The sequence below is a fragment of the Paraburkholderia tropica genome, from assembly GCF_900109265.1.
In the GTDB taxonomy this organism is placed as follows: domain Bacteria; phylum Pseudomonadota; class Gammaproteobacteria; order Burkholderiales; family Burkholderiaceae; genus Paraburkholderia; species Paraburkholderia tropica.
Genome location: NZ_FNZM01000014.1, coordinates 1 through 230,686 on the forward strand (window position 1 = coordinate 1; position 230,686 = coordinate 230,686).

Here is a 230,686-nt window from a genome sequence, read left to right on the forward strand (position 1 = left end):
CGCGTTGAAGTACCGCTCACCACGAGCGTTTCGGCGCACGACGGAATCAGCAACCTTAGTGTGAAGCTGTGTCCGGGATTACAGGGGCAACTCCACTGACCGATGAGGTTCCGGCGGATGACGGAGTGATTTAAACTTTCGAAGACGAAAGAGCAATCATATGGACCATGGCATCGGAAAGTCCATAGTTCAAAAAAAGCGTCGCCGAGCTCGAGGCCATGTTTGCTTCGGGCAAAGACGATGAGAGGCTCAAAGAACTGCTTCGAGACGAGTTTGCGTGCTGGCAATTCGGCGTCAGGTGGGGCTTCTCAGCTAGACCGGCTTACTTTGGTTGTTCACGTCAAACCATCATCATGTAAGTCGATACGGCTCGAGATGAGCCGTATCGCTCTCTAACCTAACCGCTCACTGGTAGATGCGAAGCGGGCAAAGCGACTGGCAATTCAATTAGTCCCGCCTCGCGTCATCAATCAATAGCTTTGAGAACAAATTAAGAATGAGAGATGCATTAGCTAACTTGCAGGACTTTCCGGCGTTACAGCAACTCGGACGTGCGTTGTGGCGCGACGGCTCGACGCGAGGCGCCGCTCTGATGGTAGGGGCTGGATTCAGTCGAAATGCAATTCTTCCCGGACTCGACACAAAAGCACCGCCTCTCTGGCAGAGTCTTGTCGACGAGATGCTTGACCGACTATATGGCAAATCCACAGACAGGCCCACGAATGCACTGCGTATTGCTGAGGAATATAGGATTTACTTCGGTCAAGCGGCATTGGACGAATTCATCCGTACCAAATGCCCGGACAAGGCGTGGCAACCGGGACAGTTGCACGTCGACTTTTTGAAATTGCCATGGGCCGACGTGCTGACCACCAACTGGGACACTCTGCTCGAGAGGGCCGCCGAGCTTGTCGAACAGACTTACGATGTTGTGGCGCTGGAGGCGGACCTCCCACACGCCCGCGCCCCGCGCATTGTGAAGCTACATGGTTCGCTCGGCGACGCAGGACCGTTGATTTTCGCAGAGGAAGACTACCGTACATATCCAGAGAAACATGCGGCTTTTTTGAACCTCGCACGACAAGTTTTCGTCGAGAACGAACTATGTCTTGTGGGCTTCTCTGGCGACGACCCGAATTTCCTCCAGTGGGCAGGCTGGGTACGAGACCATCTAGGCGGCAAAGCGCGACGTATATATCTTGTAGGCTGTCTTAAGCTCTCTGCATCTAAGCGCAAGTATCTTGAAGCGCATAATGTCTCGCCAATCGACCTGTCACCGCTGGTTGATGAGGATGCATTGGACAAGCATGAGCGTGTTACTAAGATATTCCTGGAGGCCCTTGTTGCGGCTCGTCCCAATGCTGCTCATGAGTGGAAACTTCATCGTTCGGAAGACTACCCCCTGAGTAAAGGTGGCCATGACGCATACTCCCGGACAGCTAAAGACAGCGACTTCTGTGCCGACGCTCTAAAAGAGACCACTGAACTTTGGCGGCAAGACCGGTCCCGATACCCAGGCTGGCTTGTCTGCCCGCGAGAGCTGAGAGAGCGTCTGCAGACGGATATGGACGAAGCATGGATATTTCGGCCAGAGGCGTTGCTAAAGCTCACACATCAGGAGCGCACTGACGCGTTGTACGAATTAGCTTGGAGGCGAACCACATCGGGGAAGCCGATGACGCAAAAAGCGATTTCCGCTCTAACGGAGCTGTTGCAGGCGCACTGGAGTGACGTCGCACCAGACACTCGTGGCTTTCTGACGATTGTCTTGTTACGTGATGCTCGCATCTCATTCGACGAGGCCTGCTTCGAGGATTGGGCGAAAAGATTTGACAACGCGACGGAGCTTCAGGAGAGATGGTGGCTCGATTGCTTGTATCAGAAGGCGCTCTTTGCGCGAGATAGAGGTCGACTGAGCGAGATGCTCGAACTCGCGGACCAGATAAAGACGGATGACGCTGTATGGAAACTTCGTCGAGCATCCCTCTACGCAGAAGCGGGGCGCTACATGCAGGCTACTCGACACATTAAGGAGGCCGCTGACGAACTCGAGAAAGCGTATCGACTTGACCGTTCATCTGTATGGGTCCGGGCGAGACTCGGCTGGGCAGAGCTGATTAGCCGAGGCACAGTCGCCGCGAACTGGGCGCTGCGGAAAGACCTGCCGCCGGCGCGTGACTTTACGAAGGCTCAAGTGGACCCTTACGAGGAGCTTGAGGGAATATCTACGTCTGCGCAGCGCATCCAGAATGAGCAGCGAGAAAAGGCAGTGAAGATGGTTCCGTTGTTCGACGCGGGAAGGTATCGACCTGTGTCACGGGCTAAGTCGCGTGTAATCGAAGCAGCGTGGCTTATGCCGTGGCTCGAACTTGATTACATGATGGAAAGCACGGGGCTTCCGTTAAGAATCAACAGCGCTAGCTATTGCTCGCAGACCCTACTTCAGGCACTTGACATATGCTACCAGCCGACGGTCCAGTGGTACGTAACTGCCCTGAGAGCGATTCACAGCCAATATGACAAAGAATTTGAACGCTGGTTTAGCCGTCTATTGATTGCACAACTGAAGGATGATGTAGTCAGAGAGCTGATTGCCGTAGTTCGTACCATGGTCGACTACTGGCATGACAGGCTTGCTGACACGAGAGCAGCTGATTTTCGGGAGGAGCGAGGCATTGCCATTGATGAGCTCCGGTTATACCTCATGGCACTTGCGCGCCTCAGCGTGAGGATGACAGAGGTCGAGGCTTCAGATTTGTTTAAACAAGCTATCGCATGGGCAACGAACTCTGACTTGCAACACCACTGGATTCTTGATGCGCTCAAGGAAGTGGGTAAGTATTCGGCTCAATCCATTTCAAGAGCAGGTCAAGAATCGGTCGCGTGGTCCGCAGTATCCTTTCCGCTATCTTCCGAATCGAAGCAAGAAAGCCGCTTTTGGCCAGCGTTTGTGGAGATGGTTTGGCAAGCCACTCCGAATATGAGTGCCCGCAACGCTGCATGGGCGTTGCGCGTCCAAGAACTTACGGCCGCGGCAGGAAAGGGGCGCCCCGAACGCTCCGAAGCAATCATGCGGTTAACATTTTTGGTGCTCCGTGGCGCGTTAGATGATGGCGAACGGGCGCGGTTCGGAAGCGCTTTGTGGTCAGACGTCGATACACAAAAAGACGGACTGCCTTCTGGTACCAACCTTCTGAGTAGTACGATTGCATTGCTTCCTGCTCCCGAAACTATTGATGCACGTGCGTTAGTTCGCAGGGTGCTGTTTGAAGCGCCGATTGCGAACATTTTGCACATCCCAGATTCGCTTGGGTCGAAGGAAGTGGAGGAGCGCCAATCGTTCATTATGGCGCTGCTGCATGCAGCACAGATAGACTTAAAGCCAACCTCGGATGAAGCTGCGCGAATGTTTGATGCGTTTATGGCATGGGGCACCGAAACAGCAAGAACGTCGAGCCGTACCAATTTCTTTGGCTCAGACCTTGGCCCGTGGATTTGGGAGCGTAGTGGGTCCATCATTTCCGAACTTCTGTTGCCGGCCATGTCAGAAAAAGAAAGAACGAGCGAACGCGGCGCCGTTTTACTGGAGGCGGTTGAGAAAAATAATGGTTGGAGTGGTATTGCTGGCCTTTCTTTCTTCTTAAAAGCGATTCCAAGTCTTGATGAAACCCTCGCGCGGCTTATTATGAAGGGATTTATTGCGCCGAATCATAAGGGCGTGAATAGCGCAACTTCCGCCGTGCAAGTCTGGGCGAAGCACGAGGAGCGCATCGGTGTCGCGATTCCAAACAGCGTGTACAACAGGCTGGTGTCAGCAATCGAAGTGGCGCCAGAGCATGGACTCAATGCGCTTTTGGCTTGCGCGCGAGTACTTTTACAGACTTGCAGGCTGAATCTCTCCTACGCGGAAAGGCTTAAACATTCGCTCTCAGACCTTCTTACTCAGACTGACTATCAGGAGGTAGACCCACTGAGCGTACGGGCTATTTCTGTCTCGTTAGTGCGAGTCGAATGTGTGAGGCTGGCGAAGGCTTTGCTGACAGAGGGCGATGATGACAACACGCTCTCCGCTTGGTTGAGCCAGACCAGGTTGGACCCGTTACCGGAGGTTCGCTTTGCTTTGTCGGACCTTGAAGATTGATTCGATGGAACCTGACAATCTCCTTAATTCAGGAGGTTCTTAAGTTAAGCGCGCATTGAGTGTTGTAGATGTGCGCGCAAACTACGGAGAGAGTGCAGGGGCAATGGAGCCGGAATACACTGTAGAACTTGGGTGAGCACTTGGATGGGACTTTGGGTGTCACGGGTGGAGCCCGCGCGAGGACGCACTTACCGATGTCATGGAGTTACACGCGCGACTTCGAGCTAAACGAGGTTCAGCTTCGACGTGCACAGGACTGACCGAGCGCAGGGCAACGAAAAGACAAAAGGCTGACTCAAGTCCATAATTCAGACTCCGTTGGCCAAGCCACATCGATATGCATATCTCAAAATTAAGCCTCGTAAATTACCGGAATTTCGCAAACGCGCGGTTTCTGTTTCGTGAAGGCACGAATACTATAATCGGAGAAAACGGCTCAGGAAAGAGCAACCTTTTTCGTGCTATCCGTCTGTTGCTCGACGATAATATGCTCCGCTCGGCATATCGCATTGACGCGGGCGACTTTCATCGGGGATTAGCAGACTGGCGAGGCCACTGGATAATCCTCAGCTTGGAGTTCGAGAAGATTGTTGCGGATGAAGCAATCCAGGCGCTGTTCCAACATGGGACAGCAATAGTCGGTGAACAGTACACTCAAAAAGCCGCGTATAACCTGATATTTCGCCCGAAGCTAAGTGTTCGTCAACAACTGTCCGAGCTTGTGGAAGGCGACCGCCAAGGCTTAGACAAGATTCTCGACGGCATCACCATTGACAACTACGAAGTTGTATTTACGGGTAAGAGCACGGCTGATTTCAACGATGCACCGACGTACAAAAGAATTGTCGGAGATTTCGCCGCAGTAAAATTCAACAAAGAGACGGAATTCCCAGAGATTGGCATCCGCGTCCCGGCCGTGCTATCTGTCGCGAGAGAGGTATCGTTCACCTTTGTCCAAGCGCTCCGAGACGTAGTCGCAGAATTTCACAACAATCGAACAAACCCGCTGCTGACATTGTTGAAGGCAAAAAGTGGAAATATTGAAGCCGAGGCGTTTTCCCCGATAACGAAGCAGGTGAAGGCGCTGAATGACTCGATTGGTGGTCTCAACGATGTCCTCGCAGTTCGCGGGGACATCACGCAAACCATCAAGGCGGCCGCGGGAGAAGCCTACTCACCTTCATCGCTTTCTATCCGGTCGGACCTGCCCGAAGATGCCGACAAGCTATTTCAGTCGCTGAAGCTGTTCGTAGGGGAATCAGGTGAAGCGTATGAAGGGAGTATCAATGAGCTGAGCTTGGGGGGCGCGAACCTAATCTATCTCACGCTCAAGCTTCTCGAGTTCAAATATCAGCGAGAGAAGATGCCTGTCGCCAACTTTCTGCTTATTGAAGAACCTGAAGCGCATATCCACACGCATATTCAGAAGACGCTATTCGACCGTCTGAACTATGCCGATACTCAAATCATCTACTCGACGCATTCGGTTCACATTTCTGAGGTCAGCAAGATTCAGAACATGAACATACTAGGACGGGATGGCCTCGCATGTGAGGCATATCAACCGGCCACCGGGCTGGAGCCTCAAGAGATAAAGAGTGTGCAGCGGTACCTCGACGCGGTTCGCAGCAACCTGCTTTTTGCAAAAAGTATCATCTTGGTTGAGGGGGATGCAGAAGAAATCGTCATTCCGTCGCTCATCAAGGCAGTCATGGGCGTAAGCTTGGACGAGTTGGGAATCAGTCTTATCAACATACGTAGCACTGGGTTTCAGAACGTGGGACGCTTGTTCCATGACGACCGTGTCCGAAAGCGGTGCGCAATTATCACTGACCTCGATACGGCGATAATGGATACGAAGTTGAACGATGACGATAGCAAGGCGTTAAAGAAGTTCAAGCTTCACATCGAAGGCGCACAGGCGAAGGGTATCGAGCGGCAGCTGGACTTGAATGAGTTTTGCGATGAGAACCAATGGCTGAGCGTGTTTTACGCAAAATACACCTTTGAGGTTGAGTTTGTGCGGGCCGGTAACGCGGACGTCGTTGTTGGGCTGCTGAGTGACGTATATGTAGATGCTGGCACTATCGAGGGGGCACGCGCGGAGCTGCAATCGACCGATGTGTCTTTGTACGGCAGACGAGTTTTGACGATGGCAGCAAATGAGGGGAAAGGCTGGTTTGCGTTGCTTCTCGCAGAGGCTGCAGGGCCCACCACTGTGATTCCCCGCTACATCCTCGATGCCTTGGTATTTGCCAATCCAGCATTGTCGCTCGAAGTCTGGTATCACATCTTTGACTATCGACTGCGGGTGAACCAAGAGGCAGGTGTGGATGTTGCAATCATCGACGAGTCGCGTGTACATCTCGACCGTTTCCGTTGCGGTGAAGTCACGCTTGGGCAGTTGAAAGGCGAATTCTTTAAAACCTTGCCGACGGACCGTATTCACGATGTTGTTGCGGCGTTCGTGAGCTAACTATGGACATCTGGCGCGCTGGCGACCTGAATGCAGAGCAGGAAGCTGCGATTCGAGAGCCCGGAAGCATTCTATTGACGGCATGTCCGGGGAGCGGGAAGACCCGCACCCTGACTTACAAGGCAGCATACGAGCTCAGTCAGCTGAAGTCGTCGCGCCAGTTCGTCTGTGCAATTACCTATACCCACCGTGCCGCTGATGAAATTCATGACCGAATCGAACGGTTGGGGGTCAACACGTCTCAGCTCTGGATTGGAACGATTCACTCATTCTGTTTGGAGTGGATTCTCAAACCATACGGCATATACCATAGCTCGCTAAGTCGTGGATTCCGCGTTATAGATACGCACGAAAGAGAAGCCCTGCTTACTGAATTGTGCGGTCAGTATGCTGGAATGAAGGTGACGTTCTGGGACTGTGAGTTCTTTTTTACATCGGAGCGTTGCGTCATACCAACGGAGAACGCAGGGCTGCGCGAGGCGATTCGTGAAATTTTGAGACAGTACTTTCGACGGCTCGCGCAGCTTAGAGCAATCGATTTCGAACTAATCCTGTTTCGGGCATATCAGATTATTAAAACTCGACCCGGTATTGCAAAGATTCTATCGAATATTTTTCCTCGTGTGCTTGTAGACGAGTACCAGGATACCAAAGAGATTCAATATTCTATTGTTGCCTCGATATTGAAGGCAGGTGCTGGTTCAACTTCCGCGTTCGTTGTTGGCGACCCAAATCAGGCGATATACACGTCACTGGGTGGCTACGCAATAGCACACGCCGATTTTGAGGCAATTGCCAACGTCAAGTTTAAGCCTCTTGCGTTATCGAAAAACTATCGCTCATCAAGACGAGTTGTAGACTATTTTTCGAACTACAACGTTCACAAGACGGCAATAGTAGCGGAAGGAGAAGATAAGGACTACATAGGTGTTATTTCATATAATGATACGGTGAAGATGGATGACCTAGAGGACGAACTCGTACGTCTCATCAGACACAGCATTGAGGACTGTGGTTTCGCGCCGGGCGAAATATGTATTGTCGCGCCTTGGTGGACTCATCTCGCCAGCATGACACGTAAACTTGTGACCCGCCTTCCAGAGTATCCGTTTGATGGACCGGGGATGGTTCCTTTCGGACGGGACTATGACAATTTCTGGTTCAAGGTATCAAGACTGGCGCTAACGGTCGCAGCTCCTGACCTCTACGTGCGCCGATTGCGTTGGGCAAACGAAGTCTTGCGTGATATGACAGCAGCGGGTGTTACGACCGCTGGCATCGACGCAAAGGTTCTCCTCCGTGCATGCAACCGCATAATGCTGGATGACGCAGATGGTCTAGTTTATTTGCGAAAATTCTTTGCTGAGCTATTCGTGTCGTTGGGCATCAATTTCACGCAGTTTGAGGCCTTGCAGAAGCACTATGTAGCGTTCTTTGAGAGCTCCCAGGCGCGCGTCGATAAATTGAAGAAAGACGGACTGGAGTGCATCAGCGATACGGAGGTCTTCCGTCGAGTGTTCAGGACTAGAACCGGTATCACGGTCTCTAGCATTCATGGCGTAAAAGGTGCGGAATTTGACGCTGTTATTGCCTACGGGCTACTCGAGGGTATGGTGCCTCACTTTAGTGATGCCGAGGGCGAAGAAAGCGCGAAGAAGCTGATGTACGTGGTGGCATCACGCGCTAAGAAGAACCTGCATCTCATTTCGGAACGCAAGCGCATGTCAAGGAAGATAGAGTACACACCGACAGTTGTATTGGCTGACTATGCCTACAATTACGATGTGGCGCCGTAGTTAAAGGTCGGCTGCGGCCAGCTCAGATGCGGGTACAACGGCCTCGCCGGCCTTCACCGCTGCACAGCCGTCTGGTATTGCTTGCGCCAGTCGAACCCCTGATTGGCATTCGCGCCGTGCCAGCGCGCCACCGCTGACACGGATGCTCCCGGCTCCAGCGTTTCCTGCACAGTAGCGACTTTTTCCTGCGCGGTACGCCGACGACGACGCTCCGGCTCGGTCAGAATTTCGATGGATTCCACGTAATGTCTAGGCTGCCTGTTGGGTACAGGGCTATCTACATTTTAAGAGAGTCCTCGTTTCCTCAGATACCGGGGCGCTCTACTGAGACCTGCGGTGTCTCGTTTGGAGTCGTCGGAGGCGCTTAACTTTACAGAACTTCATCAGATAGCAAGAGTGAATTCGCTATCCATTTGCAGCTTGCGAATCTATTTGAGCGCATCGGCCTTTGCCGATGTCACGACAGGCAATTTCTGATTCTGACGGTGCCACCATCGATTTGGGACTTATCATACGGCAAAGTATAAGAGGCAATGCGGAGGATGACTAACACGAGCGTCGTTAGTTTGGGAGGTAAGGAAATACGTCGAGCTTGGACTTGACTCTTCGACTTGAAGTGATTTTAGAGCCATGTGCCCTCTCAAAAAATAAAACCATTCGCCTATATGCCCGGTCACGGCACGTGACGGCACAAAGCGACCGGTAGTGTCCGCTTGTGTCCCGAAAATCCACCGGGTACACCTAGAATGCGACTTCTTGAATTAGAAGACCTTGCTGCGTTATTGGGGCGCAGCACCGAAACCATACGCAAAGACATGCGGCGAAATCCTATGGCCGTTCCCCCGCGGTTGCACATTCCGGGCACGCGTTTGCTGCGCTGGAGGGAGTGCGACGTAGAGGCGTGGCTTGCTGAACACGTGGTCGGAGGGCAGGGGAATTGAGCCTCGCGAACTACCGTCTCGATGTACGGGCCGCGTTGACGGCGCCGCCACCGAACCTTGATTACGTTTTACCTGGACTACTCGCTGCGACAGTCGGAGCGCTGGTAGGCCCTGGGGCCTCCGGCAAAACGATGCTTCTAATGCAGACCGCGTGCGATATTGCCGCGGGCGCGCCGATTGGTGGGGGCATCCTAACGACGGGCTTCTTGAACGGTGAGGGGGCGCCGGTTGTTCTTGTCTTTGCCGAGGAATCCCATGCGGTAATTCACCATCGGCTGCAGGCGGCTATCCAAGGCATGCAGAGCATGCGGGAGTTCAAAAGTGCTAGTGCGTGCAGCGCGCTCGCGGAGCGGCTGAGCAAAAACCTTCACATTTACCCGATGGGAGGCGCAGCTCGGGATGCTCGCTGGAGCGTAGGGCGGTCGCAGGGTGATGCGAAGGTGATGGTCGAAGCCTGTCAAGGAGCGAGGCTTGTAGTCGTTGACCCCCTGCGCCGATTTCACGCCGGCGAAGAAAATGACGCCGCTCACATGTCCGCCGTCGTCGAGGCGTTCGAGGGAATTGCAACCGAGACCGGGGCAGCGGTCATCCTTTCGCACCACACAAACCGCAATTCCGCGTTAGCGGGCGCCGGTGAGCTGGCATCTGCTGCGCGAGGTTCCTCTGCTTTGACCGATGGCGTTCGCTGGCAAGCCAACTTGTCCGCTATTAGCGACCAAATGGCTTCGCGGCTGGGCATTTTGGAGAGCGAACGAGCGTCCTTCATGCGTCTCGACATTGCGAAGGCGAACTACATGAGCATGCCGCCGCCTACTGTCTTGCGCAGGGATTCCACCGCCGGGACGCTTTCCATTCGGCAAAGCGCTCCTACGCAAGCCCGAAAGCGGATTCCGCGCAGAACAGGCGCGACGTATGACTCAGAGTCGGTGAGAGGTCGCGATGCAGGGTGAGCGGATTGTGCGCTACGACCCGGCGCTAGCCGGTGCGCCTCTGTTCCAGCCAGTGTGGAGAGGTGAACGTCCGAAGCTGGACCATACATTCTCGTTCGGCGGACTTGAGTGGAGGTGGAGAGGGCCTGAGCAATTGGGGATTGCCGAGCAATCGCTCTTGCTGGTGCTCATGGAACTTGCGACGGAACAGGCTTCTTTTGCTCAGCCGCAGGACGAAGAGACACGTCAAATTGTGTCGGAGCTGTACGACCTTGGTGAGCACCGCCGACCAAGAACTGCCGAGCTGACTGTCAGCTTCTATGAGCTTTGCCGACGACTAGGTGTTCACGATGGAGGAAGCGCGGGCGCGCAGCGTCGAAGCGAACTCAAACGGTTGTGCGAGGTGACGGTCTGGTCTCGGCGTGAAGACGGCACGGAGTTTCAGAGTCGGCTTCTCACGTGGCAGGTCGGCAATAAGAAGGGCGTGAGGGTGCTATTGAATTGGAGGCTGACCGAGGTGTTGTTCGGCGGTCAATTCTCGGCCGTTTCCCTGAACGAACGCCTCAGCTTGCACCTCGAATGCGCGCGAGCTCTGCATTGTGCGTTGTCGCTTCGAATACGTGCGGGTAGCACGATGAGTTTTCACATTGATAAGCTTGCGTATTACGTCTGGGGCAGCGTTGAAATACGTTCTACTGGCAAGCGACAGCAAGACCGGGCTTACTCGAACACGCCCGCTGGTATCGCACAACGGAGACGTCGTCGAGAGCTCACAGCCGCTCTCGACGAGATTTCGCAGTTGGACTCTTGGTCTGTCAAAACCACGGTGAGCGGCGCGCTACGGATTAGCCGCCGAGCTATGACCCAAAAGGCTGGTATTCCCGCAGTTCAGGCCAAACTGGCTTCCACGGCGAGCGAGAGAGAGCCAAACAGACGTTCCGTGCTACCCGAGCCGACTGCCGAGCAGGCGAGTGTCTGGCAGATTTTTGCTCACGCAACCGCTTCGACTGAGAGGTCCTGACGTTCGCAATATGACGTGTATTTTTTCACAGGTACACGTCATATTGCGAACGGATTCACGTCATAATGTGTCGGAGAGAAATTTCTAGTTGTATGATTTTAATGGTTTTTTTGGCATTTTCTTTGCGTGCTCTATTCTACTCTATACGTTTCTAAGGAAGCTTCTCCAGATTCAACGAGAGCTTCTCCGTTAAACGTGTATGCTGGCACCTCTCTACAACTCGGAGGCATCGTTCGCATGCCTCAGTCACACGCCTGCGCTGCCGAACGCGAAGTCCGCGCTTGATACCTATCCAAACCTGCCCCAGTGCCCGTCGTCTATGTCTTTGAAGTGGCCTTTGTAGTCTTGCGGGTTGTACTCGCACGTGAGGCAGAAAGAAGCCATCTCGATGAGTGAGGCATCTACCTCTCGCACATGAATTCTTGCTGGCTCTAATAATAGCTATTGGCTATTTATTTGTAAAAATAATAGCCTTTATGGATATTGACATGGTCAGGAAGGAACTATTGTTTTTCTTGACATTGTCATTGTTCAGTCTAGTATGGAAGCGTGCTTACTCCTTGGAGGAGTGAATGCGTGACGACTTGCATACGACTGTGGCGTTGAAGTCGCATTGGCGTAAAGCCGTGCGGGCGGTGGGGCGTTTTGAAGCGGCCGGCGAAAGCGAAGCCGCACAGGCCATTCACCATGCGACTTGTAATGAATGGGAATCTGGTGTTCGTGGGCCATGGTTCGCCGAACTGACGGAGCAGTTCGAGCGGGCAGGCAAAGACCTCTTTCGCGTCGATAGCCTCCTTGCAGTAGTAGACGACTTTGAGCGTCGTGCAAAGACCACCCTTGAGCAGAGCGCATGTGAGGCTGCGCGCCTACTTATCTACGGCGGTCCCATAGATAGGCTTCACGAAGCTGTTCGTGCAACTGTACTTTCTGACTGTGCTGTGCAAGGGATTGAGCATTGTGCGCTTTCAGTTGCAGGGCAGTTCGGCGAGTTGCAGAGCACTATGCTTCGCAAGGCGATGACGAGACTCGTCGACGACATTGACTTCTCCAGAGACCCCGCACCCAAAGTTAAGCGCAAGCTGGACAAGGATGCGATGCTGGGGTTTGATTTGAGTCTCAACGCATGAGCCTAGTCGACTCTTTGTGTGGAGTGCCATCGGCAACGTTTCGTGTCACCGAGAAGCGCACGCGCAAGTCCTCCAAGGTGCAGGTAATTCGCCTGGGCGAAGACATTTCTGTCAATGCTACGACGCTCTCCGAGTACTGTTTCCGTGAGGCAGACGGTATTGCGCATGACGTTATGACGCTACTCGGCGCGGTCAAATTCGCGGACCGTATGCTTCGTCGGCACCATTCGAAGAATTGGGCGAGACGCATACATATCGAAATCCCCGTTTTCAAGCCGAACGCCTGGCTGTTGCCGAAGGTGCACGAAACGCTGACGCAGTGTCTCAACTATCTAACCGGCGATGACTGGACCTTCGCGTTCGTCGAGCGAAGTGGCTCCGCACCTGCACAGCAACAGTCGCCATTGAGCGACATTTCGTTGGGTAATCGTGACATCGTTTTCGTACCTTTTTCTCATGGACTCGACTCGTACGGCCAGGTGAGGCTATTGCAACTGGCCGAGCCAGAAACCGAGGTCGTCTGCGTCTATGCTGATGCTCGAGCAGGCGGAGGACATCATGGTGCTCTGAAGCGGAAGAGGCTGACGGGTGTCCAGTATGTCGGAGTGCCTGTAAAGGTAAGGCCGTTTCGCCATCCGGAAGGCAGTTTTAGGTCACGGCCATTTATGTTCTATCTGTTGGCCAGCCTTGGAGCAATCGCGTCGGGCGGCAACAGGGTGATGATTCCCGAAAACGGCCAAGGGAGTATGGGCGGCTCCCTGGTGACTACTGGGCACGAGCCAAAGCATCGTAGTTGCTATCCCGGCTTCACGGTCAGGCTGTCGAAGTTTCTCGAAGCGTTGACGGGTAAGCGCGTCACGTTTTACCATCCCGCGCTCTTTGACACGAAGGGTGCTGTGCTGCGCTCTCTTGCCAAGCGCGGAGAAGACGTACGCGCGATTTTGCATGGACATCCCTCGTGCTCTTGTGATGCGAGACTAGCTTCGCGCGACGGGAAGATGTACCACTGCGGAATTTGTGGGAACTGCTTGCTTCGGCGCGCCGCTGAACACAATGCTCAGTTTGACGGTGCGACTGAGTATCTATTTTCTGATTTGACGGCGCCCACGCTCGAGAACGCGCTTCGGCCGGGAAAGAGCAACGTAAAGCTCACTTTTTTTGCTGACCTCGCACGCAATGGTGCCCGGGATATGCAGCGTTTGGCAGACATCGGTGCAACTCCGCAGCATCGCATTACCCAAACTGCCGCAGTTGACCTCGCGAGGACTACGGGTGATGACATCGCAGTAACGACAATCAAACTCATGGGCTTGCTCGAGCAGCATGCCTTGGAGTGGAGCGAATTCCTGGCGAAGTGTGGCCAGGACTCATGGATTTCAAGAATTGCGAGGGGATAGCATGGCTATCGAAATTAAGGTCCGCCCGGAGGTACTCGGGCCGCGACTTAAAGGCGCCCGCTCGCTAGCAAAGCTGACGCAGGAAGCAGCAGCGCAGAAGTTGGGTTTTGCACGGACCACCATCGTTGCTATCGAGAGTGGCAAGCGTCCAGTTTCGTCAGACGAGCTGAGAGCGTTTGCCGAGTTATACGCCGTGCCGGAAAGTGAACTGCTGGCGGACGGCACGCCAAGTCTGGACATGGAGCTGAAGTTTCGTACCCATACGAATAGTGATGATGTGGATGGCGCCGTTGCACATGTACTTCTGAACAAACTCGCGGCCGCATCGGTCGAGCTCGAACAGATGCTCAACAGGCCGATGCTGCAGCCTGACTTGCCGATTGTGACCATCTCGCGTTCGAGTTCGATTGACCAGCAAGCCGAAGACGCCGCGCTCGCTGTTCGGCAGCGGTTGGGAATCGGTTTCGGTCCGATTCCAGACCTTATTGCATTGGTCGAACTTGACATGGGATTGCGAGTATTCGAACGTGGGCTGCCGTCGAAGGTGAGCGGCGCATTCGCTTATGACGACGAGATTGGCGGTTTCATCGTCGTGAATGCGCTTCATCCTGCTTCGCGCAGACGTTTGACTATCGCACACGAACTTTGTCACGCATTGCTAAGACGCGCAGGCGTATTTGTGCACATGCTTGACGACGATTTTTCAGACCGCGAAGAGAAGTTTTGTGACGCATTTGCTCGTGCGTTTCTGATGCCAGCGCTGACTGTTCGCAAGAAAGCGACTGAGCTTAGGGATGCCGCGGGGCAATTTTCGGTGCGACAACTGCTCGCAATGGCAGTTTATTTTCACACCTCAATTGAAGCGACGACCCGTCGTCTTGAAGGGCTCAGCCTGCTGCCGAAAGGCACGTACGAATCCTTAAAGGCGAAGGGACTCGGGACGCAGCATCTAGAAGAGGTTCGGCGCGAACTTGACGAGCCAGAAGTTGCCGGTCGATTCACCCCTCGCACCTTGCTGCTTGCGGCAGAAGCCTTTGAGAAGGGGCTGCTCTCAGAGCAGCAAATTGCGCGCAAGTTACAGCTGGATTTGGGAACGGTTCGCGAGGTGTTGGAGCACGTGTCGCCGGACGGCGAAGGGGAAGAGCTTGAGCTTGCCATCTAGCGAATTTCCGGCCGGACCGTTGGTCTTGGACGCAAGCGTCCTCTTCAATATCTTAGGTACCGGAAAGCCCAAAGAAATCCTGCAAGCCGTCGGAGTTGCATGCTGGGTTGAGCAACGCACAGCGTCCGAGGTTCGCAGGATGCCCGGGCAGAGAACAGAGGGCGCACCGCTCCAGCCGTTGTTCGAGGACGGATGCCTCCAGCTTTGCCGAATGTCGGACGCGGCCTACGAAACATACATTTCGCTCGTCAGCGGGCCGCCGACGGAAACGCTGGACGATGGCGAAAGCGCTGCGATTGCGGTCGCGATTGATGGGCTGGGGAGCGTCGTGCTTGACGACAAGAAAGCGCGGCGGATTCTCTCGAGCCGCTTTAAGTTGGTCAATCCCGGTAGCTCGCTCACTTTGCTGCTGACAGCAGCGACGCGAGCGAACTGGACTCTGCAGGAACTCCGCGCAGCCATTACGGCTGCGCGAACTGTTTCGAGAATGGCAGTCGTTCCAGATGAACGGACGCTTTTCTCGGACCTGTTCGCAGAGGCGGCCTCCGGCTAAGTCCGCCGCAGAGTCAGTGATGAGCGATGTGATGGCGCGTGTAGTTGTTAGGGGGGAATATCAGCTTTGGATTCGAGCAATGAATTTTCCTACTTCGCTTACGGCTCCAACATGTCCACAAAACGCCTCGTCGCGCGTTTGCCGTCAGCGAGGTCTTTCGCCGTTGGATTCTTGGCTGGCTACAAGCTTACATTCGACAAGGCCAGTAAAGACGGCTCGGGAAAATGCGACTGTGAATACACGGGAAATGATGGCGACAGAGTCTACGGCGTCATCTTCAAGGTGACGCACAAAGAGCGAGCTGCCCTCGATAGATTTGAAGGGGCAGGCAAGGGCTACGAGCCTTTGAGCGTACGGGTCGAGACTGCAACGGGCGCAGTCTATGCATTGACCTACGTTGCAACCAAGAAGCAACGCGGGCTTCAGCCATACCATTGGTACAAGCAGCACGTATTGGTGGGCGCAAGAGAGGCGAATTTGCCTGAAGACTACGTGCGAGCCATCGAAGCAGTTGCCTCTATTGACGACCCTGATTCCACACGAACTGAGCACGAGCTTCGGCCTTACTCAGCAGCCTGAATATTCGGTTGCCGTCTTGGCGGACTGTTTGTGGAATCAGTTCGCCGCAACACTTCTGCGAGCAAAGAGATGGAGCTGAATCGCGTCCTTTCTACGGTCGGTATTCACCTTCCTCGCCTCGCACAGAAAATCCTTTTGAATCAATCTATTGCGCTCATCCTGTTGGGCCAGTTTTCGTTTGCTAGCAGAGGTTTCTGGGCCACATTTGTTTGCAAGGTTTTCGGCTAAGTGATTGATTTGTAGGGGGTGGTGTTTCAGCGTGGTGTGCTGAGTCTATCTAGACGGACAGTTGTAGTTTTTTCAACGGCTCGATTTGAGCGTACGGCGAACGAAAAAATTGGTGGCAAAGCCTTATGGCGTAAGGGCTCGTGCAAAATGCGTGATTTGTCAGGACAGCTTTGTTTGCAAAGAACGAGGCAGGCCAACATTGTTTGCAACAGGACAGGAATCATTTGCCAATCACCATCTGTCCGCTCCGTTCACAACATTGCGCAACACCAGTGGTAACATTTGTTGTCGCCCACTGCCCGGCTTACGCCGCCATTCGCATGCCAGACAGCTTCGACCAGCTTGCCGCGCTGATTCGCGCGCGCTTTTCCGACCTGAGCCCGCAGTTCCAGACGGGCGCGGCATTTCTGCTCGATCATCCCGATGAAGTCGCCGTCTCGTCGATGCGCAAGGTCGCCGAGCGCGCCAGCGTGCAGCCCGCATCGCTCGTGCGGCTTTCGCAGCAACTGGGCTTTCCGGGCTGGAACGAGCTGCGCGATCTGTTCGTGGCGCGCGTGCGCACGCGTCCCGAGCCGCTGTCGAGCCGCGCGCGTTCGCTCGTCGCCGGCAGCGCAAAAGACGCGCTCGCCCGCGATCTGCTCGCCGCGCAACAGCACAACCTTGACGCCAGCGCCGTCCACAACACGCGCACGCTCGTCGAGGCCGCGCGCGTGCTCAAGAAGGCGAAGCACGTGCACGTCGCGGGTTTTCGCTCGTGCTACGCGGTCGCGTTCGGGCTCGTCTATGGCTACCGCTTGTTCCGGCCGTCCGTCTCGTTGCTGGGCGGCGAAGCCGGGACGCTCGAAATGCAGTTGCTCGGCATCGAGCACGACAGCGCAACGATCGTTGTCAGCTTTGCGCCGTATTCGGTCGAAGCGGTGCGCGTGGCCGAAGCCGCGCTCGAAAAGGGCAGCAAGCTGATCGCCATTACCGACAGCGCCGTGTCGCCCATCGCGCTCAACGCCGAAAAGGTGCTGATCTTCACGCACGAGAGCCCGTCGTTTTTTCCGTCCCTCGTGGCGGCGACGGCGCTGGCCGAATCGCTGGTTGCGCATCTGCTCTCGCTGGAAGGGGCGGGCGCGGTGGCGCAGCTGGAGGAAGCCGAGCGTTCGCTCAACGCGCGCGGCGCTTATGTCCCGTGAAGCGTACTGATCAGTACTGTATTGAAGTGTCCTGAAGTGTCCTGAAGTGTCTGGTCAGTACACCGGTTCCGCCATGCCGCCTTCCAGGGCGGCTTTTTTACGCGCCGTGTAAACCCATTTGTTGCAAATTGCTTTTTATTTGACAACATATGTTGTGTGGCGTATAAATCCGACATCGGCCGTTTCAGGCGCGGCCCAGACTGACAGGCGGAACAATCGATGCAGGAACTGAAGTCTTTCCGGATGGGCGGCACGCCCGAGGCGATCGGGCGGCAGCTCGGCGAACTCGCGAAGCCCGTCTTCGACACCTATATGGCGCAAAGCGCCGCGTGGCGGGCCGTGAGCCGCTGGCGCGGTCACGCGTTCGTGCAGGCACTGCGCGCGGCGGCGGAGCATCATTTCCCGGCGCAGCTGGCCGAACTGGACGCGATGGCGGCGGCGCTCGGCTGGCCGGCGCACGATCTGTTCCTCTGGAATTGCCGCGGCGAGCTGATCCATAACGCGCCGGACGGCTGCACGACGCTGGCGACGGCCACGCCCGAGGCCGGGCTGATCGCGCACAACGAAGACGGCGATCCATTTCTGCGCGGTCGCTGCCACATGGTCGAGGTGGAGCCGGCGGGCCGGCCCGGCTTCGTCAGCTTCTATTACCCGGGTTCGCTGCCGGGCCACACGTTCGCGGCGTCGCGCGCCGGGGTGGCGCAGGCGATCAACAACGTGCGCATCCGCGAGCCGCGCGCGGGCGTGCCGCGCATGATCCTCGCGCGCGCCGTGCTCGACGCCGCCTCGCTCGACGACGCGCTCGCGCTGCTGCGCGACACGCCGCGCGCGAGCGGCTTTCACCACACGCTGGGCGGCCTCGACGCAACGGGTGCGGTGCGCGTCGTCAGCGTCGAGGCCACGGCGCGGCGCGCCTCGGTCGTCGAGGTCGGCGCGCCGTCGGGCCACGCCAATCACCTGATTCACGCGGATCACCCGGACGGTGAGCGCGAGCCGCAGATCGTCACCGACTCGTCGCGCGATCGTCAGGCGCGGCTCGCGGACCTGCTGCCGCCGCTCGGCGCACATCCCGACCGCGAGGCTTTCGTGCAGACGCTGCACGACCGAGGCGGCGCGGGCCTGCCGATTTTCCGCGACGACCCGCACGATCCCGACGACGAAAACACGCTCGCTACGGCCTGCATGCGCATCGAGCCGCCCGGCGTCGCACTCGACGTCTGGCAAGGCGGCGAGCGCGTCATGCGCCAGCAGATCGCGCGCATCTGACACGCGCGTCCGAACATTCCCCGATTTCATCGCCTCACTTCGCAGCATTCAGCGAGACCGCACATGAGCAAAGTCTTTCATCGCATGCCCAAACAGACCCTGCCGGTGGCAGTGGCGGGCGAGGGTATCGAGATCATCGATTCGACCGGCAAGCGCTATATCGACGCGAGCGGCGGCGCGGCCGTGTCGTGCCTCGGTCACAGCAACCAGCGCGTGATCGACGCGATCAAGCGCCAGGCGCAGCAACTGCCGTACGCGCACACTTCGTTCTTCACGACCGACGCCTCCGAGCAACTCGCCGATCATCTGATCGCGAACGCGCCCGAAGGGCTCGATCACGTCTATTTCGTCTCGGGCGGTTCCGAGGCGATCGAGGCCGCGCTCAAGCTCGCGCGCCAGTTCTTCGTGGAGAAGGGCGAGCTGACGCGCCGTCATTTCATCGCGCGTCGCCAGAGCTATCACGGCAATACGCTCGGCGCGCTGGCGATCGGCGGCAACGCATGGCGACGCGAGCCGTTCCTGCCGATCCTGATCGAATCGCATCACGTGAGCCCGTGCTACGCGTATCGCGAGCGTCACGAAGGCGAAACCGACGAAGCCTACGCGCAACGTCTCGCCGATGAACTCGAACAGAAGATCCTCGAACTCGGTGCGGAAAACGTCGCGGCTTTCGTGGCGGAGACGGTGGTCGGCGCGACGGCCGGCGCGGTGCCACCGGTGCGCGACTACTTCAGCAAGATTCGCGCCGTGTGCGATCGCTACGGCGTGCTGCTGATCCTCGACGAGATCATGTCGGGCATGGGCCGCACGGGCTGGCTGTACGCCTGCGCGGAGGACGGCGTCGCGCCCGATCTGCTGACCATCGCGAAGGGTCTGGGCGCCGGCTATCAGCCGATCGGCGCGACGCTCGTGAGCGCGCGCATCTATGAAACCATCGTGGGCGGCAGCGGTTACTTCCAGCACGGCCACACCTATATCGGCCATGCCACGGCCTGCGCGGCGGCGCTTGAAGTGCAGCGCGTGATCGCCGAGGACAAGCTGCTCGACAACGTGCTCGCGCGCGGCGAGCAACTGCGCGCGCGTCTGCGCGAGCGTTACGCCGAGCATCCGTATATCGGCGACGTGCGCGGCCGCGGGCTGTTCGTCGGCGTGGAGCTGGTGAAGGACCGTGAAACGAAGGCGAGCTTCGATCCGGCGCTCAAGCTGCATGCGGCGATCAAGCGCGAGGCGTTCGCGCGCGGGCTGATGGTGTATCCGATGGGCGGGACCGTCGATGGCAGGAACGGCGACCACGTGCTGCTCGCGCCGCCGTTCATCTGCACGGCGCAGGAGATCGATACGATCGAGGACCGGCTTGCGGCGGCGATCGGGGCGGCGCTGGCGTCGACGGGCGTGAACGTGGCTGCGTCGGCGACGGCCTGACTGTCCGCGCGCCGTTGCGCCCGAATGGCGTAATCCGGAGTGGCGCAATCGGCATACTTTTTCGACCTCAACCGGGAAGCCCGGAGTCAATCGCAGTTAATCGAAGTCAATCGGAGTCAAGCGATGACGCAATCCCAGAACCCGCGGCTGCCGGCCTTCGACGCCGCGACCGCGACGCCCGAGCAGAAAGCCGTGCTCGAAGAAATCCTTTCCGGCCCGCGCGGCAATCTGAACGGGCCGTTTCTCGGCTGGATTCACAGCCCGGAACTGGCGCAGCATGCGCAGCGTCTGGGCGCGTTCTGCCGGTACAGCACGGGCCTGTCGCTGCGTCTGTCCGAACTCGCGATTCTTGTGACGGCGCAGCGCTGGCAGGCGCAGGCGGAGTGGTTCATCCACTATCCGATCGCGCTGAAGGCGGGCGTGCCCGAAGCGCTGGCGGAGCAGATCCGCACCGGCGCACAGCCGGTTTTCGACGAAGCCGATGACGCGCTGATCTACGCATTCACGACCGAGCTTTACGACACGAATCGCGTTTCCGACGCCACGTATGCCCGCGCGGTCGAGCGCTTCGGCCACGAGACGACGATCAACCTGGTCGGCCTGCTGGGCTATTACGCGCTGGTGGCGATGACGCTCAACGTGTTCGGCATGCGCGCCGAAGGGCAGACCACGCTGCCGTTCGCGGAGTAAGCGGCGGTTCGTCGGGCAGTGACCGGCTGTTAAGCGACGCCCCGTCCGGGTTGACCGGACGGGGCGTTTTACCTTGTGCGGCCGGCCCTTGCCATCCCCTGCGCGTGACAGCCATATTTCACGCGTGATTTTGAAGCCGTATGTTTATTTGAAAACAACGGTGAGCGATAAATAATTGCCCGCATCCTAAACAAAAAATAAAACGAACGGACGGTTTTGACGGCGCGCTTTTTTAGATGGCTTTTTTTAGTGTGGTTTTACCTTGCAGTTACGAATGCCGTGGTTTTGAACTGAATGGTTAATGCAGGGATTCTGGTCGAATTGTCGCAGCACCCAACTCGTCAAAAAAGCGTAGCGGCGCGGAAATAATAATACTGTTTGCGCAGTCGCGGCCCGGGACGGTACGAATTGCCTGCTCCAGTCGCCCAGTGGCGGGGGCTGACGGTAGTTTCTGCGTGCTTCAATGCCCACGCCGATGCGTATTGCAATTACGCAAATTGATGACCGTTCTGACAGGTGAGCAATGCTAATACGGGTTTTCCGTAGTCTGGCTAAAATTGCTTGCGCGGATTAAATCGGGTTGATAGTCTTGCGAAACTCATTAATAGCCGCGCAAAAGCCATTATTGTGAAAAATGGCGTCGAAGCGGCATCAAGGCGGGACACGAGGCCCGCTCCGGGGATTTCAATGGGCCGATCTTTTTCCGGGGTACATCATGCTTGATACGACCGTAGAGCTAGCGCTTGCAGAAAGCCAGCCCATCGTCCTGGCCGGTATTGGCGATGTCGTCACCCTTATGTCGGGTGGGCCGCGCATGACGGTGATGTATGCGGGGCCGGTGGGCTTCGCCAGTGGTCACTGGCTGATCTGCCAATGGTTCGACGAACAGGGCGAACTGCGTCAGGACATGTTCGCGCAGGACATGGTCCGCATCGAGCCGCGCTCGATTCCCGCGGGTTCCGTGAAGCTGCGCATGCCGCCGGCCGCACGCGCGGCCTGAGCGCCAGGTCGCGCGTGCGCGTACAGGTTGAACGCAGGTTCGGCGCCTTGCACGTGCCGTGCCCGCAGCGGTGCCGCAGGCACATACTGGTTCGCGCTACGTCTTAACGTTGCCCTTCGGCGGCAATCCGCACGGCCAGACCGGCCAATACCGTCCCCATCAGATAACGCTGGATCACGAGCCATGTCGGGCGACGCGCCAGGAACGACGCGATCGAGCCGGCCGTGATCGCGGCGGCGGCGTTCACCGTCACCGAAAGCGCGATCTGCACGGTGCCGAGTTCGATCGACTGCGTGAGCACGCTGCCGCGCGACGGGTCGATGAACTGCGGCAGCAGCGAGAGATACAGGATCGCCACCTTCGGATTCAGCAGATTCGTGACGAAGCCCATCAGGAACAGCTTGCTGGGACGGTCCGGCGTGAGTTCGCGCACCTGGAAGGGCGAGCGGCCACCCGGCTTGAGCGTTTGCCACGCGAGCCAGGCCAGATAGAGCGCGCCGCCGAGACGCAGCGCGTCGTAGGCGAACGGCACGGCCATGAGCAGTGCGGTAATGCCGAAAGCGGCGCACAACATATAGAAGATGAAGCCCAGCGCAACGCCGCCGAGCGAAATGAGCCCGGCCTTGCGACCCTGGCAGATCGAGCGCGAGATCAGATAGATCATGTTGGGACCGGGCGTGAGCGCCATGCCGAGAGCGACGGCGGCAAAGGCTAACAGCGGGGCGACGTGGGGCATGGCGGGCTCCGTGGGCATGCGGGTGGCGTGGCGGGAGGGACGCGTGCGAGCCGTATCAGGGCAACGGCTCGAACGCGCTTGAACGTCCTTGAAGCTGCTCGAACGTTAATGGACCGATTATTTCATGCGCCGCGTCCGTGTGCGCGGCCTTCCTTCGACGTTAGCCATCTGGCCAGGGCGTGACCCCGTGATCACGCGATGGCGCGATGGCGCGATTCAATGCGACGAGCGTTCGCGGTCGGCGTTCCTGGGCTCGCCGGCGGGAGCGCTGGTGGGCGCGGTGTCGGTGTCGCGACGTGCGCCGCGTGCCTGAACGCGGTCGTCGAGACGGCGCGAAAACAGCTGCATGCCGACGCGCCGGCTGCGCACCTTGACGTTGCCGCCGAGGTCCTTGGGGGGATTCGGCTGCAGCGCCCAGTAGAGCGCGAGCAGCCAGCCCAGCACGGTCCAGCCGATCACCGCATTGAATAGCGCGATGGTCAGCAGGTCGTGGCGCGCGCGCCGGTCCGCGATCATCGCGGGCAGGAAGTAGATCACGACCGCCGCGAGCAGCACGACGATCTCGAAGAGGGAATGGCTCGCCATGCTCGATCCTCCGTGGAAAGGGCGCCGCCGGTGGCCCATTGTCGCGCGGATCGGGGTTGCGCGGTTATCGGTCCTGGCCGGATGGCCAACGTTTTTGGCGAACCCTCCGCCCGATGCCTGTTCGGGTCTATCATCGGGTTTTTCTTCGCAGGAATGCCCGCCATGAGCTCAGACACGACAGAGGACACCCGTCAACTCGATCACGACGCCTTGCGCGCCTTCGTCGAGCGTAAGTGGAACGACGAAATCGTGCCCGCGCTCACGGACTACATCGCCGTGCCGGCGAAGAGTCCGGCGTTCGATCCCGACTGGGCGAAGCACGGTTATCTGGAGCGCGTCGTGCAGGAAGCGGCGCAATGGGCCGAGCAGCAGCCGGTGCGCGGCCTCAAGCTCGAAGTCGTCAGGCTGGCGGGCCGCACGCCGGTAATCTTCTTCGAGGCGCCCGCCACGCGTTCGGGCAGCACTGAAACTGTCGTGCTCTACGGCCACCTCGACAAGCAGCCCGAGTTCGCGGGCTGGCGCAACGACCTCGGCCCGTGGACGCCGAAGCTCGAAGACGGCCGCCTCTACGGTCGCGGCGGCGCGGACGACGGCTACGCCATCTATGCGAGCATCACCGCGCTGGCGGCGCTCGACGCGCAGGGTATCGAGCGTCCGCGTTGCGTGGGCCTCATCGAAACCTGCGAGGAATCGGGCAGCTACGACCTGTTGCCGTATGTCGACGCGCTGCGCGATCGTCTGGGCGATGTCGGTCTCGTGGTGTGTCTCGACTCCGGCGCGGGCAATTACGATCAGCTCTGGCTCACGACTTCGTTGCGCGGACTCGTCTCGGGCGATCTGGAAGTCGACGTGCTGGAAGAGGGCATTCACTCGGGCTCGTATGGCGGCATCGCGCCGTCGAGCTTCCGCATCATGCGTCAGTTGTTCGAGCGGCTCGAAGACGCCGCGAGCGGCACGCTGCTGCCCAAGGGCTTCCATTGCGCGATTCCGTCCACGCGGCTTGCGGAGGCGCAGGCCACGGCGCAAATCCTTGGCGAAAACGTCTGGAAGAGCATGCCGTGGGCGTGCGGTCAGGATGGCCGCCGCGTGCTGCCTACCACGAGCGATCCGCAACAGGCGCTGCTCGATTCCACGTGGCGGCCTTCGCTGTCCGTGACGGGCGCGGCGGGCCTGCCCGCGCTGGCCGATGCGGGCAACGTGTTGCGTCCGCGCACGGCGTTCAAGCTCTCGCTGCGCTTGCCGCCGCTCGTGGAGGCGTCGAAGGCCGTGGCGGAACTCAAGGCCCTGCTGGAACTCGACCCGCCGTATAACGCAAAGGTCACCTTCAAGCCCGACGCCGGCGCGGCCAACGGCTGGAGCGCGCCCGATCTCGCGCCGTGGCTGGCGGGCGCGCTCGACGACGCCTCGCGCACGCACTTCGGCGCCGACTGCGCATACCTGGGTCAGGGCGGCACGATCCCGCTGATGAACGTGCTGCAGGCCGGTTTCCCGAAGTCGCAGTTCATGGTGTGCGGCGTGCTCGGGCCGAAGTCGAATGCGCACGGGCCGAACGAATTCCTGCACGTGCCCTACGCGAAGAAGCTCACGGCGACGGTCGCCGAAGTGATCGCCAAGGCGCCGTGATGCGCTGAAACGGCCATCTTGCCGTCATGCGCCGCCCGGAACGTTGCCGGGCCGTGCATATGAGGATGTCGCGCGGGCTTGCCGGCTTCCAGCGCGGCGTGAATCCGTGCTGCGGTTCAGTGATGCGACTGATTCGCGCGCTGGGAGTGAGGCGCCTGGGCGTCGAGCGGCGCGTCCGCGTGGCACGAGCAGTTTTCATCGTCGATCGGCTGCTCGAGATTTTTCATGATCCCGCACTCGGCGCTGCTGCTGTGGTGCGCGTGGCAACTGTCGCGCAGCGTGCGCAGTTGCTGTTCGAGCGTGCGCATCGATTCGATCTGCTGATGAATACGCGCGATCTGGCTGTCGATCAGCTCGTTTACTTCGTCGCACGGCTGGCTCGGGTCCGCCTGAAAGCGTCGCAGCGTGCGGATGTCCGCGAGACCGATGCCCAGCGAACGGCAATGGCGGATGAAGTTCAGCTGTGCTGCGTGCGCGGCCGTATAGCTGCGGTAGCCGTTGGTTTCGCGCGCGGGTTCGTCGAGCAAACCCTCGCGCTCGTAGAAGCGCACGGTTTCCACGTCGCAGTGGGCGTGGCGCGCCAATTCACCGATTCTCATCGTCACAGTTCCCAAAAATGGCTTGACCCTGTAGCGACTACAGGCTGTCCAATGATTCTGTCATCTTTGGGAGAACTCGGCCATGGGTCAGGCATTCTTGTCGCGGTTGGTGCTCGCTCGGCGCTATCGGGCGCGCGCCGGTGCGTCCGGCGCGGACGGCGCGGACGGCGCAGCCGCGGCATCGGGCGTGGCATCGAAGCAATCGGGGCACGATCATAAACCTGCCTGCGGCTGTCATGCCGATCATGGCTGTCACACCGAAGTCGCGGACGCGGCGGCAACGGCCGATTCGGCCGCGCCGGCTGGCGGACATGAACACGATCACGACCATTCGCACGGCCACGATCACGACCATGCGGATCACGCGCACGACCACACCCACGACCACGCCGCGTCGTCCTGCTGCCAAGGCGCCGCACCGCAACCCGCCGCACGTCTTCGCGCGCTGGCGCCCGCGCCGGAAGGCACGCAACGCGCGCGCTACCGCATCGACAACATGGACTGTCCGACCGAGGAGCGGCTGATCCGCAACCGGCTCGAACCGATGCCGGGCGTCGCGCGCCTCGACTTCGACCTGATCGCGCGCGAGTTGACCGTCTATCACCGTCTGCCCGATGCGCAGCCGCTCGAATCCGCGTTGCGCGCGCTCGACATGGCGCCGCGTCCGCTCGCCGACGATGACGCCGGGAATCGCGCCGATGCCGGCTTGTCGCCGGGCGTCGGCCTCGCGCTGCGCCAGAAGCTGCTGCTTGCCGCAAGCGGCGTCGCGGCGGCGGGCGCGGAAGTGCTCGCGTGGACCACCGGCCACGAAACCGGCGTGCCCGTGCTGATCTGCGCCGTCGTTTCGCTGCTCTGCGCCGGTCTGCCGACGCTGCGCAAAGGCTGGATCGCGCTCAAGAACTTCACGATCAACATTTACTTTCTGATGTCGCTGGCGGTGGCCGGCGCGATCGTCATCGGCAAGTGGCCGGAAGCGGCCATGGTCGTGTTCCTGTTCGCGCTCGCCGAGCAAATCGAGGCCCTCTCGCTCGAACGCGCGCGCAATGCGATCCGCTCGCTGACCGCGCTCGCGCCCGAAACGGCCGACGTCTGGAGCGCAGGCGAGTGGCGCACGCTGGCGGTGGCCGACGTCGCCGTCGATAGCCGCATCCGTGTGCGCACCGGCGAGCGCGTGCCGCTCGACGCCCGCGTCGAATCGGGCCGCGCCGCGCTCGACCAGGCGCCCATCACCGGCGAGAGCCTGCCCGTCGACAAGGCGCAAGGCGATGCGCTTTACGCTGGCAGCATCGTCGTCGACGGCGTCGTGGAGGCGCGCGTCACGGCGGTCGCGCGCGACAGCACGCTCGCGCGCATCGCGGCGGCGGTTCAGGAGGCGCAGGCGCAGCGCGCGCCCACGCAGCGTTTCGTCGATCAGTTCGCGCGCTATTACACGCCGGCGGTCGTCGCGCTCGCGGTGCTGATCGCCGTGGCCGGGCCGCTCGCGTTCGGCGGCGCGTGGAGCGCGTGGCTCTACAAGGCGCTCGTGCTGCTGGTGATCGCGTGTCCGTGCGCGCTGGTCGTGTCGACGCCCGTGACGGTGGTGAGCGGCCTCGCCGCCGCGGCCCGCGCGGGCATCCTCGTGAAGGGCGGCGTGTGGCTCGAACGCGGGCGTCTGCTCAAGGCCGTCGCGCTCGACAAGACCGGCACGCTCACGCGCGGCCAGCCCGCGCTGACCGATGCGTTTGCGCTCGGCGCGCTGTCCGTCGATGACGCGTTACACCTCGCCGCGAGCCTCGACGATGCGAGCACGCATCCGGTCGCGCGCGCCGTCGTCGCGGGCTGGCGGACGCGTGCGGAGCAAGGTGCGCAGGCCGCGCTGGTCGCCGTCGACGATTTCGCGGTGCTCAGCGGGCTCGGCGTGAAAGGGCGCATCGCGGGCGAAGTCTGGCATCTCGGCAATCACCGGCTGGTGGAGTCGCTGGGCGTGTGCTCGCCCGACCTCGAAGCGCGTCTTGCGACGCTCGAAACCCAGGGCAAGACGGCGATCGTGCTGTGCTCGCCGCGCGAGGCCGTCGCGCTGTTCGCGGTCGCCGACGCCGTGCGGCCCGAAAGCGCGGACGCGGTGCGCGCGCTCAAGCAGCTCGGCGTGACGCCCGTCATGCTGACCGGCGACAACCCGGCGACGGCGCGCGCGATCGCCGCGCAGCTCGGCATCGACGACGCGCGCGGCAATCTGCTGCCGCAGGACAAACAGGACGCGGTCGCGGATCTGTCGGCGCGCCACGGCATGACCGCGATGGTGGGCGACGGCGTGAACGACGCGCCGGCGCTGGCGCGCGCCGACATCGGCTTCGCGATGGGCGCGGCGGGCACGGCGACGGCGCTCGAAACCGCCGACGTCGCGATCATGGACGACGATCCGCGCAAGATCGCGGCGTTCGTGGGACTGAGCCGCAAGGTGTCGGCGGTGCTGATGCAGAACATCGCGCTGGCGCTCGGCATCAAGGCCGTGTTTCTGGTGCTCGCGCTGGCGGGCGAGGCGACGCTCTGGATGGCCGTGTTCGCCGATGTCGGCGCCAGTTTGCTGGTGGTCGCGAATGGTCTGCGTGTGCGTCGGCATTTTGGCGGCGTGCCGGTGAGCGTTCGCAAGTAACTGCCCGCCTATTTGCCGCGCAGTGAATTGCAACTAACTGCCATTCCTGCGCGAGACGGCTGAACAGAAAGGTCCATCGTAAAAGCGCCCGCATTCATCGCGAAGCTATGGCTTGCAACGCGTGGATGCGGAGCGGGCCGTTTCTAGCGCGGATATCGAGGCAAGTCAGAGTCCACGATAAAGGCACACACGCGCAGCCCGAGCGCCCCGCGCCTAAGCCCCTCGCGCCAACGCGGCGCGCAATTCCGCGCGCGTCGCCTCATCGAACTCGCCGCGAAATTCAAACCGTCCCGCGACCAGCGCGGCAACCGGCACGCCATCACGAAAAGCCAGGCGATTACCCGCGACCGCCGGCACCTTCTCGCCAGGCAGCACCGATCCCACGAGATTCAGCGGATCGACGGCGGCGATGCACACCGTTTCGCCCTCCGAACGATCCGAACGAACGGACCGCTCCCCGCGCCGCCGCACCTCGCGCAACAACGCCACCGCTTCGGGCAGCGCGAACTGTTCGCCCGATAGCCCCGCGACGAAGCGTCCGCCGCGCACGTTTCCGCGCGCTTCCATCCGATGCAGCACGCGCAGCAGATCGCGCCACGGCGGCAGCCACGCGGCCTCGCGCGCGAGCACTTGCCAGCACACCACGCCGTAGCGGCGCAGCAGCACGTCCGCGACGTGCTCGAGCAAGGCCGGATCGGCGGGCGGACGTCGCGCAGGATTCGCCGTCACCGCACGCGGCGTTCGCGCGCTGCCATCGTCCGTCGCGCTTTCCTGCTCATCGGCCGGCTCCACGCGCCGCAACACCGCCCAGCGGCCCGCGTCCGCCATGCCGCCGGCGAGCGGCCCGAAACCGCGCGGCTTGCGGCGTCCGTGATGCGCATTGCGCTTCGCGGCGGGCTTCACCAGCGCGCGCAAGCCGGCGAAACTGTCGGCGTTCACGAGTCCGGCGGCGACGAGTTCGCCCAGCGCGTTCTCCAGTTCGACGCCGAGCAGATGCGCATCGGCGGCCAGTTCGTCGAAGAACATCGCGCCGTGCCGCAGCAGCGCGCCATACACGCGCTGCGCGCGCACCGAGAGTCCAGCGGTGTCGGTCGCATCGACGAGCGCAGTCCAGCGCGCCATTTCGCGGCGCGGCAACAGCACGACCGGCGTGCTGCGCACGGTCGTCGTCGCCGCACCCGCGCGCGCGGGCAGCCGCGCCCACGTGAGGCGTCCGGAGCGGCACAACTCGTCGAGCAGCATCGGCGTGTAATCGTCGATGCGCGCGGGCAGGATCTCGTCCTCCCACGCGAGCGCCGACGCTTCCCAGCCTTCCAGTTGTTCGAGCATCGCGGCGAGCGCGTCGCGCCCCGAGCCGCGTGCGTCGCGCGCGACGTGCTGCCATTCGAACAGGAAGCGCATGAAATCGTGGCGCTCGACCGGCTCGATTTCGCGGCGCAGCTTGCGCACGGTATAGCGATGGATGCGCGCGAGCAGGTGACGCTCGCACCATTCCTCGTCGCGCGCGCCCGGCGTGAAGCGACCGCGCATCACGCTGCCTTCGGCTTCGAGCCGCGTCAGCGCGAGCGCGACCACGCTCGCTTCCAGCGCGAGCGGCCGCGCGATCTGCGCGACCGTCAGCGGCCCGAAACCCGAGAGCCGCGCGCGGATCAATTCGACGAGCGCGGCGTCCTCGGTCCACGGCTCGTCATAGTCGGGCGGCGGCGTGAGCGGCGGCTCGCAACGCGCTTGCGGATAGACGGCGCGCACGCACGCGAGCCGCTCGATGCTCACCCACAAGGCTTCGTCGCGGCTGTCGTTGTGGACGATCGGCACGCGCGTCGCGCGCCCGGCAGAGGCGAGTCCGGCGAGCCACGTCTGCCAGTCGCGCGCGTTCGGCTCGCTGTCGATTTCGCTTTGCGCGAGCGCGCCGAGCGTGGTGAGCGCGTCGTGCATTTCGTCGGCGCTGCGCACTTGCGGCCACGCTTCTCCGCGCACGTTCGCGATGGCGTCGGCGTCGAGCGCGCCCAGATCGTCAGCGGATTCGGGATCGCTCCAGCGCCGCGACAGCACGGCCTGCGTGCGGCGCTCCTCGATCGGCGCGTCGTCGAGAAAAGCGTAGGGACGCGCGGTCAGGATTTCGGCCGCGAGCGGCGAGGGCGCGGAGAGCTCGCGCGTCACGAGCGCCACGTCGCGCGACTCGATGCGGCGCAGCAGCGCGAGCCACGCGTGCGTATCCATCGCGTCGTGCAGGCAATCGTCGAGCGTCTGGGCGACGAGCGGATGCGCGGGAATCTCGCGCTCGCCCGCGAGATTTTCGACGCACGCAACCTGATCGGGAAAGACGGCGGCGAGCAGATCCTCGCTGCGCATGCGCTGGATTTGCGGCGGCGTCTTGTGTCCGCCGGTCTGGCGCGGCAGCGCGAGCGCGGTGGTCGCGTTCCAGCGCCAGCGCACGCCGAACAGCGGCGCGTCGAGCAGCGCCTGCACCAGCAGATGCTCGGCGGAATTCGAATGCAGATAGCGCCAGACCTCGTCGAGCGCGAAGCTGTGCGCGCCCGTCAGCGACAGAATGATGGCGTCCTCGGTCGCGGCGGCCTGCAGTTCGAAATTGAACTGGCGACAGAAACGCTTGCGCAGCGCGAGTCCCCACGCGCGATTCACGCGGCTGCCGAACGGCGCGTGGATCACGAGTTGCGTGCCGCCCGCTTCGTCGAAAAAGCGCTCCATCACGAGCGTGTCCTGCGTGGGCAAGACGGTCAGCGCCTGGCGGGCGCGCGCGAGATAGTCGACGATTTGCCGCGCGCTGGCGTCGTCGATACCGGCCGTGTCGATGAGCCAGGCAATCGCGCGCTCGATGTTCGCCGCGCTGCTTGCTTTCGCTTTCGACGATGATTCGGCATCCGAATGATTTGAATCTTCATCGTCGTCGCTCAAGAGCGCCTCGATCTGCGTGCGCAAACGCGAAATCGCGAACGACAGCTCGTCGCTGCGTCCGGGCGCTTCGCCGAGCCAGAACGGGATGTTGGGCGGCTGACCCTGCGCGTCCTCCACGCGCACGCGGCCCGCTTCGATGCGCAGAATCCGGTACGACGCATTGCCGAGCTGAAACACATCGCCCGCGAGACTTTCGACCGCGAAATCCTCGTTGACGGTGCCGATCCGCACGCTTTGCGGTTCGAGCAGCACGGCGTAATCGGCGTTGTCGGGGATCGTGCCGCCCGAAGTCAGCGCGGCGAGTCGCGCGCCACGCCGCGCGCGCAGCGTCTGGCTCACCACGTCGCGATGCAGATACGCGGCGCGCGGCCCGTGACGGCTCGTGTAGCCTTCGGCGAGCATGCGCAGCACGGCGTCGAATTTCGCGCGTTCGAGCGTCGCGAACGGCGCGGCGCGGCGCGCGAGCGCATAGAGCGCGTCCTCGTTCCATTCCTCGCAGGCCACTTCGGCCACGATCTGCTGCGAGAGCACATCGAGCGGCGTGTGCGGCAGCGCGAGCCGGTCGAGTTCGCCGCGCCGCACGCAATCGAGCAGCGCCGCGCATTCGATCAGATCGTCGCGCGAAGTCGGAAAGAGCCGGCCCTTCGGCGTGCCGCCGACCTGGTGGCCCGAGCGCCCGACGCGTTGCAGGAAGGCGGCAATCGAGCGCGGCGAGCCGACCTGCACGACGAGATCGACATCGCCGATATCGATGCCCAGTTCAAGCGACGCCGTCGCGACCAGCACGCGCAATTCGCCGCGTTTGAGGCGCTGTTCGGCGTCGAAGCGCTGCTCGCGCGCGAGGCTGCCGTGATGCGCGGCCACCACGTCGTTGCCGAGCCGCTCGGTCAGATGGCGCGCCACGCGCTCGGCCATGCGCCGCGTGTTCACGAACACGAGCGTGGTGCGATGCAGCGCGACCAGCTCGGCCATGCGGTCGTAGACGCGCTCCCAGACGTCGTTGGCCATCACGGCTTCGAGCGGCACGGGCGGCACTTCGAGCGCGAGATCGCGCTCGCGCGCGTGTCCCACGTCGACGATTTCGCAGGCGGGCGCGGTGCGTTCGTCGCCATTTTCATCGCCATCGCTATCGCCGAAGCCGACCAGAAAGCGCGCCACGGTCTCGATCGGCTTTTGCGTCGCCGACAAGCCAATGCGCAGCAGCTTGCGCCCGCACAGCGCGTCGAGCCGTTCGAGGCTCAGCGCGAGATGCGCGCCGCGCTTGTTGCCCGCGAGCGCGTGAATTTCGTCGACGATCACGCTGCGCACGCTCGCCAGCATGCGTCGGCCGGATTCGGAACCGAGCAGCACGTAGAGCGATTCGGGCGTCGTCACGAGGATGTGTGGCGGGCGTTTGCGCAGCGCGGCGCGTTCGTGCTGCGGTGTGTCGCCGGTGCGCACGGCGGTGCGGATCTCGACGGGCGGCAAATGCAGGCGCGCGAGTTCCTCGCCGATGCCCGCGAGCGGCTGCTCCAGATTCAGGCGGATGTCGTTCGAGAGCGCCTTGAGCGGCGAGACGTAGAGGACGAGCGTCGCGTCGGGCAGCGCGCCGCCGTTCGCGAGACCTTCGCGCACGAGTTCGTCGAGCGCGGCGAGAAAGGCCGTCAGCGTCTTGCCCGAACCCGTTGGCGCGGCGACCAGCGTGGCGCGATGGGCGGCGATCAGCGGCCAGGCGGCGCGCTGCGCGGGCGTGGGCGCGTCGAAGCTGCGCCGGAACCAGCCGGCCACGGCCGGATGGAACTGCGCGAGCGCGTTGTCGCCGGCCGCGGCGCGGCGGCGGCGCGGCTTCACCGGCGGGTCGGACGGCGGGTCGGCGCGGCTTGAGGCGGTCGAGGGCGGGTTCATGCGCACGAAGATGAGGGCGCGTTACGCGAATTTCCAGGCGTGCGAATTTCCAGGCGTCGCGCCGGATGTCGCGGGCGGGCGCGGCGTGTCGAAAGGCGTCCGGTAACGTCGTTCGCGGACAGGATTCGATGAAGTCGTCCGCTCACGGTGTCCAGAGCGTCACGCCAGTCTGGCAGGTTTCGGTCGCGCGTGCCGGCGTCGCGCCCGCTTCCGGCACGCGGCGCGCGAACGCAGTATCCTCGCCCCGTTGGACGTTTCCTCGACCCCGCAAGTGTCATCAGGAGTTCCACCATGCGATTGAATCCTCTGGGCCGCACCGGCCTGTTCGTGTCCGAACTATGTCTTGGCACCATGACGTTCGGAGGCGGCGCCGGCATCTGGAACCAGATCGGCGACCTGCAACAGGCCGACGCCGAACGCCTCGTCGGCCGCGATAAATCACTCAAACTTTTTTGGCACGATTCAAAGAGTAACTTCACTCGCGATGGAAGACGGACTATCGAAAGAGCAGTTGCACGAATGCCTGGCCGCGCTTGAGGGCGTAGCGTCGGAAGGCAGCCAGTCGTCAGAAATGGACATCCGATGTCCCGTGCATGCCTACAGAATCGGACCTGACGAAACCGAGAAGTTTAACGAAGTGATCGGTGCCCTCAAAGTGCCGGCGACACAGCACTAGTCAGAACTGAGCAGTAATCTGGAAGCCGACCGTCCATCGCGCGGTCGGGAAGTTTTTGGGCTTGTAGATCGGCGTCCCTGCAAACAGGTCGTACGAGACGCCAACATATTTCGTCGGCACGCCGCCGCGAATGCCGATCACCGCGCCCGCCAGTTGTGTTCCAGCCAGTGCTGCCGTGTTCGGCCCGAACACGCGCCCGTAGTCGATCCCCGCGTACAACGTCTGTCCCGTCTGGAACACCGGCCATTGCAGCTCGTTGCGCCAGTAGAAGCCGCGTTCGGCCGCGAGCATCGTTTCGCCGTCGAAGCCGCGCACGGTGTAACGGCTGCCGATGGTCAGGTCGTCGATGTAGAAAAGCGTGTCGTTGGTGAACTGGCCGTGGAATGTCGTGACGTACCGGAATGGCTGGTTTGCAATCGCGAATGGCACCGACAGGTTCGCATCGAGCACGGCCATATGGAAGCGGTACGTCGGGCCATCGATATACGGGTCCGGCGTTGCGCCCAAGCCGCCAATGCCCTGACGGTAGGCGAGCGTGCCGTCGAACTGCGCCGCGCCGAAGTAATGCCGGTCGGTCGCGCCGAGTTCGAGGAACGTGTTGTTGCGCGCCTGTGTCGGTATCGTCGTGTCGTCGATGAAGCTGTCGCCGAAACGCTTCGATAGCTGCACGTAGCCGCCGAGCACGTCGTTCTGGCTGCGCGAGAGCACGCGCGCAATGCGCAGCGCGGCCGTCTGTGAGTTGCCGCTCGATACGAATGTCTCGTTCACGCCCGCAATGTTCTGGTAGTAGGTGCTCGTGTTGCCCGACAGGGTCGCCGTCCAGTAGCCAAACGGAACGGAGTACGAACCATTGAACCCGTGCGAACCGAGCGCCTTGTTGCCGAACGATAAGTCCTGATTCGCGCCGACTGTGAATACGTCGTTCAGACCAAGCGGATTATCAATGCCGAGGCTGACGTTGCCTTGCCACTTGCCAGTCGATTCAGTTCCTGAGTTGTCGATCGATGCGACGAACGTCCAGGGCTTCGCGCGCTTGCCGTTGGCGTCCTTGCCGCCCGCGAGTATCACCTTGCCGAGACCGTAAATCGCCGTCGTTGCCTGCGTGTCGGTGGCCGTCGCGTCGTCGCGGTTTTCGATGTCGTTCGACAGCAGTTCGAGCGTGCCGTCGCTGTCGGTTGCGCCAATCAGCGCAGTCGGCCCCGTGTTCGACAAGCGCTGACTCGCGTTGAGCGAGACGCTGCCACCGACCATCGTGCCCGTGTTTTCCAGCGTGTTCGAGTGCGTCGTGAGCGTGCCGCCCGCCATCATGACGCCGCTGTTCTGCACGTCGGCCGCGTTGACGTTCAGGTTGTTCGCCGCTTCGACGAGCGCGTTGTTGCTGAATGTGCCCGGCAGGGTATCCCCGAAGGATTCGCCAGAATGACGTTCGCGCGCTGGCCCGCGACTTCAAGCGCGCCATTGAACTGCGACGCGCTCGCGCTGTTGACCTGATTGACGATGACCTTCGCGGCCTGTCCCGGCGCGAAGTTCGGGTTGCCGTTAATCATGCCGCCGAGTTGCGACTGCACCATCGTCGGCGAGTTGTTCAGGATCGCGCCGCGCTGCTGCACGTCGAACCGGTTATACGTGTTGACCGAGACGCCAGCGCCGGACGGACGGTTGATGTTGACCTGTTCAATACCGTTCGGCGTCTGGATGACATTCGGCGCGTGCGCGCCGCCCGCAACGATCTGCGCAAACGACAGCATGGGCGCGAGCGCCAGCAGCGCAGCAGGGAGCAGGCGCCGCAGCGAGTGGCAGACGCTGGACAGCCTTGTTGCGCGGGTCTCTCCCGATTTTCCTGCTGCCGTCGCGGTTTCCTCCACGGCGACGAGCATCTTGCGCGAACGACTATAGACCAGCCTGTAACAGCGATTCATCGAAACGACCCCGTAAGAATTCAGCTTTCGATTCTTGGGGGCGGCCCGGAAAATATGTGTCAAGGATCGTGAACGCGCGCCGTTTTTCAGAAATGTCCGAACGTAGTCATGCGCGATAGATCAGATGCGTGGCGTATCGCCCACAGGGGAAAAAGCATCGCCCACACAGGCGAAAAAGAGCCTGCATTGCGCGGGCGCAAAAAGACCAGCAAGCTGCTCCGTGGGGGCGTTACGGCTTCTGTGTATCGTCGATGCCAGGCGACGACACGGAAACACTGTAAGCAAAGTCGTCATCCTGACGCCATGCGAAAAGTCCCAAAATGCAGGGGCTAACGTCGTCGCGAATGAACGCGCACGCCGTCGAGATAGGCGTCAAGGATGACCGACAATTTCGGCACCAGTTGCGGGTGATCGCGATCTACCGCGATCACCTTCTCAACGATGGCGCGCGCCTCTCCAGTCGCCAGGGCGAACCGGCCAGCAATCGCAATCAGGTCGCCAGGCACGGGCGAATTTGGATCATCACGAAGGAGTTTGACCTCTGGCAGAGTGAGACTCGTCAGGTCTCGGTTGAGCAGGACCGAAGGGGCAATGCCGAACAGTTCCGAAATTGGCAATAGCAACTCCGAGCGACGCGACGAACGACGCTCAAGCTGATAGACCTGTTGGCTGACACGCGCGCGCTCTTTGCCGTTTGCATTGGGGCACAATCGCTTGAGCATTTCGCTACGCGTCCAACCAAGCAGATGCCGGATGTGTTTCACGTTCTCGCCGAAACTCATGACACAGCCCTCAAATAAGCGACGCCCGCGGATGCGGGCGTGCAGGGTTAAGTCGGTTACGTCCACGGCGAATGCGTGATGCTTGTTGCGCAAACTTCCGCTCTACAGACTCTCTTGTTTTTGCATCGCCGCATTAGTTCTCCGCCGCTGCGGTACGCACATAGTTCTGGTTAGCGAGAAGCAAAAACGCCGCCCTGAAATGCCCTTTACTCAGACATTTCAGGGCGGCGTTTCCCCGATAGCGGGCCACTGGTGAGCTACATGGCGGCTGCAATTTGCACCCCGTCATTTGCAGGACCGCGTAGTGCGGGCCGCTTGACCTTGTGCGGCTCGACAACCAGACCGTCCGGCCGTCTAAGCTGGTCTTCGGTGCAATGGAAGATACGGCCAAACTTCCGTAATGTTTTGTCGCTCAGGTGTTCCGCTTTTATCATTTTCTGTAATAGCGTCTCACTTGTGCCGAACTGTTCGGCAAGCTGCTTATCGGTCATACGCCTGTATATCCGCCACGCCGTGACGGGCGATTTTCCGGTTCGGATATGGTCAATAACCGAATCTGGATAATCGGTGTCAATCGGCGCACTTTTTATGGGCATGATTTGGGTTGCCCTGACTGTCCTATTAACAGCGCGCGAGTCCGGTTTCGCTGTCAATTGCTCAAGCGTGCAATCGTAAATATCAGCAAAGCGCTTCAGTGTTTCGCTTGTCGGCGTGTTATAGCCCTGTTCGTGACAAGTGATCGTGACGACCTTGAGGCCCATCAGTTCGGCCGCGTCACGGGGTTTGTACTGCCGGTACTCGCGCCACGCGCGCAGGAAGTACGTGCCGCGCGAGATGGCGTCGGCGACTTCGTCGGGGATAGGCGCAAGGAATTCGCGCGGAAAGAATGTGTGCCGGTCTTGACCAGTGGGGCGGCCCCGTCGGGAGGCTGGCCCGGTGGCGGGAAGATCGCCTGGTGGCTCGTCGGGTGTCTGCTTCGCGAGCGGCGCGTTGTCGAACAGTGCTTCCAGTCGCTGCCGGCTCTCCGACTGACGGCCTGCACGTCCATGCTGCGGAATTGCGGGTACTGCCGTGGGTGGCGGGCTTTCCGTTGCAGCCTCGCTGACGTTGATGAGCGAGCCCTTGTATATGCCGGGCCGGGTTGAGTTTTCAGTGTGCTGCGTTTGCGCGCGAGGCGCGGCCTGGCGAAACTCGATCAACATAGAAAACAGGTTGTATGGATTATCGGCACGCAGCCGGTTCCCTTTACAGTCCGTTACTTGATCGCGACCAAGGTGCCCGGCGAAATGGGCCCGTCGCCGAACCAGCGCGGCGCAACGCGCTATCACATCATGGAAGGCGTGAAGGCGAGCCTCAAGCGCCTGCAACTCGACCACATCGACCTCTATCAGATTCACGGTTTCGACCCGGCCACGCCGATCGAGGAAACCGTGCGCGCGCTCGACACGCTCGTGCAGCACGGCCACGTGCGTTACGTGGGCGTCTCGAACTGGGCGGCGTGGCAGATCGTGAAGGCGCTCGGCATCGCGCAGCATCGCGGGCTTGCGCAGTTCCAGTCCTTGCAGGCGTATTACACGATCGCGGGCCGCGATCTCGAACGCGAAATCGTGCCGATGCTCGCGAGCGAAGGACTCGGGCTGATGGTGTGGAGCCCGCTTGCGGGCGGCCTGCTGAGCGGCAAATACGGGCGCGACAAGCAGGGCGAAGCGGGCAGCCGTCGCACGACCTTCGACTTTCCGCCCGTGGAGCGCGAGCGCGCGTGGGATTGCATCGATGCGATGCGGCCGATCGCGGAGCAAAAGGGCGTGTCGGTGGCGCAGATCGCGCTGGCGTGGCTGCTGCATCAGCGCGCGGTGACGACGGTGATCATCGGCGCGAAACGCACGGATCAGCTCGACGACAACGTGGCGGCCACGAAGGTCAAGCTCAGCGTGGAAGAACTGGCGATGCTCGACGATGTCAGCGGTTTGCCCGCCGAGTATCCGGGCTGGATGCTCGCGCGTCAGGGCGATGCGCGCCGCGAGCAACTGAAGCAGGCCGGGCGCGGTTAAAGCCGCAGCGTGGAAAGAGAAAGGCCACCCGCGCATGCGTTCGTGAGAACGCGGCGCGGGTGGCCCGGCAGCGGCAGTTACGCCGCGAGCTGCACTGACTTCAGCGCGATTACTGCGCCGCCACGATCTTCAGATGGTTCTTCACCGAGCTCACGCCCGATACGCCTTCCACAACTTGCTTGGCGTTGTCGCGGTCTTCGGCGGTCGGCACCGTGCCGGTCAGCGAGACGATGCCCTTGCGCGTCTTCACGTGAATGTGCTCCGACTTCACGTTCTTCGCGCCGAGCAGTTCGGCCTTCACCTTGGTCGTGATGGTGGCGTCGTCGACGTGCTGGCCCACGCTTTCCGAGCTGGCCGGCGCGGTGGACGCGCTGTTCGTCTGGGCGCCCGCCACGAGCGCGAAGGTCATGCAGGCCACGCCTGCGGCGGTCTTGAGCAGAGGAATGCGGTTCATGGTTTCTCCTTTTCTGGTTGTATCCGACAGGGGCTACCGCAAGGTCCGTGCCGCGCCGCGTAAAAAGCCCGAAAAAGGGGCCGGCGCGAAATGTGCGGAACGCACACTATCTGGGACCTGCGTGGGAATCGAGCCGAGTTGGGCGATGGCCGAAGAATCTCGCGACGGCTTCCTGTCGCGAAAATGGCAGGAAGATGGCGCGTCCATCCGGCGCTAATCGGGCACGCAATTTTTCCGGGTCGTTGTAAAAACGTCGGTGGCGCACTCGAATTTGTCCGTTGATTTGCGCTGTCGCAAGACGTGATCCCGTTTGAAAACAAGCTCTTGTAATAACTGGCATGGGTGTTGCATCAGGAAGGCCAACGCTCAACTCATTTCAAGAACGGGACCGCCATGCCTTCCATCGCGTTACAAACGCGCCAGCATCTGGCGCTGACGCCGCGCCTCCAGCAGGCTGTGCGTCTGCTGCAGCTCTCGTCGCTCGAATTCCAGCAGGAACTGCGTGAAGCGCTCGACACCAATCCGTTCCTCGAATACGTTCCGCCCGCGACGGAAACCGGCGAAGCCGCCGAGGCCGCCGACGGCGCGGCGGGCATCGGCGCCGCTGCCGATGCGCCCACGGCCGTGGCCGAGATGCCCGAGGGCGGCATGGACGGCGGCATGGAAGCCGCGATGCCGCAAGACGCATCGAGCTATAACGACGAACCCGCCAGCTATGGCGACGACAACTCCGGCTATCCGGACGACGGCGGCGCGTATTCCGCCGACATGCCGTCGACGGGCGCCATGCGCACCTCGTCGAATTACCGCGGCTCGGAAGATGGCGACTCCGACGCCTCCGACTGGGTGCGCGTGCCGCTCTCGCTGCGCGAGCAACTGCATGACTCGCTGCGTCTGTCGCCGCTCGACGACCTCGACCGCGCCGCGGCGCAGATTGTCATCGAAGCGCTCGACGACGACGGCTATCTGCGTCAGGAGCTGTCCGAACTGACCGATTTCGAAGATATCGGCGAAGCGCTCGACGAAGACCGCCTGCGCGTGGCGCTGCGCGTCGTGCAGACGCTCGACCGGCCCGGCATCGGCGCGCGTTCGTTGTCCGAATGTCTGTCGCTGCAACTCGAGGCAATGCCCGAGGACACGCCGCATCGCGATCTCGCGCTCCAGATCGTCACGCAGCATCTCGAACGCCTCGCGCGCCGCGAAAACGGCGAGCTGCAACGTCAGCTCGGCTGCGATGCGCAGGCACTCCAGGCCGCGACCGCGCTGGTGCGCCGCCTCGATCCGAAGCCGGGCAACCACTACGGACGCGCCGACGGCGGCTACGTGGTGCCGGACGTGATCGTGCGTCAGGTGCGCGGCAAGTGGGTCGTGAGCGTGAATCCGGCAATCGAACCGCGCGCGCGCATCCACAAGCTCTATGCCGAAATGTTCGCGCGTTCCGATCAGACGAGCCGTTCGCCGCTCGCCCAGCAATTGCAGGAAGCGCGCTGGCTGATCCGCAATGCGCACAAGCGCTGCGAGACGATTCTGCGCGTGGGCGAATGTATCGTCGCGCGTCAGAAGGCGTTCTTCCAGTACGGTGAAATCGCGCTGCGTCCGATGCTGCTGCGCGATGTCGCCGACGAACTCGGCCTGCACGAATCCACGGTTTCGCGCGCCACGGGCAACAAGTACATGGCCACGCCGCGCGGCATTTTCGAATTCAAGCGTTTCTTCCCGCGCGAGCTGGAAACGCGCACGGGCGGCACGTGCTCGGCGGCGGCGGTGCGCGCGCTGATCAAGGAAATGATCGATGCGGAAAATCCGAAGGATCCGCTGTCGGACGTCGTGCTGACGCAGGAACTCGAAAAGCAGGGCGTGCAGGTGGCGCGCCGCACCGTGACCAAGTATCGGCAGATGATGAAGCTGCCTGCGGCGGAAATGCGTCGGCAGATTTAAGCGGCATTCGGATCGAACGATCTCGATACAGCGGCGGCGGAGCGATCCGCCGCCGCTTTTTTTTGCGTGCAGGGTGGGGCGGCAAGACATCGACGCGCCTGGTTAGAATGCGAGCGAATGCTCAGTTTTCAACGCTCGCGCTGATTTGCCGACCACCATGACCACCACGCCACGCGGCGGCGCACGTCGTCGCCCCACGCCGCTCGACGCGCGCAAGCTGCCGCGGCAGCGCCGCTCGGCCGCAACCGTCGACGCGATTCTCGAAGGCGCCGCACGCCTGCTCGAAACGCGCGGACCCGGCGGCTACACGACCAACGCCATCGCCGAGCGTGCGGGCGTGAGCGTCGGCTCGCTCTATCAATACTTTCCGAACCGCGACGCACTCACGGCCGCGTTGATCGACCGCGAGAGCGTCCCGTTGCTCGCGGCGCTGGAACGCGCGGGCGAGTCGTCGAGTTGCGAGACGGCCATGCGCGAACTGATTCGCGCATCGGTCGCGCATCAGATGCGGCGGCCCGTGCTCGCACGCGTGCTCGATTTCGAGGAAGAGCGCCTGCCGCTCGGCGAGCGCGATGCGCGCGTGCGCGAGCGCCTGCACGCCACGCTGATGTACGCGTTCGCGCTGCCCGACGCGCCGCGTTTGCCGGATCCTCGCACGGCCGCGCACGACGTCTATGCGATCGTGCGCGGCATGGTCGATGCCGCAGGCGCGCGCGGCGAAACCGACGCCGCCGCGCTCGAAGCACGCGCGACGCATGCGGTGGTGGGCTATCTGTCGTGCTTGGAGCGCGCGGGTGAGACCTTGTGACGCCGGACGTTGAGCGACGCGGTCTCAGGCGTTCGCGCCGCGTTCGCGCAGCCGCTCGATGAGCGCAATCGCGGCGGCCGGGTTGTGCGCCTTGTGGCCGCTGATCACGTAGAGAAACACGTCGCGGCCTGTTTTCGCCTTGAGCGGTTTCGCGTAGGTGTCGAGATCGTCGGGCGTCTCGCCTTGTGCCCACGCGATCGCGCGATCGGCCCAGCGGTCGAGGTCGGCGTTCGCGTAGCCGTGCCGATGTTTCGCCTGCGTGCCCATGATGCGCGCGTAGACGAAGGGCGCGCTTGCATCGGCGATCTGCGGATAGTCGGAATCGCCCGACATCACGATCGCCGCGTTGCGGCTGCGTGCGAGCGCGACGAACTCCGGCGTGCAGAAACTCTCGTGCCGCACTTCGAGCGCGTTCCGCAGCGGACGGCCTTCGACCTGCGCGGGCAGCAGTTCGAGAAAGCGCGCGTAGTCGTCCGGCTCGAAGCGTTTGGTCGGCATCAACTGCCAGTTGATCGGGCCGAGTTTGTCGCCGAGTTCGAGCAGGCCGCCCGTCAGAAAGCGCTCGATCGACGCGCCGGCTTCCGCAAGCACGCGCCGGTTCATGGCGAAGCGCGGGCCTTTGAGTGCGAATACGAAGTCGTCGGGCGTTTCGTCGCGCCAGCGCGCGAAGCTCGTGGGACGCTGCGCGCCGTAGTACGTCGAATTGATTTCCAGCGAGGTCAGGTGGCGGCTCGCGTAGTCGAGTTCGAGGCGTTGCGCGAGTCCGTCCGGATAGAACGTGCCGCGCCACGGCGCGAAGATCCATCCGCCGATACCGACGCGGATGCGTCCCGTTTTCTTGCGCGCGGTCGCGCGGGCTGTCGCAGGGGAACGTGTCATGAATTCGTCCGTTTTCGATTGCCGGCAGCGGCGATTTGGCGCGCCCGCCGCAGGGCCGATTGACTGGCAGATTTTCGGAGCGTTTTAGGCATAGTCCGATATTTTCTGGGATGGAGTGAGGCTAATTTAGTCGGTGTGTGTCAGACAAACCTCACTTGGAATATCAGATGCAGTCTCGTCCTACTTCAGAGCTGACCGACGCGCAATGGCGCAGCGTCGAGCCGCTCTTTCATGAAATCCGCTCCAGCGGTCCGCGTCGCGGCCGTCCCGCGCATAGCTCGCGCGCCGTGTTCGAAGGCATCGTCTGGGTGCTCACCACCGGTTCCGTCTGGGCGAAGATGCCCGAGTGCTACCCCGACTTCCGCACCTGCCATCGCCGCTTCAAGCTCTGGTTCGACGCGGGCCTCGTGCAACAGGCCATGTCGCATCTTTACGGCGAAGAAGGCCTCGCGATGTGTGCGGCCATGAGCGCGCGCATGCAACCATGGCGCGCGCCGGCCGGGCGCAAGGCGCCGCGGTTTCCGCTAGCCTTTTCGCTGCGTTGGCCGGTCGCGCGCACGTGATGCGACGGGGCGGCCGTCGTCCACTGGCCGTCGCCTGTCTCAGGCGGACGATGAGTCCGCTGCCGCGTTCACGCGCGCCCACAGCGGCGCCCACCACGCCGTGTCGCTGAACGCTTCGATCGGCACGTCCGTATCGAGTTGCACCGTCATGCGCCGTTCCTCTGCGTCGAGCGCTTCGGCACTGGCCATCTGCGCGGTGAGCACCGCTTCACCCGCATCGGACGGATCGCGCGGCCCGGCGGCGCGCGCTTTCACGCGTTCCTTCAGCCGCGCCGCGTCGGCGTGAAAATCGAGAATCAGCATCGGCACGTTCATGCGCCGCGCCAGCTCCGCGAAGCGCTTGCGATTGGCCGACTGCAGGAAGGTCGCGTCGATCAACACCGTATAGCCTGCGTCGAGCACCTCCGCGGCCAGCGCGATCAGCCGCGCGTAGTGCGCATCGATGGCTTCACGCGTATAGGCTTGCGGCGGCAGCGCGCCCAGCGTGGGGGCGTCCAGCACATGGGCGCGTTTGCGCTCAATATCGCTTGAAATGCGGATCGCGCCGCTCAGCGCCGCGAACTCGCGGCTCGCGACCGATTTTCCCGACCCCGACAACCCGTGGCAAAGCAGCAGCCAGGGCGGGCGTCGATCGCTCGCTTCGCGCGCCGCGAGCTGGAGATAGCGCTGCCCGGGTTGGGCTGATGGGGCAGACGTGGCGTGTGCCGCATCGTCGGCGGGCGGCGTCTTCAGATGCGCCACGAGCGCCCGCACCAGCGCGCGATAGACGACGTAGAGCCGCAGCGCGGCAAGGCCGCCGAAGTCGCCGGTCGCATCGAGATAGCGCGTGAGCAGGCGATTCGCGAGATCGTCGCGGCCATGCGCGCGCAGGTCCATGACGAGAAAAGCCAGGTCGCTGGCGATGTCGATCCAGCGCAGCGCCTCGCTGAACTCGATGCAATCGAACAGCAGCGCGCGACGCCCTTGCCGCACGATATTGTCGAGATGCAGGTCGCCGTGGCAGGCGCGCACGAATCCGCCGGCGCGGCGCGCGTCGAGCCGCGGGGCGACGCGGGCGAGGCTGGCTTCGCACCACGTGCGCAACCCGGCGTCGCGCACGAAAGCCGCGCTGCGCACGTCGCGTTCGAGCGGCGCGAGCGCGTCGAACACCTGCTGGCCGAGCAGCGCCGCCGATCCATAAGGCGTGCCGCGTCCACCGCGAACCGGAGCCGCACGCCGCGCCGCGCGATGACAGACGGCAAGCGCGTGCGCGGCGGCATCGATATCGGCCGACCCGAGCACGCCGGCCGCGAGCCGCTGCGAAAACAGCGCGTGCTGGTCGAAGCGCCGCATGCGCACGGCGTAATCGATCACGCCGTCGCGCGTCCCTCGACGCGCCGCGCGCTTCAGTGCGACACCGCGCGCCAGCGGCACGACTGCCTGAACGTCGCGATAAATCGGTCCCGCGAAGGGCCGGTTGAGGCGGATTTCGGCCTCGCAGCAGCGCCGCCGCGCGTCGAGCGTCGTGAAATCGACGAAACCGAAGTTCACCGGCTTCATGAGCTTGTACGCGTAGCGCCCCGCCAGATAGACCACGGAAATATGCGTTTCGATGCGCACGATGCTGCCCGCCGGATGCGCATAGGTGTGCGCGCGTCGCAGCGCTTTGTCGAGCGCGTGGCCGTGGCGGCGCGCGGCGCGCAGGCGGTTCTGGACGTGGAGCGGGGCGCGAGGGCTGGGGCGGCGGGCTTCGGGCATCGATGGCGGGTGGATCCGGTCGGTGGCAGGGAAGGGTTGCGTAGCGCGTGGTCGAGCGCTATCCGGCATTCGGGCATTCGAGCATACCCCGCGACGGGTGCCGCCCGTACGCCGGCCGCGCGGCGCCGCCTCGCGTGCGCGCCTGTGTCGCGTTCCGATGACCGCACCGGATCGGCATCCGCGCGACTGAGCGAATCAGCCCGCGCGGGCGTCAGGCTTGGGCGACCTTTGCGGGATTGGCCGCCAGTGCGCGATACTGTGGGGCTCAACGCAACGGATTATTCGGCACATGGCGCATTTCGATGTATTCAACGGCGACGCGGACGGCATTTGCGCGCTGCATCAGCTTCGACTCGCCCGGCCGCGCGAGGCCACGCTGGTCACCGGGGTGAAGCGCGACATCGCACTCGTCAAGCGAGTGGAAGCGCACGAGGGCGACTCGCTCACGGTGCTCGACATCTCGTTCGACACCAACCGCGAAGCGGTCAACGCCTTGCTGCACAAGGGCGTGCACGTCGAGTACTTCGACCACCATCACGCCGGCGACCTGCCGGCCAACGTGAATCTGATCGCCCATATCGACACCACCGCGCAGGTCTGCACGAGCGTGCTGGTCGACCGTCATCTGGGCGGCCGCTATCGTCCGTGGGCGATCGCGGCGGCGTTCGGCGACAATCTGCCCGCCACGGCGCAGGCGCTCGCGCGCGAGTCCGGCCTCACGGAGGCGCAGACGGAGCAGCTCCGCGAACTCGGCGAATCGCTCAATTACAACGCTTATGGCGACAGCGTCGACGATCTCTTCATCGCGCCCGCCGCGCTTTACGAGGCGATCAAGCCTTACGCCGATCCGTTCGAGTTCATCGCCTCGGCGCCGCTGATGCAGCGTCTGTCGGCCTGCCGTCGCGACGACCTCGAACTGGCCCAGGAGATCACGCCGCTGGTCGCGTTCCAGTACGGCAGCGTCTGCGTGCTGCCCGACGAACCGTGGGCGCGGCGCGTGCGCGGCGTGTTCGCAAACGTGCTCGCGCTCGAGGAGCCGTCGTGCGCGCACGCGGTGCTCAGCGTGAACGCCGACGGCAACTATGCCGCGAGCGTGCGCGCGCCGATCGAGCGTCCGCGTGGCGCCGACGAACTGTGCCGCGCGTTCCCCGGCGGCAACGGCCGGGTCGGCGCGGCGGGCATCGACTGCCTCGCCTCGGACAAGCTCGACCAGTTCTGCACCGCGTTTGCGCGCGTGTTCGGCGGCGTCAAAACCCGCTGAATCGCGCGCGTTTGAGCCTCAGGTCGGGTTTCAGGTCGCGCCGCCCGGCTGCGGCGTGCGCGAGCGCGACCAGCGCCAGTTCTTGATCTCGGGCATGTCGTCGCCGTATTCGTCCACGTAGCGGCGGTGCTCCGCAAGCTTGTCGTGCAGCGTCTGCCGCAGGTGCGCTGCGCGCTGCGCGAGGCCTTCCACGCGGTCGATCACTGCTTCGCAAAGGTGGAAACGGTCGAGCCGGTTCACCACCGTCATGTCGAACGGCGTGGTCGTCGTGCCTTCCTCGATAAAGCCGTGCACGTGAATATTCGCGTGATTCACGCGCCGGTAGGTGAGGCGGTGAATCAGCGACGGATAGCTGTGATGCGCGAAGATCACGGGCCGGCTCACGGTGAACAGCGCGTTGAAATCGGCGTCCGACAGACCGTGCGGATGGCGGTCGGCCGGTTCGAGCGTCATCAGATCCACCACGTTCACGACGCGTATTTTCAGATCGGGCAGCCAGCCGCGCAGCAGATCGACGGCCGCGAGCGTCTCCAGCGTCGGCACGTCGCCCGCGCAGGCCATCACCACGTCGGGCTCGCCGCCTTCGTCGTTGCTCGCCCATTGCCAGATGCCGATGCCGTCCGCGCAATGGCGGATCGCCGCATCCATATCGAGCCACTGCGCCTGCGGCTGCTTGCCCGCCACGATAATGTTGATGCGGTTCCAGGTGCGCAGCACGTGATCGGTCACGGCGAGCAGCGTGTTGGCGTCGGGCGGCAAATAGACGCGCACCGTGTCCGCCTTCTTGTTCACCGCGTAGTCGATGAAACCCGGGTCCTGATGGCTGAAGCCGTTATGGTCCTGACGCCACACATGCGACGTGAGCAGGTAATTGAGCGAGGGCAGCGGCCGCCGCCACGGAATCTCGCGGATGACCTTCAGCCACTTCGCGTGCTGGTTGAACATCGAATCGATGATGTGAATAAACGCCTCGTAGCACGACATGAAGCCGTGCCGGCCCGTCAGCAGATAGCCTTCGAGCCAGCCCTGGCAGGTGTGCTCGGAGAGGATTTCCATCACGCGTCCGTCCTGCGCGAGCTGCACGTCGTCGGGCGTGGTGTCGGCGAGCCATGTGCGCGACGTCACGTCGAAGACGTCGGACCAGCGGTTCGAAGCGGTTTCGTCGGGGCCGAAGATGCGGAAGTTGCGCGTCGGCAAATTCACGCGCATCACTTCGCGCAGGAACGCGCCCATCACGCGCGTGGCTTCGGCGTCGACCTGGCCCGGCGAGGGCACCTCCACGGCGTGGCGCTCGAACGCGGGCACGCGCAGTTCGCGCACGCGTCCGCCGCCGTTCGAACGCGGATTCGCGCTCATGCGCCGTTCGCCGCGCGGCGAGAGCGCGGCAATCTCGGGCGCGAGGTGGCCGTGCTCGTCGAACAGTTCCTCGGGCCGATAGCTGCGCATCCAGCTTTCGAGCAGCGCCAGATGACCTGGCTTGGCGATGTTCGCGAGCGGCACCTGATGCGCGCGCCACGAACCTTCGGTCTTGAGTCCGTCGACAGTCTTCGGGCCGGTCCAGCCCTTGGGGGTCCGTAGCACGATCATCGGCCAGCGCGGCCGTTCGATCGCCGCCTGGGGATCGGTTTCGGCCTGCGCCCGCGCGGCTTGCTGAATGCGCGCGATCTCGTCGAACACGGTGTCGAACGCAGCAGCCATCAAGCGATGTCCCTCGACCGGATCCTCGGTTTCGACGAACACGGGCTCGTAGCCGTAGCCGCGCATCAGCGAAGCGAGTTCTTCGTCGCCGATGCGCGCGAGCACGGTCGGCCCCGCGATCTTGAAGCCGTTCAGATGCAGGATGGGCAGCACCGCGCCGTCCGTCACCGGATTGAGGAACTTGTTCGAGTGCCAGGCGGTGGCGAGCGGACCGGTCTCGGCCTCGCCGTCGCCGATCACGCAGGCGACGATCAGGTCGGGATTGTCGAACACCGCGCCGTACGCATGCGACAGCGCGTAACCGAGTTCGCCGCCTTCGTGGATCGAGCCGGGCGTCTGCGGCGCAACGTGACTCGGAATGCCGCCCGGAAAGCTGAACTGCTTGAACAGCACGCCCATGCCTTCTTCGTCCTGCGGCACGTTCGGCCAGGTCTCGCTATAAGTGCCTTCGAGCCAGGTGTTGGCGACCACGGCCGGGCCGCCGTGTCCCGGCCCCGCGAGAAAGAGCAGATCGAGATCGCGCTCGTTGATGACGCGGTTCAGATGCGTGTAGAGAAAATTCAGGCCGGGCGTGGTGCCCCAGTGGCCGAGCAGGCGCGGCTTCACGTGCGTGAGTTGCAGCGGTTCGCGCAGCAGCGGATTGGCGAGCAGATAAATCTGGCCGACCGAGAGATAGTTCGCCGCGCGCCACCAGGCGTCCATAAGCTGCAACTGATCGTCGGAAAGCGTCGGGCGGGAAGACGGCGTGATGGGCGTGATGGGGCTCATGCGTGCTCCTGTGGCGCGCGGTGGCGCGGCATGGGACGGATCGGCGCGCGAGGGTGCTCGCGCGCGAGAAGACTGGTTTGCGGATGCCGCGACACAGGCACAGCGCCGCGCGGGCGGTCGGCCGGCGGTCGAGTGCCAGGCTTGGGCGTGGCGTCGCGGCTCGCGCTATGGTGCCACGTTCGATGGAAGCGCTTTCGCTGAGTGTGCGTTCGGAGTGCATTGACTGTGCGTGCGGCGTGCATCCGGCGTGCATCCGGAGCGCACTGCGGCGGACGCGCTCATCGCGGCGCGCGTGCCGAGCGCGTAACATGATCGATGCGTCCCCGTTCGCGAAGTGCGGCGCACGGCTCTCCCGACGCGATCCCGCCACACACGGCACCCTGCAAGGCGCAAGGCCAGGAGGACGACGATGCGAGCGATGTTGTTCGACGGCACGAGTCCGCGATTGCGCGAAGTGGATCTGCCCGATCCGACACCGCGCGCGGGAGAATTGCTGATCGACGTGGAAGCCTGCGGCGTGTGCCGCACCGATCTCCATGTGGTCGACGGCGACCTGACGCACCCGAAGCGGCCCGTGGTTCCGGGCCATGAAATCGTCGGCACGGTGGCGGCGCTCGGCGAGGGCGTGACGGGCTTCGCGCCCGGCGACCGCGTGGGCGTGCCGTGGCTCGGCCACACCTGCGGCCACTGCCGTTTCTGTCTGCGCGGCCGCGAAAATCTCTGCGACGCGCCCGGTTTCACCGGCTACACGATCGACGGCGGCTACGCCGAACGCACGGTCGCCGACGCGCACTACTGCTTCCATTTGCCGCGCCAGTACAGCAGCGTCGCGGCGGCGCCGCTGCTTTGCGCGGGGCTCATCGGCTATCGCACGCTCGTGCTGGCCGGCGATGCCGACTGCATCGGCATCTACGGATTCGGCGCGGCGGCGCATATCGTCGCCCAGCTTGCGCGTTATCAGGGCCGCACGGTCTACGCGTTCACGCGCCCCGGCGACACGGCCGCGCAGGACTTCGCGCGGCGGCTCGGCGCGGCGTGGGCCGGCGGCAGCGACGAAACGCCGCCCGCGCCGCTCGACGCCGCCTTGCTGTTCGCGCCGGTCGGCGCGCTCGTGCCCGCCGCACTGCGCGCGGTGACGAAGGGCGGCACGGTCGTCTGCGGCGGCATTCACATGAGCGACATTCCGTCGTTTCCGTACGCATGGCTCTGGGAGGAACGGCGCATCGTTTCGGTCGCGAACCTCACGCGCGACGACGGCACGGCCTTCATCGCGATCGCCGCGCGTCACACGCTCGACATCGAGACCACGACGTACCCGCTCGCGCGCGCGAACGAGGCGCTCGCCGATCTGCGCGAGGGGCGGCTAACGGGCGCGGCGGTCTTGACGATGCGTTGAGCGGCGCGCAATCGTCCCCATGTGGACAGTGCGGGCCGAGCGCGCAAAAGCGCCAGAGCAGCGAGCAGGCCGGTCGGCGGACAGATTTTCGGTTGCGCGAACGGGATGAGCCGTTCGCCGCGGATCATGGGCGAAGCCCGGGAGGTCACGATGTACAAGCAGATTCTGGTGGCGGTCGACGGCAGCCGCAGCGGCCGCCGTGCGCTGGACGAGGCGATCAAGATCGCGCAGGCGACGGGCGGCGCGATCACCGCGTTGTATGTGGTGCAGCATCCGGCGCGTCTCGTCGATATCAGCACGGGTTTTGCGGAAGAACAGACGCGCCATGCCGCCGAAGCCGATGTCGCGACCGAGGCGCTCGACGAAGCGAAAACCGCGCTCGCCGACGCCGGCGTGAACGGCAGCACGCGTGCGGCCGATTCGAACGGCGAGGAGGTCGCGGCGGTGATCTACCGCATCGCGGCGGAGGAGGACGCCGATCTCGTCGTCATGGGCACGCGCGGGCTGTCGGGCGTGAAGCGGATCCTGCTAGGCAGCGTCGCCGAGAGTTTTCTGCGCACGGCGGATCGTCCCGTCATGCTCGTGCGCAACGAGGACCCGCACGCGGCGTGAGCCGGAAAAGCCGCCGATCGGTGCGGACCGTGCGCGACGATCTGTCGCAAAAATGACGCTCGCGCCTGACTGGTGATGCGTTTTGACGTAGTTGACATCCCAAAATATGACGTCGATCAGTCGTGTCGACGTCATGTGGCGCGCGGACGCGGGGCTTCGTGCCTATGATGTGGGTTCGATCCCGTCGGCTCCGAAATAGGCCGTAGTCCGAACGATTGCTTCGCGGCGCCGCTCACGGCGGTTTGTTGCGATGCAGCGGTCGGCAGCACGCCGCCGCGAGTGGACGGGACCGCGCTCGTCGCGATTGCGCTTGTGCAGCGCAATGCGCGACGTCGCTCACATTCCGCCCGGCGTTCAGCCGGATCACGCACTTTCCGCACTCGCCGCACTCTTGTGAGGACCTCGATCATGACCCAGGCTTCCCATCCCTCGTTCGATGCGTGGCGCACCAATGCGTCCGCCGCGCTGCAACTGCTCGTGCATCAACAGCAATGGCGCGAGCAGATGCTCAAGCTCTGGCAGCGCCGCCTCGAACGCGACCGACATGCGCTCGATGGCACGCTCGAGTCGCTGCATGGCGCACAGGACTGGAGCGATTTCTCGGCGGCGGCGCAAACGGTCTGGCGCGACTATCTGAGTGCGAGCGCGGCGCTCTGGCAGGAGGGCGTGACCACGTCGATGCAGAACGCGGGCGCATGGAGCGACGCCGCGCGCGACATGGCGCAGCACTGGCAGACTTCGCTCGAAGTCTTGCAGCGCGGCGCGGCGGTGCCGAAAAACGGCGCGGCCTTGCCGATGCGCGAGTGGATGGCGGCGTTCGAGCGCGCGATGACCGGCGCGGCGGCGCAGGCGGCAGGCGTCGCGAACACGATGGCGCAGGCGGCGAACGCTGCCACGGCCAGTCCGGCCGCGGACGGCGCGCGCACGTCGAAAAAGCAGGAAGCCGGCGCCGACGGAGGCCAGCATGGACGCTGAGCGCATCGCTTTCGTCACCGGCGGCATGGGCGGGCTGGGTGCCGCGATCAGCCGCAGCCTCGCCGCGGCGGGCTTCAAGGTCGCCGTGTCGTGCTCGAAGGGCAACGACCACGTGGCCGCGTGGCTCGACGCGGAGCGCGCGGCGGGCCGCGCGTTCGAACACTACACGATGGACGTCGCCGATCACGACGACTGCGCGCGCACGGCGGAGCGCGTGCTCGCGGACCTGGGCCGCATCGACGTGCTCGTGAACAACGCGGGCATCACCTGCGACCGCAGTTTCGTGAAGATGACGAAAGCCGACTGGGACTGCGTGCTGCGCACCGATCTCGACGCGCTCTTCAACGTTACGAAACCCTATCTGCCGGGCATGCTCGAACGCGGCTACGGGCGCATCGTCAACGTGGGTTCCGTGAACGGTTCGCGCGGCGCGTTCGGGCAGACCAACTACGCGGCCGCGAAGGCGGGGCTGCACGGCTTCACGAAATCGCTCGCGCTCGAAGTGGCGAAGAAGGGCGTGACGGTGAACACGGTGTCGCCCGGTTATCTCGCCACGCAGATGGTCGCGGCCGTGCCGGAAGATGTGATGAAGACGCGCATCCTGCCGCAGATTCCGGTCGGCCGTCTCGGGCGGCCCGAGGAAGTGGCAGCGCTGGTCGCATTCCTCTGTTCCGACGACGCGGCGTTCATCACGGGCGCCGATATCGCCATCAACGGCGGGATGCACATGCAATGAAGCCGACGAGGACGCGCAGCGCGCTCGCTCAACCGCGTCCGCCGCTCAGCGGCGCCGAGGGCGGCACAGGGCGCGAGACCGCCGGTGCGACGGCGCCGCGCGCGAAGGGCGTGGACGCGCCGCCGCCGCCGCTTGCGCCGGATTGGCGCGATCCGCTCGATCAGGCCGCGCGCGCCGCGCTGACGTTGCAGGCGAGCGGGTTGTCGCCCGTGTCGGCGTCGCTGGCGTGGCTCGACTGGAGCACGCATCTGGCGAGCGCCCCCGCCACCTGCTTCGCGCTGACTACGCGTGCGTGGTCCGACGCGCTGGCCGCGTGGGGCGCGGCGTGGCCCGGCGCGGCTTCCTCGACGCAAGACCCGCCGCCGGGCGCGTCCGCCGATGCGCGATTCGCCGCGCCCGCGTGGTCGGCCTGGCCGTACAGCGCGTGGCGCGACGGTTATCTGCGCACGCAGTCGTGGTGGCGCGAAGCGACCGAGACCGTCGCCGGCGTCGATCCCCATCGCGCCGATCTCGTGCGCTTCATGGTGCGGCTCTGGCTCGACGCAGCGTCGCCGGGCAATTTCGCGGCGACCAATCCCGTGGTGCTCGATGCGGCGCGTGCGAGCGGCGGCGCGAATTTCGTCGCGGGCTACCGGCACTGGCTCGAAGACTGCGCCGCGCAGGCGCGCCGCGCGGCAGGCGGGCCGCCCGAGCCGCTTGCGTTCGTACCGGGCCGCGACGTGGCCGTGACGCCCGGCAAGGTCGTCTGGCGCAACGCGCTCTGCGAGCTGCTGCAATACGCGCCCACGACGCCAGACGTCGCGCGCGAGCCCGTGTTCATCGTGCCGTCGTGGATCATGAAGTACTACGTGCTCGACCTGCAACCGCACAATTCGCTGGTGCGTTTTCTCGTCGATCAGGGCTTCACGGTGTTCATGCTCTCGTGGCACAACCCGTCGCCGGCCGAGCGCGACTGGCATCTCGACGACTATCTGAACGCGGTATTCGAAGCCCTCGCGGCCGCCCGCGCGCGTTGCGGCGACGCCCCCGCGCATGCGGTCGGCTATTGTCTCGGCGGCACGCTGCTCGCGATCGCCGCGGCGGCGCTCGGTCGAGAGCCGCAAGCGGTGAACGGCAGCGCGCCGATGCAAGCGGACGCGCTGCGCACGGTATCGCTGCTCGCCGCGCAAACCGATTTCCGCGCGCCGGGGGAACTGCGTTTCTTTATCGGCGAGAGCGAGCTAGCGGCGCTCGATGCGCTGATGGCGCGCCAGGGTTGTCTCGAAGGCGAGCAGATGGCCGCGACGTTCCAGTTGCTCAATTCGCGCGATCTCGTCTGGTCGCGTGCGGTCAACGAGTATCTGCTCGGCCAGCGCTCGAAACCCAACGACCTGATGTCGTGGAACGCCGATACCACGCGCATGCCGTACCGCATGCACAGCGAGTACCTGCGCCGTCTCTATCTGCACAACGATCTGGCGCAAGGGCGTTACCGCGTGAACGGCCATGCCGTGTCGCTCGCCGATATCGCGCAGCCGATGTTCATGGTGGGCACCGAGCGCGATCATGTTTCTCCGTGGCGGTCGGTTTATCAGTTGCTGCATATGACGCGCAATCCGGCGACGTTCGTGCTGACTTCGGGCGGGCATAACGCGGGCATCGTTTCGGAACCGGGGCATCCGCGGCGTCACTATCGCTGTGGGAATCGCGAGGCGGGCGCGCCGTGGCAGCCGCCGCAATCCTTCTTCGACGAGACGCCGCCGGTCGAGGGTTCATGGTGGCCGCGCTTCGCACAATGGCTGCACGCGCAGTCGAGCGAAAAAATTTCTGCACGCGGGCTTGAAGAGGGTCTTGTAAACGCGCCAGGCGTCTATATCTTCGAGCGGTAGGCGCGATCGCAGGGGAACAGAGGCCAAGCCGGGCTTGGTCATCCTCGCGTATTGCTAAGGAGTCCGTTCAATTGATGTGCGTGAAAAATCACGCCACGCAAGTGCGGACAGCCAAATCATTCTTCAAGTGATCTTCAAGGAGCCAGTCATGAGCCATATCTCGCGTCACGATCCGTTTTCGTTCGATGGTGTGCCCGATCTGTTCCAGGGTTTGTTCCGTCCGATGCGGAGTGCGGGTGCGTCCGAAGGTCAAGCGGCGAGTATTCGCATCGACGTGACGGAAAACGATGCGGCTTATACGGTCAAGGCGGAAATGCCGGGCGTCGCCAAGCAGGACATCGACGTGAAAATCGACGGCAATCTGGTGGCGATCGCGGCCAAGGTCGAGCGCGATGCCGAATTGAAAGAAGGCGAGCGCGTGCTACGGCGCGAGCGTTATTCGGGCAGCGTGAGCCGCTCGTTCACGCTGGCCGCCGACGTCGACGAAGCGCAGGCAAGCGCGAGCTATAACGACGGCGTGTTGACGCTGGTGTTGCCGAAGAAGGCGGCGGGCGCGAGCAGGCGTCTCGAGATCCACTAAAGCCTGGTCAACAGCCAGGGCGACTGGTGACGTAAGACAGGCGGCGCGCGGTTCGCGATTATTGCGAACCGCGCGCCGCATTTTTACGTCATTAGCAACGATCTTCGGGCCGTAATGCGACGAAACACGCTTGTAGCGAAACTGTACGTTTAGGCCGCTATGCTGGTCAGCACTGTGAGTTCTGGACAGGAGAGATTCGATGCTCAGTCACCACGAACTGGCCGCGCTGCTGCTGATCCGCGACGCGAACACGCCGCTGCACACGCTCGATTCCGATTTTCTCGCGCTGGCGCGCTACCAGCTTGTTGAAATGGACGCCGGCGAACGCGGTTACGCACCGCGTCTCACGAGTCTGGGCCAGGAAGTGCTGCGGCGGCTGACACACGACGGTCATGACAATCACGACGATCACGACCAACGCGACGACCGCTGGAATGAAGAGGGCGGCACGGCGTGACGGTGAACATTGGCGATGCGGTTGTTGTCAAGAGGCGGATATCGGGCGCTACGCTCGTTACAAGCGTGTAACTAAATGTGATGCGCTTTGCGTTACAGTGCTGCCTTTTGTTGCCGTCCATCGAGAGTCCACGCATGAAAATCATCGCCAAGCCGTTCGCCCGTCTGTCCGCCCTGATGCTGTGCGCTGCCATGGCCGCGCCGCTGGCCGCCGTCGCCGCTCCGCATCATCACACCGTGTGCCACACCGAAGTTCAGCATCACCACCCGGTGCGCGTTTGCCACAACGTGCACTGATCGAGTACCGATTCCGCTTCGGCGGAGCTTGCCGCACCGAGGTGCGGCATTTTTTTCTCCGTAATAATTCGTTATCCGAAGTAATTGGCGGAAATGGCAATGCGCGGAATACGCGGCGATGTGATGTATGTCGTGTTTTGTGTGGTTGCGCACACGCAGTACGCGCCGTTCGCCGGGAAAATGATGCGATCGCATCGCAAGACGACGCGCAACCGGCGTCGTCCGGCACTCACACAGGGTCGTCTACGTAATGAAGCAAGCCTGGAGTTTCGCGGTTGGCGCCGCGGTATTGTTCCTGTCGTCCAGGTGTGCTGTCGCCCAGGAGTTCACGCTGTTCGCCGGTCCGCTCGTGAGCGGATCCGACCATTCGTATTCGTGGCAAATGAATTATATGGAAGGCTTCGGCAAGTATTTCGCCGGCAGCGTTTCATGGCTCAACGAAGGCCATATTCCCGGGCATCATCGCGACGGGCAGAGCATTCAGGCGTGGGCGCGTCTGCCGTTCGACAACCGGCGCTTCGTGTTTTCGCTGGGCGTCGGCCCGTATCGTTATTTCGATACCGAAGCCGCGAAGCAGGGGCTCGGCTATTCGAACACGCACGGCTGGGGCGCGGTGTATAGCGCGCGTTTGACGTGGTACGCCAGCAACCGCTGGACGGCGAATCTGCAACTGAACCGCGTGGGCGTCGCGCGCGGGCCGTCCACCACGGCGCTCATGCTCGGCGTCGGCTATCAACTGGACGCGCCGGACACGCCGGGGCCGCGCGACTTCGCGCTGCCGCGCACGCACGACGTAACGAACAACGAAATCACGTTGATGGCGGGCGAGACCATCCTCAACAGCCTGGAGTCGCAAACGTCCGCGGCCGAATCGATCGAATACCGGCGCGGCATCACGCATTGGCTCGACGGTTCGATCGGGTATCTGCACGAGGGGAATGGCCTGTCGGCGCGTCGCGACGGCGCAACCGCACAACTGTGGCTCACGCGCGCGTTTCTCGACGACCATCTCACGCTGGGTTTCGGCGCGGGCCTTTACGCCGCGATTCACCACGGCGACGACAGCGATCAGCGCGATACCGGCGACGGCATTCTGTCGGGGCTCGTCTCGGTTTCGGCGTCGTATCGGTTCACCCAGCATTGGGCGGCGCGCGTGACGTGGAATCGCGTCGTCACGCGCTATAGCCGCGATACCGACGTGATCCTGGGCGGCATCGGCTATCGCTTCTGAGCAAGCTTAAAGACAGGTCGGGCGCGCCTGCCTGGCAGGTGCGGCGCGCCCGGCCGCGATCAATTGCCGGGGCGTCCACCGCCGCCGCCACCTCCGGACGGGCGATTTCCGCCACCGCCACCGCCACCACGTCCGCCGCCCCCACCGCCGGGCGGCCTTCCGCCACCACCGCCTTGTCCTTGCGGCCTGCCGCCTGCTTGGTTGCCTGGCGGCCGCGCGTTGTTGTTGCCTGGCGGCCGTGCATTGTTGTTGCCTGGCGGGCGGGCGTTGTTATGACCCGGCGGCCGCGCGCCGCTGTTATTGGGCGGACGATGTCCCTGACCCGAACCGGGCCGGTTGCCGGGACCACCCGGCGGACGTCCATGCGAGGGCGGCCGGATCGCGGGCGGCGGTCCCGGACGCGGACCCGGATGACGGCTCCAGCGTGCCCGGTTGCCGTACCACGGCCGGTCACGGTAATAGCTGCCCCAATACGCGCCGAGCGAGAACGTGATGATCGGCAGGCCGATGGTCGGGCCGTAGTTCATCACCGGCACGCGCGCACCTTGCCACGGATACGAGATATACCCGCCATAGACCCAGCCGCGCAGGCCGGGCAGGCTGACGTCGCACCAGCTGAAGCCGGAGACGCAACCCATCACCGCAATCGAAACGCCGCCCGGCACTTGCGCCACGACGGGGAAATCGCCGGCGGGACCGGCGTACAGATTGACGGTCATGCTCGTGAACGCCTGGGACTGCGCGAGCGCCGGCGCGGGCGCCGCGACGAGCGTGGCGAGTCCGGCGAGCATCGCACCGATGAGCTGTTTGCGCATCGCGGCTCCTTGGTGGTTGGCACTGCCCGGTGAAATTATTGGGACACAACCTCAACGGTAGCAGATAAGCGATTTAGGGCGCGGTTGCGCATGTTACGGGTTATTTCGACGCCATCAGGACGCATACGCCGCATTTCGGGACACGACGGCGCGCGGGCGAGCCGCACGCGCTCGCGCGGCTTGTGCAAGAATCGCGGCTCGGCACGCCGCAGGACGCAGGCGCCCCAAGTCGCAGCAGAAGCGGCAGCCGGATCAAATCAGAAAGACGAGGAGCAGACCAGGTGATTCAACGCATTGCCAATTTCTTTACCGGCGTAGTCCATCGATTCTTGCCGGACCCGCTCATTTTCGCGATCCTGCTGACGGTCGTGACCTTCGTGCTGGCGTTCTCGCTGACGCCGCAGCCGCCCGCCCAACTTGTGATGATGTGGGGCTCGGGCTTCTGGAATCTGCTCGCATTCTCGATGCAGATGGTGCTGATCCTCGTGACCGGCCACGCGCTCGCCAGCTCGGCGCCGGTCAAGCGCCTGCTGGTCGCGCTCGCCGGCTGCGCGCGCACGCCGGGCCAGGGTGTGATGCTGGTGGCCTTCGTGGGCGCGGTTGCGTGCGCGATCAACTGGGGCTTCGGCCTCGTGCTCGGCGCGATGTTCTCGCGCGAAGTGGCGCGTCGCGTGCGCGGCACCGACTACCGGCTGCTGGTCGCCGCTGCGTACATGGGTTTTCTCACGTGGCACGGCGGCCTCTCGGGCTCGGTGCCGCTGGTCGCGGCCACCAAGGGCAATCCGATGGAAAAGACCATCGGCCTGATCCCGGTTTCGCAGACCATTTTCACGGGCTACAACGCCTTCATCACGATCGCGCTGATCGTCCTGCTGCCGATTCTCGTGCGCCTGATGATGCCGAAGCCTGAAGACGTCGTCTCGGTCGATCCCGCGCTGCTCGAAGATCCGCCCTCGGTCGAGCGCAAGCTCGGGCCGGACGCGACCTTCGCCGAACGCATCGAGGAAAGCCGCGCGCTCTCGCTGCTGGTGGCGGCGCTGTGCGCGGTGTTTCTGGGCGTGCGTTTCCACGAAAAGGGTTTCGCGCTCGACATCGACACCGTGAATCTGGTGTTCCTCGCCGCGGGCCTCGTGCTGCACAAGACGCCGATGGCCTATGCGCGTGCGGTGGCCGGCGCGGCGAAGGGCGCGTCGGGCATCATGATCCAGTTCCCGTTCTACGCGGGCATTCAGGCGCTGATGGACCATTCGGGTCTCGCGGGCGTGATCACGAAATGGTTCGTCGATATCGCCAATGTGCACACGTTCCCGCTGCTCGCGTTCCTGAGTTCGGCGGTCATCAATTTCGCGGTGCCGTCGGGCGGCGGCCACTGGGTCGTGCAGGGACCGTTCGTGATGCCGGCGGCCCAGGCGCTGGGCGCGGACCTCGGCAAGTCGGCGATGGCGATCGCTTACGGCGAGGCGTGGACCAATATGGCGCAGCCGTTCTGGGCGTTGCCCGCACTGGCGATCGCGGGCCTCGGCGTGCGCGACATCATGGGTTACTGCGTGACCACGCTGCTGTTCTCGGGCGTAGTGTTCATCGCGGGGATGTATCTGTTCTGATCCGTACCGAAGTGTTTTGAGGTGTACTGAAGTGTCCGCCAGGGACAGTCTGGACACTTCACGGACACTTTGGACAGTGCAACGCCCGGCCCATGCGCCGGGCGTTGTTATTTCCGGTGGCGATGTTTCGCGAGAAAGTCGCGCAGCACGGCGGCGTGATTGTGCTCCGTATCGTGCGCGCCGTAGAGCAGCACGATGGGATGCTGCGCGCTGGCGTCGGCAAGCGGTTGCCAGCCCTCGCGGTTGGCGTCGAGTTCGGCGAGATAGCGGCGGCGGAATTCGTCCCAGTGCGCGGCGTCGGTGCCGCTCGCGTGAAACCACTGGCGCAGCGCCGTGCTCGGCGCGACATCCTTCGCCCAGGTCACGCCGGCGAGCGTCTCCTTGCGGATGCCGCGCGGCCACAGGCGGTCGACGAGAAAGCAGGCGCGTCCGTCGTCGGGCAGCGGTTCGTACACCCGCTGGATCTCAATGGTCCCTTGAGTCATCGTGTGCGTCTCCTGGTGAGCCGTGGCGATACGCGCGCCTCGGTGCGCGGATGTGGGCGATGCGATTAGCGATGCCGCAGCCGAGGCCCCGTCCGCCGCATCCATCAGCGCCGCGACGCGCGCGCGCAACGCGGGCAGCACGTCGTGCCCGAACCACGGATGGTGCTTGAACCACGCCTGATTGCGCGGCGACGGATGCGGCAGCGGCACGCAATCCGGCCCGTACTCGCGCCACGCTTCGACCGTTTCGGTCAGCGACGCCTTGCGGCGCGCGCCGAGCATATAGCGCTGCGCGTACTGTCCGACCAGCAGCGTAAGCCGCACCTGCGGCAGCAGGGCGAGCAGGCGTTCGTGCCAAAGCGCGGCGCACTCGGGGCGCGGCGGGTTATCGCCGCTCGCGCCGCGGCCCGGATAGCAGAAACCCATCGGCACGATGGCGACGCGCGCGTCGTCGTAGAACACATCCTTGCCGATGCCGAGCCACGCGCGCAGACGCTCGCCGCTTGCGTCGTCCCACGGAATGCCGGAGGCGTGGACCTTCGCGCCCGGCGCTTGACCGACGATCAGCAGACGCGCGGTCGTGCTGGCCTGCAACACCGGGCGCGGGCCGAGCGGCAACGCATCGCCGCACACGCCGCAGGCGCGGATGTCGGCAAGCAGACGGGGAAGCCGGGACAGTGTGGCGGAACGGGGCACGATTGGCGAAAACGAAGGGGCGAAAAACGAAGCGGCGACCGGCGCGGCCATGCTCGACAAAGGCGAAAAAATCAGTCTACCAAAGGCATTCGGGACGCACGTCCTGATGCATGACAAAGCGCACCTCGGACGCACCTCCAGCGTACCCAAAATCCCCGCCAATCTCCCCAAAAGCCCATCCCAAGCCAGAAATTGGCGCAGTGCGGCATCCGCGCGAAGCGCTCCGCGCTTTTCCTGTAACCTCGCCAAGGGTCGCAGATCAAGGAGCCCCCATGGCCGCCGAACGTGACACGACATCCCACGCCGAACCGCTGCTCGTCGACCTCGCCTTGCAGGGCGGCGGCTCGCACGGCGCCTACACCTGGGGCGTGCTCGACCGCCTGCTCGAAGAGCCGTGGCTGCGGATCGAAGGCATTTCCGGCACCTCGGCGGGCGCGATGAACGCCGCCGTGCTCGCGAGCGGCTTCGCGCACGACGGCGCGCCCGGCGCGCGCAAGGCGCTCGAATCCTTCTGGCGACGCGTCGCTGACGCCGCGCGTTTCAGTCCGTTCCGGCGCGGTTTCGTCGACATGCTGCTGGGTCGCTGGACGCTCGATCACTCGCCGATCTTCGTCGCGCTCGACATGATGGCGCGCGTGGCTTCGCCCTACGACCTCAATCCCGCGAGCGTCAATCCGCTGCGCACGATCCTCGCGGACACCATCGATTTCGACGCGCTGCGAACCTCGCGCATCAAGCTGTTCACGACCGCGACGCGCGTGAGCAACGGGCAGGCGCGGGTGTTCCGCAACGCCGATCTCACGCCCGACGCGCTGCTCGCCTCGGCTTGCCTGCCCACGCTGTTCCAGGCCGTCGAAATCGACGGCGAGGCGTACTGGGACGGCGGTTATGCGGGCAATCCGTCGATCACGCCGCTGATCCGCGAAACCGATTCGATCGACACGATCCTCGTGCAGGTCAATCCGGTGGAGCGCGCGGGCACGCCGCGTTCGGCGCGCGAAATCATCAACCGGCTCAACGAGATCGCATTCAACGCGCCGCTCGTCAAGGAGCTGCGCATGATGGCGCTGCTGCACAAGGTCGCCGACGCGGGCAGCGAGGAAGGGCGACGTTGGGCCAGCATGCGGCTGCATCGCGTGCACAGCGACACGCTCGTGTCGCTCGGCTCGTCATCGAAACTCAATGCGGAATGGGCTTTCATGACGATGTTGCGCGACGAAGGGCGGCGCACCGCCGACGCGTTCCTCGCCAGCCACGGCGCGCAACTGGGCGTGGACTCGACCTTCACACTCGACGAACTCTTCCACGGAGAACTGCCATGACCGCCGGCGCGCTGGCGCTTGGCCTCGTCGGCATGCTCGCGAGTCTCGCGCTGCTGATCTGGCTCGCGTATCGCGGCTGGAGCGTGCTGCTGCTCGCGCCGCTCTGCGCGATGCTCGCGGCGCTGATCTCGGGCCAGCCCGTGCTCGCGCACTGGACGCAGACTTTCATGCTGAGCACGGGCCGTTTTCTCGCGCAGTTCTTTCCGCTGTTTCTGCTCGGCTCGCTGTTCGGCAAGCTGATGGAGGACAGCGGTTCGGTCGACGCCGTCGCGCAATTCATGATCGACAAGCTCGGCACGCGTCACGCGCTGGTGGCCGTGGTGCTCGGCGGCGCGCTCGTGACTTACGGCGGCGTGAGCCTCTTCGTGGCGTTCTTCGTGCTCGCGCCGATGGCGCAGGCGTTGTTCCGCTCCGCGAATATTCCGCGCCGTCTGATGCCCGCGACGATCATGCTCGGCACGGCCACGTTCACGATGTCCGCGCTGCCCGGCACGCCCGCGCTGCAAAATGCGATTCCGATGCCGTTCTTCGGCACGACGCCGTTCGCGGCGCCGGGGCTTGGCATCGTCGCGACCTGCGTGATGGCGGGCTTCGGGCTCTGGTGGCTCGGGCGCGCGGCCGCCGCGGCGAAGCGCAACGGCGAAGGCTTCGTCGAGCCGCACGACGGCGGCGCAGACGACGCCTCGCGCGGCAAAAGCCCGCTCGTGCGCGAACGCGCGAGCGTGGCGCAAACCTTCGATCCCGCCGAAATCGACGCGGGCGCGGAGGCGTCGCTGCACGCCGGCGCGCCGCCCGCGTGGGTCGCGCTCGCGCCGCTCGTGGTGGTGGTCGCGATGAACTTCGTGATGAACATGCTGGTGTTTCCGCGCATCGACGCGAGCTATCTCGCCGAGCCGCGCTGGGGCGCGACGTCGCTGTCCGCCGTCGCGGGCGTGTGGGGCGTGTGCGTGGCGCTCGCGCTCGGCATCCTCGTGCTGGTGGCGCTGAACCGTCAGCGGCTGGGCGCGCTGCGCGAGAGCGTCGATGCGGGCGCGAACGCGTCGGTGCTGCCGGTGCTGAGCGTCGGCAGCCTCGTCGGCTACGGCGCGGTGATCGCCGCGCTGCCCGCGTTCGAGGCCGTGCGCGACTGGGTGCTCGGCATCGGCGGCGGTCCGCTCGTTTCGCTCGCGGTCGCGACGAACCTGCTCGCCGGGCTGACCGGCTCGGCTTCGGGCGGCCTGACGATCGCGCTCGATGCGCTCGGCAGCACGTATATGCAGCTTGCCGCGCAGCATCATATCGATCCGGCGCTGATGCATCGCGTGGCCGTGATGTCATCGGGCACGCTCGACAGCCTGCCGCACAACGGCGCGGTGGTGACGCTGCTGGCCGTATGCGGTTCCACGCATCGCGACAGCTATCGCGATCTGGTGGTGGTGAGCATCGTCGGCGCACTGATCGCGCTGGCCGTGGTGATCGCGCTGGGCTCGCTGTTCGGCAGTTTTTGAATGCGCGATGCGGTGATAAGGAAGCAACCACGAAGCAACGATAAAGGGCCGATAAGGAAGCGGCGCGCCTGAAAGCGCGCTCGCGCGAACGCGCGTAGACTCGCACGTGGCAGTGCCAGGCATCCAGCATCGAGCAACAGGCAGGCGCGTGACGCGCGTCGTGCAAGGAGGCTTCATGAGATTGCTTGCCGTCCACCCGAGTGGGTTGATGTACACGCGCGTGTTCCTGCGGCTCGAACCGCTGGGTCTCGAATCGGTCGCGGGCACGGCGCGCGATGCGGGCCACGAGGTGCAACTGCTCGACCTCCAGGTGGAAACCCATCGCGACCTCATGCGCCGCGTGCGCAACTGGCGGCCCGAAGCGCTGTGCTTTTCGGGCAACTACCTGGCGAACATTCCCGAAATCGTCGATCTCGCGAAAGCCGTGAAGGCCGTGCTGCCGTCGTGCTTCGTGTTCGTGGGCGGCCACAGCGTGTCGTTTACGGCGCACGATCTACTGCGCCACGCCGAGGGCGCGATCGACTGTATTCTGCGCGGCGAGGGCGAAGCGTCGATCAACGATCTGCTCGCCGTGGTGGCGCAGGGCGGCGACCTGCTGAGCGTGGCGGGCGTCGTCACGCGCGACGGCTCCGGGCCGCCGCCGCGCTTCGTCGAGCATCTCGATCCTGTGCGTCCCGCGCGCGATCTGTTGCGGCATCGGCGCAAATACTTCATCGGCACACTCGATCCATGCGCGTCCATCGAGTTCGCGCGTGGTTGTCCGTGGGACTGCACGTTCTGCAGCGCGTGGACCTTTTACGGGCGCAGCTATCGCACGCGCAGCCCCGAAGTGGTGGTGGAAGAACTCGCTGCGCTGCGCGAACCGGGCGTTTTCATCGTCGACGACGTGGCCTTCGTGCACGCCGAACACGGCATGGCGATCGCCGATGCAATCCGCCAACGCGGCATCAAGAAGCGTTACTACCTCGAGACGCGCGGCGACGTGCTGCTGCGCAACAAGGACGTGTTTCGCGCGTGGGAATCGCTCGGGCTCAAATACATGTTTCTGGGCCTCGAAGCGATCGACGAAGCGGGGCTCAAGGCGTTTCGCAAACGCATCAGTCTCGACCGCAATTTCGAGGCGCTGGAATTCGCGCGCTCGCTGGGCATCACCGTGGCCATCAATCTGATCGCCGATCCCGATTGGGATCACGACCGCTTCGAAACCATTCGGCAGTGGTGCCTGGAGATTCCGGAGATCGTGAATATCAGCGTGAATACGCCGTATCCGGGCACCGAAAACTGGCAGCAGGAATCGCGGCCGCTCACGAGCCTCGACTATCGCCTCTACGACATTCAGCACGCCGTGGTGCCGACGCGCCTGCCGTTGGCCGAGTTCTACGCGGAACTCGTGCGCACGCAGCAGGTGCTCAATCGCAAACATCTGGGCTGGAGCGCATTGCGCGGCGCGGCGGGCCAGGCGGCGCATCTGCTCGTGCGCGGTCAGACCAATTTTGTGCGCATGCTATGGAAGTTCAACTCGGTGTTCGATCCGCGCCTGCAACTCGCCGATCACGAACGCGAGGTGAAATACGCCATGTCGCCGCCGCCTGCCATGCACGGCGCGCCGGCCATCGATATGAAAACCGTCTATATTCACGGTCCGATCGGCCGCAAGGGCCGCAAGATCGACGACGCCACCGAGCGCTTCGTCGACGAAACGCGCATGGGCACGGGCTGACGCCATTCGTCATCCGCCATCCGGCGTCATGGACGCGCGCGCCGATCTGATCCACACTGCGCGGATTGGATCTAGACGAAAAAGATATGGAACTGCGTCAGCTACGCTATTTTCTCGCGGTCGCCGAGCATCTGCACTTCAGCGAAGCCGCGAACGCACTCGGCATTGCCCAGCCGCCGCTGAGCCAGCAAATCCTCAAGCTCGAAAAGGAAATCGGCACGCGGCTGTTTATCCGCCATTCGCGGCGCGTGGAACTGACCGAAGCGGGGCGGCTGTTTCGCGTGCGCGCGCAACGCATCGTCGAAGACGCGGACCTCGCGCTCGCGGAGGCGCAGAACGTCGGGCGCGGCGAAAGCGGACGGCTGATTCTGGGCTTCGCGGGCTCTACCGTGTTTCATCCGCTCGTTGCCACGGTCTTGCAGCGCTTTCGCAGCGCGTGGCCCGGCGTGACGATCGGCTGCGAGGAGAGCAACAGTTCGGTGCTGCTCGACCGCGTGAACGATGCCAAAGTGGACGCGGCTTTCGTGCGTTTGCCGCTCGATTGCCGGGGGCTTGCCACGCAGATGCTGGTGGAAGAAGACGTGCTCGCCGTGCTGCCTCCGCGCCACCGTTACGCGCGTCGCCGCAGCATCGATCTGGCTGATCTCGCGGGTGATCCGCTGATTCTGTTTCCCCGTCCTATTGGACCTGATCTCTACGATTCCATCATCAGCGCGTGTCATGCGGCGGGCTTCAATCCGGTCATCAGCATGGAGTCGCCGCAGATTTCCTCGACCGTGAACATGGCCGCGGCAGGTTTCGGCGTGACGCTGATTCCGTCCTCTATGCGGCAGATTCAGGCGAAGGGCGTGACCTATCACGCGCTCAAGGGCGGCTCGCTGCACACGACCATCGCACTCGTCTATCGTCCGCGCGAGAAAGCCCCCACGTTGCAGAACTTCGTGCGGATCGTGCGCGAGGCGGCGCGCCACGCCTGAGGCGACCCAGGTCGATCTATATCTTTTTCGTCTTGATCGAGCGGGCTTCCGATATTGGACGGCGCCGCAGCCCGCCTTTATCCTTGTAGAAGTTGCGAAAGCCCCGTTTCGTGTGTGTTTTCGCCCTTGATCCAGGAGCTGTTCGCATGTCCACTGTTTCTCCGTCACCGGTCGCGTCGCGCGCTCAACGCGACGCCGCGCGTCCGGTGCTAATCGCCTCGCTGCAAGCGCTCGTTGGCCGCGACTATGTGCTGACCGGCGACGAAGCCACGCGGCGTTATCGCACGGGATTTCGCTTCGGTCAGGGCAAGGTGGCGGCGGTGGTGCGGCCCGGCTCGCTCGTCGAGCAGTGGCAGGTGCTGCGAGCGTGCATGGCCGCGAATGCGATCGTGATTTCGCAGGCGTCGAATACCGGGTTGACAGGCGGCTCCACGCCCGACGGCGACAACTACGATCGCGATGTCGTGATCGTCAGCATGGCGCGCATGCGCAAAGTTTACGTGATCGACGGCGGCAAGCAGGTCGTCTGTCTGCCAGGCTCGACGCTCGATCAGCTCGAACAGACGCTCAAACCGCTTGGCCGCGAACCGCATTCGGTGATCGGCTCGTCGTGCATCGGCGCGTCGGTGATGGGCGGCGTCTGCAACAACTCCGGCGGTTCGCTGGTGCGGCGCGGTCCGGCGTACACGGAAATGAGCGTGTACGCGCAGGTCGACGCACAAGGGCGGCTGAGTCTCGTGAATCATCTGGGCATCGCGCTGGGCGACACGCCCGAGCAGATCCTCGCGCGTCTCGATCGCGGCGAGCTGCCCGAAGACGCGATTCGCCACGATGCGGGCGCGGCGTCGGACCGGCACTATGCCGAGCACGTGCGCGACGTCAACGCCGATACGCCCGCGCGCTATAACGCCGATCCGCTGCGTCTGCATGAGGCGTCGGGATCGGCGGGCAAGGTGATGGTGTTCGCGGTGCGCCTCGATACGTTCCCCATCGAGAAGGGTGCGAAGGTGTTTTATATCGGCACCAACGCAACGTCCGAACTCACCGACGTGCGCCGTTATCTGCTCACGAAACTGTCGAATCTGCCGATTGCGGGCGAATATCTGCATCGAGACGCTTTCGATATCGCCGAGCGCTACGGCAAGGACATGTTCCTCATGATCCAGCATCTCGGCACGCAGCGTCTGCCGGGGCTGTTCGCGCTCAAGAGCCGCTTCGACGCGTTTTTCGAGCGACTCGGCTTTCTGCCCGCGCATTTCACCGACCGCGTGATGCAGGCGCTGAGCCGCCTGTTTCCGAGCCATTTGCCCGCGCGCCTCAAGGATTATCGCGAGCGCTACGAACATCATTTGATGCTCAAGGTGTCCGCCGATACTGTCGATGAAACGCGCGCGTATTTGCGGCGCTATTTCTCGGACGCGAGCGGCGACTTTTTCGAATGCACCGACGAAGAAGGCAGCAAGGCTTTTCTGCATCGCTTCGCGGCGGCGGGTGCGGCGGTGCGTTATCGCGCCGTGCACGGTCAGGAAGTCGAGGATATCGTTGCGCTCGATATCGCCTTGCGCCGTAACGATCGCGACTGGTTCGAAACTTTGCCCGCGCACGTCGAAAAGCCCATCGCGATCAAGCTGTATTACGGACATTTTCTTTGTCACGTGTTTCATCAGGACTATATCGTTCGCAAGGGCAACGACTGCCTCGCGCTCGAACACGAGATGTGGAAACTGCTCGATGAACGCGGCGCCGAATATCCGGCGGAGCACAACGTCGGGCATCTTTATCACGCGAAGCCTGCGTTGAAAGCGTTTTACGAAGAACTCGACCCGTGCAACTGCTTCAATCCCGGGATCGGGCAGACGTCGAAGTTCGCGCATTATCGCGAGCAGGCTGAATAAATGAAAAAGGCGGCGCATGAAAGCGCCGCCTTTTTTTATCGATGCAAGACTCAGCTTGCGTGGCTGACCGGCATCCAGCCATTTTCCTGCGCGGCTTGACCCAGTTGCTTCGCGATCGAGCGGGCGAGCTTGTCGGCGTCGGAGGTCACGGTGTCGTGCTTCGCTTCCGACGCGCCGTGCAAGCCGCCGCCTGCCGCCGCCGACACCGCCACATGACCCGCCGCCGCGCCCACGCCTGCCGTTTCGGCGACGCCCGGCATATGGCCGCTGTCCGCGTTGGCTTCGAAGGTCGCGAGCGCTTGCGGCGCGCCGTTGGCCGGCACGAACGAGAGTGCGATGGTCGCGCCCACTTCGCTCTTGCCCGCGCCCAGACCGATCAGAATGCGACGGCGACGGCTGCCTGCGTCGATGGTGTCGATGCGGCCTTCCACGACGATCGCGTTGCGTCCGGCGGGAACCGGACCATCGGCGCGCACGGCGTTCAAACCCTGCTTGCGCAATTCGGCGACGATCTCATTGGCGAGCGCTTCGCGTGCTGCGAGCGCCGTTTGTTGCTGCTGTTGCGCCGACGATTCGCCGCTCGCCATCGACTTGATCTTCTGCGCCATGCCGCCGTCGAGCTTCACGAGATCGGGCGAAATCTCGAACGCCGACACGTAGATCACGTCCGCATGCACTTGCGGCAGCGGACCGGCCGACTGCAACGCCGTGGCGGCCGAGGCGCAGCCCGAGGCGAACAGCGAGCCGGCGAGCAGTACGGCGCCCGCGAGGCGCTTGGTCTTGTTGACGAGGGAGAGAAGGAGCGAGTTCATGTCGATGTCCGTTGCCTGAGTGCTTGATTGCATGAGTGGTCCGATACTCGCGAATTGATCAGGATGGCGAACTATCGGAAATGCTTCGTTAGAGCTGGCAGGGCATCGTGTTACGCGCGCGGTGTCTGGCGTGTCTTGCGGTCCGATGCGTCGTTCAGCGCATGGGTGCAAGTATGGGCAAAGGCGCGCGCGGACGCCACGCGCAAATTATGTCGATTCATGTCACCTGCGATCACCCGCAGTGAGCCGCGCTTATCTGCGCGCGGCGGCCGGGGCATTCGTCTGAGGGTTCAGCGGCAGTCGCACGAGGGCTTCGAGTCCGCCGCCCGCGCGGTCGTGAAAAGTTAGCGAACCGCCGTGCAGACGCGCGATGCGTTCGACGATGGCGAGTCCGAGGCCGGTGCCGCCGGAATGCGTGCGCGCGTTGTCGCCACGGCTGAACGGCGATTTGAGGCGCTCGAGTTCCGCGGCGCGAATGCCGTTGCCGCGATCGCAGATGGCCACGCAGGCGTCGTCGCCGTCGCGCCAGGTGCGCACGCGCAGACCTGTGCGTCCGTACACCACCGCGTTCTGCATCAGGTTCATCAGCACGCGCATGACGGCGACGGGCCGGAACGCGAACGGCGGCACGTCGCCTTCCTCCAGATCGAACTCGTGCCCGAGCCCCGTGAATTCGGCGACGAGCTGGCCCGCGAGCGCGTTCAGATCGCCCGTCTGCGGTGCCTCGCGCTCGCCGCTGCCCGCGTAATCCATGAACTGCTGAAGAATCGTGTCGATATGGTCGAGATAGCCCTCGGACGACGCGACGAGGCTGTCGTTGGTGCCGCGCGGCAGCGCCATCGCAATCGCGAGGCGCAGCTTCGTGAGCGGCGTGCGGATGTCGTGCGAGACGCCTGCGAGCATCAGCGCGCGCGTCGCTTCCGCCTGTTTGAGCGCGTCGGTCATCTGATTGAAGGCGCGGCTGACTTCGGCGATTTCGGTGGGGCCGTCGGTCGGCAGCGGCGCGGGCGCGTCGCCGGCGCTCACGCGCCGGGCCGCATCCGCGAGATCGGCCAGCGGCCGGTTCAGATGCAGCTGGATCAGCCAGCCCGTCAAGCCCGCGAGCAGCGCGAGGCCGATCGACAGAATGACCGCCGTGGTGATGCCGCTCGCCTGGGCGTCGGCGGTCATCGGCAGCGCGATCCAGACCGGCTCGCCGGCCGCATGCACGCGGATCCAGAGGCGCTCCTCGTCGGTGGTTTCCCAGCGTATGGGCATGTCGGCGGGCAGATCGCGCGTAAGCGAGCGGATGAAGACATCGCGCTGCCACGTGCGGAAGAAGCGCAGCGGGCTGATCGCCGGCATCGCCGTACTCGCGGCGGGCGCGCTGCGATGCGCGTTCATGCGCGTGGCGGCCGCGCGGCCTTCGTCGGGCGGCATGGCGGCGAGCAGGCTGTCGAGCATGCGCACGTAGTCCGCGAAAATGATCGACGCGCGCTCGATGCGCGGGCGCTGCACGAAGTGAAGCAGCGCGCTCAGCGAGCACGCCTGCGTGAGCGCGACGAGCACCACCAGCAGCACGATGTTGCGCGAGAGCAGCGAGCGCGGCAGCCAGCGGCGCGGTTGGGCGGGAGCACGCATGCGGGGCGCGTCAGGTGTCGACGCCGGCCACCAGCATGTAGCCGATGCCCCACACGGTCTTGATGAAGCGCGGCTTGGCGGGATCGTCCTCGACGATCTGGCGCAGCCGCAGGATCTGCACGTCGACGCTGCGATCGAGCGCGTTGTGATCGCGTCCGCGCGCGCGGGCGAGCAGGTTTTCCCGGCTCACGGCGCGGTTCGGCGACGAGCCGAGCGCGTGCAGCAACAGCATCTGCGCCGAGTGGACGTCGATCGGCACGCCGTCGCGCATGAGCGTCTGCTGGCCCACGTCGAAGGTGAAGGCGCCGAAACGCAGCCGCTGCGAGGTGACCGTGGGTTCGCCGGACGCCATTTTCTGGCGGCGCAGCAGCGCTTTCACGCGCGCGACGAGTTCGTCGGGCAGGAAGGGTTTGGCGAGATAGTCGTCGGCGCCGGTTTCGAGGCCGATGACCTTGTCGGCGGCGTCGCCTTTCGCGGTGAGCATCAGGATCGGCAAGGTGTGGCCTTCGGCACGCAGACGGCGGCAGACGCTCAGGCCGTCTTCCGGCTCCATCATCAGGTCGAGCACGAGCAGGTCGTAGGGCTCGCGTTGCAGCATGCGGTCGAGGCGCTTGCCGTCGGCGACGGCGCGCACCTCGAAGCCATGTCCGCTCAGGAAGCGTTGCAGCATGTTGCGCAGCTCGGCTTCGTCATCGAGCACGATGATCCGGTTTGCCTGCTCCATCGGCCGCCTCCGGCGGGGGTAGGGTTGAAGGGCGTCAGCGCACCGCGGCGGCGCGTTCGCGCATGAAATCCTCGATCTGCGCGAGCGTGATGTAGCCGTTGTGCTGCGTGTCGATTTCGTCGAAGTGCTGCGCGACCATCGGCATGCCGCTTTGCGCCTGCGCGCGCGTGAGCTTGCCGTCGCCGCTCGTGTTCGCCTGGGCGAAGCGTGTGGGCAACTGCGCCATCGCGCGTTCGAGTCGTCCGCTGTTGATCGCGCCGGGCGGCGTGGACGTCGTTTGCGCGAGGGCCGTGGCCGGCACCGTCGCTGCTGCTGAAACGATACACAAAACAAGGGCGGCAATCATCTTCTTCATGCTGAACTCCGTGAGGCAGCCGACGCAGCGCGCCGGTGTGGTTGAAAAGCGGATCAGGGAATGCGATTAAAAGCGGCGGCTAATTAAGGACTTACGTCTTTTATGCCGAATCACGCCCAATGCGCGGGCACCCAGACGCCGCCGGCCCAATGCGCCGGAACCCAGATGGCGGCGCGCGGCGCGGGCGCGACATAGACGGGACGCGGCGCGATATAGACCGCGCGCGGCAGGGGGCGCGCCACGTAGACGACCTTGGGCGGCGGCGGCGCGACGTACACGACCTTCGGCGCGGGCGGGGCCACGTAGACGGTTTTCGGCGGCGGCGGCGCGACATACACGGTCTTCGGCGCAGGTGCCGGAGCGGGCGCGACGTAGACGGTGGGCGCGGGCGGCGGCGTCACGACGACCGGCGCGGGCACGACGACCGGAACCGGCGCGGGCGCGGGGACCACGGCCACGGTCGCGCCGACTGCGACGGTCCCGCCATGCACGACCGTCGTGCCGCCCGTGCTCACCGTGCCGCCGTGCACGACCGTGCTGCCGCCCGACGTGGTCACGACGCCGGGCGCGACGCGCGTCGCGCTGCCCGAGTGCGCGACGCTGCCGCCGTTCGAGCCGGTCGCCGTGCCCGAGCGCGAGCAGGTGTTGCCTGCGCAGCTCGTCGAGGCGTTGTGGCTGACGCTGTTGCCGTTCGCGGCCGTGACCGTGCCCGTCGACGAATACTGGCCCGGCGCCGTGCGCGTCACGCTGCCCGAGGTCGACGCGCTGCGGCCGTCCTCGCCGGTCATGCTGCCGGTGTGCGAGCAGGTGCCGCCCGCGCAGCTCGTGTCGCCCGAATGCTGGACCGAGCGGCCATTCGGGCCGACCGCCGTGCCGCTGTTAGCGAACTGGCCCGGCGCGGTGCGCGTGACCGTGCCCGTGTTGGTCGCGAGCCCGCCCCACGGACCGACCACGCCGCCCGCATGCGTGCAGCTACCGCCGCCGCACGACCCGGCGTGCGCGCCGCTGTAGGTGCCGTGCGGCGTGTAGGCGGTGCCGTGGCCGGACCAGCCGGCGAACGCGGGGGCGCTGGCGAGGCCGATCAGCGTGGCGGCGACGGCGAGTGTGAGCTTGTTCATCGTGGTTCCTTGCGGTGCGGGTGGCGGAGGACGAATCGGCCGGGTGGTTCCGGGGCTTCGTGGCAGCACGTTCGTGGCGTGTCAGCGGAACGAACTATAGGGCGGCGCCTCGCGCAAGTCGCGTTGAAAACCATGTCGCCGTGTTACATGGCGGGGCGGCGAAACGCGTCCGCGCCAGACGCCGCGGGCGCAGGCGGGCAGGGCGTGCGGCGCTGCAAAAGGCCAAAAAAGACCCATGACATGCGGCGACATAATTCGCGCGTGGAGTTTCGCGCGACGCGTCACTACAGTGCTGTTCATCCGACGCGCCCCGCGCATTCCGTTGCGAGCGACGCGTCTTTCCTCAACTGCACTGCATCGCGCCGCATCGCGCAAAGAGGCTGTCGCCCATCATGCTTGCCACCGGAAAAATCGCGGTTTATGTCACGCTCTTCATCGTCGCCGCGTCGATGATCGAAGCCGCCGTGCTCACCTTCAAGAAGCGCCAGCCTGGCGCCGAACGCTTCGACTGGAGCGAAGTCTGGATTTCACTGGCCGATCTGGTCGGCAGAAAATTGTTCGCGTTCCTGCCGATTTCGCTGTCGGCGCCGATCTTCCATTTCGCGTGGACGCATCGCATCTTCACGCTGTCCATCGACAACGTCACGCTCGCGCTGTTCGTCTTCGTCGGCCAGGAGTTCTGTTACTACTGGTATCACCGCGCGTCGCATCGCATGCGCTTCTTCTGGGCCACGCATGCCGTGCATCATTCGCCGAACCAGCTCACGCTGTCGTCCGCGTATCGGCTCGGCTGGACCGGCAAACTCACGGGGCCGGCGATGTTCTTCGCGCCGCTCGTCTGGCTCGGCGTGCGTCCGGAAATCGTTTTCGCGATTCTCTCGTTCAACCTGCTCTATCAGTTCTGGCTGCACAACACGTGGATGCCGAAGCTCGGCTGGCTCGAGTACGTGTTCAATACGCCGTCCGCGCATCGCGTGCATCATGCGTCGAACGTCGATTACCTCGATGCGAATTACGGCGGCGTGCTGGTCGTGTTCGACCGGCTGTTCGGCACCTATGTGGCGGAACGCGCCGACGAGCCGTGCCGCTACGGCCTCGTGACGCCGACGCGTTCGCGCAATCCGCTGGTCGTCGAATTCGAGCACTGGGTGAGCCTCGCACGCGACATCGCCGCCGCGCCCGATCTGTGGACCGCCGTGCGTCACGTGTTTCTGCCGCCGGGCTGGAGCGCGAACGGCAAGGGCGAGACCACGGAGGATCTGCGCAAGCGCACGCTCGCCGCGGTACGTACCGACGCCTGAGCGCGGTGGCTGTAGTTGCCGACGCCGGCGCGCTCGGTTAACGTGGCGGCACGCAGCGGCAGCGCGTTTTGCGCTGCCGCTTCAGCAATTGGCAAGCACTCGCCGCCAGGACGCAGCGCAGCGAAGCGAGCGCGTCCGGCGCATCTCTCGCAGGAAGAAAAAATGCACAACTCGATGAACGGAATGACCGTGGCGATCACGGGCGGCTTCGGCAATCTCGGCATGGCCACCGCCGCATTTTTCGCGGCGCGCGGCGCACGCGTGGCGCTGATCGGCCGGGGCGACGCGCCGCAAGGTTCGGCGTGGCCCGCCGCCCTGACGAACGCCGTGCCGGTGGGCGGCGTCGATCTCGTCGATCCTGAGGCCGCGCGCAAGGGCCTCGACGCGGCGCATCAGGCGCTCGGCGGGCTCGATGCGCTCGTCAACATCGCGGGCGCGTTTCGCTGGGAAACCGTCGCGGAGGGCGACGCCCGCACCTGGGACCTGATGTTCGATCTGAACGTGAAGACGACGCTCAACGCGTCGAAGGCGGCGCTGCCGCATCTGCTCGCGCGCGGCGCGGGGCGCATCGTCAATATCGGCGCGGGCGCGGGATTGAAGGCGGGACTGGGAATGGGCGCCTATGCGGCTTCGAAAGCGGGTGTCGCGCGCCTGACCGAAGCGCTCGCGGAGGAACTCAAGGACAAGGGCGTGACGGTGAACGCCATCCTGCCGAGCATTATCGACACGCCGCAGAATCGCGCCGATATGCCCGACGCCGATTTCACGCGCTGGGTGCAGCCCGACGAGATCGCGGCGGTGATCGCCTTTCTGCTATCCGGCGAGGCGCGCGCCGTCACGGGCGCGTCGATCCCGGTGAACGGACGCGTCTGACGAATCGCTTCCGGTCTTGCGCGGATGATTGACGCGGATGGTGGCGTGGGCGCGATGCCCGGCTCAGTGGCCGTGACCGCCGCCGCCGTGCATCCCGCCGCCGCCTTGCCACGTTCCACCGCCGCCGTGCCAGCCGCCCCCACCATGCCAGCCGCCGTGGCCGCCATGCCAGCCGCCGCGCCAGCAGCAACCGCCGCCGCCCCAATACGACACGCCGAAACTCGGGCCGTAATAACCGTAGTAGCCGGGATAGCCGTAGCCGTAGCCGTAGCCGTAATCATAGGGATAGCCGTATGGATAGCTATAGCCGGCGTCGTAGTAACCGCCGCCGTAGTAGCCGGGATAGGCCGGCCAGGGCGCGACGGCGCAACCGGCGAGCGCCGCCGCGAGACTCGCAATACTCAATGCAGAAATTAGGCGCAACACGGTCGTCTCCCTCGATACTGCTTGGAAAGCCATCGGCGGGGACAGGTTCAATGGCAATTGTGTCCGCAGATTACCGCAGCGCGTTTGACTCACGCACGGAAATCAATGTCAGGAAGACGAAAGAGTTTCTCGTCTGCCGAATGCGATTTTGTCGAGCAACCACACGCCCAGCATCGTTGCGCCCATCAGCGGAAAGACGATGCCGAGCACGACAAGTCCCGCTTTCCAGGAACGCATCGGCGGCGCGGCGCGTTCGCGCGCGGGCGCTGCGAGCGCGCGAGCCGGACGGCGCAGCCACCACATGACGAAGCCCGTCACCGCGAGCGCCGCGAGCCCGAGCGAAATCGCCGTACAGATCAGTTGATTCGCGAGCCCGAAATAACGGCCCATATGCAGCGACGTGCCGTACGAAATCACCTGCGAGACCGCGCCGTAATCGGCATAGCGAATGTCCTTGAGCACCTTGCCGCTGTACTGGTCGATATAGACGGTGCGCTCGCGTTTCGGATCGGGCGGAAAGTACGAGACCGTGTAGACACCGCTCGCGGACGCGGGCAGCGCGATGTCGTAACCGCTTTGCACGCCGAGCGCGGCCATCTGCGCGACGACCTGATCGAGCGTCCAGCGCGCGGGCGTCGGCGCGGGTGAATCATCCGCGGACTGCGCGCCCGCTTCGGGCGATTGCGGCACGGGCACCGCGCCCACGGCCCACGGCACGTTGGGCAGCGGCAGATCGTCCATCACCATGCCGGGCATCGACGCCATGTCGTGGCCGGCGTGTTCGCCATGTTCACCATGTGCCGCTTGACCCGCGCCCGGCAGCGTCGATTGCAGCGGCAGCCCGCCGCCCCATGCGCCGCGCGGCGCGCCCAGACTCACGCGCGTCGCGAGCGCCTTGAACTGCTTGCCCCACGAACCCGTCCACGGCAGGCCGCTGAGCACGAACGCCAGCGCGCCCGCCGCGAGCCAGAAGCCGATCGCGGCATGCAGGCTTTTCCAGAACGGCCGTCCCTTCGCGCCGAAACGCGGCAGCAGCGCGGCACGCAGCGTCGCGTTCGGCGACACGGATCGGCGCGGCCACCAGAGCGCGACGCCGGTGCCGATCATCACCAGCGTCCAGCACGCGGCGAGTTCCATCAGCAATTCGCCCGGCTTGCCGATCAGCAGTTTGCGATGCAGCATGCGATCGACCTGCATGAAGCGCCGGTCGACGTCGAGCGTGCCGAGCACGTCGCCGTTATACGGATTCACGTAGACGCTTTCCTTCGTCGCGGGCGCGTTGCCGTGCGGCAGCGCGAACACGAACTCCGCGCTGCGCGCCGGATTCGCTTCGATATGCGCGCGGATCGCCTGCGCGCCGGGCGGCAGCGACGCCTGAGCGCGCGCGAGCAGCGCATCGGCGGGCAGACGCGGCGTCGCTTGCGGCGCGACCACGAGCCGATGCGGATACAGCAGCGGCTCGATCTGCGGCTGAAAACAGTAGATCGTGCCGGTGATGGCGAGCACGATCAGAAACGGCATCACGAACAGACCGGCGTAAAAGTGCCAGCGCCAGAGTGTGCGGTAGCCGGGATACGCGGCGCCGGACGCGTGTGTGCTGCGCGCGTCGGGGCGCCCGGAAGCGGGCATTGTCGTCGACATCGAAGGCTCCTTGGGGATGGGCTGCAATATGACCTTCACAGGCCGAACTTCGCTTCGGCGTAGAACGTGCGGCCGGGATACGGGTGATAGACGTAGTAGCGGGCGTCGAACAGGTTGTCGATGCCCACGCCGATTTCGGTCTGCTTCGTCGGACGGAACGTGAACTTCACGTCGGCGACCGTGTAGCTGCTGGTGCCGCCGAACACGTTCGGATTCGTGTCGGTATTCGTGAGCGTGTTGTACTGACGCCCCGAATAACGCGCCGCGAGCGTGAGCGCGCTGCGCGCGTCGAAGCGATACGTCGCGACGACGTTCACGCGCCACAGCGGAATGCGGTAGAAGTATTTGCCGACGCTCGCCGGGTTCTGCGCGTTGGCGAGAATCTTCGACTGCGTATAGGCGACGTTCGCCGAAAAATCGAGGCCGTGCAGCAGCACGTCCTGACCTTGATAGCTCGTTTCCACGCCGCGCGAACGCACCTTGCCGATGTTCTGGAAGTTCGTCACGTTCGGAATGACGGTCGTGTCGGTCTGACTGAAGATTGTGTTCTTCACGTCGTCCTGAAAGAGCGTGAAGCGGAACAGGCCGTTCCAGTGCGCCCATTCGGCGCTCAGCTCTTTCGAGAGATCGTCTTCGGGACGCAGGTTCGGATTGTTGTTGACGATCGACGAGCCGTTAATCTGCCCCTGGAACAGTTCGCCGACGGTCGGGAAGCGATACGCGCGCGCGATCGAAGCGCGCAGCGTGAGGTCGTCGGTGACGTCGAACGACAGCGAGGCCTTCGGCGAGAAGTGGCGGTCGCTCACGCCCGCATATGGCACGCGCACGCCGCCGAGCGCCTGGTAGCCGTCATAGGCCTGCCAGTCTTCGTAACGCACGCCGTAGACCAGTTTCCAGCGCGGCAGGAAACGCCACGCGTCCTGCGCGTAGAACGCCTGCGTTTCGGTCTTGCCCGCGAATGCGTTGGCGAAGCTGCCCGCGCCGCCGTCGCGCCAGGCGAGCGTGTTGTAGGTCCGGTTGTCGACGGAATAATTGTCGTAGTGATAGCCGAAGCTCAGCCAGTGCGCGGCGAGGCCCGCGTCGGGTCGCGCGGGCGTCCACGTCGCCTTGAGGTCGAGCGTTTTCCAGCCGGTGCCGTCGCCGAGCGTCATCGTGCCGGGACCGTCGCCGGAGCCGCCGCTGCTGGCCGTGCGTGCGACGCTGTTGCTGACGTCGTAGTACGAAGCGATCGCTTCCGCATTCCAGCCGGTGGCCTGATGCGTGCGCAGCGACGCGCCGTACAGCCAGTTCTCGCTCCAGCCGCGGCTGGGCGCGAGCGCGGAGGCCGGAATGGTGTATTCGTAGCCGCCGATGTTGACCTTGCCGCTGTAGACGGGATTGCCGTTGTCGTCGTAGAGGAAGGTCGAGGTCTGGCTGTCGTAGCTTTGATGCCAGTAACCGAGCGTCACGCCGCCTTGCACGGTCGGCGTGAAATCGTACTGCATGCGCAGCTTGAACTGATCCTGCACCGTATGCTCGATGCCTTCGCCGTTCACGCCGAGCACCGCCGTGCGCGTGTTGGTCTGGTTGTTGTAGAAGTACGCGCCGTGCACGGGCGTGTCGCCGGGCTGCGCCACCGTGCTCGATTGCGCGAGCGTGGCGAACTGCAGCGGCTGGCTCGTGTTTTCCAGATGATTCACGCCCAGCAGATACGAGAACTTGCCGATGCGGTCGCCAATCGACGCGCTCATTTCGCTGCCGTTGAAATTCTGGTTCACGCCATAAAGGCTGAAGTGCTGCGTGAACGCTTTGACATCGGCGGTCGCTTCGAACTTCGTCGGCATGCGCGTGGTGATCAGCACGGTCGCGCCCAGCGAATTGCCCGGATAGAGCGCCGAATACGGACCGTAGATCACATCGACCTGCTGGATCTGGTCGGGAAACACCATCGACCAGCGCGGCGGAAACGCATAGCTGTTGCCGAGCAGATTCGAGAGCAGCAGGCCGTCCGCATAGACGAGGCCGCGCGCGCTCTGCGTATTGCTCGTGCCGCGCACGGCGATGATCGAATTGAGGTCGCCGACGAAGCGTTTGCGCACGGCGAGATTCGGCAGGTACTTGAGGACGTCTTCGGTATTGACGACGTTCCAGTTGTCGAATTGCGCGGGCGTGACGGTTTCGACCGTGGCGGGTAGATTCGGATCGACGGCACGCGTGGGCGCTGCGTTCGACGTGCCGTTCGATGCGCTCACGCTGACGGTGGGCAGCGTGGTGATGTCGGTGTTCGATGCGCTATCGGCTGCGGTTTGTGTGGTGCTTTGTTCGGCGTGTGCGGTCGCGACCGCGAACGGTGCGATCAGCGAAAGCGGCAGGATCGGAAAAAACGGCGGCAAATGCCGCATCAAACCGAGACGAGCACGGGCGCGCAGGCGCAAACGCGCACCGCGCGAAACGGGCGTGGACATGTAGGAGACTTCCCCGGAAACGATGGACGTGCGGCTGCCCACGCGCGCGGCGTTGCTGCTTCGTTCGGGTCGATGCAGGCGATGCACGCGACGCGTTGGCGACAGCGCGCGCCTTCGCGCCGCTCAGGGTGTCATCGCGCGATAACGGGCGAGCGAAGACACGCTAATGGACGCAAGCGCCGAAGCAGACGACAGAACATGAGTGAGCGCGGATGGGCAGCCGGTGACGGCAGCGATCAGGCGAGCGCGGGTGGGGCGCGCGGACGGCCCGAGGGGAAGGCGCCGAACGGCGTGTGACGCGTGGAGAGCGTGGCGACGACGGGAGCGGCGATCGCGAAGCCGAGCGTGAGCGCGGGCACCGCGATAGACGGCATCGCCACATGATGTTCGAGCAGGTTGCAATAGCCGCAGGCGCCGAATGCGTCGTCGTGCGAAAGATGCGGCGCCGCCGATGTGGGTTGCAGCGCCGAGCACAGCGCGGCGTCGGGCTGCTGCGCCTGATGCGCGGCAACCAGTTGGCTCACGAGCGGCGCGAGCACGATGAGCCACATGGCGACGAGGCCAAGCCATGCGGTCAGCAGTGCGTGCTTGTGTAGTTTCATGATGGAGTGAGCGATTGCGCGCGCAGTCTACCACGCGTCGGCGCGTTTGCGCACGCGATCCGGCACGCTGAATCACGGCATAAAGCACAGCGTATTCGGTGCGTTGCGACCCTTGTTGCGCGGGCGTTTCGAATGCGCGTCTCTCGAATGCGCCCGTATTTAGAATCCGTCCTATAGCGCGTACTTGTGCGCTGCGCGAAGATCGTCGATATCCACACGATTACCACGCCGCGTTTCGCGGCGATCGATCATGCCTGTCTTTTCATTGCGTCCCGCGCCGAGTCTGCGCTGGGTGGCCCGCGCGTCCGAACCGTGCGGAGTGCCGACGAATTCCCCAGCCGACGAGGGCACGACGCGCGTCGCCGCCTGCGGTCTCGCGTTGCCGTCGGCGTTTGCGTTGCGACTGGAGGCGCGCCAGCACGTCAAGCCGACTGGAACGGCGCGCTGTCCGCTCGACGCGAGCACGTTGCGTCAGTGGTGCGTGCGTCGGCAGCGCGGCAGCTGTCCCGAGGAAGCGGGCGCACAGGCGCCGGTCTTTTTGCGCAGCGGCGGCGAGACGCCGGTCACGTCGATTCACGGTTCGCCGCATACGCGCGCAAGGCTTCCAGATCCGCGATGAGCGCGGCGGCCAGCGTCTGCACGTTCTCGTCCCACGCGCCGGATTCGTGGATGGCGGCGCGCAGTTCGCGGCAGGTATCGTGCAGCACCGAAGGACCCAGCACGGCGATACCGCCCGCGACGCGATGCACCCATTCGCGCAGACGCTGTACGTCCTGCGTGCCGGCGATCCGCGCGAAATCGGCGAGATCGTGATCGGCCTGCTCGATGAAAATCGGCGCGAGTCCGGGCGGCAGGTCAGGGAAGCGCGGCGTCTGTTCATCGACGCCGGTTGCGTTGTCCGCGCTCAGCGGCGACGTGCCCGGCGTCGCTTGTGCGGGTTGTGCCGCGGCGTGATCGGCAAGCACACGCGAGGTCACGTCGGTCAGCACGCGCGCGAGTGCCGCGAGCGGCACGGGCTTGCTCAGATAGTCGGTAAATCCCAGCGTGCGGCCTTGCGCGATCTGTTCGGGCAGCGCATTGCCGCTCACCGCGTAGACGGGCAACGACGGCTGTTTCGCACGCGCGGTTTGCAGCAGCTCGTAGCCATTCATCTTCGGCATGTTGAGATCGGTGATGACGAGATCGACGTGCGCCGTCTCGAGTTTCGCGAGCGCTTCCTCGCCGTCCTTTGCCTCGATCACGTTCGCGCCCAGCGTGCGCAACTGGTCGCGCAGCAGCGAGCGGTTGAGCAGATTGTCTTCGGCGATCAGCACGCTCAAGCGGTGGAAATCAGCCGGCGCGTGTGCTTCTGCGCCGGCAGCGCCAGTGTCGGTCTGCGTGGGCGCTGCATCCGCGGCGGGCAACTGTCCGCGCAGCATCTGCGTCGCGGTGCGGATGCCCGCGAGGCTGTACAGGCTGACTTCCACGCCGCCGCCTTCGAGCGCGAGCGGCACGAGCGGTCCGTCCTGGCGCAGCCAGACGACTTTCGCCGGATCGCGCCACACGCGCTGCACGTCGTTCACGGAGAATTCGCCCGTGACCAGCAGATAGTCGAACGCGCCGTCGGGCGGCGTCTCGGTCGCATGCAGATAGACCGGCGTGCTGAGCCGGGCGTCGAAGAGATTCGTGAGCCATTCGCGATTCTCGGGCGCGCGGCACAGAAGCGCGGGATGCGGATCGGGCAGCGTCCATTGCTCGCCCGCGGTCGCCGCACCGTCCGCGCGCAGCGGCAGGCTGACGAGCACGCGCGTGCCCACGCCCAGCGTGCTTTCCACTTCGCAGCGGCCGTGCATGAGCGCCGCGAGCCGTCCGCAGATCGTCAGGCCGAGGCCCGTGCCGCGCGATTCGGTGAGCCGGTGGTCGTCGCCTTGCGTGAACGGCTGGAACAGGCGCGCCTTGAGGTCGTCGGGCATGCCCACGCCCGAATCGGCCACGCTGATGTCGAGCGTGGCGTCGCGCCAGGCCGCGCGCAACACGATCTTTCCGGAATGCGTGAACTTGAACGCGTTGCTCAGCAGGTTGTTGACGATCTGCGCGAGCCGGATCGGATCGAAGAACAGCCGCGCGGGAATGGCGCGGTCCATCACGAGATAGAACGGCAGCTTCTGGCGCACCGCGAGCGGCGCATGCGCGAGCGCGATGCGCACCAGCAGCGCGGCGATCGACTCGGCGTCCTCGGACAGCTTCATCGCGCCGACGTCGATCTTCGAGAAGTCGAGCACGTCGCTGACGATTTGCAGCAGTTCCGCCGCCGACACCTGCATGGCATCCACGCGCGCTTCCTGTTCGGCGGCGAGCGGCCCGCGCGCCACCAGTTCGATATTGCCGACCAGCGAGGCCAGCGGCGTGCGGATTTCATGACTCATCGCCGCGAAAAAGCTCACCTTGGTGCGCGCGGCTTCGTCGCTCGTGCGCTGCGCTTCGCGCAGCAGACGTTCGGCTTCGTAATGCTTCGACATGTCGGCGAACGCGCAGAACATCACCGCTTCGCGGTTCAGCGTGGCGGCCGCGTAGGTGATGTCGAGATGCACGCTCTCGCCGTTTTCGCGCGTGAGCGAAAACGGCAGCGCGTAGATCGGCGTGCTGGCCGTGCCTTCGTTGACAGGCGCGGGCAGATGCTTTTCGAACTCGAGGCAGAGCGCGGCGGGCAGGCGCGTCGCGCGGGTGTCGAGGCCGAGCACGTTGCGCACGATCTGATTGGCGATGACGATATCGAAGTCGCGTTTGCGCACGATGCACAGGCCGATCGGCGTCGCGTGCACGAGCAGATGATTGAGCAACTCGTTTTCGAGCGCGCGCGTGGCCTCGCCATAGGTGCGCGCGAGCACGCGCCGGTTCCAGTAACGCAGCAGCGAGAGCAGCATCAGCACCAGTGCGACCGTGAGTAGCAGCACCACGGCGACGGGCGCGCGGATCTGGCGCAGATGGTCGGCCCACGACAGCGCCAGCAGGTAGTGGCCGAAATCGTGAACGAGCGGGCGCTCGCGCATCGCCCAGCCGAAACGCGGCAGCAGATGGAAGCGGCCGGTCGGCTCGCTCGCGAGGTAACGCTCGATCACTTGCGTCGCGCCGTCGGAGAGCGGTCCGGCGAGGCGCAGGCCATCCGCATCGACGAGCACGGGCGCGACGTCCGGCCCGTTGCCGTCCGGGTCGCGGCCGAGCGTCGCGATGTCGACGCTCGTCAGCACGAGCGCATAGGGCTTGCCGTCCTTGAGCACGCTGGTCGCGCCGAGCACGAGGTTCGGCGCGAAGCCCAGCGCGGCGGGCGGCCGGAACCAGATGACCGAACGCCCCCGGCCCACCGAGAGCGGGTCCGCGCCGCGCGCGCTCATGTGCAGCAGCGCGCTGTCGACCAGCACGCGCGCGCCTTCGCCGGGGCGCAGCGGGCCGTCCGGCAGGTGCGCGGCGGGCGCGAGCTGATAGCCGTAGGCGGCGCTGCCGTCGACGAGCACGAACAGCAACGGCGTGTCCGAACTCGCGTGGGACATCGCGTCGATCGCACGGTCGCAGAGCGCGCGCAGCGGCGGCGAGCCATCCACGCCTGCGAACGTCGGCGCGCAGTGCGCGTGCGCGGCGGGCGTGTCGTCGGCGACGAGCAGCGACGCCTCCTTGAGGCCGAGCAGCAGGCGCGCGCTCGTGAGCTGGTTGTACCGGAACGACAGCGCTTCGTTGCTCTGCGCGATGGTCGCGCGCAACTGGGCGCCGTCGCCTGCAAGCGAGAGGAACGCGATCGTCGTGATCGCCACGCAGGCGGCCGCGACCGCGGCGAACACCAGCAGGCCGATCAGCATCGTGAACACGCGGCGTTCGCGCCGCAGATTGTGTTCGAGCGCCTTCAGCGTGGCGAACGGCGACGCGTTGGGCGCGGAGGCGTTGGCTTCCATCAGGCGAATCCGTGCTCGCTCGCGTAGCGGATCAAATCGGCGTTCGAATCGAGATGCAGCTTGCGCATGGCCGCGCGTTTCTGCGTGGCGACCGTCGTGACCGAGCGGTTCAGGCGCTTCGAGATCTCGGTCACGTTCAGGCCGAGCGCGAAGAGGCGCACGACTTCGAGTTCGCGCGGCGAAAGCGGATTGCTGCGGCGGAATTCGTCCACGTTCGCGCCGTCCAGTGCGAGACGTTCGGCGACGCGCGCCGAGAGCGTGGTGCCCGGCTCGACGAGCGCGCGCCGGCAGACTTCGGCGAGCACGGTGATCGGCTCTTCTTTTCCGACGAGTCCGGCCACGCCCAGTGCTGTCAGTTCGTGCAGGATGCCGCCGTTCGTGAGCATCGTGAACACGACGACGGGCAGACCGGGGTAGAGGCGGCGCAGGCGGGCGATCAGGCGCAGGCCGTCTTCGTCCTCGACTTCGCCTTGCATCGAGAAGTCGGTGACGAGCAGATCGCAAGGCGTCCTGCGCAACAGGTCGAGCAGACGCGCGCCCGAGTCGGCGGTGCCGACCACCGTGCAGCCGGGCGCCTGGGTCAGATAGTCGCTGATGGCCGTGAGCACGAGCGGATGGTCGTCGGCGACCACGATCCGCAGGGTTTGCGTGGCGTTCGTCATGGGCGGGTGCGTAGCGGCTCGCGCGCGTCGGCACGGTCCCGCCTACACGCGCGGAGATCCCTGCTGACAGTGTTTGACGTCTTCAGCCGATTATATGACAGCGCGGAATGAGGGTCATTGTAGGGTGGCGGTCAGCGGGAGGACGCTCGGCCTGGGATTGCGCGGCGATAACCGCTTCGTCATGCGATCTATTCCGACAGACGCGGAAGCGAAGGACTCGCGCGCGGCGTGAAATCAGGAACCGCAGGTCGAACGCCGCCGCGATTCCGCTTGATTCGCGGCCGGGCAATGCGCCTGATAGCAGTTGACCGCAATGCGGATTTCCTCGCCCGAGGCCGTCTTGCAGCTTTGCTGGCAGGTGCGGGTCGGCATGTGCGCGAAGCGGATCGGCGCGATGGTCGGCGCGTGGGCCGGTGCGGTGATCGGTGCGTGAAGACCGGCGCAACCGGCAGCCGTCGCGCGCGTGGACGGGCGCGCTTGCGGTGCGACGCTCGCCAGATAGAAGATCAGCGCGCCTGCGAGCATCGCGCCGCCGAGCGTGAGCGTCGCCATTGTCAGACCGAATGGGGCGCGCGGCATCACGCCGAGCATGAAAAGCGCGGCAAAGAACGCGATATAGACGATGGGCAACAGCACGATGCCGACGCCGCTTGCCCGTTCGCACGCGCGCGCAATCCGCGCGGCGGCGGCTTGGGGCAGGCGTTGGAACGTGGCGGCGAACATGATCGGACCTTTTGCGTGAGTGGAGACAGCGTGGCGTGCGGGGCGCGGTTTCGTCGTGGAGCCCGTATGAGTTCGGTGGGGCTCGATGGGGCTCGGTGACGGAGGCGGCCACGCTCTGGCCACACCTTCACTCTAAGAGGCGCGCCGCGCAGGCAAAATCAGACGATTTCGAGAAACGCGGCGGCGCTGCTGCGGAGCAGCAAAAAGACCGCCAAAGTCCGGCGATGGCGCCGCACGAAAGCCCGCCCGACGCGGCTTCGCGCAGAATTCTTCATCCAGTTTGTGAACTCGATGCGCGGCGCATGGTCAGATACCGCCAAGGAGGGCGGACGTGGCCGCCGCAGCCATCCATCGGCCCGGCAGGCCGGGCGGCCGGCTGCCACGCGCGCCATCCTGTGGCCCCTCGCGGGGCGCGCCGCTCGAACGGGGCTGCGCCCGCGAGACTCATCGAAGCATCGCTTTTACGGGAACACCTCAATGCGCCGACGTCAATTTCTTCTCAGCTCCAGCGCCGCACTCGCCGCAAGCGGCCTCGCTCTCGCGGGCTGCACGACGACCCCGCTGGGTTCAAGTAACAGCGCCGCGCAGAACGCGGCCAAACGCAATGCCATCGACGCCAGCGTGGACGCCACGCTCTCGCGTCTCTACGGCACGGTGTCCGGCTCGCAGGAACTGCTCTCGAAAGCCAGCGGCGTGCTGGTCTTTCCGAACGTGATCGCCGCGGGCTTCTGGATCGGCGGCCAGTACGGCACCGGCGCGCTGCGCGTGAACGGCCGCACGTCGGGCTACTACAGCACCGTGGCGGGCTCGTTCGGCCTGCAGATCGGCGCGCAATCGAAGGCCATCATCTTCGCGTTCATGAACGAGGGCGCGCTCGACAGCTTCGTGCGCAGCCAGGGCTGGTCGGCGGGCGCCGACGCCACGGTCGCGGTCGTAACCGTGGGCGCGAACGGCAATGTCGATACGTCGACGGCCATGAGCCCCGTCGAAGCCTTCGTGCTGACCAATGCCGGTCTCATGGCCGGCGTTTCGCTCGAAGGCGTGAAGGTCTCGCGTCTCGTCATCTGAGCGGGCGCGCCGCGCCCGTCCGGCGCGGCCCGTGCGCTTGCCTCGATCGTATCGACCGTATCGAGTGCTTCGCGCGCACGGGCCGCCAGTCGGTTTTCCGCCGTTCCCCGCGTTTTCCCTGATCTCCACGCCGACTTCTGTGCCGCTTCGCGCGCGCCCGGTTTCCAGAATTTTTTGGCCGATGTAGCGTGCGGGGACGGCCCCCTGCAAATCCCATTTCGCCCGCCCGCGCGCGTTCCGGCACGCGCCGCGCAACGCGTTTTCGCAGGGTTAACTATGATTTTGGAAATATTTAAATCTAAACTATACTGGCCCGACGCATGACGATGGCGCGTCGTGCGCCACGGTTTCGAACATCGCGAAGAGGACGGTCATGGCAGAGCGGTCGTTTGTCGAGGAAGTGAAGAAACTGCGCCTCGGCGCAGGCGAAGTGTTCAGCGGCGAGGGCATTCTCGCGGTGACGAAGGCGCTGCTCGAATCGGGCGTGGCCTATGTGGCGGGCTATCAGGGCGCGCCCATCTCGCATCTGATGGACGTGCTAGCCGACGCCCAGGACATCCTCGCCGACCACGGCATCCGCTTCGAGAACAGCGCGAGCGAGGCCACGGCCGCCGCGTCGCTGGCCGCCTCGGTCAACTATCCGCTGCGCGGCGCCGTCACCTTCAAGGCGACCGTGGGCACGAACGTCGCGTCCGACGCGCTCGCGAATCTCGCCTCGGGCGGCGTGACAGGCGGCGCGCTCGTGATCGTCGGCGAAGACTATGGCGAAGGCTCGTCGATCATGCAGGAGCGCAGCCACGCGTTTGCGATGAAGTCGCAGATCTGGCTGCTCGATCCGCGTCCGAATCTGCCGTGCATCGTGCAGGCCGTGAAGGACGGCTTCGATCTTTCCGAGGCGAGCAGCACGCCGGTGATGCTGCAATTGCGCATTCGCGCGTGCCACGTGCATGGACAGTTCGTGGCGTCCGACAATCGACGCCCGGCGTTCACGATCAAGGACGCGCTCGAACATCCGAGCCGCGACGTCGACCGCATCGTGCTGCCGCCCGCGAGTTTCCTGCACGAGCGCGAAAAGATTCACGAACGCTGGCCCGCCGCGGTGAAGTTCATCGAGGAGCGCCGGCTCAACGAATTCTTCGCCGACGATAAAAGCGACTGGCACGATATCGGCCTCGCCGTGCAAGGCGGCAGCTACAACACGGTGCTGCGCGCGCTGGAACGGCTGGGTCTCGCCGATGTCTACGGCGACTCGGCGATTCCGCTGTACGTGATGAACGTGGCCTATCCGCTGATCGATTCGGAGTGGGAGCGTTTTTGCGCGGGCAAGCGGGCCGTGCTCGTGATCGAGGAAGGGCAGCCGAATTTCGTCGAGCAGAACGCGAGCGCGATTCTGCGTCAGCGCGGCGTGAACGCCACGCTGCACGGCAAGGACATGCTGCCGCTCGCGGGCGAGTACAACGCCGCGACGGTGGTGAAGGGCCTGCGTGCGTTCTTCGAGCGCTATGGCGTGCTGCAAGCACAACCGGAGCAAGCCGCGCCGCGCAAGGTGATTCCGGTGCAGGCCGTGGCCACGGCGGCCGCCGAAAGTCCCGTTCAGCCCACGCTCGACGACAGCGTGCATGCGCGTCCGCCGGGCTTCTGCACGGGCTGTCCCGAACGCCCGATCTTCACGGCGATGAAGCTCGTCGAGCGCGAGCTCGGGCCGCATCACGTAAGCGCCGACATCGGCTGCCATCTGTTCTCGATCTTGCCGCCGTTCAATCTCGGCGCGACGACGATGGGCTACGGCCTCGGCAGCGCGAGCGCCGCCGCGCTCAACGCGCCCGCGAGCAAGCGCGCGATCTCGGTGATGGGCGACGGCGGCTTCTGGCACAACGGCCTGACGAGCGGCATCGCCAACGCGGTGTTCAACAAGAGCGACAACCTGACGATCGTCGTCGATAACAGCTATACGTCGGCGACGGGCGGCCAGGACATTCTGTCGTCGACGGCGCTCAATCCCACCCGCAGCACGGGCCACGAAATCGAGCAGGCGGTGCGCGGCGTGGGCGTGAAATGGGTCAGGACGGTGCGCCGCACCTACGACCTCAAGACCATGATGGCCACGCTCAGAGACGCGCTCACGACCGGCGCGAAAGGGCCGAAGGTGCTGATCGCGCAGAGCGAATGCATGCTGAACAAGCAGCGTCGCGAGAAACCGAAGCAGCGCAAGGCGATAGCGGCGGGCGAGCGCGTGGTGCGCGAGCGCTTCGGCGTCGATTCGGATACCTGTACCGGCGATCATTCGTGCATCCGGCTGTCGGGTTGCCCGTCGCTGTCGATCAAGCCCAATCCCGATCCTCTGCGCACCGATCCGGTCGCGAGCGTGCTCGATAGCTGCGTGGGTTGCGGCCTGTGCGGCGAGGTTTCGCATGCGGCGGTGCTGTGCCCGTCGTTCTATCGCGCGCAGATCATCAGCAATCCTACTAAAGTGGATCGCTTGCGGCAGCGCCTGCGCAACGCGGTGATCGGCTGGCTGCAACGCCGCGAGGCGCAGCGCCGCGCGCGCTACGCATTCTGATTCGGCATTTTGATTCCAGGGCGAAACCATGACGACAACCCAACCGATCAAGATTGCGATTCTGGCCATGGGCGGCGAGGGCGGCGGCGTGCTGGCCGACTGGATCGTCGATCTCGGCGAGCACAACGGCTACTACGCGCAGACCACTTCGGTGCCCGGCGTCGCGCAGCGCACCGGCGCGACCATTTACTACGTCGAGCTGTTCGCCCGCGAGGCGCACGAGCCGCGCACGCCGGTGCTGGCGCTCATGCCGCTGCCCGGCGACGTCGACGTGGTGCTCGCCTCCGAGCTGATGGAAGCGGGCCGCGCCGTGCAGCGCGGACTCGTGACGGCGGAGCGCACGACGCTCGTGGCGTCGACGCATCGCGTGTATTCGATAGCCGAGAAAACCGCGCTGGGCGATGGCCGCGTCGACGACAGCGCGCTCGTCGCGCACGCGCATCAGGCCGCGAAACGCTTCGTGCGCTTCGACATGGCGCAGGCCGCCGAGGCGAGCGGCAGCGTGATCAGCGCGGTATTGTTCGGCGCGCTTGCGGGCACGGGCGTGCTGCCGTTCAGCCGCGCGCAGTTCGAGGCCACCATCGAGCGCGGCGGCGTGGGCGTGAAGCCGAGCTTGCGCGCGTTTGAACTAGGCTTCTCGCGTGCCGATGTCGATACCGACACCGACGCCTCATCGCCAACGCAAACGGAACAGCCAGAGCAGGCTCAAACGCCCGCGCCGCGCGATCCCGCCGTCGCGAGACTGATCGAACGCGTACGCACGGATTTGCCCGCTCACGCGCAGCCGTTCGCGATCGAAGGCGTGCGTCGCCTGATCGACTATCAGGACCCCGATTACGCCGCGTCCTATCTCGATCGTCTGATCCAATTGCGCGCCGCGCTGCCCGACACCGACCGCGCCTTGCTGCGCGAAACGGCACGCCATCTCGCGCTCTGGATGTCGTACGAAGATACGATTCGCGTCGCCGATCTGAAAACGCGCGGCTCGCGTTTCGAGCGCGTGCGCGGCGAAGTGCGCGCGCAGGCCGATCAACTGCTCGCCATCAACGAGTTCATGCATCCGCGCATCGAGGAAATCTGCGAGACGCTGCCTGCCGGTCTCGGGCGCTGGCTCGCGAAACCGCATGGCGTGCATCGGCTCGTGAAGCGCTTCGCGGCGTCGGGGCGCGTCGTGCGCACGAGTTCGCTGCGCGGCTACCTGCTACTCTATGCGGTCGCGCGTTTGCGCGGCCTGCGCCGCCGCACGTTGCGCTACGAACTGGAGCACGCGCGCATCGACGGCTGGCTTGCGCAGATCGTCGAGTCGGCGCGCCACAATCCGGCGCTGGCGACCGAAGTCGCGCAATGCCAGCGTCTCGTGAAGGGTTACAGCGACACGCATGCGCGCGGGCTGGCGAATTTCCAGACCGTGATGGCGGCGGTCGCGCGCGCGGGGCAGCGGCTCGCGCCGGCCACGCTGCGCGAGTTGCGCGACGCCGCGCTCGCCGACGAGCACGGCCACAAGCTGCGCGCGGCGCTCGCGAGACACGCGCTCGCCTGATTCGTACGCGGCGCGCGGCAAGACATCGAGATCGAGATTGACATGAAAGCGCCCACCTTCAGCCGTCCGCACAAGATTCATTTTTCCGAATGCGATCCCGCGGGCATCGTGTTTTATCCGCAGTATTTCGTGCTGTTCAACGATCTGATCGAGGCGTGGATCGACGACCTGCTGCCCGAGGGTTATCACGGCGTGATCGGCGCGCGGCGCATCGGCATGCCGACCGTGCGGCTCGAAGTCGATTTCAAGGCGATCAGCAAGATGGGCGACCGCGTGACGCTGTCGCTCGATGTGCAGCGGCTCGGCAATGCGTCGCTGGTGCTCGCGTGGGCCTGCACGGGCGCGGACGGCGTGGTGCGCATGAGCGCGCTGCAAACCCTGGTGACGACCTCGCTCGACACGCACAAGGCCATTCCGATGCCCGACGATTTGCGCGGCGCCATCGAGCTGGCCATGGCGCGCGCGCATACCGGCTGAGCGCTGCCGCTTCGAGGTTCAGGCCGGCGGCCGATGCAGTTCGATCAAGAGCCGCAGCGTGGCCTTCAGTTCTTCGGCCTTGTCCTTGCCGAGCGGTTCGAGCACCTGATCCTCGTGCAGTTTGGCCTGCACCATCAGTTCCGATACGAGCTTCTGCCCGCGCGGCGTGATGCGCACGTTCGTTACGCGCCGGTCGGCTTCGCTCGGAATCCGCTTGACGTAGCCCTGCGCCTCCATGCGGTCGAGCAGGCGTGTCACGGTGGGCTGCTTCGTCACCGAAATCTGCGCGAGCCGTCCGATGCTGATGGGCTTGCCGTCCGAGAGCGTGGAGAGCACGCGCCAGTCCGATACCTCGAATCCCGCCGCCTGCACGATCACGTGGAATTCGCCCGAGATCAGCTGGCTGACCTGGGCGAGCAGCGCGGGCGTGTAGCTGTCGACGAAGCTGGGGGCGATGGGCTGGCTCATACGGGTCTGGACGGGCGGGTGGCGAATCGGTGGAAACGTGGTGGAAACGGCCGGGACGGCCGGAACGCAAACATACCACGACGCTTGTGCGGCCCCTTGTCGGCGAAAGGAAAAAGGGGTTAACCATGATTTTGAATTGATTTATACCTAAAGATAATTTTGGCGTCTTAGGATGAATTCGCCGTGCGGGCGGATGACGGTCGAGGAGCGGCAAAACAGCGGTAGAACAAGCGGACAAGCAGTTCAGAACCGAAAGGAGCGCAAGATGACGAGCAGTCTGCAGCAACTGACCACCGATCTCGCGAGCGGCCGTGTGCGCATCGTGGACCTGACGCAAACGCTGTCGCCCGAGTTTCCGGCGCTGCAGTTGCCGCCGCAGTTCGGCCAGGTGTGGGCGTTCAGGATGGAGACGATCAGCCAGTACGACGAGCAGGGTCCGGGCTGGTACTGGAACAACTTTTCCTGCGGCGAGCACACCGGCACGCACTTCGACGCGCCCGTGCACTGGATCTCCGGCAAGGACCACGCGCAGAACTCCGTCGATACGATCGACGTGAAGAATTTCGTGGCGCCCGCGGTCGTCGTCGATGCGAGCGCCGAGATCGCGGCGGATCCGGACTGGCTGCTGACCGTCGAGTTTCTGGAGGCGTGGGAAGCGCGGCACGGCCGTATTCCCGCCGGCGCGTGGGTGCTGCTGCGCTCGGACTGGTCGAAGCGCACCGATCCCGCCGAATTCCTCAATCTGCGCGAGGACGGCGCGCATACGCCCGGCCCGACCCAGGCGGCCGTCGAGTGGCTGATCCACGAACGCCAGGTGCATGGCTTCGGCGTGGAAACCATCAATACCGATGCGGGCCAGGCCTATGCGTGGCCGGTGCCGTATCCGTGTCACACGCTCATGCACGGCTCGAATCGCTACGGCCTGCAATGCCTGAAAAATCTCGATCAACTGCCGCCGACGGGCGCGGTCATCGTTTCCGCGCCGCTGAAGATCCAGGCCGGTTCGGGCAGCCCGTTGCGCGTGCTGGCGATGGTGCAGGACTGAAACCGGCGCGCCTGAGACGCATTGCGGCAGGACATTTCATCGCATGAATCAGCGTCCGGTGTACGAATTGATGTAAATCAATGTCAGTGGGTCGGACGCCAGTACGCTTTGACTATCGACCACGATTTCACGAGCGAACAGGAGAAAAACCATGCGTGCAATGGACGTCATGACCCCGAACGTCGTTACCGTCAGTCCCGAAACGAGCGTGCGCGACGCAGCGAAGCTGCTGCTGGACCGGCGCATCAGCGGTGCGCCGGTGCTCGATGCGCAGGGGCAGCTCGTGGGCATCATCAGCGAGGGCGATTTGCTGCGGCGCATCGAGATCGGCACCGACAGCACGCGCCGCAAGCGCTGGCTCGACTTCTTCGCGACCAACGCCGACGCGGACGCCTACGTGAAGTCGCACGCGCGCCGCGTCGAAGACGTGATGACGACCGAGATCGTCAGCGTGAACGAGGAAGATTCGCTCACGCACATCGCGGCGCTGATGGAGCGGCGCGGCGTGAAGCGCGTGCCGGTGCTGCGCGACGGCAAGCTCGTGGGCATCGTGAGCCGTGCGAATCTGTTGCAGGCGCTGGCGAGCAGCGCCGAGGAGCCGCAGCCGGTGTCGCCGAGCGATCGCGAGATCCGCGAGCGTCTGGTGGAGGAACTCGAAGGGCGGCCGTGGGCGTTCGCGGGCCGTAACGTCGTCGTGCGCGAGGGCGTGGTGCATCTGTGGGGCACTTTCAATTCCGCCGACGCCGTGCGTGCGGTGCGCGTGGCCGCCGAAGGCATTCCCGGCGTGCGCGCCGTGGAGGATCACACCGAACCGTATCCGATCATGCCGGGCATCTGAGATCCGGAATCTGGCGCGGCCGACCGGAACCGACCGGAACCGGCGCGCTTCGCACGTAAAAAGGCCGGCGCAACGCCGGCCTTTTTCATCGAATCGACGATTGCGTCATGCGCCGGCCGCAAGCGCGTTTTCCAGCGTGGCGAAGGTCCGCGCGGCGGTGCGGTCGAAATGCAGCGGCGTGACCGACACGCGTCCCGAGCCGACGACGGCCGTTTCCGTATCCGGGCCGTTTTCGCGCGGACCGCGATGAAAGCGCAGCCAGTGATAGTCGATGCCGCGCGGATCGGTCAGCGGCACCACGTCGATGCCTTGCACGAGGCCCACGCCCTGACGCGTGACGGTCAGCGGTCCCGCCGCGCTGGCGTCCACATCGGGGAAATTCACGTTCAGGCACACGGGCGCGTCGTGCGCGATCGCGGCGAGACGGCGGATCACGTCCGGCGCGAGCGCGCGTGCCGTGTCCCAGCGCACGTGCTCGCGGTCGCGGAAGGTCTGGCTGAGCGCGATCGACGGCAGGCCGAGCAACAGGCCCGTCATGGCCGCGCCGACGGTGCCCGAGAACATCGTCTCCACGCCGAGGTTGGCGCCGCGGTTGATGCCGGAGAGCACCAGCGTGGGCGTGACGTCGCCCATCAACTGGCGCACGGCCATCACCACGCAGTCGCCGGGCGTGCCGAGCACGCCGAAGCGGCGCTCGCCGCGGCGGCTCACGCGCAGCGGCGAATGCAGGCTGATCGAATGCGAGGTGCCGCTCTGGTCGTGTTCGGGCGCGACGACCCAGACTTCGTTGGCCAGTTCGTGCGCGACTTCTTCGAGCACGGCGAGGCCGGGCGCGTCGATGCCGTCGTCATTGGTCAGGAGCACGCAGGGCAGTTTCGGTGCGGATACGGACATGGTGGTTAGCGCTTCCAGTGAGGGGGCGGGGGAAGGTCATTATCGGATAAAGGGCCATTTCGCGACGGGAGCCCTCGCATCCGGGATAGACTAGCGCGTCGGCGTGCGCGCCGAATCCCGATGATCCGAAGCCCCTGACGACGCGCGCGGCGTGGCCGCAGCGAGGAGAACCCCGTGAAGCCGCAAGACCCGCCGGATATTGCTCGCGTGCTGTTTGTCGTCGCGATCCTCTGCGCGTTGACGGTCGGCAGCCTCTACGTCATGCGCCCGTTCCTGCCCGGGCTGATCTGGGCGACCACCATCGTCGTCGCCACCTGGCCCGCCATGCTCGCCGTCGAGCGGCGCTGCCGGCGGCGCTGGCTCGCCACGCTCTGCATGCTGCTGATTCTGCTGGTGGTGATCGTGCTGCCGCTCTACGAAGCGATCTCCACGCTCGCCGCGCACGGCGCCGAGATCATGGACCTGATCCGCAAGCTGCCGGATTACGCACTGCCGCCGCCGCCCGGCTGGGTGCACGACCTGCCGATGATCGGCGCGCGCGTGGCCGACAAATGGCAGTCGTTCTCCGACGCCGGTCCCGGCGGCCTGCTCGCGCAGCTCGAACCTTACGCGTCGATTGCGGCGCACTGGTTGATCGGCCATGCGGCTTCGGTGGGCGTGTTCGTGATCCACATGTTCATCACGGTGATCATCACCGGCCTGCTCTACATGCAGGGCGAGAAGGCCGCCGCCTATGTCGTGCGCTTCGCGGCGCGCGTCGCGCCCAGCCACGGCGCGCAAGCCGTCAAGCTCGCGGGCGCGTCGATTCGCGCGGTCGCGCTCGGCATCGTCGTCACGGCGGTGCTGCAATCGGCGCTCGGCGGCATTGGCCTCGCCGTGGCGGGCGTGCCGGGCGCGGGCGTGCTCACCGCCGTGTTGCTGATGCTCTGTCTCGCGCAGATCGGCCCGGCCCTGCCGCTGCTCGGCGGCGTGATCTGGCTGTTCATGCACGACGCGAACGTTGCGGCGATCCTGCTCGCGATCTGGTCGGTGATGGTGGCGATGCTCGACAACTTCGTGCGCCCCGTGCTGATCCGGCGCGGCGTGAATCTCTCGATGCTGCTGATCCTCGCCGGCGTGCTGGGCGGCCTGTTCGCGTTCGGCATCGTCGGCCTGTTTATCGGGCCGGTCATTCTTGCGGTGTCGTCCACCTTGCTGACGGCCTGGATCGACAAGACGCCGACCTCCAGCGCCTGACCCGTGTCGGCAACGGCTGCGCGCGGATCGAGACGCTATTCGTCTGAATGCCGCGCCCGGCCGCCGGTGCGACAGCCTGGCAACGCGCCGCACGATTCGACGCTAGGATGACGGCTGGACTTCGCTTTGGCTCTTGCGTTTTGCGCGTCTTCGACCGCCGGGGCGTCGCTGCCCGAGTGGCGTCATTCGCGTTCACGCGCGTTTTCTTGCGCCCGATAATCCGCACACGTCGTCCCGCCGTTCGTGGACGCGCGCGTGGCTTCGCGCGGCGCACCGCTATCGAGGAGGGGAAATGGCTCAGTTCAACTGCGACATTTGCGGCGTGCGTCCTGCGACCGTGCGGGTGGCCGTGTTGCAGGACGGCAGGCGGCGTTATCTCGACGTCTGCGATTATCACTACGCGCAGCTTACGCGCCATCAGCGCACGGTGAGTCCGCTCGAATCGCTGTTCCGCGGCGCGCAGCAGGCCGCGGGCGATCCTGCGGCTCAACCCGCGCCGCAGACCATGGAAGCCGGCGACGGCGCGATCGTCGAGCGCTATTTCAGCGACACGGCGCGCGAATTGCTGCAACGCGCGGCCGAACGCGCGGTGCAGTTCGGCCGCCGCGAAGTCGACACGGAACATTTGCTGTACGAACTTGCGGGCAACGATGCGGGCGCGGCCATGCTCAAGCGCCTCGGCATCGAGCCCGACGACGTGCGCGCCTTCATCGACGCCAACGCGCAAAAGCGCGAAGCGGGCGCAGCGCACGACGAAGCGCGCATGGCCGTGTCGCCGCGACTCAAGGGCGCGCTCGACCGCGCCTTCCTGGTCTCGCGCGAACTCGGTCACAGCTACGTCGCGCCCGAGCATTTGCTGTTCGGTCTCACGCAGGTGCCGGACAGTTTCGCGGGTCATCTGCTGGGCCGCTACGGCGTGACGCCGCAAAAGGTGCTGCAACGGCTCGTCGAGGCGCAAGGCGACAAGCGCGAGCAGCCCGCCGCGAAGGCGCCGAGCCCCACGCCGCAACTCGATCAATACAGCCGCGATCTCACCGCGCTCGCGAGCGAGGGCAAACTCGATCCCGTGATCGGCCGGTCGAGCGAAATCGAAACCGTGGTGGAAGTGCTCGCGCGCCGCCGCAAGAACAATCCGGTGCTGATCGGCGAGCCGGGCGTGGGCAAAACGGCCATCGCCGAAGGGCTCGCGCAGCGCATGCTGAGCGGCGACGTGCCCGAGTCGCTGCGCGGCAGACGGCTCGTCGAACTGAATGTGAACGGCCTGATCGCGGGCGCGAAATATCGCGGCGAATTCGAGGAGCGCGTGAAGGGCGTGATGGAGGAAATCAACGCGCAGCGCGAGACGCTCGTGCTGTTCATCGACGAAGTGCACATGATCGTGGGCGCGGGGCAAGGCGGCAACGAAGGCGGCCTCGATATCGCAAACGTCTTCAAGCCCGCGATGGCGCGCGGCGAGCTGAACCTGATCGGCGCGACCACGCTCGCGGAATACCAGAAATACATCGAGAAAGACGCCGCGCTCGAACGGCGCTTTCAGCCCGTGTTCGTCGCCGAGCCGAGCGTCGATCAGACCATCAATATTCTGCGCGGGCTGCGGGATAAACTCGAAGTCCATCATCATGTGACCATTCGCGACGATGCGCTCGTGTCTGCCGCCGAATTGTCCGACCGCTATGTCACGGGCCGTTTTCTGCCCGACAAGGCCATCGACCTGATCGACCAGGCGGCGGCGCGCGTGCATCTTTCGGCGACCTCGCGGCCCGCCGCGATTCTCGAACTCGAATCCGAACTCGCGCAGCTCAAACGCGAGCAGGACTACGCGGCCACGCGCAAGAATTTCGAGCGCGCGCATGCGCTCGACGACCCCATCGCCGAGAAGGAAAAGTCACTCGCCGACGCCACGAGCGACTGGAAAGGCCAGCTCGGTTCGGTCACATCCGACGTGACGACGGAGCAGGTGGCCGAGATCGTGTCGAAGCTCACCGGCGTGCCCGTCACGCAGCTCACGGCGGAGGAGCGCACGCGGCTGCTCGAAATGGAGCAGCGTCTGCACGAGCGCGTGATCGGTCAGAATCAGGCGATTGTCGCGGTCAGCGATGCCGTGCGCCGCTCGCGCGCCGGCTTGCGTCGCGGCCGACGCCCGACCGCCGTGTTCCTGTTTCTCGGCCCGACCGGCGTGGGCAAGACCGAACTGGCGAAGGCGCTGGCCGAAGTGGTGTTCGGCGACGAGGACGCCATCGTGCGCATCGACATGAGCGAGTACATGGAGCGTCACGCGGTGTCGCGACTGATCGGCTCGCCGCCGGGTTACGTGGGTTACGACGAGGGCGGCCAGTTGACCGAGCGCGTGCGCCGCCGACCGTACTGCGTGATTCTGCTCGACGAGATCGAGAAGGCGCATCCGGACGTTTATAACGTGCTGCTGCAGGTATTCGACGACGGTCGCCTCACCGACGGCAAGGGCCGCGTGGTCGATTTCAGCAACACGGTGGTGATCGCGACGAGCAATCTCGGCTCCGACGTGGTCTCGGGCCAGAAGCGTTCGGGTCCGGGCTTTCTCGCGAGCGCCGATGCGTCGATGCAGAGCGCCGTGCTGGGCGAGTTGCGCCAGCATTTCCGCCCGGAGTTTCTGAACCGCATCGACGACATCATCGTTTTTCAGCCGCTCTCCGACGATGAACTGCGTTCGATCGTGCGCCTGCAACTCGAACAGGTGCAGCGTATGGCGCGCAGTCAGGATATCGATCTCAGCTTCGACGAGAGCGTGGTGGATTTCCTTGCCGCCGAGGGTTATCGGCCCGAGTACGGCGCGCGCGAGCTGAAACGCCAGATCCAGCAGGCCATTGAGAACGAGCTTGCCAAGGAAATGCTCAAGGGCGAGGTGAAGGAGGGCGCGAAGGTCGTGTGCCGTTACGATACGGCGCAACGCCGCGTCGAATTCACGGCGCAGTCCTGAGCATCGTGTGACGGGCCGATGACGCGTCTGGCCTGGCTGGACGCGTCATCGGCCCGAAGTTTTCCCGGTTTCCGTTCGGAAACTTTTGTACGGCGGCGACCCGGCCGCGTCGTGCCCGCACCACGCTTTCGCGCCAAATTGATTTTTTTTGTGTACGTCTTCCGAACAGACACATTGGGATACAAAGCGCGCGCGCGATTCCGCTATAAATCCTCTGAAGCGTTTTTCTGCCGCCGCGCCTGCGATCGTTCGATCCGCATATGACGGCGAATTCGAGCAACCGCGCCGATTCCGGCGCGGGCCTTTTCAGAAGACAACCAGGAGAAGTGGGCTCATGTCCGATCCCGTCAATGTCCGCCGCCGCCGTATTCTCGGTACAACGCTCGCGAGCTTCAGCCTCGCGGATCTGGGGCTGAGCAGCCTCGCGCACGCGCAATCGTCGAACGAGACGGCGGGCAACTCGCGCACCGGCAGCGGCGCGTCGTTCGGGCCGATCAAGCAGATCGACGCGGGCGTGCTCAACGTCGGCTATGCGGAAGCCGGTCCGAAGAACGGCACGCCGGTGCTGTTGCTGCACGGCTGGCCCTACGACATCCACAGCTACGTGGAAGTGGCGCCGATGCTTGCCGCAGCGGGTTATCGCGTGATCGTGCCGTATTTGCGCGGTTACGGCTCGACGCGTTTTCTCTCGGCGGATACGCCGCGCAACGGGCAGCAGGCGGTGACCGCCGTGGACATCATCGCACTGATGGATGCGCTCAAGATCGATCAGGCCGTGCTCGGCGGCTACGACTGGGGCGCGCGTACGGCCGATACGATCGCCGCGCTGTGGCCCGAGCGCGTGAAGGGGCTGGTTTCCGTGAGCGGTTATCTGATCGGTAGCCAGGCGGCGAACAAGAATCCGCTGCCGCCGAAAGCGGAACTGCAATGGTGGTATCAGTTTTATTTCACGACCGAGCGCGGCGAACTGGGTTACGCGCAGAATCGCGACGCGTTCAACAAACTGATCTGGCAACTTGCCTCGCCGAAATGGAATTTCGATGACGCGACTTACGCGCGCTCGGCTGCTTCGTTCCAGAATCCCGATCACGTGGCGGTGGTGATTCATAACTATCGCTGGCGTCTCGGTCTGGTGCAGGGCGAAGCGCGTCTCGACGGCCTCGAACAGCGTCTGGCCGCCGCGCCGACCATTTCGGTGCCGACGATCACGATGGAAGGCGATGCGAATGGCGCGCCGCATCCGCCGCCCGAAGCGTATGCGAAGAAGTTCACCGGCAAGTATCTGCATCGCAATTTGACGGGCGGTATTGGGCACAATCTGCCGCAGGAAGCGCCCAAGGAATTCGCCGAAGCGATTCTGCAGGTCACGCATTTGTGATTCGGGTGATCTCGGGTTGAAGAAGCGCGCTTAACGGCGCGCTTTTTTGTGCCTTCCATAAAAAATGGCGTGCTTTTCGGCACGCCATTTTTTTATTTGCCGAATCGCTTTCCGATTCGGCAATTTCCAGTCGATTCAGACGATTCCGTCGATTAGCCGCGCTTGGCGTCAAGGCCGAGCAGCGTGCGAATCTGATGCTCGGTATCGTCGTAATTGCCTTCGCCGAAGTGGGTATACACGAGCTTGCCGTTCTGATCGATCAGGTACAGCGCGGGCCAGTATTGATTGCCGTACGCGTTCCACGTTGCATAGCGATTGTCCTGCGCGACAGGATATTGAATACCGTATTGCCCGATCGCCTTCTTCAGATTTGCGGTATTGCGTTCGAACGAATATTCAGGCGTATGCACGCCGACGACCACGAGGCCCTTGTCGTGGTATTTCGCGTACCAGTCCTTCACGTGCGGAATCGTATGCGCGCAGTTGATGCAGTCGAAGGTCCAGAACTCGACGAGTACCGGCTTGCCGCGCAATTGCTTGAGATCGAGCGGGGCGCTGTTGAGCCACGTGTCGATGCCGGTGAAATCGGGCGCGGGCGCGCCGGTCTTGATCGCGGACGGTTCGACGCCCGAATCCTGCGCGGATGCAAAAGCGGCGAACGCCGCGGTGGCGACGAGTCCGGCCGCGACGGCGGCGATCTTGAGTCGGTTGAGCATGGCGAGTTCTCCTTTTGGTGAGGGTTCGGACGTATTGGAACGCGCCGACGTATCTGGCGCGTGTCTCGCCGTGGTCTTGCGTGAATCGCCATGTATCGCCGCGAGGCGCGTACACATTGGCATACAAAAACAGGCGTTGCACCACGCGGCCTTGCTGCGTGCGATGCGTTATCTGTATCGGTCTGTATCCCCGGCTGCACGCGATACATGCCGATTCGATACAGCCTTCGTCCGACATTTGCCCGATACACGCAGGCGTTTGAATACGGGTCATGCAACTGGCGCTGCGTGCGCCGCTGAATTTTCCCGGTATGCGAGCCGGTCCGCGCATATCCGTTCAAACGTACGATATTGGGAGTCCGAATTATGTTGCTCGTCGTCGTCGCTTTCATCGGCGGGGCATTCACTGTCCTGAGCCCATGCATTTTGCCGGTCGTGCCGTTCGTGTTCGCGCGCTCCGATCGTCCGTTCCTGACCGATCGTTTGCCGCTGCTGCTCGGTCTCGCGGGGACGTTCGCGCTGCTCACGGGACTCGGCGCGGCTGGCCTGAACGGCGCGGCGCAATTGAGCGAATATGGCCGCTGGTTCGCGCTGGCGCTGTTTGGCGTGTTCGGTGCGGCCTTGTTGCTGCCCGCGCTCGCTACGCGGTTGACGCGCCCGCTTACCACGCTCGCCGACCGCTTCATGGCGCATTCGCAGAGCGATGGCGCGCTCGGGCAGATCGGTTCGTCGCTGTTGCTGGGCGCGGCGACCGGCTTGCTCTGGGCGCCGTGCGCGGGCCCGATCCTCGGCCTGATTCTCACGGGCGCGGCGCGCCATGGCGTGACCTGGCAGACGTGGGGCGCACTCGCCGCTTATGCGATCGGCGCGGCTTGCTCGTTGGCGATCGCCGCGAGTCTCGGCCGACGGGCGATGGATGCACTCAAGCGCTCGCTCGGTCTGGGCGAATGGCTGCGCCGCGCGATGGGCGCGCTCGTGCTGGTGACCGTGGCGGCGATCGCGCTGGGCGTGGATACGCGTGTGCTTGCGTTGTTGCCCGGCGCGCCCACTACCGGCCTGGAAAGCCGCCTGACCGCATCGATTACATCGGCTTCGCGGGGAGCGCGGGCGGCGCAGCAGAATGTTCAGTCAGATGTTCAGTCGAATGCGCAGTCGAATCCGCAGTCGAATGCGAGGCCCGGTTGAGCCGCATGCAGTTCGCACCGCGTTCTATGCTATCGAGGCAGCCACACGATCCGGAGCGCGACCATGAACGCGGACGAACGCATCGACGGCATCAATCGTGCCGGAAACTACGACGATCTGCATGACGCCATGCAGGGTTTTCTCGACGAGGCCGAAGCACGCTATCCGGCGCTGTCGCAGGCCGGGCGTCTCAAGGCATGCATCGGCGGCAGTGCATTCGCGAGCGCCGTCGACGAACTCAAGCGCTATCAGACGAGCACCGGCGAGACGTATCCGGATGCGCAACGCGTCGTCGAAGCGGCGGCGGCGAAGCATGCGGCGCTCGGCGATGCAAGCACGCCGCCGTCCTGATGACCCAGGACGATAGCGACGTCAGCCCATCTCACCACGCCAATTTCTGGCGAAAGAGGGTGCCGCCGTATCCGCGCACGACTTCGTCGACTTCGGTCGTGGATTCCTCTTTGGCTTCGAGGATGAGCGCCACGCTGCCGGTTTTCAGTTCGGCTTCGATGGTTTGCGTGAGTCGGCTGTCGAGCAGGTTTTCGACGGCGCGGCCGCCGAGCGCCGCGGCCGTGCCGATGGTCACGCCCGCGATCGCGCCCGCGGGACCGCCGAGCAGGCCGATCAATCCGCCGGTGACCGCGCCGACGACCGTGCCCCAGTAGGCGTGCGTGTACTGGTCGAGCACGGTGCAGGTGCCGTCCGCGTGTTTCTGGACCATCACGCCGCTTTCGATCTTCAACCCCACGCCATCCGTTTCGAAGTTCCTGAAGTCGCGCGCCGCGCGCTGCGCGGAGTCCAGATTGTCGAAGGTCGCGACGAGTAGTTCCTGAGCCATGGCGCTGCTCCCTGGCCGATGCGGCGATGCTCTAAAGATAGTCAATGCGCATCGCCGCGCCAGTGGGGAATTCGGGGCGGCAAGCGTCGGCCAGGCGAGGGGTAAGCGCGGTGCAAGCGCGTAGGCGAGCGCCGAAATGAGTGCGCAATGTCAGGTCCGTATAATCGGTGGGTCAACCAACGAGGACATCGCATGAAACTAGTCATTGCTCTGCTTGCCACCGCCGCTGTCGCCACGACCGCGTTCGCTGCCGATAACGTCCAGAAGTTGCCGTCGGGCGTGATCGTCGAACAAATCAAGCAAGGCACCGGCCCGCAGCCGACCGTCAATGACGTCGTGCGCGTGAACTATCGCGGCACGCTTGCGAACGGCACCGAGTTCGACAGTTCGGCCAAGCATGGCGGCGCGGCGACGTTCCCGCTCGGTCGCGTGATTCCGTGCTGGACGCAGGGTCTGCAGACGATGAAGGTCGGCGGCAAGGCCAAGCTGACCTGCCCGGCCGCGACGGCTTATGGCGATCGTGCTGTGGGCCCGATCCCGCCGAACAGCGATCTGACGTTCGAAGTCGAACTGCTCGGTATCCAGCAGTAAGCGGATTCGGAAAGGGCGGGGTGTTCCTCGCCCTGATTTTGTCGATCGGGAGCGCTGCCAGAGCCTCCCGCAACGTTGCCGGTGCCTCGGCTCGGGGCATCGTCGTCGTTCCTCGGGGTCTTGGCGTAAAGGCCAAGGCTGCCGCCTGGATCCGTGTCGAACGCCACGAGATCGCCTGACTCGATCACGCGGCGGCTGCATTCCGGGTGCCCCGGATTGCAGCGTATGCCAGAAGCCAACTGGCGCGCTTCCTCTACTCTGCGCTGCACTTTCTCCGCCAGCGCCTCGCCGACCCTCAAATCGACGCAGGCCGCTCCTCCGGTATCGCCACGTTCCCAATATCACCGTAATCGAGGGCAAAGACACGGGAAAAATGCCGTTCCTCGATCTGATCCAAACATTATATGAATAATGTCAAATAATTTGATGTGAGTAGTTAGATTCATAACGGTTTACGTAGTAATACTCTAAAAATAATCTGATTCCGATCGGAAACCCAGAAAACTCCGCCCCCGCCCGCGTGTTTCCAAACGGAAACACGTAAAAAAGCGACACGCTCACGCGTGCCGCCTCTCGCGATCCAACCGGCCTTCCCAAACGCTTCACATCGTCCGCAACACCGCCCGCTTGAGTTTGCCCGTCTCCGTTCGCGGCAGAGCGTCGATAAACGCAATTAGCCGCGGATATTTGTAGGCCGCCACGGCCGATTTCACGAAGTTCTGCAATTCGGCGACCATCGCTTCGTTGCCGTCGAATCCGGGCTTGAGCACGACGAAGGCCTTCACCACCTGGCCGCGCACGTCGTCGGGCACGCCCGTGACGCCGCATTCCGACACGGCAGGGTGCTGCATCAGCACGGTTTCGACTTCCGGTCCGGCGATGTTGTAGCCGGAGGAAACGATCATGTCGTCGGCGCGCGCCTGGTAGAACACGTAGCCGTCGGCGTCGATGGATACCGCGTCGCCAGGCAGATTCCAGCCGTCGCGCACGAATTTCATCTGGCGTTCGTCGGCGAGATAGCGGCAGCCGGTGGGGCCGCGCACGGCGAGGTTGCCGGTCGTGCCGGGCGGCACCGGTTGCAGTGCGTCGTCGAGCGCCTGCACGACATAGCCAGGCACTGCGCGGCCGATCGAGCCGGGACGCACGTCGCTGCCGGCCGACGAAATGAAAATGTGGATCATCTCCGTGCCGCCGATGCCGTCGATCATCTCGATGCCCGTCGCCTCGCGCCATAAATCGCGCGTGGCCTGCGGCAGCGCCTCACCGGCCGAGACCGTCTGGCGCAGACTGGAAATATCCGCGTCTTTCACGAGCGGCGCCATCTGCCGATAAAACGTGGGCGCGGTGAAAACGATCGTCGCGCGGAATTTTTCGATCGTTTGCAGCAGCAGGGCGGGCGTGAGCTTTTCGATCAGCACCGTCGACGCGCCGACGCGCAACGGAAAGCACAAAATGCCGCCCAGCCCGAACGTGAACGCGAGTGGCGGCGTGCCGCAAAACACGTCGGCGGCGGTGGGCCTGAGGACGTGGCGCGGGAACAGATCGCACATCGCGAGCACGTCGCGATGGAAGTGCATGCAGCCTTTCGGCGTGCCGGTCGTGCCGCTTGTGAAGGCGATCAGGCAGACGTCGTCGCTTGCGGTATCGCACGCGCGGAATTGCGCCGGTTTGGCCGCCGCGAGGGTTTCGAGGCTGTCGGGCGCGTCGTCGTGGAAGTAGCGCACCTGTTCGAGGCCGGCGCAGAAGTATTCGTTGGCCGGATCGGTGTTGCGCGCGAGTTCGTCGGCAAGGCGCACATCGCAGAGCGCCGCGCTGATGTTCGCCTTGTCGATAATCTGCTTCAACTCTTTCGCACGCAGCAGCGGCATGGTGGGCACCACCACGAGCCCGGCCTTGAGCGCGGCGAGCATGGCCACCGCCATTTGCAGCGTATTCGGGCCGCGCAGCAGCACGCGGTTGCCGGGCTGCAGCTTCATGTCGTCGATGAGCACGTGCGCGCTGCGGTCGACCAGCTCACGCAGTTGCGAATAAGTGGTCGCGCGCGGCTGGCCATCGACTTCAGACCAGATCGCCGGGCGCGCGCCGTATCCGCACTCGATTGCGCGGTCCAGCAACTCGGCCGCGCAATTCAGGCGCGCCGGATAGGTGACGTCGGGATTGTCGAGCAGCAGCGCGGGCCATTGCGATTCGGGCGGCAGGTGATCGCGTGCGTAGGTATCGACGTGAGCGGTCGGTTGCATGGTGTCTCCGGCTTCAATCTGAACAGACTGGTGCGCGTTTTATACGGTCTTTTTCTGCGCGCGCTTTGAGTGCGATCGGGTCGCTGCGCGCTATGCGTGGCTCAGACGCGCGTCGTCGGGAATCACGGCGGTGGCTTCGATTTCCACCTTCGCTTCGTCCTCGATCAGCGCGACGACCTGAATCGCGCTCATCGCAATGTCGTAATCGCCGATCAGATCGCGAAACGCCGCACCAATGTCCTTTAGCGATGACAGGTATTCCTGCTTGTCCGTCACATACCACGTCATGCGCACGAGATGCTCGGGCTTGCCGCCCGCGGCTTCGAGCACGGCCACGATATTGCGCAGCGCCTGCACGGCTTGCGCGCCGAATTCGCGGCTCGTGAACTTCGCCTGCTCGTCCCAGCCGATCTGACCGGCGATAAAAACCTGCGTGCCGCGCGCGGCGACGCCGTTCGCATAACCGCGCGGCTTGATCCAGCCTGCGGGAAGAAGGGCTTTTTTCATGGGTTTTTCGCGTTCATTGAGGGGTTCGGTTCGCGTCAGGCCGCATGGTGTTCGGCGTGATACGACTTCAGCAGATCGCGGCCGACGATCAACTGCTGCACTTCGGTCGCGCCTTCGTAAATGCGCAGAGAGCGGATCTCGCGATACAGCGACTCGACCACATTGCCGCTCTGAACGCCCATGCCGCCCCACAGCTGAACGGCCGCGTCGATCACTTGCTGCGCGCCTTCGCTGGCGTGCCATTTCGCCATCGCTGCTTCGCGTGTGACGCTTTCGCCTTGATCGCGCAGCCACGCGGCGCGATAGACGAGCAGGGCGCTGCTGTCGATCGTCAGCGCCATCTGCGCAAGCTTGGCCTGCGTGAGCTGAAAATCGCCGAGCACCTGATTGAACATCGTGCGCGAGGCGGCGCGCGCGAGCCCTTCGGCCATCGCGCGGCGCGCGAAACCCAATGACGCGGCGGCCACCGAGGTGCGGAAAATATCGAGCGTGCGCATGGCGATCTTAAAGCCTTCGCCGGGCGCGCCCAGCAACTGGCTCTTGTTCACGCGCGCATTCGTGAAGCGCAGGCGCGCGAGCGGATGCGGTGCGATCACGTCGATGCGCTCGGCGATTTCCAGGCCCGGCGTATCGGCGTCGACGATCAGCGCGCTGATGCCGCGTGCGCCCGGCGCTTCGCCCGTGCGTGCGAACACTACGTAGAAGTCGGCGATGCCGCCGTTCGAGATCCACGTTTTTTCGCCGTCGAGCACGTAGTGATCGCCTTCGTCGCGCGCGGCCAGCGCCATCGCGGCAACGTCCGAGCCCGCATTGGGCTCGGAGAGCGCGAACGCGGCAATTGCTTCGCCCTTCGCCACGCGCGGCAGATAGCGCGATTTCTGCGCGTCGTTGCCGGCGAGCGAGATGGCGCCCGAGCCGAGGCCCTGCATTGCGAGCGCGAAGTCGGCGAGCCCCGAATGCTTCGCGAGCGTTTCGCGCAGCAGACAGACGGCGCGCGTGTCGATGGTGTCGCCGTGACCGCCGTAAGCGGTGCCGCCCACGCCGTAGCGCAACCAGCCTGCTTCGCCGAGCTGGAGCACGAGCTTGCGGCAGGTGTCGTCGACGTTGTCGTGCGAAACGTGAGCGAGGTGTTCGCGCGCCCACGCTTCCACGCCGGTGGCGAGTGCGCGGTGACGGTCCTCGAAAAACGGCCACGCGAGCGCGTCGTGCAGATGAGTGTCAGCCGGTGCGTTCACTGCTCAATCTCCCTTGAAAACCGGACGCGTTTTTGCCGCGAAGGCGTCGTACGCGCGGCCGAAATCGCGCGTCGCCATGCAGATCGCCTGCGCCTGTGCTTCGGATTCGATCGCTTCGTCGATGCTCATGGTCCATTCCTGATGCAGCATCGTCTTGGTGATGCCGTGCGCGAAGGTCGGGCCGGCGGCGAGATCGGCGGCGAGTTTGCGTGCATCGGCGAGCAGTTCGGCGGGATCGCACAGACGGTTGTAGAAACCCCATGCGTGACCTTCCTCGCCGCTTGCCGAGCGTCCCGTATAGAGCAGTTCGGCGGCGCGTCCCTGACCGATGATGCGCGGCAGGATCGCGCACGCGCCCATATCGCAACCGGCGAGACCGACGCGCGTGAACAGAAAGGCGAGCTTGCTGCGCGCGGTGCCGTAACGCATGTCGGAGGCCATCGCGAGAATCGCGCCCGCGCCCGCACACACGCCATCGACGGCTGCGATGATCGGTTGCGGACAGTGACGCATCGCTTTCACGAGGTCGCCGGTCATGCGCGTGAACATCAGCAATTCGGGCATCGGCAAATCGATCAGCGGCGCGATGATGTCGTGCACGTCTCCGCCCGAGCAGAAGTTCTCACCCGCGCCATGCAGCACGACGGTTTTCACATCGGTCGCGTAGGCGAGTTGGCGGAACAGGTCGCGCAGTTCCGCATACGATTCGAACGTGAGCGGATTCTTGCGCTCCGGGCGATTCAGCGTGATCGTGGCGACGCGGTCCTCGACCGACCAGCCGAAGTGCTTCGCCTCGTAGCCTGCGAGCGTGACGCGGTTGCCCGCGAAGAGCGCGTCGGCGCTCGAACGTTCTGTCGTCAAGGTGTGTCTCCTTCCTGAATCCTGTTTGATTCGCGTCGCGCGTTCAGCCCGGCAAACTGTCGCGCAGATGTTGCTTGAGCTTGCCGAGCCGGTCGTGCATCTTCGACTTTTCGTCGAGCGACAGTCCGCCCAGCATTTCCACGACCCATTGCTCGTGCGCGATTGCCATGCGATCGAACGCGGCGCGTCCTTCGGGCGTGAGACGCACGGCGATCGAGCGGCGGTCGTCCGGATCGGCGTCGCGCACGACGAGGCCTTCTTTTTCGAGCTGATCGGTAATGCCCGTCACGTTGCCGCCCGTCACCATGAGACGGCGCGACAGCTCGGTCATGCGAAGCCCTTCGGGATGACGTTCGAGCTGCGCCATCAAATCGAAACGCGGCAGCGTCGTGTCGAACTCGCTGCGCAGACGGCGGCGCAATTCGGCCTGCACGAGGTTCGTCGTCGTGAGCAGGCGCAGCCACAGGCGCAGGCCCATATGGCTGTCGGTGCCCGTGCTCATCTCCATGTCGACGACATTCTCCGCGGGCTTCGCAACGCCTTTGCGCGGCGTCTTCGCGGCTGCCGTCTTGCGGGCGGGCAGGGTCATGTGATTTCTCCACCAGAAACGGATATCGATTGCCCGGTGATCGCGGACGATCCGGGCGCGCACAGCCACAACACGGCGTTGGCGACTTCGTCCGGCGTGACGAAGCGCTGCTGCGGGTTGTGGCGCACGAGGATGCTACGCGCCTCGGCCTCGCTGCGCGAGGTCTTGCGCGTGATCTGCTCAAGGGAAGCCTGCAAAAGTTCGGTTTCCGTGTAGCCGGGGCACACCGCATTCACAGTCACGCCCTGCGTGGCGACTTCGAGCGCGAGTGCGCGCGTCATGCCGATCACGCCGTGTTTCGAGGCGCAATACGCGGCCACGTACGGATAGCCGACCTGGCCCGCCGTGCTCGCGACGTTCACGATGCGCCCGTGCTTGCGTGCGAGCATCGCGGGCAGCACGGCGCGCGTGCACAGAAACGCGCCCGTGAGATTCACGTCGAGCATGCGTTTCCAGAGCGCAAGATCGGTCTGGGCGAACGGCGCGGCAGTCGCCTGACCTGCATTGTTCACGAGAATGTCGACGTCGCCGAGCGCTTGTGTCGCGCGCGCAAAAGCGTCGTTCACGGCGGCCTCGTCGGCGACATCGACGCTCACGCATGCGATGTGTTCGCCGCCGCCGAGCTTCTCGCGCTGCGTGACGAGCTTCGCCATCTCGCGGCCCATCAGCGTGACGCGCGCGCCCGCTTTCAGCAGGGCGGCAGCGGTCGCGGCGCCGATGCCGCTGCCGCCGCCCGTCACGACCGCGTGGCGTTGATGCAATGCGTCGTGCGTGTTCATACGGTGCCTTCCGCGCGCTGCGCGCGTTCGAGCGGCGACAAACCGGCGGCTGCCGCAGCCGCAGCGCGCTCGCGTTCGATATTGCGTTCGAGCTGATTTTTCGCGGCCGTATATTGATGCGGCCACATCACATCGAAATAACCGATTTTCGCGGCTTCGTTGAGCGTCCACGACGGATTCGCCAGATGCGGGCGCGCCACCGCGCAGAGATCCGCACGGCCCGCCGCGATGATGCCGTTCACGTGATCGGCTTCGGAAATCGCGCCCACGGCGATGGTGGCGATGCCCGCCTCGTTGCGCACGCGGTCCGCGAACGGCGTCTGGAACATGCGGCCGTACACGGGCTTTTCGTCCTTGCTCACCTGGCCGGAGGAGACGTCGATCATGTCGACGCCTGCCGCCTTGAAGGCGCGTGCGATCTCGACGGCGTCGTCGGGCGTGATGCCGCCTTCGACCCAGTCGTGCGCCGAAATACGCACCGAAATCGGCTTGTCCTGCGGCCACACGGCGCGAATCGCGTTGAAGATTTGCAGCGGATAACGCAGACGGTTTTCCAGCGAACCGCCATATTCATCGTCGCGTTGATTCGTGAGCGGCGAGAGAAAACTCGAGAGCAGATAGCCGTGCGCGCAGTGCAGTTCGAGCCAGTCGAAACCGGCTTCGGCGGCCATTTGCGTCGCGCGCACGAATTGCGCTTCGATCTCGCGCAGTTCATCGGCGCTCGCGGCGTGCGACGACTGGCTCACGCCACGCAGATATTGTTGCGGCGACGCCGAAACCAGCGGCCAGTTGCCGTCGTCGAGCGGCTGATCGATGCCTTCCCACGCGACACGCGTCGAGCCTTTCGCACCCGAGTGGCCGATCTGCACGCCGATTTTTGCGTCCGACTGCGCGTGCACGAAATCGACGATGCGTTTCCATGCCGTCCGATGTTCGGGCGCGTACAACCCGGGGCACCCGGGCGTGATACGCGCTTCGGGCGACACGCAGGTCATCTCGGTCATCACGAGCCCCGCGCCGCCCATCGCACGCGCGCCCAGATGCATGAGGTGATAGTCGCCGGCCACGCCATCCTGCGCGGAATATTGCGCCATCGGCGAGACGACGACGCGATTCTTGAGCGTCACGCCGCGTACGCGATAAGGCGTGAACATCGGCGGAACAGGACGCGCGCTGGATGCCGCCTCGGGATTCGCGCGCTGTGCGAGCCACGTTTCGAAGCCGCCCAGATAAGCCGCATCGCGTTCGCGCAGATTCTCGTGCGAAATGCGCTGCGAACGCGTGAGCAGCGAATAGGCGAATTGCTCGGGTTCGAATTTCGCGTAGCGATCGACGTGCTCGAACCATTCGGTGGAATTGCGCGCGGCATTCTGAATGCGCAACACGTCGACGCTTCGCACACTCGTGTAATGCGCGAGCGCGGCGCGCAGATCGTGCGGATGCGCGTCCATGCTGTTGGCGAGTTCGATCGCGTCTTCGAGCGCCAGCTTGGTGCCCGAGCCGATCGAGAAGTGCGCCGTATGCGCGGCGTCGCCCATCAACACGACCGGCGTTTGCTGGCCGTCGCTCGCGCTTTTCCAGTGCACCCATTCGCGGTTCACGACGCGCGGAAAACGAATCCATTGCGAGGAACCACGCAGATGCGATGCATTCGAGCGCAGCGCATGGCCGTCGAGATAGCGCGCGAACAGCTTTTCGCAGAACGCTATGCTGTCTTCCTTGCTCATGTCGTCGAGGCCCGCCGCGCGCCAGACATGCTCTGGCGTTTCGACGATGAACGTGGAGGTGTTGTCGTCGAAGCGATAGGCGTGCGCCTGGAACCAGCCGTGTTCGGTTTCTTCGAAGGCGAACGTGAAGGCGTCGAACAGTTTCGAGGTGCCGAGCCAGACAAAACGGCAGTCGCGCAGATCGATATCGGGCTGATAGGTGGTGGCGTACTTCTGACGCGTGGCGCTGTTCAGGCCGTCGCTCGCGATGATGAGGTCGGCGTTTTGCACGTCGTCGTCGCTCATCTGGGTCTCGAACACGAGCTTCACGCCGAGCTGTTCACAGCGTGCCTGCAAAATATTCAACAGACGCTTGCGGCCGATGCCGCAAAAGCCGTGACCCGACGATCGGATCGAGCGGCCGCGAAAATGGATTTCGATGTCGTCCCAGTGATTGAAGGCGTCGAGAATTTCGGCGGCGCTTTCCGGGTCGGCTGCGCGCAGATTGCCGAGCGTCTGGTCCGAGAACACCACGCCCCAGCCGAAGGTGTCGTACGGGCGGTTGCGTTCGATCACCGTGATCTCGTACTCCGGGTGACGGCGCTTCATCAACAGGCCGAAGTACAGCCCGGCGGGCCCTCCGCCGATACAGGCAATGCGCATGCTAGCTCCCGTGGTCAGTCCTCGAGGTTAATGTAGGTCTAAATAGTTTAGATGTCAAGTAAGTTGATGCGGGCGAGTTCGCTCGCCGCTCGCCGATGCACACCGCATGTTGCGCGCATCAATGCGCATAAAACCGAATATTCGGCGGAACCTCGCGCCCCATCGCGCGTCAACCCCCGGTCATGAGGCGCGCGGTGCACTTCCTTACGGCGGCCTTGCCGTCGACGGGGAGAAACTGCGTGCATGACGGCAGGTGTGCCATGCTGGGTGTCGAGGAAAGATTCGACGCTCGCTGGCACCGAATTCGCATGGTGTAGCGATGAAACGAGCGAGTCTTTACGAAGCGCTTTCGGGCGCCTGGCATTTTCATACGGTTTGCACGCGCCACGTATCAGCGCATAAACAATCAGTCATCCTGATGAAAGGTGATGGCGAAGGAAGCGACTGAAAGCATCGGCGCGCGATCCGCATAGCAAATCGAAGAGACGCAATTTCAATCGCAACAATCGTCACAATCGCCACAACCGCCAGAGACGACGGGAGTATTCATTGATGAGCCAGACAGCGAAGCGATCGATCGAAATCGATTTTTTCAGGGGTTTCGCGCTGATTGCGATTGCACTCGATCACATTCCATCCAGCGTGTTGTCGCACGGCATGCTGCACACGTTCGCGTATTGCGATTCGGCCGAGGTGTTCGTCTTCGTGAGCGGCTACGTGGCGGCGGCAAGCTGGCTCGCGATTGCCGCGCGCAAGGGCACCGAGGCCGCCAATCGCCGCTTTTTGAGGCGCGGGCGCGAGATTTACGCCGCGTATCTGTGCGCCGCCGCGTTGATGCTGCTTTCTGGTGCGGCGGCTGTCGCGCTGCGCGTGGATTCGCCGCTGGTTGCGGAAACGGGCTTCCAGCGTTTCACCGCGCATCCGTTTGCGATGCTCGGCAATATCGCGATCTTTCGCGACCAGCCGTATCTCGCGGGCGTGTTGCCGCTCTACGTGATTCTGGTGCTGATGCTCCCGGTCGTCATGCCGCTGGCGCGCCGCCGGCCCGACCTGGTGTTGCTCGGCAGTTTCGCGACGTGGTTCGCCGGCTGCTGGCTCGTGCGCTATTTGCCGTCGGTGCCGGGTTCGATCTGGTCGTTCAATCCCTTCGCGTGGCAGGCGATGTTCCTGCTCGGACTGCTGTGCCGTCTCTATCCGGTCACTGACGCGTTCCAGATCTCGCGGCTCGGCCGCCTTCTCACCGTGCTCGCGATCACACTCGTGGTCGCATTCGCGGTCGTGCGGCTCTTTATCGAAGTGACGCCGCAGCCGGGCTACATGAAGCAGAATCTCGCGAGCCTGCGCATCGTGAGTTTTGCGGCCGTTGCGTGGCTTGCCGCGCAGGCGGTGCGGCTCGGCTGGATCGAGTGGCTCGCGCAGCGCCTGCCGGGCGTCGTGAGCGTGGGGCAGCAGGGGCTCGTGTGCTTCGTGGGCGGCGCGCTCGTGTCCAATGCGGTCGACACGGTCATTCGCGCGACGCACGTTTCGTCGATCTTGCCCGCGCGTTTCGCGGGTGACGTGGTGGCGATCGGCGCGCTGCTGATGCTTGCGGGCGGCGCGCGTCGTTTGAAGGCGGAATTGCGGCCGCGTGTGGCGCTTACCTGATGCCGGAACGCACAGGCAAAGGTGAGTGTTTGCGGGAGTGATGCTAAACGAGCCGCGCAAAGCGGCTCGTCATCTCGCTGAAACAGCGCGAAATCAACTCGTTAGCTATGGTGATCCCGCATCGCGCTCGGTTGTCGAGGTGAGCGTTTGCGGGAGCGTGCGCGCTCAGTGGCTCGATTCAATAATGTGACGATGCCGTTACACGAGTTCGCGCACGTCGGCGATCGGCGTCGAACCAAACGCGTCGCTCAGTGCGTAATCGATCAACAGACGTGCCGCGTGTTCCGGCGTCGCCAGCTGGCCGTTCTCTTTCAATTGCTCGAATCGTTCGCGTAGCGGGAAGTTGTCCGTCGACGTCGAGCGGATCGTCGCCTGCATGCCGGTATCGACCACGCCGGGCGCGACGCTGCAAATGCGCACGCCGCGCGGCGCGTCGAGCGCCACGGCACGCGCGTGGTGGTCGAGCGCGGCCTTGGTTGCGCAATACACGCTCCAGCCCGCGTAAGCGTTGCGCGCAGCGCCGCTGGAGACGTGCAGGATGCGTCGCGAGGCGGCGTTGCCTGAACTGTCGTCGCTGGCCAGTGCGTTGGCCAGCATCAGCGGCGCGGCGACGTTGAGCGTGATCGCTCGGGCGATCGCGCCCGCATCCTGCACGCCGAGCGGCGCGATCGGGTCGACTGTGCCGGCATTGTTAAACAGCAGCACACAGTCCGCGCTTTGCGCGAACGCGCTCAGCGCGCCGCCGGCCAGCCAGCGCTCGACGCTCGCGGGATCGGCGAGATCGACGGCGGCTTCGGCGAGTCGCGCGGCGGTCCGGGCCGCCAGCGTCGGATGGGCGCTGCGGCCCACACCGAGCACGTCGATCTGGCGCTCCAGCAGCAATTCGGCGAGCGCGGCGCCGAGCCCGCGCGAATGTCCGGTAACGATCGCGCGGATCGAAGAAGGCAAAGTCGAGGAAACGTTCATTTTTGTGACAAAAAAAGCGCGCGATGTGCACACAGGCGTACGCGGCATGAAAAATGGGGGCGCGGTGCGGGCGCGAGATGCGGGAAACCGCAAAAAAACCCGTAAAAACAGGGCGATTCGCGCGCACGGCACATTTTCGCGGAGGTCGTGCGAGCGCGCTGTCAAGCGTCGCGCGTGCTGCACGCGGGGCATCGGCGAGTCGCGGTGACAGAAATGCTGCGCGCGATTCTGTATCATAGCGTCCGATCCAATAAGGAAGAGAGCTGGACGTGAAAGCCGCATCGCAACAACGCCGTACCCTGAGCTTCAAGGATGGTCTTCTCGAAATCAAGAAGAGCATGGGGATGGGCACGGGACAGCCGCCCGAAGAACAGGCGCAGTCGCCGCAAGGCAAGTCCTCGCCCAAGGGCGCGCAGGGCCCGCGTCGTGGGCAGGGTGCTTCGGGCCACAAGGGTCCGAAGGGTCCGCGTCCGGCCGGCGCGGAAGACGCGCGCGCACGCGGTCCGCGTCCGGCGCACGGCAAGCCGCAAGGCAAGCGCGCCGAGGGCGGCGCGCCCGCCGGCGGCAGGCCGCAAGAGGGCAAGGGCCAGCAGGCCCGCCCGCAGCGCGGTCCGCGCGACGGCGAGCAGCGCCAGGGCGCGCGTCCGGGGCAAGGGCAAGGTGAGGGCCGTGGCCCGCATCGTCAGCGTCCGGCGCGCGCGCAACAACCGGCTGCGAATCTCAGCGAAGCCGACAAGGCGCGCATTGAGCGCAACCGCCAGCTCAACACGGTCTGGAACGTTTTTGCGAAGCTCTATCCGACCTTCCGCGAGCGTCTGCCGCTCAAGATCGGTGTCGTCGAGGATCTGGTCGCCGCGCACCCGGACTACGAGCGCACGCTGATCGTCGCCGTGCTCAAGCGCCACGTGAACCATCCGCGTTACCACGAGCGCGTGGCCGCGGGCGGTCCGCGTTACGAACTGGACGGCACGGTGTCGGAAGGCCCGGGCATCGATCCGTCGCATATCGGCCGCGCCAACGCCGCGCTCGCGCGCCAGAAGGCCAAGGCCGAGGCGCAAGCCAAGCCGCAGGACGCAGCCGCACCGGCGGCGCCTGCTGCCGGGCAGACGGGGGAAGCGGCGGAAGCCGTCGAGTCGGCTGAAGCGCAGGCTCCGGCCCCGGCAGTCGAAGCGCAAGCCGCCGAACCGGCTGCGCCCGAGTCCGCGCAAGCACCGGCCGCGCCGGCTGCAGAAGGGGACACGCCCGCCGCGAACGCCTGAGCGCGTCGGCCGCCGCCCGCGCGCGGCGGCCATCCCGTTTAGCGATCCCGAGCCGGTCCGCGCCATGCCGCGCACCGGCTCGCTTCGTTGCGACGTCGGCGCGCGGCATCCGGTCCGCCACGCGATGCGGACTTCCCGGCGCTCATACCGTCACGATTGCCGCGCCTCGCCATGAATCTACGCCAGCTCGAACACGTGATCGCCCTCGCCGAAGAGGGCAGCTTCGCGCGCGCCGCGCAACGCGTCCATTTGAGCCAGCCCGCGCTGAGCCGCAGTATTCAGACGCTCGAAGACGATCTCGGCATGGCGCTGTTCGACCGCACGACGCGCGAGGTGCAGATCACGCCCGCGGGCGAGCTGGTCGTGCGCCGCGCGAAGAAAGTGCTGTTCGAGGCGCGCTGCCTCGTGCGCGACGTCGATCTGCTGCGCAATCACGACATCGGTGCGGTGAGTTTCGGCGCGGGGCCGTATCCGGCGGCCATGCTGCTGCCCGCCGCGCTCGACGCGCTCGCGCATCATCATCCGCAACTGCGCATCAACGCGGTCGTCGACAACTGGAAAAACCTGCTCGACGCCCTGCACGCCGAAACGCTCGATTTCCTGATCGTCGATATTCGCGGCACCCAGCCGACCAGCGAGGTCAACGTGATGACGCTGCCGCGTCATCAGGCGGCCTGGTTCGTGCGCGAGGGGCATCCGCTCGCGGGCCGTGCCGGGCTTGATGCGCACGAGTTGCAGGCGTATCCGGTCGTCTCCGTGCCGTTGCCCGATCCGATGCACGAGGCGCTGCGCAAATGGCTGCGTTACGCGCCGAATCACGCGCTCGAATTTCATCTCGTCTGCAACGATGTGAACGTGTTGCAGGAATACGCGCGCAAGACCGACGCACTCCTGTTGCTGACCACGCACGCCATGTGGAATCCGGCGCGCATGGCGGGCCTCGTGCCGCTCTCGCTGCCCACGCGCTCGCCGCTGTGGCTGCAATTCGGCATCGTCCATCTCGCGGGGCGCACGCTGTCTCCCGCCGCTGAACAGGCCATCCGCGCGTTTCAAAGCGTCGCCGCCACGTCTCGATAATTCCGCCGGAGCCGGCGCTGCGGGGGCTGCGTCAATACGCCCGCATTCATGCGTTTGATCTATTGATTCGATGCAAATTATGCAGTTGTATTATTGATTGGCGCATCGTCCAATGTCCCGGATGCGGCAGACGAGGCGACCGGCGCTGGCCGGCCGTCCACAAAAAAGCCGCGAATGGAGACGCAATGACGTTCGAGACGCACGCTCGCGCCCAGCGATGGTTAATCGTCGCCGGCCTGTTTTTCTTTCTCGCCATCAATTTCGCCGACAAGGCGCTCATCGGTCTCGCCGCCGAGCCCATCATGCGCGAGCTCAATCTCACGCACGGGCAGTTCGGCCGCATCGCCGCCAGTTTCTTTACGTTGTTTTCGATCTCCGCGTTGCTGGTCGGGCTGCTGTCGAATCGCGTGAAAACGCGCTGGCTGCTGCTTGCGATGGCCGTCACGTGGTCGATTTCGCAGGTGCCGCTGCTGCTTTACGCCGCGCCCGCTACGCTCGTGCTGTCGCGCGTGCTGCTTGGCGCGAGCGAGGGGCCCGCGTTTCCGGTCGCCGTGCACGCGCTCTACAAATGGTTTCCCGATCGCGAACGCGCGGTGCCGTCGGCGCTGCTGACGATCGGCGCGTCGTTTGGCGCCGGGCTGATCGCGCCGCTCATCACGACAGTGATCGTGGCCTTCGGCTGGCGCGCGGCGTTTCAGTTGCTCGCGGTCGTGGGCCTCGTGTGGAGCGCGCTGTGGCTGTGGATCGGCAAGGAAGGGCCGCTCGGCGGCCATGACGACGCACGCGCCGTCGCGACGCAGGGCGGCGCCGGCGCTATCTACCCCGAGCGGATTCCGCTGCGCGCGCTGCTGCTGTCGCGCACCTGTATCGGCAGCGATCTCGCGGGCTTCGCGGCCTACGTGATCCTGACTGTCGCGACGGTGTGGCTGCCGAGTTACCTCGTGCGCGTGGCGGGCTATTCGCTCACGCAGGTCGGCTGGATCGTGGTGCTGCCTGCGTTCGGGCAGATGGTCAGTTCGCCGCTGCTGAGCTGGTGGTCGCAGCGGCTGATGGCGCGCGGCGTGTCGAGCCGCCATGCGCGCGGCACGCTCGGGGCGGTGGCGGTCGTGGCCTCGGGTATCGCGCTGGTGCTGATGCCGCGTCTTGGCGCCGGGCCGCTGCTCATCGCGACGGTGACGGTCGGATTTTCGCTCGCGTCGTTCACGTTCGTGAGCGGCATGACGCTCGCGGGCGAGATCGTCCCCGCCGCGCAGCGCGGTGGCGTGCTGGGCATCAATATCTGTATCGCGACGCTCGGCGGTCTCGTCACGCCCGCCGTGATCGGCTATGTGATCGACCACGCCGCCAGCCAGGCCGCCGGTTTCCAGACGGGGATGCTGCTCGCGGGCGCGTTCGCCATTGGTGCGGGGCTGGTCGCCGCCGTGCTGATTCATCCGGAAGCCGATCGTGAGCGATTTGCGGCGCGTGCGCGGCGCGAACAGCGTGAGCAGCAAGCGCAGATGGCGAGTCCGCTGGTGCCGGGCGAACGCTGAAAAGCTGGGGGCGATGCGGAAAGCGCGCTTGCCTTATCGTAGATACAAAGGATTCCGAAATTATTTGAGGATGCAGGAAATTCGTTATGTATACGCAGGCAATGAGTCGAATCGATCCGCGAGCGAGGTCCGAAGAAGATCCCGTCGTCGCGCTGGTGAAAATGGCGGCGGGGCCGCTCGCGCTTGCACGCTATCCGGTGGTCGAAGTGATGCGCACGTGCGCGCTGCACACGCAGCCGCATTCGCGCAGTCCGCTGCGCGCGCCGTTCAACGCGCTCTATGCGAGCGACCGCCGCTGGACGCATGAGGACCGCGACATCGTCACGCCCGCCAACGACTTTCTCTATCTGAATGCGTGGATCGATCTTTCGAACGGTCCTGTCGTGCTCGACCTGCCGGCGGTGGAGAGCACGCGTTATTTCGTGATCGAATTGCTCGATGCCTTCACCAACAACTTCGCGAATCTCGGGCCGCGCAACGTGGGGACGCGCGGCGCGCGCGTCGTGCTGCATGCGCCGGGGCAACAGCCGACGGGCGACGGCACGCCGGTGGCCTGTCCCACCGCGCTGGTCTGGCTGCTCGGCCGCGTGCTGGTGCAAAGCGACGACGACCTGCCTCGCGCCCGTGACGCCGCGCGCGCGTTCCGGCTGAACGGGCCGGTCTGCGCGGGGCCGCAGTGCGTGCGCGACTGGCAGGAAAGCGGCGACGACGCGCTCGACTTCTTTCAGCACGTGTTCGATGCGTTCGCCGATTTGCCACCACGCGCCGACGAGGCCGCCGCCTTCGGCATGCTCGTGCGCGCGGGACTGCGCGAGCACGGACGGACCGACGTGCGTGCGCTGCCCGAAGCCGTGCAGCACGGCCTGCGCCTTGCCTATGCCGACGCGCAACGTCTGCTGCTCGCGTTCACGCAAAGCCGCACGCGCCGCAACTGGGTCTATAGCCTCGAACTCGGGCGCTACGGCCATGCGCATCTGCTGCGCGCGTGCATCGCCATGAAGGGGCTGGGCGCGCTCGCCTCGGAAGAGGCCGTCTATGCGACCGCCGATTTCGACGATGCGGGCGAGCATCTGCACGGCGCGCGCCGCTATAGCCTGCATTTCGCGCCGGGCCAGTTGCCGCCCGTCGATGCCTTGTGGTCGCTGTCGCTCTATGGCGCCGACCGTTATTTCGTCGACAACCCGATCCCCCGTTACGCGATCGGCGACCGCACGCCGGGGCTTCGCTACGACGCCGATGGCGGACTGCGTATCGCCATCCAGCACGAAGCGCCTGCCGATCCGCACGCGAACTGGCTGCCGGCGCCGCCTGACGGCTTCTATCTGATCCTGCGTTTCTACCATCCGCAGGCCGCGTTTCTCGAAGGGCGCTACGCGATTCCGCCGGTGCAAAACGTGTCGCCGGTGAACGCCTGACGTCCACGCCATTCTCTTTGCTTCAATCCGCCATGAATACTCCGACTGTCTCATCCGCTTCGTTTGTGGAACCCGCCGCCGCGAGCGCTGATCTTGTCGATCTCGCCGTCGAGGCCGTGCAGTTCGCACTGCCGCTCTACGAAATGGCGCGCATGTTGTCCGCGACCTGTCCGCGCGTCGAGGGCCACGACGCCGATGCCACCGCACGCTGGGCCAACGCCTGGCTGCACACGCGTCAGTTGCTCGGGCCGCAGCATCGACGCGTCGTCACGCCGAACAACGACACGCTCTATTCGAGCGCGTGGCTCGATTTGCGCGGCGGGCCGCTCGTGATCCGCGTGCCGGCCATGCACTCGCGCTACTACGTGCTGGGCCTGCTCGACATGTACACGAATCCGTTCGGGTATATCGGCAGCCGCACGACCGGCGGCGAAGCGGGTGCGTTCTTCGTGCACGGGCCGACGTGGCGCGGCGAGGCGCCCGCGGGCATGCGCTCGCTCGCGTGTCCGACCGATACGGTCTGGGTGATCGGCCGTATTCTCGTCGATGGCGCTGACGATCTGGCGGCGGCCGTGCTGTTGCAGGATCAGTTGTCGATCGAACGGGCGCCCGGCGGCACGGCGCCGGTGCCGACGCGTATCGACGCGTGGTTGCCGCCGCAGGAACGTCCCGGCGATGCGGCGCGCTTCGCGCAGGTCGTGAACCGCGCGCTCACGGAAAACCCGCCGCCTGCCGCTGCGATGACGAGCCTCGCACGCTGGCGCGCGTGCGGTATCGGTGCGGATATTGCCACGCTCGACGCCGCGCAAACCGACGCGCTCGCCCGCGCGATTGCGCAGCTCACGCGCGAACTCGCGAGCGCGCCGCCGCTCGCGCTGGGCGGCGGCTGGGCGCTGCCGGTCGATGTGCGCGAAACTTTCGGCGACGACTATCGCGAGCGCGCGCAGGTCGCACTCAGCTACATCGGCGCGCTCGGCATCGAAGAAGCGATGTACATCACCGCCGATTGCGATGACGATGGCGCGCTGCTCGATGGCCGCGAATCGTACGTGTTGCACTTTGCGCCCGGCCAGGCGTTGCAGGTCGAGGCGTTCTGGTCGCTGACCGCTTACGAGCGCGCGACCTGCATGCTGGCCGAGAATGCCATCGGCCGCTATTCGCTGGGCGACCGCACGCGCGGTCTGCGTCTCGACGACGACGGCGGCTTGCGGATCGCGATCTCGGCAAACGAACCCGCCGATCCGGTATTGCGCGCAAACTGGCTGCCCGCGCCGCCGGAGCGGTTCTATCTGGCGCTGCGCCTGTACGTGCCGCGCGCGGTGCATCTCGAAGGGCGTTACGCGTATCCGCCGGTGGAGCGGCAGCGCGGTTGAGCGGATCAGCGATCGCGCGAACGTGACTGGTAGCGTGCGGCGTCGCGTGCGCTTGAGGTGTCGGTGGAAGATGCGGTCTGTGCGCCCGATGCACCCGATTGCGCAGACGCTGCCTGCGCCGAGGATGCCACGCTCGCGCTCGCCGTAGCGGTCGCACCGGCCACCGTCTTCGCCGCGAGCGTCGCCGAAAACGCACCCGTGTACGCGGCGCTTGCGCTCGCCGCGTCGGCATCGACGACATGCGGGGCGCTCGCGCTGTCGAGCACGTGACTGAACTCCATCGCGCGTGCGCGGATCTTCTGCGCGTAGGCTGTCGAGCCGCCGTAGTTTTTCATCGCCGCGTCGAGATCGCCGCCGGCGTCGCGCTTGTAGCCATAGAGGATTGACGAGCCCACATCGATATTGACGTCGGGATCGGTGAGGTCCTTGTTGCGCAGCAGATTGCGGTGCGCCGAGGGCACGACCTGCATGAGTCCGGTGGCGTTGTTCGCGCCGCGCGCCTTCTCGCGAAAGCGCGACTCGATCGAAATGATGGCGAGCAGCACCGCGGGCGGCAGCGAATATTTCGCGGCGGCCGTGGTCACGGCCTCAGAAATTTGCGCAGCCTTTTCCTTCGCCAGCCCGAACTTCTGGGTGAGGTAGGTGGGGAGCTTCTGTTTGTCCTCGGGGGGCTGTTGCTGCGCCGCTGCGGTTTGCACGAAGCCGGGCAGCAAGGCGAGCAGGCAGAGTAACCGCCTCATGGCCGGTCCATATCGCGAAAAAATGAGTGAACGATCGACTGGCGCACAGTATAACCGCCCAACAAAAAAAGACAGCCGGGTTGTGGCCCCGGCTGTCTTTCGGTTTTTAACGCAGCGGCATGTACCGCGCGCAGGCTCAGTCCGCTCAGTCCTTCTTGACCGATGCCTGATAGATTTCGTCGATACTCGCGGCCAGCGCGGCGTCGAACTCCGCGTCGCTCATCTGCTTCGTGAGGTCGTTGATCAGCGCGCGCGAAAAGCTCGCGATCATGCCGTGGTTGTGCGTGAGGCGCTCGCAGGCGTCGCTGCGCGAATAGCCGCCCGACAGCGCGACCACGCGCACCACGCGCGGATGGTCGATCAGCGGCTTGTAGAAGTCAGGCGTGTCGGGAATCGTCAGCTTGATCATGACGTCGCTCGATGCGGGCAGGGCGTCGAGACCCTCGAGCAGCGCGTCGCGCAGCAGCGCTTCGGCCTGCGCCTTGTCGGGCGCCTTGATCGACACTTCCGGTTCGAGGATCGGCACGAGTCCGTGTGCGCTGATCTGCGCACCCACTTCGAACTGCTGCTTCGCGATGGCCGCGATGCCCTCCGGCGAGGCGCGCTCGATCGTGGAGCGCATCTTGGTGCCGAAAATGCCGGCTTTGCGGGCACGTTCGAGCAACGCGTCGAGGCCCGGATTCGGCTTCATGAGGCGCACGCCGTTGCCTTCGGCTTCGAGGCCCTTGTCGACCTTGAGGAAAGGCACCACGCCACGGTCTTCCCAGAGGAACGCGGGCACGGGCTTGCCGTGCGCCTGGCCGTCCATGGTCTGCTCGAACAGAATTGCGCCGATCACCTTGGCGCCCGTGAACGCGGGCGCGCTGATGATGCGCACGCGCATCTCGTGCATGAGGCGGAACATGGCCTCGTCGCCCTGATAGTCGCTCTCGGGAATGCCGTATTGCCGCAGCGCGCCCGGCGTGGAGCCGCCGCTCTGATCGAGCGCGGCGATGAAGCCCGGTTTGTCGCGCATCTGCTGCAGCATCGTGTCGTTGGCCATCTTCATTTCTCCCGAAAAAAGGCGCCGGGTGCGGCGCGGTTACCTGGAGCCCGGCGGTCGGCCTTGCGGGCATCTGCGTTCCGACGAGTGTACTGGCGCTGCGTGACAGCGTCTCGCCGAACTGCGCATTGGCCGTCCGTTACCGAACCCATGAGTCGATTCCAAAGGCGGGAAGCAAGCGCGATGCCAGCCCCCGGTAAATTCTTGCCGAGCCGCTTATTACGGACACTTTTCCCGGCTCAGTACAAACGTGCATTGAAAAGACAGAATAAGACCTGGCATAAATTGCGTTGAGGTCATTATGGGGCCGATTATTTGTCGCATTCGAATGGAAGCGGACTTTCGCGGATTCGAATGCGCGCATGCGCGATGCCAGTGACTCACGTCAATAAGCCGGAAGAGTCGAATAATCATTGCGCGCGCCACGTTGTTTGCTGGTTGCTGTCGGGCTAGTATCGGCCGTGCAGGCGAAAGACCGGCTTTCGGCTTTCACGATATGATTTTTATCAGCTGGGTGTCGCGGGGTTTGTCCGTATTTTTGCCCGTATTTTTTGTCCGTATCGCCGGTTCATTTGTTCAGGTTTCAGATAACGCTGCTGCATTTTGCATAAACCGGCATGTATACCGGGTGTGTGCAAATTAGTCATCGAATGCGCGACACGAAACACTGCGCAGGCTCTTTTTTTGCAAGGCGGGTTTATTCGGCGTCTGTTTCATCACCGTCGCGCCCACCTGCGCGCCATGCGAACTTTTACGACAATCGGAAAAAGAACCATGAAAAATCGCATCCTCGTGGGCGCACTCGCCCTGGCTGTCGCGTCGGCTGTCGCGTCGTTCACGCAAGGCGCGGCAGCGGCACAAGCCCAGTCAGCCGGCGCGGCGCAACCGCACGCGGCCGCGTTGCCGCCGGGGCCGGTGGCCGGCTACGCGATGTCCGAAGCGTATGCGCGCACCCTGGCGCGCAATCTTTACGTCTGGGCCTGGCCCATGACGAATATCTACAACCGCCTGCTCGCGGCGCGTCAGGTGCCTTCGCCGGGCCTGAACGGCGGCATCGTGCCGCTCGCGCCGCCCAATCGCCTGTCGATGCTGCATGACTATATCGAGCCGGCCGAGCGCTTCGTGGCGTGTCCGAATCAGGACGTCGTGTACGGTTCGGCCGTGGTCGATCTCGACGCTTCGCCGGTGGTCGTGCAGGTGCCCGACTTCGGCGGCCGTTTCTGGGTGATCCAGGCCGTCGACACGCGCACCGACAGTTTCGCGAGCCTCGGCAAGATGTACGGCACGAAGCCCGGCTTCTATCTGCTGGCCGGTCCGAACTGGAAGGGCAAGGTGCCCGCCGGCATCCAGCACGTATTCCGCTCGCCTACCTCGGTCGGGCTCGTGATTCCGCGCGTCTTCATGGACGACACGCCCGAGGACCGCAAGGCGATCCAGTCCACGATCGCGCAGATCGGCGTGTATCCGCTCGCCGATTTCGACGGCAAGATGAAGCGCACCGACTGGTCCGCGCTGCCGCATTTCGGCAAGGATGGCGGCGGCGGCGACGCGGAAATCCGCTTTGTCGAGCCCGAGAAGTTCTGGGACGAACTCACGCTCGTGCTCAAGGCCACGCCGCCGTTGCCGGGCGAGCAGGCGCTCTACGCGCAGGCCGAGGCGCTGCTCGCGGCCGCGCGTCAGGATCCGGCGATCAAGGCGGCGATCGTCGACGAAGCGAAAAAGGCCGACACCGAAGTCGTCGCGCCGATGTTCAACTTCAACAGCTTCGGGCACGCGCTGAACGACAACTGGCACACGATCACCAACGGCGCGGCGTTCGGTACGGACTACTACACGCGCGCGGCGGTTGCCAAGTCGAACATCCTGGTCAACAAGAGCAACGAGACCAAATACTTCTATCTGGACGCCGACGCGAGCGGCCAGCGCCTGAATGGCGCGCATGCCTACACGGTCACGTTTCCGAAGGGCAAGCTGCCGCCGGTGAAGGGATTCTGGTCGCTCACGCTGTACAACGAGCATCACTTCTTCTCGCCGAACGACATCAAGCGCTATTCGGTGGGCACGAAGAACAAGGACCTCAAGCTCAACGAAGATGGCTCGCTCACGATCTACATCCAGAGCGCGCCGCCCGAAGGCGACAAGCGCGCGAACTGGCTGCCGGCTCCCGCCGGTCAGGACTTCTCGCTGTACGTGCGTGCCTACTGGCCCGAGCCCGCGGCGCTCGACGGGTCGTGGACGCCGCCGCCGGTGCGCGCCACCAGCGCCACGAATCCGTAATCGGCGCACGGAGGAGACGGATGACGACCTTGAACACTTCCCTGCGCGGTCTCGCGCTCGCGGTTGCGCTGGCGACGCCCTGCATGACGTGGGCGCAAGCCGCGCCTGACACGGCACCGGACGCCGCACCTGTCGCCGCGCGCTATGGCGAACTCGCGAATCTGCCGTTCCCCGGCGGCTTTCCGGCGCCCCAATCGGTCCAGACGCTGCAAGACGAATGGCTGTTCCAGCGCGCGGTCCAGACGTATATCTGGGCCATTCCCGCGCTCAACGTGTACGCGATGAAGGAAGGCTCGGAACGCAAGTTCGGCACGGGTTACAACGTGCTGCCGATCTTCAAGGAACGGCTCGACGCGCGCACGCAGATCACCACGCCGAATTCGGACGTAATCTACGCGCTCGGCTATCTCGACGTGGGCAAGGACGGCCCGATGGTGATCGAGGTGCCGCCCGGCCTGCAAGGCATTCTCGACGACTTCTTCCAGCGCCCGATCTGCGGGCCGAAGCTCGAAGGCCATGTGATGTGCGGCGACGTCGGCCTGCCCGGTCCCGACAAGGGCAAGGGCGGCAAATATCTCGTGCTGCCGCCGGGTTACGACGGCCCGGTTCCCGAGGGCTATTACGTCTATCGCTCGCGCACGAACGGCGTGTTCGTGTTCTGGCGCGGCTTCTTCAAGAATCCGAAAGCACTCGCGCAACCGGTCGGCGTGCTGGAGCAGACGAAGATCTATCCGCTCGGTCAGCAGGCGAATGCGAAACCCATGCAGTTTCCCGACGCGTCGGGCGTGCCCATCAACATGCTGTATCCGACCGATGGCAGCGCGTTCGACATGCTCTCGCGTTTCATCGACAGCGAGTATCCCGATCCCGCCGACATGGAAATGCGCGGCATGGCCGCGAGTCTCGGCATCGTCAAGGGGCAGCCGTTCAAGCCGGACCCGCGCACGCGCAAGATCCTCGACGACGCCGCGCGCACGGCCGCGAAGATGGCGCGCGTGATTGCCGTCGCGCCGCCCGCGAACACCTATGCGCAGAAGTGGTATCCGGACCGGCAGTGGCTCAACGTGTTTCCGGGCAATGCGGAATTCACGTCGCCGACCTTCAACTACATCGACATTCGCACTGGCTTCTTCACCTACGCGTACTCGGCAAGCCCGGGCATGGCCGTCAGCATGGTGAACGTGGGCGCGAAATATCCCACGGCGTTCAAGGACGCGCAGGGCCGTTTCCTGACGGGCGAGCACACCTACAAGCTGCATCTGCCTGCGGGCATTCCGGCGCATATCTTCTGGTCGGTCGCGGCCTACGACGCGTGGAGCGCGTCGGGATTGCAGAACGGCCAGGCGTTCCCGTCGATCAACACGATGGACGAGCCCGCGAAGAACGCCGATGGTTCGATCGACATCGTGTTCGGACCGAAGCAGCCCGCCGACGTCAATGTGAAGAACTACATCCGCACGCTGCCGGACAAGGGCTTTTTCGTGATCCTGCGTTTGTATGGCCCGACGCAGCCGTTCTTCGACAAGACCTGGAAGCCCGGCGACATCGAACGCATCGACTGAATCGATAAACCCAGCATAAGAAAAGCGGCCCGCAAGGGCCGCTTTTGCCTTTAACGGAGTGAAGCGGTTTAGAAGCGATGCGTCATGCCGACCGCGCCCATCGCCTGCTTGGTGCCGCCTTCGGTCACGCTCACGCCCGGCCAGCTCACCGTGGCCGTGCCGTTGTTCTTGAAATAGCCCGCGCGCGCATACAGGCTCGTACGCTTCGAAATCCAGTGATCGATGCCGATCTGGAAACCCGGCGTGTTGTCGTGCGCGCCGCGCACGTTGCGATAGAGCGCAGCAAGCTGGATTTCGTCGATGGAGGTGGCCTGAATCGTCGCGCCCACTTCGGCGATGCTCATCGAGTGGGCGGAGCCGAACCGCGCGGTGAACGAACCCGGCGCAGGTTCGCCCTTCGGCCGGTTATACGAGTAGTTCGCCTGCAGATTGACCGGGCCGATTCGATACGCGAGCGCGGCAACGAAGTGCTCGGTGTTCATCAGGTCGATCGAGGCGGGCAGCGATGCGTAGCGCGCCGTGCCGCTGTGCTGGTAGACGTACGCGAGCCCCGCGTAGAGCCCGCCGCCCGTGAAGTTCACGCCGAGGTTCAGCGTATTGCCGAACGTCGACGGCACCGGTTGCGTGACCGTTTCCGAAAAACCGTACATGGTGTAGAGCTGCACGCCGCCGATCCGCGGCGTCTGATAAAGCACGGAGTTGCTCAGGCGCGCCGAGTCGTACTGCGTCGACAGCGTGTTGCGATCGACGGCCAGCACGTAGGACGCGAATGGCGAGAGCCCTTCGTTGACCTTGAACGGATCGGTCGGATACACCACGCGGAAGCTCGAATCGTACTGACGGCCGAACGAGAGCGAGCCGTATTTTTCGTGCTTCAGGCCCACCCATGCCTGGCGGAAGAAGAGCTTGCTGGTGTCGGCGTAGAGTCCACCGTTGTTGAGGTTGAAGCCCGTTTCCACGTTGAACTGCGCAATCAGGCCGCCGCCCAGATCCTCGGTGCCTTTCAGGCCGAACAGCGAACTCGTCGAGCCGCCGCTTTTGAGCGCGACGGTGTTCTTGCCATCGTTGCTCAGGTACTGCATGTAGGTATCGGCGACGCCGTACAGCGTCACGCCCGATTCGGCGGCCGCCGCGCCGCTTGCCGCCACTGCGAGAGCAATCCCACACCACCCATGCCTGCGCACGCGCATGTCTGTCTCCTCTTTATTTATGTAAGCATCATGAAATTAGAATGACCGTGCTAATTAAAGGGGCATCGAAATTAGCTGTCCACTGCATTCTTTTCATGAGGAGATTGCAAAGCGTGCATGAGAAAGACGCACCGGTGTGCGTCTGCGGCCGGGAGCACATCCTGGCGTGAGGTGCAGGGCGAGGAAGACAGGCGCGGCATCCAAAGCCGGCGCATACATCGCGCGCGGGGGAGCGCTTTGCCTGTGGCGCGCTGGCCGCGACCCGCGCGCCACAGATGGCGTTAGACGATCACCTGCGATTGCGCCGAGCGGTTGCTCGCGAGCAGCGTGGAGAGACGGCGCAGCGCGGCCTGAAGCTGGCTGCGGTCGGCGGTGGCGCCCAGCGAGATGCGGATCGCGTTCGCCGTGCCGGGGCCTTGCTCGAACGCCGTGGACGGCGCGACCGCGAGGCCCTCGATGTTGGCCGCCGCCGCGAGATCGCGCGCCTGCCAGTAGCTCGGCAGCGCGTACCAGAGATGAATGCCTGCGCCCGCCGACGAGCCCAGCGTCTGCGCGGCCATGCGCTGGCGTTCGTGCGCCTCGGCGCGCACGCCGTCGAAGATGCGCGCGGCCGTGCCGTCGGCGATCCACTGCATCGCGAGCGCGTTCGTCAGCGGTGCGGCCATCAGCGAAAACGTGCGCAGCGCGGCCAGGAAGCGCGCGTGCGACGCCACGTCGGGCATCACGAGGAAGGCCGTGCGCAGACCGGGCGAGAGCGTTTTCGAGAGCGTCGAGAGATAGCAGACCTGCGACGGCGCGAGGCGCGCGAGCGGTGGCGGGGCGTCCGGGGCGAAGCGCCAGTAGGGATCGTCCTCGACGATGCGCACGTCGTAGCGCGCCGCCACGCGCAGGATCTCGCGGCGGCGCGACTCGGGCATGGTCGCGGCCGTGGGATTCTGCAAGGTCGGATTGAGATACAGCAGACGCGCGCCGTGCGAGCGGCAGGCGGCTTCGAGCGCGTCGGGGCGCATGCCGTCGGCGTCGGTGTCGATGGCTTCGAGGCGGCGCCCGAGTTGCGCGACGGCGTGCGGCAAGCCCGGATAGAGCAGCGGCTCGGCGAGGATCGTGTCGCTGGGCGAGGTGAACGCGACGAGCAGCGCCGCCAGCGCGGCCTGCGCGCCGGGGCAGACGGCCACGCGCGCGGGATCGACCGGCCCGAGCGCCGGCGCGAGCCAGTTGGCGGCCGCCGTGCAGTCGGCCGCGCCGCCGCCGCCGACGTGATAGGTCATCAGCAGGTCGGCGTCGCTGCGCAGCAGCAGGCGCGACAGCCCTTCGCGCAGCAGCGCGTTGGTGTCGATGCCCACGGGCGGCGGCGGAATGTTCATGCTCAGATCCACCCGCTGCGCAAGCTCCGCGCGCGGCGCGGACACGAAGGTGCCGAGCGGCCCGCGCGCCTCGATCAGCCCGCGCCGCCGCGCCTCGTTGAACGCGCGCGTGATCGTGGTGAGATCGACGCCGAGCAGATTCGCCAGCACGCGCTGCGCGGGCACGCGGTCGCCGGGCGCGAGCGTGCCGTCGGCCACGGCGCGCTCGATGAAGTCGACGAGCTGCACATAGCGCGGGCCGCTGCCGCGCGCGAGCGCCGACGCCCACGGCGAGGCGGCGGTATCGGTATCCGGGTTGGAATCGGCGTCGTTCCGGGTGGATTGCGTCATTGGGCCTTGCGTCATCCTGCCGCACATGTATGTGTCATGTCTTACTCTAGCATGCGGACACGAATCGCGTAAATCCATACATATGGTGCATGTATGGCCACTGCCGCGGCGGAGCCTGACCAAAGCGGCGGGGCATTCCGGGCACGCGCTGTATCGACGGGTTTGCGCGTTCGTCAACCCTGGAACCCGACATGCGCCAAACCCTTTCTCGAAGAGGACCGTCCTTTGAAGGCGGCCCGCCGCAGCCACACTCCACCCACTCATCCCGTTTTCACCCCCGCATAAGCAGGCCGTTACGCGCCGCCGCGACCTTTGCCGCGAGCGGCGCGCTGGCGCTGCTCGGCGGCTGCAGCTCCGTGCTGATGGACCCGAAAGGCGACATCGGCGTGCAGGAAAAGAACCTGATCCTGATCGCCCTCGGCTTGATGCTGCTGGTGGTGATACCCGTGATCGCGCTCACGCTGTGGTTTGCGTGGCGCTACCGCGCGTCCAACACGGGCGCGACCTACGCGCCGAAGTGGTCGCATTCGACCGCGATCGAAGTGGTCGTGTGGTCGATTCCCTGTGTGATCGTGCTCACGCTCGGCGTGCTGATCTGGCGCACGACGCACTCGCTCGATCCGTACAAGCCGATCGAATCGCAGACCAAGCCGATCCGCGTCGACGTCGTCGCGCTCAACTGGAAGTGGCTGTTCATCTATCCCGATTACGGTGTCGCGTCCGTGAACCAGCTGGCGATTCCGGTGGACACGCCCGTGTCGTTCCGTCTGACCGCCGAGTCGCTGATGAACTCGTTCTTCATTCCGCAACTGGGCAGCCAGGTCTATGCGATGTCGGGCATGGAAACGAAGCTGCATCTGATCGCGAACGAACCCGGCGTCTACGCGGGCCGTTCGGCGGCCTTCAGCGGACCGGGCTTCTCCGACATGCACTTCGACACGCTCGCCACCAGCCGCGCCGATTTCGACGCGTGGATCGCCCGCGCCCAGGCCTCGCCCGCGATGCTGAGCCGCGGCGCGTACGAGCGCCTCGCGATCCCCGGCGAAAAGACCCCCGTGACGCTCTATTCGAACGTCGCGCCGGGTCTGTTCGAAGGCGTCGTCGACAAATACATGCGCGACGTTCACGGCAACCCGATTTGCGGCACCGGCGCGAACGTGCCGGCGCTCACCCTCGAACGCAGCGGCGCGCGCGCGCCCGCCATCCTGGCAGCGGAGTAATCACACATGTTCGGAAAACTCACGCTCGATGCCGTACCCTGGCACGAGCCGATCATCATGGGCACCGGCGCCGTCGTGGCGCTCGGCGGCCTGCTCCTGCTCGCCGCGATCACGCTCGCGGGGAAGTGGGGCTATCTGTGGCGCGAGTGGATCACCTCGGTCGATCACAAGCGCATCGGCGTCATGTACATCATTCTCGCGATCGTGATGCTGCTGCGCGGTTTCGCCGACGCGATCATGATGCGCGCGCAACAGGCGCTCGCATACGGCGACGCGGCCGGCTATCTGCCGCCGCATCACTACGACCAGATCTTCACGGCGCACGGCGTCATCATGATCTTCTTCGTGGCCACGCCGCTGATTCTCGGACTGATGAACGTGGTCGTGCCGCTGCAGATCGGCGCGCGCGACGTCGCGTATCCGTTCGTGAATTCGCTGTCGTTCTGGCTCTCGGTCGTAGGCGCGATTCTCGTGATGGTCTCGATGTTCGTCGGTGACTTCGCGGCGACGGGCTGGGTAGCGTATCCGCCGCTCTCCGAGCTTGGCTACAGTCCGACGGTGGGGATGGACTACTACATCTGGTCGTTGCAGGTGTCGGGTCTGGGCACGACGCTCTCGGGCATCAACTTCATCGTGACGATCCTGCGCATGCGTGCGCCGGGCATGAAGCTCATGATGATGCCGGTGTTCGTGTGGACCGCGCTCATCACCAACATCCTGATCGTCGCGGTGTTTCCGGTGCTCACCGGCACGCTCGCGCTGCTCACGATGGACCGCTATCTCGACATGCACTTCTTCACGAACGAGCTTGGCGGCAACGCGATGATGTACATCAACCTGATCTGGGTGTGGGGCCATCCCGAGGTGTACATCCTGATCCTGCCCGCGTTCGGTGCGTATTCGGAAATCATCGCGACGTTCTCGGGCAAGCCGCTGTTCGGCTACAAGTCGATGGTGTACGCGACGTCCTCGATCGGCATTCTCTCGTTCTTCGTGTGGCTGCATCACTTCTTCACGATGGGCTCGGGCGCGAACGTGAACGCGTTCTTCGGCATCATGACCACGGTGATCTCGATCCCGACCGGCGTGAAGCTGTTCAACTGGCTGTTTACGATGTATCGCGGCCGCATCCGCTATCACAGCGCCACGCTCTGGACCATCGGCTTCATGGTGACGTTCGCCGTCGGCGGCATGACGGGCGTGCTGCTGGCCGTGCCGGGCGCGGACTTCGTGCTGCACAACTCGCTGTTCCTCGTCGCGCACTTTCATAACGTGATCATCGGCGGCGTGGTGTTCGGCTGCCTCGCGGGCATCAGCTTCTGGTTCCCGAAGGTGTTCGGCTTCACGCTCAACGAGTTCTGGGGCAAGGTCTCGTTCTGGTGCTGGCTGATCGGTTACTGGCTCGCGTTCACGCCGCTCTACATCCTCGGCTTCGAAGGCATGACGCGCCGCATGAACCACTACGAAGTGGCCTCGTGGCATCCGTGGCTCGTGGTGGCGCTGGTTGGCGCGGTGTTCGTCGGCCTCGGCATTCTCGCGCTGGTCGTGCAGATCTACGTGAGCATTCGCGACCGCGACCTGAACCGCGACGTCACCGGCGATCCGTGGGACGGCCGCAGCCTCGAATGGTCGACGTCGTCGCCCGCGCCGTTCTACAACTTCGCCGTGATGCCGAAGATCACCTCGATGGAACAGCACTGGGACAACAAGGAAGCGGGCACCGCGTACAAGCAGGCCGAGCACTACGAAGACATCCACATGCCGCGCAATACGGGCGCGGGCTTCATCATCGCCGCGTTCAGCCTGCTGTTCGGCTTCGCCGCGGTGTGGCACATGTGGCCGTTCGCGGCGGCCGGGCTGATCGGCATGATCGTGACGTTCATCGTGCGCAGCTATGACCAGGACGTCGATTACTGGGTGCCGGCGGCGGAAGTCGCGCGCATCGAAAACGCGCGCTTCGCGCAGCTCGCGGAACTGGACATCAAGGAGGCTGCGTAAGTCATGGCGCACGCTGCAACTACACCTCACGCTCAGGGACATGAGCACGGGCACGATCACGGCCACAGCGACAACACCAAGACGACGCTGGGTTTCTGGATCTACCTGATGAGCGACTGCCTCATCTTCGCAACGCTGTTCGCCACCTTCGGCGTGCTGGCGAACGCGACGGCAGGCGGACCGGGCGCGAAGGAACTGTTCGAACTGCCGTACGTGCTCGGCGAAACGCTGCTGCTGCTCGCGAGCAGCGTGACGTTCGGCATGGCGATGCTCAACCTGCACGCAGGCAAGCGCGCGCAGGTGATCGTGTGGCTCGCGATTACATTCGCGTTCGGCGCGGGCTTCGTCGGCATGGAAGTGAACGAGTTCGCGAAGCTCGTCGCCGATGGCGCGGGTCCGCATACGAGCGCGTATCTCTCGGCGTATTTCACGCTGGTCGGCACGCACGGTCTGCACGTGACGGCGGGTCTGCTGTGGATCGCGATCATGATGCATCAGACCTTCAAGTTCGGTCTGACCGATACGATCCAGCGCCGTCTTGCATGCCTGAGCCTCTTTTGGCACTTTCTCGATCTCGTGTGGATCTGCGTGTTTACCTTTGTCTATCTGCGAGGTGTGCTGTGAGCCATTCTCATGTTAATCATGCAGTCCCGCAGAGCGGACACGGCGATGGGCATGGCAGCTTCAAGGGCTACATGATCGGCACGGTGCTGTCGCTCGTGCTGACGCTCGCTTCGTTCGGCGTGGTGATGTTTCATCTCGTGCCGCCCGCGATGGGACTCGTGGCGATCGTCGTGCTGTGCGTCGCGCAACTGGTCGTGCAGCTCGGCTACTTCCTGCATATTGGATCGTCGCGCAGCCAGCGCGCCAACACCGGCATTTTCATCTGCACGGCGTTTCTGATTGCGGTGATCGTCGGGCTGTCGCTGTGGGTCATGCACAACGCCAATGTCAACATGATGCCGACGCATATTAGCGTCGATCGGGCGATGGCGCACGACTGACGCGCTGCCGTTCGTCGAGTGTGAAAAGCCCCGCGCGGTGTTGGCCGCGCGGGGCTTTTTTGTGTTGACAGGCGTGGCGCGGTGGTACTGGCCCTTGCAGCGAGCGCTAGCTGACCGAGCCGATGCTCGACTGCTGATAATTCTCGATGCCGATCTTGTCGATCAGTCCGATCTGGGTTTCGAGCCAGTCGATATGATCTTCGGTGTCGTCGAGAATCTCGACGAAAATTTCCCTCGACACGAAGTCGCGAACAGACTCGCAATAGACGATGGCTTCCTTACATTGCGCCTGCGCGATCCGTTCGAGCTTGAGGTCGCATTCGAGCGCCTCGCGCGTGCTCTCGCCAACCAGCAACTTGCCGAGATCCTGCAGATTGGGCAGACCGTCGAGCATGAAGATGCGCTCGATCAGTTTGTCCGCGTGCTTCATCTCCTCGATCGATTCATCATACTCATGCTTGCCGAGGGCGGTGAGCCCCCAGTGTTTGTAGAGCCGTGCGTGCAGGAAATACTGATTGATGGCCGTCAGCTCGTTCTTGAGTTCGGCATTCAGATATTCGATAACCTTGGGGTCGGCTTGCATGACGCTCTCCTGACGGACCAGTGGACGCTCGTGCGCATAGGACGAGGATAGACAGTCAGCGCGACGAGTGCGCGAACGACGGCATTAACAAGAAGTATTCGCAGTCATCACGGCGCGCAACCGGCGAGGGGGCGTTGCGCGGGCAACACGCGAGCCGAACTGGCCCCGATCATGCGCCGCTTGCGTGCGGGTCGTCGCTGACCATGCCGGTTTCGCGCAACTGCCGGAGGCGCGCGTAGACGGTCGTGCGCGAGATGCGCAATTGTCTTGCCACGGCGGCCACATTGCCGTTGTGATCGCGCATCGCTTGCTGTACCGCGCCGAGCGTATGTTCTTCGAGACTCGCGCCGGTTTTCGCCGCGTCCTGCGCGCCGACGGGTGGCGCGATATCCGAATGATCGCCCGTGAGTCCGGCCCCCGCACGCCGCGCCGTGCTGCGATTGAGCGGCGCGCGCGCGTACTGCATCCACACATGGCTGCCGTCCGCGCGTGCAATGCGCTGCGGGCCGCGCTGGGGTTTCAGCAGACGCCCGAGCAGCGCGGGCGGCGCGTCGTCGAACAGATCCTGCAACGACCGAAGCGCCAGCGGCGCGCCATGCGGCAGGCCGAGAATACGCCGCGCCATCCGGCTCGCCGCGCGCAGATCACCGTTTTCCTCGACCGCCAGCACGCCCGCGAGCGGCGTCGCGAGCCAGCGCGGATCGTGCTGCACGCGCAGCAAGTGGCAGCCGCGCAGCGTCGCGAATAAACGCTGTTCAGCGGCGAGTGCGGCCAGCCGGAACTGCTCCTTCACCTGCGCGAGATCGCGCTGGCCGGTGCCGGTGAGATCGAGCGCGCCGATCACTTCGCCATGCAGCCCGAACAGCGGCACCGCGAGACACGACACGCGTTCGAACTGGTCGAGATAATGCTGGCCGTTCGCGACCGTCACTTCGATGCCTTCGTGCAGCACGCAGCTCGGCGCCGTCGTGCCGATATGCGATTCGAGAATGCGCCGCCCGGCGATGATCGGCAGGATCAGGTCGTCGTCGCAGGCGGGACTGCGGCGCGCGTGCACCACGGTGCCGTGTGGATTCACGCAGAAGATGGTCCAGTCGTCGCCGCCGAAAGCGTCCCAGAGCTGCTCGATTTCGTCGACGATGCAGCTGTAGAGCCGCCGGTCTTCGTGCGATTCGCGCACGCTGCGCGTGCCCTTGAGCAGCTCGTATTCGGGCGCCTGCCACGGCAGCACGCCCGCATCGCGCGAACGCGCCCAGGAGCGCGCCACCGATTCGGGCAGCAGGTTCGGCATGAGCGCGGCGGGCAGTTGCCCGCCGTCGCCGAAACGCTCGCGGGCCGAATGCAACTGCGCGAGCGCGCTGGCCTGGACGGTTTCCGTCGCGGACTTGCGATTCATGCGGGCTCCCGTCGTGGCATGGGGTCGAGCGGCAAAAGAGGGGGAAACGAAAGGACAGTCGGCGGGACAGTCGGCGCGGCACGTGAGGTGAACATTGAGGGCGCCATGCCGTCCGTCCGGGCCGTTGCCGCGCACGCGGAGCGGCAACGGCGCACTGATGCGAGGATACCGCAGCGGGCGCGGGCACGGCGCCGCGCCCGCGCCCGCTGCGGCAACGTATCGAAACGTCAGGCGTGCGTGAAGCGCAGGATCGGCTTGAGCGTGACGCCGCGCTTGCTGTCCTCGGCGGCTTCGTTGATCTGCTCGACCGGATAGAACTTCACGAGCTTGTCGAACGGAAAGCGCCCTTGCCGATACAGCTCGACGAGTTGCGGAATGAAGCGTTGCGGCACGCTGTCGCCTTCCACGATGCCGCGAATCGTGCGGCCGTTCAGTAGCAGACTGTTGATGTCGAACTCCGCCTTGGTGCCGAGCGGCGGCGCGCCGACCACGCCGATCGCGCCCAGCGTGCCGAGCGATTCGATCGCACCCGACAGCACGCGCGATGCCCGTCGATTCGAGCGCGAAGTTCACGCCGCCGCCGGTGATCGCGCGGATCGTCTCGACCACGTCGCCTTCGCGGCTGTCGATCGTGTGCGTCGCGCCCAGCTCCTTCGCCAGTTCGAGCCGCGAGGGCACGATGTCGATGGCGATGATGGTGGTCGCGCCCGCCACGCGCGCGGCCATCACCGCCGAGAGGCCGACCGCGCCCGCGCCGAAACTCGCGAAACTGCTGCCCGGCGTGACCTTGAGCGAGTTGATGACGGCGCCCGCGCCGGTCTGGATACCGCAGCCGAGCGGCCCGAGCAGTTCGAGCGGCGCGTCTTTCGACACCTTGATCGCGTTGTTTTCGCGGGCCAGCGCGTGGCTCGCGAACGACGACTGCGCGAAGAAGTGATCGTGCAGCGGACGGCCTTCTTCGTCCTCGATGGCGGTGTGGCCCTCGAGATCGGCGCCGCCGAAGTTCAGGCCGAAGAACTGGCTGCAATACGCGCCGTGACCGCCCACGCAGGGCTGGCAATGGCCGCACGCGCCATAGGTCAGCACGACGTGATCGCCGGGCTGGAGGTTCTTCACGGCGGGGCCGACCGCTTCGACCACGCCCGCGCCTTCGTGGCCGAGCACGGCGGGCAGCGGCACCGGGTAATACTGGTCGCGCACGATCAGGTCGGTGTGGCACAGGCCGGTGGCCACCACGCGCACCAGCACTTCGTCGTCTTTCGGGCCGCGCAGGCGCGCTTTCTGGATTGTGAACGGATCGCCCTTGCCGCGCGCGACGGCGGCCGTGACGGTGCGGCCCGTGTTGGCCGATATCGTAGTCATAGCGTGTCTCCTTGTGTCGATGACGGCGCGTCTCAGATCGGGTAGAGCGGTGCTTCGCCCTTGACCGTGAGCCATTGCCACTGCGTAAATTCTTCCCAGTTCGCCGGGCCGCCGATGCTCGTGCCGTTGCCCGAAGCGCCGACGCCGCCGAACGGATTGATCACCTCGTCGTTGACGGTCTGATCGTTGATATGCAGCAGGCCCGTGCGCAGCCGCTCGCCCATGCGCAGCGCGCGGCCCACGTTCGCCGTGACCACGGCCATCGACAATCCGTACTCCGTATCGTTGGCGAGCGCGATGGCTTCGTCGTCGGTGTCGAAGGGCACGACCACGGCCACCGGTCCGAAGATTTCCTCGTTGAACGCCGGGTTTTGCGCGGTCACGCCGCTCAGCACGGTCGGCTCGAAAAACAGGTCGCGGAAGCCGCCACCCGTTTCGATGCGCGCGCCCGCGTCCTTCGCGGCCGCCAGCACGCGCGCGACGTGATCGCGCTGCGCGGCGTTGATGATAGGGCCAAGCGCGACGTTCTCGGTGGCCGGATCGCCAACCGTGAGGCCTTTCGCCTTCGCGACCAGTTTTTCCACGAAACGATCGTAAATCTTGCGCTGTACGAGCACGCGGCCCGTTGCCATGCAGATCTGTCCCTGATGCAGATACGCGCCCCAGGCCGTGTTGGCGACGGCCAGATCGAGGTCGGCGTCGTCGAGCACGATCAGCGAATTCTTGCCGCCCAGTTCGAGCGAGACCTTCTTCAGATGCCGGCCGGCCGCTTCCCCGACCTTGCGGCCGGCGCCCGTCGAGCCCGTGAACTGGATCATCGCGATGTGCCGATCGCTCGTGAGCGCCGCGCCCGCCGCGCCGTCGCCGGGCAGCACGTGCAGCACGCCCGCGGGCAGGCCCGCGAGTTCGAACAGACGCGCGATCGCGAAGCCGCCGCAGACCGAAGTGCGCGGATCGGGCTTGAGCACGACGGCGTTGCCGAGCGCGAGCGCGGGCGCGACCGCGCGCATCGCCAGATAGAGCGGGAAGTTGAACGGCGAGATCACGCCCACGACGCCCAGCGGGCGGCGGCGCGCGAGCGAAAGGCGGCCGGGCACCGAGGGCAGCACCTCGCCCGCGGAACGCGAGGGCAGCGCGCTCGCCTCGTGCAGCGCTTTTACGGTCGCCTGGGTTTCGAAGCCGGCCTTGCCGCGTGTCGAGCCGCTTTCGCGCACGATCCAGCCGGCGATTTCGTCGAATGCGTCTTCGGCGAGGCGCGCGGCGCGGCGCAGGACGGCGGCGCGCTCGTCGTAGGGCAGCGCGGCCCACGCCTGCTGCGCGTCGAACGCAGCCTTCGACGACGCGGCGACGAACTCGGCGTCGGCCATGCCGATGCTCGCGAGCCGCTTGCCCGTGGCGGGTTCGAGCACATCGGCGCTCGACGTGCCGTCGCGCCAGGCGCCGGTGAAGACGCGGCCGTGCCAGACGTCGCTATCGAGAAGACGGGAGGAAGGGGTGACGCTCATGCTGACTCCTTGGAATCGGGACGGCGATGTCGATGGCACACGCCATCGACGCAACGTTGCGAGGTTAGGGAATCGGGGTCAGCGTCACAATCGGGAATTGTTCGCGTCCTGAAAACCCGCTTCGCGGCAGGGCTGCGCGCGGTAATGCGTTCAGTAACTGAACATCGGGCGGCCGGAACGGGGGGCGGCGGGCACGGCGCGTGCGATAACGAAGACGTCGCGACGCACCGTCGCTTTTACGTGGAGATGCACCATGAACAAGGACCAGGTGAAGGGCACGGCAGAAAAGCTGAAGGGCAAGGTCAACGAAGCAGTGGGCCGCGCCACCGACAACCCGCAGCGTGAATTGAAGGGCGATATGCAGCAGGCAGCAGGCCAGGCGCGCAAGAATGTGGGCGACCTGAAGGAAGCCGCGAAGGATGTGACCAAGCGTCACCACTAAACGCGGCCGCGCCACGACAACCCTCGCCGCCGCTTCGCGCGGCGGCCTCTTTATCCGCGACGGCGCCGGTTTCGGCGTCGTCGCTTTGTTTTTGTTGCGGCCGATTCACCGTGCAATTAGCGCTTTCTCGGTACGAGTCAGCCGGTGCCCAGCACCCGGGCGAGACGGCGCATCCCTTCGAATACCGCATCGGCGACATCGACTGGAAACTCGCGCGGCAACTGCGCGCCCACTTCGTCGATGACGCGTTCCGTCTGCGCCACAACCGTCGCCATCATCTCTTCGACCTGATCGATTGTAAATCCCACACGTTGACCTTGCGCGATCCAGTGACGCGGCAAGATCTGCGCGATGCGGTAATGCGCGTTGCGTCCGCGCACGGCCATCGCCAGGCTCGCGCGTTGCGCGGCGAGCTGATTGCGTCCGCGCCCGATGATCGGATGCGCCGAGAGCACGTCGTACAGCGGCGTGGCCGCGTAACGGCTGCCAGGCAGATGCGCGATGCTGAAATTCTTGGCGTGGCCGTCGGTGGCGGCGAGCAGCCAGAAGATCATCTGCGCGAGAAAGAAGTGGCGACGATCGTCCGCCGCACGCACCGAACCGCCCAGCACCGCCATCACGGCGTCGATGCCGGGGCCGCCGTCGGCTTCGTATTTGAGCAGGCCCGGCGTGCCGGTGGCCTGGCAGAGATCCTCTTGCGGCAGACGGACGATCCAGCGGCCGTCGCGTGACAGGCGGCGGTCGAAACGCTCGACCACGAGCGCCTTCACGTCTTCGAATTCGGCGATCTCGCACGGCGCGATCGGCAGGCCGAACGCGGCGACGATGCGCGCGCAGAGCCATTCGTTCTCGACCGAGGTGCGCATATCGGCGCGCATGTTGCCGACGAGGCCGAGCGGCAGTTTGAGGATGTGCGTGGTTGGCGTGCTGCCCGTGGGCAACAGCCACTCGCCGCCATGCCACAGCAGCGCGGTTTTCTCCTGCGCACCGGCGATCGACAGACGCAGGTCGTCGACGGCGTCGTGCTCGGCGGCGCGCGGCGTGGCCGTGGTGTCGCGCAGCAGTTGCGCGATGGCGTGTTCGTCGAGCGGGCGTCCTTCGATGTGCTCCAGATCGACCGGCGCTTCGCCGGCGGGCAGTAGTTGCAATGCGCCCACGCAATCGCGTCCGAGTACGGCCAGCAGTTCGAACGGCGTGGTGCCGCCCGTGCGGTAACGCGTGGCGATGCGGCGGCGGATGCGTTCGCTGTCGGGCAGCAGATTGTCGAAGTAATCGGTGACGATTTCGCCGCGCAAGGGCTGGTTGCCCGGCGTAAACGGCAGCGAAAGCGACAGCGGACGGCCTTGCTCGTCCTCGAGCCAGCTTTCGGCGTAAGCAAGACGCTCGACGCCGCGCACGATTTCCCAATGACCGACGGGCAGGCCGTTCATCCAGAGATCGAGGCGGTTGGTCTGGCGTGGACGCGCCATTACCAGTTCTCCCGTTTGCGGGGCGATAGAGCGGCTTGCGTTTTACGCGGCGCGGGTTGCTTACGGGCCGTTTTCACGGCCTTTGCTGCTTGTGGCGCTTTCGTGGTTTTCGTCGCTGTTTTCGCGGCTGTGGTTTTTTTCGTGCCGCGCGTGTTCGCCGGGGCGGAAGGGCGTTGTGTCGGCGCGGCGGCTTTGGGCTTTGCCTTCGGCGTTTTAGCGGGCGTGGTGCTTTTCTTCGCGGCGGCGGCACGCGGCGCGGGCGCGAGATCGGCTTCCGTGGACAGCAGGCGCATGTCGACGCTCAGCAGCCGCAAGACGCGAAACAGCCGTTCGACGCTGGCCGCGGCGGGATGGGCTTCGAAGGCGGCATAGCTTTGCTGCGAGATGCCGAGCCGCTGCGCAAGCTTTTCCTGGGTGAGTCCGCTTTTTTTGCGGAAGCCCAGCAGCAGCGGGCGCAGCTGGCTGACAGTCTTGAGCGGATAGTCCACGCGAAGCTCCGGAAACGATGACGCGGCGGGTGACATATCCACAGTCTATAAGCTGTAAATGCAAAATACAATCTAAAGGCTGTAAATGCAAAATACAGCCTATAGACTGTAAGTCCGGACTGTACGTCCCGCGCGTCAGCAGCCGGCCGGCACGAAGAAATAGCGGGTGAGGTGGAAGAAGATCGGCGCGGCGAAGCAGATGGAATCGACGCGATCGAGCATGCCGCCGTGGCCGGCGATCATCACGCCCCAATCCTTCGCGCCCATCGAGCGCTTGACGGCGGAGAGCACGAGTCCGCCGACGAAGCCGCCAATCACCGTGACAGCCGACATCAGCGCGGCCTGCCAGAGATTGAATGGCGTGAGGCCGTGGAGCAGGGTGCCGAGCCCGATGGCGAGCGCGCCGCCGCCAATCAGGCCCTCCCACGTTTTCGACGGGCTCACGAGCGGCGAAAGCTTGTGCTTGCCCCACAGCTTGCCGCAGACGTACTGGAACACATCGCTCGACTGCACGACCAGCAGGAAGAACAGCAGCAGCGGACCGTTATTGCTGAAATAGTGCGGCAAGGGCAGCAACAGCAATGCGGGTGCATAGCTCAGCGAATACACGCAGACCATCAGCGCCCATTGGATCTTCGCGTTGCGCTCGAGAAACTCGGCCGTATCCTGCGCAAAGGCCGCCGCGGCCGCGAGCACGAAGAACATGTACACCGGCATGAAGATCGCGAACAGGCCGTACCAGTGCAACGCCACCAGCAGAAACTGAACCGGCAGCGCAACGTAGTAAGCGAGCACGAGCGACCAGTAATCGGCGGGCTTGGTCGGCGTGAGCGTGATGAATTCGCGCAGCGCGAAGAACGAACAGATGAAGAACAGAAACAGCGTGGCGTAAGGGCCGAGCCAGAGCGCGGCCGTGACCACGGCAATCATGACCCACCACGCCGAAATACGCTGGTTCATGTTGACGATGGTCGCGTTGCCCGCGCCCAGTCTGACGCGCAGCACGGCGCCCGCGACGGTGAACACGCAGAGCAGGGCGAGAACGCCGACGATCGTGATCCAGAAAACGTGCGGCATCGCTTATCCCCGTACCGATTCTTGAAGGTGGATGACGGCGTCGCGCGCCGTGGCCAGGAAGGTGTCCTTGTCGAGCGATGCCGCGCCGGGCACGGCGTCGCCGAACGAAACATGGCAGTTGATTGGCACCGGCAGCAGCTTGCCCTTGGGCATGGCGCGCACGAGATCGGACAGATGCACGGGCACGAGTTGCACGTCAGGAAAATCGCGCGACAGCCAGTAGAGGCCGCTTTTGAAGGGCCCGATTTCGCCCGTCGCGCTGCGCGTACCTTCCGGAAAGATGATGATCGACCAGCCCGCGGCCAGCGCGTCGCGCACGGCCTGCAACGGATCTTCGCCCGCCGCGCCCTGGCGCGTCACGTAAACCACGCCGAGCACGCGATTGGCGATGAAACGGCGCGTGGGCGTGGCGTCCCAGTAGTCGCGCGCGGCGGCCGGTCGCACGCTCGCACGCAGGTCCGGCGGCAGCGCGGCGAGAATCGCGAGCGTATCGACGTGGCTCGAATGATTCGCGAAATAGATGGTCTGGCGCGCGTCGGGCGGCGTGCTCGCATAGCGTCCGCGCGCGCCCACCACGAGCCGCACGACGCCGAGCAGCCAGCGCTGCATCACGTTACGCATGATGATTTTCCTCCGTGGTCTGCTGGGCATGCAGATCCTGAACGAGCGCGCGCGTGCGCGTCACGCAGGTCAGCGCGCTGCCGGCCGCGATGACGACGAGCGCGATGAACAGGCCAACGTGATGGCGCTGCAGCCAGGTTTCGACGATCGTCGCGACGCAGGCGAGCGTGAGCACGGCCATGCGATGCTGCTTGGCCATCGGCCCGATGAAACGCTGCGGCACGCCCACGGAGCCGCCGAACACGCGCACATAAGCCGTGAGCGCCGCGAACAGCGCGGCCGCCCAGCCCAGCCACGGCATGCCGGCGGCCATGCCCGCGGCGACCAGCAACAGGCTGTCGGCGACGCGGTCCGGAAATTCGTTGAAGATCGGCCCGACGATCGATTTTTTACCGCCTTCGACGGCGACCAGACCATCGACGACATTGCACAGCAGCCGCAACTGGATGCAGACGATCGCCACGACCATGGCGACGATGCTCTCGGGATTGAGCAGCGCGAGCGCGCCGATGAACGCGAACACGGCGCTTGCACACGAGATCTGGTTGGGCGTCACGCGCGTGCCCGCGAGAAATGAGGAAAGCGCGACGATTGCCGCGTTGGAGCGCGTTTTGATCGGGCGTCGATTGTCGTCCATGAGGCGTCGTGTTCAATGTTGGAGTGAGACCGGCGCGTTATACCGAGGCCAGTCGGATCATGGTGCGCTATTGAGCGCAAGTTTGCGCGTGGGCAGGATCGATGGCAGAAATCCCCCGCGCAGGCACATTATAAAAATGCGCTAATTTTCATTATGTTAAATATCGTCAAAACTGTGTGATGCGTCGGGTCTGTCATCGTCGTTCCGTGGGATCGCACCAGCGATGCTTCGCATGCCGAAGAATCGATCGATGCTCCGGCATGCAGATACGGCGTGCGTGAGTCGCGCCGTCAATGCTCGTTGTTCGCGCGCGCCGTCGAGGGACACGCGGGATCTTTGCCCCAATGACCGTCGCAAACGCGCCAGCGGCACAACTGATCCTCGAAGAATCCGCGTTCGCCGCATGCCTTGACCTGCTGCGCGAGCGACGCGTTGCCGGGCGTGGCCGACTTGCCGGCGCGCGCACTGGCCTCGTGCTTCGGATCGGCGGGCTTGGTGCGCGCGACGAGCACGGCGAGCAGATCGGCGTCCGAGTCGTCCTTTTTCGCCGTGTCGTGATGCGTGGACTTCTTCGATTGCGCGACGCTCGTCTTGCTTTCCTGACGATGCGTATTTGCAGTTTGATGCTTCGCGTCGGCGCTTTCGTGTTTCGATTTCGCGGCGCCCTTTTCCGGCGCGACCTTCGACGGCGCCACCGCAGCGACCGCAGGCGCGTTCGCCGGCCCGTCGTGCGCGCCATCGGACAGCGCGTGCGACAGACGGTCGGCGTCGTTCTCCGGCGCTGACGTCGCGCTGTTCGCTGCGGCCTTGGCGCTATCGTCGTCGGCGACGATCGTGGCGGCTTGCGAGGCCGAGGCCGCTTCCGGCGCGGCTTGCGTACTCGTCACGGCATGTGGCGCGCTGGCCGCCGATGCGGTCGTTGAAGCGGTCGCCGTAGCGCTTGCAGGCGTTCCAGCCGTTGTGGACGCACTCGATGCCGCAGAAGGCGTACGTGTCATCAGATGCCAGGCGCCGAACGCGCCGGCGCCGACCACGAGCAGCGCGACGAGCGCGATCGCTTTGGAGGATCGCTGCGGCTTGCCCGCAGGCGAAGCAGGCGGCACGACGCGCCCTTCGAGGTTCGCAAGGATGCGCGAGCCGTTGGGCGCGCCATTGGCGGAAGGCGCGCCGGCCGGCTTGCCGGGACCGTCGGCCAGCAGGCTGGGTGGAGCTTTAGGGCGGGAGTTGTCCGGCACACTCATTAGAGTCTCATTCGAATCGTGCACATTGAATCAGGCCATTTTCGACGTAATAATACGTGTCGGCCCGACTTCGGGCAGGCCTGATTCTAAAATCAAGCATTACAAAAAACAATTGCCTCAGCTCTCGGGGTCGCTTTTGGTTGCCATTGCACTCGTCGCCTATTTCGCCATTGCCGTTTTGATCGCGGCTTTACTGCTGTTGCCAGCGGTAAGAGCCGCTGTTTTCGGTGGCGTATTCAATTTGCATAATTCGATTGCAAAGCGTGCTTCAGCACGTGCAATGCAAGCGCGAAGTCATGTCGGTAAATCGGCAAAAAATTCTATATCGGCTATCTCAAGTCTGCAAAATTTGCTGATTAAGCGGCGCTTGCTGATTTTGGCGACGACAGGTATTCTTGCGACGCCGCCGCTGATCGCAATTGCGCTTCGTGGCCACCAGTTATTCCAATACGATGACACGCTTCGGGCGCCCGATGAAAAAATCTCGGCGCTGCTCAATGGCGAGCAGCTTGTTCCGCCGCCGCCCTTGCCGCCAGAAGTGTTCGCCACACGGGAGGTCGAGCAGATTCGGCCCGCTCTGGTCGACGCGAGCCGCGACTGGAATCTGCTCGATGCGGATTTCCGTACGCGTCTTTTGCTCGTCTATAAAATCATGCACGAGCAATACGGTTACGACATGGCTTTGCTGGAAGGTTATCGGAGTCCCGATCGGCAAGACCGTCTGGCGAAACTGGGTGGCAGCGTGACCAATGCTGCAGCGTTTCAAAGCTATCACCAATACGGTCTCGCAGCAGATAACGCGTTTTTGCGCGACGGCAAGCTCGTCATTTCAGAAAAAGATCCCTGGGCCATGCGCGGCTATCAGCTATATGGACAGGTTGCCGAGCAAGTCGGTCTGACGTGGGGCGGCCGATGGAAAATGATGGACCTCGGGCACGTCGAATATCACAAGCCCGGTTTTGTGCTTGGGCGCAAGCCGCCCGGCGCGAAATGACGCAATTGTGTAACCGAATGCGGATACACATAGACGCATATATGCATATTGGGCCGATGCAGGACGCAATGCGGACAATAAAGAGGATGTTATGGGGCGTTCTTTCAATATCTTGCGCCGCGCGCCGCATGGGCCGCGCCATTTCTTTTCCCATTTTTCGCCATCCCGCTTGCCATCCCGCTTGCCGACGCGGCGCCATGCCTGAGCGCCGCGTACGCGCGCGTGCATGCGCCCTGCCCGCGTGACGCCCGAGCACGCGTCGCGACTCGCAACGAATCATCAGAACAGCACACAAAGCACCAGGACCTGACCGGCTTATGCAACGCATCCTCAACGTGTTGACTCACAGGCGCACGCTTTCCATCATCGGCTTCATCGCGCTCGCCGCCGTGTTGTTCATCGCAGCCGACACGCTGCAAATCGGGCTCATCTGGGTCGGCGTGGTGCTCGGCGCCCTGCTCGCGATCTGGCTGCTCGTCTGGATCGTGCGCCGCATTCGCGTGCATCGCGCGAATCGCAAGCTCGGCGACATGCTCGAACAGCAGGCTCAGGTCGAAAGCCCGGCGGCCGTCGCCGCGCGCGGCACCCAGGCCGAACTCGACGCGCTGCGCACGCGCCTCGTCGACGCGGTCAAGACCATCAAGTCCTCGAAGATCGGCCAGATGTCGGGCGGCTCCGCGCTGTACGAATTGCCGTGGTACATCGTGATCGGCAATCCGGCGGCAGGCAAAAGCAGCGCCGTGCTCAATTCCGGCCTGCAATTTCCGTTCGCCGACAAAAAGGAAGCGATCGTTCACGGTATCGGCGGCACGCGTAATTGCGACTGGTTCTTCACCAACGAAGGCATTCTGCTCGATACGGCCGGCCGCTATTCGATTCACGAAGAAGATCGCGGCGAATGGCTCGGCTTTCTGGGCCTGCTCAAGCGTTTTCGTCCGAAGGCGCCGATCAACGGCATCATCGTGACGGCCAGCATTGCGGAACTCACGGGCAGCAAGCCCGAATTCGCCATCGACCTCGCCAAGAACCTGCGCCAGCGCGTGCAGGAACTCACTGAAAAGCTCGAAGTGTTCGCGCCGGTCTACGTGATGTTCACGAAGGTCGACCTCATTACGGGTTTCACGGAATTCTTCAGCGGCAGCGAGCGCAACGAATACGACCGCGTGTGGGGCGCTACCCTGCCCTACGAACCCGACGAGAAGCGTGACGTGGTCACGCTGTTCGATGATCGCTTCGAAGAGCTTTACGACGGCCTGAAGGAAATCAGCATTGCGCAGATGTCGATGAGCCGCGGCAACGCGCTCACGCCGGGCCAATTGAGTTTTCCGCTGGAATTCTCGACCATCAAGCCTGCGCTGCGTGCGTTCCTCGCCACGCTGTTCGAAAACAATCCGTTCCAGTACAAGCCGATTTTCCGCGGCTTCTATTTCACGAGCGCACTGCAGGAAGGCGAAACCAATAGCGCCGCCGCGCAGCGCATCGCCAATCGCTTTGCCCTTTCCGCCGATGGTCTGCCCAAGCCACAAGCCGCGTTCTCGAAGAATGGTTTCTTCCTGAAAGACCTGTTTTCCAAGGTGATTTTCGCGGACCGCCATACGGTTCGCCAGTTCGCGAGCCCTGCGAAAACGCGCCTGCGCTACGCCACGTTCTTCGGCGTGGTGGCGGCGCTCGCCCTCGCGCTCGGCGGCTGGACGTGGTCGGCGATCAACAATCAGCAACTGGTGGCGAACGTGCAGGCCGATCTCGACAACGTCGAGAAACTGCAGCAGAACCGCAACGATCTGCAATCGCGCCTGCAGGCGATGGATATTCTCGAGGACCGCATCGACCAGCTCGAACAGTTCCGTCACGACAAGCCGATCTCGGTGTCGCTCGGGCTGTATCAGGGCGATCGCCTCGAACAGCATCTGCTCGAAGAGTATTACAACGGCATTCGCCAGATCATGCTCACGCCGGTCTCGCAGAATCTCGCGTCGTTCCTCAAGGACGTGGACGCGCATCCGGACCAGCTCGCACCGATGACGCACGCGCCGGACTCGGGCGCGGTGCCGGTTTCCGCGCACGCCGCCATGGCGACCACGCGCCAGGGCGGCCTCTATAGCGACGCCTCGCCGAGCAGCGTCGAGGACGCGTACAACGCGCTCAAGACCTACCTGATGCTCTCCGACAAGCGCCACGTCGAGACCGCTCACCTCACCGACCAGATCGCCCGCTTCTGGCGCGGCTGGCTCGAACAGAATCGCGGCAACATGCCTCGCGACGAGATGATCAAGAGCGCCGAGCGCATGATCACTTTCTATCTCGCGCGCGTGAACGACGACGACTGGCCGATGATCGACGCGAATCTCGCGCTCGTCGACCAGACGCGCGAGAACCTGCGCCACGTGGTGCGCGGCATGCCCGCACGCCAGCGCGTGTATGAAGAGATCAAGGCGCGCGCCTCGACGCGTTTCGCGCCGATGACGGTCGCGCGCATCGTCGGCGATGGCAATACGAGCCTCGTTGCCGGCAGCTACGCGATTCCGGGTACGTTCACGCGCGAAGCGTGGTTCCAGTATGTGCAGCCCGCGATCCGCGACGCCGCCACCAAGGAACTGCAGGCGAAGGACTGGGTGCTCAACACCTCGGCTGCCGACGACCTCACGCTCGAAGGCAGCCCCGAGCAGATCCAGAAAACGCTGGTGGGCATGTACAAAACGGAGTACGCGCAACACTGGCAGAAGTTCATGCAGGGCATCGCCGTGCAGGACTTCGGCACCTTCGGCCAGGCTGTCGACGCGATGAACCGTCTCGGCGACCCGCAGGATTCGCCGATCCGCAAGATTCTCGAAACCGCGTACGACCAGACTTCGTGGGACAACCCGTCGCTCGTGAACACCAGCATCAAGCGTGCGCAGAGCGGCATCACGGGCTGGTTCAAGAATCTGTTCTCGCGCGCGTCGAGCGGTCCGTTGCAGGCCAACATCGACATCAACGGCAATCCGGTCGAGCTGCCGATGGGTCCGGTGGGTCAGGCGTTCGCGGGCCTCGGCCGGATCGTCGTCACGCACGACAACGGTTCGATGCTCAAGGGCTACATGGATTCGCTCTCGAAGGTGCGCACGCGCTTCAACACCATCAAGAATCAGGGCGATCCGGGACCGGGCGCGCGCCAGCTGATGCAGCAGACGCTCGACGGCAACGGTTCGGAACTGGCCGATTCGCTGAAGTTCGTCGACGAGCAGATGCTCACCGGCCTCACCGACGATCAGCGCAAGGCACTGCGTCCGCTGCTCGTGCGCCCGCTCATGCAGGCGTACGCGGTGGTGATCCAGCCGGCCAGCGTCGAAGTGAACAAGGTGTGGAATGCGCAGGTGTATCAGCCGTTCCAGGCGTCGCTCGCGAACAAGTATCCGTTTGCGGGCACGGCGAAGGTCGAGGCTGGCGCGAGCGAAATCGCGCAGATGTTCGGCCCGGACGGCGCGATCTCGAAGTTCGTGAGCACCACGCTCGGCCCGCTCGCGGTCCGTCGCGGCGACACGCTTTCGGCTCGCACGTGGGGCGATATGGGCCTCTCGCTCACGCCTGATTTCACCGGCGGCTTCGCGCGCTGGGTCGCGCCGCTCGCGGGTGGCGCGGCGGGTGCGAATGGCGGCAGCAGCGAACCGCAGACCGTGTTCCAGATCCTGCCGCAGCCGTCGAGCGGCACGACCGAGTACACGATCGCGATCGACGGCCAGCAACTGCGTTATCGCAACACGCCGCCGCAGTGGACCAACTTCGTGTGGCCGAATCCGTCGGGCTCGCCGGGCGCGACGCTCTCGGCGACGACCTTCGACGGCCGCACGATCCAGCTCGTCAACGAGCCGGGCCGCTACGGTCTCGAGAAGCTGATCAACTCGGCGCAACGCAGCCGTCGTCCGGATGGCACCTTCGACCTCAACTGGACGCAAGGCAGCGTGACGGTGTCGGTGAGCATGCGCATCATCAGCACCTCGCAGCCGACCGCATCGAGCGGCGATGCACCGCAGCAGCAAGGCTTGCGCGGCGTGCAGTTGCCGTCGTCGATTGCCAGCGTGGGCGTGGCCGCGAATCCGGCTTTGACCCCGGCTGCACCGGCCAACGCGTCGAACAGCAACGCGGCGGCCGCGACGAGCGCGCCGCAAGCGGCAGTCGCGACGGCCAATGCAGTGAGCGCCAACAACAACGCGGGAGGTGCGCAATGACGCAAACCGTTCAGGCGCAAATCGCCTACTTCGGCAAGATTCCTTCGCGCGGCGACTTCGTGAAGAGCGGGCACAATCCGCAACTGCTGCAAACGCTCGATCGCTGGCTCGCGCAAGCGATGGAACTGCTCACCGACGATCCGCGCTGGAAGATCGTCTACGAAGAAGCGAAGCCGATGCACTTCGCGTTTCTCGGCTCGCACAGCAAGCTCGCGATCGCCGGCCATATGGTGGCGAGCCACGATCAGTCGTCGCGGCGCTTTCCGTTTCTCGCCGCCACCGCGCTGGAAGTCGAGCAGCCGCTCGCTTTTCTCGCGCGCAGCCCGCTCGCATTCGCGCGTCTCTGGTCGCGCGTCGCTGCACAGATGCAGCCGCTGCTCGGACCGAGCGAACCCGCGGGCGCGCTGCAATCGCTCGGCGAAACGTTCGTGCCGGTCGATGTGGGCGGCACGGGCAATCCGCACGACGGCACGTTCGCCGACTTCGTCGAGCATCAGACGCTTTCGGGCCTCGAACAGATGCTGCTGGCGAGCGGCCATCCGGTGCGTTTGCGCGGCGCGATGCTCGCGCTTGGCTCGCTGCTGCGTCCCGTGATGACGAGCGGCGCAGCGCATCTCGAACGCGGCCTCACGCTGCCGCTGCCGACCGATCCGTTCTATCGCAGCCTCGTTGCCGCGTTCTGGCTCGAACTGATCGCGCCGTTCGTGTCGAAGGCCGATTTCGAACTGGCGATCTTCATCGGCACGATTGCGCAGCGCGAGCGCCTCGTCATCGGATTCAACGGCGCTTCCGCGAAGACCCTGCACAGCGTGGTCGATCCGCAAACCTACGCAGCCCACAACATCGACATCGACGATCCCGAGTGGATCGACGATCATGCACAAAGCGACCATGGCATCAGCAAACTCGTCAGCTACCTCGACCAACCGCAGCTGTCGCTGCGCGTCTCGATCGACACGTTCCGCGAGGCGTTTATCGGGGAGCCGGTCAATGGCCGCCGTGCTTGATACGCGTGCGCGCCGCGCGCTGGCGGCCGCGGTCGCGCTGGTGTTCTGCGCTGCCGCGCCCGCTTTCGCCGACGACGGCAGCCCCGCACGCGTCACGCCCATCGACAACAGCGGCTCGCAGATCCGCACGACGGTCCTGCCCGGCACGGCTTCATCGGCAGGCGTGGCGAATACTGCGCCCGCCGCTTCCGTCACTGCAGCCGCTTCGGGCACGCGCAGCGCCGTGACCTCGACGCCCGCACCGATGGACAACGCGCCGGGCCAGGTCGTGGTGGGCGGCAAGGTGCCCGACGAAGCCACGCACGCTGCCGTGCTGCAACGTCTGCGCGATACGTATGGCGCAGGCAACGTGGTCGACCAGATCGAAGTGGGCGATGTGGCCACGCCGCCTAACTGGTCGTCGAATGTGCAGAAGCTGATTGGCGCGCAGCTCAAGCAGATTCACAAGGGACAATTGAAGATCGACGGCACGCAGATCGACGTGCGCGGCGAAGTGGGCAACGAAGCGCAACGCCAGCAGATCGCGAGCGACATGGCGAATGCGCTCAATCCCACTTATACGATTCGCAATGGACTGCGTGTGAGCGCATCCGAACAGGGTCTGCTCGATCAGACGCTCGCGAACCGCACCATCGAATTCGAAACCGGCAGCGCGACGCTCGCGCCGGAAGGCCGCGCGATTCTCGATCAGATGGCCGCCGTGCTCGCGAAAATGAATACGCGCACGGTGGAAATCATCGGTCATACCGACAATTCGGGTAATCGCGCTTCGAATATCGCATTGAGCCAGGCGCGCGCGGATGCGGTGAAGGGCTATCTCGTTGCGAAGGGGATTTCGCCGCAGCAGCTCACGACCAATGGTGTGGGCCCCGATCAGCCGGTGGCGTCGAACGACACGACCGACGGTCGTGCGCGTAATCGACGTATTGAATTCCGCGCGGGGATTTAAGTGTTGCTGGGCCGCGCGGGGCGCAATGCCCGCGCGGCTTTTTTCATATCGGCTCTACAGCGCTGAACGCGCCTTTTGCATGGCCGCCTGATCGGCCGCCATCTTGTCGATACGCGCCGCGTTGGCGTCGTCTTCTTTGCGCTTCTTGTCTTCCGCGTCGTAATCGGTGGTGCCGAATACGTCTTTGTCGCGCGTGCGGAAATACAGCGAAGGCGCCAGCACGTGATCCTGCCAGCTCGTCAGCAGCGTATCGTGAACGAGCATGTCGAATAGCGCCATGACGTCGTCGGGCAGCGGGTTCTTGCCGGCGAACCCTTCTTGCCAGGCCTTTACCAAGGCGATCTGATCGGCGTTGAGCGGATCTTTATTTACGAACGCGGGCGCGAGAAAGAGCGGCGTGTAGTGCATTTGCGTGTCGAACGAATGCGTGAAACGGCGCTGTTGCTCCGCTTCGTAACCCGGCCGCATCTTTTCCCACTTCGACGTCATGTCCTTCGCTTCGGCATCGAGCCGCTTCCACACGGTCGTGTAGTTGTTCGAAGGCGCATGCGCGAACAGATCGTTCCAGTGCGCGTCGGCAGCCTGCTTTTCCTGGCGCAATTGCTGGATCTTCGGCGAGTCCATCGGACCGCTGCCCTGCATTTCCCATTGCAGTTTCGCGGCCGCCGCGCGGCGGTCGTAGTCGGCCTTTTCCACTTGCTTGCGCCATTCTGCAACAGGATCGGTCACGGAGTGACGGAAGTCGGCGTCTTGATAGCGAACGGCAATCCAGCGCAGAAACGTTTCCGCATGCGGCAGGAAATTGACGCCTGCGTTGTTGCGCACAACCTTCCGGTACGCTTCCACGAGCTGCTTGATGCGGTATTGCTTGCCTTCGTAGCTGATGGGGTGGGCGATGGTGATTCGCCTGAACAGAGTCGGCTTCCGCTCATAGATGGTTTCGAAGTCGAGCATGGCACAGCCTGCCTTGAGCGCTTCGATCAACATGTCGCGGAACGGCATGCGCATGAGTTCCGCATTCAAACCCAGTGATCCCTGCGGCGCGCCGCCAACTACGTCGCAACTCGTTCCGGGATAGAGGTATTGTTCGCCGCGTGTCTTTTCGAGGCTGTCGAGCCGCTGATAAAAACGCATCTCGTGCGCGGCGGCGTAGTGCACACAACGCTTCACACTAGCCGGGACGGAAAGCGGGAAGTCCTTGTAATCGGGCTTGATGGTGCCAAGATAAGGAATCAAGCCAATGACTTCGCCCGCATCCTCCGACATGATCGATGAAACCGCATCGAACAGACCGAGGAACTTGATTTCAATCGGCACACCGTCTATTTGCAGATCTTCGTCGTCGCGATGCTTGTACTTCTCGGCAATCCGATTGACGAAGGCGCGCGCGAGCACGCATCCTCGATCGGCTCCAAAAACCGAAAGTTCGATTTTGCGAATTTTACTGACCGCTGGCGGCCCCTTGCGGACGGCATCGACGGCGGCTTTAAACTGGTCCAATGCCGCGGCGAGCCGCGTGTCGACGCCCGTGCCGAAGTAGAAACTCATGGCCTGCGAGTCGCGCACGATGGCAACGTTCTCCATCACCACACTCGTAAATACCTGACGCACGGCAGCCTGTGCCACCTTCAGCGGATTCTTCTTGATATCGTTCTTCGCGTTCTTGTAGACGTGCACGACGCCAAGCTTCGAGCGCTCCCACAACCGTGCGGGCGACGGGTCCAGCACATTGGCAACCCGGCGCATCGTCGCGGGAATGTCCTTGATGTCCTTCTTGAAGTCGTTATAGGCCTTCAGCAACGGCCGGTACGAAAAATCTTCCGCCGACTTCTTGAAGGCATCCGTTGCACGCTTCTTGGCGTCGAATTTATCGAGTTGATTTGCGCGCGTGGCAGAGTTCAACACACTCTTTCCCGCGCCAAGGAGGTCCTTCCCCACCAGGGCGGCGGCAGCCTCACTCGTGTTGATCCAATCGTTGTTCTCGGCGCTTTTGTTGATATCGGTCCCGAGCCCTGAATAATAGAGCGCAAACCAGAACTGGTTCGGGGGACGTTTCGAGTCCAGCATGGTGCGATGGGCTTCCCACAATCGCGCAATATTCGAATATGTGGACGGGTTATCGCTTTTCTCGTCTTCGTCCTTGTTGCGGCCGAATGCGTCGAAAAATACGCCGATGCGAATCGTCGCGCCGCACGGCATGCAATCGCCCTTCGGATATTCATTAGCCGTCATCCGGCTGACGGCGAGACGGACGCTCTGCGGCGTAGCGTCGTCGGGATCCAGCCCGGACGTACTCTTTCCTTTATCAGCCGGCATCGTTTGATTCCTCGCACGGGGGCGGCAGCGGTCCGTTCATGTCGTCTTCGACGGTCGCTGCCGATAATGAGTGGCTATTCGAATCGTGTACGGTGCAGCAATTAGCCCGCATGTTGATACGCCTCGCGCGGGGGCGGCACCAGGCCGTCTGGAATCGCCGGAACGGGCACTTTCGCGAACTGCTTGTTCTTCAACGCTTTAAGCACGGCGGGCTGCAGACCTTGCAGAGATGCGGCAAGCGCTCCCGGCTTTGCCTTGTCGGCCTGAATGATTTTCTGCACCGCGGGATGCGCATCGAAATCCGAATTGATGAGCAACGCAAAGTACGCGTACTGCTCGAGATCGCGCTCGTCGGTCAAACGATATTTGATCCACGCTTGCGCGACGGCGCGCGCGATGCGGCGATCTGCATCGCCTTCCGTATCGTCGTAGCGATGGTCCAGCGCATCGCCGTGCTTTTGTTGCATGGCGCGAACGACGTCAACCACGGGCAACCTTGAATTCGGCATGATGCTCGCCGGAAATTCGAGCTCGACATGCCGATCTGGATAAAAATGCACGGCCAGTATGCGGTCGCCGATCCGGGTGGGCTCGGGGCTATCGGGTAGCGTCACGGTCGTTTCGGCGTGAAACGTCTTTTCGTCGCCCGCATGCCATTGATTGGCATCGTAGTAGTTCCACGATACCTTGAACTGAGTGCCTTTCAACGCATAGCAACACGAGACACCGCCGCCGCCGCCCGGCTCATTGTCGCCGCCGCTGCTAACTTCGTGCCCGAATTGATCGGTGATCGTGAAGCCTGCCAGGTTGTACGGCATGTAGTTGAGTGCCATGGTGGAAATGCTGCTATAGCTCGGCTCGGATTTCCCGCATGCGTTGAGCGCGACACAAAGCGCACTCGCAACCGCCACGCGCGTCAGCAAAAAAGTCCCCAACTTCACGATCTGCTCCTTGAATTCCTGAATATCATCCCGCACGAATCTCATCCCACGTCGCATCGTCGATCGTCTCAAACGCCTGCGCCGCGTCCATTTCCTTACGCATCACCGCGGCCAGTTGCGACTGCACGACCGGATGCTCGTCGAAGCGCGGGCCAATCAACAGTCCCGTCATGACATACGCCGACAACGACTCATCGCCGGTAATCCGATATCTGCCCGAGCGTTCCAGTTGTTCCAGCGTCTGCTCATAAAGCTCGATATCGCTGAGATGATCGATCGACGTGCCCATCGTTTCGCGAAACTTCAACACCAGTTTGTCGGCATAACCGAGCTGCAACAAACCTTCGTGCTGCTCAGCGCTCAACGGCGACACAACGCGAGTCAGCGCAGGCCTCGATTCATTCCGCCAGGTTGCGGCTTCCAGGCGGCGCGTGCGATATCCAATCTCCAGACAAGGCGCGATAAATTCCTGAGCCTGCTTCTCGCTCCAAACCTGTCGCAATCTCGGCAGTACATGGTTATCGAAAAAGAACAGGTAATACGCCCGCCCGTTGGGCAATTCGTACATCACATAGCGACGCAAATGCGCGTCGATCTGTTCGAACGAAACGGGTGACCAGATCGACGTCAGCGCATAAAGATCGACGGCTTCGCACCAAAGCTGACGAAGCATACTCAGCCCGCTTTCGTCTTTACCGAACAGCACGTGCGCGTCGAACTCGATCAGATACGGCGAAATCTCCGGATACTCTTCGAGTTCAATACCCTTCCACAAGGACACATGGCGAAGCCGCGTCTCGTTCCTCAAACGTTCGTGCAGGTCCTGATAACCACGCGTATCCACGAGCAGATAAAGTCTCGCGTCGATATCCGCGTGCACATAAGCAGTGAGCTTTGCGCGCAGACCGTCAAGCCACACAGGCCACTCTTCCTGGCGCGTATCGACGACGTCGCCTTGCACATTCTGTTCGCTCATCAGCCCACCTCGAGCATCGATTCACGTCCGCTCAGCGCGTTGAGCACGCATTCCTTGCAGGTGGAATTAGGCATGGTCGGAAGCGGATAATTCGTGCTGGCCGGCCCTTCGAACGAATGCTGTGCACCCTTGATATCGATCTTGCCGGGCGCGTGAATCTCGATGTTGCCGTCTTTGATGCGGATATAAGCGCCGCCGGACGTCAGCAGCAATTCCTTCTTCGCGGCACTTTCAACCTTGTCGGTCGCGGAAATCACCTTGAGCAACTTCTGCGCGGTGATTTCGACATTGTCCGCGTGCGACTGGATTTCCACTTTGCCCTGGCCCGCGAACAGTTTCATGCCCGCGTTCTGCGCAAACAGACTGAGTTTCTCGCGCGCGCTGGCGATCAGCGATTTGCCGGTCGCCACGTGCGTGCTCTGTCCGCTCGCGAGGCTAATCTGATGATCGGCGGCGATGTGCGTGGATTGCTGGGTCGACAACGCAATGCCCGCAGGGCTCGCCATGAGCATCACGGGCTGCGAAAACGCGTTTGCGCTGCCCGTTCCGCCGCCCGCCGTATTGCCGCCGCTTCCCGTCGCGGCTTGCACGCGTTCCTGCGTCGCGGTGGTGAACGACTTCAGCGCGTTCACGCCGTCCGCAAGACTTTCCGCCTGCTGATTCGCACTCGCTTGCGAGAGCGCGTCCATCATGTCTTGCGAGCTCGTCAGTTGCTGATGTGCTTCTGTCACGTCGAGTTGCGCGCTCGCGGCCGATCGGGCGTAAGTCGAAACGTACAGTCCCTGACCTGCCCGCACCGCGCCATAAGCATCCGATTTCAAATCGAATCCGCTACCCAGAAACGCGCCACGCGTATTCGCGTTTTGCGCGACGAGATAGCCCAGATGCAATTGCGAATTCGCACTCGTGCTATAGAGCTGCATGCGGTTCTGGCCGGTGGCGTCGTCGAGTACGAGCTGGTTATAACCGCTGCCGCCATACTCCTTCGATTTGTAACCGGAAAGCAGACCGTTCGAATGCCAGTTTGGCGCGGTCGATCCGTTATAAACGCGGCCCGTCACGATAGGCCGGTCGCAATCGCCGTCGAGCCAGTCGACGATGACTTCCTCTCCGACGCGCGGCACGTGCACGCTGCCATAACTGCTGCCGGTATCGGACATCGCCACGCGCAGCCAGCACGAAGCATTTTCGTCGCCGCTATTGAGCCGGTCCCAATGAAAATGCACTTTGATGCGATTCAGCGAGTCGGTGTACACCTCTTCGCTGGCAGGCCCCACCACGATCGCCGTTTGCATCTGCATATCGGGCTTGGGGTGATCGAATGCACTGCGATACGGCACGGTTTTGCGCTGCGCTTCGATTTGCGCATACAAAAAACCTTCGCTGCCGTCAGCGTGCGTTACCGCAGCCGATGTCGATGTGTGTGCGGCTTTGATCGCCGCGAGACGGCTTTGCAGGCTGTGCGGAAACGATTGCGCCTGCATGCTCGAAACCGGCAGATTATTCTCGACGAACCACACCGTTTCGATAATGGCGAATTCGCGATCCTGCTCGCTATCGGCGTCGTGCGCCGGATGCCCGCTCAACGTGAACCAGCGGCCCGCGTCGAGGTTACGCACCGCGCCACGACCTTCGAAGCGCTTCGTGCGAGATTCCCACTCTTCCATGCGAAACGTGGAAAGCGAATCGCCGCGCGCCTGATCGCCGAAACTATATGCGCCGGTGTATTCGTACACTTCGGCTTGCTGCGGAAGATGGCTTGTCGTGTCGAGCGTCGGCACCGAGGTGCCTTTCGCGTTGCTCGCCGTCGAGGGCGACTTGTAATCGAACGTACGCGTCGTGAGCGTCACGCTTTGCAACATACGCGTGGCGCTCCATTGCACCAGCGCATTCGTTTCGCTATTCGTGCCCGCGCGATAGAACTGCACCGTTTGCGGCGAGAGCGCCGGCAATGCGCTCAGATTGTCGACGACGACCAGCGTGTGCGATTTGCCGTCGCTGCCCTGTTCGAAATAACTATAGAGCCCTTCTGACTCCATGATTCGTTGGCAGAAGTGCCAATCGTCTTCATATTGCACGCAGAAAGAACGCTGCGGCAACGTGCTTTGCAAGGCGAAGCGGAACGCGCCTTGTGCCTGCGGGTGCGCGTTGAATACGTCGGTGAGAATGGCGTCGGCGGTCTTGTCCTGCCAGATGCGCGCGTCTTTCCTGAACTTCAAAAAATGCTGCCAGGACGCGAATTCGAGCTGATAACTTGTCAGGCCGCTATCCGAACCGAGTCGACGTGCCGTATGCACGTAGCCGTGATGCGGCAGATAAGATTTATCGGCCTGTTCGAACCAGAGCGTCACCGGTTGCGCAATCAGTTTCTTCAGTGCGATATCGCCGGTGAGCGACACAGCATCCACCGTGAAGCCATAATCGCGGCCCATACGCGTACGGCCGATCACACGTTGCGGTAGCAATGCGTTATCGCCGAGCGGCGTGTCGAGTTTCAGCAAGCGGCCGTCCTGCACGAGGCCGCCGCTGATAAGACTCATGATGTCCTGTGCGCCCATTTCGCTCACCAGGTGAATGTCATTCGTCCGATTTCACGCCAAGCATCTCGCGAATATGTGCGAGCGTGCTGTCGTCCTTGACCACTGTCGAAAGCCATTGATGCAGCGGCATGCCGGCCCACTCGGCCGCTTTATCGGCGAGATACGCGACCGGGCTATGCGGTTCGGTCTGGCGGAAGTAATCGGCCACCGCGCGCAATTGCGCAACGGCATCCGCGCGGCTTTCAATGCCGCCATGCGCGCGGGGTTGAACGCGAGTCGGGGTCAGCACGTGATCCTCATTGGACAAAGGCGTCTTGAAGCTCGGTTCCGAGCGCTCCTGTGCGCCGCGCGCCGCACCATGTGCGTCGCCTTGCGCCGATTGATCCGCCACGGGCGGCTTCTGCGCAGCGTTCGGATCCACGCCCACATCGCGCGCAAAACGCTCGAGCAACCGATACACATCGTCATAGGCATCGCGCGTTTGACGAAAGCTCGGCGCAGCGTCGCCGGCGCGGCGTTCGAGTTCCGCATCGAGTGCGCCGAGTGCGGCTTCGAATGTTTTAAATTGCGCGAGCAGCGCTTCATAAAATGCCGGCGCCGTGCCGCGCCGCGAAGCGTCGATCTGTTCCACCGACGGCTTGCCGCGCGCAATATCGGCCGCGTTGTCGGGGTCGCGTTTGACGGCCTGCGCGACGTGTTGCGCAACTTCCCAATCGAGCGTGCTAAACGCCGTGCCCGATTGGGTGAGCGGCACCGCTCGCAGCAATTCCGCCGAGCGCCCCGCGAGCCAGGCCACATTGCCCAGGCGCGACTCCACGTCATCGCCTTCGGGCAGCGGATGCACGCCGTCCCAGAAGCGATCCACGATCCCCGTGAGCACCGAAAAGCCTTGCGTGAGGCCCGGCACGCCTTCCTGGATTGCGAGCGCCTCGGTAAGCCATACCGCGAGGCGCAGATCCTTCGTTTGCGTGGCGAGCAGCGCCGTGCAACGCTCGATCACGAGCGGCCAGTCGGCTTCCTTGATTTCCGTGACCCATTCGCCTTGGTCGAGCGACGGGTCGTCGAAGCGACGCGCGTAAGCAATCGTGTCGAAATCCGCGGAGAACAGCAGATCTTCGCCACACGGCGAGGTTTCGTTGATGGGCGCGAGCAGCGCGGTGTAATCGTTCGACATATCAATTCACGGTGTATTCGATCTCGCCAGCCTCGTTGGCGCGCACTGTCACGCGCGCGAGCGCGGTGCCTTCTGCGATGCGTTCGAGCACGTATTGCGCAAGCTCGGGCAGCAACGTGCCATTGAGGATGTGATCGACATTGCGCGCACCCGAATCGACTTCGGTGCAGCGCGCGAGCACGGCGTCGACGAGCGTATCGTCCCACTCGAAAGTGGCGCCATGATTCGCTTCGATCCGCCGGCGAATGCGTTCGAGTTTGAGTTCGATGATCTCGGCGAGCACGTCGTCGGAGATCGGGTAATACGGTACGACTTTCATGCGCCCGAGGAATGCAGGCTTGAATGTCTTGTAGAGTTGCGGACGCAGCAATTCGGCCAGCGCGTCGGCGTCGGGCAATTCCTCGGCGGATTTATTCAGGCACGCCTGCATGACCGCCGACGAACCCACATTCGAAGTCAGAATAATGAGCGTATTGCGGAAGTCGATTGCGCGCCCTTCCGCATCATCCATCGTGCCCTTGTCGAAGATCTGGAAAAACATTTCCAGCACATCGGGATGGGCCTTTTCCACTTCGTCGAGCAGCACGACCGAATACGGATTGCGACGCACGGCTTCGGTCAGCACACCGCCTTCGCCATAACCGACATAACCCGGCGGCGAGCCTTTGAGGCCCGACACGCTATGCGCTTCCTGATATTCGCTCATATTGATGGTGACGAGTTTGCGCTCGCCGCCATAAAGAATATCGGCGAGCGCAAGCGCCGTTTCCGTTTTACCGACACCCGACGGGCCGACGAACATGAATACGCCACGCGGCTTATCCGGATCTTCCAGGTTCGCGCCTGCCGTGCGAACGCGTTGCGCAATCGCTTCGAGCGCGTGGTCCTGACCGATCACGCGCTCGCCGAGCAGCGGACTCAGGTTCAGCACCGTTTTAATTTCGTCCTTCACCATCCGGCCGAGCGGAATGCCTGTCCACGACGACACGACTTCGGCCACGACATGCGCATCCACTTGCAGCGGCACCATCGGACCATCGCCTTGCAACGCATGCAATTGCTCGACGAGTGCGGGCAGCGCGGCGCGCGCGTCGTCGGCGTCGCGTGCAAGCGCAGCGTCGGCGGCGGCTTCGCGCGAAGCATCGATACGCGCGCGCAGCGCAGCGATCTGCGTGACGAGTTCGTGTTCTTGCGCATAACGCGCTTCGTCTTCGGCCACTTCAGCGGCGCTGGCTTCGCGTTCCACTTTGAGCGCGGCGAGCCGTTCTTCGTGCGCCGCGCCATTCGCCGCTTCGCGTTCGAGCGCGGCGATTTCGGCGTCGACGCGTTCAATATGGCGCTTGCCGTCGTCGATCGCACCAGGCGTTGCGCTATGCGCGAGCGCGACTTTCGCGCAAGCGGTATCGAGCACGCTCACGGCCTTATCAGGCAATTGACGCGCGCTGATATAGCGATGCGAAAGTCGCACGGCCTCGGTAATCGCCTCGTCGAGAATGCGCACGTTGAAATGCTTTTCCATCAACGCGGTCATGCCGCGCAGCATCGAAGCCGCGAGCGTTTCGCTCGGCTCTTCGATCTTCACAACCTGAAAACGCCTGGCAAGCGCCGCGTCTTTCTCGAAGTACTTTTTGTATTCGCTCCACGTGGTCGCGGCGATCGTGCGCAATTCGCCGCGCGCGAGTGCGGGCTTGAGCAGATTGGCGGCATCGTTCTGGCCCGCCTGACCGCCCGCGCCAATGATCGTGTGCGCTTCGTCGATGAACAGCACGATCGGCTGCGGGCTTTTCTTCACTTCGTCGATCACGCTCTTCAGGCGATTTTCGAATTCGCCCTTCACGCTCGCGCCGGCTTGCAGCAAGCCCATATCGAGCACACGCAACGCAACGTTGCGCAGCGCCTCGGGCACGTCGCCTTCCGCAATGCGCAGTGCGAGCCCTTCGACCACCGCCGTTTTACCGACGCCCGGTTCGCCCGTGAGAATCGGGTTGTTCTGGCGGCGGCGCATGAGAATGTCGATGGTCTGGCGAATTTCGCCTTCGCGGCCGATCACCGGATCGACGCGGCCTTCGCGCGCTCGCTGCGTGAGGTCGGTCGTATACGTGTCGAGCGCAGGCGTTTTCGACGGGCCGCCGTTCGATCGCACTTCACCGTCCGCGTCCGATGCCGAGGGTTGCGCCGCTGCACACTCGGCGTCGCGCGGGGCGGCTTCGACCGACCCTTGCGTCAATTCGTCGAAACTGTGCTTGAGTTCGGCAACCGGCACCTCGCCCAGACGCGAAGACATGCGATGCGCGAATTGCGCGAGATCGGGCGCACTCAGTAGCGCGAGCAGCAAATGTCCCGAGCGGATACGCCCGATCTGCGTGTCGAGCGAGGCAATCAACCAGGCCTGTTCAAACAGCGCGATCAAATGCGGCGAGAATACCGGCGTACGCGTATTGCCGGTTTTCAGTTGCTGCAATTCGCGTTCGAGATCGGCGCGCACGGCATGCGGATCGATACGCGACGCGCGCAGCGCGCACACCAGATCGCTCGTGGGCTCTTCGAGCAAGGCGAGGAACAGGTGCTCCAGATCGACTTCGTAATGCCCCCGCGAAAGGCACGCGCTGGCCGCGCGTTCGGCCGCGAGACGGCAGGTGGAGTTGAGCTTGGTGATGAGGGTCTTGAGAGGCGTGCTCATGTCGTGAAGTCGGTCCGGGCGGAGTTCCAGTCAGTCGTCAGTGGGTGACATGCAATTCGTAATGCGCGTCGGCGCGATCGCGATCGGCTTCGTGGGTGCAAAGGAACGCATCCCAGCCCAGGCGCGAGCCGCCGCCGAGTCGACTCGGCCCGACGTCGTCGCGCCGCAGCACGAGCCGCACTTCGTATTCGAGCGTCACGCGTCCCAGCAGCGTGAGCATGTGCTCCAGCGCGATCGCGCGTTCGCCGCCGGGCAAAAAGGCTTCGTAATCGGTTTTCGAAAGCGGACCGACGACGAGACGCGCGCGCATGTCGCGTTGCCAGACGCGCTGACCGGCGAGCGCCGTCGCGCCCAGCGCCACGTTACGCATACCGAGCATCGAGAGTTGATCGGGCGGAACGTCGTACCATTTGCCGACGAACTGCTCGATGCGCACTGGCACATTGAAATATTCGGAGAGCGTGTTCTGCAAATACGCAGCGGAAACCGGCCGATGACGTGCGGCCGGCGCATAACCGGCAATCGCTTCATCGAGCAATGCGCCGCGTCCGCCATGCAAACTCTCGCGCGAATCGTGGTCTGCCACGCCCGCGAGCGCGAGCAGCAAGGGCATATAGCGCTCGTCGCGATCGAGTTCGTAATGGAACGGCAAACGGTATTTTTTCCACGCGGAATAAAACAACGCCGTCGCGCGATTGGAAAATACGTCGAAGAATTCACGCGCGGCGCGGTCGCGCTTGAGCTGCTCGCGCGCGATCAACTGCTCCGTATAGTGCAGCGGCAATGCGCCCTGCCCGCCGAGCAAGCCAAAAAACGCAGGTGTGATTTCCACCTGGTCGAGACGTTCCTCATCGAGTGCGGCAGCGCGTTGCTCGGGTTCGGCGAGTCGCGTCCCGGTTTCGTCGTACGAGGCAGCCTGTTCGATTTCGCTGGGCGGAAAGCCCAGCGAGAGCGTGTTGCGGAACGCCACGCGATGCGTGAGGACGTCGCGCTGGCGATCCTGCTTCTTGTCGACGAACCAGCGTTCGAGCAGACGCACCGCCTGAAAAAATTCAAAGCGGTGCGGCTCGTCGAGCAGACGCTCGATTACACGAGGATCGAATCGCCGCTGCGGGGCTTGCATCGCAGGATCTCCTCGCCAGTAAATTTCGAAATCACGACCAGTTGCACGAAACTGTTGATATGCACATACAGGCCGAAGAACACGTCGAGCACCCGCGCGAACGTGCCGAGACTCGTGCCGACAAAATGGTCCTCGTCCACGGTCACGCGAATTTCCACGCCGCGCACGAAGGTGGCGAACGGTTTGCCGGGCAACCATTGCACGGCGGCGCGCTGCTCCACGTCGACGATGCCGTCGATATGGCGCGACGACACGGCGCTGCGCCGCAAATCGTAGAGCGCGAGCATTTCCTTGAGCGTGGTCGCACCGCCGCTCGCCAGCGAAACGTGACTGAGCGCGAGATGCGAAATCAGACGCCAATGCGCGGCCTGGCGTCGCTCGAAACGCGCGCACGACGTGGGCCGCGCGAGCAGCGCAATCTGATTCACGAGCGAGCCGCCTTCGAGAAACAGGTCGCCGCCTTCCAGGCCCACGGCGAGACCGGCGGGCAAATCGCGGTTCGTGCAGGTCAGTTCGAGGCTCAGCGTATCGGTTTGTTCGACCGCGGGGTCGAAGTCAATATCGACAATCGAAATTTCAGTTTCGTAACCCGGGCTTTTCTGCGCGACGGCTTCATCGCGTCGTGCAAACCAGTAATGACCGGCGCGCGACGCTTCGCCATGACGCAGCGAATAAAACGGCCGGAATTCCACCACTGATTCCGCATCGGCGCGCTGTTGCACGAGTTTGACCGAGTCGATCGAATAGACTTCGTACGCGAACGCGCGGCGTGCCTCGGCCACCACTGGATATGCGATGCTTTGGTGATTAAGGCGAATAGGCTCGCCGTGCTGCTTGAAGAGATTGACGACCGGCGTGCAGAAGAGCCGCAGATGATGTGCCGCGAGCGTGTCGAGCAGCCGCGCCTCATGCGAATCGCCGCGCACTTCCTTGAGCACGACATGCAGCGTGAGCCGCTGGCAGCGGCCCGCGGCGGATGCCAGCGCGCCCAGATCGAAATCGACGAAATCGAATTTCGCGGGAAATGCAAAATACTCCGTGAGCAGCCGATAGGCGGGGTGCGAGCGCGAAGGAAAATCGATCAGCGCTTCGTCGTCGCTAAAACCGGCCTGACGATACGGCAATTCCGGCAGCGCGCGCCAGCGACCGCTGCGATCGGATTCGACCCATGCACCCAGCGCGTTCACGAACAGGCAGTCGCCGAGCGCCGCGATAAAAGATTGCTCGCCGTGCAGATACGTGCGCAATTGCGGCAATTTCAACGTCGCAAGATCGAGTTGCGGCGAAGTCGATTCAATCGTGATTGAAATAACGCCCGTGGCGTCGCCGGGCAGCACGATCGAACTCGGCGCCATCGCCACCGGCATATAGCGCGCTTCGCTGATCCGCACCGGCGCAAGCGTCACGTCATAAGCGGTGCGAAAACGGCATTGCACGCCGCGCAGCGGGCGCGACTTGAGTTCGGTGCCGCGCTCGATCGTGGCCGGCGCGGTGAGCTGCGTGAACGACGCCGTGTTGCCGATCTGCGCGATCGAACACGCCGGAAAAGGCCGCAGATAATGCGGATAGAGGACTTCGAGCAGCGCCTCGGTGAATTCCGGGTAATCGTCGTCGAGACGCTTGTTGATACGCGCGCCCAGCAACGCGAACGACTCGATCATGCGCTCGACGTGCGGGTCCTCGCAGTGCTCGCCGCTCATCGCGAGACGGGCCGCGATCTTCGGGTAGCGCTCGGCGAATTCGCGCGAATAACGTCGCAAGAACGACAATTCGCGCTCGTAATACGGCAACAACTCTTCCATCGCGACTCCCCGCCCCCCAAAACTACCTGTGCAGCCGCGGCGCGTGACAGTCCGCGGCCGTTGCCGTGCTTCAGGTCTTCGCGCGTGCGCGCGAGACCGAATACTGCAGCGTCGAAGGCTGCAGCAATGCATCGAAGTTTACCGGCTCTTCGGCCGGATGCACGACCAGTAATGCCTGAATAGCGAAATTCAGCACGCTGGTCGAGCGCGAATTCAATTCGAGCGACACCGTCACACGTTGCAGGCGCGGTTCGTGCCGCTCGATTGCCTGCTGGATCGACTTGCAGATAAAGGCGCGATCGTAATGGCTCGCGAGACTCAAACCCGCGAAATCGTTCAGGCCGTAAGTCAGCAGGGATTTACGGCATTCAGGCAATTGCGCAAGCATGTGCTCGGTGAAGGCGATTCGCGTATTCAGAATCGACTCCAGATCGCGCGCCACCGTCGCTTTCAGTTCGTCCAGCGACAATTGCCGCATCGCGGCAGGTGCCGGCGAATGCGGTTCGTCGTCGAACAGCTTGTCGAAGAAACTGGGCTCGAAACGTTTCATCAAACCATCCGGCGTCGCATGCAATGAAAACCGGGCGGCGCGCCCTGCGCCCCACCCGGTTCAACGACACCTTAGACCGCGTAGGTCTTGTCGTTCTTCGTCAGGCTCCATGCGCCCTGCGCGTTACCTCCCTGGTTGCCGCCGATCTTCTGCTGCGTGTACTTCCACTGCACGGCCGCGTACTTGAGCGAAAACTCTTCGGTCGGCAGGCCTTCGCCAACGACCGTCGGCGTGATGCTCGAAATGATCACGTACTTGAGCTTCACTTCGAGGTACTTGATGCGGTTGCCTTCGCCGTCCGAACGCATGAAGTCGATGGTGACTTCGTCGAACGTCGTGCCGCCCGAAGCGTGCTGATACAGCAGCGGGCTGACCACGTCGATGTCCTTCGTGAAGCGCATATCGGCGTGTTCGCAGCGTTCCGACGTGTGGCCGCCGGCCGTCGATGCCGTTGCCGAACGCGGTTGCAGGATCGAGTGACTCCACGAGTCGATTTCGATCCAGTTAGCGTGGTCCTTATCCTGCGATTCGCCCTTGATCGCGGGATTGCCGAATTTTAGATAGATGTCCTTCATAACGTATCGCTCCCCATAGAGGTGGTTTATACGGCGGCGCGAGGCTCGAAGCCGGGCCGCCCGATGGACCGCTCACACTTGGCGCGGGCCCCATTTACACGAGGCCTCTACACCGGATGCACCGCATTGCCTGCACCGTTCTGGCGGTGCAGGCAATCGCGTTCGGCGCATTCTCAATTCCCTTTGTGCGGCTTTCTTTCCGTCGTCTTGATTGCCGCTTTCGATGACGCGCCCGTTACGACGCTTGCATTACGAATTAGCCGGCTTCGGCAGATCCGCCACGAGACGCAGCGAGATCGACAGTTCGTCGAGCTGGAAGTGCGGACGCAGGAACGCGACCGAACGATACGCACCCGGACGCCCCGGAATTTCCGCGACCTGAATCGACGCTTCGCGCAGCGGGAACTGTGCCTTCTGTTCCTGCGTGGCGTTGTCGTCGAGCAGTACGTATTGCGAAATCCAGCGATTCAGGAACACTTCGACGTTTTGCGCCGAAGCGAAGCTGCCGATCTTGTCGCGCATCATCGCCTTCAGGTAGTGCGCCACGCGCGATACCGAGAAGATGTATTGAAGCTGCGCGGAGAGCACGGCATTCGCATTGGCGCTATCGGTGCTGTACTTCTTCGCTTTCTGCACCGATTGCGCGGCGAAAAACGCGGCATAATCGGAATTTTTGCAGTGGACGAGCGGAATGAAACCGAGGTCGCTCAGTTCCTTTTCGCGGCGGTCCGTGATGGCGATTTCGGTCGGGCACTTGAGCGCGATTTCGCCGTCGTCGGTCTTGAAGGTGTGCGTCGGCAGATCTTCCACGAGACCGCCGCCTTCCACGCCGCGAATCGCCGCGCACCAGCCGAAGTCGTCGAACGCTGCCGTCAGGCGCGCGCCGAAGGCCCACGCCGCGTTGCACCAGAGGTATTTGCTGTGATCGGTGCCGTCCACGTCTTCAACGAAGTTGAAGCCTTCCGCCGTCGCACCGTCTTTCGGATTGAACGGCAGGCGGCCCAGGAAGCGCGGCAGCGTCAGACCCACGTAGCGCGAATCCTCGGCGTCGCGGAACGACTTCCACTTCGCGTATTCGACGGTGTCGAACACCTTGCCCAGATCGCGCGGCTTGCCGAGATCGGCAAACGATTCGAGGCCCATCAACTCCGGCGAAGCCGAAGCGATGAATGGCGCGTGTGCGGCCGCGGCGACATGCGACATCTGTTCGATGAAGTACATGTCTTCGGGCTGGCGCGTGATTTCGTAATCGCCGATCAGCGTGCCGAAAGGCGCGCCGCCGAACGTGCCGAATTCTTCTTCATAGACCTTCTTGAAGAGCGCGCTCTGGTCGAATTCGACCGCGGCTTTGAAGTCGCGCACGACGTCGCGCTTCGGTGCGTGCAGCGCCTTGATCTTGATGGTCTGGCCGGTATTGCTTTCCTTGCACAGATAATCGAGGCCGCGCCACGTGCTTTCGAGGCGCTGAAATTCCGGCGCATGCATCACCGCGCTCAATTGCTCGGAAATCAGGCGGTCGAGTTCGGCCACGCGCGCGTCGATGGTCGCGGACAGATTGTTCGACACGACCACGGTGCCGTCGAGCACCTGATGCACGAGTTCGCCGATCAGGTCCTTCGCACGCGCGTGCTCCGAATCCGATTTCGCGACCTTGCTCTTTTCGACAATGCTGTCGAGCAGTGAAGACGTGCTGCCGTCTTCGGCTTCGATGGCCGCGCTTTGCGCGGCTGCGGTTTGCTGATTCATTGCGTCCCCCGCCTCATTCGCCCTTGGGTTCGTCTTCCGACGGGTCTTTGCGAGTGTTCTCCGCGAGCGCCTGCAACTGCTGCGTATTGGAGAGCACTTCGCTCAGCAGGTCTTCGAGCTTGTCGTTGCCCGCGAGCTTGTTGCGCAGATCCGCGAGCTTCGAACGCGCGTCGAGCAGGCGGCGCAGCGGCTCGACCTGAGCCACGACCTCGTCCGGATTGAAATCGGCCATCGACTTGAAGCGCAGATCGACGGCGAATTTGCCGCCCGCTTCGCTCAGGCGGTTTTCCACCTGAAACGCGGCGCGCGGCTCGATGCCTTTCATCACGTCGTCGAAATTGTCGCGATCGATATTGATGAACTTGCGGTCGCGCAGCTTGGGCTGCTCGATTTCCGACTGACCGGCCAGATCGCCCATGACGCCGACGACGAACGGCAGTTCCTTCACTTCGATCGCATCGCCACGCTCGACCTCGTAGGTCAGCTGGACGCGCGGCGGCCGCACTTTCTGCAAGCGCTTCTGGATGCTTTCTTTCTTTGCCATCGACGGCTCCCTGCTCCCGTTTTGACCTTGTTATCGGACGTGTCGCGTGTGGTGCTCGAAACTCAGCGCAGCGCGCTGAACGGATCAGCGGCGTTACCGGCAGCCTTGGCGGGCGCCGGCGCGGCGGGTGCTGCGGGCGCGGCCGGAGCCGCGGGTGCAGCCGCCGTTTCTGCGGATTCGGCAGCCTTCGGCGCGGCCTTGGTGACGCGCTTCACATAGCGCTTCTTCTTCACCGGCGACTTCGCGCTCTGGTCGGGCGGGAACAGCGCGTCCTCGCCGAGCGTGTCGCGCAACTGCTTCGCGAGCGCCTGGGCGTCCGACTTCGCGTCGCCTTGCAGCGAAGCATCCTGACGCAGTTCGCCAAGCGACTCTGTCGCTACGCGCAGGCCGGCCACGGCCAGCACGCTCTTCGCGCCACGATCCGTCTGATCGCGTTGCAGCGCTTCTTGCGCCGCCACGATCGCCTGACCGTAGTGCTGCTGCTGGAACTGGATCTGGGCAATGCGCGACCACGGCTCTTCACGCGTGGGGTCGGCGGCTGCAAGCTTCTGATACGCGGCGATCGCCTGATCCTGGTCGCCGCCCTTCGAGAGCGCGTCCGCATCGGCGAGCGCCTTGTTGAATGCTTCGGGCGATGCGGAAAGATTGTTGCCCTGGGTGGCGCAACCCGCGACGATGCCGCACGCGATCACAGCCCCCGTTAGCTTCGAGAAGACGCTCTTATTCATGTTTTCTCTACCGACCAGAGAGTTTGATTGTGTTTGTGATTCAGCTTCGAGATCTGCGCCTCGAAAACTACCATCGAGATCTCTGTCTCGCAGACTTATCTCGATATTGAAACGAGTGTTTTACTTATTGCTCAACGCGCGGGTATAGTACAGGCCAAATTTCGATAATTCAACTGTGCAATGAAAAGTGCCCGAAAGAAAATGGGCCTCGCGTGAAGCTGAAAAGTGCTGGAGAAGCGAGTAAGAACCATGACAGAAGCCACAAAGTAACGGGCGCACAGCTGACAAGGAAATAATTTCCGGCGCAACCAATGTACACGGGGCTTCGGGCAGGAAAATTTGCCGGATTTTTATTAAAGAAGGCATCACGGGGATAATGTCCGCGCAATGCGCCGTGCATTACCAACGTTCAAGCGGATTTAACGTTGTCGGAGAGTTCGGGCTTCAAGCCCGCGATAAAAATGACTGCGCGCATTATTCAAATCGCATCAAATGCGGCTCTGGTTTGCGCCGCTGCTGCCTTGCTGGGCGGGTGCGCGGCGGCCGTGCCCGCGTTGGGCAGCGCGGCCTCGGCGGCGCTGCAACTCGCGGGCATCGGCAAGCCCGATGTACCCGACAGCCAGAAGCCGCCGCGCGACCTCGGCGTCACGCTCTACGCGGCGCGCAATCTCAATGCGGCGACCGATAACAAGCCGCTCGCATTAGTCGTGCGCCTCTACGCGTTGAAGGATCCGACCTCGTTCCAGCAGGCGCCGTTCGACACATTCACCGATCCCGCGAAGGAAAAAAGCACCTTGGGCGCCGACCTGCTGAGCGTGCGCGAAATCACCTTGATTCCGGGGCAGCGGTATAACGCCACAGAGAAAGTTTCGCGCGAAGCACAAGCTTTCGGCATCGTCGCGCTGTTCCGCGACCCGGCAATGAAGCGCTGGAAATTCGCTTTCGATCCGGCGAAATCGGAGAAATCCGGCATAATGGTTGGCCTGCACAACTGCGCCATGACGGTCACGAGCGGTACCGTAATCCCCGCGGATGCGAGTCAGTCGGCGCAAGCGCTCAATCTGCTTTCGTCTGTCACCTGTGGTTAAAAGCGAATCGGTGACAGCGAATGCGAAGATTTAAAACGGGGCAGAAAGAGCGGCAGCGAACCTTGCAAATGAGGGGAATGCGGGGATGAAAGCGGGGATGAATGCACACGCCAGAAGCGCGTTGAATTTCACGGAAACGGACCTCTTTAACCAATTCAGTCAGCCGGCGGCTCGCACGCCAGGCACGACCCGATCGACGCATAACGCTGAATCAACATGAGCTATTCCTCGAAAGTGCTTTGGGGGGAAGGCCTGTTTCTCAGGCCTCAGCACTTCCAGCGGCAAGACGCCTATCACGAAGCGCGGCTCTTCGAGTCGATCCAGGCGATCCAGCCATATAACTGGGGCGTGCGCTCGATCCGTATCGATCACGACTCGCTTGGCAGCAATATTCTGCGCATCAGCGAGTTGTCGCTCGTGTTTCCCGACGGCACGCTCTACTCCGCGCCGCAAGCCGACGACCTGCCGCCGCCCGTCGCGCTCGACACGCTGCCCGAAGGCATCAACGAATTCACGTTCTATCTGGCGCTGCATCAGGTGCGCGAAAACGGCTCGAATTATTCGGCCAATCGCGACGACGGCTTTATTGCGCGCTACGTGAGCGAACAGTCGAGCGTGGCCGATCATTACACCGACGCCGCGCAGGCCGACATCACGTTCCTCAAGAACAACGTGAAGCTCGTTGCGCACACCGAGCCGCGCGACCAGTTGCTGTCGGTGCCGGTGGTGCGCGTGCGCCGCACGGCGTCGTCGGGTTTCGAGGCCGACGAGAGCTTCGTGCCGCCGAGCCTCGCGATCGAGGCGTCGCCGCTGCTGCATCAGCGCCTGCGCCGCCTGATCGACGCGCTGCAGGCGAAGGTCAACGCGCTCTACGGTTTCCACCGCGAGCCGACCAAGAACATCATCGAATTCCGCTCGGGCGATATTGCGTCGTTCTGGCTGTTGCACACGGCCAGCGGCGCGTTCGCGACGCTCGCACATCTGTATCAGCACGCGGCGCTGCATCCCGAACGGCTATTCCAGGAAGAACTGCGTCTTGCGGGCCAGTTACTCACGTTCTCGAAGAATCACACGCTCGCCGATCTGCCCGCTTATCGTCACGACGATCCGGGCCCGGGTTTTGCGCGCCTCGACGCCATCCTGCGCGATCTGCTCGAAACGGTGATCTCCACGCAGTACTTCGCGATTGCGCTCGAAGAAGTGCGCGCGTCGTTCCATATCGGCCGCCTCGACTCCGGCAAGATCGACGACAAGACCACGTTCTATCTCGCTGTCTCGGCCGACATGCCCGCCGTCGATCTGGTCGATGCCGTGCCCGCGCGCTTCAAGGTCGGCGCGCCCGACGACGTCGACAAGCTCGTGCTTTCGGCCATGCCCGGCGTGCGTCTCGTCTACACGCCGCAAGTGCCGCCCGCCATTCCGGTGCGCCCGGGCGCCTGCTATTTCGCGCTCGAATCGCGCAGCGCGCTCTATGAGCGCATGATTCAGGCGCAGTCGGCGATGGTGTACACGCCCTCGGGCATCAACGATCTCAAACTCGAACTGATTGCGGTGACGTCATGACCAACGCGCCTTCCCTTTTCGGCGACGTCGCGCCGCCGCCCGTCACGCCGCAAGCGCCGGTGGGCGATCCCGCCTATCAGGTGCGCTCGCTGCTCGACCTGCTCTACGATGGCTTTTTCATGCTGTTTCTGCTGAAAAACGGTCGCGAGCCCGGTGACGCCGCCGAGTTCAGCGCACGCGTGCAGCAGTTTCTCGGCGACTTCGAGCGCGGCGCGAAAAAGCTGAATGTTTCCGCCGACGACGTCTACGCGGCCAAGTTCGCGTTTTGCGCGGCGATCGACGAATCGGTGCTGTCCTCGCCGTTCCGCATTCGCGCGGACTGGGAGCGCCGTCCGCTGCAACTCACGCTGTTCGGCGAACAGCTCGCGGGCGAGAAGTTCTTCCAGTATCTCGAGCAATGTCGCGCACAAGGCGCCGCGCGACTGCAATCGCTCGAAGTCTTTCACATGTGTCTGCTGCTCGGTTTTCAGGGCAAATACATGCTCGAAGGGCCGGAGAAGCTTGCTTATCTGACCGCGCGCATCGGCGACGAAATCGCGCACATGAAGGGCAAGCGCGCGCCGTTCGCCCCGCATTGGCCGCTGCCCGATCAGGTGGTGCACCGCCTCAAGCGCGAAGTGCCGCTCTGGACGATCGGCGCGGTGTTCGCGCTCGTCGGCGTGCTCGGATGGCTGGGTCTCAGCACGTGGCTGCGCGACAACACGCTGCGCACGCTCGCGCCTTACACGCAGATCGTCAAGCTCGGCCCGCAATCGGCCAATCTCACGATCTCGCTGCCTTGATGTCGACCCGATGACGATTTCAGCCCTGAAAACACGGGCTGGAATCGCTCTCACGCAGGTTCGCCCTGCTCCGCGACCACGCGATCGCGACCCGTCATCTTCGCGCGATACAGACTCGAATCGGCCCGCTTGAGCCATGCGGCGTGATCGTTCATCGCCTCGTCGCATTGCGCCACGCCGATGCTCACCGTACACGGGCACACGCTGTCCGCGTCCTTCGCCTGCAAGCGCACCGCGCGCGCAAAACGCTCGGCGACCGTGCGCGCTTCGGCGAGCGTCGCGCCCGGCAACACCACGCCGAATTCCTCGCCGCCATACCTGCCAATGCTGTCGCTCGCGCGAAAATGCTCGCGTAGTTGCCCCGCAAACGCGCTTAGCACGGCGTCGCCCGCCTGATGCCCGCGCGTATCGTTGACGTCCTTGAAATGGTCGAGGTCGATGAGCAGCAGCGACGATGCATAGCGCGTCGCGCGGCAGCGTTCGAATTCGCGCACGAGCAGATTTTCCCAATGGCGGCGATTCAAGAGACCGGTGAGGCCGTCGGTGCGGCTCAGCCCTTCGAGCATGCGCGATTGCTCGGCGAGCTTGCGCGAGATGCGATACACCGCGAGGCCCAGCGCAAGCGGATAAATCGCGAGAAACGGCAGGCACGCGAGCAGCGTGGGCAAGCGCGTATCGGGCTCGAACGCGAAGCCGAACGTCAGCAGACCGGCCGCCAGCCCCGCAAGATTCGCCAGCACGCCGCGCAGAAACAGCCGCATGCCGCCCGAAGCCATGTTGTCCATGCCCGACATCACGAGCATCAATGCGCTCGGCAGCAAATCGAATCGCATCGCGGCCACCCACACGCCGCCCATTGCGGAATCGACCATCAAATTGAGGCGTTCGCCGCGATACGGCACGGCCCACGCGTGCGCGGCACGCCGCGCGATATGCGGCCAGATCAGGCAGTCGATGACGAGCAGCACCCAGAACGGCGCGCCGCGCCCCTGCTGCACGAATACCGACGCCATGCAGAAAAACGCGAGCACACGCCCGCCGACGCGCAATCGCCAACTGCGCTCGACGAAGCGCCTCCCCTTGCCCGCCATCGGATTCGTGCTGGGTAACATTCTCGGTCTCTCGAATGTCCTGCTGTCGCGCAGGATCTATGCATGTATTGTGCCATCGGCGACAGCGTTCGCCGTGGAGAATTCGGGTTTTCCCCCTGAAAATAAGGGCTATTCGATGCGTGCGATGAGCGCACGATCGATGCCCGCGCAACCGGACGTTCGACCGTGTGTATCGTTTCTCATGACGCCCCGATGAACAAGCCCGGGCTGTGGCGCGTCCAAGCCCGTTCTTACCAACCGTTACAGAAGCGACGTGATCGTTGCACCTGTACGCGCCACGCCTTCCTAGAATGCTTCAACCGTTGCGCAGCAAGACCGCCAGCGGCCGCCAACGACACTCGACGCGGACATTGCACGCCTATGCACGGTGCATGCGGCAGCGCGCGAATGCCGTGGGCGTAATCGATACCAATGACGTAGAAATCACGTAGAAAAGGAGTTCGCATGAATCGCCTCTCGCTTGCCTCGCTCGCCAGTGTTTCCGCCACCGCGCTGCTCGCGCTCTCCGTGAGCGCTCACGCGCAAACCGCCGCGCCGGCAGCCACGACCGCGGGCGCCACGCAGGAACTGCATGCCGCCGACAAATCGTTCATCGCGGACGGCACGCAAACCGTCGCCACGCAGCGCGACGCGGCGCGTATTGCCGACTCGCGTTCGACCGACCGCGAAGTGAAGGCCTTCGCGGAACAACTGGTCGCCGACTACACGAAGCTCTCGAATTCGATGCGCGCCGCCAGTCCGCGCGGCGTGGACGTCCCGCGCGACGATCCGGACGCCGCCGTGCTCTCGAGCATCAACAATCTGCGTGGCGCCGATTTCGACAAGACCTATATCGAACAGGTCGCGCTGGCCGGCCAGCAAAAAACGCTCTCGGCATTTCAGGCGGAAATTGCATCGGGTCGCGATGCCGGTTTGAAGAAGGCCGCGACCGAAGGGTTGCCCGTGATTCAGGCGGATATCGCCAAGGCAAAGGAGCTGGCCGCGCGCAAGCATCTGGCGGGCTGATGAAAGCATGCGCGTGAGCGCATGATCGGCGAGGCGGCGCGCATTCGTGCGCCGCCTCGCATTCTGTCATGCGCGTGTTTTACGCTTCCGGATGGTCGTGCGCAGCCGTCACGAGACGTTCCATGCGGCGGTCGGGCACGAGCCACAGCAGCGCGACGAGCAGGAAAAACAGCGCGCCGAAATGCGCGTAATCGGCAGCGGCACAGCCGATTCCCAACAGATATCCCACCACCGACAACTTGCCTTTGTAATCGCGTCCGAGCGCTTGCGCCAGCGCGCTTTGCGCACCGTGATAGCGCACGAGGCAGCCTTGCAGCACGACATAGGCAATCGCGCACAGCAGCAGATTCACGCCATACAGCATGGTCGGCCAGCGCCCGAAATGATTTTCGCCCATCCAGCCCGTGGTAAACGGCAGCAGCGAAAGCCAGAACAGCAAATGCAGATTCGCCCACAGCACGGTACCGTTCACGCTGCGCGCCGCGTGCATCATGTGATGATGATTGTTCCAGTAGATGCCCACGTAGATGAAACTGAGCACGTAGCTCAGATACGTCGGCCACAATGGCGCGAGCGACGCGATGCTGTCGCCGTGCGGCACCTTGAGTTCCAGCACCATGATCGTGATGATGATGGCGAGCACGCCATCGCTGAACGCTTCGAGTCGGTTCTTGTTCATTGGCTCAATGATTCGAGGGGTTCGCAGACGAAGTAAGGCGCGCGAAAGTATGGCCGAAGTATCGCTGAAACCGGCGTGCGATGCTACGTCCTGCCGCCATCGCGCGATAATCTCCCGATGCCGCCGTAAGCGGCGCGCTACATCGTCTGACGAATCGGGCTCGCCCATGGATACCGACCGACGCGCCACCGCCCCACCCGCGAACGCAACCGACGCCGCTGCACCCTCGCGCAGCGTGCGCGTCTGGGACTTGCCGACCCGGCTCTTTCACTGGCTCGCTGTATTGCTCGTCGGCGTCGCGTGGATTTCGCAGCATTTCAACTGGATGCAGTTGCACGTGCGCGCCGGCGAAACGCTGCTCGCGCTGGTGCTGTTCCGTCTGCTATGGGGCGGGTTCGGCAGCGAGACCGCGCGCTTCGGGCGCTTCGTGGCGTCGCCGCTTGCCGCGTGGCGGCATCTGCGCCACGTCTTGCGGCGCGAGCCCGACACCCAGGTGGGCCACAACGCGGCGGGCGGCTGGATGGTGCTGTTGCTACTCGCGTTGCTGTTCGTCGAAACGCTCAGCGGTCTCTACGTCAACAACGATATCGAGGATGAAGGCCCGCTTTCGGAGTACGTGAGCGCCGCATTCGCGAACGCGATTTCGGCGCTGCATGCCTACGGCTGGGATGTGCTCGCCATCGCCGTCGTGCTGCATGTCTGCGCGATCGGCGTCTATGCGCTCGCCAAGGGCCACAATCTGCTCGGCCCGATGCTCACGGGCCGCAAGCGTCTGCCCGCCACGGTGCGTGCGCCCGCGCGCGCCTCGCTCTGGCTCGCGGCGCTGCTGATGGGCTGCGCCGCGCTCGTGACGGCCTTGCTGGCGATGTATCTGTGACGCTCGGGCGCGTCAGCCGGCCGGCACCGTGAGTATCGGCGCCTTCTGATCCTGATTCGCCTGCGAGAGCGCGATCAGATTCTGCAGCACCGTCAACGCGTATTTCGAATCGAAATCGTCGTTTTCGATCCAGTAAGTGGCGTCGTGATAACCGATCGTGGCATACGCATCGGGCGGCGCCTTGCTGCCCACGTGCACGATGATCGTGGGCCGCGTTTCGCCGCCGATCAGATGCACGGTGGGAATCGTCGCGCCGCGCTTCACATCGTCTTCGGGCACGGAAATCTGCGCGCCGAGATTGGTCAGAATGCCCATCACAGAACGCGTCACCATGCGGATGCTGCGACCGTCGCCGTTCGCGGGACCGTACACGACCGGATATTCGCGCACGACCGGCGAGAGTTTCAGCAGACGGCGCACGTCGTCGAGATCGGCTTTCGTTTCGGGCGGCGCGTCTTCGCTGCCGAGCGTCATCGTCACGCGATGCGAGTGATCCACCGGATCTTCCTTGTAGCTGACGGTGAGTTGTCCCGCGAGTTGCAGGCGGCGCAACGCGCGCAGCAGTTCGAAAAAGCCGGGGCTGCCGTCGCTCGTCGGGCCGCCGAGCGGCGCGGCGTTTTGCAGGCCGCCGACCGATTGCACCGAGAGGCGCAGCAGCAGGTCGATCGGCACGCCGCTGTCCGCGAGCGGCAGCACGAGTTCGGTCGGCAACGGGCGAATATAGCCCGTGGCGAGCGCCTCGCCCGTGGTCGGCACGAACGTGAAGGTCGGGTGATTCGAGTACGTCGCGCCCACGCTCGCCTGGCCGTAGCTGGTGCCCGCCGTGCTCGAACCGCCCTCCGCGATCGCGCCCGCGTTGGCCTCGAACGTGTAAGACGCGATGATCTGGCTCACCGCGACGAACGACGGCGAATCGCCGAAACGCAACCCGACGATGGTCGCGAGCATCTCGCGTTTCTTGGCGTCGCCGAGCGCGCGTTCGTAATCGACCTGATCGGTGCGCAACATGTGCGGACCGAACCAGGCGCAGCCGGACGTCATGAGGAGTGGACACAGAGCGGCGATCAGGCGGCGCCGCGGCAGCAGGCGAAATGAAATCATGTCGGCTTCGGTCGTCGGTGAGGCAACAGCCGATGCAGCTAGCAAGTCACATGCCTCGCGCGCGCCGCTTGACGTAAAATCGGGCGATCCCGTTCACTTCATTCGACACGACCGCACATGGCAACTTACCTCGAATTGCTCGCCGAAAAGCGTGCGCTCGACGCGCGTATCGATGCGTTGCGCGCCGAGGCGGCCGACGAAGCACTCGCGGCCGCCCGCGCCGCCATCGCCGAATTCGGTTTCACGCCGGACGACCTGTTCGGCAAACCGCGCGCGAAACGCGAGAAAAAAGGCGCGGCCCGTTCGCGCAAGAATGCGTCCGCGCAAGACGCCGACCACGGCAATCTCGATCTTTTCGGCGGCTCCGGCGCAAATTGAAAATCTGCGTTGAACCGTTGAAATAAACGATTGAAATAAACGCGTGCGCGCACGATAAAAAATGGCCCGCGAACCATCACGGTTCGCGGGCTTTTTTTCCTGCGATGCGAGCTGATCGGCCAGCTTACTGCGCGCCCAGCTTCTTGATCAGCACGTCGAGCTGCTCCATCTCCTCGGCCGTGAGCTCGGTGAGCGGCGCGCGCACCGGACCCGCGTCGTGGCCGACGAGCTTCGCGCCCGCCTTCACGATGCTCACCGCGTAACCGGCGCGGCGATTGCGGATCTTCAGATACGGCAGGAAAAAGTCGTCGATCAGCTTGCCGACCGTTGCGTGGTCATCGGCCGCGATCGCGCGATAAAAGTCCATCGCCGTCTTCGGAATGAAGTTGAAGACCGCCGACGAATACACCGGCACGCCCAGCGCCTTGTACGCCGCCGCATACACTTCCGCTGTCGGCAGGCCGCCGAGATACGAGAAGCGGTCGCCCAGACGACGGCGGATCGTCACCATCGCCTCGATCTCGCCCACGCCGTCCTTGAAGCCGATCAGGTTCGGGCAACGGTCGGCGAGCTGTTCGAGCATGTCCGGGCCGAGCTTCGAATTCGCGCGGTTATAGATGATCACGCCCATCTTCGGCACGGCCTTGCAGACCTGCTCCGCGTGCGCCGCGATGCCTTCCTGCGAGGCTTCCGTGAGGTAATGCGGCATCAGCAGAATGCCTTGCGCGCCGTTGCGCTCCGCTTCCTGCGCGTACTCGATGGCCACGCGCGTCGCGCCGCCCGCGCCCGCGAGAATCGGCACCTTGCCCTTGCAGGTTTCCGTGGCGGTCTTGATGACCTGCGAGTATTCGCTTTTCGTGAGCGAGAAGAATTCGCCCGTGCCGCCGGCCGCGAACAGCGCGCTCGCGCCATACGGGGCGAGCCATTCGAGGCGCTCGGCGTAGGTATCGGCGCGGAAATTGCCTTGCGCGTCGAAGTCGGTGACGGGGAACGACAGCAGCCCTTCGGAAACGATCTGCTTGAGTTCTTGCGGCGTGGTCATGGTCGGGGATCCTGTGATGATGGCGATATCGGGCGAGCCTGCGTTCAGCGCACGAGGCACGGACGCTTGTGGTCGAACGTCCAGTTGGGAATCAGGTATTGCATGGCGATCGCGTCGTCGCGCGCGCCGAGTCCGTGCTGCTGATACAGCGCGTGGGCCTTGTCGAGTTCGTCGAGATCGATGTCGATGCCGAGGCCGGGCTTCTGCGGCACCTGCACCTTGCCGCCCACGATCTGCAGCGGCTCGCGTGTGAGACGCTGGCCGTCCTGCCAGATCCAGTGCGTGTCGATCGCGGTGATCTTGCCGGGCGCGGCGGCGGCCACGTGCGTGAACATCGCGAGCGAGATGTCGAAGTGATTGTTCGAGTGCGAGCCCCACGTGAGGCCCCAGTCGTTGCACATCTGCGCGACGCGCACCGAGCCCTGCATGGTCCAGAAGTGCGGATCGGCGAGCGGAATATCGACCGATTGCAACTGGATCGCGTGCCCCATCTGACGCCAGTCGGTGGCGATCATGTTGGTGGCCGTCGGCAGGCCGGTCGCGCGGCGGAATTCGGCCATCACTTCGCGGCCCGAGTAACCGTTTTCCGCGCCGCACGGATCTTCGGCGTAGGCGAGCACGTCGTGTTGGTCGCGGCACAGGCGAATCGCTTCGGCCAGCGACCACGCGCCGTTCGGGTCCAGCGTCACGCGCGCCTCGGGAAAGCGTTCGGCCAGCGCCGTGACCGCGTCCATTTCGGCGTCGCCGGCCAGCACGCCGCCCTTGAGCTTGAAATCGTTGAAGCCGTAACGCGCTTTGGCGGCTTCGGCCAGGCGCACGACGGCCTCGGGTGTCATCGCCGCTTCGGTGCGCAGGCGCTCCCAGTCGTCGCGGCCGTCGGCGCCGCTCGCGTACGGCAGATCGGTCTGGCGCCGGTCGCCGATAAAGAACAGGTAGCCGAGCATCTCCACTTCGCTGCGCTGCTGTCCTTCGCCGAGCAGCGCCGCCACCGGCACGTTCAGATGCTGGCCGAGCAGATCGAGCAGCGCCGCTTCGAGCGCCGTCACGGCGTGAATCGTGGTGCGCAGGTCGAAGGTTTGCAGGCCGCGGCCGCCGGCGTCGCGATCGGCGAACTGCTTGCGCACCGTGTTGAGCACCGCCTGCAGATTGCCGATCGACTGACCGACCACGAACGCGCGCGCGTCGTCGAGCGTCTTGCGGATCGCCTCGCCGCCCGGCACTTCGCCGATGCCGGTGTTGCCCGCGCTGTCGCGCAGCAGCACGACGTTGCGCGTGAAGAACGGGCCGTGCGCGCCGGAGAGATTCATCAGCATGCTGTCGCGGCCCGCGACGGGCACGACGCGCAGTTCGGTCACGACGGGCGTGGCGTTCGGTTGGACGGTTGGTGTGGACATGAAGGCTTACCTGCTTGAAAGCGCTGTTTAAAGGCGGCGCGGGCGAGCGTCCCGCGCCAGTCGGTCGGTCAAAACGGTATGTGCCGAAATCAGGCCGGGGCGGCGACGATCTCCACCCAGTTCGCACCGTGTCCGCCCGCGCAGCGCGCGGCGAGCGTGAGCGCCCCGCTCTGCGCATCGACGCGATACAGCGAGACATGCGGTGACTTCTCTCCGCAGGCCACCGCAAAGCGGCCCGAGGGATCGAGGCGGAAACCGCGCGGCTGGGTTTCGGTATCGACGAAACCGGCGTAGTCGAGCGCGCCATCGGGCTGCACGGCGAACGTGAGCAGGCGGCTGGTCGTGCGCTCCGAGGCGTAGACGAAGCGGCCGTCGGGCGAGACGTGGATATCGGCGGCCCAGACCAGCTTCGCCAGTTCGGCGGGATCGGGCTGCACCGGGTCCGACGAACTCGGGCGCGCGAAGCCGTCGTTCAGATGCGCGAGGTCGGCGGCGCGCGGCGAGACGTGGCCGGGCGCAAGTGCGCCGGTTTGCGCGTCGCGCGTCAACGCGGCCACGGTGGCGCGGAATTCGCTCAGCACGTAAAGCGTCTTCTCGTCGGGCGACAGGCACAGATGGCGCGGACCGAAGCCCTTGCCGAGATCCACGGCGCCGATCTCGCGCAGGCGCCCCTCGTTTTCCAGCGCGAAGCAGAACACGCGGTCGCTGCCGAGCGACGAGGCGTACGCAAAGTGCCCGTCGGCGGAAACGATCACGCAATGCGCGTTCTGGATCCCTTCCACGGTCTGCAGCGGTCCGCCCAGGCCCTGGTCGATGTCCTGCGTGCGATACAGACACACGCGATGCTCGCCGTACGAGGCGCCGAGCAGAAAGCGCCCGAGCGGATCGGCGCACAGATAGGCGAAACTCGAATCGAGCGGCGCGCGGCCGAGCGTGGTCAGCGTGCCGTTGTGCGCATCGATCGCGTAGCGATACAGATGCAGGTCCGAACCGCGCGTCACGGCATAGAGATGGCGGCGGTCGGGCGCGAGCGCCATCGGCATGACGGTCGGCGCGATGGCCGTGCGCGCGTGCGGCGTGAGCGTGGCGGCGTTGGCGTCCAGGTGCAGCACGTCGATCTCGCCGTCGTTGGCGTTCGAAACGTAGACGAAGTAGCGGTCTTGCATGAGCGTTTCCTCAGTGGTCGCGGTCGTGGCGAAAGCCTCAGTGTGCGCCACGATGGACGGACTCTGCTTCGTCGCCGAACGCGCGGCGCGTCGGTTTGTTGCGGGCGAGGAACGCGGCGGCCGCGGCGATCAGCGACGTCACGCCGAGTCCATACAGGCCGCCCGCGATCGAGCCGGTGTGCTGCTGTAGATAGCCGAAGGTGGCGGGCGCGAAGAATCCGCCCAGATTGCCGAGCGAATTGATCAGCGCGATCACGGCGGCGGCCACGCGGGCGTCGAGATAACCTTGCGGCAGCGGCCAGAACAGCGACGAGGCGGCCTTGAAGCCAATCGCCGAAAAGCAGATCGCGACGAACGAAAACACCGGATTCGCCGAGGTCGACGCGAACAGCCCGCACGCGGCAATCACCAGCGCCAGCGCGAGCCATGCCTGCTGGAAGCGCCATTTCGCCGAGAGCAGCGCGAAGCAGTACATCGCGACGATGGCGATCATCCACGGAATCGCGTTGTAGAGGCCCACCTGGAAATCCGTCAGGCTGCCCATCTTGCGGATGATCGTCGGCAGCCAGAACGTGGCCGCGTAGATCGTGAGCTGGATCGCGAAGTAGAGAAAACAGAACAGCACGATCTGCGGATCCTTCAGCAGGCGCATGACGGGCACGTGCGCGCCGGTCGCGGCTTCGCGCTCGGCCTGTTCGCGCGCCATGTAGCTTTCGAGCGCGCCCTGCTCGTCGTGCGTGAGCCAGTGCGCGTCGCGAATGCGCGACTTCAGCAGCAGCCAGCTCGCGCCGCAGAGCACGATCGAGAACGCGCCTTCGATCAGGAACATCCACTGCCAGCCCGCGAGGCCGAAACCGCGCACCGAGAGCAGCGCGCCCGTGATCGGCCCGGACAGCACCGAGGCGAACGCCGAGCCCGCCAGAAACACCGCCACCGCCTTGCCGCGCGCCTGCTGCGGCAGCCATTGCGCGAAGTAATACACCACGCCCGGAAAGAACCCCGCTTCGGCGATCCCGAGCAGAAAACGCAGCAGATAGAACGAGGTGTCGTTCTGCACGAACGCCATCGCGCCCGCCACGAGACCCCACGTTCCCATGATGCGCGTGAGCCAGGCGCGCGCGCCGTACTTCTGCATCAGCATGTTCGACGGCACTTCGAACAGCGCGTAACCGATGAAAAACAGACCGCTGCCGAGCCCGTAGGCCGCCGCGGAGAGGCCCAGATCGGCCTCCATGTGCGCATTCGCGAAACCGACGTTCACGCGGTCGATGTAGTTCGCGATGAACATGATCAGGAAGAGCGGCAGCACGTGCCGCATGACCTTGGCGCTGGCCGAATCCAGCAGGTCGTCGTGACGCTTGGCGGGAATGGACATCTGGGCTTGTCTCCTGAGCGGCGTCCGCGCATCGGGGTCCGTGTGCGGCGCTTCATGGTACGTTGTCTGACGACATTGTAGGGAGGAGACGGGTGGGATTCTATTGGGTGTTTACCCTGAAAATTGGCTAAATTTGCCGTGGAAATACGATCAGAGCAAGCGACATCGCTCCCATTAAAGGCCGGTCAGTCCATAACGTCGCCTAGTTGTACGATGACTTACTTGGCCCATCTGGCGTGTGCTGCCCGCGTGCTGGGGCAGCCGATCAAACCGGCATCCACATCAACTTCCGCTGCCGACCCAGCCATTTGGCCGAGTCTTTTCGCATCACATCGCTACGTAAGATCAAACTCCATCGGCTTGATATTTCGTACCAATGTTGATACATTTGAATCGCCCCAATCGCTACGTCTCGCCGCTCGTCGTGCACTTTTTCCGAACCGGCTCCGGCAACGAACCGGTTCGGCTATGGCTCAAGGATCTCGAGGCTGCCGACCGCAAGGCCATCGGCGAGGAAATCAAGGTGGTGCAGATCGGCTGGCCGCTGGGCATGCCGGTCGTGCGCAAACTGGAGCGCGATCTGTGGGAGATCCGCGTGCATTTGCCGCTGCGCATCGCCCGGGTTTTCTTCACGGTCGCGGGCAACGCCCTCGTCCTGCTGCACGGCTTCATCAAGAAGTCGCACGGCACGCCACAAGACGATCTGGAGTTGGCAAGAGAGCGGTTACGTCAATTGAAAAACGGCTAGCGCGCCCCGCGCACAAGGAGCACGGCATGACGAACAAACATATCGGCGCAAATTTCGACGACTTTCTCGCCGGGGAAGGTCTGCTCGAAGAATCGACGGCCATGGCCATCAAGCGCGTGATCGCGTGGCAGATCGAGCAGGAAATGAAGGCGCAGCAACTGACCAAGACGCAAATGGCCGCGAAAATGAAAACGAGCCGCGCGGCGCTCAACCGCCTGCTCGACCAGAACGACACCAGCCTCACGCTCACCACGCTGGCCAGCGCCGCCGCCGCGCTCGGGAAGAAGTTCAGGTTCGAACTCTGCGCCTGAACGCTGCCTGAGCATCGCCTGAGCGTCGCTTTCGCCGCGTGTCATGCGCGAACGGCGATTAGACCTTGCCGCCAGGCACCGTTGCCGCGCGGCGCAGTCGTTCGCGGCTGCTCGACAGATGCATGCGCATGGCCGCGCGCGCGCCCTCGGGGTCCTGACGCGCGATCGCCTCGAAAATGCTTTCGTGCTCGCGGTTCACGAGTTCGGCGTAAGTCTTCGGATCGCGGTGCGCAATACCGGCCGAATCAATGCGATGGCGCGGAATGAGCGCGGCGCCCATCTGCGTGAGGATGTCCACGAAATACCGGTTGCCGGTGGCGCGCGCCACGGAGACATGGAACGCCAGGTCCGCGCCTGCGCTGTCGCCGCCCGCGTGAGTTGCCGCCGAGATCGCGTCGAGCGCCGTGCGGATGTTCGCGAGATCGCGTTCGCTCGCGCGCTGCGCGGCCAGTCCGGCGCACTCGGTCTCCAGGCTGATGCGCAACTCCAGCACCGAGAGCAGATCGTTGAGCGTGCTGGCGGGCACGACGTCGAGTTCGAGCGGTTCGCGGCGCGGCTCCAGCACGAAGCTGCCAATGCCGTGCCGGGTCTCGATGACCGACATGGCCTGCAGCCGCGAAATGGCCTCGCGCACCACCGTGCGACTCACGCCCAGTTGCGTCATGAGACTGCTTTCGGTGGGCAGCTTGTCGCCGGGCTTCAACGCGCGCGATCCAATCTGCTGGTTGATGAAGTCGACGACCTGCTCGGCCAGGTTGCGGTTGCGCGCGGGTATCGGCGCGGCGAGCGATGCGGCCATCGTCCCCTCCTTGTCATTCGGTTTAGGGAATTATTATACGTCGTCGGACAACTGATGGTTTGCGGGCGTTGGCGCGCCAAAAGCGTCGCGTAACAGCGCTTGGCGGGCGTGGAGCGTCGCGCCGGCAGTTATCGGACAACCGTGCCCAACCGGCGCCCGGCGGAATCTTCCCCCCGCATAGTGACGCGAATCGATCATGTCAAAAATTGATTAGCCATCCGAATAAAAAGCAGCGATAAAGCCGCATCACTGTCTCGCCGCCAATGCTGAAGACGAAAACAAACATGCGATCGTGTCGTTAGCAAACCTGTTAATCCACTTCTCCACTTACAGTTTTTTTGCACACCTTCACGTGCATCGACGGCATTTTTCTTGATAATGTCGATCAGAGGATGCGCGCCGGACTGCCGGAACATCGGCTGCCAAAGAGAACGAAAGCTGCCCCACACCGGACGACGCCTCAACTGATATCGAATCGCACCGCGTTTGTGTCGCCACAATCCGCAACGAGGGAATCATTGAGAACCCGCTTCGTCCTCTTCATTGCCGCGCTCGTCCTGCCCTGGGCGCCGCTGTTCGCGGCACCGCCGGCTGAGCCCGCGCCCGATACGATGCAGGCACGCGTGATGGGTTGCGCCGCCTGCCACGGCGCGCACGGCGAAGGCACCGACAACGACTACTTCCCGCGGCTCGCGGGTAAGCCGGCCGGTTATCTGTACAACCAGCTGATCGCGTTTCGCGACGGCGGCCGCAGCTATCCGCCGATGAACTATCTGCTCGCGTATCTCCCCGACGCGTACCTCAAGCAGATCGCGGACTTCTTCGCGCAGCAGCATCCGCCCTACCCGCCGCCCGCCACGCCGAAGGTCGACGCCGCGTTGCTCGCGCTCGGCAAATCGCTCGTGCTCAACGGCGCGCCGAACCGCAACGTGCCCGCGTGCGCCGCCTGTCACGGCGCCGGGCTGACCGGCATGGAGCCGGCCATTCCGGGCCTCGTCGGCCTGCACGCGGATTACATCAGCGCGCAACTAGGGGCGTTCCGCTACGGCACGCGACGCGCCGCGAGCCCCGACTGCATGCACGATATCGCCTCGCATCTCGCCGAACGCGACATCACGGCCATCGCCGCGTGGCTGGCCGCGCAGCCGGCGCCCGCCGATCCGAAGCCCGCGCCGCCCGCGCCCCTGCCGCTCGCCTGCGGCAGCGTCCCCCACTAGCCGAGGCCTCGACGTGCGCAAACATCGAATCCTCACTTCGCTGCGTTTTTCCTCGCGCCTGCCGGCCTTGCTGGCGCCGCTGGCCGTGTGCTGCGCGTTCGCCCTGAGCGCGAGCGCGCAGACCGCCGCGCCTTCCGCGAATGCCGCCAATGCGGCGAGCGCCGCCGCAGCCGCCGCGTCGGCGAACGCGAAGCCCGTCACCGCCCACGCCGCGCAGATTGCGCGCGGCGAATACCTCGCGCGCGCCGGCGACTGCATTGCGTGTCACACGGTGCCGTCGCAGCAGATGTTCGGCGGCGGCCGTCCCATGGAGACGCCGTTCGGCACGCTCTATACGCCGAATATTTCGTCGGACAAGACGTACGGCATCGGTGCCTGGACCGCCGACGAGTTCTATCGCATGCTCCACGAGGGCAAGTCGCGCGACGGCACGCTGCTCTATCCCGCGATGCCGTTCGCCTCGTACACCAAGGTCACGCGCGCCGATTCCGACGCGATCTACGCCTACCTGCTTTCGACGCAGCCCGTGCATCAGCCCAATCGCGCGCACACGCTGCGTTTTCCGTATAACCAGCGCTCGCTGCTGCTCGGCTGGCGCGCGCTCTATTTCCGCGAGGGCGAGTTCAAGCCCGATCCGAAACAATCGGCGGAATGGAATCGCGGCGCGTATCTGGTCGAAGGTCTCGGCCATTGCACGATGTGCCACACGGCCATCAACGCGCTGGGCGGCAACTCGGCCTCGAAGGCCTTCCAGGGCGGCCTGATTCCGTTGCAGAACTGGTATGCGCCGTCGCTCACGTCGAACAAGGAAGCGGGTCTGGGCGACTGGAGCATCGAGGATATCGTCGACCTGCTGCACGCGGGCGTGTCGAATCGCGGCGCCGTCTATGGGCCGATGTCCGAAGTCGTCTACGACAGCTTCCAGTATCTGACCGAAGACGACGTGCGCGCCGTGGCCGTCTATCTGAAGTCGCTGCCCGGCCACTCGTCCGAAGTCGACAAATCGCCGAAAAGCGATTTCGTGACCGAGGAAGCGAACCGTCTCGCGCCGCTCGGCAAGAAGATCTACGAAGCGCAATGCGCCGTGTGCCACGCGACCGAAGGTCAGGGCAAGCTGCCGCATTTCCCGCCGCTCGCGAACAATCAGTCGATCCAGATGAACTCGGCGGTGAATCCGATCCGCATGGTGCTCAACGGCGGCTATGCGCCCGGCACGCGCAAGAATCCGATGCCGTACGGCATGCCGCCCTTCGCGCAATCGCTCTCCGACGAGGAAGTGGCGGCTGTCGTGACCTATATCCGCACGGCGTGGGGCAATCACGGCACGCCGGTTTCCGAACATGAAGTGAACGCGCTGCGTTCGGCGCCGCTTTTCTGAGGCCGCGATGATCGAAACTTCCGTTCCCGAACAACCGGGCGAGCGCCCGCAGCACGAACAGGTCGACGAGATCGTGCGGCGCGGTCCGGGCGGCGCGCTCGCGCTCGCGGGCATCGCCACGGCCATCGTGTTCGCGATCTGGTTCGCGTTTTACTTTCTCGTGTTCCTGCCTCGCGGCGTCATCCAATAAGCGGGCCGCTCATCCATGTCCACGAATCCGACCGATTCCCATGCCAGCGCCGACGTCGCCGCGCGCGTGGAGCGCCGCTGGGCCACGCTCATGGTGGCGCTCGTTCTGCTGCTGGTGGCGATGGTGGTGTTCACCGGCCTGCACTGGGCGATGATGCCGCCTTCGCGCGTGGAAACCATCGACCCCGAAACGCTGCACGTGTCCGGCGAATTCGTCGAAACCAATCTGGGCAGCGCGCTCGAATCCGACGGCTCGGTGACCGTGCGCGTGCTCGCGCAGCAGTATTCGTTCACGCCGCAATGCATCGTCGTGCCGACGGGCGTGCCGATCACGTTTCGCGCCACCAGCGCCGACGTCGTGCACGGTTTTCTCGTCACCGACACCAATCTGAATTCGATGGTCGAGCCCGGCTACGTCTCCACCTTCCGCACCACCTTCGACAAGCCCGGCGACCATCTGATGCCGTGTCACGAGTATTGCGGCACGGGCCACCAGGGCATGTGGGCGCACGTGAAGGTGATCGATCGCGACGCGTTCATGCAACTGGCCAACCAGGCGGGAAATTCGCGGAGACTCAGCTGTGTTAAATAACAAGCGCCTCGTGCTCGCCCACTTCTGGTTCGCCTTCGTGCTGTTCGGCGTCGCGCTCGTGCTGGGCGCGTGGCAGATGCTCGTGCGCAGCCCGCTGCATCCATGGCTCAAAGACCCCGAGCTTTACTACCGCTCCGTCACCGAGCACGGCACCGTGATGGGCTACGCGTTTCCCACGCTCATCGCGATGGGCTTCGGCTACGCCGTCACCGAACTCGCGCTGAAAAAGCCGCTGGTCGGCGTGCGCTGGGCGTGGCTCGGCTTCATCCTGCTCACGCTCGGCTCGGTCACGGCGAGCGTGCCGGTCGCGCTCGGCCGCGCCTCGGTGCTCTACACGTTTTATCCGCCGATGATCGGCAGCGTGTTCTATTACCTCGGCGTCGTGCTCGTGGTGGTGGGTTCGTGGGTCTGGGTCGCGTTGATGGGCGTGAACCTCGCGGCGTGGAAGCGCGAGAATCGCGGCAAGCCGGTGCCGCTCGCGATGTTCGCGACCGTGGCGGGCGCGTATCTGTGGGGCTGGACCGCTGTCGGCGCGGCCATCGAAGTGCTGTTCCAGATCCTGCCCGTGGCGCTCGGTCTGCGCAGCACCATCGACGCGGGACTCGCGCGCGTGTTCTTCTCGTGGACGCTGCACGCGATCGTCTACTTCTGGCTGATGCCCGCGTACATCGCCTATTACACGATCATTCCGCGCGCGATCGGCGGCCGCCTCTACAGCGATGCGATGGCGCGCATCTCCTTCATCCTGTTCCTCGTGGTGGCGATGCCGATCGGCCTGCACCATCTGTTTACCGATCCGCAAGTGGGCTCGGGCTTCAAGTTCCTGCAGTCGGTGTTCACGGCGCTCGTCGCGGTGCCGACGCTGCTTACGGTGTTCACGATCTGCGCATCGGTGGAAATCGCGGGCCGGCTGCGCGGCGGCAAGGGCGTGTTCGGCTGGATCGCGAAGCTGCCGTGGCACAACCCGCAGATGCTCGCGGTGGCGTTCTCGTTCGTGATGCTCGGCTTCGGCGGCGCGGGCGGCCTCATCAACATGAGCTACCAGCTCGACCAGCCGATCCACAACACGCAATGGGTCACGGGCCACTTCCACCTGATCTACGGCGGCGCGATCGTCATCATGTATTTCGCCATCGCCTACGATCTGTGGCCGCAGCTCACGGGCCGCGCGCTCACCAACTGGCGGCTGATGCGCTGGCAGTTGTGGCTGTGGTTCATCGGCATGATCGTGACGACCTTCCCGTGGCACCTCGTCGGCATTCTCGGCATGCCGCGCCGCATGGCGTATTTCGATTACGCCGATCCCGCGCTCGCCGGCCAGGCGCTGCTCGTGGCGATCTCGGCGGTGGGCGGCTTCATCCTCGTACTCTCGGCCGTGCTGTTTTTCGTGGTGCTCTGGCAGGGCCATCGCAGCGAGGCGGCCGCGCCCGAGGAATACCGCTTCAGCACGCCCGTGCATGAGACGCCGCGCCTGCCGGTCGCGCTCAACAGCTTCGCGTTGTGGATCGTGCTGATGATCGCCCTCACGGTCGCCAATTACGGCTACCCGATCGCGCAACTGCTCGCGACACCCGACACCGCCGTGCCCGCGATTCCGATTGGAGCGCCGCGATGAGCGACGAACGCCTGTTCTCGTTACGCAATCCCTGGTTTCGCGTGAGCGTGGGCGCGACGATCGTCGCGTTCTTCGTCTCCGCGCTGATCGGCTTCGTGTGGCTGCCTTCGGCGCAAAGCGATCCGAACTTCCAGGGCCTCTGGAACGCGATCTGCAGCGCGGCGGGCGTACCGCGCCAGTGGCATCAGGGCGAAACCTCGTTGACGCCCGGCTACAAGGTGAGCACCGTCGAACTCACGCCGCACATGCTCGACGGCGCGAGCAGTCTCTCGATCGGACGCGGCGCGACGCTCTCGCTGCGCTGCACGATGTGCCACGGTCCGCGCGGCATGAGCGACGCCAATTCGCCGAATCTCGCGGGCCAGTATGCGAGCGTGATCTACAAGGAACTGCTCGACTTCCAGAGCGGCGCGCGTCAGAACGCGGTGATGTCGCCGATGGCGCAAAATCTGTCCGATCAGGATTTGCGCGATCTGGCGGCGTATTACGCCTCGCTGCCGCCGTTCGTGGAGCTCAAGGGCGAGCCGCCCGAGATCGTTTCGCAAGGCGCGCCGCTGCGCAATATTCCGGCGTGCGCGTCGTGTCATGGCGGCGTCGATCACAAAGTCGGCAGCCCGTGGCTCGACGGCTTGCCGGCGGTCTACACGAAGGCGCAGCTCGCGGCATTCGCGAACGGCACGCGCCACAACGACATTTCCGAGCAGATGCGCAACATCGCGCGCAACATGACGCCCGACGAAATCGATGCGGCCGCCGCCTGGTACGCAGGCGCCACGCAGCATTGAGCGATCAGCACTGAGCACTGGGCGTCGAGCGCCTGCCGAGGCACGCGGCTTGCGCGACTCGCCTTCCCACCCTTACGCGGAGAAACATCATGCAAAAGACGGCTAGCGCCAAATGGCACGGCGGCATCAAGGACGGTCAGGGTTCGATCTCGACCCAGACGGGCGTGTTGCGCGACGCGCCCTACGGGTTCGCCTCGCGCTTCGAGGGTGGCCCCGGCACCAATCCCGAGGAACTGATCGGCGCGGCGCACGCGGGCTGCTTCACGATGGCGTTTTCGCTCTTTCTCACCGAAGCCGGTTTCAAGGCCGACAGCATCGAAACGAAGTCGACGGTGACGCTCGAAAAAGTCGGCGAAGGTTTTTCGATCACGGCCTGCCAGCTCGACATGACCGCGAAGATTCCGGGTATCGACCAGGCGAAGTTCGAAGAACTCGCCAACGGCGCGAAGGAGAACTGTCCGGTGTCGAAGCTGTTCGCCAACAACGCGAAGATCACGCTGAAGGCGACCCTGGCCGCCTGACGCACGCGGTGTTGTTTGATGTTTTGCGATGTTTTGTGATCGACCGGTTCGGGTCCGGTCCCCGGCGCCGAACCGCTGATTTCCGTCTCGCAGAGAACCCATCATGGCCATTCCGCATGCCGCCCCCGGCGAGATCTTCGACGCCCGCCCGCTAGGCGGTGCGCTCAAGAACGCGAAGTCGAGCACGCTGATCCGCGCGAAGCAGCTCGAAGTGATTCGCCTCGTGCTGCCCGCGGGCAAGCAGGTGCCCGAGCATCGCGCGCCGGGCGAAATCACCGTGCTGTGTCTCGAAGGCGTGATCCGTTTTTCCATCAACGGCGATCCGCGCACGATGCACGCGGGCGATATGCTGTTGCTCGATGCAGGCGTACCGCACGCGCTCGAATCCCTCGACGACGCCTCGGTGCTCGTCACGATCCATCTCGCCCACGACGACAAAAAAGCGTGAGCGTCGCGAGACGCTCACGCTTCGCACAGTCGTGCGATTGCGCGCCTTGACTCAACCCTGCGTATCCTGCACGGCGTAAGTCTGGACGAAGACCAGCCGCACCGTGTCGCCCGGATGGACCTGTTTCAGGTCGACGCCCGGATGCACGTCCATCGCGAAGCGCCGTGTCGCGCCACGCAGCGTGACCTTGCGGGCTTGCGTGTCGACGTGCAGGACCGTCGCCTCGACTTCCACCTGACGCGCGACTTCGTAGCCGCTGGCGGTGGGCAGGAACACGTCGGTATCGACGCGCTTGCGGATGCCGTCGCTTTGCGCGGCCACCTTGTGAAGCTCGACGACCAGCGCATCCTTGTATTGCAGCGCAATCGCATCGCCCACTTGCGGCAGCGTCTTGTCGTCGGGACGCATGACGAGCGGCAGACGCACTTCCTTGCCATGCTCGCCGAGCACGGTCATCGTGCGGCTCGTGACGTCGACCGAGGTGACGCGGCCTTTCAGCGGCACGGCAGCGGCCTGCGCGACGACGCTTTGTGTCGCATCGGCGGTGAAGTCGGAGGCGGCAGCCGGAAGAACCGGCGCGACGCCGAGCAACATGGCGGTGCTGATCGAGATGAGCTTGAGGGTAGCGGATTTCATTTTAGACTCCTGATGATTGATTGAACATGGCGGACGCGGCGCGCCCGCTCAAACTGCGATTTACTGCACTACAGGTGCGGCCTTGTGTGCCGCGCAGGTGAAGGTCAGCTCGCGCGGATCGCCGCTGGCCTCGGTGCCTGAAGCGGCCTTGTCGATCGTCGAGACGAGGTTCACTGCCCCTTCGCCGCAGATCTTTTCCGCTTGCTTCATGCAGGTCCGGCTACTGGAAAAGAGGCCCTGACACTGCACCCGATAAACCGGCGCACCTTGTGTCGACGTCATGACGTCGAGGTTGTGTGCCGGGCCCGATGCGCTGGAGCAGCCCGCAAGAAGCGCGAGACCGATTGCGCAGAAGAGAATGTGATGTTTCATGATTGACTCGTAAAATCAGATTAATTAATTCGGGTTCCATACTATTTGGGTTTTGACCGGGTGACGGCGCCGAGCGCCGCCCGATCGTTACCACTGATACGAAGCGCCAACGCCCACCGTGGTGCCGCCCGAACTCACGCCCGCGCCCGCGCGCAGCTTGATGTTCTGGGTGACGCGCGCCGTGCCGCCGATCGCCATGGCCTGATAGCCGCGATACGTGCCGCCACCGACGCCGACCGAGATCGACTTGCCGAGGTCCACGTCCGGGATCATCGAGAGCGCGGTTGCTGCCGCGACGCCCGAGTACGCATCGCGCGCCACGCGGTTCACCTGGTCGCCCAGCATGTTCACGCGCTTGTCGGTGTACTGATTCGCCTGCGCGCCCATGTTGTTGAGCTGATTCAGATTCACGGCGTCGGTGCCGACCGTGCCGGGCGCGACATTGGTGATCTGCCGCTCGTTGCCCGCGGTCCCCACGGAGACCGTGTTCGCGCGGTCCGCCACCGAGCCCGCGCCGACCGCCACCGAGTTCGCCGCGTTCGCCTGGGCGTTCGCGCCCATCGCCGTTGCGTGATCGCCGGTCGCGCTCGCGGCTTCGGCATTGCGATCGCCATCGGCCGTGAAGAACGGATTGGCAGCCGCACTGAGGTTGTCGGTGATGCCGCTCACGGCCTGGTTGAGCTGATCGACGTTCACCGCATCGGAGCCTTCCACGCCCGTCGCCACGTTATGGATGGAGGTTTTCTCGCCGCCCTCGCCTTGCAGCGTGATGCTGTTGTAGTTGATGGTGCCGTCGGGGTTGCGGTCGTACTTCACCGTGCCTTCGGTCGCCTGCGTGACGCTCGCGTTGAGGTCGCCGATCGCCTGGCCCACCGCATAGAGCTGCGAGCCGTTGATGGCGTCGGTGCTGTCCGCGCTGACCTGGCCCGCCGCGACGTTCGTGATGGTGCGTTCGCTGCCTTGCGCGCCCACGCTCACCGTGCCCGTCGGGTTGGCGCCCGCGAAGTTGTAGTAGCTGTTGCCGAACACCGCGCCCGGCGTGGATACCGCATACGAGGTCGACGAACCCGCGCCCAGCGCCACATCGTTCGCGTGGTTCGCACGCGCACCCATGCCGATCGCGACGCTGTCCTGACCGACGGCCTGCGAGTCGACGCCGGTCGAGTTGGCGTGGAAGTACTTCGTGCCGCCCATGTAGACGTTGTCGATGTTGGTGGTCAGGTTGGTGATGTCGCCTTCGACATTCGTCACGCGGCCATCGAGATTCGTGATGCTCTGGCGAGTCTGATAAAGCTGCGAACCGTTGATCGCATCGGTGCTGTTTTCGTTGACTTCGCCTTCGGCCACGTTGCTCAGGCGCACTTTGCTGCTCGCGCCCGGGCCGCCCAGCGTCACGGAGTCACGCGCCGGCGAGTCGTACATCACCGCGTTGCCGATGTCGCCCTGCAGATTCGTGATGTCGCTGGTGTTCTTGTTGACGGCCAGATTCGTGGCGTGCAACTGCGAACCGTTGATGGCGTCGGTGCTTTGATCGTCCACGCGGCCCGCCGCAACGTTCGTGATCGTGCGTTCACTGTCTGCGCCGCCCACGCTTACTGTGCCGACCGGCGCGGAGCCCGCATAGCCGCGATAAACGCCGCCGACTGTGCCGCCCGCCGTGCCGAACGCCGTGTCCGTCACCGCGTTCGAGCCGAGCGCGACGCTGTTTGCGTGCGCGGCCATCGCATTGCGGCCCAGCGCGAGGCTCGAATTGCCTTGCGCCGCGGCTTCATAACCGACTGCCGTGCTGCCTTCGCCGCTGGCATAGGCGTCCGCTTTCGCAAGGCCCTGCTCGTTGGTGCGCGCGTAGCGAATACCGATGCCATTCGCGTTCGTGTAGGTTTCGCTCGTATCGCCCGCGATGTTCGTGATCGTGTCGCCGAGGCGCGTCACGCCACCTTCGACCGTGGTCACGCGGCCATCGAGATCCGTAATGGCCGTTGCGTGCTCGTCGACGACCTGATTGGTCGCGTGCAGTTGCGAACCATTGATGGCATCCGTGCTCGTGCTGCTGAGGCGGCCGGCAGCGACGTTCGTGATCGTGCGTTCGCTGCCTTGCGCGCCCACGCTCACGGTGCCCTGAGGCGTCGCGCCTGCGAACGTCACGCTCTTGCCGCCCACGTTCGCGCCGCTGGTGCCGACGGCGCCGTTCGCCACCGACCCGCGACCGAGCGCGACGTCGTTCGTCCCGGACGCAACCGCGCCTGCGCCGATTGCCACGGTGTTGGCCGCAAGGGATTGTGCGCCGGAACCCACCGCGACGCCGCGCGTCCCGTTCACCGATGCGCCGGATCCGAGCGCCGTTGCATGGGTCGTGCCCGCGGCGACTGCGCTGTTGCTGCCGAGCGCGACGCTGTTCGTCGCCTCGGTCCCGACCACGGCGTTCGCGCCCACGGCGACCGACGATCTGGCATTGCTTTGCGCCTGGCTGCCCACCGCCACGGAGTCGTCCGCTTTGGTCGACACGGTTGCGCCGTCGCCCATCGCCACCGAATTCGAGCTGCTGACGCTGGCATTGACGCCGGCCGCGAGCGAGTGAGGCGCGATTGCGCCCTCGTTGCTGTAATTGCCTTGCGGCGTGCCGTTGTCGTTCACGCTGTAGTAATGCGTGCTGTTGCTGTCGATCAGGTCGGCCACGCTCTTCAACTGCGAGACGTTCACGGCGTCGGTATCTTCGGCGCCGGCCGCGAGGTTGGTGATGCGACGTTCGGTGCTGGTCATGGCCACGCCGGAAGAGCCCACCGAGACTTCGCCCACGGGCGTCAGGCCCGCGAGTTTCGCCATCGCTTCCGCTGTCGGCGCGTAAGCCTCGGCGGCGGCGTTCATCGACGTGACGCTGTTCGCGCCCAGCGCCACGCTGTTGGCCGCGTTGGCCTGAGCGCTCGTGCCGATCGCAATTGAATTCGCCGCCGCGCCAGCCGTGAAGGCGCGATTGCCGATCGCCACGCTGTTCGCGCCGTTGGCGAAGGTAGCTTCGTTGCCGATCGCGAGGGAGCCCGTGCCGCGAATCTGATCGTTGAGCACGATGCGGCCGCCGTTCACATACAGCTCGTTGCCGAGCGTGAGCGAATCGCTGCCGACGATGCCGGGATCCTGATCGTTGACCGTGGCGCCATAGAACAGCACGCGCTTCGTTTGCGTGGCCTTGTCGCCCGCGCTGCAATATTGGAGCTGCCCCGGGTAGTTGCTGGCGTTGATGCCGAACCACTGATTGCCCTGACCGCCACCGGTTCCGCTGCCCGCGTCATAAGCCGCGATGCAGCCGCCGGTCGAGACGTCATTGACGAAGATGCCGGTATTGCCCTGCCCGCCGGGCGCGGGCGTGGCCCACGCGCCGCCGCTGCCCAGTGCGGCGACAGCGGCCAGCATGGCCACCGTCAGCGCCCGCCGCGCCGAATGCTTGCCGTGCGCGTGGGCGTTTTCCTGCGCAGCCGTCCACGTTTGTGTGGAGGCGTTCCAGATGGATCGATAGATCTTGTTCATTACGGACTCCCGAATGTCGAGTGAAGTGACGTGAGCGGGAGCAGCCGTGCGATGCCCTGCATCGCGAGAAAACCCTGCCTACTCGCTCGCTACAACGAAGACGGATTGCGGTGGCGCTGCATGTGTCTGGCGAGGTATCACCTGGCGGATGCATGCGCTCGTTGCGTCTGGATGTAACGATAGAGGCCGGAGCGATCGGGAAATATGAGCGAATACTGAGTCGCGCCCAGGACAATGCTGTGCTCGACGGAAAAGGCCAACGGAGGGGCGAAACCAGGAAAATACTGCGGTGCCGGGCAGACAATACTGCGGGTCGCCGGCGCGGCGCGCGGCCTTATTCAGCGGACGCGACGAGCCGCCAGGTGGTGCCCCGGCGCGCACCGGCGTGCAGTTGCAGCGAGCCGTGCATGAATTCGGCCATGTGCCGGCAGACGAGAAAGCCGACCTGATTGCCGGCTTCGACGACAGGGAGTGGCGCGGCTGTCCCCGCCGAAGGCTCGATGTCGATCGTGAGGCGATACGCGCCGCCCGGCACCATCGGAGCGACGGTGAGATGAATGTCGACCGTGCAGCCCGGACTTTGCAGCATCTCGCGGCGCACGAGCAGACGGGCGAGATTGATCATCCGGCCTCGATCCAGCAGCGCGGACACCGTGGCGTCGCCAGTCACGCGCACGGCCAGCGTGCAACCGTAACGGCGCGCGTCGGCCTGTTCCGCTTGCGCGGCTTCGCGCACGAGATCGGCGGGACACGCGGGCGCCTGTTCGAGCGCCTGCTCGCCCTGCTCCAGCGCGATCAGATCCTTCACGTTGCGCGTGAGATGCTCCACGCGTGGAATCGCTTCGCTCAGGCGCGAGGCAAACGCGCGCTGCTCCGCCGTTGCCGTGCCGCTGTCGAACATCGCGGCTGCCGTCTCCAGCAGTCCGGCGAGCGGCTGCATTTCGTCGCAGAGTGCGCCCAGCAGGCGGCCCATGCCTTCCGCGACGCCGGCCGCGTTATCGCGCTCGATCGACAACGCGCGCAGCATGTCCTCGCGCCCCGTGACGTCGATCGTGCCGACTACCATGCCGAGCAATTCGCCGTCCGTGCCGCGATACGGCGTCGCCCAGCTATGCAGCATCGCGCGACGACCGTGCATGACCACTTCGCGATCGGTGCGCGCGGGCGTACCGAGCGACACGCGCGCACGGTAGCGACGTTCCAGTTCGATCGCGGTCTCCGCTCCGATCGATGGAAGATCGCTGAAACGCGTACCGGCAACGGCGTCGAACGTCGTGTCGTGCAGTTTCAGGAAAGCGTCATTGCACGCAACGAGACGGCCATTGAGATCGCGCACATGCAGCGGCAACGGCGTGCCGTCGAGCATCGCCCGCAGCATCGAAACGTCGTGCTCGCTCGCCTGAAACGTTTCCGTCGGCGCGATCCCGGCGCGTGCGGATTCGCCGAGCAAGCCGGCCTTGCGCGCAATATCGGCGAGTTCGACCAGCGATTCCGCATTGAGCTTGCGGCGCAGATGACTCCGATGCGCACTCACCGTCTTCTCGCTGATCGACAATTCCTGAGCGATGGCGATGTTGGGAAAACCGCGCGCCAGATAAGTGAGAATGCTCAATTCGCGCGGCGAGAGCACCGAGAGCGGGCCGGCGGAATCGACGCGTTTGCGCGTGCCCGCGAACTCGGATTCGAACGCGGGAAAATAGCGGTGTCCCGTGAGCACGCCATTCATCGCGCGGCGCAATTCGCCCGGCTCCTCCTGTTTGCCGATGAATCCGTCCGCGCCCGCCTCATAGCAGCTCTGGATGAAATGCGCGGCCGTTTCTTCGCCGTACAGCAGGATTTTCGTGCGCGTGCCTTTCGCCCGCAGACGCCGCAACACTTCCACGCCGCTGATCTTCGGCAGATGGGTGGCCAGCACCAGCAATTCAGGCTCGACCTCGCGCAGCAACTGCAACGCCCGCTGCCCGCTCTCGGCCTCTCCCGTCACCTGATGGCCCGCCGCGCGCACCAGCTCGCTGAGCGCCGCGCGTTCAACCGGTTGACCGCTCGCTACGATCACGCTGGCCATGCTGCTCCTCCAGGTCGCTGTCTCCGTGCTCGATTCTATGACCGTTTCGCAAAATCGCCCCACTCGCTGAGCGCGAACACCGCGAATGTTGCAACGTTAGCAATCGATGATTAGTTCGTTAAACTGATTGTTTCATCGCGTTGAATGGCGATGCCATGCAAGCGGCATGTTTTAGGCCACTTAGCTTCCCTCTCCAGCGCCGCTACGGCACCATGGCTGAACGTGGTCACGCAGACCGCGCCACGGAGAGCCTGCATGACGTTCCAGTCGCTTTACCGATCCACGGCCGCCCGTGTTCGCGCGGCGTATCTGTACCTCTTTCGCTGGCTCGGCGAGCATCCGTTCGTGCTCGGCAGCGCCGGGACGTTCGTCGGCTTCGCCATCGTCGCGATCGCCTTTATCGGTTTTTCGCAACAACGGCAGCAAGCGCTGCAAAATGCGCAACGAACCTCCACCATGCTGACCGCGCTGATTTCGAGCCACCTCGAAACCAATCTGGGCCTGTACGACCTGATTCTCTCGGACGCCGTCGCGTCGATCCGCGATCCACGCACGGCGACGCTGCCGCCCGACCTGCGCCGCACGGTGCTGTTCGGCCGTATCGCGGGCGCGCTTTATATCGACGGCGCGCTGTACGCCGACGCGCGCGGGCACGTGGTCGATTCGCAGGACGGGCGCGCCTACCCGAATGTGAATCTCGCCGACCGCGACTACTTCCGCGCCCAGGAACGCAGCCGCTCGCAGGGCATGTACATTTCCGATCCGTTCCGCTCGCGCGTCAACGACGGCCAGTATGCGATCGGCCTGTCGCGCCGTATCAGCGACTACGAAGGCGAGTTCGGGGGTGTCGTGCTGCTCACCTTGCGGCTCGCGTATTTCCAGCAACTGTTCAATCGCATCGACGTCGGGCCGAACGGCAACGTCTTCATCATGCTCGACGACGGCACGCTGCTCGCGCGCAAACCGTATTCCGATTACGACGTGGGCACGAATCTCGCCTCGCAGCGCCAGATCGCGCCCATGCTGAAATCGAGTTCGGGTTCCTTCGTCGCGCGCGACGATGAGGACGGCACGACGCGCATCTACACGTATCAACGCGTGCCGCACGCTTCGCTGACCGTGGTGGTCGCGCCCGCGCTCGACGACACGCTCGTGCGCTGGCGCGAGCGCGTCGCCGTTTACGAACCGACGTCGATTGCGTTCGGCGCGTTCGTCGCGCTTTCGTCGTGGCTGCTCGCGTTCGGTTTGCGCTCGCGGCTGCGCGCGGAATCGGAACTGAAACGCCTGTCCGTCACCGACGCGCTCACCGGGCTGTCGAACCGTCGCGCGCTCGATCTGCGGCTCGTGGAAGAATGGCAGCGCGCGCGCCGCGCCGAGCAGCCGCTTTCGATCCTGTTTATCGACATCGACCGCTTCAAGCTGTTCAACGACTTCTACGGTCACGCGGCCGGCGACGAAGTGCTCGCCGCCGTGGCGCACGCCATCGGCGCGACCGTGCAGCGCGCGACGGATATGGTGGCGCGTTACGGCGGCGAGGAATTCGCGGTGGTGCTGTCCGGCACGCCCGCCGATGGCGCGTGGAAGATCGCGCAGCAGATTCGCGAGAACGTGGCGGCGCTCGGCATCGCGCATGGCCATAGCGAGCACGGCTCGGTGACCGTGAGCGTGGGTTGCGCGACCTGCACGCCGCGCGAGGCCACCGGCGCTCACGCGCTGTTGCGCGCCGCCGACGAGGCGCTCTACGCCGCCAAGGAAGCAGGCCGCAATCAGGTCAAGGCAACGGTGTTCGAAGGCGCGCCGCCCGATCCGCGCGATTCGTTGATCGGCAACAGCGCGAACTGAACGTCGCGATCAAATAAAAAAGCGCGCCCGGGAGCGCGCTTGGCCGTTGGTCCGCGTATTTGCGTATTTGCATATTCGCGTGACTTTGCGTCGATCAGTGCGACGGCACCGGATCGTCGTTGAGCGTTTTGAGGAACGCGATGGTGTCGTGGATTTCGTCCGCGGTCATGGCGGGCTTGTCGCCGAACTTGCGGTCGAACGGTGCATCGGCCACATCGATGTTCTTCTGCAGATCGGCCGGCATGTCGTCGTATTTCTCGATCTTGCCGTCCGCGCCGCGCGGATAGAACTTGCCCGGATCGGTATTGCGCTCGTTGTAGAACGCCATCACGCGGTCGAGGTCGTGATAGATGCCGTTGTGGAAGAACACCGTGCGCGAGGCCGAGTTGCGCAGCGTGGGTGTGAGGAACATCCCGCAGTATTGCTGCTGGTCTTTCATGTCGGCACGGAACGGACCGCACACGCCGAGATCGTAGAACTTCGGATCGCGGTTCTGCGCGAGCGTGCGATTGCGCGGCACGCCGAGCGCTTCATACTGGTAGTCGGTGAACATCGGCGGCAGACCGTCCTTGCCGGGCTTCGAGAGGTGGCAGCCCGCGCAATTCGCCTTGTCCGGATCGTTGAAGAGACGCAGCCCGTGCAGTTCGGCCTGCGAGAGATGCGCGCGCCCTTCGAGCCAGCGGTCGTACTTGCTGTTGTACGGATGGAACGACGGATCTTCCACCTGATAGCGCGAGATCGCGAACATCGCTTCCGACACGGCCATCTTCGGGTTGTCGAAGATTCGGGATCCGAACAATTCGTTGAAGTGCTTCGCGTAGGGCGCATTCTTCAGCTTCTGCGCGACGCTGTCCACGTCCTTGTTGGCCATTTCCACCGGATTGAGCAGCGGGCCATAGGCCTGCTGTTGCAGCGTGTCGGCGCGACCGTCCCAGAACAGACCGCCCTGCGGCACCATTTCCACCGACGTCGACGCGCCGCCCGCAGTCTTCTGCGACTTCACGACGTTCGCCGATGCGGACGCCTGCTGCTGCACCGTGGGCGCATCGTCGTTTTCACCGGCATCGGGACCGATGCTGAAATTGGGCTGGCGATACAGATACATCAGCGAAGGCGGCGGACGATAGCCCTGCTGCGTCATCGCGAGACCGCCCTTCTGCACGTCGAGCCCGTTGGGCGGACCGTATGCGTGATCGGGGCTATGGCACGAGGCGCAGGACTGCTGGCCCGAGCCCGAGAGCGAAGGATCGAAAAACAGTTGCTTGCCGAGCTGCGCCATCGCCGAGAGCGGCGCGACCGGCGGACGCTGCAACACGACAGGATGCGGATTCGCGCCCGTGAGGTTCTCGACGACTTCGCCGACCGCCTCGGGCACATGTGCGGGAAACGCCACGGCGTAGGCACAGAAGCCGAGGCCCGCGACCAGCACGGCGGCGGCGGCGCGCAGCACGAGGCGCGCGGGACGCGTCGACGTGCGCGGCGCGTGTGGCTCGGGCGAAGGAGAAGACGGAGTGGGCGATGCGGAAAGCTCGGACATGATGCGTTCTTCGTGGCGTTCTTCGTGTTGGCGCTGAAACGCCGAATTGCCGTGAGCGCTACGGGAGCGCATGCACGGCAAGCGGGTCAGCGATAGTCATCCCGTCATCTCGACATCGCTGGTTATCGGATGTCGTCGATGGCGGGCAAACGCGGCGCGAGGCTGGCAGCTCACTTGCAGCTCAAGCCTCGCGCCGCCGCTCGATTTACATCGCCGGTGCGGCGCTCAGCTGCGTGCCGAGCGTTCCGTCGAGGTACAGGGGCGACGTCACCGCCGTGCCGGTCGTGTTCAGCATGCCGCGCAGGTCGCCTGCCGCGGCATCGAACGAGCCGCCGCCGAGACGCGCGCCGCCGAGCCAGTTGTCTTCGATGAAACGCACCACCGAAGCCTGGTCGATGAACGTGTGGTCGACGTAGTTCGTCTTCGCCCACGGCGAGATCACGAGGAACGGAATGCGCGTGCCCGGACCGCAGCGGCCGTTGACCGGCGAGCCATTCACACCCGTCGGCTGCGTGCCCGTGCCGCACACGCCGCTGCCGTTGAGCTGGTCGGCGCTGGCGAGCGACGACCTGACCGGCGCCATGTACTGATGGTCGTACCAGCCGTCCGAGTCGTCATAGGTCACGACCACGGCGGTGTTCTTCCAGTCCGGCTGCTGCATCAGGAAGTTCACGACCTTGGTGACGAACGCCTGCTCGTCGAGCGGATCCGAATAGCCTGCGTGCGCGTCTTGCGCGGCCGGCGCCTTCAGGAAGCTCACCGACGGATAGTTGCCCGCCTTCACCGCAGCGAAGAAGTCATCCGTGTCGTACTGGTGGTTCGCCGGATCGAGCGTCTTGCCGTCCGCTTCGAGCGTGCTGCCGATCACGGCCGTCGAGCTCGGGCGCAGATGCTGCGGGTTCGACGTCGACTTGAAGTACTGGAACCAGTTGTGGTGCGGGATGTAATCGGCCGTCGCCGCGTTCACCGCCGTCGCGATCGTGCTGCGCTTGCAGCCCGTCGTGCCGTTCGAGTTCACGGTCTGCAGGTTGAAGCCGCCCATGAAGCCGCCCCACGTGATCTTCTGCGCGTTCAGCAGGTCGCCGATGTTCTTCGCGTTGATCATGCCGGAGTCGGTCGTGCTCGAGCAGGTGTCGTAGCCCGGATCGACGTCGTTAATCATCGTCAGACCGCCTGCGCCGTCCTGGATGTAGTACGACGAGGTGGTGGCCGTGGCCGGCTGCTTCGACGTGTTCACGAGTTCGAGGCCGTTGGTCTGGCCCGACACGACTTCGAGCGCGCCAGGCGTCGACGGACCGTAGGTCGTCGTCCAGGCGTTGTCGCTCATCGCGTACTTCTGCGCGTAGTTCCAGAGCGCCGTGACGGTGTTGCCGTCGTAGAAGCCCATCACCTGGCCCTTCGTGCCGAAGGCGCCGGCGCCGCCGCTCGTCGCGTTACCCGTGTACTTCGGGAACAGGTCGAGCGCGCCGTTGTCGCCGGCTTGCTGCTCGGCCGTGTAGGCGTGGTTCTGGTCGGCGGTGGCGGCTTGCGTGCGGTCGAGGCGGAACGGATTGGCCGCGTCCGTGCCGTTGGCCGTGTTGGTGAAGTTCGGGTTCGACGTGAGCAGCGTGCCCGTCAGGCCGTTGATCGACGGCGTACCCGAAGCGGCCGTAAACGACGGCTCGCCCGACGGATTCGTCGCGCTCGGATAGGTCGCGAAGTAGTGATCGAACGAGACGTTCTCGCCGTAGATCACCACAAGGTGCTTGATCGGCGTGGCAGTCGTGAGTGCGTCCTGTGCGGACTGCGACGACGTCGTCGAACCCGAGTTCGAATTGCTGCTGCCGCACGCGAACAGTGCGGCGGCAATGCCGACGCACGGCACGGCGAGTAATGCTCGGCGGTACATTTTTGTGGGCTCCATCGATTTTTCGAGTTGGTTTTAGAGTCCTGCTCGACGCGTCGAATACGTGTGGGCTTGCTTTCGCGCCGATCAGGTTTCACCGGGTTAATGCGCCAGACATCAGGGCGAGCGAATTACAACACCACAACATGACGTGACAGCGACCATTCAATTTCCTTAAGCTTTCACTACATTTCAATGCCGAAAGAAATGGGAAGAATTGGCGAAATCCTGAAAGACGGCCGGGTTTTGCACTCTCGCGTGCGCGCGCTATAACTGAAGGGCAGCGCGGACGTTCTCTGCGCGCCCGCTCTTCCCTTCTTCTTGCGCCGCGCCGTGCTGCGCCGCCCTCCGCCTGGCGAGGGCGCGCCACGGTGTAAGCAGTCAGCTAACACGTTCGGCAGCCCTGGCGTTGTGCCGGCATCCCGACTCCACCTGAATGCGTACGGCGCAGTGGCGCGTGCCGTGCGCGCACGCCGCCCTGCACCGCGTGTGCGGCGGCGCATGAAGAAGGAGTGTCGAAATGAAAATCCGATTGGCGATACTCGCCGTGTGCGTGAGCGTCGTGGCGGCCGGCACGCCGCGTACGTCGCTGGCCCGGGACGAAGCGGTGCCGCCGGAAAGCACACATCGCACCCTGCTCGACGACGCCAATGCGTCCGCTCAGGCCGCGACCGACATGTCGTACGGCGGCACGGCCGACACGCGCAGCGCGGCCGGCCAGCGCACCGGCGGCAAGCCGTGTCTGCCTCGTTCGCAGTGCGATCTATTTTTCGGGCAATGAAGCGCGCGCGTTGCGCAACGCGCCTGTCAATCAACGAACAATGAAGAAGATGTACGCCGACGCGCGCTTTTCGCCCCGTATTTCAGGGGCTAAAGCGCGCGGCTCACTTTTCATCGGATATTACTGCACGGCCGCCTGCAACAAGGCGGCGACGCGCTGGATCGGCCCGAGCAGTTCAGGCGCGATGGCGTAGAGCGGACCGAGCGTCTGCGAGACATCGCGGTAATCGACCACCGCGTGGCCCTCGTCGTCCTGCCAGACCACGAGGCGCAGCGGCAACTCGAGCGCCGCGTGTGCATTGGCGGCCATGATCGGCGTGCCCGCTTTCGGATTGCCGAAGAGAATCAGCCGCGTGGGCCGCAATGCGAGCCCGACGAGCGACGCCGCCTCGCGCTGGTCCACGTCCGCGAACACGGTGGCGCCCACGCCGTCGAGCGCCCTTTTGAGTTGCGCGATGGTCGTATCGAAATCGTGGGCGCTTTTGAACGACACCACGGACGATGGGTGCTGCCGATGTTCGGTCATGACCTTGGCTCCCTGATGAGCGGTGATGCGCGCGATAAGGCGTGCGTGCTCACGCACTGTAGTGCATAAACCTGACGGCAGGGGAAACCGTGCGGAAACGGCCGGGGACCGGCGCGCAAACGGCGGGGACACCGCGATCAGAGCATCGGCTCGAACTGCGCGACCTGCTGGGCGAAATGCTCTTTTTCCTCGGCGCTCATGCCCGAGCGTTGCGGCAGCGCGACCGTGAGCGGATTCTTCGGCACGTGATCGACGTGCACTTCGTAATGCAGATGCGGTCCCGTCGCCCATCCCGTCGACCCGACATAACCGATGACCTGCCCCTTGCGCACCTGCGCGCCCGCGCGCAGCGACTTCGCAAAACGCGAGAGATGCGCGAAGGTCGTCGAATAGTCGCCGAAATTCTTGATCTTGATGACGCGTCCATAGCCGGTCTCCCAGCCCGCGAACGTCACGGTGCCGCGCGCGGTTGCGTGCACGGGCGTGCCTGCGGGCGCGGCGAGATCGACGCCTTCGTGCGCCGCCCAGCGATGCGTGACCGGATCGAGCCGATTTGGCGAGAACGCCGACGACACTCGCGTATAAGCGAGCGGATAGCGCGTGAACGAAGGCGCATTCGACTGGCCGTCGGCGCCGTAATAGAACGCCTTGCCGTCGAGATTGCGATAGAGGAACAAGTCGTGCGACGTCTTCCCCGTGGAAATGCGCACGGCGAGCGGGAGATCGTCGTCGGGACTCGCGGCAGTGCTGGCGCTCGTGGCGGCTACCGGTTGTGACGCCGCCTGCGCATTTGTCTGCATATTCGTCTGTGCATTCGCATCGGCCGGCGCGTTGTCGTTGCGAAACACGAAGCGCACTTCGCTGCCGGGTTGCAGATCGCGGCGAAAATCGAGTCGGCCCGCGAGCGCGCGCGCGAGTTGCGCGGCGGTCGCCGCGTCGACGCCCAGTTTGGTCGCGGCTTCGGAAAAGCTGTGCGTAACCTGGGCCGTTTCGACGCGATAAGCGGGCGCGGCGGGCGGCGTGCTTGCAGCGGTCTGGGCGGATTGCGTGGCAGTCGCGGACGCGCCGTCGCGCGTGGCATGAGCCGGGATATCGTCGGATGCGTGCAGCGATACGTCGGCGCTTTGCGTGGGGGCCTGGTGCATGAGCCATGCGGTGCAGGCCGTGCTCATAGCGGCGACGATGAACGCTTTACCCGAGAATCCCGTAGATGTCGACAAGACGAGTTTGGGCATCTGCTGGAAACGGAATGCTGGCGAAAAGCCGCGCGCGTGACACACGACTTTCGATGTGACACCGGCCACCATTGCGGTGCCGATGGGCGAAAGGCCCGAGGCTATCGAGGCTTTCTTAAAACAAACTTAAAAAAGTTCGATAACGTTATTCCCCTTATTTTTTCGGTATTTATTTCTGAATTATTGTTCGCGTGCCGCGAAATTGCGGCAATTATTTTATGGCCCCGTTTCAGGCGGAACGGCCCTTTCGGGCCGCTCGCACAATGCATTTTCCACCCCACGCTGAATCGCTATTGACCCTTGGTATCGCTGCTGGCGTCTGCGCCAGGCGTATTCGTGGTGTCGTTCATGGGCTTCTTTGCGTGGTGCGACTTCGTGCTGTGATGCTTCGTCGTGGCATGCGCCGACGAGGCCGGCTGGCGCTGGTCCATGTTCATGTTCTGCGTCGAACCGCTGGCGTCGCCGCCCGCGCCCTGCGCACCCGTGCCGTTGCTACTGCTGCCGCCGCAAGTGTTTTCTTCGTCAACATAGCTTGGACTCCTGATTAAATGAAAATGGTCGATCTACCCGAATGAAAAACGCAGACCGACAAACACGTGTCGATCACACGCTCACGACCGTTAGCGCACGAAGCGTGCCGTTGGCGCGGCTGATTTATCCGCATCGTTATTTGCATCGTTATTCGCATCGGCTGGCCGTGTTGCGGCGGCACGGCGCTTGCGCTCTTTCCTACGCGTCTTTCCGCTACATCAAGCGGAAAATATCGGCTATTTCAGGCAGGAGCGCGTCATGAATGCATGGATCAAGGCAGCGGAACTGGGAGCATTGCCCGCTTCGGGCATGACGCGCGTGAAGATCGAAAACGAAGCCGTCCTGCTCGTGCGCGACGGCGAATGTCTGCGGGCGTTTCAGGCGGATTGTCCGCACGCTGGCGCGCCGCTCGAAGCCGGCGCGCTCTGCAATGGCCGCATCGTCTGTCCGTGGCACAAGGCCGTATTCGCCGCCGATAGCGGCGCGTGGCTCGAACCGCCCGCGCTGGGCAGCCTCAAGGCGTGGCCCGTCAAGGTGGAGTCGTCGAGCGTATTCATCGATCTGCAGCCCGGCGCGCCGGCGGCGACCGTCGCGCGGCGCGGCACGCCGCAACGCTTCGCGATTATCGGCGGCGGTGCGGCGGCCGCATCGGCGGTGGCCACGCTGCTCGACAACGGTTTCGACGGCGAGTTGACCGTCTTCTGCGCGGAGCCCGAAGCGCCTTACGACCGCACCTGTCTGAGCAAATTCGTTCCCGCAGGTGACATGCAGCCTGACGACGTGCCGCCGCTTTTGTCCGAGGAAATAACGCGCGACGAACGTCTGCGCATCGAGCACACCGCCGTCGTGCGCTTCGACACGGCGCTCAAGCGCGTCACGCTCGCCGATGGCCGCGAAACCGCATTCGACGCCGCACTGGTCGCGACCGGTTCGAGCGCGCGTCGCCCCGACCTGCCCGGCGCCAATCTCGATCGCGTGTTCACGCTGCGCACGTTGCACGACGCGAAGGCGATTCTTGAAGGCATTGCACCCGGCGAGCACGTCGTCATGCTCGGCGACAGCTTCATCTCGCTCGAAACCGCCTCGGCGCTGCGCAAGCGCGATGTACGCGTGACCGTCGTCACGCCGAGCGGCGTGCCCTTGCACCAGGCGCTGGGCGCGCGCGTCGGCAGCCTGTTTCGCGACTGGCACGAGGCGCACGGCGTGACGTTTCAGCGCGCGAAGGCGCTGCGTCTGGAAGGCCGCGAATGCATTGAATCGATTCAACTCGACACTGGCGAGAACTTGCCCGCGCACGCGGTCATCGCGGGCGTGGGCGTGCGCCCCGCGACGCAGTTGCTGGCCGGACTGAAGCTCGATCACGACGGCGGCGTGAGCGTCGATGCGACGATGTGCGCCGCGCCGCGCGTCTACGTGGCCGGCGATATTGCGCGCTTTCCGCTTGCCGACGGCTCGGGCCTCGCACGCACGGCGCGCATCGAGCACTGGCGCGTCGCGCAGCAACTCGCGCGCGTGGCGGCACTCAACATGCTCGAACGCGAGGTGCGCTACGAAGGCGTGCCGTTCTTTTGGACCGAGCATTTCGGCCAGCGCGTGGATTATCTCGGCCACGCCACGCAATGGGACGATCTCGACATCTCCGGCAACTTCGCGGAAGGCCGTGTTCGCGCGATCTATTCGCGCCTCGGCCACGTCCAGGCCGTGCTCGCCTGCGGTTACGATCAGGCGACCGCACATCTGATCGAACGCATGCGCGAACCGATTACGGCCGATATTGCGCGCGCCGTACTCGGCGGCTGATCCCGGCCTGATCCGCTTTCTGCGTTTCGATACGCCGCATTTATAACGGCCGCCGCGTGTTTTAGCACGGTTTTTACGGCGCGCCCGCTACGATTTCCTCCGTGGTTGCAGCTCCTGCAACTTTTGCGCATCGCGCGTCGACGGAGGGTTCATGACGGTATTCACCTGGGCGCAAGCACCGCTTGCACGCTCGGCGTCGCTGGCCGAGATCGAGTGCCGGCGTGCGCGGCGGCGGCGTCTCGATGCGATCGCCATGACAGGCGTGGGCGCAGCCGTGACCTGCATCGCGCTGGGGTCCGCCGTAGCCGGTCTCGCGCTCTGCGTGGCCGCGCTGGCTCCGTTCGTGTTCGTGCGCGACTGAGCGCCCTGTCTGCGTCGAGCGCATTCACAAAGTCTCCCGAGGTTTCCGTGCTCAAACTGCTGATCCCCATCTTCGACCGGCACGGCGCCGCCGAAGCCGCGCGCCACAGCGCCTTTCTGTTCGCCGAGCATTGCGTCAGCGAAGTCGAAGTCGTCGAAGTGCTGGGCGACGCTTCGATCGACCGCAGCAGCGCATTCTGGTCGCCGGCCGAATTGCGCGAACGCTACCATCGCTCGATGAGCGACGCACTCGCGCGAACCTGCGCGATTCTCGACGACGCCGGCGTGCCCTACACGCGGCGCAGCGTGTTCGGACCGCCCGCTCGCAGCATTGCAGCATGCGTGGAGTGCGCGAGCGCCGATATCGTCGTGGTCGACGCGAGCCGTCTGGGCTTTCTGCGCAAATGGGGCATGCTCGCGCAACTCCGGCGGCTGTGCGCCGCACCCGTCACGCTGCTGCAATGAGCCAAACAATAAATACGCGTAGCGACTCACCATGCACCACCCCGGCACCTCGTTTCGTCACACGTCGACGCCGCGCCGTCGCGCGGTCTTGCGCCTCGTCGTCCTGATTCTGCTGATCAACCCGATCCTCACCTGCGCGTTCGCCTTTGTCGCGCGCGGCAGCCATCCCGATCTCGCGCTCGGCCTCACCACCCTGTTCTGCTTCATGACCTGCGCCGCATTGAGCGTCTGGATTCGCTCCGACGCGCACCACGCCTGGCGCGACGCGCGGGCGAGTGGCTTCGTCGAGCCGCGCGCCATCGCGAGCGGCCGCACCGTGCGCGTCAGCAGCGAGTGCCCGCGCCGCTGGCTTGTGGAATTGCATATTGGATTGCAGGGCGGGATCGCGGCGCGCGGACCGTGGCAGCCGCGATCGTTGCGCTAATCCGCACAGTCGGCGCCGGTTTTGCCCCGATTTTTGGGGCCAGCCGGGGCCGAGTGTTGCAAATCGACACACTCACGCCGTTGCATTCCCGATGGAAGCGCGTATGATTAGTGATAACCCTTAGGTACATACCCCAGCCAAACGAGGACATCATGGGCGCAGTGATTATTGCAATTTCGTCGAATGTGGCTCGATTTCTTGAAGCAGCACGCCGTCTCGGCACCGTGGCGCTGAATCGCCACCTCGAATACTGCGAACTGCTCGCCGAAGCGCAGCGTCGCAGCTTCTAAGAAGCGCAAGCTTCGCGGCAGACCGTCGTCTGCCTGACTCTGCGCGGTCGCCGCTTCCAGCGCGACCGCGTCGGCCGTTGCTACGCCCATGCGTGGCCTCCGTGCGCGCTCATCGCGCAAGACGCCGCGTGCATGCTAGCCGGCGGCCTTCGCCACGCGGCTTTTGCCGGCGATCGCCAGAAACCGGCTCAGCGCGGGCGTTTCGCGCGCCTCGTGCCAAACCAGCCAAAGTTCGGCGCGCGCTCCACGCGCCGCCAGCGGTCGCGCCACGATCCCGGCGCCCGCGAGCCGCGCGATCTCAAGCGGCACGATCCCGAACCCCAACCCGGCCGCCACCAGGCCGATGATGCTGCCCACGTCCGAGACCTTCCACTTCGGTTGCAGCTTCACGCCCGCCTTGGCCGCGAGGTCGGTGACGACGCGCATCGTGCCGACGTCGTCGGGATCGGGAAAGCCCACCATCGGCTCCGTCGCGAGCTTCGCCAGCGGAATCTTTTCCAGCGCGGCGAGCGGATGCCACTTCGGCAAGATCACCATCAGTTCCTGACTCGAATGGACGCGATGGCGCAGCGGCGCCTCGGCGGCCACGGGCGCACGCACCAGCGCGACATCGAGTTCGCCCGCTTCCAGCGCCGCGAACAGCGTACGCAGGTTCTCGTCGCGCAACTCCAGTTCCACATTCGGATGCGTCTCGCGCATGGCCCGCAATTGCACGGGAAAGCTGCGCTCGAACATCGCCGACGCGACATAGCCGATCGCCAGCGTGCCCAGTTCGCCGCGCGCAGTGCGCCTGACCGCGTCGATCGCGTGACCGTGCAGCGCGAGCAGTTTCTGCGCTTCGGCGCGAAAGGCCTCGCCCGCCGCCGTGAGGTCGATGCCCCGCTTGCGGCGATGAAAGAGGCGCACGCCGAGCGCCTCTTCAAGTCCCTTGATCTGTTGACTGAGCGCGGGCTGGGCCACGCCGAGCTGTTCGGCGGCGCGCGCCATATGCAGCGTCTCGCAGACGGCGAGAAACACCTGCAGGCGCCGCAGCGATGCGGAAGTGAGTAAAGAATCCATACGCCGCAGCCTATCAATCCCGCGCTTCGATGTATATCGATCTTTTGGCTAAACGTGGGGTGGGCTCGCGAACGGATCAGGCCGCGCCGTTGCCGAACGGATGAACCGGTGCGTCGGTGGCTTTCCAGGCGTAGCGGCGCAGCAACTCGCCATAGCCGCCGCGGATCACGAAATCCGCGCATTTGTCGGCGTAATCCGCGCGACGCAGATGGTACGCACGCGGCAGGTTGTACCAGGCGAGCGACGGCAGGTCGTGATGAACGAGGTGATAGTTGTTGTTCAGAAACAGCAGCCGCATGGCCGCGCCCGCTTCGTTGATCGCGATGCGCGCCTTTGGGTCCGGCGCGGCGCGATGTTCGTATAACGAGCGGATGGTCGCGAGCGACAGCGCGGGCCACGTCACGGCGAGCAGATAAAACCACCACGGCACGCCTGCCCAGTGTTGCAGCGCGAACAGCAACGCAGCGACGCACGCGCCGTGCACGATCCACATCGGCGCATAGCGGCGGTCGCGCGTGCGCAGCGCTTTGAACGCGGCGGCCAGCACCGCGGCGGCGCTCATCGGCGGGCTCACCACCATTCTGCCCACGAAGCTTTTGCGCGCGTGCCAGAGCGCACGACGCCACGCGGGCCAGCGTTGCCACTCGCCTGCGGGCACATAATTCGTTTCGGGATCGAGGCCCGGCAAGGTGAGCGCTTCGTCGCGATGATGTTCGAGATGCGCGTCGCGATAGAGCGTGTAGGGAAACCAGATCGTGAGCGGCGCGAATCCCAACAATTTATTCAGGAATGCATATTGTGTCGGATGACCGTGCAGCAATTCGTGCTGCATCGACATATGCCAGGCGCACAGCACAGCGAGCAGCGGCGCGGCGGCGTGCAGCGAGAGCGCATGATGGCGCACCATCAGCAGCGTGGCGAACCAGCCGCCGTACACGCCCGCGATCAGCAGCCATGTGGGCCATTCCGTGCGCGCCGCGAAGCGCGCTTCGAGCGCGGCAACAGCCTGCGCGTGTTCCGCGTCGAAATATTCCGCCATGTCTGCCGCCTGCCACTTCGCCCACAATGAGGCCGCAGTATAAGGACGCGCCGCGCGGCGCTCCAATAATGGATTTGCACATCGTTATGACGTTCGCGCATGCAACGCGATATGCGGGTCGGCAGATAAGCATCTGACGATATCTTGGTTAGGCCGACGCTAAAACGGATTTAAGGTGACACCTCTCGCGCGAACAATCGGCGTTCAATGGGTGTTCAATGCGCGCAGCCATTCGCAAATAGCGTCATTCAAAGGCAGACCACACGATGTCGAACGATCAACACGACGACCACCGCGCCAACGGCGCGCGTCGACAGCTTCTGAAAGCCGCTGCGGGCGCGGCCACGCTGGCCACGATCCGTAGCGCGGCCGGCGTCGGCGCCGCCTCCGCATTCGCGCTGCAAAGCGGCGCGGCGCGCGCGCAAGGCAACAAGGTGCTGCGCGTCGGTTTTCAGAAGTACGGGAATTTCGTCGTATTGAAAGCGCGCGGCACGCTCGAAAAACGCCTTGCGCCGCTCGGTTTTTCGGTGCAATGGCTGGAATTCCCCGGCGGTCCGCAATTGCTCGAAGGCCTCAATGCGGGCGCGGTCGATGTCGGCACGGTTGGCGAGACGCCGCCGATTTTCGCCCAGGCTGGCGGCGTGGATTTCGTCTATATCGCCAGCGAGCCGCCCGCGCCGAAGGGCGAAGCCATCGTGGTCCCGCAGGATTCGCCGATTCGCACGGTCGCCGATCTGCGCGGCAAGCGGGTGGCCTTGAATAAAGGCTCGAACGTGCACTATCTGATCGTGAAAGCGCTCCAAAAAGCGAATCTCAAGTACGAGGATATTCAGCCCGTTTATCTCGCGCCCGCCGATGCGCGCGCCGCGTTCACGAGCCGCAGCGTCGATGCCTGGGTGATCTGGGACCCGTATCTCGCCGCGATCGAGCGTCAGGCCAATGCGCGCACGATCGCCAACGGCGAGCATCTCGTCGACAACGTGCAGTATTACCTCGCGACCCGCAAGTTCGCCGATGCACAGCCGCAGGTCGTGCGGGCGCTGGTCGACGAACTCGTCGCCGTGGATAATTTCGCGCGCGACAACATTCCGGCGGTCGCCGCGCAACTGTCGCCGCTGGTCGGCCTCGACACGGCCACGCTCGAAGTGGCGCTCAAGCGCGCCGGTTACGGCGTGCGCCCCATCGATGCCGCCACGCTCGCCTACCAGCAACAGATCGCGGACACGTTCACCGAACTCAAGCTCATCCCGCGCAAGCTCGTGGTCGCCGACGCACGCTGGCAGACCACCTGAGCGACTTCGCACCCAGACGCCCGCCGCGTGCAGGACAGCGCGGCCGGGCGCGGTCCAGCTCAGCTTGGCCCGGCGGTCCGCCCGTCACCGCCCGTCACCCCGACCACCGGACAGTTCCCGTCCACCCGCCACCACGCCGTACCGGCAGACACTCTGCCATCTGTACCGGTACTGTACCGAAACACGCAGCTAGACTGGCTCCATCCTGATCGATACGATCGCCCTCGCTTTACCGGAGCCCTCGCCTCATGCTGCCCGACATGCTCAGCGCCCTGCCCGCCGGCATGCTGTTCGTCATCGTCACGACCATCACGCCCGGCCCCAATAACACCATGCTGCTCGCCTCGGGCGTCAATTTCGGCTTCCGGCGCACGGTGCCGCATATTCTCGGCATCAGCGCGGGCGTCGTGGTGTTGATGCTCTCCGTGGGTTTCGGTCTGGGTCAGGCGTTCCGCCACGTACCCATGCTCTACACGGCACTCGAAGCCGCGAGCGTGGCGTATCTGCTGTGGCTCGCGTGGAAAATCGGCACCTCGGGCGACCTCAAGATGAAAAGCGGCGAGCGGCGTCCCATGCGCTTTCACGAGGCCATCGCGTTCCAGTGGATCAACCCCAAGGCGTGGATGATGGTGCTGACCGCCGCGACGACGATCCGGCTGTCGACGGACTTCGGCATGAATACCGTCGTGATGGCCGCGTTGTTCTATGTGATCGGCTTGCCCTGCATCTGCGTGTGGGCTGCGTTCGGCACCGGCATGCGGCGCTTTCTCGCCGATCCGCGCCGCCTGCGCGCATTCAACATCGCCATGGCGCTGTCACTCGTCGCCTCGATGTATCCGCTGCTTGCGCATCTCGCGCATCTTGCACAAAGCTGATCGCCTCGTCAGGATCCCTTAGAAGTTTCCGCTGCTCGCGCGCTCGATAAAACACCAGAGCGCGTCGTCGAGCGAGTACGGCGCATTGAAACGGAACCAGGAACTGGCCGCGTCGTCGGGACGGAAATACGAGCCCGGCGCGAGCCAGATGCCGTCGCGCAGCGCGGCCGTCGCCAGCTCGCCCGCCCGCGCGGCCTCCACCGGCAGCCGCACCCAGACGAACAGTCCCGCGCGCGGCCGGCAGAACGGTTCGAGCCCGAGCGCGTCGATGCGCTCTTCGAACGTCGCATGCGCGGCCTTCAACTGCTCGTTGACGATTTCGACGTGGCGCGCGTAACGCCCTTCGAGCAGCACCTTGTCGACGATGCGCTCGATCGTCTGCGAAGACGTGAGTCCGACCGCCATCTTCGCGCGCGCGAGTTCGCGCAGCACGTCGCGCTCCGCGACGACGTAGCCGCAACGCAGCGACGGCGTGACCGTCTTCGAAAATCCGCCCACATACAGCACGCGCTGCAGCCCTTCCATCGCCGCGAGCAGCGGCGCGCCCGGCGGCGCGAGTTCCCGGCTGACGTCGTCTTCGACCACCCACATGCGCTCGCGCTCGGCGATCTGCAGCAGGCGGAACGCGTTCGCCATCGTGAAGCTCGCGCCGGTGGGATTTTGCAGCGTCGTGTTCACGAAGATCGCTTTGGGCCGATGCGCGGCGATCTGCTGTTCGAGCGCGTCGAGATCGAGCCCGGCAGGCGTGCGCGGCACGCCCTGCACCGTCAGCCCCGCAAGCTTGAGAATCTGCAGCAGATTGCAGTAGCCCGGGTCTTCGACCAGTACAGTGTCGCCGGGCCGCAGCAGCGTGCGCACGATCAGATCGAGCCCCTGAGTCGCGCCCTGCGTGAGCAACACGTTGCCGACCTCGACCGGCAGCCCCTGGCGATCGAGTTGCGCCGCCACCCGCTCGCGCAGCGGCGCGAAACCGTACGGATGGCCGTAGTCGCCCAGACGCACCGCCGGCACGCGACTCGTCGCGCGCAGCGCATGGTGCAGCCCCGTTTCGTTGATCCACTCGCCCGGCATCCAGCCGCAACCGGCCTTGATCGGCACCGAGTGATCGGCGAACACATCGGACAGCAGCCAGGTGGCGGCGAGCGCAGGCGGCTGCCAGCCCGCCGCGGCGGCGCGCGGCGCCTCCGCGCGTTGCGCCACACGGTAGCCGGAACCGCGCCGGGCCACCACGAGTCCCATCGACACGAGCCGGTTATATGCTTCGGTCACCGTATAGGTCGACAACTCGTGCGATTGCGCGAGCTGACGCACCGAGGGCAAAAGCGCGCCCGTGCGCAGCGTGTGCGCCTCGATCGCCCGCGCAAACGCGCGCACGATCTGTTCGACGAGCGTCGTAGCGGCCTGCCGGCCGCGTTCCAGTTCGATTTCGATCATAAGGTGGCGAGGACTGTACCCTGCCGTGCCGAGTACAGACCAATACAGTTGGGACAAATTGTCCAGCACAGTTATCAGCGCAGTATAGATACTGTATCTGCCGCGCTTCAAGCCCTGGCGATAGAGTCTGTCAAACCACCTCAGGAGAACACCCATGACTTCGCGCCCCGTCATCGACGACCTGTCGTCGTTCTGGATGCCGTTCACGGCCAACCGTCAGTTCAAGGCCGCGCCGCGCCTGCTCGAATCGGCCAAGGGCATGTATTACCGCACGACCGACGGCCGCGAGGTGCTCGACGGCAGCGCGGGTCTGTGGTGCGTGAACGCGGGCCACGCGCGCGAGGAAATCGTCGCGGCCATCGCCCAGCAGGCCGGCACGCTCGATTTCGCACCGACGTTCCAGATGGGCCACCCGCTCGCTTTCGAAGCGGCCAGCAAGATCGCCGAGATCATGCCCGAAGGGCTCGACCGCATTTTCTTCACGAACTCGGGTTCGGAGTCCGTCGATACGGCGCTGAAGATCGCGCTCGCCTACCACCGCTCGCGCGGCGAAGGCCAGCGCACCAAGCTGATCGGCCGCGAGCGCGGCTATCACGGCGTGGGCTTCGGCGGCATTTCGGTTGGCGGCATCGGCCCGAACCGCAAGGCGTATTCGGGCCAGTTGCTGCCCGCCATCGATCATCTGCCGCACACGCACAATCTCGAACACAACGCGTTCTCGAAGGGCCAGCCGGCGTGGGGCGCGCATCTCGCCGAGGACCTCGAACGCATCGTCGCGCTGCATGACGCGTCGACCATCGCGGCCGTGATCGTGGAGCCGGTTGCCGGTTCGACGGGCGTGCTGATTCCGCCGCAAGGCTATCTGCAACGCCTGCGCGAGATCTGCACAAAGCACGGCATCGTGCTGATTTTCGACGAAGTGATTACCGGTTTCGGCCGTCTCGGCAAAGCCACGGCGAGCGAATATTTCGGCGTGACGCCCGACATCATCACGATGGCGAAGGCGATCAACAACGCCGCCGTGCCGATGGGCGGCGTGGCCGTGAGCCGCACGATCCACGACACGGTCGTGAACAGCGGTGCGCCGGGCGCGATCGAACTCTTCCACGGCTACACCTATTCGGCGCACCCGCTCGCGTGCGCGGCCGCGATCGCCACGCAGGATCTGTATCGCCGCGAAGGGCTGTTCGAGCGCGCAAATTCGCTCGCTCCGAAGTTCGAAGCCGCGGCGCACGCGCTGCGCGACGCGAAGCACGTGAAGGACGTCCGCAATCTCGGCCTCGTCGCGGGCATCGAACTGGATTCGCGCGACGGCGCACCGGGCGCGCGCGCCTATGAGGTGTTCGTGAAGTGCTTCGAAGCGGGCGTGTTGATCCGCTTCACCGGCGACATTCTGGCGTTCTCGCCGCCGCTGGTCGTCACGGAAGAAGAGATCGAGCGTCTCTTCGGCACCGTGCGCGACGTGCTCGCGACGGTTCAATAACGCAGCTTCGCCGCCGCGCTTCCGCGCGGCGCGCAACGCTACCGGGCGGCCCATTTCGGGCCGCTTTTTTTCGCCCTCCGCGCGGCGATTGCGCGACTTCGGCACGCTCAGGCCGGGTTGGCGCACGGTTTGGGCAAGGTTCAGGCAAGACCCGCGCCATCGGCGTATCGTGGGGTTATCGACACATTATTGCGCTGCCGGGCCGCACGCGGGCAGCGGCCGGAGGCATGGCGATGAAGACACCGATCCGCGTGGGAACGCATATCGAAGGCGTGCACTGGGTGGCCGAATATCTCGCGTCGACACTGGAAATCCGCGTGTTCCGCGAAGGCCGCGAAATCGAAACCATCGCGGCGCCCGCTTCGCTGTTCGGCGACGAAGCCGAAGCCGGTTCCGCGAGCGACGAAGCAAGCCGCGCCGAAGACGCCGCCGTGCTCGCCGTCCTCAAACATTACGTGGCCGAGCGCAATCCCGAGGAGTGACCATGACCGACGGCGCCGAACGCCTGCCCGAGACCGCCCCTTCCCGGCCCGCCGCCGCGCACGATCAGCCCATCGAAACGGATGCGCTGATCGTGGGCGCCGGTCCCGTGGGCCTCTTCCAGGTCTTCGAACTCGGGCTGCTCGACATACGCGCCCACGTGGTCGACTCGCTGCCCGTGGTCGGCGGTCAATGCGCCGAACTCTATCCCGACAAACCCATTTACGACATACCGGCGATTCCGGTTTGCACGGGCCGGCAACTCGTCGATTCGCTGATGAAGCAGATCGAGCCGTTCGGCGCGACGTTTCATCTGGGCGAGGAAGTGCAGATCGTCGAGCGGCGCGGCGATGGACGCTTCTTCGCGCAGACCTCGAAAGGCACGACATTCCTCACGAAGACCGTGTTCATCGCGGCGGGCGTGGGATCGTTTCAACCGCGCACGCTGAAAGTGAGCGGCATCGAACGCTATCGGGACCGGCAACTGTTCTATCGCGTGCGCGACCCCGAACAGTTCCGCGACAAGGACATCGTGATTTGCGGCGGCGGCGACTCGGCGCTCGACTGGGCGCTGCGTCTCGTCGACGTCGCGCAGAGCGTGATTCTGCTGCACCGGCGCGAGCAGTTTCGCGCCATGCCGGCATCGGTCGCGCAGATGCGCACGCTCTGCGAAGCGTGGCGCATGCAGGCGATCATTGGCCAGATCACCGGTTTCGACGACGATGACGGCGTGCTCAAACGCATCAAGGTCACGGGCGGCGACGGCATCACGCGCTCGCTCGAACTCGAATATTTGCTGGTGTTTTACGGCCTTTCGCCGCAACTCGGGCCGATCGCGCAATGGGGCGTCGAACTGGACCGCAAGCAATTGCCCGTCGATACGGCGCGCTTCGAAACGAGCGTGCCGGGCATCTTCGCCGTGGGCGATATCAACACGTATCCGGGCAAGAAGAAGTTGATTCTCTCGGGCTTTCACGAAACCGCGCTCGCGGCGTTTGGCGCGGCGCGCCACGTCTTTCCCGAGAAGAAAATCCATCTGCAATACACCACGACGAGCACACACCTGCACGAAGTGCTGGGCGTGAACTCGCCGTCGATGGACTAAACCTGCACCGATTGCTGGGCAATCAGCCTTGCGAACCTTCGGCCGACGCGGAGTCTTCCTCGCGGAAAATGCGGTCGGCAAGATGGAACGCCGAATTGGCCGCGGGCACGCCGCAATAGATCGCCGTTTGCAGCAGCACTTCCTTGATTTCGTCCCGCGTCACGCCGTTGTTCTTCGCGGCGCGCAGATGCAGCGCGAGTTCCTCGTTGCGGTTGAGCGCCACCATCATCGAAATCGTGAGCAGGCTGCGCGTGTGACGCGGCAGACCTTCGCGCGTCCAGATTTCACCCCACGCATAGCGCGAAATGAGCTTCTGGAATTCTTCGGTCAGATCGGTGCGGTTCGCGATCGAGCGGTCGACGTGTGCATCGCCGAGCACCGCACGGCGCACTTTCAGGCCGGCTTCGTAACGATCGTCTTCGTTCATTTCGACTCCTGCAGGAAGGCCAGCACGACCTGGTTCCATTCGTCGGCGAGCTCGACGTTCGAAATGTGCGCGGCATTCAGTTCGACATAGCGCGCGCCCGGCACCGACTCCGCCAGTTCGCGGCCTTGCGCGGGCGTTGCGGCCAGATCGTGCGTGCCCGAGATCACGAGCGTCGGCGCCTTGATCGATGGCGCTTCGCCGCGCAGGTCGGCGGCGTTGAGGGCTTCGCAGTTCGACGCGTAGCCGTCCTTGTCGGTGTGAACGAACACGTCGCGCACCTGCGACATCACCAGCGCGTTGCGCGCGATGAATTCCGGCGTGTACCAGCGCGGCAGCACGGCGTCGGCGAGCGCGAGCATGCCTTCGGCGCGCGCTTTCGCGGCGCGCGGCACCCACACTTCCGGCGTGCCGATCTTCGCGGCGGTGTTGCACAGCACGAGACGGTCGATGCGGTCCGCGAAACGCGCGCCGAGGCCCACACCCGTGAGACCGCCCATCGAAACGCCCGCGAAATGCGCGCGCGCGATGCCGAGATGATCGAGCAGGCCGATCACGTCGCCGGTCAGTTGCTCGATGGTGTACGGACCTTGCGGCGCGGCCGAATGACCGTGACCGCGCGTGTCGTAACGCAGGACGCGGAAATGCTTCGAGAATTCGACGAGCTGGGGCGTCCACATCGATACGTCGCTACCGAGCGAGTTCGACAGAACCAGCCACGGCGCCGTGCTGTCCTGCGCACCGTCGATGCGGTAGAACAGCTGCGTGTCGTTGACGGCTGCATAAGGCATGCGGTTACTCCTGATGAGTCTGCGATGAAGAATGGGGCGAACGCTGGGCGTACGACGCGAGCACCGCGTCGACGAACGCGTGCGCTTCGCCCACGTAATTGGCGGGGTCGAGCAGCGCTTCAAGACGATTTTCGTCTAGATGCTGCGTGACGGCGGGATCGGCCGCGAGCACGTCGTAAAGCGTGCGTTGCGATTGCACCGCCTGTTTCGAGGCCTTTTCGACGAGGTGATGCGCGTCGAGGCGGCCAATGCGGTCGCCGAGCGCGAGCATCACGGCCTCGCCGAGAATCAGCCCGTGCGTAACGTCGAGATTGGCCGCGAGACGTTCGGTGCGCACTTCGAGACCGCCGGAAATCTGTTCGATCTGCGCGAGCGCGCCGCCCGCGAGACGCGCGAGTTCGGGCAGCGCATCCCACTCGGCTTGCCAGCCGCCGAGCGCGCGCTCGTGCTCCTGCACCATCCCTGCGAACACGGTGGCGACGAGTCCCGGCGCGCGCGTGGCCGCCGTGAGCACCGCCGCGCAGCCGACCGGATTGCGCTTGTGCGGCATGGTGGACGAACCGCCCTTGCCTGCCGCCGCCGGTTCGCCGAGTTCGCCGATCTCGGTCTGCATATGCAGCGAGATATCGCGCGCGATCTTGCCGAGCGTGCCGATCAGCATGCCGAAAAACGCCGCCGCTTCGGCGATGCGATCGCGTTGCGTATGCCACGGCAGCGTGGGCTGCGCGAGGCCGAGTTCCTTCGCGAGATCGGCGCTCACCTTCGCGCCCGCGTCGCGCAAGCTCGCGAGCGTGCCCGCCGCGCCGCCGAATTGCAGCACGAGCGCGCGTTCGCGCAAGGCCGCAAGACGCTCGCGATGACGCAGCAGCGTATCGAGCCACTGCGCGAATTTGAGGCCGAGCGTGATCGGCAGCGCCTGCTGCAGCCACGTGCGCCCGACCGCGGGCGTCGCGCGGTGTGCGCGGGCGAGTTCGGCCAGATTGGCGCAGGTGGCGTCGAGGCTCGTGTCGCTCAGCGCGAGCGCGTCGCGCAGTTGCAGCACGGTCGCCGTGTCGATGATGTCCTGGCTCGTCGCGCCCCAATGCACGTATTTCGCGGCCTCGGGATCGGCCTCTTTCACGCGCGCGGTCAATTGCTTGACGAGCGGGATCGCCAGATTGCCGCCGAGCGCGGCGTCGCGAGCGAGCGCGTCGGCGTCGAGACGATCCGCGCGGCACGTCGCGACGATCGCCGCCACGGCCGTGTGCGGAATCACGCCATGCAGCGCCGACGCGCGCGCGAGCGCCGCTTCCACGTCGAGCATGCGCTGGAGCGTGGCCTCGGTCGACCACGCGGCGTTCATCGGCTCGGTGCCGCAAATGAGGCTCGTCAGGCGTTCAATCATGGATCGATATGAAAAAAGTATGGATGCAATGCACGCAAACGCAGAAGGCGCGGCGCCCGGCGACTATTGCCGCCGGACCCGCGCCACGCTGGTGTTCATCTGCGAGAGTTGCGCGCGTTGCCGCAGTTTACGCCGCGCGGCGATTCTGCGTCGCGTCGATCAGCGGCACGCCGGCAAGCTTCTGCAGCGCGTCGAAGTCGATATCCGAATAGATCTCGCGCACGGCGAGACCGTCCGGCGTCACGTCGAACGCGGCGAGGTCCGTGTAGATGCGGCCCACGCAGCCCACGCCCGTGACCGGGTACGAGCATTCGCTCACGAGCTTGCTTTCGCCCTGCTTCGTGAGCAGTTCCATCATCACGAACACCTGCTTCGCGCCGAGCGCGAGATCCATCGCGCCGCCCACGGCGGGGATTGCGTCCGGTGCGCCGGTGTGCCAGTTCGCGAGGTCGCCCTTCACCGACACCTGGAACGCGCCGAGCACGCAGTAGTCGAGGTGGCCGCCGCGCATCATCGCGAACGAGTCCGCGTGATGGAAGAAGGCGCCGCCGGTCAGCAGCGTGACGTGCTGCTTGCCTGCGTTGATGAGTTCGTCGTCTTCCAGACCGGGCGCGGGCGCCGGGCCCATGCCGAGCAGACCGTTCTCGCTGTGCAGGAAGATTTCCTTGCTCGGATCGAGGTGGTTGGCCACCAGCGTCGGCACGCCGATGCCGAGATTCACATAAGCGCCCTCAGGAATGTCCTGAGCCACGCGTTGAGCCATTTCGTCGCGATTCAACCGTTTCATTGCATAACTCCGTAGCTTCAGGCGGCCTGAGCGGCTTGCAGCGCGGCTTGCGCGGGCTGCGGCACTTCAACGACGCGCTGCACGAAAATGCCCGGCGTCACGATGTTTTCGGGGTCCAGCGCGCCGAGTTCGACGACTTCCGACACCTGCGCGATCGCAACCTTCGCCGCGCTCGCCATGATCGGGCCGAAATTGCGCGCCGTCTTGCGATAGACCAGATTGCCCCAGCGGTCGCCCTTGTACGCCTTGATCAGCGCGAAATCGGCGTGCAGCGGCGCTTCGAGCACGTAATGGCGACCGTCGATCAAGCGCGTTTCCTTGCCTTCGGCCAGCTTCGTGCCGTAGCCCGTGGGCGTGAAGAAACCGCCGATGCCGGCGCCCGCCGCGCGGATGCGCTCGGCGAGGTTGCCTTGCGGCACGAGTTCCAGCTCGACTTCGCCGGCGCGATAGAGACCGTCGAACACGTACGAGTCGGTCTGGCGCGGGAACGAGCAGATGATCTTGCGCACGCGTTTGGCCTTGAGCAGCGCGGCGAGGCCCGTGTCGCCGTTGCCGGCGTTGTTGTTCACGATCGTGAGCTCACGCGAGCCTTGCGCGATCAGCGCGTCGATCAGTTCCGCCGGCATGCCGGCCGTGCCGAAGCCGCCGATCATCACCGTGGCGCCGTCCTGAATGTCGGCGACGGCGGCTTGAAGCGAGTCGAAAATCTTGTTGATCATGCCTGTTCCTGAAAGCGATGCGCATCGCGGAAAGTCCACGCCACTCGATCGCGAAAAAGTTCTATATACGAACACTGATTCGTTTAGCGAACGTCCAGCGCATTATCGGAGTGCCCAGGCGCGATTGTCAAGGCGGGACTTCCTTAGGGCAGACCCGAAAGCGCGCCGATTCGTCAGCGGAAATAGCGTGCATCCGTATCCCACAATGCACCGAAATGCCTGCGCGCGGCGGCAAGGTGGCGTCGATCCGTCCGATCCACCGCCTCGTCCGGGCACATACCCCAATATCTCGAATCCGCATGTTTGCACTATGGTTTATCCCGTTTAGACATAGTGTGGCGCGGCTCGCGCGCTTCCCATGCAAGACCTCGACCTGAATCTGATCCCCTATCTCGTCGCGATGGAAGACACGCGCAACGTAAGCCGCGCCGCCGAACGGCTCGGCGTGAGCCAGCCGCGCGTAAGCACGGCGCTCGGCAAGCTGCGCGAGTATTTCGGCGATCCGCTGTTCGTGCGCACCTCGCGCGGCATGGAGCCCACGCCGCGCGCGCTCGGGCTGATTCCCGCCGCGCGCGACGCGCTCATCCGCATCGAAAAAGGCATGCTCGAAGATCAGGCCTTCGATCCGGCCACCAGCACGCATACGTTTTCGATCGCGTTGTCGGATGTCGGCGAAATCGTGTTCCTGCCGCGGCTGCTGCAAATGCTCGCCGAACGCGCGCCGCATGCGAATCTGCGCTCGGTGTCACTGCCGCCCAGTCAGGTCGAGCGCGGCCTCGAATCGGGCGACATCGACCTCGCCGTGGGCTACTTTCCCGACCTCGGCGGCAATAACTTCTTCCAGCAGCGGCTCTTCACGCATCGCTTCATCTGCCTGATGCGCAGCCAGCACCCGCTCGCGGGCAAGCCGATCACGCTCGAACAATTTCTCGCGCTCGGTCACGCCGTGGTCCGCGCCGAAGGACGCAGCCAGGAAGTGCTCGAGCATTTTCTGGAGAAGAAGCGCCTGCGCCGCCGCGCCGTGCTCGAAACGCCTCACTTCATGAGCCTGCCGTTCATTCTCACGCGCACCGATCTGATCGCGACCGTGCCGCACGCGATCGGCTTCGCGTACGTCTCCGAGCATGCGTCGATCACGCTCGTCGAGCCGCCGTTGACCCTGCCGCGCTTCGATCTCAAGCAGCACTGGCATCGCAAGTATCACAATGCGCCGCGCGGCGCGTGGCTGCGCAGCGTCGTTGCCGAACTCTTCAACGACGCGATGGACGAGTGGCCGAAGTAAGCGCGGCCGCCGCGCGTTCGCACATTCGCGCTCGCACGGTCACGCAGGATTCATGAAACAATGCGCGTTCGTGGCGCGCCGAGCGGGCGTCGGCCACATGACCGGAGCCGATGCATGAGCGACACAAAGAACACTGAAAAGAAAGGCAAGAAACGCCCGTCGAAGGACGCTGTCGAGATCGCCGCGCGCCCGTCGCGCAGCGAAGCGGAAGACGCCGTGCGCGTCCTGCTGCGCTGGGCCGGCGACGACCCCGCGCGCGAAGGTCTGATCGATACGCCGTCGCGCGTGGTGCGCGCCTATGAGGAATTCTTCGCGGGTTATCAGCTCGATCCGCGCGAGATCCTGTCGCGCACGTTCTCGGAAGTCGACGGTTACGACGAGATGATCGTGCTGAAGGACATCCGCTTCGAAAGCTACTGCGAACATCATATGGTGCCGATCATCGGCCGCGCGCACGTGGCGTATCTGCCCGAGCATCGCGTGGTGGGTATTTCGAAACTCGCGCGTCTCGTCGACGCGTTCGCGAAGCGTCTGCAGATTCAGGAGAAGATGACCGCGCAGATCGCTGACACGCTCAATGATGTGCTGCAACCCAAGGGCGTGGGCGTGATTCTCGAAGCCGCGCATCAATGCATGTCGACGCGCGGCGTGCACAAGGCGGGCGTATCGATGGTCACGTCGCGCATGCTCGGCACGTTCCGCACCGACCCGTCCACGCGCCGCGAGTTTCTCGCCATCGTCGGCAATCCCGGCGCGATGAGCGTGGCGAATACCTGATCGAGCGATCAGACGGACGCCGCGCTCGCGGCGTCCTTCGCGTTTTTTGCGCACGGCTCTTACGCTTACTGGCCGTCGTTGCCGCGCTCGATTTCGCGGATCTTGCCCTGGCGCACGCTGCTGCCCGGCGGCACGCTATGCGTGAGCCACACGTTCCCGCCAATCACCGAACCCTTGCCGATGGTCACGCGGCCGAGAATCGTCGCGCCCGCGTAGATCACCACGTCGTCCTCGACGATCGGATGGCGCGCGTTGCCCTTCACGAGCGTGCCGTCGAGATCGGCCGCAAAACTCTTCGCACCGAGCGTCACCGCCTGATAGACGCGCACGCGCTCGCCGATGATCGCCGTCTCGCCGATCACCACGCCCGTACCGTGGTCGATGAAGAAGCTCGGACCGATCTGCGCGCCCGGGTGAATGTCGATGCCGGTCGCCGAATGCGCGATCTCGTTGATGAAGCGCGCGAGTAAAGGCACGCCGAGACGATGCAGCGCGTGCGCGAGCCGGTGATGCGTCATCGCCCAGACGCCCGGATAGCAGAGCAGGATTTCGGTGATGTGCTGCGCGGCCGGGTCGCCCGTGAACGCCGCCTGAATGTCGCTCACGAGCAGCGCGCGAATGCCCGGCAACTGATGGCCGAACTCGCGCGCCACTTCGAAGGCGCGCTTGCGCAGCACGTCGTCGGCGGCGTCGGCGTACTCGGGCAGGAAACGCAGCGCGCGGCGGATCTGTTCGGCGAGCAGACGCAGCGTGCTTTCCAGCGTATGGCCGACGTAGTAATCGACGCTCTCGTCGGTCAGGTCCGGCGCGCCGTAATGCGTTGGAAACAACGCGGCACGCAGACCCTGCACGATATTGCCGACGGCGTCGCGCGAGGGCAATTCGCGGATGCCGAGCGGATGGCGCGTGCGGTGGCGTTCCTCGCGCGACGCGCGCAGGTCGGCGACGATCTGTTCGAGGCCCCAGTCGGGGCTGGCAGGTGTGGACATGGTGATGCGCAGGCGGCGACTTGGGCCGCACAGAGGAGTGTATCGACCCCAGAGATTACCGCTTTTCGAGAGAGTTCGCCGAGGTCCGCCGTGGCATGGCGCGCGGATTCAGTCGCCGCGCGAAAACTGCGCGGAACGTGCGGGAAGTGTCAGAGCGTGACGCTGCTGGCGTCGATCCAGCGCACGGCCCAGTCGCGTGCGTGCGCGATAGCGGCGCTTTCGTCGTTAAAACGGAGATCGGAAGGGAAAAAACGATTGGCAACGAGTTCGCCGTCGCTGGAACGCGAAATCACGACATAGGGTTGATACGTACCGTCGCCAGCACGTGCCGGCGCACAGTTGAGCAGGTAACCGCGATGCGTGAATGCAGCGTCGAAGTGCATGTGTCTCGTCCGCCCCTGACTGCCTCGTTCGATTATTGTCAGGCGCGTGCAGAATCGATGCGGCAAAGCCACAGCCCGGCCGTGATTTCAGGCCGTTAATCTAAAGCGCGCCAACTCGTTGAAAGAGGATCATACTCCGAGGAAATACGGCGATCCAACGAAAAAAATGCAAAATCGCTGGAGGCGTTCTCCTGGCGTACCGGCTTGATTTTCGGTCCGATTCCAGTGTCCAGAAAGACGTGGAACGCCAGTTGCTGAAACGGGGTTGACCCGGCCTGCTGTTTTCGGCCCCGCCTCTTTCACGGAGGGCATCATGAACCAATCCGACCGAACCGATGCCGCGCAAACCGCGCAACCGCGCAGCGCCGAACTGCACAACGACCGCACGCACGACAGCACGGTGGACACCGACGGCAAGAATCGCGAAGCCGCGCGCCTCGCAGGCGCCGGCCACATCGGCCCCGACGAAGTCACCACGAGCAACGCCACGCTCGACAACAGCATGCCGGAAGCGAACGACGGCCTCGCGGGTTTCGACAGCCGCGGCGGCGCGCATCGTCATCCGTTCGCGCCGCAGGCGGATTTCGAAGCCGTCGACAAGGGCATGGCGCCGCCGGCATCGCCTGTCGCCGCCGACGAGCAGTTCGCCGATTCACCCGAGCGCGGTACGCGCCGCAGCCCAGGGCGTCTGCATTACGCGATCAATCATCTGCGACCGACGCGCATCGTCGAATTGCATCGTAAAACGTAACGGCGGAGATAGCCCGTCGCGCGCATGACGACATGATTTCGTCATGCGGTTTTGTCATGCGCGCGTGAACGCCGATTAAAAAATGTCGGTCAAAAACGTAATTGACCCACCTTAAACGGCATAAAACTGCCGTCCACTTAACCCTGTCTGTCATTTTTGCCATTCGCGCGCCGCGGCTTCGACGGTAAAATCCCGCCGCCTTCGCTGCTTTATTACCGATTTTGATTAAGCGAATTACAGAATCGGTAAAGAAAGCGGAAATCCAGTGCCGTTTTTCGGCGACGAAAGCGGGTCGCGGCTCGCGCGCAGCGGCACTTTTGTTCAGTCGACGGTGAATTACTCGCCAGGGATTTTCCCGAAAGGCGGGCAAACCCCTGGCGCAAAGCCCACAGCGCCGGGGGATAAAGGCGATCATTACGGAATTTAGTGATAAATTGTTACATCATAAGAAGCGAGGCCAGTGCCCGCCCGGGCGCTGGTAGCGGACTGGCCCACCGCAGACGGAGAGTGTTGACGTGCCTCTACATTTCATTGAGCAGATGTCGCCCGTGCTCGACGCGCCCGAAGAGGCCGCGTGGTTCGACGCGGTGTCTCAGCTCGCCGTTTCGTGGGGTTTCGGCCAGGTCATGCTGGCGATCCTGCCGCGCGCCGGCATGCGGCTCGAGGACGCGTTCATCCGGACGAATTACTCGGCCGCGTGGCGTCAGACCTATAACGACCATGGGATGGCGTATTTCGACCCGACGGTGACGCATTGCACCACGCGCTCGTCGCCGCTGATCTGGTCGCCGGAACTGTTTGCCACCGAGCAGCAGCAAACCATGTATGAAGAAGCCCGCTCGCATGGGCTGCGTGCAGGCATTACGCTGCCGATCCATGGCCCGCGCCAGGAAACCGGCATGCTGTGCTTCGTCAACGATGTTAACCCGTCAGACAAGTTCTGGCAGGACGTCAACCGTGCGCTGCCGAACCTTGTCCTGCTGCGGGATCTCGTGCTCGACACGAGCCAGCGTCACCTGAACGATCACGCCCAGTCGCTGGTTCCCAAGCTCACGCCGCGCGAAAAGGAATGCCTCAAGTGGACTGCCCTCGGCAAGTCCACCTGGGAGATTTCGCACATCCTCAATTGTTCCGAGGCCGTCGTGAACTTCCACATGAAAAATATCCGCGGGAAGTTCGGCGTGAACTCACGGCGCGCGGCAGCCGTGATTGCGACGCAGATGGGTCTTATTGACCCGGGCTAAGCATCATCGGCGCCTCGGGACGCCGCAGGACGCGCTCCGCACGGCCGAGATCGCCGTCCGAAATCGTTTTGTTGAAGTACAGACCCAGCAGGATCGACACCGGCGGCGGAATCTCCGCGCCCGATTCGAAACGGCTGCCGCGCGACTGCGTCACGCCGAAACGCGCCCAGAAGCGGCGCTGGCTTTCCTTCTTCTTTTTCCGATACGCGATGATCAGGACACGGTCGATTACCGACGACAGGTCCCCCGCGTTATGAAGGGAATTCGTGCCTGCCTGCCATTGATGATTGTCCAGAAGTTCCATTTTGACCTCGCTGTCAGATATGCCTGATGAGTGACTGCCGCCCAGCCATTCTCCAGAACTGACCCTCCCTGCGCACCTACCTATCTGGATAGGTGTTTTTTTATATTCATAACGCATAGCTTTCGATCCATACCGCTGCCCCTCCACAAGTTCAAGGGAGAGTTGTCATGCAAGCTGCGATCCGGATCGGACTGCGTCAAGAGTTCGCCAACGAAGACATCAACGAGATGTACCGACTGCGGGCGCGGGTTTTCCGCGACCGGATGGGCTGGGATATTCCCACCATCGCCGGCATGGAAATCGACGGGTACGACGCGCTCGGCCCGCATTACATGCTGATCCAGGACGACGAGCGGCAGGTGCGCGGCTGCTGGCGCCTGATGCCGACGGACGGTCCCAACATGCTGCGCGACACCTTCCCGCAGCTGCTGCACGGCGAATCGGCGCCCACGGGCCGCCATATCTGGGAATTGAGCCGTTTTGCCATCGAAACGGGCAACGATCAGGCTTTTGGCTTCGCCGAACTGACCATGCACGCGATCCAATCGGCGATCCAGTTCGCCGACCGCATGGGCATTTCGCGCTATGTGACGGTGACCACCACGCCGATCGAACGCATGCTGCGCCGCACCGGCATGGAGATCACCCGCCTCGGCGCGCCGATGCGCATCGGCGTGGAAAATGCCGTTGCGCTCGACATCGCCATGAGCGAGCAGACGCATAACGCGATCTTCGGACCGATGGCCGCGGCCGCCTGACGCGCGCCTCGAAAGTCTCCGAAACCACTCCGGCCACCCCGGATTTCGCACCCAGGCTCGCGACGCAGGCGTCAGGCATCATACGCTTTTGTCTGACGAATTGCGTCGAAGACGGCAGAAAACCGTCGCAGCGGGCGAGCCTGGCACGTAAATCCGGGGAACACGGCAACCGCACGGCAACCGTTTTATCGGCGCTCGTCGATTTTGCGACGGCCGTTTACCGTCATTCGGGCTGCGCCGGCGAACTGGCCGGCGCCGCTTTTGTGGCGGATTTGCCAAACCGGATGTGCGAAATGCGGCGTACGCACAACGCCGCCAGCAGCGCCGCGAGTCCGGTCAGGCCGATGCCGAGGTGAATCGCGTCGACCAGCACGTGCCGCACCGCCTCGATGAGCGCCGCGCCATCGAGGCCCGCGGCCTTCATCTGCGTGGTCAGGCCGTCGCGCAACGCCGGATCGATCAGCACGCGCGGGTCGGACAGCTGCGGCTGCCAGCGGGCCGCGCCCGGCGCGCCGAGCACCGCGAGCGCGTCGCCGATGCCGGCCGCGTAGCGATGGTTCACGATCGTCGCGACGACGCTCGTGCCGAGCATGCCGCCCACCATGCGCGTCGATTGCAGCAGCGCCGTCGTGATGCCGAAACGTTCGCGCCCGGCGATCTCCTGGCCGAACACGTTCAGATTGTTGAGGATAAAGCCGAGGCCGATGCCGACCGCGCCCATCGACAGTTCGAGCCACAGATGCGCCGTGGTGCGCGTCGCGAACGCGAGGCCCACGGAGGCCACCACCAGCAGGCCGAAACCCACGGTCAGGATCGACGTGGGTTTCTTCAGGTGAATCACGATGCGCGTGTTGACGAGGCTGCCGAGCGCGATGCAGGCGGCGATCGGCGTCGCGAGCAGCCCCGCGACCTGCGGCGACAGGCCGAAGCCGCCTTGCAGCAGCAGCGGCGCGAAGAAGATCAGTGAGAACATCACGAAGCCCGAGAGGACCGAGAGCGTGAAGAGCGTGACGAGCTGCGGATCGCGAAACAGGTCGAGCGGGATGATCGGATGCGTCGCGCGCCGCTCGCAGATCAGCAACGCCACTGCCCCCACCGCCACCAGCGCGATCAGGGCGAGATTGCCGGTCGTGAAGCCGTCCTTCGGCACGCCTTCGATCACGGTCTGAAAGCCGCCGAGCACGACCGCGACCAGCGCCGCGCCGGTCCAGTCGATCTTCACCTCGCCGGTGCGTGCATGGCGATAGTTCGGCAGATGCGCCCAGATGAAATACAGCGCCAGCACGCCGACCGGCAGATTGACCATGAAGGTCGAGCGCCAGCCGAAATGCTCGCTGAGCCAGCCGCCCAGCGACGGCCCCGCCGCCGTGCCGATGCCGTAAGCGGCCGCCATCACGACCTGCCAGCGCACGCGGGCGCGCGGATCGGGAAAGAGATCGGGGATCGACGCGAACGCGGTGCCCACCATCATGCCGCCGCCCACGCCCTGCAACGCGCGCGCGGCCGCGAGAAACGGCATGTCGGTCGCCAGTCCGCACAGCACCGAAGCCACGGTGAACACAATCACGGCGGCGAGCACGAAGCGCTTGCGGCCAAAGTAATCGCCGAGACGGCCAAACACCGGCACCGTCACCACCGAGGCCAGCAGATAGGCACTGGCGATCCACGCGTAGTACTCGAAACCGTGCAGTTCGGCGACGATCGAGGGCAAAGCGGTGCTGACGACGGTCTGATCGAGCGCGACCAGCATGTTGACGAGGCCGATGCCGAGCATGGCCAGTAGCGCGTCGCGAAACGGCAAGGGAGTGTGGGTAGAGGTCACGGCGGGGATTGCTGCGGCGCGCAAGGACTAAAGAGACGCAACGATAGCGGCCTGACGGTGTGCGCGCAACCAGACCATTAAGCGGAACGTGCAGCATCTGTCAGTTTATCCTGACAGATGCTGCACGTGGCCGTCTGACGCAGAGGTCTTGATCCGACTGCACTCGCCTTCCATCTTTCATACAGCGACACTGCATCTTTGTCAGTGATCCTTTAAGCTCATTGGAGATCGCGAGATGCCG

192 protein-coding genes and 6 pseudogenes are annotated in these 230,686 nt (G+C 64.2%); 102 read left to right on the forward strand and 96 right to left on the reverse strand.

The features are described 5' to 3' along the window. Positions 1-496: 496 nt before the first annotated feature. From BMY06_RS23290 to BMY06_RS23300, 3 genes are all read left to right on the forward strand, one after another. On the forward strand, positions 497-4,141 hold the full coding sequence (locus tag BMY06_RS23290) for an SIR2 family NAD-dependent protein deacylase (RefSeq protein ID WP_080180092.1): 3,645 nt from the start codon (positions 497-499) through the stop codon (positions 4,139-4,141). Between the two features lie 337 nt (positions 4,142-4,478). Continuing rightward, complete coding sequence (locus tag BMY06_RS23295; RefSeq protein WP_074985586.1) at positions 4,479-6,617, forward strand: ATP-dependent nuclease; 2,139 nt, start codon at positions 4,479-4,481, stop codon at positions 6,615-6,617. 2 nt (positions 6,618-6,619) lie between these two features. Then, positions 6,620-8,413 (forward strand): UvrD-helicase domain-containing protein, encoded by a 1,794-nt coding sequence (locus tag BMY06_RS23300; RefSeq protein ID WP_074985588.1) that lies wholly within the window; start codon positions 6,620-6,622, stop codon positions 8,411-8,413. Positions 8,414-8,422: 9 nt separating this feature from the next. Here BMY06_RS23300 and BMY06_RS23305 read toward each other — a convergent pair. After that, a pseudogene (locus BMY06_RS23305) lies at positions 8,423-8,646 on the reverse strand (transposase); the annotation flags it as partial. A 743-nt stretch (positions 8,647-9,389) separates the two neighbouring features. Between BMY06_RS23305 and BMY06_RS23315 the strand changes: the two are divergent. From BMY06_RS23315 to BMY06_RS23370, 12 genes are all read left to right on the forward strand, one after another. Further along, positions 9,390-10,304: a helicase RepA family protein gene (locus BMY06_RS23315; RefSeq protein ID WP_244144404.1), complete on the forward strand. Its 915-nt coding sequence runs from the start codon at positions 9,390-9,392 to the stop codon at positions 10,302-10,304. Continuing rightward, complete coding sequence (repC, locus tag BMY06_RS23320; RefSeq protein ID WP_074985594.1) at positions 10,294-11,304, forward strand: replication protein C, IncQ-type; 1,011 nt, start codon at positions 10,294-10,296, stop codon at positions 11,302-11,304. The genes BMY06_RS23315 and repC overlap by 11 nt, the downstream gene beginning before the upstream one ends. A 572-nt stretch (positions 11,305-11,876) precedes the next feature. Further along, entirely contained in the window at positions 11,877-12,431 is a 555-nt protein-coding gene (locus BMY06_RS23325; protein WP_074985596.1) for a hypothetical protein, read from the forward strand. After that, positions 12,428-13,828 carry an adenine nucleotide alpha hydrolase family protein gene (locus BMY06_RS23330; protein WP_074985597.1) on the forward strand — a complete coding sequence of 467 codons (1,401 nt, stop codon included), beginning with the start codon at positions 12,428-12,430 and terminating at the stop codon, positions 13,826-13,828. The genes BMY06_RS23325 and BMY06_RS23330 overlap by 4 nt, the downstream gene beginning before the upstream one ends. A 1-nt stretch (position 13,829) precedes the next feature. Beyond that, positions 13,830-14,990: a helix-turn-helix domain-containing protein gene (locus BMY06_RS23335; RefSeq protein ID WP_074985599.1), complete on the forward strand. Its 1,161-nt coding sequence runs from the start codon at positions 13,830-13,832 to the stop codon at positions 14,988-14,990. 25 nt (positions 14,991-15,015) lie between these two features. After that, a complete protein-coding gene (locus BMY06_RS23340) occupies positions 15,016-15,543 on the forward strand; it encodes a PIN domain-containing protein (protein ID WP_244144402.1) in 528 nt (175 codons plus the stop codon). A gap of 66 nt (positions 15,544-15,609) precedes the next feature. Further along, positions 15,610-16,122: a gamma-glutamylcyclotransferase family protein gene (locus BMY06_RS23345; protein WP_074985603.1), complete on the forward strand. Its 513-nt coding sequence runs from the start codon at positions 15,610-15,612 to the stop codon at positions 16,120-16,122. Positions 16,123-16,670: 548 nt separating this feature from the next. Then, entirely contained in the window at positions 16,671-17,531 is an 861-nt protein-coding gene (locus BMY06_RS23350; protein WP_074985604.1) for a MurR/RpiR family transcriptional regulator, read from the forward strand. Between the two features lie 219 nt (positions 17,532-17,750). Then, complete coding sequence (locus tag BMY06_RS23355) at positions 17,751-18,797, forward strand: C45 family autoproteolytic acyltransferase/hydrolase (RefSeq protein ID WP_074985606.1); 1,047 nt, start codon at positions 17,751-17,753, stop codon at positions 18,795-18,797. Positions 18,798-18,860: 63 nt separating this feature from the next. Further along, the gene (locus BMY06_RS23360; RefSeq protein WP_074985608.1) at positions 18,861-20,219 is read left to right on the forward strand and encodes an aspartate aminotransferase family protein; all 1,359 of its coding nucleotides are present in this window, start codon (positions 18,861-18,863) and stop codon (positions 20,217-20,219) included. A gap of 123 nt (positions 20,220-20,342) precedes the next feature. Then, positions 20,343-20,909: a carboxymuconolactone decarboxylase family protein gene (locus tag BMY06_RS23365; RefSeq protein ID WP_074985609.1), complete on the forward strand. Its 567-nt coding sequence runs from the start codon at positions 20,343-20,345 to the stop codon at positions 20,907-20,909. A 715-nt stretch (positions 20,910-21,624) separates the two neighbouring features. After that, positions 21,625-21,909: a YodC family protein gene (locus tag BMY06_RS23370; protein WP_065060704.1), complete on the forward strand. Its 285-nt coding sequence runs from the start codon at positions 21,625-21,627 to the stop codon at positions 21,907-21,909. Between the two features lie 103 nt (positions 21,910-22,012). Here BMY06_RS23370 and BMY06_RS23375 read toward each other — a convergent pair whose 3' ends face one another. Both BMY06_RS23375 and BMY06_RS23380 read right to left on the reverse strand, forming a co-directional pair. Next, complete coding sequence (locus BMY06_RS23375; protein ID WP_074985611.1) at positions 22,013-22,645, reverse strand: LysE family translocator; 633 nt, start codon at positions 22,643-22,645, stop codon at positions 22,013-22,015. 216 nt (positions 22,646-22,861) lie between these two features. Then, complete coding sequence (locus BMY06_RS23380; protein WP_065060705.1) at positions 22,862-23,230, reverse strand: superinfection immunity protein; 369 nt, start codon at positions 23,228-23,230, stop codon at positions 22,862-22,864. Positions 23,231-23,392: 162 nt separating this feature from the next. Here BMY06_RS23380 and BMY06_RS23385 point away from each other — a divergent pair, with 162 nt between their 5' ends. Further along, positions 23,393-24,853, forward strand: a complete 1,461-nt coding sequence (locus BMY06_RS23385) for a M20 family metallopeptidase (RefSeq protein ID WP_065060706.1) — start codon at positions 23,393-23,395, stop codon at positions 24,851-24,853. Positions 24,854-24,969: 116 nt separating this feature from the next. On the opposite strand, the gene cadR is transcribed toward BMY06_RS23385, so the two are convergent. Continuing rightward, positions 24,970-25,452: a Cd(II)/Pb(II)-responsive transcriptional regulator gene (gene cadR / locus BMY06_RS23390; RefSeq protein ID WP_065060707.1), complete on the reverse strand. Its 483-nt coding sequence runs from the start codon at positions 25,450-25,452 to the stop codon at positions 24,970-24,972. Positions 25,453-25,534: 82 nt separating this feature from the next. Between cadR and BMY06_RS23395 the strand changes: the two genes are divergently transcribed. Next, positions 25,535-28,084 carry a heavy metal translocating P-type ATPase gene (locus tag BMY06_RS23395; RefSeq protein ID WP_080180093.1) on the forward strand — a complete coding sequence of 850 codons (2,550 nt, stop codon included), beginning with the start codon at positions 25,535-25,537 and terminating at the stop codon, positions 28,082-28,084. 213 nt (positions 28,085-28,297) lie between these two features. On the opposite strand, the gene BMY06_RS23400 is transcribed toward BMY06_RS23395, so the two are convergent. After that, the gene (locus BMY06_RS23400) at positions 28,298-32,884 is read right to left on the reverse strand and encodes a DEAD/DEAH box helicase (RefSeq protein ID WP_080180094.1); all 4,587 of its coding nucleotides are present in this window, start codon (positions 32,882-32,884) and stop codon (positions 28,298-28,300) included. Between the two features lie 291 nt (positions 32,885-33,175). Between BMY06_RS23400 and BMY06_RS38905 the strand changes: the two are divergent. Further along, a pseudogene (locus BMY06_RS38905) lies at positions 33,176-33,316 on the forward strand (aldo/keto reductase); the annotation flags it as partial. 244 nt (positions 33,317-33,560) lie between these two features. Here the strand turns inward: BMY06_RS38905 and BMY06_RS40660 are convergent. The 3 genes and pseudogenes from BMY06_RS40660 to BMY06_RS38915 form a co-directional block, all read right to left on the reverse strand. Then, positions 33,561-35,479, reverse strand: a pseudogene (locus tag BMY06_RS40660) (ShlB/FhaC/HecB family hemolysin secretion/activation protein). A gap of 329 nt (positions 35,480-35,808) precedes the next feature. Continuing rightward, complete coding sequence (locus tag BMY06_RS38910) at positions 35,809-36,327, reverse strand: helix-turn-helix domain-containing protein (RefSeq protein WP_124261975.1); 519 nt, start codon at positions 36,325-36,327, stop codon at positions 35,809-35,811. A 191-nt stretch (positions 36,328-36,518) separates the two neighbouring features. Continuing rightward, on the reverse strand, positions 36,519-37,463 hold the full coding sequence (locus BMY06_RS38915) for a helix-turn-helix domain-containing protein (protein WP_074985617.1): 945 nt from the start codon (positions 37,461-37,463) through the stop codon (positions 36,519-36,521). 51 nt (positions 37,464-37,514) lie between these two features. Here BMY06_RS38915 and BMY06_RS23430 point away from each other — a divergent pair. Beyond that, positions 37,515-38,312 (forward strand): annotated as a pseudogene (locus BMY06_RS23430) (aldo/keto reductase); the annotation flags it as partial. 109 nt (positions 38,313-38,421) lie between these two features. On the opposite strand, the gene BMY06_RS23435 reads toward BMY06_RS23430, so the two are convergent. Continuing rightward, positions 38,422-38,766 carry a BON domain-containing protein gene (locus tag BMY06_RS23435; protein WP_065057530.1) on the reverse strand — a complete coding sequence of 115 codons (345 nt, stop codon included), beginning with the start codon at positions 38,764-38,766 and terminating at the stop codon, positions 38,422-38,424. On the opposite strand from BMY06_RS23435, the gene BMY06_RS38920 reads away from it, so the two are divergent. The 3 genes from BMY06_RS38920 (at position 38,765) to BMY06_RS23445 (ending at position 41,512) form a co-directional block, all read left to right on the forward strand. Then, positions 38,765-38,983: a hypothetical protein gene (locus BMY06_RS38920; RefSeq protein ID WP_124261972.1), complete on the forward strand. Its 219-nt coding sequence runs from the start codon at positions 38,765-38,767 to the stop codon at positions 38,981-38,983. The genes BMY06_RS23435 and BMY06_RS38920 overlap by 2 nt on opposite strands. Before the next feature lie 176 nt (positions 38,984-39,159). Then, the gene (locus BMY06_RS23440; RefSeq protein WP_074985619.1) at positions 39,160-40,704 is read left to right on the forward strand and encodes an RNA polymerase factor sigma-54; all 1,545 of its coding nucleotides are present in this window, start codon (positions 39,160-39,162) and stop codon (positions 40,702-40,704) included. Positions 40,705-40,861: 157 nt separating this feature from the next. Further along, positions 40,862-41,512 carry a TetR/AcrR family transcriptional regulator gene (locus tag BMY06_RS23445; RefSeq protein ID WP_074985621.1) on the forward strand — a complete coding sequence of 217 codons (651 nt, stop codon included), beginning with the start codon at positions 40,862-40,864 and terminating at the stop codon, positions 41,510-41,512. 24 nt (positions 41,513-41,536) lie between these two features. Here BMY06_RS23445 and BMY06_RS23450 read toward each other — a convergent pair whose 3' ends face one another. Continuing rightward, positions 41,537-42,391 (reverse strand): DUF72 domain-containing protein, encoded by an 855-nt coding sequence (locus tag BMY06_RS23450; RefSeq protein WP_074985622.1) that lies wholly within the window; start codon positions 42,389-42,391, stop codon positions 41,537-41,539. A 167-nt stretch (positions 42,392-42,558) separates the two neighbouring features. Here BMY06_RS23450 and BMY06_RS23455 point away from each other — a divergent pair, with 167 nt between their 5' ends. Next, positions 42,559-42,954 (forward strand): transposase, encoded by a 396-nt coding sequence (locus BMY06_RS23455; RefSeq protein WP_065057554.1) that lies wholly within the window; start codon positions 42,559-42,561, stop codon positions 42,952-42,954. Between the two features lie 39 nt (positions 42,955-42,993). Here the strand turns inward: BMY06_RS23455 and BMY06_RS23460 are convergent, their stop codons facing one another. Next, on the reverse strand, positions 42,994-44,691 hold the full coding sequence (locus BMY06_RS23460; protein WP_074985624.1) for a bifunctional aminoglycoside phosphotransferase/ATP-binding protein: 1,698 nt from the start codon (positions 44,689-44,691) through the stop codon (positions 42,994-42,996). Between the two features lie 289 nt (positions 44,692-44,980). On the opposite strand from BMY06_RS23460, the gene BMY06_RS23465 reads away from it, so the two are divergent. Continuing rightward, positions 44,981-45,952, forward strand: coding sequence for an acetyltransferase (locus BMY06_RS23465; RefSeq protein ID WP_065057535.1), 972 nt, complete (start codon positions 44,981-44,983; stop codon positions 45,950-45,952). A 30-nt stretch (positions 45,953-45,982) separates the two neighbouring features. Here BMY06_RS23465 and BMY06_RS23470 read toward each other — a convergent pair whose 3' ends face one another. Further along, the gene (locus BMY06_RS23470) at positions 45,983-48,418 is read right to left on the reverse strand and encodes a phosphoketolase family protein (protein WP_074985625.1); all 2,436 of its coding nucleotides are present in this window, start codon (positions 48,416-48,418) and stop codon (positions 45,983-45,985) included. 409 nt (positions 48,419-48,827) lie between these two features. Here BMY06_RS23470 and BMY06_RS23475 point away from each other — a divergent pair, with 409 nt between their 5' ends. The 9 genes from BMY06_RS23475 (at position 48,828) to BMY06_RS23510 (ending at position 56,569) form a co-directional block, all read left to right on the forward strand. After that, positions 48,828-49,814, forward strand: a complete 987-nt coding sequence (locus BMY06_RS23475) for a zinc-dependent alcohol dehydrogenase family protein (protein WP_074985627.1) — start codon at positions 48,828-48,830, stop codon at positions 49,812-49,814. Between the two features lie 150 nt (positions 49,815-49,964). Continuing rightward, positions 49,965-50,426, forward strand: coding sequence for a universal stress protein (locus tag BMY06_RS23480; RefSeq protein ID WP_074985781.1), 462 nt, complete (start codon positions 49,965-49,967; stop codon positions 50,424-50,426). Positions 50,427-50,834: 408 nt separating this feature from the next. Continuing rightward, on the forward strand, positions 50,835-51,401 hold the full coding sequence (locus BMY06_RS23485; RefSeq protein ID WP_074985628.1) for a hypothetical protein: 567 nt from the start codon (positions 50,835-50,837) through the stop codon (positions 51,399-51,401). Continuing rightward, a complete protein-coding gene (gene phbB, locus BMY06_RS23490; RefSeq protein WP_074985630.1) occupies positions 51,391-52,137 on the forward strand; it encodes an acetoacetyl-CoA reductase in 747 nt (248 codons plus the stop codon). Before BMY06_RS23485 ends, phbB begins: the two co-directional genes overlap by 11 nt. Beyond that, the gene (locus BMY06_RS23495; protein ID WP_074985631.1) at positions 52,134-54,005 is read left to right on the forward strand and encodes a PHA/PHB synthase family protein; all 1,872 of its coding nucleotides are present in this window, start codon (positions 52,134-52,136) and stop codon (positions 54,003-54,005) included. Before phbB ends, BMY06_RS23495 begins: the two co-directional genes overlap by 4 nt. A gap of 148 nt (positions 54,006-54,153) precedes the next feature. Further along, entirely contained in the window at positions 54,154-54,585 is a 432-nt protein-coding gene (locus tag BMY06_RS23500; protein ID WP_065057540.1) for an Hsp20/alpha crystallin family protein, read from the forward strand. A gap of 199 nt (positions 54,586-54,784) precedes the next feature. Beyond that, entirely contained in the window at positions 54,785-55,042 is a 258-nt protein-coding gene (locus BMY06_RS23505) for a hypothetical protein (protein WP_065057541.1), read from the forward strand. Positions 55,043-55,176: 134 nt separating this feature from the next. Further along, positions 55,177-55,338: a hypothetical protein gene (locus tag BMY06_RS39690; RefSeq protein WP_167371420.1), complete on the forward strand. Its 162-nt coding sequence runs from the start codon at positions 55,177-55,179 to the stop codon at positions 55,336-55,338. 250 nt (positions 55,339-55,588) lie between these two features. Beyond that, positions 55,589-56,569, forward strand: a complete 981-nt coding sequence (locus BMY06_RS23510) for a hypothetical protein (protein WP_074985633.1) — start codon at positions 55,589-55,591, stop codon at positions 56,567-56,569. 59 nt (positions 56,570-56,628) lie between these two features. On the opposite strand, the gene BMY06_RS39695 is transcribed toward BMY06_RS23510, so the two are convergent. Then, complete coding sequence (locus BMY06_RS39695) at positions 56,629-57,384, reverse strand: SH3 domain-containing protein (protein ID WP_074985634.1); 756 nt, start codon at positions 57,382-57,384, stop codon at positions 56,629-56,631. 281 nt (positions 57,385-57,665) lie between these two features. On the opposite strand from BMY06_RS39695, the gene BMY06_RS23520 reads away from it, so the two are divergent. Continuing rightward, on the forward strand, positions 57,666-58,988 hold the full coding sequence (locus BMY06_RS23520) for a TIGR00366 family protein (protein WP_074985636.1): 1,323 nt from the start codon (positions 57,666-57,668) through the stop codon (positions 58,986-58,988). A gap of 107 nt (positions 58,989-59,095) precedes the next feature. On the opposite strand, the gene BMY06_RS40220 is transcribed toward BMY06_RS23520, so the two are convergent. Both BMY06_RS40220 and BMY06_RS40225 read right to left on the reverse strand, forming a co-directional pair. Beyond that, complete coding sequence (locus BMY06_RS40220; RefSeq protein WP_313903850.1) at positions 59,096-59,578, reverse strand: DUF488 domain-containing protein; 483 nt, start codon at positions 59,576-59,578, stop codon at positions 59,096-59,098. Further along, positions 59,576-60,142, reverse strand: a pseudogene (locus BMY06_RS40225) (uracil-DNA glycosylase family protein); the annotation flags it as partial. The pseudogene BMY06_RS40225 and the gene BMY06_RS40220, both read right to left, overlap by 3 nt. A 299-nt stretch (positions 60,143-60,441) precedes the next feature. Here BMY06_RS40225 and BMY06_RS23535 point away from each other — a divergent pair. From BMY06_RS23535 to dld, 5 genes are all read left to right on the forward strand, one after another. Beyond that, complete coding sequence (locus tag BMY06_RS23535) at positions 60,442-61,491, forward strand: patatin-like phospholipase family protein (RefSeq protein ID WP_065057546.1); 1,050 nt, start codon at positions 60,442-60,444, stop codon at positions 61,489-61,491. Beyond that, on the forward strand, positions 61,488-62,978 hold the full coding sequence (locus BMY06_RS23540; RefSeq protein ID WP_074985637.1) for a GntP family permease: 1,491 nt from the start codon (positions 61,488-61,490) through the stop codon (positions 62,976-62,978). Before BMY06_RS23535 ends, BMY06_RS23540 begins: the two co-directional genes overlap by 4 nt. Before the next feature lie 175 nt (positions 62,979-63,153). Next, a complete protein-coding gene (gene hpnR, locus BMY06_RS23545; RefSeq protein WP_065057557.1) occupies positions 63,154-64,698 on the forward strand; it encodes a hopanoid C-3 methylase HpnR in 1,545 nt (514 codons plus the stop codon). A gap of 86 nt (positions 64,699-64,784) precedes the next feature. Continuing rightward, positions 64,785-65,675 carry a LysR family transcriptional regulator gene (locus BMY06_RS23550; protein WP_065057548.1) on the forward strand — a complete coding sequence of 297 codons (891 nt, stop codon included), beginning with the start codon at positions 64,785-64,787 and terminating at the stop codon, positions 65,673-65,675. Positions 65,676-65,821: 146 nt separating this feature from the next. After that, positions 65,822-67,570, forward strand: a complete 1,749-nt coding sequence (gene dld / locus BMY06_RS23555; protein WP_080180439.1) for a D-lactate dehydrogenase — start codon at positions 65,822-65,824, stop codon at positions 67,568-67,570. 50 nt (positions 67,571-67,620) lie between these two features. Here the strand turns inward: dld and BMY06_RS23560 are convergent, their stop codons facing one another. The 5 genes from BMY06_RS23560 to BMY06_RS23580 all read right to left on the reverse strand — a co-directional run bounded on the left by BMY06_RS23560 (position 67,621) and on the right by BMY06_RS23580 (position 72,199). Then, a complete protein-coding gene (locus BMY06_RS23560; protein ID WP_065057549.1) occupies positions 67,621-68,382 on the reverse strand; it encodes a DUF4410 domain-containing protein in 762 nt (253 codons plus the stop codon). A gap of 252 nt (positions 68,383-68,634) precedes the next feature. Then, positions 68,635-70,002 (reverse strand): ATP-binding protein, encoded by a 1,368-nt coding sequence (locus BMY06_RS23565; RefSeq protein WP_074985639.1) that lies wholly within the window; start codon positions 70,000-70,002, stop codon positions 68,635-68,637. A gap of 10 nt (positions 70,003-70,012) precedes the next feature. Next, positions 70,013-70,726: a response regulator gene (locus BMY06_RS23570; RefSeq protein ID WP_074985640.1), complete on the reverse strand. Its 714-nt coding sequence runs from the start codon at positions 70,724-70,726 to the stop codon at positions 70,013-70,015. Positions 70,727-70,760: 34 nt separating this feature from the next. Then, positions 70,761-71,081 carry an EF-hand domain-containing protein gene (locus tag BMY06_RS23575; protein ID WP_065057552.1) on the reverse strand — a complete coding sequence of 107 codons (321 nt, stop codon included), beginning with the start codon at positions 71,079-71,081 and terminating at the stop codon, positions 70,761-70,763. Positions 71,082-71,191: 110 nt separating this feature from the next. Continuing rightward, on the reverse strand, positions 71,192-72,199 hold the full coding sequence (locus BMY06_RS23580) for a hypothetical protein (protein ID WP_074985642.1): 1,008 nt from the start codon (positions 72,197-72,199) through the stop codon (positions 71,192-71,194). A gap of 392 nt (positions 72,200-72,591) precedes the next feature. Between BMY06_RS23580 and BMY06_RS23585 the strand changes: the two genes are divergently transcribed. Together BMY06_RS23585 and BMY06_RS23590 are read left to right on the forward strand one after the other, a co-directional pair. After that, the gene (locus BMY06_RS23585) at positions 72,592-73,500 is read left to right on the forward strand and encodes a sterol desaturase family protein (protein WP_074985644.1); all 909 of its coding nucleotides are present in this window, start codon (positions 72,592-72,594) and stop codon (positions 73,498-73,500) included. 162 nt (positions 73,501-73,662) lie between these two features. Next, the gene (locus BMY06_RS23590; protein ID WP_074985645.1) at positions 73,663-74,373 is read left to right on the forward strand and encodes an SDR family NAD(P)-dependent oxidoreductase; all 711 of its coding nucleotides are present in this window, start codon (positions 73,663-73,665) and stop codon (positions 74,371-74,373) included. A 63-nt stretch (positions 74,374-74,436) separates the two neighbouring features. Here BMY06_RS23590 and BMY06_RS23595 read toward each other — a convergent pair whose 3' ends face one another. The 7 genes from BMY06_RS23595 to BMY06_RS23630 all read right to left on the reverse strand — a co-directional run bounded on the left by BMY06_RS23595 (position 74,437) and on the right by BMY06_RS23630 (position 84,794). Beyond that, on the reverse strand, positions 74,437-74,799 hold the full coding sequence (locus tag BMY06_RS23595) for a hypothetical protein (protein ID WP_074985647.1): 363 nt from the start codon (positions 74,797-74,799) through the stop codon (positions 74,437-74,439). A 108-nt stretch (positions 74,800-74,907) separates the two neighbouring features. Next, complete coding sequence (locus tag BMY06_RS23600) at positions 74,908-76,440, reverse strand: PepSY-associated TM helix domain-containing protein (RefSeq protein ID WP_074985648.1); 1,533 nt, start codon at positions 76,438-76,440, stop codon at positions 74,908-74,910. 35 nt (positions 76,441-76,475) lie between these two features. After that, positions 76,476-78,821, reverse strand: coding sequence for a TonB-dependent receptor (locus BMY06_RS23605; protein WP_124261978.1), 2,346 nt, complete (start codon positions 78,819-78,821; stop codon positions 76,476-76,478). 299 nt (positions 78,822-79,120) lie between these two features. Next, complete coding sequence (locus tag BMY06_RS23610; RefSeq protein ID WP_074985650.1) at positions 79,121-79,486, reverse strand: DUF2946 domain-containing protein; 366 nt, start codon at positions 79,484-79,486, stop codon at positions 79,121-79,123. 563 nt (positions 79,487-80,049) lie between these two features. Next, positions 80,050-83,409, reverse strand: a complete 3,360-nt coding sequence (locus BMY06_RS23620) for a hybrid sensor histidine kinase/response regulator (protein ID WP_074985653.1) — start codon at positions 83,407-83,409, stop codon at positions 80,050-80,052. Continuing rightward, positions 83,409-84,071, reverse strand: a complete 663-nt coding sequence (locus tag BMY06_RS23625; RefSeq protein ID WP_065065711.1) for a response regulator — start codon at positions 84,069-84,071, stop codon at positions 83,409-83,411. The genes BMY06_RS23620 and BMY06_RS23625 overlap by 1 nt, the downstream gene beginning before the upstream one ends. A 234-nt stretch (positions 84,072-84,305) precedes the next feature. Continuing rightward, the gene (locus BMY06_RS23630) at positions 84,306-84,794 is read right to left on the reverse strand and encodes a hypothetical protein (protein WP_074985654.1); all 489 of its coding nucleotides are present in this window, start codon (positions 84,792-84,794) and stop codon (positions 84,306-84,308) included. 477 nt (positions 84,795-85,271) lie between these two features. Between BMY06_RS23630 and BMY06_RS23635 the strand changes: the two genes are divergently transcribed. The 4 genes from BMY06_RS23635 to BMY06_RS23650 all read left to right on the forward strand — a co-directional run bounded on the left by BMY06_RS23635 (position 85,272) and on the right by BMY06_RS23650 (position 90,439). After that, positions 85,272-85,862 (forward strand): BPSL1445 family SYLF domain-containing lipoprotein, encoded by a 591-nt coding sequence (locus BMY06_RS23635; RefSeq protein ID WP_065065713.1) that lies wholly within the window; start codon positions 85,272-85,274, stop codon positions 85,860-85,862. A gap of 373 nt (positions 85,863-86,235) precedes the next feature. After that, on the forward strand, positions 86,236-88,422 hold the full coding sequence (locus BMY06_RS23640; protein ID WP_074985656.1) for a thiamine pyrophosphate-dependent enzyme: 2,187 nt from the start codon (positions 86,236-86,238) through the stop codon (positions 88,420-88,422). A gap of 28 nt (positions 88,423-88,450) precedes the next feature. Continuing rightward, the gene (locus BMY06_RS23645) at positions 88,451-89,962 is read left to right on the forward strand and encodes an indolepyruvate oxidoreductase subunit beta family protein (RefSeq protein ID WP_074985657.1); all 1,512 of its coding nucleotides are present in this window, start codon (positions 88,451-88,453) and stop codon (positions 89,960-89,962) included. 42 nt (positions 89,963-90,004) lie between these two features. Then, positions 90,005-90,439, forward strand: a complete 435-nt coding sequence (locus tag BMY06_RS23650; protein WP_074985659.1) for an acyl-CoA thioesterase — start codon at positions 90,005-90,007, stop codon at positions 90,437-90,439. Positions 90,440-90,457: 18 nt separating this feature from the next. Here the strand turns inward: BMY06_RS23650 and BMY06_RS23655 are convergent, their stop codons facing one another. After that, positions 90,458-90,907: a MarR family winged helix-turn-helix transcriptional regulator gene (locus tag BMY06_RS23655; protein WP_074985661.1), complete on the reverse strand. Its 450-nt coding sequence runs from the start codon at positions 90,905-90,907 to the stop codon at positions 90,458-90,460. Positions 90,908-91,172: 265 nt separating this feature from the next. Between BMY06_RS23655 and BMY06_RS23660 the strand changes: the two genes are divergently transcribed. Together BMY06_RS23660 and BMY06_RS23665 are read left to right on the forward strand one after the other, a co-directional pair. Beyond that, on the forward strand, positions 91,173-91,952 hold the full coding sequence (locus BMY06_RS23660) for a cyclase family protein (protein ID WP_065065718.1): 780 nt from the start codon (positions 91,173-91,175) through the stop codon (positions 91,950-91,952). A 151-nt stretch (positions 91,953-92,103) separates the two neighbouring features. Then, positions 92,104-92,790, forward strand: coding sequence for a CBS domain-containing protein (locus BMY06_RS23665; protein WP_065065719.1), 687 nt, complete (start codon positions 92,104-92,106; stop codon positions 92,788-92,790). A gap of 105 nt (positions 92,791-92,895) precedes the next feature. Here the strand turns inward: BMY06_RS23665 and surE are convergent, their stop codons facing one another. Further along, the gene (gene surE, locus BMY06_RS23670; protein WP_074985662.1) at positions 92,896-93,684 is read right to left on the reverse strand and encodes a 5'/3'-nucleotidase SurE; all 789 of its coding nucleotides are present in this window, start codon (positions 93,682-93,684) and stop codon (positions 92,896-92,898) included. A gap of 174 nt (positions 93,685-93,858) precedes the next feature. Between surE and ydiK the strand changes: the two genes are divergently transcribed. From ydiK to BMY06_RS23685, 3 genes are all read left to right on the forward strand, one after another. Beyond that, on the forward strand, positions 93,859-94,920 hold the full coding sequence (gene ydiK, locus BMY06_RS23675; protein WP_074985664.1) for an AI-2E family transporter YdiK: 1,062 nt from the start codon (positions 93,859-93,861) through the stop codon (positions 94,918-94,920). 292 nt (positions 94,921-95,212) lie between these two features. After that, a complete protein-coding gene (locus tag BMY06_RS23680; RefSeq protein ID WP_074985665.1) occupies positions 95,213-97,876 on the forward strand; it encodes an ATP-dependent Clp protease ATP-binding subunit in 2,664 nt (887 codons plus the stop codon). 334 nt (positions 97,877-98,210) lie between these two features. Next, a complete protein-coding gene (locus BMY06_RS23685; protein WP_065065723.1) occupies positions 98,211-99,254 on the forward strand; it encodes an alpha/beta fold hydrolase in 1,044 nt (347 codons plus the stop codon). Between the two features lie 152 nt (positions 99,255-99,406). On the opposite strand, the gene BMY06_RS23690 is transcribed toward BMY06_RS23685, so the two are convergent. Continuing rightward, positions 99,407-99,970, reverse strand: coding sequence for a thioredoxin family protein (locus tag BMY06_RS23690; protein ID WP_065065724.1), 564 nt, complete (start codon positions 99,968-99,970; stop codon positions 99,407-99,409). Between the two features lie 366 nt (positions 99,971-100,336). On the opposite strand from BMY06_RS23690, the gene BMY06_RS23695 reads away from it, so the two are divergent. Both BMY06_RS23695 and BMY06_RS23700 read left to right on the forward strand, forming a co-directional pair. Then, the gene (locus BMY06_RS23695) at positions 100,337-101,155 is read left to right on the forward strand and encodes a cytochrome c biogenesis CcdA family protein (RefSeq protein ID WP_080180440.1); all 819 of its coding nucleotides are present in this window, start codon (positions 100,337-100,339) and stop codon (positions 101,153-101,155) included. A 63-nt stretch (positions 101,156-101,218) separates the two neighbouring features. Continuing rightward, on the forward strand, positions 101,219-101,506 hold the full coding sequence (locus BMY06_RS23700) for a hypothetical protein (protein ID WP_065065725.1): 288 nt from the start codon (positions 101,219-101,221) through the stop codon (positions 101,504-101,506). 31 nt (positions 101,507-101,537) lie between these two features. Here the strand turns inward: BMY06_RS23700 and BMY06_RS23705 are convergent, their stop codons facing one another. Next, positions 101,538-101,993, reverse strand: coding sequence for a DUF1269 domain-containing protein (locus tag BMY06_RS23705; RefSeq protein ID WP_065065726.1), 456 nt, complete (start codon positions 101,991-101,993; stop codon positions 101,538-101,540). A gap of 192 nt (positions 101,994-102,185) precedes the next feature. Here BMY06_RS23705 and BMY06_RS23710 point away from each other — a divergent pair, with 192 nt between their 5' ends. After that, entirely contained in the window at positions 102,186-102,584 is a 399-nt protein-coding gene (locus tag BMY06_RS23710) for an FKBP-type peptidyl-prolyl cis-trans isomerase (RefSeq protein ID WP_065065727.1), read from the forward strand. Between the two features lie 602 nt (positions 102,585-103,186). Here the strand turns inward: BMY06_RS23710 and BMY06_RS23720 are convergent. From BMY06_RS23720 to BMY06_RS23750, 7 genes are all read right to left on the reverse strand, one after another. Beyond that, positions 103,187-104,824: an AMP-binding protein gene (locus BMY06_RS23720; protein ID WP_074985668.1), complete on the reverse strand. Its 1,638-nt coding sequence runs from the start codon at positions 104,822-104,824 to the stop codon at positions 103,187-103,189. A 90-nt stretch (positions 104,825-104,914) separates the two neighbouring features. Continuing rightward, complete coding sequence (locus BMY06_RS23725; RefSeq protein ID WP_074985670.1) at positions 104,915-105,331, reverse strand: RidA family protein; 417 nt, start codon at positions 105,329-105,331, stop codon at positions 104,915-104,917. 35 nt (positions 105,332-105,366) lie between these two features. Then, the gene (locus tag BMY06_RS23730) at positions 105,367-106,566 is read right to left on the reverse strand and encodes an acyl-CoA dehydrogenase family protein (protein WP_074985671.1); all 1,200 of its coding nucleotides are present in this window, start codon (positions 106,564-106,566) and stop codon (positions 105,367-105,369) included. A gap of 3 nt (positions 106,567-106,569) precedes the next feature. After that, positions 106,570-107,427, reverse strand: coding sequence for an enoyl-CoA hydratase family protein (locus BMY06_RS23735; protein ID WP_074985673.1), 858 nt, complete (start codon positions 107,425-107,427; stop codon positions 106,570-106,572). Between the two features lie 43 nt (positions 107,428-107,470). Continuing rightward, complete coding sequence (locus BMY06_RS23740) at positions 107,471-108,016, reverse strand: MarR family winged helix-turn-helix transcriptional regulator (protein WP_074985674.1); 546 nt, start codon at positions 108,014-108,016, stop codon at positions 107,471-107,473. After that, a complete protein-coding gene (locus BMY06_RS23745; protein WP_065065733.1) occupies positions 108,013-108,795 on the reverse strand; it encodes an SDR family NAD(P)-dependent oxidoreductase in 783 nt (260 codons plus the stop codon). The genes BMY06_RS23740 and BMY06_RS23745 overlap by 4 nt, the downstream gene beginning before the upstream one ends. After that, complete coding sequence (locus BMY06_RS23750) at positions 108,792-111,164, reverse strand: bifunctional salicylyl-CoA 5-hydroxylase/oxidoreductase (RefSeq protein WP_074985676.1); 2,373 nt, start codon at positions 111,162-111,164, stop codon at positions 108,792-108,794. Before BMY06_RS23750 ends, BMY06_RS23745 begins: the two co-directional genes overlap by 4 nt. A 552-nt stretch (positions 111,165-111,716) precedes the next feature. On the opposite strand from BMY06_RS23750, the gene opgC reads away from it, so the two are divergent. After that, positions 111,717-112,808 carry an OpgC domain-containing protein gene (opgC, locus tag BMY06_RS23755; RefSeq protein ID WP_065065735.1) on the forward strand — a complete coding sequence of 364 codons (1,092 nt, stop codon included), beginning with the start codon at positions 111,717-111,719 and terminating at the stop codon, positions 112,806-112,808. Between the two features lie 198 nt (positions 112,809-113,006). On the opposite strand, the gene BMY06_RS23760 is transcribed toward opgC, so the two are convergent. Beyond that, complete coding sequence (locus tag BMY06_RS23760; protein ID WP_074985677.1) at positions 113,007-113,774, reverse strand: SDR family oxidoreductase; 768 nt, start codon at positions 113,772-113,774, stop codon at positions 113,007-113,009. 269 nt (positions 113,775-114,043) lie between these two features. Here BMY06_RS23760 and BMY06_RS23765 point away from each other — a divergent pair, with 269 nt between their 5' ends. The 5 genes from BMY06_RS23765 (at position 114,044) to BMY06_RS23785 (ending at position 120,430) form a co-directional block, all read left to right on the forward strand. Beyond that, the gene (locus BMY06_RS23765; RefSeq protein ID WP_074985679.1) at positions 114,044-115,033 is read left to right on the forward strand and encodes a ProQ/FINO family protein; all 990 of its coding nucleotides are present in this window, start codon (positions 114,044-114,046) and stop codon (positions 115,031-115,033) included. Positions 115,034-115,204: 171 nt separating this feature from the next. After that, positions 115,205-116,110: a LysR family transcriptional regulator gene (locus BMY06_RS23770; protein WP_065065738.1), complete on the forward strand. Its 906-nt coding sequence runs from the start codon at positions 115,205-115,207 to the stop codon at positions 116,108-116,110. A 185-nt stretch (positions 116,111-116,295) separates the two neighbouring features. Then, entirely contained in the window at positions 116,296-117,642 is a 1,347-nt protein-coding gene (locus BMY06_RS23775; protein WP_074985680.1) for an MFS transporter, read from the forward strand. A 101-nt stretch (positions 117,643-117,743) separates the two neighbouring features. After that, the gene (locus BMY06_RS23780; RefSeq protein ID WP_074985784.1) at positions 117,744-119,057 is read left to right on the forward strand and encodes a DUF1254 domain-containing protein; all 1,314 of its coding nucleotides are present in this window, start codon (positions 117,744-117,746) and stop codon (positions 119,055-119,057) included. Between the two features lie 32 nt (positions 119,058-119,089). Continuing rightward, positions 119,090-120,430, forward strand: coding sequence for a DUF1254 domain-containing protein (locus tag BMY06_RS23785; RefSeq protein WP_080180441.1), 1,341 nt, complete (start codon positions 119,090-119,092; stop codon positions 120,428-120,430). 5 nt (positions 120,431-120,435) lie between these two features. On the opposite strand, the gene BMY06_RS23790 is transcribed toward BMY06_RS23785, so the two are convergent. Together BMY06_RS23790 and BMY06_RS23795 are read right to left on the reverse strand one after the other, a co-directional pair. Beyond that, positions 120,436-121,170, reverse strand: coding sequence for a transglycosylase SLT domain-containing protein (locus tag BMY06_RS23790; protein WP_074985683.1), 735 nt, complete (start codon positions 121,168-121,170; stop codon positions 120,436-120,438). A gap of 145 nt (positions 121,171-121,315) precedes the next feature. After that, positions 121,316-122,212, reverse strand: a complete 897-nt coding sequence (locus BMY06_RS23795; RefSeq protein ID WP_074985785.1) for a fructose bisphosphate aldolase — start codon at positions 122,210-122,212, stop codon at positions 121,316-121,318. A gap of 774 nt (positions 122,213-122,986) precedes the next feature. Between BMY06_RS23795 and BMY06_RS23800 the strand changes: the two genes are divergently transcribed. Then, positions 122,987-124,489, forward strand: coding sequence for a DUF1254 domain-containing protein (locus tag BMY06_RS23800; protein ID WP_074985685.1), 1,503 nt, complete (start codon positions 122,987-122,989; stop codon positions 124,487-124,489). Between the two features lie 20 nt (positions 124,490-124,509). After that, complete coding sequence (locus BMY06_RS23805) at positions 124,510-126,051, forward strand: DUF1254 domain-containing protein (protein ID WP_074985686.1); 1,542 nt, start codon at positions 124,510-124,512, stop codon at positions 126,049-126,051. Positions 126,052-126,119: 68 nt separating this feature from the next. Here the strand turns inward: BMY06_RS23805 and BMY06_RS23810 are convergent, their stop codons facing one another. Continuing rightward, complete coding sequence (locus BMY06_RS23810) at positions 126,120-127,241, reverse strand: porin (RefSeq protein WP_074985688.1); 1,122 nt, start codon at positions 127,239-127,241, stop codon at positions 126,120-126,122. Positions 127,242-127,522: 281 nt separating this feature from the next. Next, entirely contained in the window at positions 127,523-128,935 is a 1,413-nt protein-coding gene (locus BMY06_RS23815; RefSeq protein WP_080180442.1) for an aminotransferase-like domain-containing protein, read from the reverse strand. Positions 128,936-129,126: 191 nt separating this feature from the next. Here BMY06_RS23815 and cyoA point away from each other — a divergent pair, with 191 nt between their 5' ends. From cyoA to cyoD, 4 genes are read left to right on the forward strand one after another with little or no spacing between them, the layout of a single operon-like run. Further along, positions 129,127-130,155 carry a ubiquinol oxidase subunit II gene (gene cyoA / locus BMY06_RS23820; RefSeq protein ID WP_080180443.1) on the forward strand — a complete coding sequence of 343 codons (1,029 nt, stop codon included), beginning with the start codon at positions 129,127-129,129 and terminating at the stop codon, positions 130,153-130,155. 6 nt (positions 130,156-130,161) lie between these two features. Then, positions 130,162-132,153 (forward strand): cytochrome o ubiquinol oxidase subunit I, encoded by a 1,992-nt coding sequence (cyoB, locus tag BMY06_RS23825; RefSeq protein WP_065065745.1) that lies wholly within the window; start codon positions 130,162-130,164, stop codon positions 132,151-132,153. Between the two features lie 3 nt (positions 132,154-132,156). Further along, positions 132,157-132,777 carry a cytochrome o ubiquinol oxidase subunit III gene (gene cyoC / locus BMY06_RS23830; protein ID WP_065065746.1) on the forward strand — a complete coding sequence of 207 codons (621 nt, stop codon included), beginning with the start codon at positions 132,157-132,159 and terminating at the stop codon, positions 132,775-132,777. Continuing rightward, the gene (gene cyoD, locus BMY06_RS23835) at positions 132,774-133,157 is read left to right on the forward strand and encodes a cytochrome o ubiquinol oxidase subunit IV (protein WP_065065747.1); all 384 of its coding nucleotides are present in this window, start codon (positions 132,774-132,776) and stop codon (positions 133,155-133,157) included. Before cyoC ends, cyoD begins: the two co-directional genes overlap by 4 nt. Positions 133,158-133,263: 106 nt before the next feature. On the opposite strand, the gene bfr is transcribed toward cyoD, so the two are convergent. From bfr to BMY06_RS23855, 5 genes and pseudogenes are all read right to left on the reverse strand, one after another. Next, on the reverse strand, positions 133,264-133,740 hold the full coding sequence (gene bfr / locus BMY06_RS23840) for a bacterioferritin (protein ID WP_065065748.1): 477 nt from the start codon (positions 133,738-133,740) through the stop codon (positions 133,264-133,266). 169 nt (positions 133,741-133,909) lie between these two features. Continuing rightward, the gene (locus BMY06_RS23845; RefSeq protein ID WP_065065749.1) at positions 133,910-135,136 is read right to left on the reverse strand and encodes a helix-turn-helix domain-containing protein; all 1,227 of its coding nucleotides are present in this window, start codon (positions 135,134-135,136) and stop codon (positions 133,910-133,912) included. A 227-nt stretch (positions 135,137-135,363) separates the two neighbouring features. Then, entirely contained in the window at positions 135,364-135,675 is a 312-nt protein-coding gene (locus BMY06_RS40485) for an MDR/zinc-dependent alcohol dehydrogenase-like family protein (RefSeq protein WP_279613575.1), read from the reverse strand. A 55-nt stretch (positions 135,676-135,730) separates the two neighbouring features. Further along, positions 135,731-136,573, reverse strand: a pseudogene (locus BMY06_RS23850) (NAD(P)-dependent alcohol dehydrogenase); the annotation flags it as partial. Further along, positions 136,531-138,003: a benzaldehyde dehydrogenase gene (locus tag BMY06_RS23855; protein ID WP_074985692.1), complete on the reverse strand. Its 1,473-nt coding sequence runs from the start codon at positions 138,001-138,003 to the stop codon at positions 136,531-136,533. The gene BMY06_RS23855 and the pseudogene BMY06_RS23850, both read right to left, overlap by 43 nt. A gap of 253 nt (positions 138,004-138,256) precedes the next feature. Here BMY06_RS23855 and BMY06_RS23860 point away from each other — a divergent pair, with 253 nt between their 5' ends. Further along, positions 138,257-138,445 carry a CsbD family protein gene (locus BMY06_RS23860; RefSeq protein ID WP_065065752.1) on the forward strand — a complete coding sequence of 63 codons (189 nt, stop codon included), beginning with the start codon at positions 138,257-138,259 and terminating at the stop codon, positions 138,443-138,445. Between the two features lie 137 nt (positions 138,446-138,582). Here BMY06_RS23860 and BMY06_RS23865 read toward each other — a convergent pair whose 3' ends face one another. From BMY06_RS23865 to BMY06_RS23890, 6 genes are all read right to left on the reverse strand, one after another. Next, positions 138,583-139,914, reverse strand: coding sequence for a type II toxin-antitoxin system HipA family toxin (locus tag BMY06_RS23865; protein WP_065065753.1), 1,332 nt, complete (start codon positions 139,912-139,914; stop codon positions 138,583-138,585). Beyond that, a complete protein-coding gene (locus BMY06_RS23870) occupies positions 139,914-140,402 on the reverse strand; it encodes a helix-turn-helix domain-containing protein (protein WP_074985694.1) in 489 nt (162 codons plus the stop codon). The genes BMY06_RS23865 and BMY06_RS23870 overlap by 1 nt, the downstream gene beginning before the upstream one ends. A 135-nt stretch (positions 140,403-140,537) precedes the next feature. Further along, positions 140,538-141,479 (reverse strand): phosphatidate cytidylyltransferase, encoded by a 942-nt coding sequence (locus BMY06_RS23875; RefSeq protein WP_065065754.1) that lies wholly within the window; start codon positions 141,477-141,479, stop codon positions 140,538-140,540. A gap of 3 nt (positions 141,480-141,482) precedes the next feature. After that, the gene (locus tag BMY06_RS23880) at positions 141,483-142,106 is read right to left on the reverse strand and encodes a lysophospholipid acyltransferase family protein (RefSeq protein ID WP_074985787.1); all 624 of its coding nucleotides are present in this window, start codon (positions 142,104-142,106) and stop codon (positions 141,483-141,485) included. Further along, entirely contained in the window at positions 142,093-142,737 is a 645-nt protein-coding gene (locus BMY06_RS23885) for a CDP-alcohol phosphatidyltransferase family protein (RefSeq protein WP_074985695.1), read from the reverse strand. Before BMY06_RS23885 ends, BMY06_RS23880 begins: the two co-directional genes overlap by 14 nt. A gap of 290 nt (positions 142,738-143,027) precedes the next feature. Next, positions 143,028-143,978, reverse strand: a complete 951-nt coding sequence (locus tag BMY06_RS23890; RefSeq protein ID WP_065065756.1) for a hypothetical protein — start codon at positions 143,976-143,978, stop codon at positions 143,028-143,030. 136 nt (positions 143,979-144,114) lie between these two features. Between BMY06_RS23890 and BMY06_RS23895 the strand changes: the two genes are divergently transcribed. The 4 genes from BMY06_RS23895 to BMY06_RS23910 all read left to right on the forward strand — a co-directional run bounded on the left by BMY06_RS23895 (position 144,115) and on the right by BMY06_RS23910 (position 151,133). Continuing rightward, positions 144,115-144,972 carry a M15 family metallopeptidase gene (locus tag BMY06_RS23895; RefSeq protein ID WP_074985788.1) on the forward strand — a complete coding sequence of 286 codons (858 nt, stop codon included), beginning with the start codon at positions 144,115-144,117 and terminating at the stop codon, positions 144,970-144,972. 317 nt (positions 144,973-145,289) lie between these two features. Beyond that, complete coding sequence (tssM, locus tag BMY06_RS23900; protein ID WP_074985697.1) at positions 145,290-149,177, forward strand: type VI secretion system membrane subunit TssM; 3,888 nt, start codon at positions 145,290-145,292, stop codon at positions 149,175-149,177. Then, complete coding sequence (gene tagF, locus BMY06_RS23905; RefSeq protein WP_074985698.1) at positions 149,174-150,184, forward strand: type VI secretion system-associated protein TagF; 1,011 nt, start codon at positions 149,174-149,176, stop codon at positions 150,182-150,184. The genes tssM and tagF overlap by 4 nt, the downstream gene beginning before the upstream one ends. Next, entirely contained in the window at positions 150,168-151,133 is a 966-nt protein-coding gene (locus BMY06_RS23910; protein WP_074985700.1) for an OmpA family protein, read from the forward strand. The genes tagF and BMY06_RS23910 overlap by 17 nt, the downstream gene beginning before the upstream one ends. Positions 151,134-151,187: 54 nt before the next feature. On the opposite strand, the gene BMY06_RS23915 is transcribed toward BMY06_RS23910, so the two are convergent. The 13 genes from BMY06_RS23915 to BMY06_RS23975 form a co-directional block, all read right to left on the reverse strand. Further along, positions 151,188-153,449, reverse strand: a complete 2,262-nt coding sequence (locus tag BMY06_RS23915; RefSeq protein ID WP_074985702.1) for a DUF2235 domain-containing protein — start codon at positions 153,447-153,449, stop codon at positions 151,188-151,190. 101 nt (positions 153,450-153,550) lie between these two features. Then, on the reverse strand, positions 153,551-154,426 hold the full coding sequence (locus tag BMY06_RS23920; protein ID WP_244144401.1) for a DUF3304 domain-containing protein: 876 nt from the start codon (positions 154,424-154,426) through the stop codon (positions 153,551-153,553). Next, a complete protein-coding gene (locus tag BMY06_RS23925; RefSeq protein ID WP_074985703.1) occupies positions 154,416-155,366 on the reverse strand; it encodes a DUF4123 domain-containing protein in 951 nt (316 codons plus the stop codon). Before BMY06_RS23925 ends, BMY06_RS23920 begins: the two co-directional genes overlap by 11 nt. After that, entirely contained in the window at positions 155,366-157,924 is a 2,559-nt protein-coding gene (locus BMY06_RS23930; RefSeq protein ID WP_074985705.1) for a type VI secretion system Vgr family protein, read from the reverse strand. Before BMY06_RS23930 ends, BMY06_RS23925 begins: the two co-directional genes overlap by 1 nt. 19 nt (positions 157,925-157,943) lie before the next feature. After that, positions 157,944-159,080 (reverse strand): type VI secretion system protein TssA, encoded by a 1,137-nt coding sequence (tssA, locus tag BMY06_RS23935; RefSeq protein ID WP_074985706.1) that lies wholly within the window; start codon positions 159,078-159,080, stop codon positions 157,944-157,946. 1 nt (position 159,081) lies between these two features. Further along, positions 159,082-161,760 (reverse strand): type VI secretion system ATPase TssH, encoded by a 2,679-nt coding sequence (gene tssH, locus BMY06_RS23940; protein WP_074985708.1) that lies wholly within the window; start codon positions 161,758-161,760, stop codon positions 159,082-159,084. Positions 161,761-161,797: 37 nt separating this feature from the next. Next, positions 161,798-162,883 (reverse strand): type VI secretion system baseplate subunit TssG, encoded by a 1,086-nt coding sequence (gene tssG, locus BMY06_RS23945; RefSeq protein ID WP_074985709.1) that lies wholly within the window; start codon positions 162,881-162,883, stop codon positions 161,798-161,800. After that, entirely contained in the window at positions 162,847-164,685 is a 1,839-nt protein-coding gene (gene tssF / locus BMY06_RS23950) for a type VI secretion system baseplate subunit TssF (protein WP_074985711.1), read from the reverse strand. The genes tssG and tssF overlap by 37 nt, the downstream gene beginning before the upstream one ends. A gap of 70 nt (positions 164,686-164,755) precedes the next feature. After that, positions 164,756-165,235, reverse strand: coding sequence for a type VI secretion system baseplate subunit TssE (gene tssE / locus BMY06_RS23955; RefSeq protein WP_065058887.1), 480 nt, complete (start codon positions 165,233-165,235; stop codon positions 164,756-164,758). A 71-nt stretch (positions 165,236-165,306) separates the two neighbouring features. Continuing rightward, a complete protein-coding gene (locus tag BMY06_RS23960; protein ID WP_065058888.1) occupies positions 165,307-165,810 on the reverse strand; it encodes an Hcp family type VI secretion system effector in 504 nt (167 codons plus the stop codon). A gap of 249 nt (positions 165,811-166,059) precedes the next feature. Then, on the reverse strand, positions 166,060-167,556 hold the full coding sequence (gene tssC, locus BMY06_RS23965; RefSeq protein ID WP_065058889.1) for a type VI secretion system contractile sheath large subunit: 1,497 nt from the start codon (positions 167,554-167,556) through the stop codon (positions 166,060-166,062). A 13-nt stretch (positions 167,557-167,569) separates the two neighbouring features. Beyond that, positions 167,570-168,100, reverse strand: coding sequence for a type VI secretion system contractile sheath small subunit (tssB, locus tag BMY06_RS23970; protein WP_065058890.1), 531 nt, complete (start codon positions 168,098-168,100; stop codon positions 167,570-167,572). Positions 168,101-168,162: 62 nt separating this feature from the next. Next, positions 168,163-168,828, reverse strand: a complete 666-nt coding sequence (locus BMY06_RS23975; protein ID WP_074985712.1) for a tetratricopeptide repeat protein — start codon at positions 168,826-168,828, stop codon at positions 168,163-168,165. Between the two features lie 461 nt (positions 168,829-169,289). Here BMY06_RS23975 and tssJ point away from each other — a divergent pair, with 461 nt between their 5' ends. The 3 genes from tssJ to icmH all read left to right on the forward strand — a co-directional run bounded on the left by tssJ (position 169,290) and on the right by icmH (position 172,261). Further along, on the forward strand, positions 169,290-169,916 hold the full coding sequence (gene tssJ / locus BMY06_RS23980; RefSeq protein ID WP_065058892.1) for a type VI secretion system lipoprotein TssJ: 627 nt from the start codon (positions 169,290-169,292) through the stop codon (positions 169,914-169,916). A 216-nt stretch (positions 169,917-170,132) separates the two neighbouring features. After that, positions 170,133-171,479 (forward strand): type VI secretion system baseplate subunit TssK, encoded by a 1,347-nt coding sequence (gene tssK, locus BMY06_RS23985; protein ID WP_065058893.1) that lies wholly within the window; start codon positions 170,133-170,135, stop codon positions 171,477-171,479. Next, positions 171,476-172,261: a type IVB secretion system protein IcmH/DotU gene (gene icmH, locus BMY06_RS23990; protein WP_065058894.1), complete on the forward strand. Its 786-nt coding sequence runs from the start codon at positions 171,476-171,478 to the stop codon at positions 172,259-172,261. The genes tssK and icmH overlap by 4 nt, the downstream gene beginning before the upstream one ends. Positions 172,262-172,311: 50 nt before the next feature. On the opposite strand, the gene BMY06_RS23995 is transcribed toward icmH, so the two are convergent. Further along, positions 172,312-173,373 carry a diguanylate cyclase gene (locus BMY06_RS23995; RefSeq protein ID WP_074985714.1) on the reverse strand — a complete coding sequence of 354 codons (1,062 nt, stop codon included), beginning with the start codon at positions 173,371-173,373 and terminating at the stop codon, positions 172,312-172,314. Positions 173,374-173,817: 444 nt separating this feature from the next. Here BMY06_RS23995 and BMY06_RS24000 point away from each other — a divergent pair, with 444 nt between their 5' ends. Then, a complete protein-coding gene (locus BMY06_RS24000) occupies positions 173,818-174,378 on the forward strand; it encodes a DUF4142 domain-containing protein (protein ID WP_065058896.1) in 561 nt (186 codons plus the stop codon). A 79-nt stretch (positions 174,379-174,457) separates the two neighbouring features. Here the strand turns inward: BMY06_RS24000 and BMY06_RS24005 are convergent, their stop codons facing one another. Further along, the gene (locus BMY06_RS24005; protein ID WP_065058897.1) at positions 174,458-175,057 is read right to left on the reverse strand and encodes a TMEM175 family protein; all 600 of its coding nucleotides are present in this window, start codon (positions 175,055-175,057) and stop codon (positions 174,458-174,460) included. Positions 175,058-175,223: 166 nt separating this feature from the next. On the opposite strand from BMY06_RS24005, the gene BMY06_RS24010 reads away from it, so the two are divergent. Further along, positions 175,224-175,934, forward strand: a complete 711-nt coding sequence (locus tag BMY06_RS24010) for a cytochrome b/b6 domain-containing protein (protein WP_080180445.1) — start codon at positions 175,224-175,226, stop codon at positions 175,932-175,934. A 12-nt stretch (positions 175,935-175,946) separates the two neighbouring features. Here BMY06_RS24010 and BMY06_RS24015 read toward each other — a convergent pair whose 3' ends face one another. After that, the gene (locus BMY06_RS24015) at positions 175,947-177,020 is read right to left on the reverse strand and encodes a hypothetical protein (RefSeq protein WP_373681642.1); all 1,074 of its coding nucleotides are present in this window, start codon (positions 177,018-177,020) and stop codon (positions 175,947-175,949) included. Positions 177,021-177,152: 132 nt separating this feature from the next. Between BMY06_RS24015 and BMY06_RS24020 the strand changes: the two genes are divergently transcribed. Continuing rightward, on the forward strand, positions 177,153-177,413 hold the full coding sequence (locus BMY06_RS24020; RefSeq protein WP_065058899.1) for an H-NS family nucleoid-associated regulatory protein: 261 nt from the start codon (positions 177,153-177,155) through the stop codon (positions 177,411-177,413). 124 nt (positions 177,414-177,537) lie between these two features. Here the strand turns inward: BMY06_RS24020 and kdgD are convergent, their stop codons facing one another. From kdgD to BMY06_RS24040, 4 genes are all read right to left on the reverse strand, one after another. Then, complete coding sequence (gene kdgD, locus BMY06_RS24025) at positions 177,538-178,455, reverse strand: 5-dehydro-4-deoxyglucarate dehydratase (protein WP_074985716.1); 918 nt, start codon at positions 178,453-178,455, stop codon at positions 177,538-177,540. Between the two features lie 44 nt (positions 178,456-178,499). Next, positions 178,500-179,849: a glucarate dehydratase gene (gene gudD / locus BMY06_RS24030; RefSeq protein WP_074985718.1), complete on the reverse strand. Its 1,350-nt coding sequence runs from the start codon at positions 179,847-179,849 to the stop codon at positions 178,500-178,502. 89 nt (positions 179,850-179,938) lie between these two features. After that, entirely contained in the window at positions 179,939-181,015 is a 1,077-nt protein-coding gene (locus BMY06_RS24035; protein ID WP_074985793.1) for a lactonase family protein, read from the reverse strand. Positions 181,016-181,052: 37 nt separating this feature from the next. After that, positions 181,053-182,390, reverse strand: coding sequence for an MFS transporter (locus tag BMY06_RS24040; protein WP_074985719.1), 1,338 nt, complete (start codon positions 182,388-182,390; stop codon positions 181,053-181,055). Between the two features lie 388 nt (positions 182,391-182,778). On the opposite strand from BMY06_RS24040, the gene BMY06_RS24045 reads away from it, so the two are divergent. Continuing rightward, the gene (locus BMY06_RS24045) at positions 182,779-183,138 is read left to right on the forward strand and encodes a type II toxin-antitoxin system RelE/ParE family toxin (RefSeq protein ID WP_244144400.1); all 360 of its coding nucleotides are present in this window, start codon (positions 182,779-182,781) and stop codon (positions 183,136-183,138) included. Positions 183,139-183,164: 26 nt separating this feature from the next. After that, positions 183,165-183,449: an XRE family transcriptional regulator gene (locus BMY06_RS24050; protein WP_065058904.1), complete on the forward strand. Its 285-nt coding sequence runs from the start codon at positions 183,165-183,167 to the stop codon at positions 183,447-183,449. Positions 183,450-183,507: 58 nt separating this feature from the next. On the opposite strand, the gene BMY06_RS24055 is transcribed toward BMY06_RS24050, so the two are convergent. Next, positions 183,508-184,248 carry a FadR/GntR family transcriptional regulator gene (locus BMY06_RS24055; protein ID WP_074985722.1) on the reverse strand — a complete coding sequence of 247 codons (741 nt, stop codon included), beginning with the start codon at positions 184,246-184,248 and terminating at the stop codon, positions 183,508-183,510. Between the two features lie 611 nt (positions 184,249-184,859). Here BMY06_RS24055 and BMY06_RS24060 point away from each other — a divergent pair. The 8 genes from BMY06_RS24060 to BMY06_RS24095 all read left to right on the forward strand — a co-directional run bounded on the left by BMY06_RS24060 (position 184,860) and on the right by BMY06_RS24095 (position 190,993). Then, on the forward strand, positions 184,860-185,465 hold the full coding sequence (locus BMY06_RS24060; RefSeq protein WP_110328222.1) for a c-type cytochrome: 606 nt from the start codon (positions 184,860-184,862) through the stop codon (positions 185,463-185,465). Positions 185,466-185,568: 103 nt separating this feature from the next. Beyond that, the gene (locus BMY06_RS24065; protein ID WP_074985795.1) at positions 185,569-186,843 is read left to right on the forward strand and encodes a c-type cytochrome; all 1,275 of its coding nucleotides are present in this window, start codon (positions 185,569-185,571) and stop codon (positions 186,841-186,843) included. Positions 186,844-186,850: 7 nt separating this feature from the next. Next, positions 186,851-187,033: a hypothetical protein gene (locus BMY06_RS24070; protein ID WP_065058906.1), complete on the forward strand. Its 183-nt coding sequence runs from the start codon at positions 186,851-186,853 to the stop codon at positions 187,031-187,033. A 15-nt stretch (positions 187,034-187,048) separates the two neighbouring features. Continuing rightward, the gene (locus BMY06_RS24075) at positions 187,049-187,624 is read left to right on the forward strand and encodes a cupredoxin domain-containing protein (protein WP_065058965.1); all 576 of its coding nucleotides are present in this window, start codon (positions 187,049-187,051) and stop codon (positions 187,622-187,624) included. Then, complete coding sequence (locus BMY06_RS24080; RefSeq protein ID WP_074985724.1) at positions 187,614-189,239, forward strand: cbb3-type cytochrome c oxidase subunit I; 1,626 nt, start codon at positions 187,614-187,616, stop codon at positions 189,237-189,239. The genes BMY06_RS24075 and BMY06_RS24080 overlap by 11 nt, the downstream gene beginning before the upstream one ends. Further along, a complete protein-coding gene (locus BMY06_RS24085; RefSeq protein WP_074985725.1) occupies positions 189,236-190,024 on the forward strand; it encodes a c-type cytochrome in 789 nt (262 codons plus the stop codon). The genes BMY06_RS24080 and BMY06_RS24085 overlap by 4 nt, the downstream gene beginning before the upstream one ends. An 89-nt stretch (positions 190,025-190,113) precedes the next feature. Beyond that, on the forward strand, positions 190,114-190,545 hold the full coding sequence (locus tag BMY06_RS24090; protein ID WP_074985727.1) for an OsmC family protein: 432 nt from the start codon (positions 190,114-190,116) through the stop codon (positions 190,543-190,545). A 103-nt stretch (positions 190,546-190,648) separates the two neighbouring features. Then, positions 190,649-190,993 (forward strand): cupin domain-containing protein, encoded by a 345-nt coding sequence (locus tag BMY06_RS24095; protein ID WP_074985728.1) that lies wholly within the window; start codon positions 190,649-190,651, stop codon positions 190,991-190,993. Between the two features lie 51 nt (positions 190,994-191,044). On the opposite strand, the gene BMY06_RS24100 is transcribed toward BMY06_RS24095, so the two are convergent. The 4 genes from BMY06_RS24100 to BMY06_RS24115 all read right to left on the reverse strand — a co-directional run bounded on the left by BMY06_RS24100 (position 191,045) and on the right by BMY06_RS24115 (position 197,588). Beyond that, complete coding sequence (locus BMY06_RS24100; protein ID WP_065058911.1) at positions 191,045-191,629, reverse strand: hypothetical protein; 585 nt, start codon at positions 191,627-191,629, stop codon at positions 191,045-191,047. 60 nt (positions 191,630-191,689) lie between these two features. Next, entirely contained in the window at positions 191,690-192,001 is a 312-nt protein-coding gene (locus tag BMY06_RS24105) for a hypothetical protein (RefSeq protein ID WP_074985730.1), read from the reverse strand. A gap of 87 nt (positions 192,002-192,088) precedes the next feature. Beyond that, on the reverse strand, positions 192,089-195,523 hold the full coding sequence (locus BMY06_RS24110; protein ID WP_074985731.1) for a YadA-like family protein: 3,435 nt from the start codon (positions 195,521-195,523) through the stop codon (positions 192,089-192,091). Between the two features lie 334 nt (positions 195,524-195,857). Further along, positions 195,858-197,588, reverse strand: a complete 1,731-nt coding sequence (locus BMY06_RS24115; RefSeq protein ID WP_074985733.1) for a LuxR C-terminal-related transcriptional regulator — start codon at positions 197,586-197,588, stop codon at positions 195,858-195,860. A 255-nt stretch (positions 197,589-197,843) separates the two neighbouring features. Here BMY06_RS24115 and BMY06_RS24120 point away from each other — a divergent pair, with 255 nt between their 5' ends. Then, positions 197,844-199,430, forward strand: coding sequence for a GGDEF domain-containing protein (locus BMY06_RS24120; protein WP_065058914.1), 1,587 nt, complete (start codon positions 197,844-197,846; stop codon positions 199,428-199,430). Positions 199,431-199,524: 94 nt separating this feature from the next. Here BMY06_RS24120 and BMY06_RS24125 read toward each other — a convergent pair whose 3' ends face one another. Together BMY06_RS24125 and BMY06_RS24130 are read right to left on the reverse strand one after the other, a co-directional pair. Next, positions 199,525-200,967 carry a cytochrome-c peroxidase gene (locus BMY06_RS24125; RefSeq protein ID WP_074985797.1) on the reverse strand — a complete coding sequence of 481 codons (1,443 nt, stop codon included), beginning with the start codon at positions 200,965-200,967 and terminating at the stop codon, positions 199,525-199,527. A 205-nt stretch (positions 200,968-201,172) separates the two neighbouring features. Then, positions 201,173-202,855 carry a phospholipase C gene (locus tag BMY06_RS24130; protein WP_065058915.1) on the reverse strand — a complete coding sequence of 561 codons (1,683 nt, stop codon included), beginning with the start codon at positions 202,853-202,855 and terminating at the stop codon, positions 201,173-201,175. Positions 202,856-203,372: 517 nt separating this feature from the next. On the opposite strand from BMY06_RS24130, the gene BMY06_RS24135 reads away from it, so the two are divergent. Beyond that, entirely contained in the window at positions 203,373-203,633 is a 261-nt protein-coding gene (locus BMY06_RS24135; RefSeq protein ID WP_074985735.1) for a hypothetical protein, read from the forward strand. Between the two features lie 120 nt (positions 203,634-203,753). On the opposite strand, the gene BMY06_RS24140 is transcribed toward BMY06_RS24135, so the two are convergent. Together BMY06_RS24140 and BMY06_RS38925 are read right to left on the reverse strand one after the other, a co-directional pair. Then, positions 203,754-204,158 (reverse strand): DUF302 domain-containing protein, encoded by a 405-nt coding sequence (locus BMY06_RS24140; RefSeq protein WP_065058917.1) that lies wholly within the window; start codon positions 204,156-204,158, stop codon positions 203,754-203,756. Between the two features lie 137 nt (positions 204,159-204,295). Continuing rightward, a complete protein-coding gene (locus tag BMY06_RS38925; RefSeq protein WP_231957480.1) occupies positions 204,296-205,303 on the reverse strand; it encodes a M23 family metallopeptidase in 1,008 nt (335 codons plus the stop codon). An 879-nt stretch (positions 205,304-206,182) separates the two neighbouring features. Between BMY06_RS38925 and BMY06_RS24155 the strand changes: the two genes are divergently transcribed. The 4 genes from BMY06_RS24155 (at position 206,183) to BMY06_RS24170 (ending at position 208,973) form a co-directional block, all read left to right on the forward strand. Continuing rightward, entirely contained in the window at positions 206,183-207,724 is a 1,542-nt protein-coding gene (locus tag BMY06_RS24155; protein ID WP_074985740.1) for an FAD-dependent oxidoreductase, read from the forward strand. A 151-nt stretch (positions 207,725-207,875) separates the two neighbouring features. After that, positions 207,876-208,085, forward strand: coding sequence for a hypothetical protein (locus BMY06_RS24160; protein WP_065058920.1), 210 nt, complete (start codon positions 207,876-207,878; stop codon positions 208,083-208,085). A gap of 47 nt (positions 208,086-208,132) precedes the next feature. After that, entirely contained in the window at positions 208,133-208,549 is a 417-nt protein-coding gene (locus tag BMY06_RS24165) for a universal stress protein (RefSeq protein WP_065058921.1), read from the forward strand. Positions 208,550-208,580: 31 nt separating this feature from the next. Then, positions 208,581-208,973 carry a hypothetical protein gene (locus BMY06_RS24170; protein ID WP_065058922.1) on the forward strand — a complete coding sequence of 131 codons (393 nt, stop codon included), beginning with the start codon at positions 208,581-208,583 and terminating at the stop codon, positions 208,971-208,973. A gap of 107 nt (positions 208,974-209,080) precedes the next feature. On the opposite strand, the gene BMY06_RS38930 is transcribed toward BMY06_RS24170, so the two are convergent. The 3 genes from BMY06_RS38930 to BMY06_RS24180 form a co-directional block, all read right to left on the reverse strand. Next, positions 209,081-209,353 carry a hypothetical protein gene (locus BMY06_RS38930; RefSeq protein ID WP_124263195.1) on the reverse strand — a complete coding sequence of 91 codons (273 nt, stop codon included), beginning with the start codon at positions 209,351-209,353 and terminating at the stop codon, positions 209,081-209,083. Between the two features lie 45 nt (positions 209,354-209,398). Further along, complete coding sequence (locus BMY06_RS24175; RefSeq protein WP_074985741.1) at positions 209,399-210,322, reverse strand: LysR substrate-binding domain-containing protein; 924 nt, start codon at positions 210,320-210,322, stop codon at positions 209,399-209,401. Positions 210,323-210,398: 76 nt separating this feature from the next. Beyond that, a complete protein-coding gene (locus tag BMY06_RS24180) occupies positions 210,399-211,361 on the reverse strand; it encodes a fatty acid desaturase (RefSeq protein ID WP_080180446.1) in 963 nt (320 codons plus the stop codon). A 266-nt stretch (positions 211,362-211,627) separates the two neighbouring features. On the opposite strand from BMY06_RS24180, the gene BMY06_RS24185 reads away from it, so the two are divergent. After that, a complete protein-coding gene (locus tag BMY06_RS24185) occupies positions 211,628-212,653 on the forward strand; it encodes a sulfonate ABC transporter substrate-binding protein (protein ID WP_074985743.1) in 1,026 nt (341 codons plus the stop codon). Between the two features lie 248 nt (positions 212,654-212,901). Beyond that, positions 212,902-213,528 (forward strand): LysE family translocator, encoded by a 627-nt coding sequence (locus BMY06_RS24190; RefSeq protein WP_065058925.1) that lies wholly within the window; start codon positions 212,902-212,904, stop codon positions 213,526-213,528. 18 nt (positions 213,529-213,546) lie between these two features. Here BMY06_RS24190 and BMY06_RS24195 read toward each other — a convergent pair whose 3' ends face one another. After that, positions 213,547-214,962: an aminotransferase-like domain-containing protein gene (locus tag BMY06_RS24195; RefSeq protein WP_074985745.1), complete on the reverse strand. Its 1,416-nt coding sequence runs from the start codon at positions 214,960-214,962 to the stop codon at positions 213,547-213,549. Positions 214,963-215,116: 154 nt separating this feature from the next. Here BMY06_RS24195 and aptA point away from each other — a divergent pair, with 154 nt between their 5' ends. The 3 genes from aptA (at position 215,117) to BMY06_RS24210 (ending at position 218,030) form a co-directional block, all read left to right on the forward strand. After that, on the forward strand, positions 215,117-216,445 hold the full coding sequence (gene aptA / locus BMY06_RS24200; RefSeq protein ID WP_074985747.1) for an omega-aminotransferase AptA: 1,329 nt from the start codon (positions 215,117-215,119) through the stop codon (positions 216,443-216,445). Between the two features lie 233 nt (positions 216,446-216,678). Then, positions 216,679-216,927 carry a hypothetical protein gene (locus BMY06_RS24205; RefSeq protein WP_065058968.1) on the forward strand — a complete coding sequence of 83 codons (249 nt, stop codon included), beginning with the start codon at positions 216,679-216,681 and terminating at the stop codon, positions 216,925-216,927. Between the two features lie 2 nt (positions 216,928-216,929). Next, complete coding sequence (locus BMY06_RS24210; RefSeq protein WP_080180447.1) at positions 216,930-218,030, forward strand: NAD(P)/FAD-dependent oxidoreductase; 1,101 nt, start codon at positions 216,930-216,932, stop codon at positions 218,028-218,030. A 22-nt stretch (positions 218,031-218,052) separates the two neighbouring features. Here the strand turns inward: BMY06_RS24210 and pcaC are convergent, their stop codons facing one another. From pcaC to BMY06_RS24235, 5 genes are all read right to left on the reverse strand, one after another. Then, positions 218,053-218,457 (reverse strand): 4-carboxymuconolactone decarboxylase, encoded by a 405-nt coding sequence (gene pcaC, locus BMY06_RS24215; RefSeq protein ID WP_074985748.1) that lies wholly within the window; start codon positions 218,455-218,457, stop codon positions 218,053-218,055. Beyond that, complete coding sequence (pcaD, locus tag BMY06_RS24220; protein ID WP_065058930.1) at positions 218,454-219,245, reverse strand: 3-oxoadipate enol-lactonase; 792 nt, start codon at positions 219,243-219,245, stop codon at positions 218,454-218,456. The genes pcaC and pcaD overlap by 4 nt, the downstream gene beginning before the upstream one ends. Before the next feature lie 4 nt (positions 219,246-219,249). Next, on the reverse strand, positions 219,250-220,629 hold the full coding sequence (locus BMY06_RS24225; protein WP_074985750.1) for a 3-carboxy-cis,cis-muconate cycloisomerase: 1,380 nt from the start codon (positions 220,627-220,629) through the stop codon (positions 219,250-219,252). Positions 220,630-220,756: 127 nt separating this feature from the next. After that, a complete protein-coding gene (locus tag BMY06_RS24230) occupies positions 220,757-221,416 on the reverse strand; it encodes a 3-oxoacid CoA-transferase subunit B (RefSeq protein WP_065058932.1) in 660 nt (219 codons plus the stop codon). Between the two features lie 17 nt (positions 221,417-221,433). Next, the gene (locus BMY06_RS24235; protein ID WP_074985751.1) at positions 221,434-222,135 is read right to left on the reverse strand and encodes a 3-oxoacid CoA-transferase subunit A; all 702 of its coding nucleotides are present in this window, start codon (positions 222,133-222,135) and stop codon (positions 221,434-221,436) included. 358 nt (positions 222,136-222,493) lie between these two features. Here BMY06_RS24235 and BMY06_RS24240 point away from each other — a divergent pair, with 358 nt between their 5' ends. After that, a complete protein-coding gene (locus BMY06_RS24240) occupies positions 222,494-223,417 on the forward strand; it encodes a LysR family transcriptional regulator (RefSeq protein ID WP_065058934.1) in 924 nt (307 codons plus the stop codon). Between the two features lie 114 nt (positions 223,418-223,531). Next, positions 223,532-224,194, forward strand: a complete 663-nt coding sequence (gene folE / locus BMY06_RS24245; RefSeq protein WP_221224358.1) for a GTP cyclohydrolase I FolE — start codon at positions 223,532-223,534, stop codon at positions 224,192-224,194. Between the two features lie 65 nt (positions 224,195-224,259). Here folE and epsC read toward each other — a convergent pair whose 3' ends face one another. Together epsC and BMY06_RS24255 are read right to left on the reverse strand one after the other, a co-directional pair. Beyond that, positions 224,260-225,183: a serine O-acetyltransferase EpsC gene (gene epsC, locus BMY06_RS24250; RefSeq protein ID WP_065058935.1), complete on the reverse strand. Its 924-nt coding sequence runs from the start codon at positions 225,181-225,183 to the stop codon at positions 224,260-224,262. Between the two features lie 149 nt (positions 225,184-225,332). Continuing rightward, on the reverse strand, positions 225,333-225,566 hold the full coding sequence (locus BMY06_RS24255) for a hypothetical protein (protein ID WP_065058936.1): 234 nt from the start codon (positions 225,564-225,566) through the stop codon (positions 225,333-225,335). Positions 225,567-225,879: 313 nt separating this feature from the next. Between BMY06_RS24255 and BMY06_RS24260 the strand changes: the two genes are divergently transcribed. Together BMY06_RS24260 and BMY06_RS24265 are read left to right on the forward strand one after the other, a co-directional pair. Next, complete coding sequence (locus BMY06_RS24260; protein ID WP_065058937.1) at positions 225,880-226,317, forward strand: DUF3005 domain-containing protein; 438 nt, start codon at positions 225,880-225,882, stop codon at positions 226,315-226,317. Between the two features lie 539 nt (positions 226,318-226,856). Further along, positions 226,857-227,561: a helix-turn-helix transcriptional regulator gene (locus BMY06_RS24265; protein WP_065058938.1), complete on the forward strand. Its 705-nt coding sequence runs from the start codon at positions 226,857-226,859 to the stop codon at positions 227,559-227,561. Here BMY06_RS24265 and BMY06_RS24270 read toward each other — a convergent pair. Further along, positions 227,545-227,865, reverse strand: a complete 321-nt coding sequence (locus tag BMY06_RS24270; protein WP_065058939.1) for a helix-turn-helix domain-containing protein — start codon at positions 227,863-227,865, stop codon at positions 227,545-227,547. The two genes, BMY06_RS24265 and BMY06_RS24270, sit on opposite strands and share 17 nt — an antisense overlap. A gap of 167 nt (positions 227,866-228,032) precedes the next feature. Between BMY06_RS24270 and BMY06_RS24275 the strand changes: the two genes are divergently transcribed. After that, positions 228,033-228,623 (forward strand): acyl-homoserine-lactone synthase, encoded by a 591-nt coding sequence (locus tag BMY06_RS24275; protein ID WP_065058940.1) that lies wholly within the window; start codon positions 228,033-228,035, stop codon positions 228,621-228,623. Positions 228,624-228,846: 223 nt separating this feature from the next. On the opposite strand, the gene BMY06_RS24280 is transcribed toward BMY06_RS24275, so the two are convergent. Beyond that, on the reverse strand, positions 228,847-230,397 hold the full coding sequence (locus tag BMY06_RS24280) for an MFS transporter (RefSeq protein ID WP_065058941.1): 1,551 nt from the start codon (positions 230,395-230,397) through the stop codon (positions 228,847-228,849). Positions 230,398-230,686: the final 289 nt, after the last annotated feature.

Coding starts and splice junctions, on each gene's coding strand:
- BMY06_RS23500 (WP_065057540.1), top strand. CDS start 54,154: ATGAGCCATATCTCGCGTCACGATCCGTTTTCGTTCGATGGTGTGCCC.
- BMY06_RS23865 (WP_065065753.1), bottom strand. CDS start 139,914: ATGGCGCGTCCACGCCAGACCAACCGCCTCGATCTCTGGATGAACGGC.
- BMY06_RS23445 (WP_074985621.1), top strand. CDS start 40,862: ATGACCACCACGCCACGCGGCGGCGCACGTCGTCGCCCCACGCCGCTC.
- BMY06_RS23605 (WP_124261978.1), bottom strand. CDS start 78,821: ATGCGGCATTTGCCGCCGTTTTTTCCGATCCTGCCGCTTTCGCTGATC.
- BMY06_RS23350 (WP_074985604.1), top strand. CDS start 16,671: ATGCCAGACAGCTTCGACCAGCTTGCCGCGCTGATTCGCGCGCGCTTT.
- BMY06_RS24195 (WP_074985745.1), bottom strand. CDS start 214,962: ATGATCGAAATCGAACTGGAACGCGGCCGGCAGGCCGCTACGACGCTC.
- opgC (WP_065065735.1), top strand. CDS start 111,717: ATGAGCCAGACAGCGAAGCGATCGATCGAAATCGATTTTTTCAGGGGT.
- BMY06_RS23775 (WP_074985680.1), top strand. CDS start 116,296: ATGACGTTCGAGACGCACGCTCGCGCCCAGCGATGGTTAATCGTCGCC.
- tssM (WP_074985697.1), top strand. CDS start 145,290: ATGCAACGCATCCTCAACGTGTTGACTCACAGGCGCACGCTTTCCATC.
- BMY06_RS24255 (WP_065058936.1), bottom strand. CDS start 225,566: ATGCACTTCGACGCTGCATTCACGCATCGCGGTTACCTGCTCAACTGT.
- BMY06_RS24090 (WP_074985727.1), top strand. CDS start 190,114: ATGCAAAAGACGGCTAGCGCCAAATGGCACGGCGGCATCAAGGACGGT.
- dld (WP_080180439.1), top strand. CDS start 65,822: ATGTCCACTGTTTCTCCGTCACCGGTCGCGTCGCGCGCTCAACGCGAC.
- BMY06_RS24280 (WP_065058941.1), bottom strand. CDS start 230,397: ATGCTCGGCATCGGCCTCGTCAACATGCTGGTCGCGCTCGATCAGACC.
- BMY06_RS23610 (WP_074985650.1), bottom strand. CDS start 79,486: ATGAAACTACACAAGCACGCACTGCTGACCGCATGGCTTGGCCTCGTC.
- tssC (WP_065058889.1), bottom strand. CDS start 167,556: ATGAATCAGCAAACCGCAGCCGCGCAAAGCGCGGCCATCGAAGCCGAA.
- BMY06_RS24210 (WP_080180447.1), top strand. CDS start 216,930: ATGACCGACGGCGCCGAACGCCTGCCCGAGACCGCCCCTTCCCGGCCC.
- BMY06_RS23295 (WP_074985586.1), top strand. CDS start 4,479: ATGCATATCTCAAAATTAAGCCTCGTAAATTACCGGAATTTCGCAAAC.
- tagF (WP_074985698.1), top strand. CDS start 149,174: ATGACGCAAACCGTTCAGGCGCAAATCGCCTACTTCGGCAAGATTCCT.
- phbB (WP_074985630.1), top strand. CDS start 51,391: ATGGACGCTGAGCGCATCGCTTTCGTCACCGGCGGCATGGGCGGGCTG.
- BMY06_RS24235 (WP_074985751.1), bottom strand. CDS start 222,135: ATGATCAACAAGATTTTCGACTCGCTTCAAGCCGCCGTCGCCGACATT.
- tssJ (WP_065058892.1), top strand. CDS start 169,290: ATGACTGCGCGCATTATTCAAATCGCATCAAATGCGGCTCTGGTTTGC.
- cadR (WP_065060707.1), bottom strand. CDS start 25,452: ATGAGAATCGGTGAATTGGCGCGCCACGCCCACTGCGACGTGGAAACC.
- BMY06_RS23890 (WP_065065756.1), bottom strand. CDS start 143,978: ATGAGTGTGCCGGACAACTCCCGCCCTAAAGCTCCACCCAGCCTGCTG.
- BMY06_RS23365 (WP_074985609.1), top strand. CDS start 20,343: ATGACGCAATCCCAGAACCCGCGGCTGCCGGCCTTCGACGCCGCGACC.
- BMY06_RS23505 (WP_065057541.1), top strand. CDS start 54,785: ATGCTCAGTCACCACGAACTGGCCGCGCTGCTGCTGATCCGCGACGCG.
- BMY06_RS23725 (WP_074985670.1), bottom strand. CDS start 105,331: ATGAAAAAAGCCCTTCTTCCCGCAGGCTGGATCAAGCCGCGCGGTTAT.
- tssK (WP_065058893.1), top strand. CDS start 170,133: ATGAGCTATTCCTCGAAAGTGCTTTGGGGGGAAGGCCTGTTTCTCAGG.
- BMY06_RS23620 (WP_074985653.1), bottom strand. CDS start 83,409: ATGGAAGCCAACGCCTCCGCGCCCAACGCGTCGCCGTTCGCCACGCTG.
- BMY06_RS38920 (WP_124261972.1), top strand. CDS start 38,765: ATGGTTTCTCCTTTTCTGGTTGTATCCGACAGGGGCTACCGCAAGGTC.
- BMY06_RS24140 (WP_065058917.1), bottom strand. CDS start 204,158: ATGACCGAACATCGGCAGCACCCATCGTCCGTGGTGTCGTTCAAAAGC.
- BMY06_RS23630 (WP_074985654.1), bottom strand. CDS start 84,794: ATGTTCGCCGCCACGTTCCAACGCCTGCCCCAAGCCGCCGCCGCGCGG.
- aptA (WP_074985747.1), top strand. CDS start 215,117: ATGACTTCGCGCCCCGTCATCGACGACCTGTCGTCGTTCTGGATGCCG.
- BMY06_RS23385 (WP_065060706.1), top strand. CDS start 23,393: ATGAGCTCAGACACGACAGAGGACACCCGTCAACTCGATCACGACGCC.
- BMY06_RS23600 (WP_074985648.1), bottom strand. CDS start 76,440: ATGTCGACGACAATGCCCGCTTCCGGGCGCCCCGACGCGCGCAGCACA.
- BMY06_RS23805 (WP_074985686.1), top strand. CDS start 124,510: ATGACGACCTTGAACACTTCCCTGCGCGGTCTCGCGCTCGCGGTTGCG.
- tssF (WP_074985711.1), bottom strand. CDS start 164,685: ATGGAAGAGTTGTTGCCGTATTACGAGCGCGAATTGTCGTTCTTGCGA.
- BMY06_RS24155 (WP_074985740.1), top strand. CDS start 206,183: ATGAATGCATGGATCAAGGCAGCGGAACTGGGAGCATTGCCCGCTTCG.
- cyoA (WP_080180443.1), top strand. CDS start 129,127: ATGCGCCAAACCCTTTCTCGAAGAGGACCGTCCTTTGAAGGCGGCCCG.
- BMY06_RS39695 (WP_074985634.1), bottom strand. CDS start 57,384: ATGCGCAAACAGCTCATCGGTGCGATGCTCGCCGGACTCGCCACGCTC.
- surE (WP_074985662.1), bottom strand. CDS start 93,684: ATGTCCGTATCCGCACCGAAACTGCCCTGCGTGCTCCTGACCAATGAC.
- BMY06_RS24240 (WP_065058934.1), top strand. CDS start 222,494: ATGCAAGACCTCGACCTGAATCTGATCCCCTATCTCGTCGCGATGGAA.
- icmH (WP_065058894.1), top strand. CDS start 171,476: ATGACCAACGCGCCTTCCCTTTTCGGCGACGTCGCGCCGCCGCCCGTC.
- BMY06_RS23695 (WP_080180440.1), top strand. CDS start 100,337: ATGTTGCTCGTCGTCGTCGCTTTCATCGGCGGGGCATTCACTGTCCTG.
- BMY06_RS24180 (WP_080180446.1), bottom strand. CDS start 211,361: ATGGCGGAATATTTCGACGCGGAACACGCGCAGGCTGTTGCCGCGCTC.
- BMY06_RS24075 (WP_065058965.1), top strand. CDS start 187,049: ATGTCCACGAATCCGACCGATTCCCATGCCAGCGCCGACGTCGCCGCG.
- BMY06_RS23495 (WP_074985631.1), top strand. CDS start 52,134: ATGAAGCCGACGAGGACGCGCAGCGCGCTCGCTCAACCGCGTCCGCCG.
- BMY06_RS23455 (WP_065057554.1), top strand. CDS start 42,559: ATGCAGTCTCGTCCTACTTCAGAGCTGACCGACGCGCAATGGCGCAGC.
- bfr (WP_065065748.1), bottom strand. CDS start 133,740: ATGCAAGCCGACCCCAAGGTTATCGAATATCTGAATGCCGAACTCAAG.
- BMY06_RS24000 (WP_065058896.1), top strand. CDS start 173,818: ATGAATCGCCTCTCGCTTGCCTCGCTCGCCAGTGTTTCCGCCACCGCG.
- BMY06_RS23790 (WP_074985683.1), bottom strand. CDS start 121,170: ATGAGGCGGTTACTCTGCCTGCTCGCCTTGCTGCCCGGCTTCGTGCAA.
- BMY06_RS23665 (WP_065065719.1), top strand. CDS start 92,104: ATGCGTGCAATGGACGTCATGACCCCGAACGTCGTTACCGTCAGTCCC.
- BMY06_RS24225 (WP_074985750.1), bottom strand. CDS start 220,629: ATGATTGAACGCCTGACGAGCCTCATTTGCGGCACCGAGCCGATGAAC.
- BMY06_RS23540 (WP_074985637.1), top strand. CDS start 61,488: ATGACCGCCGGCGCGCTGGCGCTTGGCCTCGTCGGCATGCTCGCGAGT.
- BMY06_RS23475 (WP_074985627.1), top strand. CDS start 48,828: ATGCGAGCGATGTTGTTCGACGGCACGAGTCCGCGATTGCGCGAAGTG.
- BMY06_RS23800 (WP_074985685.1), top strand. CDS start 122,987: ATGAAAAATCGCATCCTCGTGGGCGCACTCGCCCTGGCTGTCGCGTCG.
- BMY06_RS24265 (WP_065058938.1), top strand. CDS start 226,857: ATGTCGCCCGTGCTCGACGCGCCCGAAGAGGCCGCGTGGTTCGACGCG.
- BMY06_RS23590 (WP_074985645.1), top strand. CDS start 73,663: ATGCACAACTCGATGAACGGAATGACCGTGGCGATCACGGGCGGCTTC.
- BMY06_RS23435 (WP_065057530.1), bottom strand. CDS start 38,766: ATGAACCGCATTCCTCTGCTCAAGACCGCCGCAGGCGTGGCCTGCATG.
- repC (WP_074985594.1), top strand. CDS start 10,294: ATGCAGGGTGAGCGGATTGTGCGCTACGACCCGGCGCTAGCCGGTGCG.
- BMY06_RS23875 (WP_065065754.1), bottom strand. CDS start 141,479: ATGCCGCACGTTTTCTGGATCACGATCGTCGGCGTTCTCGCCCTGCTC.
- BMY06_RS38915 (WP_074985617.1), bottom strand. CDS start 37,463: ATGTTGATCGAGTTTCGCCAGGCCGCGCCTCGCGCGCAAACGCAGCAC.
- BMY06_RS23720 (WP_074985668.1), bottom strand. CDS start 104,824: ATGCAACCGACCGCTCACGTCGATACCTACGCACGCGATCACCTGCCG.
- BMY06_RS24135 (WP_074985735.1), top strand. CDS start 203,373: ATGAAAATCCGATTGGCGATACTCGCCGTGTGCGTGAGCGTCGTGGCG.
- BMY06_RS24100 (WP_065058911.1), bottom strand. CDS start 191,629: ATGAAATCCGCTACCCTCAAGCTCATCTCGATCAGCACCGCCATGTTG.
- BMY06_RS23400 (WP_080180094.1), bottom strand. CDS start 32,884: ATGAACCCGCCCTCGACCGCCTCAAGCCGCGCCGACCCGCCGTCCGAC.
- BMY06_RS24185 (WP_074985743.1), top strand. CDS start 211,628: ATGTCGAACGATCAACACGACGACCACCGCGCCAACGGCGCGCGTCGA.
- BMY06_RS23925 (WP_074985703.1), bottom strand. CDS start 155,366: ATGAGCGAACAGAATGTGCAAGGCGACGTCGTCGATACGCGCCAGGAA.
- BMY06_RS24035 (WP_074985793.1), bottom strand. CDS start 181,015: ATGCAAGACCGCTACTTCGTCTACGTTTCGAACGCCAACGACGGCGAG.
- BMY06_RS23930 (WP_074985705.1), bottom strand. CDS start 157,924: ATGGGCGCACAGGACATCATGAGTCTTATCAGCGGCGGCCTCGTGCAG.
- BMY06_RS24270 (WP_065058939.1), bottom strand. CDS start 227,865: ATGGAACTTCTGGACAATCATCAATGGCAGGCAGGCACGAATTCCCTT.
- BMY06_RS23845 (WP_065065749.1), bottom strand. CDS start 135,136: ATGAATCGCAAGTCCGCGACGGAAACCGTCCAGGCCAGCGCGCTCGCG.
- epsC (WP_065058935.1), bottom strand. CDS start 225,183: ATGTCCACACCTGCCAGCCCCGACTGGGGCCTCGAACAGATCGTCGCC.
- BMY06_RS23650 (WP_074985659.1), top strand. CDS start 90,005: ATGAAAGCGCCCACCTTCAGCCGTCCGCACAAGATTCATTTTTCCGAA.
- BMY06_RS23510 (WP_074985633.1), top strand. CDS start 55,589: ATGAAGCAAGCCTGGAGTTTCGCGGTTGGCGCCGCGGTATTGTTCCTG.
- BMY06_RS24020 (WP_065058899.1), top strand. CDS start 177,153: ATGGCAACTTACCTCGAATTGCTCGCCGAAAAGCGTGCGCTCGACGCG.
- BMY06_RS24010 (WP_080180445.1), top strand. CDS start 175,224: ATGGATACCGACCGACGCGCCACCGCCCCACCCGCGAACGCAACCGAC.
- BMY06_RS23815 (WP_080180442.1), bottom strand. CDS start 128,935: ATGACGCAATCCACCCGGAACGACGCCGATTCCAACCCGGATACCGAT.
- BMY06_RS23485 (WP_074985628.1), top strand. CDS start 50,835: ATGACCCAGGCTTCCCATCCCTCGTTCGATGCGTGGCGCACCAATGCG.
- BMY06_RS23440 (WP_074985619.1), top strand. CDS start 39,160: ATGCCTTCCATCGCGTTACAAACGCGCCAGCATCTGGCGCTGACGCCG.
- BMY06_RS24205 (WP_065058968.1), top strand. CDS start 216,679: ATGAAGACACCGATCCGCGTGGGAACGCATATCGAAGGCGTGCACTGG.
- BMY06_RS23450 (WP_074985622.1), bottom strand. CDS start 42,391: ATGACACGTTCCCCTGCGACAGCCCGCGCGACCGCGCGCAAGAAAACG.
- BMY06_RS24160 (WP_065058920.1), top strand. CDS start 207,876: ATGACGGTATTCACCTGGGCGCAAGCACCGCTTGCACGCTCGGCGTCG.
- gudD (WP_074985718.1), bottom strand. CDS start 179,849: ATGTCCACACCAACCGTCCAACCGAACGCCACGCCCGTCGTGACCGAA.
- BMY06_RS24095 (WP_074985728.1), top strand. CDS start 190,649: ATGGCCATTCCGCATGCCGCCCCCGGCGAGATCTTCGACGCCCGCCCG.
- BMY06_RS23960 (WP_065058888.1), bottom strand. CDS start 165,810: ATGAAGGACATCTATCTAAAATTCGGCAATCCCGCGATCAAGGGCGAA.
- BMY06_RS23995 (WP_074985714.1), bottom strand. CDS start 173,373: ATGTTACCCAGCACGAATCCGATGGCGGGCAAGGGGAGGCGCTTCGTC.
- cyoC (WP_065065746.1), top strand. CDS start 132,157: ATGGCGCACGCTGCAACTACACCTCACGCTCAGGGACATGAGCACGGG.
- BMY06_RS24110 (WP_074985731.1), bottom strand. CDS start 195,523: ATGAACAAGATCTATCGATCCATCTGGAACGCCTCCACACAAACGTGG.
- BMY06_RS39690 (WP_167371420.1), top strand. CDS start 55,177: ATGAAAATCATCGCCAAGCCGTTCGCCCGTCTGTCCGCCCTGATGCTG.
- BMY06_RS24175 (WP_074985741.1), bottom strand. CDS start 210,322: ATGGATTCTTTACTCACTTCCGCATCGCTGCGGCGCCTGCAGGTGTTT.
- BMY06_RS23370 (WP_065060704.1), top strand. CDS start 21,625: ATGCTTGATACGACCGTAGAGCTAGCGCTTGCAGAAAGCCAGCCCATC.
- BMY06_RS23855 (WP_074985692.1), bottom strand. CDS start 138,003: ATGAGCGTCACCCCTTCCTCCCGTCTTCTCGATAGCGACGTCTGGCAC.
- BMY06_RS24060 (WP_110328222.1), top strand. CDS start 184,860: ATGCAGGCACGCGTGATGGGTTGCGCCGCCTGCCACGGCGCGCACGGC.
- BMY06_RS24275 (WP_065058940.1), top strand. CDS start 228,033: ATGCAAGCTGCGATCCGGATCGGACTGCGTCAAGAGTTCGCCAACGAA.
- BMY06_RS23810 (WP_074985688.1), bottom strand. CDS start 127,241: ATGCGCGTGCGCAGGCATGGGTGGTGTGGGATTGCTCTCGCAGTGGCG.
- pcaC (WP_074985748.1), bottom strand. CDS start 218,457: ATGAACGAAGACGATCGTTACGAAGCCGGCCTGAAAGTGCGCCGTGCG.
- BMY06_RS38925 (WP_231957480.1), bottom strand. CDS start 205,303: ATGCACCAGGCCCCCACGCAAAGCGCCGACGTATCGCTGCACGCATCC.
- BMY06_RS23860 (WP_065065752.1), top strand. CDS start 138,257: ATGAACAAGGACCAGGTGAAGGGCACGGCAGAAAAGCTGAAGGGCAAG.
- BMY06_RS23535 (WP_065057546.1), top strand. CDS start 60,442: ATGGCCGCCGAACGTGACACGACATCCCACGCCGAACCGCTGCTCGTC.
- BMY06_RS23795 (WP_074985785.1), bottom strand. CDS start 122,212: ATGGCCAACGACACGATGCTGCAGCAGATGCGCGACAAACCGGGCTTC.
- BMY06_RS23585 (WP_074985644.1), top strand. CDS start 72,592: ATGCTTGCCACCGGAAAAATCGCGGTTTATGTCACGCTCTTCATCGTC.
- BMY06_RS24170 (WP_065058922.1), top strand. CDS start 208,581: ATGCACCACCCCGGCACCTCGTTTCGTCACACGTCGACGCCGCGCCGT.
- BMY06_RS23300 (WP_074985588.1), top strand. CDS start 6,620: ATGGACATCTGGCGCGCTGGCGACCTGAATGCAGAGCAGGAAGCTGCG.
- BMY06_RS23655 (WP_074985661.1), bottom strand. CDS start 90,907: ATGAGCCAGCCCATCGCCCCCAGCTTCGTCGACAGCTACACGCCCGCG.
- BMY06_RS23915 (WP_074985702.1), bottom strand. CDS start 153,449: ATGCCGGCTGATAAAGGAAAGAGTACGTCCGGGCTGGATCCCGACGAC.
- BMY06_RS24050 (WP_065058904.1), top strand. CDS start 183,165: ATGACGAACAAACATATCGGCGCAAATTTCGACGACTTTCTCGCCGGG.
- BMY06_RS24070 (WP_065058906.1), top strand. CDS start 186,851: ATGATCGAAACTTCCGTTCCCGAACAACCGGGCGAGCGCCCGCAGCAC.
- tssA (WP_074985706.1), bottom strand. CDS start 159,080: ATGTCGAACGATTACACCGCGCTGCTCGCGCCCATCAACGAAACCTCG.
- tssB (WP_065058890.1), bottom strand. CDS start 168,100: ATGGCAAAGAAAGAAAGCATCCAGAAGCGCTTGCAGAAAGTGCGGCCG.
- BMY06_RS23325 (WP_074985596.1), top strand. CDS start 11,877: ATGCGTGACGACTTGCATACGACTGTGGCGTTGAAGTCGCATTGGCGT.
- BMY06_RS23565 (WP_074985639.1), bottom strand. CDS start 70,002: ATGCGTGCTCCCGCCCAACCGCGCCGCTGGCTGCCGCGCTCGCTGCTC.
- tssE (WP_065058887.1), bottom strand. CDS start 165,235: ATGAAACGTTTCGAGCCCAGTTTCTTCGACAAGCTGTTCGACGACGAA.
- BMY06_RS40220 (WP_313903850.1), bottom strand. CDS start 59,578: ATGGATGCGGCGGACGGGGCCTCGGCTGCGGCATCGCTAATCGCATCG.
- BMY06_RS24105 (WP_074985730.1), bottom strand. CDS start 192,001: ATGAAACATCACATTCTCTTCTGCGCAATCGGTCTCGCGCTTCTTGCG.
- BMY06_RS38930 (WP_124263195.1), bottom strand. CDS start 209,353: ATGGGCGTAGCAACGGCCGACGCGGTCGCGCTGGAAGCGGCGACCGCG.
- BMY06_RS23910 (WP_074985700.1), top strand. CDS start 150,168: ATGGCCGCCGTGCTTGATACGCGTGCGCGCCGCGCGCTGGCGGCCGCG.
- BMY06_RS23740 (WP_074985674.1), bottom strand. CDS start 108,016: ATGACCCTGCCCGCCCGCAAGACGGCAGCCGCGAAGACGCCGCGCAAA.
- BMY06_RS23770 (WP_065065738.1), top strand. CDS start 115,205: ATGAATCTACGCCAGCTCGAACACGTGATCGCCCTCGCCGAAGAGGGC.
- BMY06_RS23640 (WP_074985656.1), top strand. CDS start 86,236: ATGGCAGAGCGGTCGTTTGTCGAGGAAGTGAAGAAACTGCGCCTCGGC.
- BMY06_RS23785 (WP_080180441.1), top strand. CDS start 119,090: ATGAATACTCCGACTGTCTCATCCGCTTCGTTTGTGGAACCCGCCGCC.
- cyoB (WP_065065745.1), top strand. CDS start 130,162: ATGTTCGGAAAACTCACGCTCGATGCCGTACCCTGGCACGAGCCGATC.
- BMY06_RS24230 (WP_065058932.1), bottom strand. CDS start 221,416: ATGAAACGGTTGAATCGCGACGAAATGGCTCAACGCGTGGCTCAGGAC.
- BMY06_RS23480 (WP_074985781.1), top strand. CDS start 49,965: ATGTACAAGCAGATTCTGGTGGCGGTCGACGGCAGCCGCAGCGGCCGC.
- BMY06_RS23570 (WP_074985640.1), bottom strand. CDS start 70,726: ATGGAGCAGGCAAACCGGATCATCGTGCTCGATGACGAAGCCGAGCTG.
- tssG (WP_074985709.1), bottom strand. CDS start 162,883: ATGCAAGCCCCGCAGCGGCGATTCGATCCTCGTGTAATCGAGCGTCTG.
- BMY06_RS23690 (WP_065065724.1), bottom strand. CDS start 99,970: ATGCTCAACCGACTCAAGATCGCCGCCGTCGCGGCCGGACTCGTCGCC.
- BMY06_RS23710 (WP_065065727.1), top strand. CDS start 102,186: ATGAAACTAGTCATTGCTCTGCTTGCCACCGCCGCTGTCGCCACGACC.
- BMY06_RS23550 (WP_065057548.1), top strand. CDS start 64,785: ATGGAACTGCGTCAGCTACGCTATTTTCTCGCGGTCGCCGAGCATCTG.
- BMY06_RS23635 (WP_065065713.1), top strand. CDS start 85,272: ATGCGCCGACGTCAATTTCTTCTCAGCTCCAGCGCCGCACTCGCCGCA.
- BMY06_RS23465 (WP_065057535.1), top strand. CDS start 44,981: ATGGCGCATTTCGATGTATTCAACGGCGACGCGGACGGCATTTGCGCG.
- BMY06_RS24125 (WP_074985797.1), bottom strand. CDS start 200,967: ATGTCCGAGCTTTCCGCATCGCCCACTCCGTCTTCTCCTTCGCCCGAG.
- BMY06_RS24130 (WP_065058915.1), bottom strand. CDS start 202,855: ATGTACCGCCGAGCATTACTCGCCGTGCCGTGCGTCGGCATTGCCGCC.
- BMY06_RS23705 (WP_065065726.1), bottom strand. CDS start 101,993: ATGGCTCAGGAACTACTCGTCGCGACCTTCGACAATCTGGACTCCGCG.
- hpnR (WP_065057557.1), top strand. CDS start 63,154: ATGAGATTGCTTGCCGTCCACCCGAGTGGGTTGATGTACACGCGCGTG.
- BMY06_RS23290 (WP_080180092.1), top strand. CDS start 497: ATGAGAGATGCATTAGCTAACTTGCAGGACTTTCCGGCGTTACAGCAA.
- BMY06_RS24055 (WP_074985722.1), bottom strand. CDS start 184,248: ATGGCCGCATCGCTCGCCGCGCCGATACCCGCGCGCAACCGCAACCTG.
- pcaD (WP_065058930.1), bottom strand. CDS start 219,245: ATGCCTTATGCAGCCGTCAACGACACGCAGCTGTTCTACCGCATCGAC.
- BMY06_RS23395 (WP_080180093.1), top strand. CDS start 25,535: ATGGGTCAGGCATTCTTGTCGCGGTTGGTGCTCGCTCGGCGCTATCGG.
- BMY06_RS23560 (WP_065057549.1), bottom strand. CDS start 68,382: ATGAACTCGCTCCTTCTCTCCCTCGTCAACAAGACCAAGCGCCTCGCG.
- BMY06_RS24085 (WP_074985725.1), top strand. CDS start 189,236: ATGAGCGACGAACGCCTGTTCTCGTTACGCAATCCCTGGTTTCGCGTG.
- BMY06_RS24260 (WP_065058937.1), top strand. CDS start 225,880: ATGAACCAATCCGACCGAACCGATGCCGCGCAAACCGCGCAACCGCGC.
- BMY06_RS23375 (WP_074985611.1), bottom strand. CDS start 22,645: ATGCCCCACGTCGCCCCGCTGTTAGCCTTTGCCGCCGTCGCTCTCGGC.
- BMY06_RS24040 (WP_074985719.1), bottom strand. CDS start 182,390: ATGTCCATTCCCGCCAAGCGTCACGACGACCTGCTGGATTCGGCCAGC.
- BMY06_RS23750 (WP_074985676.1), bottom strand. CDS start 111,164: ATGCGCATTGCCTGTATCGGCGGAGGGCCCGCCGGGCTGTACTTCGGC.
- BMY06_RS24120 (WP_065058914.1), top strand. CDS start 197,844: ATGACGTTCCAGTCGCTTTACCGATCCACGGCCGCCCGTGTTCGCGCG.
- BMY06_RS23745 (WP_065065733.1), bottom strand. CDS start 108,795: ATGAACACGCACGACGCATTGCATCAACGCCACGCGGTCGTGACGGGC.
- BMY06_RS23330 (WP_074985597.1), top strand. CDS start 12,428: ATGAGCCTAGTCGACTCTTTGTGTGGAGTGCCATCGGCAACGTTTCGT.
- BMY06_RS23685 (WP_065065723.1), top strand. CDS start 98,211: ATGTCCGATCCCGTCAATGTCCGCCGCCGCCGTATTCTCGGTACAACG.
- BMY06_RS23625 (WP_065065711.1), bottom strand. CDS start 84,071: ATGACGAACGCCACGCAAACCCTGCGGATCGTGGTCGCCGACGACCAT.
- BMY06_RS24115 (WP_074985733.1), bottom strand. CDS start 197,588: ATGGCCAGCGTGATCGTAGCGAGCGGTCAACCGGTTGAACGCGCGGCG.
- BMY06_RS23575 (WP_065057552.1), bottom strand. CDS start 71,081: ATGAAGAAGATGATTGCCGCCCTTGTTTTGTGTATCGTTTCAGCAGCA.
- BMY06_RS23660 (WP_065065718.1), top strand. CDS start 91,173: ATGACGAGCAGTCTGCAGCAACTGACCACCGATCTCGCGAGCGGCCGT.
- BMY06_RS23460 (WP_074985624.1), bottom strand. CDS start 44,691: ATGCCCGAAGCCCGCCGCCCCAGCCCTCGCGCCCCGCTCCACGTCCAG.
- BMY06_RS23355 (WP_074985606.1), top strand. CDS start 17,751: ATGCAGGAACTGAAGTCTTTCCGGATGGGCGGCACGCCCGAGGCGATC.
- BMY06_RS23335 (WP_074985599.1), top strand. CDS start 13,830: ATGGCTATCGAAATTAAGGTCCGCCCGGAGGTACTCGGGCCGCGACTT.
- BMY06_RS23780 (WP_074985784.1), top strand. CDS start 117,744: ATGAGTCGAATCGATCCGCGAGCGAGGTCCGAAGAAGATCCCGTCGTC.
- BMY06_RS23470 (WP_074985625.1), bottom strand. CDS start 48,418: ATGAGCCCCATCACGCCCATCACGCCGTCTTCCCGCCCGACGCTTTCC.
- BMY06_RS24190 (WP_065058925.1), top strand. CDS start 212,902: ATGCTGCCCGACATGCTCAGCGCCCTGCCCGCCGGCATGCTGTTCGTC.
- BMY06_RS23700 (WP_065065725.1), top strand. CDS start 101,219: ATGAACGCGGACGAACGCATCGACGGCATCAATCGTGCCGGAAACTAC.
- tssH (WP_074985708.1), bottom strand. CDS start 161,760: ATGAGCACGCCTCTCAAGACCCTCATCACCAAGCTCAACTCCACCTGC.
- BMY06_RS23760 (WP_074985677.1), bottom strand. CDS start 113,774: ATGAACGTTTCCTCGACTTTGCCTTCTTCGATCCGCGCGATCGTTACC.
- BMY06_RS23885 (WP_074985695.1), bottom strand. CDS start 142,737: ATGGACGACAATCGACGCCCGATCAAAACGCGCTCCAACGCGGCAATC.
- BMY06_RS23380 (WP_065060705.1), bottom strand. CDS start 23,230: ATGGCGAGCCATTCCCTCTTCGAGATCGTCGTGCTGCTCGCGGCGGTC.
- kdgD (WP_074985716.1), bottom strand. CDS start 178,455: ATGACCACGCCGCAAGAACTCAAGCAGATCGTTTCCGAAGGGCTGCTG.
- BMY06_RS23975 (WP_074985712.1), bottom strand. CDS start 168,828: ATGAATAAGAGCGTCTTCTCGAAGCTAACGGGGGCTGTGATCGCGTGC.
- BMY06_RS23645 (WP_074985657.1), top strand. CDS start 88,451: ATGACGACAACCCAACCGATCAAGATTGCGATTCTGGCCATGGGCGGC.
- BMY06_RS23360 (WP_074985608.1), top strand. CDS start 18,861: ATGAGCAAAGTCTTTCATCGCATGCCCAAACAGACCCTGCCGGTGGCA.
- BMY06_RS24005 (WP_065058897.1), bottom strand. CDS start 175,057: ATGAACAAGAACCGACTCGAAGCGTTCAGCGATGGCGTGCTCGCCATC.
- BMY06_RS23580 (WP_074985642.1), bottom strand. CDS start 72,199: ATGAACAAGCTCACACTCGCCGTCGCCGCCACGCTGATCGGCCTCGCC.
- BMY06_RS23680 (WP_074985665.1), top strand. CDS start 95,213: ATGGCTCAGTTCAACTGCGACATTTGCGGCGTGCGTCCTGCGACCGTG.
- folE (WP_221224358.1), top strand. CDS start 223,532: ATGAGCGACACAAAGAACACTGAAAAGAAAGGCAAGAAACGCCCGTCG.